The organism is Streptomyces sp. JLBG701, from assembly GCF_058544905.1.
The window spans coordinates 1696829-1923013 of the sequence record NZ_CM178588.1 but is presented as its reverse complement, the minus strand read 5'-3'; the positions used below and the strand labels follow the sequence as shown (position 1 = coordinate 1923013).

Below are 226185 nucleotides of genomic sequence, written 5' to 3'. Positions count from 1 at the left end.
CGCTGCCGACCTGCACGGTGCGGAAGGCGCCGGGTTTGGCCAGGTCGGCGCTGCGGACGGCGCAGAACCACATGGATTCGAACAGGTGCTTCTGTTCCTGGCGGAAGATCTCGGGGTCGGTGTAGTAGTGGCCCGGCAGCGTCGATATGAGGCTGGGGGAGACGGGGTGGTGGGCGGGAGAGACCGGGGTCGTCGTCACGAGCGTGCTCCTCAGGCGGGCGCGGCGGCGAGGCGGGCGGGGTCGAACAGGCCGATGGGGTGCTCGGTGGCGCCGGTCAGCGCCAGATCGGCGAGGATCTCGCCGACCACCGGCACGAACTTGAAACCGTGCCCGGAGAAACCGCAGGCCACGGTGACCGACTCCGGGTGCTCGGGATGGCGGGCGATCACGAAGTGCTCGTCCGGGGTGGTGGAGTACATGCAGGTCGCCGCCTTGAGATAGGTGCCGGGCAGCTCCGGGATACAGCCGGCCATGTGGTCGGCCATGGCCTGGATCTCGTGGTCGTACACGGTCCGGTCGATGGTCTCCGGGGTGGTCACCTGCCCCTTGCGGAAGAAGGCGACCTTGGCACCGAGATCGGGGCCGTCGATGGACGGGAAGCCGTAGGCCTGGACGCCGTCCGCGTTCTCCCAGATGTAGATGGGGTGGTTCTCGGGGAGGAAGGGCTCGACGCCGTTCTTCGGCTGGAACCAGTACATGACCTGCCGCTCGATAGTGAACGGCACCCCGAGATCGGTGAGCAGCTGCGGCGCCCACGCCCCCGGGCAGATCACCAACTGGCTTGCCGTGTAGGTGTTCTCGCCGGTGTGCACCCGGACGCCGCCCTTGTACGGCTCCCAGCGCGTCATCGGCTCCTCGAAGTGCAGGTCGGCGCCTTGCCGGGTGGCCAGCTGGATATGGGCGGCGACGGTGTTCTCGGGACGGAGGAGGCCTGCCTTCTTCTCGTACAGCGCGACCTCGTCGTCCTTCGGCGTCAGCGTCGGGAAGCGGCGGCGGATCTCCTTCGCGTCGAGCATCTCGTGCGGAAGGTCCCACTCCAGGGCCGAGAGCAGCGAACCGGAGACGGTCAGCGAGTCGGGCGGGCCGACCATCACGCCGCCGCAGAGGGTGGCGATGTCGCGGCCGGTGGCCCGCTCCAGGTCGTCGTACAGCTCGTAGGCGCGCAGCAGCAGTGGTACGTACGCCGGGTCCTCGAAGTACGACTGCCGGGTGATCCGCGAACCGCCGTGGCTGGAGCCCCGGTTGTGCACCGGGCCGAACTTCTCCAGGCCGAGGACGCGGGCGCCGCGCGCGGAGAGGTGATGGGCGGCGGCGCTTCCCATGCCGCCGAGGCCGACGACGATCACGTCGTAAGTGGGGGACATCGCATGCCTCCTATCGGCGGATTCGTGTCATCTTCGGGTCGAACAGGGGCTCTTCGGCGACGGTCGCGGGGACCTTCTCGCCGAAGTACTCGATGTGCACGCCGGTGCCGGTGGTGAGAGCGGCCGGCAGCCAGGCGTACGCGATGCAGCGGCCGAGTGTGTAGCCGTACGACGCGCTGGTCACGTAGCCGGCGGGGGAGCCGTCGACGTAGACCGGCTCCTTGCCGAGGACCACGGCGGCGGGGTCGTCGAGGAGGAGGGGGGTGAGCTTGCGGGCAGGCTCGCTCGCGTTCTCCAGCGCGGCCTTTCCGACGAAGTCCTCCTTGTCCATGCGCACCGCGAAACCGACGCCCGCCTCGTACGGGTCGTGCTCGTCGGTCATGTCGGTGCCCCAGGAGCGGTAACCCTTCTCCAGGCGCAGGGAGTTGAAGGCCGAGCGGCCCGCCGCGATCACACCGAGCTCCCGGCCCGCCTCCCAGAGGGTGTCCCAGAGGCGGAGTCCCAGGTCGGCGCTGGTGTACAGCTCCCAGCCGAGCTCGCCGACGTACGACAGGCGCATGGCCGTCACGGGGATGTGTCCGAGGTACGTCTCCTTCGCGCGGAAGTAGCCGAAGGCCTCGTGCGAGAAGTCGTCGCGGGTGAGCGGCTGGACGAGGTCGCGGGCGAGGGGGCCCCAGACGCCTATGCAGCAGGTGCCGGAGGTGATGTCCCTGATCTGGACGTCGGCGGGGGCCTGGCGGAGGAGCCAGTCCAGGTCGGTGGGGGAGTTCGCGCCCACCTGGAAGCGGTTCGGGGCGAGGCGGGCCACCGTGAGGTCGGAACGGACGCCGCCCGTCTCGTCGAGGAGGAGGGTGTAGGTGACCGCGCGGGGCTTCTTGCGGAGGTTGTTGGTCGTCATCCGGTTGAGGAAGTCGAGGGCGCCCGGGCCCGTGACTTCGAGGCGGCGCAGGGGAGTCATGTCGTAGAGGGCGACCTTCTCGCGCGTCGCCTTCGCCTCCGCCGCCGCGATCGGGGACCAGTAGCGGGCCGACCAGGCGTCGCGCTCGGGGACGCTGATCCCGTCCACCAGCGGGGCGTTCGCCTCGTACCAGTGCGGTCGCTCCCAGCCGCCGCCCTCCAGGAAGAACGCGCCGAGCTGCTCCTGGCGGGCGTGGAAGGGGCTCACGCGCAGGGGGCGGGGCTGTTCCATCGGCTGGAGGGGGTGCAGGACGTCGTACACCTCGACGAACTGCTGACAACCGCGTTCGCGGACGTACGACGGTGAGCGCTGCGCCTCCTCGAAGCGGGTGAGGTCGCACTCGTGCAGGTCGAGGGAGGGCCGTCCGTCGACCATCCACTCGGCGACGGCTTTGGCGACGCCGGCGGAGTGGGTGACCCAGACGGCCTCGGCCAGCCAGAAGCCGCGCAGTTCGCGGGCCTCGCCGAGGACCGGCATACCGTCCGGGGTGAAGGAGAAGACGCCGTTGAAGCCCTCCTCGATCTCCGCCTCGCGCAGTGCGGGCAGCAGCCAGCGGCAGTCGTCCCAGCTCGGGGCCCAGTCCTCCTCGGTGAAGGGGTAGGAGGACGGCATGTCCATGTTCTGGGCGCGTGCCTCGTCGTACGGCAGGATCGCGAACGGGTCGACGGGCATCGGCCGGTGCGCGTAGGAGCCGATGCCGATGCGGTCGGTGTGCTCGCGGAAGTAGAGGTCGCGGTCCTGGAAGCGGAGGATCGGCTTCTCGGCTTCCGCGGTGGCGTCGGCGAGTTCGGGCAGCGGTCGCGTTTTGGCGTATTGGTGTGCGAGCGGCTGCAGGGGTACGTCGATCCCGGCCATACGGCCGATGACGGGGCCCCAGAAACCGGCGGCGGAGACGACGTGGTCGGCGGGGAAGGTGCCCTGGTCGGTGACGACCGCGGTGACTCGGCCGTCCTCCTTCTCGATGCCGGTGACCGTGTGGCGCTCCAGGAAGCGGGCGCCCAGGGCGGTGGCGCGTTCCATCTGCGCGCGGGCCGCGAGCAGGGCGCGGGCCAGGCCGTCGTCGGGGGTGTGGAAGCCGCCGAGGACCACCGACTCGTCGATGAGCGGCCACAGTTCCTTGCAGCGGGCCGCGCTGACTATTTCGCCGCGCACCCCCCAGGCGGCGGCGTAACCGGCCCTGCGGTGCAGGTCGGCGAGGCGCTCGGGGGTGGTCGCGAGTTCCAGTCCGCCGACCTGGTTGAAGCAGGGAACCCCGTCGATCTCCAGGGAGTTGAACTTCTCGACGGTGTATTTGGCGAACTGGGTGAGGGTCTTGGAGGGGCTGGTCTGGAAGACGAGGCCCGGCGCGTGCGAGGTGGAGCCGCCGGGGGCGGGCAGGGGGCCCTGTTCGAGGACGGTGACGTCGGTCCAGCCGCGGGCGGTCAGCTCGTCGGCGAGCGAGCAGCCGACGATGCCGGCGCCGATGATGACCACGCGGGGGTTCTGGAGTCGGGGTTCGGGCCTGCTGGACATGCCCCTCCTTGCCGGGGTGGGGAGTTGACGCGCCGCGGAGGCGGTCAGGGGGTGGGGACGTTGGGCCGCTCGGCGGCGATGGTGGTGTCCTGGCCGTGCCCGGTGTGGACGACCGTGTCGCCGGGCAGGGTGAGAAGCCGCTCGCGGATGGACGCCTCGATGGTGGGGCGGTCCGAGTAGGAGCGGCCGGTGGCGCCGGGTCCACCGTGGAAGAGGGTGTCGCCGGTGAGGACCGCGTTCAGGAACGGGGCGTACAGCGAGCAACTGCCCCAGGTGTGACCGGGGTTGTGGATCACCTGGAGCTCGATGCCGGCGACCGTGAGGACACGGCCGTCGCTCAGCTCGCCGTCCGGCTTGCGGGCCGGGTGGGTCTGGTACCAGAGCTCGAAGTCGTCGGGGTGCAGGAGCACGGGCGCGCCGGTCAGGACCGAGAGTTCGGCGGCCGCGTCGATGTGGTCGTCGTGGGCGTGCGTGCACACGATCGCGGTGACACGGCGGCCGGCGACCGCCTGGTGGATCGCGGGGGCGTCATGGGCGGCGTCGACGATCAGTACCTCCTCGTCGTCGCCGACGAGCCAGACGTTGTTGTCGACGTCGAAGGTGTCGCCGTCGAGGTTGAAGGTGCCGGAGGTGACGACGCGGTCGATACGGACGGTGCCCTGGGCGGTCACAGGACCACCACCGAGCGCAGCACCTCACCGCGGTGCATCTTGGCGAACGCCTCCTCGACCTGGTCGAGCGCGATCGTCTCGCTCACGAAGGCGTTGAGGTCCAGCAGCCCGTACAGGTACTGGTCGATGAGGAACGGGAAGTCGCGGCTGGGCAGACAGTCCCCGTACCAGGAGGACTTGATGGCGCCGCCGCGCGAGAACACGTCGATGAGGGGGAGCTCGACCTTCATCTCGGGGGCGGGGACGCCGACCTGGACCAGCAGGCCCGCGTGGTCGCGCATGTAGAAAGCCTGTTTGAAGGTCTCCGGGCGGCCCACCGCGTCGATCGCGATGTCGACACCGAAGCCGTCGGTGAGGGCGCGAACCGCCTCTACCGGGTCCGTGCCACGGGAGTTGACGGTGTGCGTGGCGCCGAACTTCTCCGCCTGGTCGAGCTTCTTGTCGTCGATGTCCACGGCGATCACCTTCATGGCGCCGTTGAGACAGGCGCCCGCGATCGCCGCGTTGCCGACGCCGCCGCAGCCGATGACGGCGACCGTGTCGCCGCGGCCGACGTTGCCGGTGTTGACGGCGGCGCCGTATCCGGCCATCACGCCGCAGCCGATGAGGCCGGCGGCCTCGGGACGGGCGGCCGGGTCGATCTTCACCGCCTGGCCCGCCGCTACCAGCGTCTTCTCGGCGAACGCGCCGATCCCGAGCGCGTTGCTCAGCGGGGTGCCGTCGAGGAGCGTCATCGGCTGGGTGGCGTTGCGGGAGTCGAAGCAGTACCAGGGGCGTCCGCGCCGACAGGAACGACACGAGCCGCAGGGCGCACGCCAGGCCAGCACCACGTAGTCGCCGGGAGCGAGGTCGGTGACGCCGGCGCCGACCGCCGCGATCGTGCCGGCGGCCTCATGGCCCAGCAGGAACGGGAAGTCGTCGTTGATCGCGCCCTCCCGGTAGTGCAGATCCGTGTGGCAGACCCCGCAGGCCTGCACGTCGACGAGCACCTCGCCGGGACCCGGGTCGGGAACGACGATCGTCCGCACCTCGACGGGTGCGCCCTTTTTGACAGCAACTACGGCACGGACCTCGTGTGGCACGACCAAGCTCCTCTGCTGTTGCGCAATGCACGATGGGTTGCGCGATGAGGAACATATTGAGAACGGCATGCCAGGGCCGTCAAGAGGTGCGAGTTAACCCTTGGCAAAAGGAACGGGACGGCCGAAACCTCCCGGACACACAGCGGCGCGGGACCAGGAGTTCCCGGTACCGCGCCGCGCCTTGTGTCGTATGCCGCCTGTCGTACGCCGTCTGCGTCAGAAGCCGTAGCCCATACGACGGGACAGCTCGGCCCCCGCCGCCACCGTGCGCTTGGCCAGTTCCGGCAGCCGGTCGCTGTTCATCCGGTAGACCGGCCCCGAGACGCTGATCGCGGCGATCACCTTGCCGTCGTGGGCGCGGATCGGGGCGGCCAGGGCGGCGAGGCCCAGCTCCAGCTCCTCGACGGTGACGCCGTAGCCCTGCTCGACCACGGCCTCCAGTTCGGCGCGCAGCATGGAGGTGCCGGTGATGGTCCGCTCCGTGAAGCGGGGCAGCGAGCGGGCGAGCAGGCCCTCGCGCAGGGTGGGCGGCATGTGCGCGAGCAGCACTTTTCCGCTGGACGTGGCGTGCAGCGGGGTGCGCCGGCCCAGCCAGTTCTGCGCCGTCACCGACGCCGTGCCGCGGGCCTGCATGATGTTGACCGCCGCGTCGTCGTCGAGGACCGCGATGTTGACCGTCTCGCCCAGCTCGTCCGCGAGCTCCCGGCAGACCGGGACGCCTTCCTGCGAGATGTCCAGCCGCACTGCCGCCGCCCCCGCCAGGCGCAGTACGCCCGCGCCCAGGTAGTACTTCCCGCGGTCCTTGGCCTGGGCCACCAGTCCACGGTTCTCCAGGACACCGAGCAGCCGGAAGGCGGTGGACTTGTGCACGTCCAGCTCGTCGGCGATCTCGGTGACGCCCGCCTCGCCGTGCCGGGCGAGGATCTCCAGCACGCTCACGGCGCGGTCCACCGACTGGACGGCGCTCGCCGGTCCTCTCCCGTTCGGCTTTTCCTGGCTGTCCTCACCTGAGTCAGACTGCTTCTGCACGCGGGCCATAGCTCAACTCTCACCACCTGGCGGCCCGGTTTGGGCCGCATCTGCGGGAAACCCTTGACGCGACGGTCGTCCCGCCCGGATTCTGTTGCGTATGGCGCTCGCTCATGCGCCATACGAAACATCATGTTACCGAAGCGTCCGGCACCCGGAAGGGGCCGAACAGTCCGGACCAAAGAAGGTCCCGTGTCCCCGACTGCCGGACGACTCCAGGAAGACCACTGGACCAACGAAGGTCCGAACTCCCTGATTTGCCTGGACCGAGCTGATCCCGGACCGAGTGTCCCGGACCGAGAGGGGGGCCCGTGATTCCCGTCTGCCGCCTTGAAGACCTCCCCGAGGGCGAGTCCGTCCGCGTCGAGACAACCCCGCCCATCGCCGTGTTCCACGCCGAGGACGGCGAGCTCTACGCCATCGACGACACCTGCACCCATCAGGACGCCTCGCTTTCCGAGGGCTGGCTGGAGGGCTGTCTGGTCGAATGCCCGCTGCACGCCGCATCATTCGATCTCCGTACGGGACAACCGACGTGCCTGCCGGCCCGCCGCCCCGTGCGCACCCACCGGGTCAGCGTCGACGAGGGCATGATCCATGTCCACCTTGCCGCGGAGGAGGGCTCCGCCGCATGAAGGCCGAAGCCTTGCACGCCGACGCCACTCCCGGCATCCCCGCCCACCTGAGTCTCCCGGCCCCCGTCCCCGCAACGGCCGAGAGGGGCCGAACCGCATGAAGACCGTGACCGTCGTCGGCGCCTCGCTCTCCGGCCTGTACGCGGCCCGCGAACTGCGCGCCCAGGGCTTCGACGGCCGACTGGTGATCGTCGGCGACGAACCCCACCGGCCCTACGACCGCCCGCCCCTGTCCAAGGACTTCCTCACCGGCCGCGCGGACGAGGACCACCTCGCCCTCACCGACGCCGAGGAGAGCGCCGAACTCGACGCCGAGTGGCTGCTGGGCCGGCGAGCCCGGGGCCTCGACTCCCGCGGCCGCACCGTACTCCTCGACGACGGCCGCACCGTCTCCACCGACGGCGTCGTCATCGCCACCGGCGCTTCGGCCCGCCGCCTCCCGGGCGACGCCCTCGCCGGGGTCCACACCCTGCGCACCCTCGACGACGCCCGCGCCCTGCGCGACGAACTCACCCGAGGCCCGCGCCAGGTCGTGGTCATCGGCGGTGGCTTCATCGGCGCCGAGACCGCGTCCTCGTGCGCCGTCCTCGGTCACACCGTCACCGTCGTCGAGGCCGCCCCCCTTCCGCTCGTGCCCCAACTCGGCGCCGAGATGGCCGCCGTGTGCGCCACGCTGCACCGCCGCGGCGGGGTGGACCTGGTCACCGGCATCGGAGTGGCCGGTCTCCGCGGCACGGACGCGGTCAGCGGCGTACAGCTCGCCGACGGCCGCACCCTCCCCGCCGACCTCGTGATCGTCGGCATCGGCTGCACCCCCAACACCGCCTGGCTCGCGGGTTCGACACTCGCCCTGCACGACGGCGTCCTGTGCGACGACGGCTGCGTCACCGCGCTGCCCCAGGTGGTCGCCGTCGGCGATGTCGCCCGCGTCGGCGGATCCCGCGCCGAGCACTGGACCTCCGCCACGGAACAGCCCCGGGTCGCCGTGGCCAACCTGCTCGCCGGACGCAGCGGCCGGAGTGCGCGATCGGTGCCCTACTTCTGGTCCGACCAGTACGGCGCACGCATCCAGTTCGCCGGCCGGCGGCAGGAGGGCGACACCGTCCGCATCGCCGAGGGCGAACTCGACGACGGCACACCGGCCGAGGGCGGATTCCTCGCTCTCTACGAGCGGGACGGCCGTACGACCGCGGTGCTCTCCGTGGATCGACCGCGTCCCTTCATGCGGGCTCGGCGCGAACTCGTACGCGCGGAGACGCTCGGCGAGAACAGGGCGCAGCCTGCCGCACTGTGATCGACCCTGATCACCGGGGACCGGGATCCATCGTGATCACCGGTGCCGATCGCTCGGGTTCCCGGGCGACCGGCCTCCGGGGACGGTGTCCTGAGGGCTTCTCCGGTGGGTGTGGTGTCCTTGTTGGGGCCTGTCCCTGTAGGTGTGCGACTAGGAGTGCGACAACTGCCCGGCGCCGCCCTGCCTGCGTATCCGCTCCTGTGCCCGCTCGGCGGAACGCGTCTGGCGACGCGCCCTGCGCCGCTCGCGCCGCAGCGCGCGTGCCGTGCTGCTCGGCACCGACACCACGCCGTTGCGCTGATTCCACACCTGGCGTGTCACCCAGACGTCGAGCGCCCCCCAGGTGGCCACCACCGTGCTCGCCAGGCTGCTGAGCACCATCGGGAACGCCAGCCATGAGCCGGCCAGCGTGCACAGGAAGGCCACCATCGCCTGGACCAGCGTCACGGCGATGATCAGCACGGCCCGCACGGCCGCTGTACGCACCGGATCGGGCATCCGGCGGCGCCGTGCGCTCTCCTCGATCCACAACGGACGGTATTCCGGACGGTCTTGTGTCTCGACGGAGTCGTTACCTCGCCGCCCGCGGACCTCCGCCGTCGCGGCACCCTCGCCCGCCGGAACGTCGCGGCCACCCGGTCCGACGCCAGCGTCCGCCGGAATGTCGCGATCCGGTGCTTCGGGGCCCTGTCGCGCCGTCAACTGCGCGGCCAAGCCCTCGTCGAGCATCCCGCCCCGCTCCGCCGTGCCCATCAATGTGTCACTCCCCACCGCCAGCAGACCCCTCGCCCCGTGTCCGAAGACCCGGCTCCCCAGTGGTTGCCCGGCTTGCGCTGTTTTACGCCGCCGGGGTGCGGGATACGGCTCCTGTGGCCGATTCCGCCCCCATTTCCCGTAGAGAAGGACGAACAACTCGCCCCGAAGATTCCCGTCGAGCGCAAAATTCCGGCCAACAGACCAGGTGGGCCGACCTGGTTCGGTGTCGCGGTCCACGCCCGATTCGAGGAGGCAATCTCCCCCAATGACCGGACAACTCCGTATGTCTCGCCGGCAGTACGGAAGTTCATCCTCCGGACTGCTCTTCGAGTTAACTGTGTGTCGGTAGTAGGCTCGCGACGTTTGTTGACGCACATGCGTACCCCCTTACCGGTGGGGGTCGAGCTGGGGGAGGCCATGCGCTTTCGCGGGAAGTCCATCCGCCGGAAGATCGTGGCGCTGCTTCTCGTGCCCTTGGTGTCACTCACCGCGATCTGGGCCTTCGCCACGCTGCTGACGGGCCGCCAGGTGCAACAGTTGTTCAGCGTCTCGTCCGTCGTGGAGAAGATCGGCTATCCCACCGAGGACACCATCCGTGTGCTCCAGCAGGAACGCCGGCAGACCCTCGTCTACCTCGCGGACCCCCGCGCCTCCGACGGGCTCGCCGCCCTGAGGAGCAGCCGGACGGCCACCGACAAGGCCGTCGCCGAGATCCGGGCGAACGCCGAGGATCCCGACGCGCGCGACGCGCTGGACCAGGACGACACCGAGGACCTCACGGCGGTCCTCGACGCCTTCGAGGGTCTCGACGCCCTGCGCGGCAGCGTCGAGAACGGGACGGTCAACCGCTCCCAGGCCCTCGACCTCTACAACCGCCTGGTCGACCCCTGCTACGCCCTGCTGGCCACCCTCGACGTGGTCGACAGCGTGGAGATGGACAAGGAGTACCGCGCACTCGTCAACCTCGCCCGCGCCCGCGAACTGCTCTCCCGCGAGGACGCCCTGCTCGGCTCGGCCCTGGTCGTCGGCAAGCTCTCCCGCGACGAGGCTCGCGACGTCGCCGATCTCGTCGCCCAGCGCACCCTGATGTACGACATCAGCCTGGCGCAGCTGCCCTCGGCGGAGAGCGACCGCTTCGAGCGCTTCTGGAAGAACGCCGCCACCGCGCCCCTGCGGGTGGCCGAGGAGTCCGTGATCGCCACGGGCACGGGCTCGCCCCGCGGCGTCAGCGCGAAGAGCTGGGACACGACGGCCGGCCATGTCCTCGACGAACTCGGCACACTCGACGACGAGGCGAACGACCGCTACCAGGACCGCGTCGGCCCCGTGGCGATCGGGGTCATAGTCAAGGCGGCCGTCGCCGGGGTCCTGGGACTGGTCGCCCTTCTGGTCTCGCTGGTCCTGTCCGTGCGTATCGGCCGCGGCCTCATCCGCGACCTGCGGCAACTGCGCGCGGAAGCGCACGAGGCGTCCGGTGTGCGGCTGCCCAGCGTGATGCGCCGCCTGTCCGCGGGCGAGCACGTCGACGTGGAGACCGAGGTTCCGCGCCTGGAGTTCGACAAGAACGAGATGGGCGAGGTCGGCCAGGCCCTCAACACCCTGCAGCGAGCCGCCGTCGAGGCCGCCGTCAAACAGGCCGAACTCCGCGCCGGCGTCTCCGAGGTCTTCGTCAACCTCGCCCGACGCAGCCAGGTCCTCCTGCACAAGCAGCTCACCCTGCTCGACACGATGGAGCGCAGGACCGAGGACACCGACGAACTCGCCGACCTGTTCCGCCTCGACCACCTCACCACCCGTATGCGCCGCCACGCGGAGGGCCTGGTGATCCTCTCCGGCGCCGCCCCCTCCCGCCAGTGGCGCAAGCCCGTCCAGCTGATGGACATCGTGCGCGCCGCCGTCGCCGAGGTCGAGGACTACGAGCGCATCGAGGTCCGCCGCCTGCCACGGGTCGCCGTGACCGGTCCCGCCGTCGCCGACCTCACCCATCTGGTGGCCGAACTGCTGGAGAACGCCACGGTGTTCTCCCCGCCGCACACCGCCGTGCAGGTGCTGGGCGAGCGCGTCGCCAACGGCTTCACCCTGGAGATCCACGACCGCGGCCTCGGCATGGCCGCCGAGGCGCTCCTGGACGCCAACCTCCGGCTCGCGGAGACACCGGAGTTCGAACTGTCCGACACGGACCGGCTCGGCCTGTTCGTGGTCAGCCGGCTGGCCCAGCGGCAGAACGTCCGCGTCTCCCTGCAGCCCTCCCCGTACGGCGGGACCACCGCCGTGGTCTTCATCCCCGACGCCCTGCTGACGGACGACGTCCCCGACACCAACGGCATCGGCTTCCGCCTCGACCGGGACCGGCCATCCAAGGAGGCCGAGCTGGAGGAGAGCCGCAAGGCCGCGCTCTCCCAGATGCCCGTCCAGCTTCCCGGCCTGGCGCCCGCTCTCCTGGACGGACCGGTCGAGCTGGAGGCACCCGTGGATCTGGATGCCCTCGACGACTTTCCGGGCTCCCTCGGCGACGACAGCGAACGCGGCGGACTCTTCCGCCGCCGGGGCTCCCTCGGCGGCCCCGACACCGAGCCGCCGGGCCCGCGTGTCCCCGAGACCTACGGCGGACCGGACCGGGCCGACGGGGACGACCAGCACACTGGCCCCGTCTCGCTGCCCCGTCGCCGCACACCCAAGCTCGTCAGCTCCCACGGACGCCCGGTCACCGAGCACCGCTCACGGCGGGACGAGGGGGACGAGGCGCAAGGGGTACCTACGACAGACCCGGCGCTGAGCCGGCCGGAGCCCGAAGGGGTGGCACCGTTGTCCGACCGCCGCCGCGGTGATTCGCCCCTCCGACCGGGCAACGGCACGGCCGACCGCCGAGGTGAGCACGCCGCGTCCCCCGGCCGCAGCCCGGGCGGAGGGTCGGAGCCCCCCGTCCTGCCCAGACGCACTCGACGTGCCGCGATCGCGTCGAGCGGCCTGGACGACACCGGCCGCGATCCCGGTCCCGAACCCCAGGACAGCGGCTCCGCGGCGGGCGGGCTACCCCGGCGAGTACGGCAGGCCAGCCTGGCCCCGCAACTGAAACAGGGCCCCGAGCGGCGCACCCAGGATCCGGCGGAGCTCGCCGATCGCGATGCCGACGAGGTGCGCAGTCGTATGGCCTCGCTCCAGCGCGGCTGGCAGCGCGGCCGCGAGGAGAACGCCGCGGGCGACGACGCCCACAGCGGCACAGCACCACAACGAACGAACAAGGGGGACGATCGATGACCGCACCGAAGGCGACCGGCCACACGGGGATCAACAAGTCCGTCGAACTCAACTGGCTCCTCGACGACCTGGTGGACCGGGTCGCCAGCATCCGCAAGGCCCTCGTGCTCTCCGGCGACGGTCTGCCGACGGGGGTGTCGCAGGACCTGACCCGGGAGGACAGCGAGCATCTGGCCGCCGTGGCCTCCGGTTTCCACAGCCTCGCCAAGGGTGTGGGCCGGCACTTCGAGGCGGGCAGTGTGCGGCAGACGGTCGTCGAACTCGACGAGGCCTTCCTGTTCGTCACGGCTGCCGGCGACGGGAGCTGCCTGGCCGTCCTCGCGGACGCGGACTCGGACGTCGGCCAGGTCGCCTACGAGATGACGCTCCTCGTCAAACGGGTCGGTGTGCATCTGGGCGCCGCTCCGCGCACCGATGTGTCCTCTGGCGGGTAGTGGGATGACATGAGCGGAGACGGTCAGGGAAGTAGCCACTGGTTCGACGACGACGCCGGACCGGTCGTCCGTCCGTACGCCATGACGCGCGGCCGCACCAGCCATGCGGCCCAGCATCGCCTCGATCTGATCGCGGTGGTGGTCACGGAGGTACACGCGGACGATCCGGAGGCGGACCAGACGCTGTCCCCGGAACACGTGGACATCGTCGAACTGTGCCGTGACTCCCCGCAGTCGGTCGCCGAACTCGCCGCCGAACTCGATCTGCCCATCGGTGTGGTGAGGGTCCTCATAGGGGACCTGGTGGACGAGGAACTCGTCCATGTGACGCGTCCGGTTCCGCCCGCCGAGCTGGTGGACGAGAGCATCCTGCGCGATGTGATCAGCGGTCTGCGGGCGTTGTGACCAAGGGCTGGATCGCCCGCCCCGCCCACCATGGCGGGGCGGTGTGGACCGGGCGCTGAGGCGGCCCCTCCCGTTATGATCTGACTGATCGTCGACGACCATCGGCGGCCTGGTGACCACGGGCCCGCGGACACGGTTTCGAGCAATGCGATCCGGGAGACGTACGTGACGACGGGCTGGCAGTTCTGGGTCGACCGAGGCGGCACCTTCACCGACATCGTCGCGCGACGCCCAGATGGCCGCCTGCTCACCCACAAGCTCCTCTCGGACAACCCGGCGCGCTACTCCGATGCCGCGGTAGCGGGCGTACGCGAACTCCTGGACGGCTCCCAGGACCCTCTGGACTCCGTCCGCATGGGCACCACCGTCGCCACCAACGCCCTCCTGGAACGCAAGGGCGAGCGCACCCTTCTCATCGTGACCCGCGGTTTCCGCGACGCCCTGCGCATCGCCTACCAGAACCGCCCGCGCATCTTCGCCCGCCGCATCGAACTCCCCGAGTTGCTCCACGAGCGGGTCGTCGAGGTCGACGAGCGCATCGCCGCCGACGGCACGGTCCTGCGCGCCCCCGACCTGGACGCCCTCGCCGGGCCCCTCCAGGAGGCGTACGACGACGGGATCCGCGCCGTCGCGGTGGTCTGTATGCACAGCCACCTCCACCCCGCACACGAGCAGGCCGTCGGTGAGCTGGCCACCGCCGTCGGTTTCCCGCAGATCTCGCTGTCCAGTGAGGTCAGCCCGCTGATGAAGCTGGTCCCGCGCGGGGACACCGCCGTCGTCGACGCCTACCTGTCGCCCGTCCTGCGCCGCTACGTCGAGCACGTCGCCGCCGAACTCCAGGGCGTACGGCTGATGTTCATGCAGTCCAACGGCGGTCTCGCCGAAGCCGGGCAGTTCCGCGGCAAGGACGCCATCCTGTCCGGTCCCGCGGGCGGCATCGTCGGCATGGCCCGCATGTCGCAGCTGGCCGGTTTCGACCGGGTCATCGGATTCGACATGGGCGGCACGTCCACCGACGTCTCCCACTTCGCGGGCGAGTACGAACGTGTCTTCACGACACAGATCGCCGGCGTCCGCCTGCGCGCGCCCATGCTGGACATCCACACCGTCGCGGCCGGCGGCGGCTCCGTCCTTCACTTCGACGGCTCCCGCTACCGCGTAGGGCCGGACTCGGCGGGCGCGGACCCGGGCCCCGCCTGCTACCGGGGCGGCGGCCCGCTGGCTGTCACCGACGCCAACGTCATGCTCGGCCGCGTCCAACCCGCCCACTTTCCCAAGGTGTTCGGCCCCGACGGCGACCAGCCCCTCGACGAGGCGCTCGTCCGCGACCGCTTCGCCACCCTGGCCCGCGAGATCAACGAGCGGACCGGGGACGACCGCACCCCCGAGCAGGTCGCCGAGGGCTACCTGCAGATCGCCGTCGCCAACATCGCCAACGCCGTGAAGCGGATCTCCGTCCAGAAGGGCCACGACGTCACCCGGTACGCCCTGACCACCTTCGGTGGAGCAGGCGGTCAGCACGCCTGCATGGTCGCCGATTCGCTCGGCATCCGCACCGTCCTCGTGCCGCCCATGGCAGGTGTCCTCTCGGCGCTCGGCATCGGTCTCGCCGACACCACGGCCATGCGTGAGCAGTCCGTCGAGGCACTCCTGGAGACCGCCTCGATGGCGGCCGTGCTCAAGACGGCCGACGACCTGGAGGCCGCGGCCCGCGCCGAACTCCTCGCCGAGGACGTCCCCGAGACCCGGATCGAGGTCACCCGCAGGGCGCAGCTCCGCTACGACGGCACCGACACCACCCTCACCGTCGAGCTCACCGAGCCCGACACGATGAGGCACACCTTCGAAGAACGTCATCGCGCCACGTACTCCTTCACGCTCGACCGCCCGATCGTCGTCGAAGCCCTCTCCGTGGAAGCCACCGGCATCACCCAACCCCCCGATCTCTCCGTGCTCGCCCCTTACACAGCGGCCCGCGAAGGCCGCTCCACCACCCCGGAGACGGTCAGCCTCCACACCGGCGGCGCCCGGCGGGACGTACCGCTCCACCGCCGTGAGGATCTGCCCCCCGGCGAGACCGTCACCGGCCCCGCGATCATCACCGAGGCCGGCGCGACGACCGTCGTCGACGAGGGCTGGCGGGCCGCGGCGACCGATGACGGGCATCTGGTCATGGAACGCGCGGCGATTACGCAGAGTTCCGATCTCGACACAAAGGCCGATCCTGTTCTGCTTGAGGTCTTCAACAACCTCTTCATGTCGATCGCCGAACAGATGGGCGCGCGGCTGGAGTCCACCGCCCAGTCGGTCAACATCAAGGAGCGCCTGGACTTCTCCTGCGCCCTCTTCGACCCCGACGGAAACCTGGTGGCCAACGCCCCGCACATCCCCGTCCACCTGGGCTCGATGGGCACCAGCGTCAAGGAGGTCATCCGCCGGCGCGGCCCGGCGATGCGCCCCGGCGACACCTACGCCGTCAACGACCCGTACCACGGCGGCACCCACCTCCCCGACGTCACCGTCATCACCCCCGTCTTCGACACGGCGGGTACGGGGAGTACTGCGGCCACGGAGAGTGACCGGATCCTCTTCTACGTCGCCTCGCGCGGCCACCACGCGGAGATCGGCGGCATCGCGCCCGGCTCGATGCCCGCGAACAGCCGCTCCATCGAGGAGGAAGGCATCCTCTTCGACAACTGGCTGCTCGCCGAGAACGGCCGTTTCCGCGAGGCGGAGACCCTCCGCCTCCTCACCGAGCCGCCCTATCCCTCCCGCAATCCGAAGACGAACCTCGCCGACCTGCGCGCCCAGATCGCCGCCAACCAGAAGGGCGTGGACGAAGTCGGCCGCATGATCGAGAACTTCGGCCTCGACGTCGTCCAGGCGTACATGAGGCACGTTCAGGACAACGCCGAGGAAGCCGTACGCCGCGTCATCGACACCCTGGAGGACGGCGCGTACGCCTACGAGACCGACTCGGGTGCCGTCATCCGGGTACGCGTGCGCGTGGACCGCGAAAACCGCTCCGCGACTGTCGACTTCACGGGCACCTCACCACAGCTGACCAGTAACTTCAACGCCCCCTTCGCAGTGGTCAACGCGGCCGTCCTGTACGTCTTCCGCACCCTGGTCGACGACGACATCCCGCTCAACGACGGCTGTCTGCGCCCCCTCGACATCGTCGTACCGCCCGCTTCCATGCTCGCGCCCGAGCCACCGGCCGCCGTCGTCGCGGGCAACGTGGAGACCTCCCAGGCCATCACCGGCGCCCTCTACGCCGCGCTCGGCGTCCAGGCCGAGGGCTCCGGGACGATGAACAACGTGACCTTCGGCAACGACCGCTACCAGTACTACGAGACCGTCGCCTCCGGATCCGGCGCGGGCGACGGTTTCCCCGGCGCGCCCGTCGTCCAGACCCACATGACCAACTCACGGCTCACCGACCCCGAGGTGCTGGAGTGGCGACTGCCCGTCCAACTGGACGAGTTCGCCGTCCGGCCCGGCAGCGGTGGCGCCGGGCGGTGGCGTGGCGGAGACGGCGCGGTGCGGCGGATCCGGTTCCACGAGCCGATGACCGTCTCCACGCTCTCCCAGCACCGCAGGGTCCCGCCTTACGGCATGGCGGGCGGCGAGCCCGGCGCGTTGGGCGCCAACCGCGTGGAGCACGCGGACGGTACGGTGACCGCACTTGGCGGAAGTGATGCGGCGGACGTCGGCCCCGGAGACGTACTCGTCATCGAAACCCCCGGCGGCGGAGGCTATGGTCCACCGTCGCCCGACCCCCATCAAGCAGGAGAAGAGATCGATGATCTTCGGGCGTTCTGAGCGCGGCAAACCCCCGGTCGAGCCCGTCACGCTCAAGATCCTGGTGGCCGGCGGATTCGGTGTGGGCAAGACGACCCTCGTCGGCGCGGTCAGCGAGATCAGGCCGCTGCGGACCGAGGAACTCCTCACCGAGGCCGGTCGCCCGGTCGACGACACAAGCGGTGTGGAGGGCAAGAACACCACGACCGTGGCGATGGACTTCGGCCGCATCACGCTGCGCGAGGACCTGGTGCTGTACCTCTTCGGCACACCCGGCCAGGAGCGGTTCTGGTTCATGTGGGACGAGCTCTCCGAGGGCGCGCTCGGCGCCGTGGTACTCGCCGACACGCGCCGCCTGGAGGACAGTTTCGCCGCCGTGGACTACTTCGAGCGGCGCTCCATACCCTTTGTCGTGGGCGTCAACTGCTTCGAGGGAGCGGCCCGTTACCCGGAGGCGGACGTCCGCCAGGCCCTCGACCTGGACAGCCATGTGCCGCTCCTGCTGACCGACGCCCGCGACCGGGAGTCCGTCAAGGAGGTCCTCATCGGTGTCGTCCAGCACGCCATGGCGTACGCGGCGGACCGCCGCCAGCGGGTGACCACCTGACAGCGCGCACGGCCCGTACCCCCGCCGACCGGGGTATGGGCCGTGCGCTGTCCATGGGCTCACGCGCGTACGCGCGCGTGGTGCACGCGAGCTGTACGCGCGCGTGCCTAGTTCTCGCCGTCCTCCAGCCAGCCGAAGCTCTTCTCCACCGCCTTGCGCCAGTTGTGGTACTCGCGGTCACGCACCGACGCCTCCATGGCGGGAGTCCACTCGACGTCCTTGCGCCAGTGCGACTTGAGCTCGTCGAGGTCGTTCCACACCCCGGTGGCGAGCCCCGCCGCGTAGGCGGCGCCCAGGCAGGTCGTCTCGGAGACCTTGGGGCGGATCACGGGCACGCCCAGCACATCCGCCTGATGCTGCATGAGCAGGTTGTTCTTCGTCATGCCGCCGTCCACCTTCAGGGTCGTGATGTGCACCCCGGAGTCCTGGAACATGGCGTCCACGACCTCGCGCGTCTGCCAGCTCGTCGCTTCCAGCACCGCGCGCGCGAGATGCCCCTTGGTGACGTACCGGGTGAGCCCGGTGATGACACCGCGTGCGTCGGAGCGCCAGTACGGCGCGAACAGACCCGAGAACGCCGGCACGATGTACGCGCCCCCGTTGTCGTCGACGCTCGCCGCGAGGGTCTCGATCTCGTCGGCGCTGCGGATGATGCCGAGCTGGTCGCGGAACCACTGGACCAGCGCGCCCGTTATGGCGATGGAGCCCTCCAGGCAGTAGACGGCCGGCTCACCGCCGATCTTGTAGCCCATGGTCGTCAGCAGCCCGCTCTTGGACGGCACGGGCCGGTTGCCGGTGTTGAGCAGCAGGAAGCTGCCCGTGCCGTAGGTGTTCTTCGCCGTGCCCACGTCGTAGCAGGCCTGCCCGAACACCGCCGCCTGCTGGTCACCCAGGGCCGACGCGACGGGCACACCGGCGAGTTGGCCTACGGCGGTCCCGTACACCTCGGAGGAGGACCTGATCTCGGGGAGGACCGCTTCGGGGACGTTCATCGCGGAGAGGATGGACGGGTCCCACTGGAGGGTCTCCAGGTTCATGAGCATGGTGCGCCCGGCGTTGGTCACGTCGGTGACGTGGTGCCCGCCGTCCGTGCCACCGGTGAGGTTCCAGATCAGCCAGGAGTCGATCGTGCCGAAGGCGATCTCGCCGCGCTCGGCGCGGGACCTGAGCCCGGGCACGTTGTCGAGCAGCCAGGCCGCCTTGGGCCCGGAGAAGTAGCTGGCCAGCGGCAGACCCGTCTGATCGCGGAAACGATCCTGCCCGTCCGTACCGCCCAGTTCGTTGCACAGGGCCGCGGTGCGCGTGTCCTGCCACACGATGGCGTTGTGGACCGGCTTGCCCGTGGCGCGGTCCCACAGGACCGTCGTCTCGCGCTGGTTGGTGATGCCGAGCGCGCTGATCTGGTCGGCGCGCAGACCGGCCTTGGCGATCGCCCCGGCGACCACCGCCTGCACCTTGGACCAGATCTCGGTGGCGTCGTGCTCCACCCAGCCGGGCTTGGGGAAGATCTGGCGGTGCTCACGCTGGTCGACGGCGACGATCGCGCCGTCCTGGTTGAAGACGATGCAGCGGCTGGAGGTGGTGCCTTGGTCGATTGCGGCGACGTACTTCTGGGCGTTGTCCGGCATGACGTCCCCTTCGTCAGAAGGCTGCGTTGTAGATCACGGCTCCGATGGCGGCACCCGCGATCGGTCCGACCACCGGGATCCAGGAGTAACTCCACTCCGATGTGCCCTTGTTGGGAATGGGCAGCACCGCATGGGCGATGCGCGGACCCAGGTCGCGGGCGGGATTGATGGCGTATCCGGTGGGGCCCCCGAGCGAGAGACCGATCCCGACGACCAGGAAGGCGATGAGCAGAACGGGCAGGCCCGCGTCCCCGATGCCCGCGACGTGCTTGTCGCCGCCGACCAGCGCCAGAATGGGCAGCATCAGAGCGGCCGTGCCGATGATCTCGGTGATCAGGTTCTGCACCGGGTGGTAGATCTCGGGCCTCGTCGAGAAGATCCCCAGCGTCTCCATTCTCGTGTCCTCCTCGGCGTTGAGGTTGAACTGCCCGAGGTAGACCAGCCAGCAGAGCACGGCCCCGATGAAGGCCCCGGCGAACTGCCCGAGGAGGTAGTACGGCACGTCTTCCCACTTCGTCGTGCCCTCGATGGCGAAGCCGATCGTCACGGCCGGGTTGATCTGTCCGCCCGAGAGCGGAGCGGACGTGTAGGCCCCGGCCAGAACGCCGAAACCCCAGCCGAAGGTGATGACGATCCAACCGCCGTCCTTGGCCTTCGACTTGTGCAGAAGTACGGCGGCGACCACGCCGGCGCCGAAAAGGATCAGTATGGCTGTGCCGATCAGCTCGCCTACAAAGATGTCTCCGTTGCTCATGGCGGCTCCTAGGCCCTGGCCCGGGACGATCGGTCCCGGCGCTCTGGCGGGGTGCGGGTTCCCTTGGCGAACAGCCGAAGGCAGGAACGGTCCCGCGCTCCGCCCGGCGTCCGTGACGAGCGTGCCGTCGCAGCCGAATCGCCCGCGGGGGAGTGAGCCCTCAAGTCGAGGGACCCGCGCGGCGCAGTGCCTGGATACGCCGAGAATGTACGGCGATGTCGGCTGACACCGGGAAGTTTTCACCGGCACCCAGGGAGCGTCAAGGTCGCCGACGGCAACGGTGACAGCTGCCCGCACGCGCGCGTGCGGGGCGAGTTGGGCTGTCCCTCAGCCCCTGCCCGGCTCCGCCACCGCGCGCTCGGTCTGGGCGGGCAGCGCACCGCGCCGGATCTCGTGCCCGGGCAGTCCCGCGCGGGCCAGCACCCAGCTCGCCCCCAGCAGCGACTTCGCGGCCTTCTTGAGCGGCGCCAGAAAGGCCGCCGCCTGCCGGTGGTCCATCACGCTGCCCGGCACGCACACGACCGTGGCCAGCGACAGCGTGATGGCATGCCCGCCCGCCGACCAGGGCGTGTCCAGCACGGAGGCGACCAGCGGGTCGAGCCACTCCGGGTCGGCGAGCACGAGGAAGTCGTCCCCGCCGATGTGGCCCACGCGCGTGCTGCCGGACGCCGCGTGCTGCAGGGCCTTCCCCACCGAGCGGATCAGCTCGTCGCCCGCCGCGAAACCGGCCCCGTCGTTGACCTGCTTGAAGTGGTCGACATCCAGCCAGCTCAACGCGAACGTCCGCCCGTCGGCGATGCGCCGGTCCACCTCACCGGTGATGGCGTCCGAACCGGGCAGCCGCGTCAGCGGATTGAGCCCCGCCGCCTCCTCGACGCGGGTCTCCGCCAGCGCCCGTACGAGGTCCGCGAGCCGTACGACGCCCACGCACCGCCCGTACCGGTCCACGACCGCCACATCGTCCGACGTACGGTCCCGGTCGCCGACCGCGACCACGTCCAGGACCTCCCAGGCGGTGGCGTCGACGCCCACCGTCCGCGGCGGATCGCCCAGCTTCGCGGCCGGGCGGTCGGCGTACAGGGCATGCCCGTAGCGCCCCGACATCGACAGCAGGAAGCGCGAACGGTGCACCGAGCGGACCGGCATGCCGGTCGCGTCCACGAGCAGCACTCCGGACACCTCGGGCGACCCGGTCAGCAGCGCCCGCACCTGGCCCGCGGACGCGGTCGCGGGCAGCAGCGCGGCGGGCCGTACGAACTCCCGCACCGTCGGCCCCGAACGCTGCATCACCGCGAGTCCCTGGGGGCGGGGCGGAACGTATACGTCCGCCACGGGCCGCCGGGCAGGCGGTGCGAACAGGTCACCCTGGGCGAGTTGCGCACCGGCCGACTGCGCGGCCGCACACTGCAGTTCGGTCTCCACGCCCTCTACTGCGAGCAGGGCTCCCAGTTGGTCGCACAGGGTCCGCATCGCCCGCACCGCCGCGGGCCGCGCAAGCAGTGAGGCGTCGAGTTTCACCAGGTCCGGCGCGAGATCCGTGAGCAGCCGCAGCGGTACGTCCCCGTCCCCGATGCCGTCCGCACTGATCCGGAACCCCTGATCCCGCAGCGCGGCGACCGCCTCAAGGAGTGCCCGGTGCGGCACGTGCGTGTAGGGCGGCCCGATGTCGATCGTCACTTCCCAGGGCAGCCGCCCCGCCTCGCGTACGGCGTTGTGCAGCGGGGTGAGGCCGCCGAGGTCGGCGAGGGTGCCCGCGAACACGTTGACGTGCAGCGGCAGAAGCGTCTCCTTGCGAGCCGCCGCGCGCACCGCCAACACGGCCAGCCGACCGTCGAGTTCGGGATCGCGACGGGCTTCGGCCAGGATGTCGCCGGCCTCCGGGCGGGCAAGGATCTCCAGCCCCGCCACTCCGCCGGTCGTCAGATTGACCACCGGTTGGAAGGCGAAGCGGAGAGTGTCCGTCCAGGAGCGCACGGGAGCATGATGGCTCTCCCGGCGTACGCCCAGGCCCAGTTCATAAGACGTTCACGCAGGATTCCGGGTTGATCACACAGCGTACGGAAATGTGCCGACACCGCCCGTAAGCTCGTGACATCGCGCCGGCGGCCTGTGTGGTCGCCGTCCGCCCCTCAGCACACCGCGACCACCGCGGACCCGTGCCCGAACAGCCCCTGGTTCGCCGTGATCCCGGCGCGCGCGCCCGCGACCTGCCGGTCGCCCGCGTCTCCCCTCAACTGCCAGGTCAGCTCGCAGACCTGGGCGATCGCCTGCGCCGGAACCGCCTCGCCGAAGGAGGCCAGCCCGCCGCTCACGTTCACGGGTATACGCCCGCCGAGGGCCGTCGCGCCCTCGCGCAGCAACTTCGCGCCCTCGCCCTCGCCGCACAGCCCCAGATCCTCGTACCACTGCAACTCCAGGGCGGTGGACAGGTCGTAGACCTCCGCGAGGGACAGGTCCTCGGGCCCGATGCCCGCCTCCTCGTAGGCCGCGCGCGCGATCGACGCCCGGAACGTCTCGTCGGCGGGCGCCACCGCCACAGCGGAGTCCGTCGCGATGTCCGGCAGGTCCAGCACGGTGCTGGGGTAGCGCGGTGTGACCGTGGACACCGCCCGGATCCGCACCGGATCAGCCGCTCCGTGCCGACGCGCGAACGCCATGCTGGACAGCACCAGGGCCGCTCCGCCGTCCGAGGTCGCGCAGATGTCGAGCAGCCGCAGCGGATCGGCCACCACCGCGGAGGCGGCGACCTCTTCGGCGCTGACTCGCCGGCGGTAACGTGCGTTCGGATTCAGCGCGCCCAAGGCGGCGTTCTTCACCTTGACCTGGGCGAAGTCCTCCGGCGTGTCTCCGTGCACGGCCATCCGCCTGCGCGCGTACAGCCCGAAGTATGTCGGATTGGTCGCTCCCAGGACACGGAAGCGCAGCCAGTCCGGGTCGTCGGGCCGGTCGCCGCCCGCGGGCCGGAAGAACCCCTTGGGCGCGGCATCGGCACCCACCACGAGCACGACGTCCGCGAGCCCCGAGAGGATCTGTGCCCGCGCGGTGTTGACGGCCTGCGCCCCGGACGCGCACGCCGCGTACACGCTCGCGACCCGGGCTCCCTGCCAGCCCAACGCCTTGGCGAACGTCGCTCCCGCCACATACCCCGGATAACCGCCACGCACAGTGTCCGCGCCGACGATCGAGCCGACCTCCCGCCAGTCCAGACCGGCATCGGCGAGTGCCGCACGGGCCGCCGTCGCGCCGTACTCGACGAAGCTGCGCCCCCACTTGCCCCACGGGTGCATGCCCGCGCCGAGCACCGCCACCTCTCCGGTCACGCTGTCACCCCCGTCGGACGCCAGTGCCAGGTCATCCAGGTCGTCTCCGCGTCCTCATGGAGCACACCGGGAACGACCTCGACCTCCATACCCACCGTCAGATCGGCGACGGTGACCCCGGGAACCGCCTGTCCCAGCACCACGATCCGCTCGGACTCCAGCTCCACAGCGATCAACGCGTACGGTTCCCACGGAAGTTCCGGATCGGTCACATACGGTGACGGAGGCCGGTACCGGCTGTCCGTGTACGACCAGACACGCCCGCGCCGCGACAGCGGAACCTCCTTCAGGTCACCGCCCGAGCATCCCGGATTGCGGCAGTGCGCGTCCTCACGGGGGAAGAAGACCGAGGCACAGGCCGAGCAGCGCGTACCCAGGAGCCGGAAGTCGTCCTCGTCGCCCGCGAACCATCCGGCGACCACAGGTGTACGTGTACGCGACAAATCCCCTCCACGGCAATGGATCTGACGGAACGTCAGAAGTGTGTCACGGGCGACCGAAAATGTGCAGGGCGTCACAGAGAACCGGACAGCCCTGTTTGGCGTCGTCGTATCGGGAGGGGCGGCCGGGGCTCACGGGGGTGGCTCCGGCCGTCCCTCCGCACATGCCGTCAGGCGGTACGCGCACTGCCCCCATCACTCGTGGGACCACCCCCGGAGGGCGCCGTTCCGCTGATCGGATACAGTCCGCCGGGTGTCCGAAACTCAGCGCTCCACCCCCAACTCCGCGCCCGACTCACACTGTTCGAGCTGCGGAGCGCCCTACGGGGAGGGCATAACCGGCTGGCCCCGCACCTGCCCCGTTTGCGCCACCGTGGCCTACCGCAACCCGCTGCCGGTCGCGGTCGCCCTCCAGCCCGTGTACGACACGAAGGGCACCGCCCTGGTCGTCATCACCCGAACCGTCTCTCCCGCGCGCGGGGGCATCGCCTTGCCCGGCGGCTACATCGACGACCGCGAGGACTGGCGACTGGCCGTCGTTCGCGAGCTCAAGGAGGAGACGGGCATCGATGCGATGAGCCGCGAGGTACGGCTCGTCGACGCGATGAGCTCGCCGGATGGGCACCTCCTGCTCTTCGGGCTGCTTCCGGAACGTCCTGCCGAGGGGCTGCCGCAGTCGGCGGCCACGAACGAGACCGAGGGCTGGCACCTGCTGCGCAGGCCGGAGGAACTCGCTTTCCCCCTGCACACGCTGGCCGCGCGGGCCTGGTTCGAGGGCCGGTACATCTGAGCTCAGCGCTCCCCCGCCCCGCGTACGCGCACGGGGTAGGGCGGCTCGCTCACCCCGTCCTCCCCCTCCCGCTCGACGACCACCCGCCGGCCCTCCCAGCGGGCGACGTAACGCTCGATCTCCGGCTCGGCCCACCCGTCGCCCGCATCCGCCACGACCAGCCCGCCCCCGGCCCGACCACGGGCAGGAGCCCACACCTCCAGTTCCAGCCCGCCATCGGCGCCGCGTACGGGAATGACGGCTCCCGCGCGCGCCAGCACCGGAATCCGCGACAGAGGGGCGTCGACCAGCACCTGCGCCGGCCCCTCGTACGCCTGCTCGGTGACGGTGTCGTACCAGAGCCCCCGCGGCAGCTGCACCGCACGCCTGTCCGCACCCGGGTCCAACACCGGCGCCACCAGAAGGCAGTCGCCCAGCAGGAAGGCGTCCTCGCAGTCCCGCAGCGCCCGGTCCTCGGGCGCACCCCACCACAGTGGACGCGCGTAGGGCGCCCCTGTTCGCCGTGCCAAGTGGGCGAGGGTCATGAAGTACGGCAGCAGCCGCCGGCGTTCGACGAGCGCCACGCGCGCGTGCTCCAGCACATCGGCACCGAACTCCCACGGCTCTCTGCGCCCGGCGCGCAGACTCGCGTGCGTGCGGAACAGCGGCAGATACGCCCCCAGCTGGAACCACCGCAGATACAGCTCGGGCGAGGGACTGCCGTCGAAGCCGCCCACGTCCGGCCCCGAATACGGCACACCGCACAACCCGAGCCCCATCACCAGCGCCAGTGAGGCCCGCAGCCCGGGCCAGCCCGTGGCCACATCACCGGACCAGGTGCCCCCGTAGCGCTGCATCCCGGCCCATCCCGACCGGGAGAAGAGGAAGGGACGCCCCTGAGGGGCCAGTTCACGCAGCCCCTCGTAGCCCGCCCGGGCCATGCACAGCGCGTAGACGTTGTGCGCCTCACGATGGTCACCGCCCCGCCCCTCCAGGGAGTGCCGCGCCGAACGCGGCAGCGTCGACTCCCCGAACGCGGCGAACGACGTCGGCTCGTTCATGTCGTGCCAGAACCCCGCGAAGCCCTGCGCCAGGCGCTCCGCGTACAGCCCGCCCCACCACTCACGCACGCGTGCGTGAGTGAAGTCCGGATGGACCGCCTCCCCGGGCCACACCACTCCCCTCACGAGCCGCCCCGAGGCGTCCCGTACGAAGGCGTCCGCAACCGTCCCGCTGTCGTACACGGCGTTGCCCGGCGCGGCCTTGACCGCGGGGTCGACGATCGACACCAGCCGGATCCCGTCCCGCCGCAGCTCCTCGGCGAGCATGGGCAGCTTGGGGAAGTGCTCGTGGTCGACGGTGAACACCTGGTGCGCGTCGTAGTGGTCGATGTCCAGATGGACGGCATCGAGTGGCAGACCGCGCTCCTGATACCCCGCGACGATCCGCCGTACCTCCTGCTCGCTGCCGAAGCCCCACCGCGCGTGATGGTGGCCGAGCGCCCACGTGGGAGGCAGCGCGGGCGCGCCCGTGAGCGAGGCCCAGGCGTGCAGCACGCGCGCGGGGGTGCCCACGATCACCCAGCAGCGCAGCGGACCGCCGTCCATCCGCAGCTCGCTCGTCCCGTCCCGGTCATGCCCGGAGCCGGCACCCTCCTCGCCCTCCCGCAGCGTCACCGTGCCGTCCCACGAGGTGTCGTGGAACACCAGATGCGTGGCGGCGTCGGCCACCACCAGTTGCACCGGCATCGTGATGTACAGCGGATCGTCACCGGGGCCGAAGGCGTGTCCGGGGTCGGTGTTCCACAGTCGGTACGTGCCGCCCCGCAGCCGTGGACCGGAAGCGCGCCCGCCGAGCCCGAAGAATCTCGCGTCGGCCGCCACTTCCGACCGCTGCATCCAGCGCGCCGCCCCGCCTCCCACCGGTTCCCACCAACGAGGCGGCAGATCCCGGCGCAGTGTCACGCCGCCCGGGGTGCACACCTCGATCGCACCGTGCCGCGAGACGGAGACCGTCACTCGTTCGGCCACCACCCGCCAGCCGCCGTCCTTGTCCGGCTCCAGCACCGCCCGGGGATCCGGCTCGGGGCAGCGGCCGGCCAGGGCGTACGACGGTTCCGGGCCCGCCCCGTCCCAGCCCCAGAAGACGGCCCCGTTCACGGCCACAGTGATCCGCAGCTCGGAGCGGCTGAACCGGACGAGCCCGCCACCGGGCCCGGGCTCCACCTCCCGCACGGGCCCCGGCACCCGCGCGCGTTCGGCACCCCGAGACGGCAGCCCGGAGGCGTCGGCACGCCTCCTCCGCCACGCGGCACGTACGGTGCGCACCCCCTGGGCCGCCCCCGCCGAACCGACCGCCTTCACCGAACGCACCAGGTCACGACCGTCCATGCTGCTCAGCCTGCCATTGACGGCGCCCGATGGGCGTCCCGTTCAACTGCCGTTCACCCGTGGCGAGACCACATCTTCACGACACGGACTATGTGGGGCGCGCCCTGGTGTCGGAGTCGATCACATGGCATCGTCCGAGATAGCCGCGTCACGCGCACACCCCAGCCCGTGCGCGTCCGACGCACACGACGCGCACAGTCCGGGAGCCGCCCCATGTCGACCGTGAACCCCCTGCCGCTCTGGCAGCCAGATCCGGAACGCATCGCCCAGGCACAGATCACCAAGTTCCAGGCCTGGGCCGCGGAGCACCACGGAGCCCCCGCCGGGGGCGGATATCCGACACTGCACCGTTGGTCCGTCGACGAGCTCGACGTCTTCTGGAAGGCTGTCACGGAGTGGTTCGACGTGCGGTTCTCGACCCCCTACGCGCGCGTACTGGGCGACCGTGCGATGCCCGGCGCTCAGTGGTTCCCAGGAGCGACCCTGAACTACGCCGAGCACGCCCTGCGCGCGTCCGCGACCCGCGCGGACGAACCGGCCCTCCTGCACGTCGACGAGACCCACGAAGCGCGCCCAATCGCCTGGTCCGAGCTGCGCCGCCAGGTCGGCTCCCTGGCCGCCGAACTGCGCGACCTGGGCGTACGGCCAGGAGACCGCGTGAGCGGCTATCTCCCGAACATCCCGCAGGCCGTGGTCGCCCTGCTCGCGACAGCCGCCGTGGGGGGCGTGTGGACGTCCTGCGCCCCCGACTTCGGCGCCCGCAGCGTCCTGGACCGCTTCCAGCAGGTCGAACCGGTACTCCTGTTCACCATCGACGGCTACCGCTACGGCGGCAAGGAGCACGACCGCCGCGACACGGTCGCCGAACTGCGCCGCGAACTGCCCACCCTGCGCGCCGTCGTCCACATCCCCGTCCTCGGCACCGAGGCCCCCGAAGGCGCCCTGGAGTGGTCGGCCCTGACCTCCTCGGACGTGGAGCCCGTCTTCGAGCAGGTCCCCTTCGACCACCCCCTGTGGGTGCTCTACTCCTCCGGCACGACAGGCCTGCCCAAGGCCATCGTCCAGTCCCAGGGCGGCATCCTCGTCGAGCACCTCAAGCAGCTCGGCCTGCACTGCGACCTGGGGCCCGAGGACCGTTTCTTCTGGTACACCTCGACCGGCTGGATGATGTGGAACTTCCTCGTCTCCGGCCTCCTGGCCGGTACGACGATCGTCCTCTACGACGGCAGCCCCGGCTACCCGGACACCGGCGCCCAGTGGCGGGTCGCCGAACGCACCGGGGCGACCCTCTTCGGCACCTCGGCGGCGTACGTCATGGCCTGCCGCAAGGCGGAGGTGCACCCCGCGCGTGACTTCGACCTCGCCAAGGTGAAGTGCGTCGCCACCACCGGATCTCCACTGCCTCCCGACGGCTTCCGCTGGCTGCACGACGAGGTCCGTGACGACCTGTGGATCGCCTCGGTCAGCGGCGGCACGGACGTGTGCTCCTGCTTCGCGGGAGCCGTACCGACCCTCCCGGTGTACATCGGGGAGCTCCAGGCGCCCGGCCTTGGCACCGACCTCCAGTCCTGGGACCCGAGCGGCAAGCCCCTCGTGGACGAGGTCGGAGAGCTCGTCGTCACCAACCCCATGCCGTCGATGCCGATCCGCTTCTGGAACGACCCCGACGGCAGCCGCTACCACGACAGTTACTTCGACACATACCCCGGCGTGTGGCGGCACGGCGACTGGATCACCGTCACCTCCCGAGGCTCCGTCGTCATCCACGGCCGCTCCGACTCCACGCTCAACCGCCAAGGCGTACGCATGGGCTCGGCCGACATCTACGAGGCCGTCGAACGGCTCCCGGAGATCAAGGAATCCCTCGTCATCGGCGTCGAACAGCCCGACGGTGGCTACTGGATGCCCCTCTTCGTGCACCTGGCCCCCGGAGCCGTCCTCGACGAGCCCCTCCTGGGCCGCATCAAGCGGACCATCCGCGAGCAGCTCTCACCGCGCCACGTCCCCGACGAGGTCATCGAGGTACCCGCCGTCCCGCACACCCTCACCGGAAAGCGCATCGAGGTCCCGGTCAAGCGCCTGCTCCAGGGCACTCCGCTGGAGAAGGCGGTCAACCCGGGATCGATCGACAACCTGGACCTGCTGCACTTCTACGAGGACCTGGCCCGCAATCGCTCCTGATCGATCGCGTCGCGACAGCGATCAACCTCCGTAGGTGGCCTCGGACTCGCCGAGCACGGCGGTGAAGTCCGAGGCCAGCCGTGCCGCGTCCGCCGGTTCGAGTTCGGCGACGGAGATGCGCACCCCGGGCGCGGACGAGAGTCGGAAACGCGCCCCCGAGGCCAGCCACCAGCCGTATGACCGCAGTCCGTTCACCACGGCCGACTCGTCCCGCGCGGGCACCCACACATTCATCCCGCTCGCTCCGTGCGCCTCGATTCCCCGCTCGCCGAGCTCCCGGAGCAGAGCGTTCCGGCGCAGTGCATAGGTCTCCTGAGCATGCGCCACCAACGCGCGCGTGCCCTCATCGGTCATCAGCCCGTACACCGTCTCCTGGAGCAGATGGCTGACCCAACCGGACGTCAGCAGCATCCGCCCGTCGTGCCGGGCCAGCGTCGTCGGATCACAGGCCGCAGCCGCCCACCGCAGATCGGTCCCCAGGAATTTGCTCACCGTCCGGACATGCACCCAGCGCGTCAACCCGCCTGCGGCAAGCGTCCTCAGAGGCGCGTCGGCCACAGCCGACGCGTGATCGTTCTCCACGACCAGCACATCGGGCTGGGAGCTGAGCACCTCGACGAGCGCGCCCCGGCGTGCCACGGAGAAGCACCCGCCGTACGGGTTCTGGGCCCGCGGACTGCACACCAGCGCTCGCGCGCCGGCCCGCAGCGCCCAGCGAAGAGCTTCGGGACGCACCCCCTCGTCATCCACGGCCACCGGGACGCTGCGCAGCCCCAACGCCGTGACCAGGTCCAGCAGATGGTGATAGCCGGGATCCTCCATGGCGACGGCATCGCCGGGCCGCAACTCCACGGACAGCAGCCGCCCGATCAGATCCAGCGCGCCATGCGCGAATGTCACATGCTCCACGGGCACACCGTCGGGCCGAAGCCAGTCCCGTACGGCCTCCTCCAACCGGGCCAGTCGGGGCGTGGACCGGTGGGACCGGGCGCCGGGGGAGAGCCGTGACGGCGGCACCAGACTGGGCAGCATCCGGGGATCCGGGTGGCCGCCGGCCAGGTCCCGCAGTCCTTCCGGGACCTTGGGCGGTCGCCGTGAGGCCACCGCCGGAGCCGCCGCGACCACGGTTCCGCCCCGCCCGCGCGTGACCACGATTCCCCGCTGCCGCAGCTCCTTGTAGGCCGTGGCGACCGTCCCCGGACTCACCCCGAGCTCCTCCGCGAGCTGTCGCACCGGAGGCAGCGCGGCGCCCGGCTCCAACGATCCCTCGACCACGCCGCGTTCGACGGACGAGGCAATCCCCTTGGCTGTCGCACCAGTGATCCCATATTGTGTTGCCACGTTGCAAAGTATGTATCAATACATACTTGAAGGCAAGGGGGAGCAGTGGATCGAACGCATTCCGCAGCCGCATGGGCGAAGCGCGTTCCCGGAGGACGCGACGGACGGAGAATGCTCGCGATAACCCTGGTCGACCGCATCGGCAGCGGCCTGTGGGCATCCGTCTCCGTCCTCTACTTCACCTACGTCTCCGGTCTCTCCATAGCCCAGGTCGGCACCCTCGCCGCCGTCGCCGGAGCCATCGGAATCGTCGGTGCCCCCATAGGCGGCCGCCTCGCCGACCGCTTCCCGCTCACCTACGTCCTGATCGCACTCCAACTCCTGCGAGCCGTGGCCTCCTTCGCCCTGCTCACCACGGACAACTACGCCCTGCTGCTCGCCTTATCCGCCGCGGGAAGCTTCGGGGACCGAGCGGCAAGTGTGCTCACCAAGCTCTACGCCACTCGCATCTCCGGACCGGACCGTGTCCGCTACCAAGCCGTCAACCGAACCGTCGCCAACGCGGGCTGGGCCATCGGCGGCCTCGCCGCCGCGGCAGCCCTCGCCTTCGGCACCACTGCGGCATACCACTGGCTGCTGGCCGGCGACGCCGTCTCCTTCGTCGGCGCCGCACTCCTCACACTCCGCTGCGGCGCGCCACCGTCGCCCTCCCGCACCATCACCACGTCGAAAGACCGGAAAGAGACGGCTACGGCGACCAGCCCGCCCACCCCCTGGCGCGACCGGACCTACCTGGCCTACGTCCTGACCGAAACCGTTCTCTTCCTCGACGACGCGGTCTTCAAGGTCGGCCTGCCCCTGTGGATCGCGCACGCGAGCAACGCACCACACGGCCTCGCACCCCTGCTGATGGTCCTCAACAACGTGATGGTGGTGGCCCTCCAGGTCCCCCTGGCCCGGTTCGGCGCAACCACGCCAGCGGCGCGCGCCCTCCTCATCCCGCTCTCCGCCGCTTTCGCTCTCGGCGGCATCACCCTGGCGCTCTCGGCCAACGGAACAGCCGCCACCGCCACGCTGCTCCTCACCGCCTCGGCCGCCGCCTTCACCACGGCCGAGATGCTCCACGCCACCATCTCCTGGGAACTGTCCGTCGCCCTCGCCCCGGACAGCGCACTCGGCGCCTACCTCGGCGCCCATGGCCTGGCCCAGTCGGCCCAACGCAGCATCGGACCACTCGCGGTCACCGCGGCCATCGCCACCGGCCCCGTCGGCTGGGCGGCCTTCGGCGCGACCATCGCCCTGACCTGCCTGATTCAGCACCGACTGGTCCGCGACCACCTCGTCCGGACGCCGTTGTCAGTGCCGCCGGTTACTGTGAGTGAGCATTGATCGACTGCACTCAGGGGGAACCATGTCCTACACCGACAACCAGACGATGCGACGGGTCCTGCGCCGCGAAATCGCCGGCACCATCGGCCTGCTGACCGACGAGCAGGACTTCCGGTCCATGCGGCGCTACCGCAGCTTCGCCTTCGACGACCACACGACATATCTCCAACAGGTCGAAGCCCTCCTCAGGACACGTGCCTCCCAAGGCAGCCACACCACGGTCGCGCTCTTCGACCCGCAGGAGTACGCCGACTACTGCGCGGACACCGGCCTCGACCCCGACGTCCCCTCAAGCCGCACCCGCTTCACAGCCGAACTCGCGACCACAGGCCCCACCGTCCCCTACGACGGCCAACCCCTGGCCGACCTCGTCCCGGCCCTCGTCGACGAAGCCGTCCGCCAAGCGACATGGGAGTACGCCACCACACTCCTCGCCCGCCTCGGCGCCTGCCCGACCTGCGGCGAGGACATCGGCCGGGCAGCCTTCGTCCGCGCGTCGAGTCTCCTCGTCCGCATCCTCGACACAGCCCCACGGGGACACCGCCACCTCGTCTGCAGTGTCACGGGAGCTCCGGAAACACTCGTCTCCGTCCTCCACGCCGACGAGGACACCAGCGGCACGACAGAACTCGACGAGGCCGAAGCCCTCGAATTCACCACCGTCCTCGCCCTGGGGATCGCCACCCAGAGCCCGGGCGGACTCGTCATGCGCACCAGCGCTCCCGGCACCACCGACCGCATCTACGGCTGGCGCCTGCGCGGAAACGGCCTCGAACCCCTCACCGCCGGCGAGGTCTTCGACGCCTACTGCACGGACATCGAATCCGGCGACCTGATCTCACCGGAATCCGACGTCGACTACTGCGTGCCGCCAGACCTCGAAGAGGAACCGGCGCCGGGGCACAACCACTGAACACAGGAGGGGCGCCCCACCCACAGGTGGAGCGCCCCTCAAGATCGGCCAACGACCGAACCGGTCCGACACCTACTCGCCGGACAGCACCGCCTGAGCCGCGTTGCGCGCCTCTTCGGCGCTGTCCGCAGCCCGCGCGGCCGCTGCCGCCCGCTCGCACTGCGCCAGCGTGTACTTGGCCAGTGTCGCCCGGACATAAGGAATCGAGGCCGCTCCCATGGAGAGGGAGGTGACACCAAGACCGGTCAGCACACACGCGAGCAATGGGTCGGACGCGGCCTCACCGCAGACACCACAGCTCTTGCCCTCGGCCTTCGCCGCCTCGGCGGACAGCGCGACCAGATCGAGCAGCGCGGGCTGCCAAGGATCCTGAAGCCGGGAGACCGCACCCACCTGACGGTCGGCGGCGAAGGTGTACTGCGCCAGATCGTTGGTCCCCAAGGAAAGGAACTCGACCTCCTGCAGAATCGAGCGCGCCCTCAGCGCGGCCGACGGAATCTCCACCATCGCACCGAACTTCGCCTGCAGTCCGGCCTCACGGCACGCGTCCGCGAACGCCTTGGCATCGGCACGGTCCGCCACCATCGGCGCCATGACCTCAAGGTAGACCGGCAGCCCCTCGACAGCCTTGGCGAGCGCCGTCAGCTGCGTACGCAGCACTTCGGGATGGTCGAGCAGCGACCGCAGACCCCGCACACCCAGCGCCGGGTTCGGCTCGTCGGCCGGGGTCAGGAAGTCCAGCGGCTTGTCCGCGCCCGCATCCAGCACACGGACGACGACACGGCCCTCGGGGAAGGCCTCAAGAACCTGCCGATAGGCCTCGACCTGCTTCTCCTCGGACGGAGCACTCTTGCTGTCGTCCAGGAAAAGGAACTCGGTACGGAAGAGCCCCACACCCTCGGCCCCGGCCTCGACCGCGGACGGCACATCCGAGGGACCGCCGATATTGGCGAGCAGCGGCACTTTGTGCCCGTCGGAGGTGGCACCGGGACCCGTGGAGGCGGACAGCGCGGCCTTCCGCGCGGCCGCGGCTGCCTCCATCTCTGCCTGCTTCTCGGCACTCGGGTTCACGAAGATCTCGCCGGTGCTCCCGTCCACCGCGATCACCGTGCCCTCGGCGAGCTCGCCGGCCCCCGGCAGCGCGACCACGGCCGGCACACCGAGCGCCCGCGCCAGAATCGCGCTGTGGCTGGTAGGCCCGCCCTCCTCGGTGACAAAGCCGAGCACCAAGGTTGGATCCAGCAGAGCGGTATCGGCGGGTGCAAGATCACGAGCAATAAGGACGTACGGCTCGTCGCTGTCCGGAACACCGGGCATAGGCACCCCGAGCAGCCGGGCGACGATACGATTCCGCACGTCGTCCAGGTCGGCCACACGACCGGCCAGATACTCACCGGCACTCGCAAGCAGAGCGCGGTAGGCGGCAAAGGCGTCGTACACGGCACGCTCGGCAGTACTGCCGACTGCGATACGCCGCTCCACATCCAACATCAGCTCGGGGTCCTGGGCCATCATGGCCTGCGCCTCGAGCACCGCCTGGGCTTCGCCCCCCGCCAGATTGCCGCGTGCAATCAGGTCGGCCGCCACAGCTTCCACGGCCTGGCGGGCGCGCCCCTGTTCGCGCTCCGCATCCTCCGTCGGAATTTGCTTGGCAGGCGGTTCGAGCACCGCCGTCCCCATGTGCCGAACCTCGCCGATCGCCACACCGTGGCTCACGCCGACGCCTCGCAGCGTTGTCTCCATCTCACCCGTCTCCGATAGTGCGGCGGGTCCCGCCGCCGCGGTGGTTGTCCTACTTGCCGTCACCTGACGGCACTTACGTCACTTCCAGACGAAGAGGCTGTCGCCGGCCTTCACATCGCCGTCGTCACGGAGGTCGGAGAGCGACTCGGCCGTGGCTTCGAGCGCCACGACCGGGCAGACCGCGGACTTGCCCGCGGCCTCGACGGCAGCCGGGTTCCAGCGCACCACGGCCTGGCCGCGGGTCACGGTGTCGCCCTTGCTCACGAGCAGCTCGAAGCCCTCGCCGTTAAGCTGCACGGTGTCGATACCGAGGTGGGTGAGCACACCGTGCCCCTGCTCGTCGACGACGACGAAGGCGTGCGGGTGGAGGGAGACGATGACTCCGTCCACGGGGGCGACGGCCTCGGAAGGTTCACGTACGGGGTCGATCGCGGTGCCGGGGCCGACCATGGCCCCGGAGAAGACCGGATCCGGCACCGCTGCCAGTCCGATTGCGCGTCCTGCAAGAGGGGACGTCACGGTGGTCATGGGAAGCCTCCCAGGGGCGGAGATGTAAACGGGCCGTCACTGCCTGTCCCGGACGGCGAACTGTTCAGCAGGGTATGTCATATGAAGTCCCGGTTCCGCACGAGAGCTCCCGAATAGAGGTCTAGACCACCTCGTCAATCGATTTGCACCCGCTCCGGAACCCCATGTAGAGTCGTACTCCTGCTTGAGGCTGAGCGATGCGATCAAGCGTCGTTGCCTGGCAGCACCCAACTTGTCAGATCCTATCTCGGGATCGCCTTCTGCATGCCTGCAGGACGGTGGTCAGGGGGACGGAAAAACACTGATAGAGTTTGGAACACCGAAGGGAAGCGCCCGGAGGAAAGCCACGAGAGATTCTCTCGGGTGAGTACAAAGGAAGCGTCCGTTCCTTGAGAACTCAACAGCGTGCCAAAAATCAACGCCAGATATGTTGATACCCCGTCCATCGGATTCTTCCGGTGGCGAGGTTCCTTTGAAGAAAACACAGCGAGGACGCTGTGAACGGCCGGGCTTATTCCGCCTGGCTGTTCCGCTCTCGTGGTGTACACCGGATTACCGGTAAACATTCACGGAGAGTTTGATCCTGGCTCAGGACGAACGCTGGCGGCGTGCTTAACACATGCAAGTCGAACGATGAACCGCTTCGGTGGGGATTAGTGGCGAACGGGTGAGTAACACGTGGGCAATCTGCCCTGCACTCTGGGACAAGCCCTGGAAACGGGGTCTAATACCGGATAACACCATCTCGGGCATCTGGGATGGTTGAAAGCTCCGGCGGTGCAGGATGAGCCCGCGGCCTATCAGCTTGTTGGTGAGGTAGTGGCTCACCAAGGCGACGACGGGTAGCCGGCCTGAGAGGGCGACCGGCCACACTGGGACTGAGACACGGCCCAGACTCCTACGGGAGGCAGCAGTGGGGAATATTGCACAATGGGCGAAAGCCTGATGCAGCGACGCCGCGTGAGGGATGACGGCCTTCGGGTTGTAAACCTCTTTCAGCAGGGAAGAAGCGCAAGTGACGGTACCTGCAGAAGAAGCGCCGGCTAACTACGTGCCAGCAGCCGCGGTAATACGTAGGGCGCAAGCGTTGTCCGGAATTATTGGGCGTAAAGAGCTCGTAGGCGGTCTGTCGCGTCGGATGTGAAAGCCCGGGGCTTAACCCCGGGTCTGCATTCGATACGGGCAGACTAGAGTGTGGTAGGGGAGATCGGAATTCCTGGTGTAGCGGTGAAATGCGCAGATATCAGGAGGAACACCGGTGGCGAAGGCGGATCTCTGGGCCATTACTGACGCTGAGGAGCGAAAGCGTGGGGAGCGAACAGGATTAGATACCCTGGTAGTCCACGCCGTAAACGGTGGGAACTAGGTGTTGGCGACATTCCACGTCGTCGGTGCCGCAGCTAACGCATTAAGTTCCCCGCCTGGGGAGTACGGCCGCAAGGCTAAAACTCAAAGGAATTGACGGGGGCCCGCACAAGCAGCGGAGCATGTGGCTTAATTCGACGCAACGCGAAGAACCTTACCAAGGCTTGACATACGCCGGAAAGCATCAGAGATGGTGCCCCCCTTGTGGTCGGTGTACAGGTGGTGCATGGCTGTCGTCAGCTCGTGTCGTGAGATGTTGGGTTAAGTCCCGCAACGAGCGCAACCCTTGTTCTGTGTTGCCAGCATGCCCTTCGGGGTGATGGGGACTCACAGGAGACCGCCGGGGTCAACTCGGAGGAAGGTGGGGACGACGTCAAGTCATCATGCCCCTTATGTCTTGGGCTGCACACGTGCTACAATGGCAGGTACAATGAGCTGCGATGCCGTGAGGCGGAGCGAATCTCAAAAAGCCTGTCTCAGTTCGGATTGGGGTCTGCAACTCGACCCCATGAAGTCGGAGTTGCTAGTAATCGCAGATCAGCATTGCTGCGGTGAATACGTTCCCGGGCCTTGTACACACCGCCCGTCACGTCACGAAAGTCGGTAACACCCGAAGCCGGTGGCCCAACCCCCTTGCGGGGAGGGAGCTGTCGAAGGTGGGACTGGCGATTGGGACGAAGTCGTAACAAGGTAGCCGTACCGGAAGGTGCGGCTGGATCACCTCCTTTCTAAGGAGCACTTCTCACCGACTCCGGTTGGTCAGAGGCCAGTACATCGGCGTACGTCCGATGCTGGTTGCTCATGGGTGGAACGTTGATTATTCGGCCGGGTTCACGGGTCGGAGGCTGCAAGTACTGCCCTCGCAAGAGGGCGTGGAAAGCATGATCTCCGGGCGGGACCGGGTCGGGCACGCTGTTGGGTGTCTGAGGGTACGGCCGATGAGGCTGCCTTCAGTGCCGACCCCGGTAAAGCACCACGCTAGGTGGTGTGTGACGGGTGGTTGGTCGTTGTTTGAGAACTGCACAGTGGACGCGAGCATCTGTGGCCAAGTTTTTAAGGGCGCACGGTGGATGCCTTGGCACCAGGAACCGATGAAGGACGTGGGAGGCCACGATAGTCCCCGGGGAGTCGTCAACCAGGCTTTGATCCGGGGGTTTCCGAATGGGGAAACCCGGCAGTCGTCATGGGCTGTCACCCATACCTGAACACATAGGGTATGTGGAGGGAACGCGGGGAAGTGAAACATCTCAGTACCCGCAGGAAGAGAAAACAACCGTGATTCCGGGAGTAGTGGCGAGCGAAACCGGATGAGGCCAAACCGTATACGTGTGAGACCCGGCAGGGGTTGCGTGTGCGGGGTTGTGGGATCTCTCTTTCACAGTCTGCCGGCTGTGAGACGAGTCAGAAACCGTTGATGTAGGCGAAGGACATGCGAAAGGTCCGGCGTAGAGGGTAAGACCCCCGTAGTCGAAACGTCAGCGGCTCGTTTGAGAGACACCCAAGTAGCACGGGGCCCGAGAAATCCCGTGTGAATCTGGCGGGACCACCCGTTAAGCCTAAATATTCCCTGGTGACCGATAGCGGATAGTACCGTGAGGGAATGGTGAAAAGTACCGCGGGAGCGGAGTGAAATAGTACCTGAAACCGTGTGCCTACAAGCCGCGGGAGCGTCGGGCAAGCACTTGTGCTTGCCTCGTGACTGCGTGCCTTTTGAAGAATGAGCCTGCGAGTTTGCGGTGTGTTGCGAGGTTAACCCGTGTGGGGAAGCCGTAGCGAAAGCGAGTCCGAACAGGGCGATACAGTAGCGCGCTCAAGACCCGAAGCGGAGTGATCTAGCCATGGGCAGGTTGAAGCGGAGGTAAGACTTCGTGGAGGACCGAACCCACCAGGGTTGAAAACCTGGGGGATGACCTGTGGTTAGGGGTGAAAGGCCAATCAAACTCCGTGATAGCTGGTTCTCCCCGAAATGCATTTAGGTGCAGCGTCGTGTGTTTCTTGCCGGAGGTAGAGCACTGGATAGGCGATGGGCCCTACCGGGTTACTGACCTTAGCCAAACTCCGAATGCCGGTAAGTGAGAGCGCGGCAGTGAGACTGTGGGGGATAAGCTCCATGGTCGAGAGGGAAACAGCCCAGAGCATCGACTAAGGCCCCTAAGCGTACGCTAAGTGGGAAAGGATGTGGAGTCGCAGAGACAACCAGGAGGTTGGCTTAGAAGCAGCCACCCTTGAAAGAGTGCGTAATAGCTCACTGGTCTAGTGATTCCGCGCCGACAATGTAGCGGGGCTCAAGCGTACCGCCGAAGTCGTGTCATTCCAGCATGAGGGCCAACGCCCGCTGGGATGGGTAGGGGAGCGTCGTGTGCCGGGTGAAGCCGCAGCGGAAGCTAGTGGTGGACGGTTCACGAGTGAGAATGCAGGCATGAGTAGCGATACACACGTGGGAAACGTGTGCGCCGATTGACTAAGGGTTCCTGGGTCAAGCTGATCTGCCCAGGGTAAGTCGGGACCTAAGGCGAGGCCGACAGGCGTAGTCGATGGATAACCGGTTGATATTCCGGTACCCGCTGTGAAGCGTCAAACATCGAGCCCATTAATGCTAAGGCCGTGAAGCCGCCCTGATCTCTTCGGAGTTGAGGGGAGTGGTGGAGCCGCCGGCCCAAGGTGGTAGTAGGTGAGTGATGGGGTGACGCAGGAAGGTAGTCCAGCCCGGGCGGTGGTTGTCCCGGGGTAAGGGTGTAGGACGTCAGGTAGGCAAATCCGCCTGGCACATAGTCTGAGACCTGATGCCGAGCCGATTGTGGTGAAGTGGATGATCCTATGCTGTCGAGAAAAGCCTCTAGCGAGTTTCATGGCGGCCCGTACCCTAAACCGACTCAGGTGGTCAGGTAGAGAATACCGAGGCGTTCGGGTGAACTATGGTTAAGGAACTCGGCAAAATGCCCCCGTAACTTCGGGAGAAGGGGGGCCATCACTGGTGAGGGGACTTGCTCTCCGAGCTGGGGGTGGCCGCAGAGACCAGCGAGAAGCGACTGTTTACTAAAAACACAGGTCCGTGCGAAGCCGTAAGGCGATGTATACGGACTGACGCCTGCCCGGTGCTGGAACGTTAAGGGGACCGGTTAGTCACTCTTCGGGGTGGCGAAGCTGAGAACTTAAGCGCCAGTAAACGGCGGTGGTAACTATAACCATCCTAAGGTAGCGAAATTCCTTGTCGGGTAAGTTCCGACCTGCACGAATGGCGTAACGACTTCTCGACTGTCTCAACCATAGGCCCGGTGAAATTGCACTACGAGTAAAGATGCTCGTTTCGCGCAGCAGGACGGAAAGACCCCGGGACCTTTACTACAGTTTGATATTGGTGTTCGGTTCGGCTTGTGTAGGATAGCTGGGAGACTTTGAGCTCTGGACGCCAGTTCAGGGGGAGTCGTCGTTGAAATACCAGTCTGGTCGTGCTGGATGTCTAACCTGGGTCCGTGATCCGGATCAGGGACAGTGTCTGATGGGTAGTTTAACTGGGGCGGTTGCCTCCTAAAGAGTAACGGAGGCGCCCAAAGGTTCCCTCAGCCTGGTTGGCAATCAGGTGTTGAGTGTAAGTGCACAAGGGAGCTTGACTGTGAGACCGACGGGTCGAGCAGGGACGAAAGTCGGGACTAGTGATCCGGCGGTGGCTTGTGGAAGCGCCGTCGCTCAACGGATAAAAGGTACCCCGGGGATAACAGGCTGATCTTCCCCAAGAGTCCATATCGACGGGATGGTTTGGCACCTCGATGTCGGCTCGTCGCATCCTGGGGCTGGAGTCGGTCCCAAGGGTTGGGCTGTTCGCCCATTAAAGCGGTACGCGAGCTGGGTTTAGAACGTCGTGAGACAGTTCGGTCCCTATCCGCTGCGCGCGCAGGAATATTGAGAAGGGCTGTCCCTAGTACGAGAGGACCGGGACGGACGAACCTCTGGTGTGCCAGTTGTTCTGCCAAGGGCATGGCTGGTTGGCTACGTTCGGGAGGGATAACCGCTGAAAGCATCTAAGCGGGAAGCCTGCTTCGAGATGAGTATTCCCACCCCCATGAGGGGTTAAGGCTCCCAGTAGACGACTGGGTTGATAGGCCAGATCTGGAAGCCCGGTAACGGGTGGAGGTGACTGGTACTAATAGGCCGAGGGCTTGTCCTCAGTTGCTCGCGTCCACTGTGTTGGTTCTGAAACCACGAACAACCCCGTTGTCACGGTCACGGCAGCGGTGCGGTATTCACAGTTTCATAGTGTTTCGGTGGTCATAGCGTGAGGGAAACGCCCGGTTACATTCCGAACCCGGAAGCTAAGCCTTACAGCGCCGATGGTACTGCAGGGGGGACCCTGTGGGAGAGTAGGACACCGCCGAACTCCTTTTATAGCTCCGGCTCTTGGGCATCATGCCCGAGAGCCGGAGCTTTTTTGCGTTGGGGTAAGGTCAGGGGGCATCGTTGGCTCGTTTCCCACAGGAGGCCCCCGGGTGGAGGTCCAGGAGACCCGCGTCCAGACAGAGCGGGTGCTCACCATCCCGAACATCCTCAGCATGGCGCGCCTTGTCGGCGTACCCGTGTTCTTGTGGTTGATCCTCAGGCCCGAGTTCGGAGGCCCCAAGAGCGACGGCTGGGCGCTCCTGGTGCTGATGCTGAGCGGGATCAGTGACTACCTGGACGGCAAGCTCGCGCGACGCTGGAACCAGATCAGCAGTCTCGGCCGGCTCCTCGATCCGGCCGCGGACCGGCTCTACATTCTCTCGACTCTGGTCGGACTCACCTGGCGCGAGATCCTGCCCGTCTGGTTGACCGCTGTACTGCTGGCGCGAGAGCTGGTTCTGTTGGTGGTGGTGGGCATCCTCAGGCGTCATGGCTATCCGCCGCTGCAGGTGAACTTCCTGGGGAAGGCCGCTACGTTCAACCTGATGTACGCCTTCCCCTTGCTGCTGCTCAGTGACGGAAGTGGATGGCTCCCCTCACTCGCTGCTATTTTCGGATGGGCGTTCGCCGGATGGGGTACAACGCTCTACTGGTGGGCAGGAGTGCTGTACGTGGTACAGGTCCGCCGCCTCTTGCGTGCGGACGCCATGGCCGACTGAGCTCGCCGATTGGCGGCCACAGTGGCTCGATGGCCCGCTTCGGAAAAATGCGGGACAATCTTGACGGGTGAAGTCGGCTAGACCGTCGTCTCTTAGAGGAGGACGCTTCCGACATGAAGGCCGTCGTGATGGCCGGAGGCGAAGGCACACGCCTTCGTCCCATGACCTCAAGCATGCCCAAGCCGCTCCTGCCCGTGGCCAACCGCCCGATCATGGAGCACGTCCTGAGGCTGCTCAAAAGGCATGGGCTCAACGAGACCGTCGTTACTGTCCAGTTCCTGGCTTCGTTGGTCAAGAACTACTTCGGTGATGGCGAGGAGCTCGGGATGGAGCTCTCTTATGCCAACGAGGAGAAGCCACTCGGTACCGCCGGAAGTGTCAAGAACGCCGAAGAGGCGTTGAAGGACGATGCTTTCCTTGTCATCTCCGGTGATGCCCTGACCGACTTCGACCTCACCGAGCTGATCAATTTCCACAAGGAGAAGGGTGCGCTCGTCACCGTCTGTCTGACGCGCGTGCCCAATCCGCTGGAATTCGGCATCACCATCGTCGACGAAGAAGGCAAGGTCGAGCGCTTCCTGGAGAAACCGACCTGGGGGCAGGTTTTCTCGGACACCGTGAACACCGGCATCTACGTCATGGAGCCCGAGGTCTTCGACTACGTCGAGGCCGATGTGTCCGTCGACTGGTCCGGCGATGTCTTCCCGCAGCTGATGAAGGAGGGCAAGCCGGTCTACGGCTATATCGCCGAAGGGTATTGGGAGGACGTCGGCACGCACGAGAGCTATGTGAAGGCTCAGGCCGATGTGCTGGAGGGCAAGGTCGACGTCGAGCTCGACGGGTTCGAGATCTCGCCGGGCGTGTGGGTGGCCGAGGGCGCCGAAGTGCATCCTGATGCCGTGCTGCGGGGTCCGCTCTACATCGGCGACTACGCGAAGGTCGAAGCGGGTGCCGAAATCCGTGAGCACACCGTCATCGGCTCGAACGTCGTCGTGAAGACCGGGGCCTTTCTGCACAAGGCCGTCGTGCACGACAACGTGTACATCGGGCAGCACAGCAATCTGCGAGGCTGTGTCATCGGGAAGAACACCGACATCATGCGCGCGGCCCGGATCGAGGACGGCGCGGTCATCGGTGACGAGTGCCTGATCGGTGAGGAATCGATCGTTCAGGGCAATGTGCGGGTCTACCCGTTCAAGACCATCGAGGCCGGCGCCTTCGTCAACACCTCGGTCATCTGGGAGTCCAGGGGACAGGCGCATCTCTTCGGTGCGCGTGGTGTGTCCGGGATCCTGAACGTGGAGATCACGCCTGAGCTGGCGGTGCGGCTGGCCGGCGCCTACGCGACCACGCTCAAGAAGGGCTCCACGGTCACCACGGCCCGGGACCACTCCCGAGGAGCGCGCGCGCTCAAGCGGGCGGTCATCTCCGCACTCCAGGCCAGTGCCATCGACGTACGAGACCTGGAGAACGTACCGCTGCCCGTTGCCCGGCAGCAGACCGCGCGGGGCAGTGCCGGCGGGATCATGATCCGGACCTCGCCAGGGGTGCCCGACTCGGTGGACATCATGTTCTTCGACGGGCAGGGCGCCGATCTGTCGCAGGCCAGTCAGCGGAAGCTGGACCGGGTGTTCGCGCGGCAGGAGTACCGGCGTGCGTTCCCCGGTGAGATCGGGGATCTGTACTTCCCGGCGAGCGTGTTCGACTCGTACACCGGGTCGTTGCTGCGGAACGTGGACACGACCGGGATCGCCGAGTCGGGGCTCAAGGTCGTCGTCGACGCGTCCAACGGGAGTGCCGGGCTTGTCCTGCCCAGTCTGCTGGGCAAGCTCGGTGTCGACTCGCTGACCATCAATCCAGGGCTGGACGAGTCCAGGCCGACGGAGACGGCGGATGCGCGGCGGTCCGGGATGGTGCGGCTGGGCGAGATCGTGGCGTCCGCGCGGGCCGCGTTCGGGGTGCGGTTCGACCCTGTCGGTGAGCGGCTGTCGCTCGTCGACGAGAAGGGGCGGATCATCGAGGACGACCGGGCGCTGCTCGTCATGCTCGATCTGGTGGCCGCGGAGCGGCGCAGCGGGCGGGTGGCGCTGCCGGTGACCACTACGCGGATCGCCGAGCAGGTTGCCGCGTATCACGGGACACAGGTTGAGTGGACCACCACCTCGCCCGACGACCTGACGCGGGTCGGGCGTGACGAGGCGACCATCTTCGGTGGCGACGGGCGCGGTGGGTTCATCGTGCCGGAGTTCAGCAGCGTCTTCGACGGCTCGGCGGCCTTCGTACGGCTCATCGGGCTGGTGGCGCGGACGCAGCTCACGCTCAGCCAGATCGACGCGCGCATTCCGCGGGCGCACGTCCTCAAGAGGGACCTGGCGACTCCCTGGGCGGTCAAGGGTCTGGTGATGCGGCGGGTCGTCGAGGCGGCCGGGGATCGCTTTGTCGATACGACCGACGGTGTGCGGGTCGTGGAGACCGACGGGCGCTGGGTGATGGTGCTGCCCGACCCGGCCGAGGCGGTCACTCATCTGTGGGCCGAAGGACCCGATGACGCCTCCGCGCAGGCCCTGCTCGACGAGTGGGCGGCGATCGTGGACAGCGCCGGTCACTGAGCACGCTGTACGCGCGCGTGCCGGACAGATGTCCTCAAGGGGGCCTGTCCGGCACGCCGGTGGGGCCATTCGGAGGTAGCGGTCGCGACGTGCGACGATGTGCGGCATGCCGCAGCAGCCCCCCGTTCGGAGCACACCCGCGCGACCTTCGCGTCCGGACGCGTCCATGTCGCTGCTCACCAACGTCATGGATCACAGCCTCGACGACGGTTATGCCGAGGCGGCCGCGCGGAAGAAGGCCGAGGGCGACGGTGGTCTGCCGAGGACCCTCAGGGCGAAGCTGGGTCTCGCCGCCGGCCTGGTGCTCGCGGCCCTCGTCGTGACCGTGGGAGCGGCGCAGGCGCGCGTGGCCGCTCCGGTGGTCGCCAAGGAGCGCGAGGAACTGATCGACCGCATCGACCGTGAGACGGCTACGGCGGACAAGCTCGAGAACACCGTCGACGAACTGCGCGACGACGTGAGCGCGCGTCAGCGCGAGGCGCTCAGGGAGAGCGGCGGCGATGGTCAGGCCGAGCTGCTGGGGATTCTGTCGGGGGCCGTCGAAGTCCATGGGCCTGGCGTGAAACTGGTCGTGGACGACGCCAAGGAGGCCAGCTCGGGTGGCGACGGTGACCCGCGCGAGACCTCCGGCTTCTCCGACACCGGGCGGGTGCGCGACCGGGACATGCAGCGTGTGGTCAACGGGCTTTGGGAATCGGGCGCCGAGGCCATCTCCATCAACGGGCAGCGGCTGACGGCGCTGTCGGCGATCAGGGCCGCGGGTGACGCGATACTGGTCGACAACAAGCCGCTGGCGCCGCCTTATACGGTGCTCGCGGTGGGGGACGGGCAGCGGCTGAGCACCAGGTTCCAGAACAGCGCCGACGGGCTGTATCTGCACGCCCTGCAAGAGAACTACGGCATCCGGACCAGCATCTCCACACAGGATGATCTCCGGCTGCCCGCCGCACCGAGTGTGATCGTACGTACAGCACAGCCGAAAACCGAGAAGGGCACATCGTGATCGCCGTACTGGGCCTCGTCGTGGGAGTCGTGGCCGGACTGTTGGTCCGGCCTGAGGTTCCGGCAGTCGTCGAGCCTTACCTGCCGATCGCCGTCGTGGCGGCGCTCGATGCCGTCTTCGGTGGTCTGCGGGCCATGCTCGACGGGATCTTCGACGACAAGGTCTTCGTGGTCTCGTTCCTGTCGAACGTGGTCGTGGCCGCGCTGATCGTGTTCCTGGGCGACAAGTTGGGCGTGGGCGCCCAACTGTCCACGGGCGTCGTGGTCGTCCTCGGTATCCGTATCTTCTCCAACGCCGCCGCGATCCGCCGGCACGTGTTCCGGGCGTGAGGCCGATGAGCGACAAGAGCGACAAGGATGCGGCAGCCGAGAACAGGCTGCGCAAGGAACTGCCGGAAGAGGTCCCCGCCGTGGCCTCCGAGGACGTGGACGCCCCGAAAGGGGAGTCCCAGCCGGGGCTGACCGGGCGGCAGCGGCTGGTGCAGGGGCTGTGGCCGCCGCGCGTGTCCCGCGCCCAACTCATCGTCGCCCTCCTGCTGTTCGGCCTCGGCTTCGGCCTCGCCGTCCAGGTGGCCTCCAACAGTGACAGCGACAGTGCCCTGCGCGGCGCGCGTCAGGAAGATCTCGTTCGCATTCTCGATGAACTGGATGACCGTACTCAGCGTCTTGAGGACGAGAAGCAGGGTCTCGAAGATCAGCGAACCGAGCTGGAGAACAGCTCGGACCAAGCCGAGGAGGCCCGTAAGCAGACGGTCGAGAAGGAGAGGCAACTCGGCATCCTGGCAGGCACCGTGGCCGCTCAGGGGCCGGGCATCACGATGACGATCGACGACACGAAGGGGACGGTCGAGGCGGACATGCTGCTCGACGCGATCCAGGAACTGCGCGCGGCCGGGGCCGAGGCGATCCAGGTGAACGGCGTACGGGTCGTCGCCGGGACCTATCTGACGGAGTCCGGCAAGAGCGTGAGCGTCGACGGGAACAAGATCAACGCGCCCTATCGTTTCAAGGTCATCGGCAAGCCGCAGGATCTCGAACCGGCGCTCAACATCCCTGGAGGCGTGGTGCAGACTCTGGAGAAGGAGCAGGCCACTGTAACCGTCGAGCGGTCGACCAAGATCGTCGTGGATGCCTTGCGGGCGGCGAAGCAGCCTGACTACGCTCGGTCGTCCTCTCAGTGAACCGGGGGTGCATGGGGGACGTCCGGCGAGGGCATGAGGTTGCGGGGGGTCGGCGCACCGAATGGGTGGTGCGTGGTGGAAACTGTCTGGTGGATACGGACGTTGTGAGTATGTCCGGGTCGACCGGTGTGTTCAGTCAGGGTTCGTCCTGCCCCACGGGCGGGTCTGTTTCGGTCAAGGGGAATCGCCCGTGAAGTTGTTTGCGAAGTTGTTCGGCAAGAGCGCGCGAGAGGGTAGCGACAATGCCACCGCTCGCCATCGCGCACAGCCAGACGCGGAGGGCCAGCGCCCGCTGTTCCGGGACCAGGTCGCTGGTCCGGGCGGTGACATTTCCGGAGGTCAGGGCGCGCCGTCGGTTGACCCTGCGCAGTCCGGGGGCATAGGTTTCGGGCAACCGTCAACCTCAGGTACGGGTGGAGGGTTTCCCGCCGACCCGTACACGTCCAATGCCCCGGCGGGGCAGGAGGATCCGTCCATGTCGGCCCTGGTGTGTACGAGGTGCGGTAACCGGAACGCGGAGAACAGCCGCTTCTGCTCCAACTGCGGTGCTCCGCTGCGGGCCGGCGTCGCCGCCGAGCGTCCGTCCGAGACGACCTCCACGATCTCCATCTCCGGCATCGAGGCCTACGACGCCGAGGTCACCGGTCAGACGCAGATGCCGATGCTCTCCCCGGAGGCTCAGGCAGCCGTCGACGCGCTGCCGCTGGGCTCCGCGCTCCTGGTGGTGCGCCGTGGGCCGAACTCGGGCAGCCGCTTCCTCCTGGACAGCGAGCTGACCACCGCGGGGCGTCACCCGCAGAGCGACATCTTCCTGGACGACGTGACCGTCTCGCGCCGTCATGTCGAGTTCCGGCGTGTTCCGGACGGCTCGTTCACGGTGGCCGACGTGGGCAGTCTGAACGGCACGTACGTCAATCGTGAGCGGATCGACTCGGTCGCCCTGTCCAACGGTGACGAGGTGCAGATCGGCAAGTACCGGCTGGTGTTCTACGCGAGCCAGCGGGGCTACTGACCCTCCCCCGGACTCGGTCCGGGGGGACCCCCAGGGAAGGTCCATGCTTCAAACACCGAGCGGCGGTGCCGGGCACGGTACCGCCGCCGCGGACAGTGGGCTGATGAGCATCGGCACGGTGCTGAACGTACTGCGCGACGAGTTCCCCGAAGTCACCATCTCCAAGATCCGGTTCCTGGAGTCGGAAGGGCTCATCGAGCCACAGCGCACCCCCTCGGGGTATCGCAAGTTCAGTGCTCAGGACGTCGAGCGCCTCGGCCACGTACTGAGAATGCAGCGGGACCACTATCTGCCCCTCAAGGTGATTCGCGAGCACCTGGAGGCCATGGAGCGCGGGGAGGCCCTGCCGCTTCCGACGGTGGGCCGTCAGCGGGACGGTGAAACCCTGCTGGAGCCTCTCACGGGGCCCACGGCAGCCCGTATCGGCCGATCCGAGCTGCTTGCCGCCGCCGACATCGGCGACAAGGAGCTGGAGGAGTGGGAGTCCTACGGACTGATCACTCCGTTGCCGGACGGCGGGTATGACGCCGAGGCGGTCACGGTGGCCTCTCTCGTGGTCGAACTGGGGCGGTTCGGCATCGAGCCGCGGCATCTGCGGGTGATGAAGGCGGCGGCCGACCGCGAGGCGGGCCTCGTCGACCAGGTGGTGGCCCCGCTGAAGCGCCACCGCAATCCGCAGACCAGGGCCGTGGCCGAGGCCCGTTCCAAGGAGCTGGCGGGGCTCACGGTGAAGCTGCACGCGGCCCTGGTGCAGACAGCGCTCGGAGTGCGGCTCCCCTGAGCCGGTGGGGCTCGCCCGGGCCAAGGTTCGGCCACGCGTTCTCGGCCCGACTACCCAAACGTCCCGGGCACGGCCTAGGGTTGCTGTGTGAACGAGCTCGATGTCGTAGGTGTCCGGGTCGAAATGCCCTCCAACCAACCGATCGTGCTCCTGCGTGAAGTGGGAGGCGATCGCTACCTCCCCATCTGGATCGGACCGGGGGAGGCGACGGCGATCGCCTTCGCCCAGCAGGGCATGGCCCCCGCACGACCGCTGACCCACGACCTGTTCAAGGACGTGCTGGAGGCCGTCGGCCAGGAGCTCACCGAGGTGCGCATCACCGACTTGCGTGAGGGCGTCTTCTACGCCGAGCTGGTCTTCGCCAGCGGGGTCGAGGTGAGTGCCCGCCCGTCCGACGCCATAGCGCTGGCGCTACGCACCGGGACGCCGATCTACGGCAGCGACGGGGTGCTCGACGACGCCGGCATCGCGATCCCGGACGAGCAGGAGGACGAGGTGGAGAAGTTCCGCGAGTTCCTCGACCAGATCTCGCCCGAGGACTTCGGTACCAACAGTCAGTGAGACGGTGACGACGCGAAATGCTGGCAATTGCCAGCGGCGAGTGAGAGCGTCCTGCGGCCCGTCCTCAGCGCATTCGGCTAGCCTTTCCCCGCGGTGGGGTACGGGAAACCACTCCTAGGGTGATTATCACTCGGCGTGCCGAGTGTGGCGATCGTTGACGCGCCCCTGGTGACTGCCTACCGTCGAGAAGGCAGGTCAAGGACGGAGGTCGGCGTGAGAAGCAGCGGCGACGGTACGGCTGGGGGTGTTCCCGGACGTGGTTTCGGGGACGGCGGCCCGTACCCGCTTCACAGCAGCGCGGCCGATCACGCTCCGCGGCGACCGGCGGCGGTGCCGAGCAGCGGAGGGGCGACGTCCATGGCGTCCGAGCAGATCGGCTATCGCGGACCGACGGCGTGTGCGGCCGCCGGCATCACCTATCGGCAACTGGACTACTGGGCCCGCACGGGCCTCGTGGAGCCGAGTGTGCGGCCCGCCTACGGGTCGGGGACGCAGAGGCTGTACAGCTTCCGGGACGTCGTCGTCCTGAAGATCGTCAAGCGGTTCCTCGACACGGGCGTGTCGCTGCAGAACATCCGCACCACCGTCCAGCACCTCAGGGAGCGGGGCTTCCGCGACCTGGAGCGCATGACGCTGATGAGCGACGGCGCCACGGTCTACGAGTGCACCTCGCCCGACGAGGTCCACGCCCTGCTCCAGGGCGGCCAGGGCATCTTCGGGATCGCCGTCGGTGTGGTGTGGCGGGACGTCGAGAGCGCCCTCTCGCAGCTGCACGGGGAGCGGATCGACACGGGCGAGACCCTGGTCGGGCCCAATCCCGCGGACGAGCTGGCGCGACGGCGGAATCGGGCGGTCTGAGCCCGCGTCCAGGGGCGGTGTCGGGGCATTGTCAGTGGCGTAGGGCAGCATCGGAGATGTGAGAAGTTCGCCCACGATCCTGCATCTCGACATGGATGCCTTCTTCGCCTCGGCGGAGCAGGCGTCCAAGCCGAGCCTGCGCGGGAAGGCCGTCATCGTGGGTGGGCTCGGGCCCCGTGGGGTGGTCGCGACCGCTTCGTACGAGGCTCGTGTCTTCGGGGTGAATTCGGCGATGCCCATGGCGCAGGCCCGTCGGCTCGCTCCGAATGCCGCCTGTCTCGTGCCGCGCTTCGGGTTGTACCGGTCGATCAGCGAGCAGGTGATGGCGCTGCTGCGGGCGCTGTCGCCGCTGGTGGAGCCGCTGAGCCTCGACGAGGCGTTCGTCGACCTGGAGGCCGGGGGAGCCGCCTGGGACGCGGAGTCGGCCCGGCTGACGGGGATCAGGCTGCGTGCGGACATACGGGCCGTAACCGGACTCACCGGGTCGGTGGGCCTCGCCGCCTCCAAGATGCTCGCGAAGATTGCCTCCGAGCAGGCCAAGCCCGACGGGCTGGTACTGATCGAGCCGGGGACCGAGAGGGCGCTGCTGGGGCCCATGTCGGTGCGGACCCTGCCCGGGGTCGGGCCGGCGACGGGCGATCACCTGAGGCGGGCCGGGATCACCACGGTCGACGAGATCGCCGAAGCGGGGGAGGACGAGCTCGTACGGCTGCTGGGGAAGGCCCATGGGCATGCGCTGTACGCCATGGCGCTGGCGCACGACGAGCGGCCCGTGGTGGCCGAGCGGGAGACCAAGTCGGTGTCGGTCGAGGACACCTATGACGTGGACATCCATGATCGCGTGCGGGTGGGGTTGGAGGTGCAGCGGCTGGCCGACCGGTGCGTGCGGCGGCTGCGGGGCGCCGGGCTGTCGGGGCGGACCATCGTGCTCAAGGTGCGGCGGTACGACTTCTCCACCCTGACCCGGTCCGAGACGCTGCGGGGGCCCACGGACGATCCGGCGGTGGTGCGGGAGGCCGCCGCCCGGCTGCTGGACTCCGTGGACACCACGGGAGGTGTACGGCTGCTCGGCGTGGGCGTCAGCGGGCTCGCCGACTACACCCAGGAGGATCTCTTCGCACAGGCGGCGGGGGAACATGTGGAGGGTTTCGAGGAGGAGGCCTCGCCGGACGAGCCCCTCGAGGAGTCCGCGGCGCCCGTCGAGCGGCGCTGGCCTGCCGGGCACGACGTGCGGCATGCCGAACACGGGCACGGCTGGGTGCAGGGCAGTGGGCTGGGGCGGGTCACCGTGCGGTTCGAGACGCCTCAGTCGGAGGTGGGGCGGGTGCGGACCTTCCGGGTCGACGACCCGGATCTGGAGCCGGCGGATCCGCTGCCCCTGGTGGCGCGAAGACCCGACGATCCCGAGGAGCCGCCGGTTCAGGCGTCGTCCGAGCCCGCCAGCTTGCCGAAGTCGCGGTCCGGGAGTGGGGGAGGGGGCGCCACGTCGAGGCCGTAGTGGTGGTAGAGCTGGAGTTCCTGTTCCGGGGAGAGGTGGCGGCCGACGCCGAAGTCCGGGGCGTCCTTGATCAGGGCCCGGTCGAAGGGGATGCGCAGGGTGCCCTCGATCACCTCGCTGGGCTCCAGGGGCACGAAGGCGTCTCTGCTGAACAGGCCGGTGCGTATGGCCGCCCACTCCGGTACGCCGGTCGCGTCGTCGAGGTAGACCTCGTCGACCGTGCCGATCTTGGTGCCGTTGCGGTCGAACGCCTTGCGGCCGATCAGGTTGCGCGGATCGATGTCGGTCTGCACGGTCCCTCCATTTGGTCGCAACTCATCCGTAAGCACTACGAAAGAGCACATTGGGGAAGGTGGCCACTCGAACGCTCTGGCGTTGACCTCGCTGGTAGGCTGACAGCGGCTGCTGACCCCGTGCGGGAGAGTCCTCCAGGCAACATCGGAGGCGCCGAAGGAGCAAATCCTCCCCGGAATCTCTCAGGCCCACGTACCGCACGGACGAGGTCACTCTGGAAAGCAGGGTGGGGGTCTCCACGACCTCCGCTCTCACCGACGGTGAAAGCCGGGCGGCCCTCGGGCGACCCGGTGAAGCTCTCAGGTTGAGATGACAGAGGGGGAGGCCGTCCGGGTACCCGTGCCGTGGTGCCCCTCGAAGGTCATGTCTGACCAGGAGGCCTCCGCAATGACCACCCATCGCATTCCGCTCTCCGAACTCGAACAGGGAATCCCCTTCGAGCAGCGCCACATCGGGCCCGATCAGGAGGCGCGGGCCAAGATGCTCGCGCAGGTCGGCTACGGCTCGCTGGACGAGCTGACGGCCGCCGCGGTGCCGGATGTGATCAAGAACGCCGATGCGCTGGAGCTGCCCGGTGCGCGCACCGAGGCCGAGGTGCTGGCCGAGCTGGGTTCCCTCGCGGACCGCAATCAAGTGCTCGGCTCGATGATCGGGCTCGGCTACTACGGGACGTTCACGCCGCCCGTCATCCTGCGCAACGTCATGGAGAACCCGGCCTGGTACACGGCTTACACGCCCTACCAGCCCGAGATCTCCCAGGGCCGACTCGAAGCACTGCTGAACTTCCAGACCATGGTCGCCGAGCTCACCGGGCTGCCGACCTCCGGCGCCTCGCTGCTCGACGAGGGCACGGCCGCCGCCGAGGCCATGGCGCTGTCCCGGCGCATGGGCAAGAACAAGAAGGGCCTGTTCCTGGTCGACGCGGACGCGCTGCCGCAGACCATCGCCGTGATCGAGACCCGCGCCGAGCCGACCGGTGTCGAGGTCGTCGTCGCCGACCTCAGCGAGGGCATCCCGGCCGAGCTCGCCGAGCGGGAGATCAACGGCGTGCTCGTCCAGTACCCGGGCGCCTCCGGTGCCGTACGCGACATCAAGCCGCTCGTCGAGCAGGCGCACGCCCTGGGCGCGCTCGTCACCGTGGCCGCCGATCTGCTCGCGCTGACGCTGCTGACCTCGCCGGGCGAGCTGGGCGCGGACATCGCGATCGGTACGACCCAGCGCTTCGGCGTGCCGATGGGCTTCGGCGGGCCGCATGCCGGATACATGGCCGTCCACGAGAAGTTCGCCCGCAGCCTGCCCGGGCGTCTCGTGGGTGTGTCCGTGGACGCCGACGGGAACCGGGCCTACCGCCTCGCCCTGCAGACCCGCGAGCAGCACATCCGCCGTGAGAAGGCGACCAGCAACATCTGCACAGCTCAGGTGCTGCTCGCCGTGATGGCCGGCATGTACGCCGTCTACCACGGGCCCGAGGGGTTGAAGGGCATCGCGCGGCGCACGCACCGGTACGCCAACCTCCTCGCCGAGGGGCTCAAGGCCGGTGGCGTCGTGGTCGTGCACGGTGCCTACTTCGACACTCTCACCGTGCGGGTGCCGGGGCGGGCCGGGGAGATCGTCGCCGCCGCACGCGAGCGCGGCGTCAACCTGTACCTCGTCGACGCCGACCACGTCTCCCTCGCCTGTGACGAGACCACCACGCGGGCCCAACTGGGCGCCGTGTGGGCGGCGTTCGGTGTCGAGGCGGACATCGAGGCGCTCGACGCGGCGACGGCCGATGTTCTTCCGGCCGGGCTGCTGCGGACTGATGACTTCCTCACGCACCCCGTCTTCCACCAGCACCGCTCCGAGACCGCGATGCTGCGCTACCTTCGCCGGCTCGCCGACCGTGACTACGCGCTCGACCGCGGCATGATCCCGCTGGGCTCCTGCACGATGAAGCTCAACGCGACGACCGAGATGGAGCCGGTCACCTGGCCCGAGTTCGGCCAGCTGCACCCCTTCGCGCCCGCCGAGCAGGCGCAGGGCTATCTCACGCTCATCCAGGAGCTGGAGGAGCGGCTCGCCGAGGTCACCGGATACGACAAGGTGTCCCTCCAGCCGAACGCGGGGTCCCAGGGCGAGTTCGCCGGGCTGCTCGCCGTACGCGGATACCACCGGGCCAACGGGGACGAGCAGCGGACCGTGTGTCTGATTCCGTCCTCCGCGCACGGGACGAACGCCGCCAGTGCCGTCATGGCCGGGATGAAGGTCGTCGTCGTGAAGACCGCCGAGGACGGCGAGATCGACGTAGCGGATCTGCGGGCGAAGATCGAGCAGTACCGGGACGAGCTCGCGGTGCTGATGATCACGTACCCCTCCACGCATGGCGTGTTCGAGGAGCATGTCGCCGACATCTGTGCGCAGGTGCACGAGGCCGGTGGGCAGGTGTATGTCGACGGGGCCAACCTCAACGCCCTTGTGGGGCTTGCCAAGCCGGGGCACTTCGGTGGGGACGTGTCGCACCTCAACCTGCACAAGACGTTCTGCATCCCGCACGGCGGTGGCGGTCCGGGCGTCGGGCCGGTCGGTGTGCGTGCGCATCTGGCGCCGTATCTGCCGAACCATCCGTTGCAGCCCGCGGCCGGGCCGGAGACCGGGGTCGGGCCGATCTCGGCCGCGCCGTGGGGTTCCGCGGGGATCCTGCCGATCTCGTGGGCGTATGTGCGGCTCATGGGCGGTGAGGGGCTCAAGCGGGCCACGCAGGTGGCCGTGCTCTCCGCCAACTACATCGCCAAGCGCCTTGAGCCGCACTTCCCCGTGCTGTACACCGGGCCCGGCGGGCTTGTCGCGCACGAGTGCATCATTGATTTGCGGCCCTTGACCAAGGCGACCGGTGTGAGCGTCGACGATGTCGCCAAGCGGCTGATCGACTACGGGTTCCACGCGCCCACGATGTCGTTCCCGGTGGCCGGTACGTTGATGATCGAGCCGACCGAGTCGGAGGATCTGATCGAGCTCGACCGGTTCTGTGAGGCGATGATCGCGATCCGTGGCGAGATCGAGCGGGTTGGCTCCGGGGAGTGGCCTGCGGACGACAATCCGCTGCGGAACGCTCCGCATACCGCGGCAGTGCTCGGTGGGGAGTGGGAGCACGCCTACAGCCGCGAGGACGCTGTGTTCCCGGGCGGTGTCTCGGTTGCGGACAAGTACTGGCCGCCGGTGCGTCGTATCGACCAGGCCTTTGGTGATCGGAACCTGGTTTGCTCTTGCCCCCCGTTGGATGCGTACGAGGACTAGGCAGTTCGTTTGCTGCGGGGCGCTGTGCGCACCCCGAATCACCCGCGAGGGCTCCGTCCAGGTCGTATGGCCTGGGCGGAGCCCTTGTTTGTCATGTGGTTGCCAGTGATACCTCGGTCGACTTGATCAGGGCGACTACCGGGGAGCCGGGGGAGAGGGCCAGGTCGGTGGCGGCGTCCGTGGTGATGGCTGCGGTCAGGTCGGCGCCGGTGACGGAGATCTTGACGGAGGCCATCGCGCCGCCGGTGGCCAGGTCGCTGACCGTGCCGGGGAGCTGGTTGCGGATGGAGAGGCCCGCTACCGGGGCGGTGGCGAGGGAGACCTCCGTCGACTTCACCAAGGCGCGTACGAGGGTGCCCTCGGTGAGGGCGAGTTCCTGGACGGCCTCCAGGGTGATCGCGGCGGTGAGGTCCTGGCCGCCGGTGAGGCGGACCTTGACCGTGGCCATGACCTCGCCCGGGGTGACTGCGGTGACGGTGCCGGGGAGCTGGTTGCGGATGCTCAGAGTCATGGGCATCAACTTAGGGGCGAGTGCGCCTTACGCCGGGTATGCGTGTGTCTGCGTCGCCTTGACCGTTGCCCAGACCGGTGCGCCCGGGTGCAGGTCCAGTTCGGCCGCGGCGACCGTGGTGAGGTCTGCGGTGAGGGGGAGTTCGCCGGTGAGGTCGGCGCGGATCTGGTCGCCGTGGGTTTCCAGGCCCGCGACCTCGCAGTGCCAGAGGTTGCGGGCGCTGGATGTGGTGGGGCGGTCCCGGTACAGGGTCACCGCGCTCGGCGGGAAGGCCACGAAGACCGGGCCGGTCAGGTCCTCCGTGGTGGTGATGTCCGGGCCGGCGTCGAGTTGGACCCGGTGGCCCTTGGCCTTCCCCTTGTAGAGGTTGAGGCCTACCAGTTGGGCGATGTAGTCCGTTCGGGGGTGCCGGGCGATGTCCTGCGGTGTGCCTTCCTGGACGACGTGGCCGTGCTCGATGACGACCAGGCGGTCGGCCAGCACCATGGCGTCCAGCGGGTCGTGTGTGACGAGTACGGCTACGGCCTCGAACTCGGCCAGGTGGCGTCGGAGTTGGGCGCGTACGTCGAGGCGGGTGCGGGCGTCCAGGGCGGCGAGGGGTTCGTCCAGGAGCAGCAGTCGGGGGTGCGTGGCCAGGGCGCGGGCCAGGGCTACGCGTTGGGCCTGGCCGCCGGAGAGGCGGCGGGGTTTGGCGGCGGCGTGGTCGGTCAGGCCCATGCGGGCCAGCAGCTCGGACGCCTGGGCTCGGGCCTCGGCCTTGGTCGCGCCCTGGCAGCGGGGGCCGAAAGCCACGTTGTCCAGGGCCGAGAGGTGAGGGAAGAGGAGGTAGTCCTGGAAGACGACGCCGACCGGGCGGGACTCGGGGGGCGTACGGTCCAACTCCGTGCCGTCCAGACGTAGGTGGCCGCCGGTGAGGGGGGTGAGGCCGGCTAGGGCCCGTAGGGCGGTGGTTTTGCCGGCGCCGTTGGGGCCGAGTAGGGCGACTACGTCGCCGGGGGCGGCGGTGAGGGGGACGTTCAGGTGGAAAGGGGTGCGGTCTACGACCAGGTGGGCGTCGAGGCCTTCGCCAGGGGTGTCCTCTGTGGTGACGTCGGCTGTGGTGTTGTCGAGGTCAGTCATGGGGGGCGTGTCCTTCGGCGCGGGTGTGGGTGCGGGTGCGTTGGGGGCACCCGGCCTTCGGCCGGGTTTGGGTTCCCACCCGCACCACCCGTACTACTTTCGTTGTTGGGTGCAGGTGGCCCTCGTGGGGGATGAACGCCGTCGGCGGCTGCGGGTGGGGGGACGTCGTGGTGCGGGCTCCGGGTGTGGACGCCGGCCCGCAGTGCGCCGTCATGACGTCGTCATCCAGCGGTCCCGCAAGCCCGCCAACACCGTGATCGACACCGCCAGCAGTACCAGGCTGAGGGCGATCGCCGCTGCCGGGTCGTTCTGCATGGCCAAGTAGACCGCCAGGGGCATCGTTTGGGTGCGGCCGGGGAAGTTGCCCGCGAAGGTGATCGTCGCGCCGAACTCGCCCAGTGCGCGAGCCCAGGCCAGGACCGCGCCCGCCGCGATGCCCGGGGCGATCAAAGGGAGAGTGACTCGGCGGAATGCCGTGAAGCGGGAGGCGCCCAGGGTTGTGGCCGCCTCTTCGTAGCGGGGGTCGGCCGCCCGTAGGGTGCCCTCGACGCTGATGACCAGGAAGGGCATCGCCACGAAGGCCTCCGCGACCACGACCCCTGCCGTGGTGAACGGCAGGGTGATCCCGAACCAGGAATCCAGCCACTGCCCTACGACGCCGTTGCGGCCGAGCGCCAGCAGCAGGGCCACGCCGCCCACCACCGGGGGCAGGACGAGTGGCAGCGTCACCAGGGCGCGCACGAGTCCGCGGCCGGGGAAGTCCGTGCGGGCCAGTAGCCAGGCCAGCGGTACGCCCAGGATCAGGCTCACCGCGGTGGCGGCCGTCGCGCTCACCAGGGACAGTTGGAGGGCCTGCCACACCTCGGTGCTGGTCAGCTGCTCGGGAAGGCTGCGCCATGGGGCTCGTACGAGCAAGGCGATGAGGGGGAGGAGCAGGAACGCCAGGCCTGCCAGCGCCGGTATCAGCAGGGGCAGTGGGACCCGGGAGCGGACACGTCCGCGCCGCGGCCCACCGGTGAGGGTGTCCGTCGCGGCGTCGGACTTGTCGAGGGAGGTCACGGCTTGAGGAAACCGGCCTCGGTCAGGACCTGCTGGCCCTCGGCGGACTGCACCAGGGCGATGAACGCCTTGGCCGCGGCGGCGTTGGGCGCTTCCTTGAGCAGAGTGATCGGGTAGTCGTTGATGGCGTCGGCCGACTCGGGGAAGTCCACGCCTTCCACCTTGTCACCGGCCGCCTTCACATCGGTCTTGTAGACGACGGCGGCGTCGGCTTCCTTCAACACCACCTTGTTGAGGGCGGACTTGACGTCCTCCTCGTAGGAGACCGGGGTGAGCTTCAGCTTGCCGGCGTCCAGGGCCTTCTGGGCGGCGGCGCCACACGGCACCTCCTTGTCGCACAGCACGACCTTCAGGTCCGAGTCCGTGAGGTCCTTGAGGGAGGAGACCTTGTCGGGGTTGCCCGGCAGGGTCGCGATCTCCAGTTGGTTGCGAACGAAGGTCGCCGGTGTACCCGAGGCGTCCCCCGCGTCCGTCACGATCGCCATCGTCTTGGGGCTGGCCGAGGCGAACACGTCCGCCGGGGCGCCGCCGGTGATGCTCGCGGCGAGGGAGTCGCTGCCGCCGAAGCTGAAGGTGACCTTCGTGCCCGGGTGCTCCTTCTCGAACTCCTTGCCCAGGGTCGTGAAGCTCTCCTGGAGCGAGGCGGCGGCGAAGACGGTCACTGTGCCGGACAGCTTCGGCGACGCGGAGGCCGAGGTGTCGGACTTGGCGGAGTCGGAGCCCGAGTCGGAGGACGAGCAGGCGCTCAGGGCCAGCAGTGCTGCGGCTCCAGCGCCGGCCACCTGCAGCGTCCGCCGGGTCCGGCGCGCGGAACGGGTCATCACGAGTCCACTCCCTCTGTCTGTCTCATCCGGGAAGAAGCCCGTCGGACTCTTCCTCTGCGCCGATCATACTGGCGCAGATGCCAGCCGGAAGTCTCCTGTCGCATCGCATGAGCCGGGCGTGACCAGGGTGGATGTTCGCATGTGCGGTTGGGTCAGACTACTTGCGTGCGGTCGGGTCGTCAGACTCGGTCGATGTGCACGTTCGTCGACTTGACGCGGGCGGTGGCCTCCATGCCGACCTCCAGGCCCAGTTCCTCGACGGCCTCGCGGGTCAGCAGCGAGACCAGGCGGTGCGGGCCGGCCTGGATCTCGACCTGGGCGGCGACGTCGCCGAGCTTGATGGCGGTGACGATGCCGGGGAAGGCGTTGCGGACGGAGGTGTACGACGTCTCCTCCTCGCCGGTGCCTGCTCTGGCGAGCTCGACCGAGAACGCGGCCAGGTCCCGTCCGTCGATGAGCCGGCGCCCACTGTCGTCGCGGTGGGTCGTCACCCGGCCCGCGTCCGCCCAGCGGCGTGCGGTGTCCGGGCTCACGCCGAGCAGTCGTGCTGCCTGGCCGATCGTGTAGGACTGCATGCGCGTCACGATAGGCCGGGGGAGGGGGAACGGTGGACGTGGGGTTGGCCGTTGGGTATAACGCGATATAGCGTTAGTCCGTGGAGACGGTGATTGGGGTGACGGACATGTCGGTTGACGTCGTGCGCACGGGGGCGTCGCCCGAGCTGCGGGCCTCGCACGAGGACCGGGACCGGGTCGTGGACGTGCTGCGCATCGCGGCGGGGGACGGTCGGCTGACCGCCGAGGAGCTCGACGAGCGTCTTGAGATCGCCCTGTCCGCCCGCACGATGGGGGAGTTGGCCGTGCTGACCGCGGATCTGCCGGTGGATGCCGGTGCGGGGACCGTGGTCGAGGCCAAGGACGTCGTCCGCATCGAGCAGCAGGGCGGTTCCGTCCGGCGCGGGGACGGCTGGGTGGTGCCGCGGCGGATGGAGATCGAGTCGGCCTGGGGCGATGTGACGCTCGACTTCACTCAGGCTGTGATCACCCACGACACCCTGCGCATCGATCTCGACATGCAGGGCGGCACCTTGAAGTTGGTGACGCGGCCCGGTGTCGTGGTGGACACCGACTCCCTGGTGATCGGCTACGCCAAGGTCAAGACCCGTCCGTCCGGCGGCTCCGACGTTCCGGTCGTCCTTCGCGTGGAGATAGCCGGCCGTATGAACTTCGGCCGGGTCGTGACACGGACACCGCGGCGCGCGCTCAAGCGCTGAGCACCCTCAGCCCGTGTGCACGCGCGGGCGTCGGGCGCGGTCCGGCTCCGCCTCGCGCAGTACCTCGCGGGTGACCGGGGCGACCTCGCCCTGCCCGAAGAGGAAGAAGCGCAGGAAGTTGGCGAACGGGTTGCCCTCGGTCCACTCGAAGTAGATGTGCGGGATACAGCCCGTCGAGTCGCGGACGTTGAGGAGCAGGGCGGCCAACGCGTTGGGGACGGAGGAGGACTCCAGGGTCAGGACCCGGTAGCGGTTGTGCAGGACCTCGCCGCGTACCGTCAGGCCCGCCTCGAACTCGGAGGGGTCGAGGACCGTCACCTCGACGAAGACGAAGTCCTCCTGCTCGGGCATGTCGTTGTCGGCCCGGATCTGCTCGATCTTCTCGCGGTACTCGGCCTTGTCACGCCGGTCGGGCTCGTTGGCGATGAACCGCATCTTGCGGCTGGCCATGTCCCGTACGAACCGCTCCGCCATGTCGTCCAATGTCACGCTGGTCACCCGCAGTTCGAAGGCGCGGGCCAGCCGGGACAGCAGGGAGATGAGGATGATGCCGGCGATGAAGCAGGCGCCGATCTTCACACCGTCCGGGCGTTCGATGACGTTCACGACGGTGACGTAGAGGAGGACCGCCGAGATGATCGAGAAGCCGATCGTCCAGCCCCGCTGCGCTGCCCGGCGGGCGGCGATGGTCGCCGCGATCGCCGCGGAGGCCATCAGGACCAGGACGCCGGTCGCGTAGGCGCCGCCCTGGGCGTCGACGTCGGCGTCGAAGATCCAGGTGACGAGGAAGGCGACGAGGGTGAAGACGATCACCATGGGGCGCACGGCGCGTGCCCAGTGGGGGGCCATGCCGTAGCGGGGAAGGTAGCGGGGCATCAGGTTGAGCAGGCCGGCCATCGCGGAGGCGCCGGCGAACCACAGGATGGCGATCGTGGAGACGTCGTAGACCGTGCCGAAGGCGTTGCCGAGGTGTTCGTGTGCCAGGTAGGCCAGCGCGCGTCCGTTGGCCTGGCCGCCGGACTCGAACTCCTTCTCCGGGATCAGCACCGTGGTGATGAAGCTGGTGGCGATCAGGAACACGCTCATGATCAGGGCGGCCGCGGTGAGGAGCTTCTTGGTGTCCCGGATGCGGCCCTTCGGGTTCTCCTCGGTGTCGCCCGGGTCGCCCTGGACGTGGGGCATGACCGCGACGCCGGTTTCGAAGCCGGACAGACCGAGGGCGAGCTTCGGGAAGACCAGCAGGGAGACGCCGATCATGGCGAAAACGTTTCCGTGCTCGGCGGTCAGGGCGCTGGACCAGTCGGTGATCACATGCCCCTCGGTGACCACCTGCCACATTCCGTCCACCACGACGACGGCGTTGAGCGCCAGGTAGACCGCCACCAGGGCCACGGCGACCCCGATCGCCTCCAGGAAGCCCTTGAGGAACACCGCGCCCAGCAGGGCGACCAGCACCAGCGTGATCAGCATCTGCTTGTCGTGCAGGACGCTTTCCAGATGCGGGTTCTCCACCAGGTGGGTGGAGGCGTCGGCCGCGGACAGGGTGATGGTGATCAGGAAGTCGGTGGCGGCGAAGCCCAGCAGGGTCAGTACGAACAGCTTGCCCTTCCAGAAGGACAGCAGCCGCTCCAGCATCGCGATCGAGCCCTCACCATGTGGGCTCTCCTCGGCCACTCGCCGGTACACGGGCAGGGCGCCGGCCAGGGTGACGATCACCAGCACTATGGTCGCGATCGGCGACAGCAGACCGGCCGCCAGGGCCGCGATGCCCGGCTGGTAGCCGAGGGTGGAGAAGTAGTCGACGCCGGTCAGGCACATCACCCGCCACCAGCGCTGCCCCTGGTGCGCCGGTTCCTGCTTCGCCTCCGGCGCGCGCTGGGTGGCTCCCTTGCCCATGTCGGACAGGCCTTCCAGCATCCAGGAGCGCAGGCGGCTGGGCGGCGGCTGTTCGGTGGTGGCCATCGGCGTGCTCCTGATGTGCGGCTCAGCGTGTGGTTTCCGGCCATCACGCGGACGGCGGCACCAGCGTAAGCGGAGAGTGACGCGTGGGCCCACGAATGAGCGAGTCGCGGGCGTCAAGCTTCCGTTAAGACTGGCCCGTCGAATGTCAGTGGCGCATCAGGAAGGGGAGGCCCTGGAGGAATCGGCTCCGGATTGCGCTACGCGGGTGATCCGTGCCCTGCCGTCGGGGGCGGACACTCAGCGTCATCTCGTACGACAGCTGTTGGCAACCTGGGGTATGCCCTCGGGAAGACCCGTCAGGCATCCGCCAGCCGCGCCTCCTCCAGGTCCAGGGACCGCTGGAGCCGGCGGCGGGTCGTGTCGCTGATGGTGTGGTCGTCGTAGAGGCGTTGGAGTTCCGCGGCTTCCACCGCTATCAGGTCGCGGCGGAGCTGGCGGTAGATCAGGTCGGCGGATTCGGCGGCGGACGCGGTTCCGTTGGTGTCGGCCAGGCGGTCGCGGGCGGCGTCCAGGCGGGCGTTGAGGCCGCGGCGGAGGCGGTCGAGGACGACGTCCGGTACGGCCTCCAGCTCGGAGAGCTCGTCGAGGCGGCGGATGCCAGCGCCGGCCAGGCTGCAGCGGGCGGCGGCCTCCTCGCGTTCCGTGTGGTCGGGTTCCAGGGCGATGCCGGAGGCGCGGACGACGGGGGCCAGGGTGAAGCCCTGGACGACGAGAGTGACGACCACGACCGACGTGGTCAGGACCAGGACCAGCGGGCGCTCCGCGAGCGCGGTCCCGTTCTCCGTCGCGACCGGGATCGACAGCGCGGCCGCCAGCGGTACGACACCCCGGGTGCCCGCCCAGGTCAGCACCATCGGCACCCGCCAGTTCATGCGCTGGATGCCGCCCTTGCGCTGCACGACCGCCGACAGCGGCGCCAGCCACAGCAGCCGTACCGCGATGAGCGTGCCCGCGATCGCCAGCGCGTACAGCGGCCACGCGCGGTCGCCGTCGGACAGCGCCCGCACCTGGGCGGGCAGGGCCAGGCCGATGAGGGAGAACACCACGCTCTCCAGCAGGAACACCACCGTGCCGTACACGGCGTGCAGTTGGAGCCTGATGCGGGCGTTGGTGAGCCGGTCGCCGCGGCCGCCGAGCACCACTCCGGCCACCACGACCGACGTGACTCCCGAGGTGTGGGCCGCCTCCGCGAGGACGTAGGCCGCGTACGGGGTGACCAGAGCGATCACCGTCTCCAGGACCGGGTCCTCGGTGCGTCGGCGGATCAGGGCCACGACGCCCGCCACCGCCGCGCCGATCAGCGTGCCGCCACCCGCGAGCAGCAGGAACTCGCCGCCCGCCGCGCCCCAGTCGGCCGCCGCCGAGGCCACGGCCACGCTCACCGCGACCCGGAAGAGGACCAGCGAGGTCGCGTCGTTGAAGAGGCTCTCCGCCTGGACCAGGACCTGCACTTTCGGCGGCAGTGCCAGGCGCCGGCCGAGTGCGGTGACCGCCACCGGGTCTGTGCTGGCCAGCACCGCGCCCAGCACCAGCGCCATCTGCCACGACAGCGGCGTCACCAGCGACGCGACCGCGCCGACCGCCGCCGCCGACGCCAGCACCAGGCCCACCGCCAGGACCCCGACCGGCTTCCACACCGCCCGCAACTCGCGCCAGGACAGTTCCTCGGCGCTCGCGTACAGCAGCGGGGGCAGCACGACGAGGCCGATGATCTCGGGGCTGATCTCGATCTCCGGGGTGCCCGGCAGAAGTGCCACGGCGAGGCCGGCGACCACCAGGAGAGAGGGTGCGGGTATGCGCCAGCGGCGCGCGAATGTCGCCACCACCGTGGCCAGTACCACGAGTGCCAGAACCGTTCCTACGCTGCGCATGCCGTCCCCTGGGGCTTTGTCGGGAGCCGTTGTGACTCCCCGCCGACCAGACTTCCCGGCACACCGCTTTCACCGTATCCCGGCCAGGGCTCGTCAAGACAGTGTCAACGTCCCCGTCAGCGGCGCCAGGGACGCGTCAAGATGCCTGCCCGGCGGCGTATCGGGCGCTTCTCTGGCAGGTGATGAATGACGTACGACGCGGACGACTGAAGGTCTACCTCGGGGCGGCTCCAGGGGTCGGCAAGACCTACCGCATGCTCGACGAGGGGCGGCGCCGCGCCGCCCGTGGGGCCGATGTGGCGGTGGGGTTCGTGGAGTGCCACGGGCGCCCGTGGACCGAGGGCATGCTCGACGGCCTGGAGGTCGTCCCGCGGGCCCGGTGCGCTTACCGGGGCGGCCAGTTCGAGGAGATGGACCTCGCGGCCGTCCTCGCGCGCCGCCCGCAGGTCGCGATCGTCGACGAGTTCGCGCACAGCAACGTCCCCGGCGGCGGTCGCAACGCCAAGCGCTGGCAGGACATCGAGGAGCTGCTCGCGGTCGGCGTCGACGTCATCACGGCGGTCAACATCGAGCACCTGGCGTCCCTCAAGGACGTCGTCGAGAAGATCACCGGGGTGCCGCAGCACGAGACGGTGCCCGACGAGGTCGTACGGCGGGCCCGGCAGGTCGAGCTGGTGGACATCCCGCCCGAGGGCCTGCGCAGGCGTATGGCGCACGGCAACATCTACGCCCCCGAGAAGATCGACGCCGCCCTCGCCAACTACTTCCGGCCCGGAAACCTCACCGCCCTGCGGCAGTTGGCGCTGCTGTGGGTGGCCGACCGGGTCGACGAGGCCCTTCAGTCGTACCGGGCCGAGCACGCGATAGGCGGGGTGTGGGAGACCCGGGAGCGGGTCGTGGTCGCGCTGACCGGCGGGCCGGAGGGAGACACGCTCATCCGGCGGGCCGCCAGGATCGCCGACCGGTCGGCGGGCGGCGATCTGCTCGCCTTACATGTGGCGCGAAGTGATGGACTGGCCGCCGGGGTCTCGCACGCCTCGCTCGCCCGGCAGCGGCGACTCGTCGAGGACCTCGGCGGGAGCTACCACTCCGTGGTCGGGGACGATGTCGCCACCACGCTCGTGGAGTTCGCGCGCGCCGAGAACGCCACCCAGCTCGTCCTCGGCACCAGTCGGCGCGGACGCTGGGAGCGGTTCCTGAGCGGGCCCGGCACCGGGGACACCGTGACCGTGCTCTCCGGCGACATCGACGTGCACCGGGTCACGCACGAGCGGGCCGGGCGGGGCACGCTGCTCCCGTCCAGGCGTCGTACTCTCTCGACCGCCCGGCTGATCGCGGGGCCGGTCGCGGGATTCGTGCTGCCGGTGCTGCTCACCGTCTGTCTCGCCCAGGTGCGGGGCACGGTGAACCTCACCAGCGAGGCGCTTCTGTTCCTGCTCACGGTCGTGGGCGTGGCCTGCATCGGCGGGGTCGTCTCGGCGCTGATCGCGTCGGTGACCGCGTCCCTGCTGCTCAACTACTGGTTCATTCCGCCCATCGGCGCGTTCACGCTGGACGACCCCAACGCCCTGCTGGCGCTGGGGGTGTTCGCGGTCGTGGCCGTCACCGTGGCCGGCGTCGTCGACCGCTCGCTGCGCCTGTCGCGCCGCTCCGCCCGCGCCACCGCCGAGGCCGAGACCATGTCCTCGCTCGCGGGCAGCATCGTGCGCGGCGGCCAGACGATCCCGGCCCTCCTGGAACGTACGCGGGAGACCTTCGGCATGGAGTCGGCCGACCTGGTGGACGAACCGCCCGATGCCAGCGGCGTGACCGTCGTGCCCGCGGGCCCCGGCGGCTTCCTGGCGCTGAGCGGCCGCACCCTGTCGTCGTCCGAGCGGCGGGTGCTGGCCGCGTTCGCCGCCCACGTGGGCTCGGCCGTCGAGCGGGCGCGGCTCGCCGAGGCCGCCGCCGAGGTGGAGCCGGTCAGGGCCGTCGACCGGATGCGTACGGCGTTGCTGCGGGCCGTGGGCCACGACCTGCGCACTCCGCTGGCCGCGGGTTGGGCCGCCGTCACCTCGCTGCGCAGCCGGGACGTCGAGTTCTCCGTCGAGGACCGCGACGAACTCCTCGCCACCGCCGACGAGTCCATGGCGAAACTGAGCGGGCTGGTGGAGAACCTGCTGGACCTCAGTCGCCTGGAGGCGGGCGTCCTCACCCTCGTCTGCTACCCCGACCCCGAGGACCGCGCCGCGCTGCACGCTCTGGAGCGCGCCTGGACCGAGTGGGACCCCGGAGTGCCACTGGTCCGGCTCAGCTGCGAGCGCCGCTCCCTGGGCCGCCCCATCGCCGCCTACGTCCGTGAGGTCACCGCCGCCGAGCCCGCCACCCGGGTCACCGTCCTGATCCCCGAGACGGAGCCGGAGCGGCTGTGGCAGCGGCTGCTGCAGAACCAGCGCGGAGCCGTCGTCGCGCATGCCGTGCGCCGGGAGACGGACGCGGTGATCTGCCGGTTGCGCTTCCGGCTGTTCTGACGCCGGTGTGCTCGGCACCACTGCCCGGCCCCATCGCCGTAAGAGTCCCGTCAAGGGCGGGTCGACCGGCGTAAGGGACCCGTCAACGGTGGTCGAATCCGGCCAGGCAGACGGTTTGCTCTAAGCGTCCTAGTCCGATCCGAACCTCATTCCAGGAGCTCACGATGGCCGATCTGGCCTTCGTCGTCATCACGATCGCGTGTTTCGCGCTGGTGGCCTTCGTCGCCAAGGGGGTGACCAAGCTGTGACCGCCGAGGCTGTTTCAAATTTGGAGATGGGCGTCGGCCTCGTCGTGGCCGTCGCCCTGCTGGGCTATCTCGTCCTCGCCCTGATCTTCCCGGAGAGGTTCTGACGGTGACATCAGCTGCTACCGCAGCGGGAGACATGGGTCCCGTACTCGCCGGCATCCTCCAACTGCTCGCCCTCATGGGAGCACTGGCCCTCGCCTATGTCCCCCTCGGCAACTACATGGCCAAGGGCTACTCCTCCGACAAGCACTGGCGCGTCGAGAAGTGGATCTACAAGGGCATCGGTGCCAACCCGAACACCGAGATGCGCTGGACCGCCTATCTGCGCGGAGTGCTCGCCTTCTCGGCCGTGAGCGTCCTGTTCCTCTATCTGCTCCAGCGGCTCCAGGGCGTCCTGCCCGGCTCGCTGGGCTTCTCCTCGATCGACCCGGACCAGGCGTTCAACACCGCCGTGTCCTTCGTGACCAACACCAACTGGCAGTCGTACTACGGCGAGCAGGCCATGGGCCACGTCGTGCAGACCGCCGGCCTGGCCGTCCAGAACTTCGTCTCCGCGGCCGTCGGTATCGCCGTCGCGGTCGCGCTGGTGCGCGGTTTCGCGCGCTCGCGCACCGGTGAGCTCGGCAACTTCTGGTCCGACCTGGTGCGCGGTGTCGTCCGCATCCTGGTGCCGTTCTCCGTCCTCGCCGCGATCGTCCTGGTCGCCTGCGGTGCGATCCAGAACTTCTCCGGCATCCATGAGGTCGGGCAGTTCATGGGCGGCTCGCAGCAGTGGAACGGCGGTGCGGTCGCCTCGCAGGAGGCCATCAAGGAGATCGGGACCAACGGTGGCGGCTACTTCAACGCCAACTCCGCCCACCCCTTCGAGAATCCGACCCCGTTCACGAACCTCTTCGAGATATTCCTGCTGCTGGTCATCCCGTTCGCGCTGACCCGCACCTTCGGCATCATGGTCGGCTCGATCAAGCAGGGCTACGCGATCCTCGCCACCATGGCCACCATCTGGGTCGGCTTCATCGCGCTGATGATGTGGACCGAGTTCGCCCACCACGGCACGGCGTTCGAGATCGCCGGCGGGGCCATGGAGGGCAAGGAGACCCGCATCGGTGTCGGCGCCTCGTCGATCTTCGCGGTGTCGACCACCCTGACCTCGACCGGTGCGGTGGACTCCTTCCACTCCTCGTTCACCGGCCTCGGCGGCGGCATCACCATGCTCGGCATGCAACTCGGCGAGATCGCGCCCGGTGGTACCGGCTCCGGCCTCTACGGCATGCTCATCATGGCGATCATCGCGGTGTTCATCGCCGGTCTGATGGTCGGCCGCACCCCCGAGTACCTGGGCAAGAAGATCGGCACCCGCGAGATCAAGTTCGCGGCCTGCTACATCCTCATCACCCCGGCACTGGTCCTCATCTTCACCGCCGCCGCGATGGCCCTGCCCACCCCGGGCAACTCGATGACGAACTCCGGCGCGCACGGCTTCTCCGAGATCCTGTACGCCTACAGCTCGGCCGCGAACAACAACGGTTCGGCCTTCGCCGGTCTCAACGCCGACACGCAGTGGTTCAACACCACCCTGGGTCTGGCCATGGTGTTCGGCCGCTTCCTGCCGATGGTGTTCGTGCTCGCGCTGGCCGGCTCGCTCGCCGAGCAGAAGCCGGTCCCGGCCACCGCGGGCACCCTGCGCACCGAGAAGCCGCTGTTCACCGGCCTCCTCGTGGGCGCGATCCTGATCATCACCGGTCTGACCTACTTCCCGGCCCTCGCGCTGGGTCCGCTGGCCGAGGGGCTGGCGTCATGACCACCCGTACAAAGAAGTCCCATTCAGAAGAGCAAGAGGACTCCATGTCCACAGCCACCTCGACCCGGGCGCCGCACAGCGACGTACCCACCGGACACAAGGCCGCCGAGGGGCGTGTCGGCGCGGGTCTCTTCGACCCCAAGCAGCTGCTGAAGTCGCTGCCCGACGCGTGCCGCAAGCTCGACCCGCGGGTGATGGTCAAGTCGCCCGTGATGTTCGTGGTCCTCGTCGGCTCGGTGCTGACGACGGTGTTCTCCTTCAAGGACCCGGGCGACTGGTTCGGCTGGGCGATCAGCGCCTGGCTGTGGCTGACGGTCATCTTCGCCAACCTGGCGGAGGCCGTCGCCGAGGGGCGCGGCAAGGCGCAGGCGGACACCCTACGCAAGGCCAAAACCGACACGGTCGCGCGGCGTCTCAACGGCAAGGTGGAGGAGCAGGTCCCCGGCACCGAGCTGCGCGTCGGCGACCTGGTCGTCTGCGAGGCGGGCGACATCATCCCCGGCGACGGTGACGTCGTCGAGGGCGTGGCCAGCGTCGACGAGTCGGCCATCACCGGTGAGTCGGCTCCGGTCATCCGCGAGTCCGGCGGCGACCGGTCCGCGGTCACCGGCGGTACGAAGGTCCTCTCCGACCGCATCGTCATCAAGATCACGACGAAGCCCGGCGAGACCTTCATCGACCGCATGATCGCCCTGGTCGAGGGCGCGGCACGGCAGAAGACCCCGAACGAGATCGCCCTCAACATCCTGCTCGCGTCTCTGACCATCGTCTTCCTGCTCGCGGTGGCCACCCTGCCGCCCTTCGCGGACTACGCGGGTACGCATCTGACGATGGTCGTGCTGGTGGCGTTGCTCGTCTGTCTGATCCCGACCACGATCGGCGCCCTGCTCTCCGCGATCGGCATCGCGGGCATGGACCGGCTGGTGCAGCGCAACGTACTCGCCATGTCCGGCAGGGCAGTTGAAGCCGCGGGCGACGTCTCGACCCTCCTGCTCGACAAGACCGGCACCATCACCCTCGGCAACCGCCAGGCCTCCGAGTTCGTGCCGGTCACCGGCACCACCGAGGCCGAGCTCGCCGACGCCGCCCAGCTCTCCTCACTGGCCGACGAGACACCCGAGGGCCGCTCCATCGTCGTACTGGCGAAGGAGAAGTACGGGCTGCGCGAGCGCCACCAGGGCGAGCTGGCGCACGCCGAGTGGATCGCCTTCACCGCCCAGACCCGGATGTCCGGGGTGGACGTCGACGGGCGCAAGATCCGCAAGGGCGCGGCCGGTTCGGTCATCACCTGGGTCAAGGAGCAGGGCGGCACGGTCTCCGAGGACGCCGAGGCGCTCTCCAACCGCATCTCCGAGGCCGGCGGCACGCCGCTGCTCGTGGCCGTCGAAGACACGGAAGGCGCCCGGGTGTTGGGCGTCATCCACCTCAAGGACGTCGTCAAGGACGGCATGCGCGAACGGTTCGACGAGCTGCGCCGCATGGGCATCAAGACCGTCATGATCACAGGCGACAACCCGCTGACGGCCAAGGCGATCGCGGACGAGGCGGGCGTCGACGACTTCCTCGCGGAGGCCACACCCGAGGACAAGATGGCGCTGATCAAGCGCGAGCAGGCCGGCGGAAAGCTCGTCGCGATGACCGGTGACGGTACGAACGACGCGCCGGCGCTGGCCCAGGCCGACGTGGGCGTGGCCATGAACACCGGTACCTCGGCCGCCAAGGAGGCCGGGAACATGGTGGACCTGGACTCCAACCCCACCAAGCTCATCGAGATCGTCGAGATCGGCAAGCAACTGCTGATCACCCGGGGCGCGTTGACGACGTTCTCCATCGCCAACGACGTGGCGAAGTACTTCGCGATCATCCCGGCGCTGTTCGCGGCGGTCTACCCGGGCCTGGACAAGCTCAACATCATGGACCTGTCGTCGCCCGACTCCGCGATCCTGTCCGCCGTCATCTTCAACGCGCTGATCATCATCGCGCTGGTCCCGCTCGCCCTGCGCGGAGTTCAGTACCGGCCGGTGAGCGCGGATCGCCTGCTGCGGCGGAACCTGGGTGTCTACGGCCTCGGCGGTCTGATCGCCCCGTTCATCGGCATCAAGCTCATCGACATGATCATCTCCCTCATCCCCGGGCTGTAACAATTTGAAAGCGTGTTGATCGGCAATGAACAACTCGGTATCGAACACACTCCGGTTGCTGGGGGCGGGCCTGCGGGCCCTGCTCGTCCTGACCCTGGTCACGGGCGTCATCTACCCGCTGGTCGTCACCGGCGTCGCCCAGGCCCTGTTCGACGACAAGGCCAACGGCTCGGAGATCAAGTCGGAGGGCAAGGTCGTCGGCTCCTCGCTGATCGGCCAACAGGGATACAGCCTGGACTACTTCCAGCCCCGGCCGGCCAACGGCCTGGGTGAGAACTCCGTCAACACCCAGTACAAGCTGATCCTGTCCGGCGCCACCAACCGCTCGGGCGACAACGCCGACCTCATCAAGTGGGTCAAGGAAGCGAAGGCCCAGGTCATCAAGGACAACTCGACGTCCGACCACAAGGTCAAGGCCTCCGAGGTCCCCGCCGACGCGGTGACGTCCTCAGGCTCCGGCCTGGACCCGGACATCTCCCCGGCGTACGCGGACATCCAGGTCCACCGGATCGCCGAGAGGAACGGCCTCTCCGTCGCCGAGGTCCAGAAGCTCGTCGACGAGCACACCGACGGCCGCACCCTCGGCTTCATCGGCGAGCCCCGCGTGAACGTCCTGGAGCTCAACATCGCGCTCAAGGAACTGATCAAGGGCAACTGATGACCCGGGTGCTGGTCGTGGAAGACGATCCCCAGCTCGTAAGAGCACTCGTGATCAACATGCAGGCACGCCGGTACGGAGTGGACGCGGCGCCCGACGGTGCCACGGCCCTCCGGCTGGCGGCCACGCGTCAGCCGGACGTCGTGATGCTCGATCTCGGTCTGCCCGACATGGACGGGGTCGACGTCATCAAGGCACTGCGTGGCTGGTCCCGCGTACCGATCCTGGTGCTCTCGGCACGGCAGTCCTCCGACGAGAAGGTCGCCGCCCTCGACGCGGGCGCCGACGACTACATCACCAAGCCGTTCGGCATGGACGAACTGCTGGCGCGGCTGCGGGCGGCGCTGCGGCGGGCCGAGGACGTGCCGCTCGCCCCCGAGGCCACGCTGGTCACCACGGACGAGTTCACCATCGACCTGCTGGCCAAGAAAGCCGCACGGCGTGGCCGGGACGTGCGGCTGACCCCGACCGAGTGGCACCTCCTGGAGATCCTGGTCACCAACCCCGGCCGGCTCATCACACAGAAGTACCTGCTCCAGGAGGTCTGGGGCGTGACCCAGAGCAAGACCAACTACCTGCGCGTCTACATGGCCCAACTCCGCCGCAGGTTGGAGGCGGATCCCTCGAACCCCCGCTACCTCATCACCGAACCCGGCATGGGTTACCGCTTCGAAGGGTGAACATGGCACGCGGCAAGCTCCGCATCTATCTCGGCGCGGCACCGGGCGTCGGCAAGACGTACGCGATGCTGTCCGAGGCACACCGTCGCATCGAGCGGGGTACCGACTGCGTGGTGGCTTTCGTGGAGCACCACGGCCGGCCGCGGACCGAGGTGATGCTGCACGGCCTGGAACAGATCCAGCGCAAGGAACTGGACTACCGGGGCAGCGTCTTCACCGAGATGGACGTCGACGCCGTGCTCGCGCGGCGGCCCCAGGTGGCCCTCGTCGACGAACTGCCCCACACCAACATCCCCGGCTCCCGCAACACCAAGCGCTGGCGGGACGTGGAGGAACTTCTGGCGGCCGGGATCGACGTGATCTCGACCGTCAACATCCAGCACCTGGAGTCGCTCGGCGACGTCGTCGAGTCGATAACGGGCGTACGCCAGCAGGAGACCGTCCCCGACGAAGTCGTGCGGCGCGCCGACCAGATCGAGCTCGTCGACATGTCACCGCCCGCGCTGCGCCGCCGTATGGCGCACGGCAACATATACAAGCCGGACAAGGTCGACGTGGCTCTCTCCAACTACTTCCGCCCCGGAAACCTCACCGCCCTGCGGGAGTTGGCCCTGCTGTGGGTGGCCGACCGGGTCGACGAGTACCTGACCGAGTACCGCAGCGAGCACCGGGTGTCCAAGATCTGGGGCTCACGCGAACGCATCGTGGTCGGCCTGACCGGCGGCCCCGAGGGACGGACGCTGATACGCCGGGCCGCCCGCCTCGCCGAAAAGGGCGCCGGCGGCGAGGTCCTCGCCGTCTACATCGCCCGCAGCGACGGGCTGACGTCCTCCTCTCCGAAGGAACTCGCTGTCCAGCGCACCCTGGTGGAGGATCTCGGCGGCACCTTCCACCACGTCGTCGGCGACGACGTGTCCGCCGCGCTGCTGGACTTCGCGCGCGGCGTCAACGCCACCCAGATCGTGCTGGGCGTCTCCCGGCGCAAGAGCTGGCAGTACGTCTTCGGGCCGGGCGTCGGCGCGACGGTCGCCCGGGAGTCGGGGCCCGACCTCGACGTCCACCTGATCACCCACGACGAGGCCGGCAAGGGCCGAGGCCTGCCCGCCGCCCGGGGTACGCGGCTCGGCCGGTCGCGGATCATCTGGGGCTGGCTCGTCGGGGTGCTCGGCCCTGCCCTCCTCACCCTTCTGCTCACCGGCGTCGCTCCCGAAGTCGGCCTCGCCAACGACATGTTGCTGTACCTGTCGCTGACCGTTGCGGCCGCGCTGCTGGGCGGTCTGCTGCCCGCTCTGGCCTCCGCGGCGGTGGGCTCGCTGCTGCTGAACTGGTTCTTCACCCCGCCCGTCCATACGTTCACGATCTCCGACCCGAAGAACATCGTCGCCATCGTGATCTTCGTGGGGGTGGCCGTGTCGGTGGCGTCCGTGGTCGATCTGGCCGCCCGGCGCACCCAGCAGGCGGCGCGGCTGCGGGCCGAGTCGGAGATCCTGTCCTTCCTGGCGGGCAGTGTGCTGCGGGGTGAGACCAGCCTGGAGGCGTTGCTGGAGCGGGTGCGGGAGACCTTCGGCATGGAGTCGGTGGCGCTGCTGGAGCGGGAGAGCGACGTGGAGCCCTGGACGTGCGCGGGCAGCGTGGGTCCGAGCCCCTGACAGAGCCCCGAGGACGCGGACGTGGACATGCCGGTCGGCGACCACATGGCCCTCGCGCTGACCGGACGGGTGCTGCCCGCCTCGGATCAGCGGGTGTTGGCGGCCTTCGCCGCTCAGGCCGCTGTCGTGCTCGACCGCCAGCGCCTGCAGCACGAGGCCGACCAGGCCAAGGAGTTGGCGGAGGGCAACCGGATCCGGACGGCGCTGCTGGCCGCCGTCAGCCATGACCTCCGTACCCCACTGGCCGGCATCAAGCCGTCGGTCACCTCGCTGCGTTCGGACGACGTCGAGTGGTCGGACGAGGACCAGGCCGAGCTCCTTGAGGCGATCGAGGAGGGCGCCGACCGCCTCGATCTGCTCGTCGGGAACCTCCTCGACATGTCCCGCCTCCAGACCGGCACGGTCACCCCGATCATTCGCGAGATCGACCTCGACGAGGTCGTGCCGATGGCGCTCGGCGGGGTGCCCGAGGACAGCGTGGAACTCGACATCCCCGAGACGCTGCCGATGGTGCACGTCGACAAGGGGCTGTTGGAGCGCTCGGTCGCCAACGTCGTGGAGAACGCGGTCAAGTACAGCCCCGCGGGCACCCCGGTGCTGGTGTCGGCGAGCGCCATGGCCGACCGGGTGGAGGTGCGGGTTGTGGACCGCGGGCCCGGCGTCCCCGACGAGACCAAGGACCGTATCTTCGAGCCCTTCCAGCGCTACGGTGACGCCCCGCGAGGAGCGGGCGTTGGTCTCGGGCTCGCCGTCGCCCGGGGATTCGCCGAGGCGATGGGCGGCACCCTCAACGCCGAGGACACTCCCGGCGGCGGGCTCACCATGGTCCTGACCCTCAGCGTGGCGCCGGGGCGCACACCGGAGGAGCCCGAGGACGTGTCGGCAGCGGTCACCTCATAGTCGTGACGCGACGGCCGGGCTCACCGTGCCCCGCCTCGCGCCCCGGCTGGTCGGCAGGCACAGCGCCGCGTCGCCGATCGCGGTGACCGTCGTGGGCCGTCACTGCGAGGCCGGTGACGTGCCGGCCACGGACGTCGAACTCCCCGGCGGCGTACGCCCCGTCGCAGGGGAGTTCGACGTGCACCTTGACGCTCCTGGGTCCCCTTTCTAGAGTCCGGGTTCCGAAGGTTCGGTGACAGGTTCGAAAGTTTCGGATTTGGATCACATGCCACCGTACGGAACGCCTCTCCAGGGGACAGGAGTCGTCATGCGTTCGGTCGCCATGCGTTCAGCGGAACCCAACAGGCGCTTGCGGCTGCGACGTTGGCGCGTGGCGGCGGCCGCGCTGCTGACCCGGACCACCGCTCCCTGACCGAACCGCCTTCCGGAAGCCGGGAGTTGACGCGAGATTCCCGATGCACAGGGGGTTGCCACCCTTCCGAAGCTGTCCTTAGGGTGCGGCAGCAGCGCAATTTCCGGATGAATCCCGAATGTTTCGACAAGGAGTGCATGATGGGCGACCAGGTTCTGTCACGCCGCGGCTTCCTGGCCGCCTCCGCCGCGGCCGGTCTGGGCATGACCGTCCTCAGCGGCTGCGGCGGCGACTCGGACGAGAGCTCCTCGGGGACGACGACGATCGAGTGGTGGAACATCTCCACCACCCAGCCGGCGAAGGACGTCTGGGCCGCTCTGGCGAAGAAGTTCGAGGACCGGAACCCCAAGGTCAAAATAAAGATCGTCCAGTTGGAGAACGACGCCTACAAGTCGAAGATGACGGCGCTGACCGCCTCCGGAAAGCTGCCGGACATCTTCCACACCTGGGGCGGCGGCGTCCTGAAGCAACAGGTCGACGCCGGGCTCGTCGAGGACCTCACCGACCCCACGAAGGCCTGGGCCGGGAACCTGCTGCCCGTCGCGTCGGAGCCGTATCTGCTCGACGACAAGGTGTACGGGATCCCGTTCGACATCGGCATGATCGGCTTCTGGTACAACAAGGCGCTCTTCGAGGACGCGGGCATCAGCGCACCCCCGACCACCTGGAGCGGCTTCCTCGACGCCGTCGGCAAGCTGAAGTCCGCCGGCATCACGCCCCTCGCCCTGGCCGGCAAGGAGAAGTGGCCGGGCATGTACTACTGGGCCTACCTCGCGATGCGCACCGCCGGCGTAGACGCCCTCCAGAAGGCCAACGACGACAAGGACTTCACCGGCGCCGGGTTCGTCGAGGCCGGTCAGCACCTCAAGGACCTCGTCGAACTGGAGCCGTTCCAGAAGGGGTTCCTCGGCGCCGCCTACTCCACTCCCAGTGGCCAGGCCGCCGCGGTCGGCAACGGCAAGGCGGCGATGGAACTCATGGGCCAGTGGGCGCCGGCCGTGGAGGCGGACGCGGGCAAGGGCCTCGGGGACGACCTCGGCTTCTTCCCGTTCCCCGCGGTCGAGGGCGGCAAGGGCGCCATCACCGAGGTGTTCGGCGGTGGCGGCGGGCAGGCCCTGCGCAAGGGGGCACCGCAGGCGGCCGTCGACTTCCTGAAGTTCTTCGCCTCCGAGGCCACCGACATCGAACTCGTCAAGAAGACCGGCGTCCTCCCGGTGGTCCCGGCCGCCGAGAGCGCCATCAGCGACCCCAACACCAAGGCCGTACAGGCGCAGTTGACGGGCGCGACCGGCTTCCAGCTCTACCTCGACCAGGCGTATGCGCCCGCTGTCGGCCAGGAGGTCAACGACAGCGTCGCCGCGCTCATCGCCGGCTCCAAGTCCCCCGAGCAGGTCACCCAGTCGATCACCAAGGTCGCGAAGGAAGAGCAGTAGTCGGCGATGACCTCCACTTTCCTCCCGGACAAACAGAGCGGCCCGGATGTCGACCTGCCGCCCCCGTCCGCGGCCTTCGCGCGGGGGCGGGCCCGGCGGCGCACGCTGAACTGGCTCACCGCCGTCGGCTTCCAGGTACCCGCGCTGGTGCTGTTCATCGGGCTGGTCCTGCTGCCGATGCTGTTCGCGCTCTACGCCGCCTTCTTCCGCTGGGGCGGCTTCGGCATGCCCTCCGACTACATCGGCGCGGACAACTTCACCCGGCTCTTCCAGGACCCGGTCTTCCTCGGCGACCTGTGGCGCTGCCTGGTTCTGGTCGTGCTGTCGCTCGTGCTCCAACTGCCGTTCGCGCTCGCCATGGCGGTGGCGCTCAACCAGCGGCTGCGCGGCCGGGCCGTGTACCGGATGCTGTTCTTCGCGCCCTACGTCCTGTCCGAGGCCATCACCGGCGTCCTGTTCAGCATGATCTTCGCCCCGGACGACGGACTCGCCGACCACGTCCTGGGCGGCATCGGCCTCGACGGTCTGGGCGGCGAGTGGTTCGCCGACCCCTCCTACGTCATGGCGACCCTCTTCCTGGTCATGACGTGGAAGTACTTCGGCTTCCACATGATGCTCTACCTGGCCGGACTCCAGTCCATCCCGGCCGAGTTGACGGAGGCCGCGCTGATCGACGGCGCGGGCGCCTGGCAGCGGTTCCGCAACGTCACCCTGCCGCTGCTCGCACCCACCCTGCGCATCAGCGTCTTCCTGTGCGTCATCGGGTCGATCCAACTGTTCGACCTGGTGTGGGTGGTGACCCAGGGCGGCCCCGACCACCACTCCGAGACGATGGCCGTGACCATGTTCCAGTACGGCTTCAAGCGCTACCAGGTTGGCTACGCCAGCGCGATCAGCGTGGTCATGTTCGGCATCTGTCTCGTCTTCGCCCTCGCCTACCAGCGGTTCGTGCTCCGCCGCGACCTCGAAGGGGCCACCACGACGATGAGGGGGGACGGCAAGTGACCCGCAAGACCGTACGCACCCTGCCGCTGCACCTGATCCTCGTCGCGGTCGGCGTGGTGATGATCACCCCTCTGGTGTACGCCGTCCTCTCCGGCTTCAAATCCACCGACGAGCTCTCCAGCAACCCCTTCGGGCTGCCCGAGCGCTGGCTGACCGGCAACTACACCGACATCCTCGGCTCCGGCGACTTCTGGCGGCTGCTCGGCAGCAGCACGGTGATCGCGGTGGCGACGACCGTGCTCGTCGTCGCCGTGTCCGCGCTCGCCGCCTTCTCCTTCGCCCGGTTCGCCTTCCGCGGGCGGGAGTTGCTGTTCACCTTCTTCACCATGGGGCTGATGTTCCCCTTCGCGGTGGCGGCCCTGCCGCTGTTCCTGCTGCTGCGCTCCCTGGACCTGCTGGACAACCCGCTCGGCGTGATCCTCCCGCAGGCCGCGTTCGGGCTGCCGATGACGATCATCATCCTGCGCGGCTTCTTCCGGCAGATCCCCGGCGAGCTGGAGGAGGCGGCCACCCTCGACGGCTGCAGCCCCTTCGGCTTCTTCTGGCGGGTACTGCTGCCCATGGCACGCCCCGCGCTCGGCACCGTATCGGTGCTCGCCGTCGTCACCAGCTGGAACAACTTCTTCCTGCCGCTACTGGTGTTCACCGACAACACCTGGTGGACCCTGCCCATCGGCGTCCAGCAGTTCCAGGGCCAGTACTCGGCGGAGTACGCCCGCGTCTTCGCCTACCTGGTCCTCGCGATGGTCCCCGCCCTCGCCTTCTACTCGGTCGCCGAGCGCCAACTCGTCGGCGGCCTCACCGCCGGCGCGACGAAGGGATGACGCGCGCAGGCGGACGTACGGCTCACCCACACAACTGCACGTGAGGAGTCGCACCATGCGCAAGAACCGTCTGAGACTCGCCGGAGCTCTCGCCGCAGTCCTGGTCGCGGTCACAGGCACGGCCGCCGGGGCTCATGACAAGCCGCCCACCCTCGCCGACCTCGCCCAGCGCCACGGCCGCTACTTCGGCAGCGCCACCGACAACCCCGAACTCGTCGACGAGCCGTACAAGGCGATCCTCGGCAGCGAGTTCGACCAGATCACGCCGGGCAACGGCATGAAGTGGTACGCCACCGAGCCGCAGCAGGGCGTCTTCGACTGGACCAACGGCGACGAGATCGTGAACCTTGCCCGGCTCAACCACCAGAAGGTGCGCGGGCACACGCTCGTCTGGCACAGCCAACTGCCCGGCTGGCTGACGAGCGACACCTGGACGGCGGACGAGCTGAGGGCCGTACTGAAGAACCACATCCAGACGGAGGTACGGCACTACCGCGGCAAGGTCTTCGCCTGGGACGTCGTCAACGAGGCCTTCAACGAGGACGGCACCTACCGCGAGACGGTCTTCTACAAGACCCTCGGCCCCGGCTACATCGCCGACGCCCTGCGCTGGGCCCGCCAGGCCGACCCGAAGGTCAAGCTCTACCTCAACGACTACAACATCGAGGCGGTCGGCCCGAAGAGCGACGCCTACTACAACCTGACCAAGGAGCTGAAGGCGCAGGGCGTCCCACTCGACGGCATCGGTCTGCAGGCCCACCTGGCCCTCCAGTACGGCTATCCGACGACCCTGGAGGACAACCTCCACCGCTTCTCCGAGCTCGGCCTCGACACCGCGCTCACCGAGGTCGACATCCGGATGATCCTGCCCGCGACCGAGGACAAGCTGGCCCAACAGGCCGAGTGGTACGGCGACTTGACCGAGGCGTGCCTCGCGGTGCGCAGGTGCGTCGGGATCACCGTCTGGGACTACACGGACAAGTACTCGTGGATCCCGGCGTTCTTCGAGGGCCAGGGCGCCGCGCTGCCGTGGGACGAGCAACTGCAGCCGAAGCCCGCGTACTTCGCGATCGCGGAGGCGCTGAAGTAGCTCACGGACGTGACGGTGGTGCGGTGCTCGACCGCACCACCAGTTCCGTGCCCAGCTCCACCCGCGGGGAGTCCGGCTGCTCGTCGCGCGCCAGCCGCAGGATTGTACGGACCGCCAACTTGCCCATGTCGGCCAGCGGTTGGCGGACCGTCGTCAGCGGCGGAGCCGACCAGCGGACTTCCGGAAGGTCGTCGAAACCGACCACGCTCATGTCCTCCGGCACCCGCAGGCCACGCCGGCGCAGCGCCTCGATCGCGCCGAGCGCCATCTGGTCGCTGGCCGCGAACAGGGCGGTCGGCGGGGTGGGCAGGTCAAGGAGGGCGTTGCAGCCGGTGAAGCCGGACTCGGGGAGGAAGTCGCCGGGCGCGACGAGGGACTCGTCCAGCGTGATGCCGGCGCCCTCCAGGGCCGCGCGGTAGCCGTCGAGGCGGGCCCGGGAGCAGAGCAGCCGGGGCGGGCCCGCGATCAGGCCGATCCTGCGGTGGCCCAGCGACAGCAGATGCTCGGTGGCCGCCATGCCGCCCGCCCAGTTGGCGGCGCCGATGGTGGGGGCGTCGAGTGCGGGGGAGCCCGCCGGGTCGACGACGACCAGCGGCACACCCAGGACGCGCAACTCCTCGTGCAGGACCGGCTCCAGGTCCGAGGTGACGAGGATGACTCCGTCGGAGGCCCGCGCCCGCAGGTTCTGCATCCACTCGCGAGCGTCACCGGAGCGGCCGTGTATCGCCGAGACGACCGTGCCGACGCCGGCCGCGTGGGCGACTTCCTCGACGCCCCGGATGATCTCGACGGCCCAGGGGCTGTCGAGGTCGTTGAAGACCAGGTCGAGCAGGGCGGCGCGGGTGCCGGAGGCGGGGGAGCGCTTGCGGTAGCCGTGCCGGCGCAGCAGGTCCTCGACGCGGGCCCGGGTCCGAGGCGACACATCGGAGCGGCCGTTGACGACCCGGGACACGGTCGGCACCGAGACCCCGGCCTGCCGGGCGATCTCCGTGATCGTGACCTTGTTCCGGGCCTCGGGCGCCGCTTCCGCGTCGGCCTCGCGTGCGGTCAATTCGCCCACCTCCGTTGACGGTTCCCCTTGTGCTCGAAACTTCCAGGAGTCTTCCGGAAAGCGCGTGGCCGTGGGAAGCCCTGGCCGGAACGGGAATCCTTCATGACCGCATCACATGCAGGGGACTACGGGGAGTGATCACCCCCGGACACACGTCGGGGCCGGTTCGCAGAGGATGTCTGCGGTCCGGCCCCCAGAAGGACTGGCTCTCAGGCGGCCGTCATGATCTGGCCGGCGCCCATCGGGCGGTGCGGCGCGATGATCTGGCCGTCCGGCAGGAGCTCACCGGTGTCCTCGAAAAGCAGGACGCCGTTGCACAGCAGGCTCCATCCCTGCTCCGGGTGGTGCGCCGCGAGGCGCGCGGAGTCCCGGTCGGTGGAGTCGGCTGTCGGACACGGCGGCTGGTGCTGGCACATTGGTGGGATCTTTCGCTCTGTCGTGAGATGTGAGATGGATGGTGTGTCTGTCCCGCGGCTTGAAGCTTCGTTCATGGCCGCCCCCCGTTGTGATAAGTCGTTCCGAACCCAGTGTTGCCCTACGGACGTCAATCCGCAGGGATTTAGCAGCACCGCTTCTCACAGGTTGATGACGCATCACCCGCCCGGACGGTTCATCCCAACTGCACTGTCACTTCGGGTGGTTCCCCGTGGTCGGATGGGGCTAGTCCGGACGGGTCGAAGGCTTTTTCTGGCTCTTCCGAGCGATTTATCGCTCGTACGAGCGTAATGGCGCCGGAAACAGCGGCGTACCCCGCTACCGGGAATTCGGCGGCGGGGTACGAAGGCGCCTGGAAGGGGTCCGAGTGGGCCGACGGTCAGGCGGGGGAGCCGAGCAGTCGCGCCGGAGTCACCCGATGGGTCAGCACCGGAAGCAGTTCCGCGACCCGGTGCGGGCGGTGCGCCGCGATGCCGGGCGGGGCCGGCGCCAGCGGGACGAGCAGATCGGTGGCGGCCGGATGGCCGGTGGCGCCGTCCGCCGCGCAGTCGCCGTGCAGCCAGAGCGTGAGCATGTAGAGCTCGGGTACCGACAGCAGACGCGGCTGGTAGGACTGTTTCATCGTCTCGGCCTGACGCAGGGCGCGCTCGGTGGCGGCGATGTAGGGCCCCTCGAAGAAGTGCGAGAACGCCCAGCCGTCCGGCGTCAGCATGGTCTCGGCCGCGGCCACCGAGCGTTCGCCGCAGCGGATGAGGAATCGCCACCCGGCCAGCCGGGTGGCGGACGCGCCGTCGGGCGTGATCCGGTCCAGTACATGGACGGGCAGCGGGAGTTCGGGGGTGGCGGGCCCCTGCGCGGCGCGCAGCGAAGGGGTTCGGGCCTCGCGGACCGCGGTGGGGGAACCGAGTGCCGTGAGGACGGAGCGAAGGGCGGGCGCGGGAGCCGGGGGGACATGCAGCGGCATGGTGGGTCGCCTCTCAATTCAATCGACAGGCACGGTGGCGCGAGAGCGTGGGCGGACGGCGCTGTCTGCTCGCGGGGTCAGAGTGGCCGGGGGGCCTGGGTCGGTGAACGGGTGGTACGGGTGCGGCCTGCCGTACGTCACCTCGACGGCAGGATGCTTCGACCGTGGGCGCCAACCTTCTGCCTTGTTCGCGGAGCTTATACGACACGTGTTCAGACAGTGTTTCGTCTAGCCGTTTCCCTGATGAACAGCAAGGGCTCATTCGGACGGCGAAAAGCGGGAATCATCCCGGTTCCAGGCAGGGGCTGCGGTGATGACCTCGGGATTTGCCCGGGCGGCGGTCGGCCAATTCTCGTCGGCGTTTTTCACGAGTTCCCGATGTGCCCGAATCTGCACGATGCCCCATGCCTGGTGAATGTGCCCCCGGTCACGTCCAACAGAGTAGCGGGCGCGAGGTCGATCCGGGACGTTATCGATCGCGTCGGCTGGGCATCATCCCACGTGACCCGGGACCAGCGGCCGTTCTTCGGGGCCGCCCATTCGAGGAGGGACGCTTCGATGGGGGAGAAGGTCGTGGCAGGGCCGTTCGACCTGTCCGATCGTCAGCGCTACCGCGACAAGCTGCGGCGGTGCCTGACGGGACTGGAGCGGCTGCTGGCGGAGAAGCGGTTCGACCGCCCCAGGAATCTCATGGGCGTGGAGATCGAATTGAATCTCACCGGCGCCGACGGCATGCCGAAAATGCTGAATGCGCAAGTACTCGAACGCATCGCAAGCCGAGATTTCCAAACAGAACTCGCCAGGTTCAATCTGGAAGTCAACATAGCCCCACACCGACTGGGCGGCCGGGTATTCGACCGGCTCGCCGAGGAACTCCGCACCTCCTTGGCATATGCCCATCGGAAAGCGGGCGAGCTCGACGCGGGAATCACGATGATCGGCATTCTGCCGACCCTGGACCGGGACGACCTGGTCTCCTCGAACCTTTCCGACGTGGACCGCTACGCCCTGCTCAACGAGCAGATCGTGGCCGCCCGGGGCGAGGACTTCACCCTCGACATCGACGGCGTCGAACGCCTCGTCTGCACCGCGAAGTCCATCACCCCGGAAGCCGCCTGCACCTCCGTGCAACTGCACCTCCAGGTCACCCCGGCCCGCTTCGCCGACGTGTGGAACGCCGCGCAGGCGGTCGCCGCCGCTCAGGTCGCCGTGGGCGCCAACTCGCCCTTCCTGTTCGGCCGTGAACTGTGGAGCGAGTCGCGGCCCCCGCTGTTCCAGCAGTCCACCGACACTCGCCCGCCCGAACTCCAGGCCCAGGGGGTCCGCCCGCGCACCTGGTTCGGGGAACGCTGGATCTCCTCTGCGTACGACCTCTTCGAGGAGAACCTGCGCTACTACCCGGCACTCCTGCCCATCTGCGACGACGAGGACCCCCTGGACGTCCTCGACGCGGGCGGTGTGCCCAAGCTCGCCGAACTCGTCCTGCACAACGGCACCGTGTACCGCTGGAACCGCCCCGTCTACGGCATCGCAGACGGCTTCCCGCACCTGCGCGTCGAGAACCGCGTCCTGCCGGCGGGCCCCACCGTCACGGACGTCATCGCCAACGCGGCCTTCTACTACGGCGTCGTCCGCGCCCTCGCCGAGGAGTCGCGGCCGGTGTGGACCCGGCTGCCCTTCGAGGCGGCGTCCGCCAACTTCGACGCCGCGTGCCGCCACGGCGTCGACGCCCGCCTGACCTGGCCCCGGCACGGCCGCTACGGCGGCACGACCGAGGTCGACGCCGTCACCCTCGTACGCGATGAACTGCTGCCGCTCGCCGAGGCCGGGCTGGATGCGTGGGGTGTCGAACCCGCCGACCGGGATCTTTACCTCGGGGTGATCGAGGAGCGGTGCCGGCGTCGGGCCAACGGGGCGACCTGGCAGGCCGCCACGTTCCACCGGGCCCTGGAGAAGGGCCTGGACCGGCCCGCCGCCCTGTCCGCCACCACGCGGCGCTACTGCGAGTTGATGCACCAAGGGGAGCCCGTACACACCTGGCCGGTCGGGTTACGGGAACCGGTGCCGCTGGGGTGACTCTCAGCCCTGGCTGCTCCTCGCGCCCGCCGCCACGATGGCCTTGAGGATCACCGAGTGGATCTGCGCGGGGTCACTGACCTCGTGGCCCGAGCCGCCGGTCGCCTTGGCGATCTGCTCGGCCTCCTCCCGGTCGGCGTCCGGACCCACGGCGATCATGATGAGGGGGACCGGACGCTCGGGGTCGACGAGCTTCTGCAACTCGGTGATGAGAGCGCCGCGCGAGATGCTGCCCGGGTCCTGGTTCACGCCGTCGGTCAGGATGACGAGCGCGTTGAACTTCCCCTTGGCGTAGGAGGACGCGGCCGCCTTGTAGGCGGCGAGCGTGGTGTCGTACAGCCCGGTGGAGCCGCCCGGAACCGGCTCCAGGCCGCTGAACGCCGCCGACAGCGCGTCCCGTTGCGTGCCGTCGCCGCTGCGGTCGCCGAGCCGCTCGGTCTCCACCAGGATCTGGTAGTCCTTGTCGCCGTCCAGCTTCGTGGAGAACTTCCACAGGCCGATCTCGTCCTCGGGCGTGAAGGTGGCGAGCGCCTGGAGCAGCGAGGCCTTGGTGACGTCCATCCGCGTCTGGCCCGTGCCCGGCACCGGTTCCGACATGGACGCGGAGGCGTCGACGACCGTGGTGATCCGGGCGCTCTGCACGGTGATCGTCCAGGTGCCGAGGGCCTCCTGGACCGCGGTCTCCTCGGGGGGCCGGGCCGCGGTGGCCGCGTACGGCTGCGGACTGCTGCCGCCGGCCTGTTCGACCAGCGTCTGCGCGACCTCGTCCGCGTCGGTGCGGAAACCGTGCTTCTCCAGGATCCGGCGCTGCTCCGGCTGCCGCAGATACGTCATGAACCGCAGGGCGGCCCGGCTCTGGTCGGTCGTCAGCTCCGACGGGTCGACCAGCGTGTACGGGTAGTCGAGGCGGGGCGAACCGTCCGTGGGGTAGAAGAGGTCCACGCTGGTGCCGTCGCCGGCCGAGGCGTTGTGCGCGAACGCCGCCTGCTCGGTGAGGATCAGCGCCTGGTTGCGCTTCGGGTTGCCCTGCTCGGTGCCCGAGGAGTCGCGGGGCAGCGTGTCGAGCACCTGGGTGTCGCTGTCCGACGTGCGCTGCGAGAGGGTCTTCATCATCGCCGCGGCCTGGACGGCGCCGCCCTTGACCCCGGCGGCGGCCGTGCCGAGCTGGGTGAGCGCGAGCAGCCCGGTCGCACTGCGCGCCGGGTCGGCCGCGCCGAGCTTGAGTGACTCGTCCTGCATGGTGGCGCCGGCTAGTTCCATCCAGGTGTACGTCTTCTTCGGCCACCCCAGCGACTTCGCGGCCGCCGACACCATCGCGACCCCGATCGGGGTCGCGGCGACGTTGCCCGAAGGGGTGACCTGGGTCGCCTTGCTGTCCGCGGTGATCCGCTGCACCCATATGTCCGAGTCGGGCACCCACACCTGCACGTCGGACTGCTTGCCCGCGCCGAGCGCGTCGGCGACCTTGTACGACTCCCGCGCGGTCACGGTGATGTCGACGCAGCGCCCGTCGGAGGTGATCTCCGCCTCGCGCGCCCGGGTCGCGGCGGACTTCAGGGCCGGAGCCATGTCCGGGGAGGCGGCGAGCTTCAGCCGCACCGGGTTGTCCCGGCAGGAGGCGCCGAAGGAGAGCAGCCCGCTCTGGACGGCGACCGCCGTGCCGGCCGCGACGGTGAGAACGAGCAGCGTCGCGATGGCCACCGTTCGGCGGCGCGCGCGTGGACGGGGGTCGCTGGCGCCAGCCCCGTACTGTTCGGGCAAGCTGTGACGTCCCATGACGGTGGTGTCCCTCCCTGATGAGCCTCGTGCCGGAATGGGCCGTATGGCAGGCAAAGGGGGAGGTACGCCCCGTACGGTGCCCGTCCCCCCAACGGCCTTTCGCACGATCTTCGTAACTTCTTTCGAGACACTAGCGGGGCGAAGATGGGCGTGGGGCGGGATTACTCAACTGGAGGCAGGAGTGCAGGTGGAGGCTGGCGCGGTGGCTGATTCTTTTCCGCAGGAGCGGCCCTCGCGGCGGATTCTCCGTGACGAGACGCTGCTCGTTCTGGGGCTTTCGCTCGGTGCGAGCGGTGTGTCTGCCCTGATCAGTTTTGTCGGATCGGTCACCAAACCGGGCGGCCTCAAGGATCAGGCCGCGACCCTCAACGCCTCGGCCGCACCGGGCCGTCCGTGGCTGGATCTCGCCTGGCAGCTCTTCGGGATCGCCTCGTCCCTGGTGCCCGTCCTGCTCGTCGCGCACTTCCTGTTGCGTGAGCGCGAGAGCCTGCGCACCCTCGGCTTCGACCGCACCCGCCCCTGGCCCGACCTCGGCCGCGGGGCCGCGATCGCCGCGGTGATCGGCAGCTTCGGAATCGCCTTCTACCTGGCGGCACGCGGTCTGGGCTTCAACCTCACGGTGGTGCCCGAGGCGCTGCCCGAGGTGTGGTGGAAGTACCCGGTGCTGATCATGTCGGCGATGCAGAACGCGATCCTCGAAGAGGTGATCGTCGTCGGCTACTTGCTGCGCAGGCTCGGCCAGTTGGGCTGGACCCCGGGGACGGCGTTGGTGGCCAGTTCCGTACTGCGCGGCTCGTACCACCTCTACCAGGGCATCGGCGGCTTCATCGGCAACATGGTGATGGGCGTCGTCTTCGTCTACCTGTACCGCCGCTGGGGCCGGGTGGGTCCCCTGGTGGTGGCGCATTCCCTGCTCGACATCGGGGCCTTCGTGGGCTACGCGCTGCTCGCCGGGAAGGTGGACTGGCTGCCGACCGCGTGACCGGTTCTGGAGGGCGTACGAGGCTGTCGTACGCCCTCTTTGTCGTGTCAGGCGTTCAGCTCGCCGTCGATCACGGTGACCGCGCGCCCGGTGAGGAGTACGCGGTCGCCGCGCAGCTCGGTGGCGACGCGGCCGGAGCGGGGTGAGGCCTGGAGGCCGGTGAGGGCGGCGCGGCCGAGGCGCTCGGACCAGAAGGGGGCCAGGGCGGTGTGGGCGCTGCCGGTGACGGGGTCCTCGTCGATTCCGACGTTCGGGAAGAAGCAGCGGGAGACGAAGTCGTAGCCGCGGTCCGGGTCCTCGGCGCGGGCGGTGGCGATGACGCCTCTCGTGGAGTGGGCGGCCAGGGCCTTGTGGTCCGGCGCGAGAGCGTGGACGGTCTTCTCGTCGGCGAGCTCCAGCAGCAGGTCGCCGACGTTCGGACCGGTGTCGAGGACCGACACGGGCTCGGCGCCCAGGTCGTCGACGAGGCCCTCCGGTAGGTCGACCGGCGTGAGCGGGGCCGTGGGGAAGTCCAGGGTGATCGAGCCGTCCTCGCGCGGCGTCGCGACGAGAACGCCGCTGCGGGTCGCGAACCGTACCGGGCCCCCGTGGACGCCGGTGGTGTGCAGGACGTGGGCCGTGGCGAGCGTCGCGTGGCCGCACATCGCGACCTCGGCGGCCGGGGTGAACCAGCGCAGCGCCCAGTCGGCGTCACCGCCCGCGGGCAGCCGGTGGGCGAACGCCGTCTCTGCGTGATTGACCTCCATCGCCACCTTCTGGAGCCAGTCGTCCCCCGGGAAGGAGTCGAGCAGCAGTACACCGGCCGGGTTGCCGGCGAAGGGGCGGTCGGTGAAGGCGTCGACGATTCGAATACGCATGGCGCCGACGCTAGGGGCCTGAAGGGGAGCCGGGCCAAGGCCAATTCGCGGCTGCTGGACCGATTCCGGGCGGTGACATCCACGGGGATGGCCGCGAGGTGCTGAGGCGCGGTTGCGTTCTCCTGCTGCCTGGAATCCCAGCTCGGAGGGGCTTGCCATTCGATCGGTTCCGATATATCGTTGACGCATCGCGACAGATCAACGATGGAATGGAGTGATTGCGATGCGTACCCACGGATACGAGCGTGGACATGGAGAAGGCGGCCACCGGCGCGGTCGGGGCGGCTTCGGCGGAGAGCGTGCGGCCTTCGGGCCCTTCGGGCCGGGTGGCCCTGGTTTCGGTCCCGGTGGTCCGGGTGGCCCGGGCTTCGGTCCCGGCCCCTGGGGCGGACGAGGCCGCGGCGGACCAAGGGGAAGGGCGCGGCGAGGTGACGTACGTGCGTCGATCCTGGCCCTCCTCAAGGACCGGCCGATGCACGGCTACGAGATGATCCAGGAGATCGCCGAGCGCAGCGGCGGGGCGTGGAAGCCCAGCCCCGGCTCGGTCTACCCCACCCTTCAGTTGCTGGAGGACGAGGGCCTGATCGTCAGCGCGAGCGAGGGCGGCAAGAAGCTGTTCTCCCTCACCGAGGCCGGCCGCACCGCGGCCGACGAGGGCCCTGACGCGCCTTGGGAAGAGGCCGGGCGCGGGGTCGACTGGGAGGCTCTCAGTGAGATCCGGCAGGCCGGCTTCGGTCTGATGGAGGCCTTCGGCCAGGTCTGGAAGACCGGCAGCAAGGAGCAGCGCGAGAAGGCGCTGAGCGTCATCAACGAGGCCCGCAAGAAGCTGTACCTGATCCTCGCCAACGAGGACTGACGAACGGCGACGGCGCCCCGCGGAGTGATCCGGGGGGCGCCGTCATGCGTGGTGGGGCGTTCAGGTCACCAGCCCGTTCAGCTTCCGTAGCGACTCGTTCAGTGCCGCCGTGCCCGAGTCCTTGAGCTTGCCCGCCATGAGCGAGACCGCGGCGCCCGTGAACTCGCCGTCGATACGGACCGTCGTCGCGTCCCCGTCGGGCGTCAGGGTGTAGCGCGTGGCGACCGACACCGCCATCGGGCCCTTGCCGCGGATCGCCAGTACCCGGGCCGGCTCCAACTCCTCGACGGTCCACTCGACCTCCGCCGGGAAGCCCATCAGCTTCATGTTCTCCTGGAAGGTCGCGCCCACTTCGAGGGTCTCGGGGCCGCCCTTGGGGAAGTCGGTGTGGGTCGCGTTCCACTCGCCGTACGCGGACCAGTCCGTGAGCTGGGTCCACACCTTCTCCGCGGGTGCCTCGATACGTGCCTCCGCGCTCACTTCGGCCATGCGACCACCTCTTCGTGTCGGGCTACGGTGTCGCGGAACGTAGCCGCAGGGCCCTGAACATTCAATACTGATGAACCGTCAGGAATTGTGTGCGTTCCGGAGGGTGGGGTCAGATGAGGCGTCACCTCGGCGTCCTCAGCCAGAACAGGTCGGCGAGCAGCGTGTCCTCCGGGGCGTACACCCGGTACACGTAACGGCGTGGTTGCGCCGGGGGCGCGAAACAAGGCGGCGCACGCCCCCGCAGGTGAAAGGGCGTGATGTCATCCCCAAGGAGGAGATTCCGGCCGTTCGGGTCCACTCTGTGTGGGACGCGAAGATGCTTCCCTCCGGGGATGACCGGATGCCGAGGGGCTGATGGGGTAGGGGATGTGCAACCCCGTATCCCAAGGCAGTCGGCCGGCGAGCAGGGCAGCCACCGTGTGGACAACGATGCCAGGCTCAGTGCGGAGCTGGCAGCGGTGGTCGCCGGTGCCCGCAGGAGGGCGCTGCGGGACGGGGACCGGCAGATCGACACGGCCCATCTGCTGCACTCGCTGCTGGAGTCCGACCCCGAGATCCGTGACTTGTTCGACGGAGCTCCGCAGGTCGCCCGGCTGCTTGGCTATCTGGTGCAGCGCAGCATCGGCTACGGGCTGCGCTGGCAGGGCACCGTCGAGGACTCCGGTGCCGTACCCGTCGTGACGGGGGTCGAGGGCTGGTCGCCGCTGGCCACGGGTGCGCTGGAGTACGCCTGCGCGCGGTCCGAAGGGCGGGGTGACGAAGCGGCCCGCTGTGTCGACCTGCTGGCGGCCATCGTCGTGGACCCGCAGGCGCGCGCCGTCGAGGTGCTCGCCCGCGCCGGGATCGACGCGTGCGAACTGCTCGCCCGCATCGAGATCGGACAGCCCGCGGGGTAGGACACACCGGCGGGGACGGACGGTCCAGCCGGCGAGACAGGTGCCATCGGGGATGACGCTCATGTCATCGCCTGGCATCATGTGCCGGTGCGTATGTCAGAGAGCAGTCAGGGAAGCCGTGGCAAGGGTGTCGGGCTCGGTCTCGCGTTCGGCTCGGCCGTTGCCTTCGGCGGATCCGGTGTCGCGGCCAAGCCGCTGATAGAGGCGGGACTCGATCCGCTCCACGTGGTGTGGCTGCGCGTCGCCGGCGCCGCCCTCGTGATGCTGCCGCTCGCCGTACGGCACCGCGCGCTGGTACGCCACCGCCCCGCGCTGCTCGTCGGATTCGGCCTGCTCGGCGTGGCCGGCGTCCAGGCCTTCTACTTCGCCTCGATCTCCAGGATCCCGGTCGGGGTCGCCCTGCTCGTCGAGTACTTCGCGCCCGCGCTGGTCCTGGGCTGGGTGCGCTTCGTGCAGCGCAGGCCGGTGACGCGGGCCGCGGCCCTCGGCGTCGTCCTCGCGGTCGGCGGGCTGGCCTGTGTCGTCGAGGTCTGGTCCGGCCTGAGCTTCGACGCCGTCGGGCTCCTGCTCGCGCTCGGCGCCGCCTGCTGCCAGGTCGGCTACTTCGTCCTGTCCGACCAGGGCAGCGAGGCGGGCGACGAGGCACCGGATCCGCTCGGCGTCATCGCGTACGGCCTCCTCGTCGGCGCCGTCGTCCTCACCGTCGTCGCCCGCCCCTGGAGCATGGACTGGTCGGTGCTCGCGGGCACCGCGCACATGGACGGCACTCCGGTCGCGGCCGCCCTGCTGCTGGCCTGGATCGTGCTCGTCGCCACGGTCGTCGCGTACGTCACCGGCGTGCTCTCGGTGCGCCGGCTCTCCCCGCAGGTCGCGGGCGTAGTGGCGTGCCTGGAGGCGGTCATCGCGACCGTGCTGGCCTGGGTGCTGCTCGGCGAGCACCTCTCCGCGCCGCAGATCGTCGGCGGGGCGATCGTCCTCGTGGGCGCGTTCATCGCCCAGTCGTCGGCGCCCGCGAAGGCGTCGCAGACTCCGGTCGCGAGCGGCGACGGCGACAACGGCGGGGGCACGGAAAGGCAGTTGCCGTCCCACAGCACGGCCGCCTAGGTTCGTGACCATGCATTCGAGCGCACGCATCTTCTCCCCGCCGACAGTCTGAGGCGGGCCCCTGCAAAATCACGCCCGGCAAGGGCCTGTCTGCCAATTCCCGTCTGCCGCGCGACGCCATGCACGTACTCTCGCCGCACCGGGCACAGACCCACGTACAACCAGTACGAGGGCCTGCGCCCGGCACACCGAGAGCACGCACCTGACGCCGCCCGGCCCGCCCTCCGGGCGGACGACGGGAATTGGCAGACAGGCCCTGGTCGCCGGGCGGAACAGCGCTGCCCGCAGACGAGTCCATGGACCCCGTGACCGATCCGGGGTCCTGTCCCGAACCTCCGCGCGGCCGCTGCCTTCTCCTCAGCCGCCGCGCGACTGCGGAGAGAACTCGTGTCGAATGCTGCTTCAGGCCTGCCCACCGGGCGAGGCCTCCTCTACCTGATCGTCGCCGGTACCGCCTGGGGTACCGGCGACGCGGCCGGCTCCCTGGTCTTCCGGGCCGGTGACATGGGGCCCATCGCCCTTTCCTTCTGGCGTTGCGCGGGCGGCTTCGTGCTGCTCCTCGCCGTCCACCTCCTGCGCCCGCGCGTGCCGGCCGGCACCGCGTCCGAACCCCTTGGCCGCAGGGCGCTACGAGTCGTCGTCAACGGCGTCGGGCTCGCGCTGTTCCAGGCGGCGTACTTCGCGGCCGTCACGTCCACCGGACTCGCCGTCGCCACGGTCGTCACCCTCGGCGCCGGTCCCGTACTCATCGCGCTCGGCGCACGGCTGACCATGGGCGAGCGGCTCGGCCGCGGCGGCGTCACCGCGGTGGCCGGGGCGCTCGCCGGACTGGCCGTGCTGGTGCTGGGCGGCGGCGAGGCGACCGTACGTCCCTCCGGTGTACTGCTGGCGCTCGCGTCGGCGGCCGGCATTTCCGCGATGACGCTGGTCACCCGGTGGTTCGGGAAGAACGGCGGGGCCGACGCGTCCGGTACGACCGTGTGGACGTTCGCGGTCACAAGCCTGTGCCTGCTGCCCTTCGCCCTGGCCGAGGGCCTGCTGCCGCACACCGCCGAACCCGTCCGGGTGGTCTTGCTGCTGGCCTACCTCGCGGCGATCCCCACGGCACTCGCATACGCCCTCTACTTCGCGGGCGCGGCCGTGGTCCGGTCGGCCACGGTGTCCGTGATCATGCTCCTTGAGCCGGTGGGCGCGGCGATCCTGGCCGTCTCCCTGCTCGGTGAGCGGCTCACCGCTGCGACCTGCGTCGGTACGGCCCTGATGCTCGGCTCGGTCGCGGGCCTCGCGGGGGCTGAGGCGCGCGGTGCGCGGGCAGGGGAGGGGGAAGGGAAGGAGGAACCGGTCCTCGTGTGACGAGGGGGCGGGTCCTTCTTCGTCCTCGCTTCACGAAGGGCCCGCCCCTCATGGCCTCGCCGCGCTCGGCGTCGTAGGCGAAGTGCAGGGGCTGTAGGAACGGGGGCTCGCCGGGCGGGCCGTTGACGGCGAGCTGCCCGAAGTCGTGAGAGGCCAGCCTTCTCTGCACCAAGTCAGAGGTCCGCGGACCAGCGGGCCCGGGTTCGGGGTCATGGTGCTTGGTGCTGCGGCGCCAACACCATCGTTGCAACGGCACGTCGATCGAGTCGGACGAGTACTGAGTAACCCGTCACGGCGGATGTGGTGGGTGTGTGAGGCCCTCGGGAGCGGCGGAACGGAAATAGCCCGTGCGCCCTTTGCTCAGGGTTGCCCCGCATTCATGCCGCTCCCTCCTGGCCTGTGAAGCTCACGTCGTCGGTCGCGGCGACATGTTCGGCAGGTGCGGTGAGGTGCCTGGCGGCATCCAGGGTTTCCCGGATGCGCTGGGCGAGGGTGTGCTGGTCGGGGTCGTTGACCCAGCGTTCGTAGGCGACCTTGAACGCGGCGATCCCGATTTCGGCCGCGAGTGCCGCGGTGGTGGTCTCCAGGCCGCGTTCGCGCAGCGCGTGGGTGAGCGTGGCGGCGAGTGCGGCGAGTTTGGCCAGTTCGCGTTCCTGGAGTTCGGAGTTGGCGGCGATGACGGCGTGGCGCTGTCGTGCCAGGTCCTCGCGTTCTTCGAAGACGGGAGTGGCTTCGGTCAGGGCGTGGGTGATCACCTCGAGCGGCGGGAGCGAGGCGGGGGCGGTGGCCGTGGCCTCCGCGAGGATGTCGGGGAGGGGGTTGGCGCTGGGGAAGAGGACTTCCCGTTTGTCGGCGAAGTGCCGGTAGAAGGTCCGTTCGGTGACGCCGGCGCGGGTGGCGATCTCCGCGACGGTGGTGGCGTCGAAGCCCTGGTGGTTGTAGAGCTCCAGCGCCGCCTTCTCCAGGCGGCCTCGTGCGTCGGGTTTCCATCGGCTCATGCCCCGATCCTACACCGCGATGACAGAAGCTGACATCAGAGTGATGACAGAGTCTGACATCGGTGCTACGGTGATGTCACGAACTGACATCAGGGCTCTCCGCCCCCGGCGGGGAACCCGCAGCAGGAAGGGCGCACCATGCGCGTATTCATCACCGGAGCCTCCGGACACCTCGGCTCCGCCGTCGTCCCCGAACTCCTCGCAGCCGGACACCAGGTCGGCGGCCTGGCCCGCTCGGACAAGTCCGCCGCCGCGTTGACGGCCGCCGGCGCCCAGGTACACCGAGGCGACCTCGACGACCTCGAGGGCCTGGCCGCGGCCGCCGCCGCGGCCGACGGCGTCATCCACCTGGCCTTCAAGCACGACGCCATGTTCGCCGGCGACTTCGACGGCGCCGTCGCAGCCGATCTGCGCGCCATCGACGCACTCGGAAACGCGCTCGCCGGCACCGGCAAGCCCCTGGTGACCACCTCGGGAACCGCACTGTTCGCCTTCGCAGGACTGCAGGACACCCTCACCGAGACCGACGCCCTCCAGGCGGGGCCGCGCATCGACGCCGAGAACGCGGTGATCGCACTCGCACAACGCGGCATCCGCTCGTCCGTCGTCCGGCTCACCCCGACCGTGCACAGCACGCTCGACCACAACGGCTTCATCCCGACCTTCATCTCCATCGCCCGCTCCAAGGGCGTCGCCGCCTACGTCGGCGACGGGACCAACCGCTGGCCCGCCGTGCACACCCTCGACGCGGCACGCCTGTACCGGCTGGCGCTGGAATCCGCACCGGCCGGATCACGGCTGCACGCCGTCGACGACCAGGGCATCACCTTCCGCCAGATCACCGAGGCCATCGGCCGCGGGCTGAACCTGCCCGTGGTCAGCATCCCGCCGACCCAGGCCGAAGCCCACTTCGGCTTCCTCAGCGCCCACGCCCAGGCCGACAACCCGTCCTCGAGCACGCTGACCCAGGACCTCCTCGGCTGGAAACCCGTCCAGCCCAGCCTCATCGACGACCTCGGCCAGGGCCACTACTTCGACACCCCGGACACCACCACACCCTGAACCCGCCCCATCTCCATCCCGCCCGTTCCCCGCGCCGCAACCAGGCGGCGCGGCCGAACCGGTCCTCACGACCATCACACCCAGGCGACCGGCTGCTGTGCACGCCGCCGTGCCACATCGCAGCGCAAGGAGACGAACGACATGAACATCAAAGACGCACGTGAGCGGATCGATCCCGAACTGGCCGAGGCCCTGAAGGCGGTGCCGATGACGCCGGCGGGGGTGTTCGATCTCAGCGACCTGGAGGGCACGCGAGCCGGTGTCCGCGCTTTCGCCGAGGCGATCGCGGCTCAGGTACCGGATGAGCCGTCCGTGTCGGTCGAACAGGTCGAGGTGCCCCGCCCGGACGGATCCACCCTCTCCATCCGGCTGCTGCGGCCCACCGCGGAAGCCGGGCCCCTTCCGGTACTGCTCTGGTTCCACGGCGGCGGGCAGGTCCTCGGGTACGCGGCCCAAGACGATCCCAACCTCAAGCGCCTGTGCCTGGAGGTCGGCTGCATAGCCGCCTCAGTCGACTACCGGCTCGCGCCGGAGGCTCCCGCCCCGGCCGCCGCCGAGGACGGACTGCTCGCCTACCGCTGGCTTCGTAGCGAGGCAGCCGCGCTCGGCATCGACGACAACCGCATCGCCCTGGCCGGACAAAGCGGCGGCGGGGGCATCGCCGCCGCCACCGCGCTCATGATCCGCGACCAGGGCGAGCCGGCGCCGCTCTTCCAGGCGCTGAGCTACCCGATGCTCGACGACCGCAACACCACCGCTTCGAGCCACGAGATCACCGACATCGGCATCTGGGACCGCGCGACCAACCTCCTGGCCTGGACCTCGATCCTCGGAGACCGCGCAGGCACCGACGACGTGCCGCCGTACTGCGCACCCGCCCGCGCGACGGAACTCACCGGGCTGCCGCCGACCTTCATGGCAGTCGCCGAACTCGACGTCTTCCGCGACGAGGACCTGAGCTATGCGACGCGGCTCCAGGCCAGCGGCGTCCCCGTCGAACTGCACCTGTACCCCGGCGCCTATCACGCCTGGGAACTCTTCGCTCCCGAAGCCGCGTTGAGCGCCGCGTACTTCCACGCCTGGTTCGGATACCTGCGTCGCCAGTTCAGCGCCCATCAGCCCTGAGCGTTCGCGGCCCGGTCGCGGTTGGAGTCGTCGTGGGCCGCGTCCCAGGGGTGGATCAGCATCACAGGGCCGTCAGGTAGTCGGGGACCGCGATGCCCGGGGCCAGGTCGGCGTTGTCGACGGGGGTGTCGTAGCCCTTGCGCAGCGGGACCACGCCGGCCCAGTGGGGGAGGGCGAGGTCCTCGGGCTCGTCGTTCGCGCCGCCCGTGCGGACCTTCGCCGAGAGCTCGTCGAGGTCGAGGCGGATCACCGAAGTGGCCGCGAGTTCCTTCTTGTCGGCGGGCCGGGAGTCGAGCGAGCGGCCCGCCACGACCTGGTCGACCAGCGCGTCCAGGGCCGTTCGCTTCTCCTCGGGGTCCGTCACCTGGTGGGCGATGCCGTGCACGACCACGGACCGGTAGTTGATGGAGTGGTGGAAGGCCGAGCGGGCCAGGATCAGCGCGTCGACGTGCGTCACCGTCAGGCACACCGGGAGACCGGGGTCCGCCTGGCCCGTCATCCGCAGCGGGCGCGAGCCCGTCGAGCCGTGCACATAGAGGACCTCGCCGACCCGGCCGTAGAGCGTGGGCAGCACGACCGGGGCGCCGTCACGCACAAAGCCGAGATGGCAGACGTACCCCTCGTCGAGTATCGAGTGCACCAGCTCCTTGTCGTACGAGGCCTTCTGCGCGGCGCGCGTGGGGACGGTGCGGTCGGTCGGGGTGTAGGCGGCGGGTGGCGTCGTCGTCTGCTGGGTCCCCTGCATTGCGCTCTCCATTGCACTAGTGCATACTTGGCTTTGTGCTAGAAGAATATCGGATCGAAGGGCGACGCGCAGCAGACATTTCCGCGAGCGTCGAGCGTGCGGTGGGTGCCGGTGCGCTGGAGCCCGGGCAACTGTTGCCGCCGATGCGGGAGTTGGCCGTCGAGCTGGGCGTGAATCCCAACACCGTCGCGGCCGCGTACCGCATCCTGCGCGAGCGGGGGGTCATCGAGACCGCCGGGCGCCGGGGCAGCCGTATCCGGCCGAAGCCCGTCACCACCGGGCGCGAGTTCATCCGCGTCGAGGTGGCGGACGGTGTGCGGGACGTGGCCAAGGGCAACCCCGATCCGGCCCTGCTGCCCTCGCTCGCGGCGGCGTTCGCGGCGGCGGGCGAGGCGGGTGACCGGGACCCCGTGTTCTACGGGGAGGCGCCAGTCGAGCCGGAGTTGGCGCGGATTGCGCGCGCCGACCTGGCGACCGACGGTGTGCCCGAGGGGCCGGTCGTCGTCACCTCCGGATCACTCGACGCCATCGAGCGCGTCCTCGCCGTGCACCTCAAGCCCGGGGACGCGGTCGCCGTCGAGGATCCCGGCTGGGGCAGCCTCCTCGACCTGGTTCCGGCGCTCGGGCTGCGCACGGTCCCGGTGGGCGTCGACGATGAAGGGCCGGTCGTCGGCGATGTGCGGCGGGCCCTGGAGTCCGGTGCCCGCGCCCTGATCGTCACGTGCCGGGCGCAGAACCCGACCGGTGCCGCGGTGAGCGCCGCACGCGCGCGTGACCTGCGTTCCGTGCTCCACGAGCACCCCGAGACCCTGCTCATCGAGGACGACCACGGCCACCGCATCGTCGACCTGCCCCTGCACCCCCTCGCGGGCGCCACGCGCGGCTGGGCCTTCGTGCGGTCGGTCGCCAAGGCGTACGGCCCCGACCTGCGCCTCGCCGTGCTCACCGGGGACGCGGCCACCGTCGACCGGGTCCGCGGGCGGCAGCGGCTGGGGCCCGGCTGGGTCAGCCGGCTGCTGCAACGGGCCGTGGTGCGGCTGTGGGCGGACGGTTCTGTGGACGCACGGAAAGTGGCCGGAACATACGGCGAGCGGCGTGACGCGCTGCTCCGCGCGCTGGCCGAGCGGGGTGTCGAGGCGCACGGCCGCAGCGGCATGAACGTCTGGATTCCCGTGCCCGACGAGACCGGCGCCGTGGCCCAACTCCTGCACGCCGGCTGGGCCGTCGCACCCGGCGCCCGCTTCCGGATGAGCGCCCCGCCCGGCATCCGGATCACCGTCTCACAGCTCACGGTGCGGGAGGCCGAGCAGTTGGCGGACGCAGTTGCCTCCGCACTCGACCCGACGTCGGCCCGGAACTACGTCTAGGCGTTCGCCCGTTCCTTCGCCCTGGCCTGCGTGAGCGCCGCGCCCGCCAGCACGATCACCGCCCCGACCGGCGTCGACCAGGTCAGCGACTCGCCGAGGATCGCGACGCCGGCCGCCGTGGCGATGACCGGGATGAAGTAGGTGACCATCTGGGCCGTGGTCGGCCCGACTTCGGCCACCAGGCCGTACTGGATGAGCATGGCCAGGCCGGTGCCCAGTGTCCCCAGCGCGGCGATCGCCAGCAGGGGGAGGACCGGGAAGCGGGTCGGGAACGTGGTGAACAGCGGGGTGACGACGGCCAGTTGGACCGTCGCCAGCAGCAACTGGGCGCCCGCCATGGACAGATGCGAGTGGCCGGCGCCGGCGAGAGTGCGACGGACGTAGATCCAGCCGATCGGGTAGCACAGCGAGGCCAGCAGGGCCATCGCCGTGCCCTTCGCGTCGACGCCGTGGAAGCCCTGCCAGGCGCCCAACACGGTCAGCACGCCCAGGAAGCCGAGGCCGAGGCCGGCCACCCGCACCCGGGTCGGACGGTCCTCGGAGAGGGCGACCAGGGACAGGGCCATGCCCCACAGCGGCGAGGTCGCGTTGCAGATGCCCGCGAGCGTGGACGGGATCGTCAGCTCGGCGTAGGAGAAGAGCGAGAACGGGAGTGCGTTGAGGAGGAACGCCGCGACCGCCAGATGCCCCCACGTCCGCGCACCGTGCGGGAGACGCTCCCGCTTCACCGCCAGCGCGGCCGCCAGCACCGCCGTGCCGAACACCAGCCGCCCGAGCGTGACTTGGAAGGGCGCGTAGCCGTCGGTGCCGACCTTGATGAGCAGGAAGCTGAAACCCCAGATCAGCGACAGCGCGCCGAAGCGCAGGCGCCAGTCGAGGACGGGGCGGGGGCGGCGGGCGGCCCGGGCGGCCGGCGTGCGGGTGGTGGTGACGGTGCTCATGGACGCAACGATCGCCGAGTTGATCTCGTAGCACAATCGAGAATTCGCGCTCGGTATCTCGTAGTATTGCTTACGTGTTGAATCTGGAGCGCCTGCGCACCCTCGACGCCCTGGCCCGCCACGGGTCGGTCAGCGGCGCGGCCGAGGGGCTGCATGTCACGACTTCGGCCGTCTCCCAGCAGATGTCCAAGCTGGAGCGGGAGGTGGGCCAGCAGCTCCTCGCCAAGAACGGCCGGGGCGTGCGGCTCACCGACGCGGGCCGGCTGCTGGCCGAGCACGCGGCGCGGATCCTGTCGCAGGTCGAGCTCGCCCAGTCCGACCTGGAGGCCCAACGCGGGCAGGTGGTGGGCGAGTTGCGGTTGTCGGCGTTCCCCACGGCCGCGCGCGGACTGTTCCCCACCGCGCTCGCCGCCCTGCGCGGCGAACATCCCGCGTTGCGGGTGCGCTCCTGCGAGTTGGAGCCCGAGGCCGGCATCGCCGGGGTGGTGCGCGGGGACCTCGACCTGGCGGTCGTGCTCGACTGGTACAACAAGCCGATGCCACTGCCCGACGGGCTGGTGAAGGCGTCCATCCTGGACGATCCGGCCGATGTGGCGATGCCGTCAGGGCATCGGCTCGCGGACCGCACCGAGGTGGACCTCGGGGAGTTCGCCGACGACGAGTGGATCACCTGGGGCGAGGGCGAGTTCTGTCACGAGTGGCTGATGTTCACCCTGCGCTCCAAGGGCGTCGAGCCGATCCTCAGCCATCGCGCCGCCGAGACGCACACCCAGCTCGCCCTGGTCGCGGCAGGGCTGGGGGTGTGCGTCGCGCCCCTCCTGGGGCGCCGTCCGATGCCCGTAGGAGTCGTCACCGTCCCGCTCAGGCAGCGGGTCCGCAGGCATGTGTACGTCGTCTGGCGGGCGGACGCCGACCGCCGCCCGTCGATCCGGGCGGCGGTACAGGCCCTGCGAGCGGCGGGCGAGGCGGTGGGGTGACGCACGCCCTACGGTGTTACCAGCTTGCGGAAGTCCCAGGACGCGATCGTCGTCGGCGTCAGCCGCACCCACGCGTGCCGGCCGTCGTGCGGCCACTCCTCAAGGCCGGCGTACTTCTGCGCGAACAGCCGCTCCACATCGACGAGTTCGGGGTTCGACTCGCCCTTGCGCGGCACCTCGCCGACGAACTCGACGGTGCCCGACAGCTCGACGCCCTGCAACTCGTCGTAGCCATGGCCCGCGTCGACCACGATCGCGACCCGGGGATCGCGGCGCAGATCGGCCCAGCGCTTGCTGCGGGTGATCGAGTAGAGCCACAACGAGGTGCCGTCCCACGCGAACCAGAGCGGGCTGACGTGCGGAGCGCCGTCCGCCGAGACGGTGGCGACGCGGCAGGTGCGCTGGGTGCTGAGGAATTCGTCCAGTTCGGCGGGCGCCATCATGATCTTCCGGCCCCGGCGCTGAGTGACGGCCATGCGGTCCCCTTCGACTACGGCGTGAGCTGCGGACAGTCATATCTGACGAAGCATCAGGAGAACCTCGTTCTCCTTCCGTTCGCACGCGATGCTCGCTACTCTCGCCCGCCCGGGCCACCGGCGACAAGGTCGACGACAAGGGAGAGCCATGCCGTCGTATGAACAACTCAGTGAACTCCTCGACCCCGCGACCACCGTGCTGCTCACCGTCGAGTGCCAGCAGGGGGTCGTCGGACCGGACAGCGCGCTGCCCGAACTCGCCAAGGAGGCACGCTCGTCGGGGGCGCTCGCCAATGTCGCTCGGCTGGTCGCCGCGGCGCACGAGAGCGGTGTCCAGGTGATCCACGCGATCGCCGAGCGCCGCCCGGACGGCCGGGGCGCGAACCGCAACGCCCGGCTGTTCCGGGCCGCCGAACGCCTCCCGGTCCAGCAGCTGTCCGGCACCACGGCGGTACGCGTCGCCGCCCCGATCGAGGTCACCGAGGAGGACTTCGTCGTACGACGGCTGCACGGCCTGTCGCCGATCCAGGGCACCGACGTCGACGCTTTGCTGCGCAACCTGGGCTGCCGCACCCTGATCGTCACCGGCGTCTCCGCCAACGTGGCGATCCCCAATGCCGTGTTCGACGCCGTGAACCGCGGCTACCACGCCGTCGTGCCCAGGGACGCCATCGCGGGGGTGCCCTCCGACTACACCCCCGCGATGATCCGCAACACCCTCGCGTTGGTCGCCACGGTCGCGACCACGGACGAGGTGCTGGCCTGTTTCAAGGGACCTCGCCGGATCACGCGAGCGTGATCGAGTCCCCGCTCACGGTGATCGTCTCGGCGGGCAGGGCCTCGGTGGCGGGGCCCTTCGTCACGCTGCCGTCGGTGACCGAGAACGCGCTGTTGTGGCACGGGCAGGTGATGACGCCGCCGGCGACGCCCGTCACCGCGCAGCCCGCGTGCGTGCACTTGGACGAGAACGCCTTGAACGTGCCCGCCGTGGGCTGGGTGATCACCACACCCTGGTCCTTGAAGATCTTGCCGCCGCCCTCGGGGATGTCCGAGGTCTTCGCGATCGCGGTGCCGGCGGCTCCGGTGTCGGCCGCGTCACCCTGTTCGGTGCCCGAAGTGGCGGAAGCGGCGGAATCCGAAGCGGACGAGTCGTCCCCCGACCCGCACGCGGTCAGCGCGACGGCGAGCCCCGCCGCGCCGGCTGCCGCCATGACGGTTCGACGGGCCGGTCCCGAGGAGGGCTGAAGCGAGGCGCTGGACATGCTGGCGTTCCTTCCGCAGACGACTTCATGCTCTGTGTTTCCTGATGCTCTGTTTCTTGCTCTGTGCGGAGATACGGCCCCCGTCCGCGCGCCGTTCAGGCGGCGTGCGCATCCGGCCGCCAACGCCCCAGTAACCTGGGGCGATGCTCAAGGAAGTCATCGCGACCCGCTACATCACGCCGCTGCGTGAGGGCGGCTCGCTGCCGGGGCTCGTCGAGGGGGACGACTTCGGGACGTACGTCCTGAAGTTCACCGGCGCGGGACAGGGCCGCAAGACGCTGGTCGCCGAGGTCGTGTGCGGTGAACTCGCCCGGCGGCTGGGTTTCCGGATGCCGCGCCTGGTGACGATCGACCTCGACCCGGTGCTGGGGCTCGGCGAGCCCGACCAACAGGTGCAGGAGCTGCTCAGGTCCAGCGGCGGCACCAATCTCGGCATGGACTTCCTGTCCGGCGCACTCGGCTTCGACCCCCTCGCCTTCACGGTGAGCGCCGAGGAGGCGGGCCGGATCGTCTGGTTCGACGCGCTGGTCAACAACGTCGACCGCTCCTGGCGCAACCCCAACCTGCTGATGTGGCAAGGTGACCTGTGGCTCATCGACCACGGCGCCACGATGATCTGGCACCACAACTGGCCTGGCGCCGAGACCTCCGCGGCCCGCCCCTACGACGCCTCCGACCACGCGCTCGCCGACTTCGCCCCGGACGTCGCGAAGGCCGCCGCCGAACTGGCCCCGCTGGTCACCGAGGAACTCCTCACCGAGGTCACCGCCGAGATCCCCGACACGTGGCTGACCGGCGAACCCGGCTTCGACACCCCGGACGACCTCCGCCGGGCCTACGCGCGGCCCCTGCTCGCGCGGGCCGCCGTCATCCACGAGCGCGTCGACGGCATCGAGGGAGCCAAGTGAACGAGCGCCACATCATCAGGCCCAGCGAGGCGAACGTCCGGGACGTCTTCGAGTACGCCCTGCTGCGCGTCGTACCGCGTGTCGAGCGCGGCGAGTGCATCAACGCCGGGGTGCTCGTCTACTGCCGCGCGCAGTCCTACGTCGGCGCCCGCACCCACCTCGACGAGACCAGGCTGCTCGCCCTCGACCCGGCGGCCGACGTGGCCGGGATCAGGGCCGCGCTGCGGGCCGTCGAGGGCGTGTGCACCGGCGGCGACGCGGCGGGGCAGGCCGCGCGGGACGACGCGGGCCGGCGCTTCCGCTGGCTGATCGCGCCCCGCTCGACGGTCGTCCAGCCCGGCCCGGTGCACACCGGGCTCACCGTCGATCCGGAGGCGGAGGCGGAGCGGTTGCTGGAACTGCTGGTGAGGTAATCGATCACACCTGCCACGTGTGACGTTGACACCGCGTGCCAGGGCTTCTAGCGTCACGTCTGCTGAAGGTACTAAGCGGTCGCTCACCAGATGGGCGTCTTTCTCGAGGGCGAGGAGAACCAGCAATGTCCACCACTGAGCAGCGGGTCGCGGTAGTCACGGGCGGTGCGCGCGGCATCGGCGCCGCCACCGCCGTACGACTGGCCGCCGAGGGGCGAGCCGTCGCGGTCATCGACCTCGACGAGGCCGCCTGCAAGGACACCGTGGAGCAGATCACCGCCGCCGGCGGCAAGGCGCTCGCGGTCGGCTGCGACGTCTCGGACGAGGCCCAGGTCGAGGCCGCCGTCGCGCGCATCGCGAGCGAGCTCGGTGCCCCGACGATCCTCGTCAACAACGCGGGCGTGCTCCGCGACAACCTGCTGTTCAAGATGAGCGCGTCCGACTGGGACACCGTCATGAACGTGCATCTGCGCGGCGCCTTCCTGATGTCGAAGGCCTGTCAGAAGTACATGGTGGACGCCAAGTTCGGCCGGATCGTCAACCTGTCCTCGTCCTCCGCCCTCGGCAACCGCGGCCAGGTCAACTACTCCGCCGCCAAGGCCGGCCTCCAGGGCTTCACCAAGACCCTCGCCTTCGAGCTCGGCAAGTTCGGCGTCACCGCGAACGCCGTCGCCCCCGGCTTCATCGCCACCGACATGACCGCCGCCACCGCCGAGCGCATCGGCATGGGCTTCGAGGACTTCAAGGCGGCCGCCGCCACCCAGATCCCGGTCCAGCGCGTGGGCAACCCCGACGACATCGCCAACGCCATCGCCTTCTTCACCGGCGAGGCCGCCGGATTCGTCTCCGGCCAGGTGCTGTACGTCGCCGGCGGACCGCTGAACTAGAGACCTAGGGACACTGGGAAAACGGACATGACTGAACTGCCTGCACTCTCCGGCAAGGTCGCGCTGATCACCGGTGCCAGCCGCGGCATCGGCTACGGCGTCGCCGAGGCGCTCATCGCCCGCGGCGACCGGGTCTGCATCACCGGCCGAAACGAGGACGCCCTCAAGGAGGCCGTCGAGGCGCTCGGCGCCGACCGCGTCATCGGCGTCGCCGGCAAGGCGCACGACGAGGCCCACCAGGCCGTCGCCGTCGAGCGCACCATGGAGGCCTTCGGCCGCGTCGACTACCTGGTCAACAACGCCGGTACCAACCCGGTGTTCGGGGCGATCGCCGACCTCGACCTCAACGTCGCCCGCAAGGTGTTCGAGACCAACGTGGTCTCGGCGCTCGGCTTCGCCCAGAAGACCTGGCACGCCTGGCAGAAGGACAACGGCGGCGCGATCGTCAACATCGCCTCCGTCGCCGGTGTTTCCGCCTCGCCCTTCATCGGCGCGTACGGCATCAGCAAGGCCGCGATGATCAACCTGAGCCTGCAGCTGGCGCACGAGTTCGCGCCCAAGGTGCGGGTCAACTCGATCGCTCCGGCGGTCGTGAAGACCAAGTTCGCGCAGGCCTTGTACGAGGGCCGGGAGGCGGAGGCCGCCGCGTCCTACCCGCTCGCCCGGCTCGGCGTGCCCTCCGACATCGGCGGCGCCGCCGCGTTTCTCACCTCGGACCAGTCCGACTGGATCACCGGCCAGACCCTCGTCATCGACGGCGGCATCTTCCTGAACGCCGGAGTCGGCTGACCGGTCGCGGGGCGCCGGTGCCTGTTTCACCGAATGGCACCGGCGTCCGACCGTAACTCGCACAGGGGCTCGACAAGGCCGTCACAAGTGTGTTGACCATGGCAGCGGCCAGGCGGGCGGAAGCGACCCGCGGGGCCTGCGGTATCGTTCGCCCACTCTTGGTACGGCATTTCGAGGAGCAAGCGCGTGTTCAACCGGAATCGATACATGCCGCCACTCGCGGCGCTCGCGTCCATATCCATGGTGGCCGGGTGCGGAGTGTTCTCCTCGGACTCCTCCGACGACGCGGATCCGATCGTCGTGGGTACCACCAGCATGCCGAGCACTCTGGACCCCGCCGCGGCCTGGGACAGCTCCTGGGAGCTGATGCGCAACACCTTCCAGACCCTTCTGAACTACAGCCCAGGCGGGTCCGAGCCCGAGCCGGACGCCGCCGAGAGCTGCGAGTTCACGGACACCACCAGCACGGTGTACAGCTGCAAGCTGCGCGAGGGCCTGGAGTTCTCCAACGGGCACACGCTGGACGCGAAGGCCGTCAAGCACTCGTTCGACCGGATCAAGAAGATCAACGTCAACGGTGGCCCCGCCGGCCTGCTGGGCACCCTCTCCCAGGTGGAGACGAAGGGTGACCGTGAGGTCGTCTTCCACCTCAGCCAGCCCGACGCGACCTTCCCCCTCGTGCTCACCACGCCCGCCATGTCGATCGTGGACCCCGAGGAGTATCCCGCGGACAAGCTCCGTGAGGACGGGAAGGTCACCGGCTCGGGGCCCTACAACCTCGCTTCCTACGACGAGGGCGAGACGGCCGAGCTGGTCCGCAACGACACCTACAAGGGCCTGACGGAGCGCAAGAACTCCGGCGTCACCATCAGATACTTCCAGCAGTCGGACGAGCTGCTCAAGGCCCTCAAGGACAAGGACATCTCGGTCATCTACCGCGGTCTCGGTGCTGCGGACATCGTGGACATCCAGACCAACCACGACGACCAGGGGCTCCAGATCCTGGAGAACGCCACCACCGAGATCAGCTACCTGGTGTTCAACCCCAAGGACCCCTGGTCGGCGAAGCCCGCCGTCCGCAAGGCGGTCGCCCAGGTCGTCGACCGCCCGACGCTCGCCCACAACATCTACAAGGACACCGTCGAGCCGCTGTACTCCATGATCCCCAGGGGCCTGGTGGGCCACACCACGGGCTTCTTCGACGACTACGGGAACCCCAGCGTCCCCAAGGCCAGGAAGATCCTCGAAAACGCGGGCATCACCGACCGCGTCCCGCTGACGCTCTGGTACACCAGCGACCGCTACGGCTCCCAGACCAAGCCCGCCTTCGAGGAGCTGAAGCGGCAGCTCGAGGAGTCGGGCCTGTTCACGGTCACGCTGAAGAGCCGCCCCTGGAAGACCTACTCGGAGGGCTACCAGAACGGCGAGTACCCGGTCTTCGGGCGTGGCTGGTTCCCCGACTTCAACGACGCCGACAACTTCATCGCGCCCTTCGTGGGCGAGCAGAACGCGCTCGGCACCCCGTACGACGCGCCCGAGATCACCGAAGAGCTGCTGCCGGCGTCGCGCGCGGAGAGCGACCGCGGGGCCGTGGAAGAGGAGTTCGAGGAGGCCCAGCAGATCCTCGTGGACGACGCGCGGCTGATTCCGCTGTGGCAGGGCAAGCAGTACGTGGCCGCGGACGAGGAGATCGCCGGTCTCGAGAACGTCATCGACCCTGCGACCATGATGGTCATGGGGGACCTGTACTGGAAGACCAGCTGGTAGCGCGGTCGGCGGAGTCGGTTGTCAGTGGTCGCCTGTAGGTTCTGTGGCCTGGGAGTCACCACACCCGTGGTGACCGCCACACCGTGGTGACCGCACACCGTAAGGAAGTTGACGTGACCGACACCGCCATGCTGCCCGAGTCCTGGCGCGGGGTCCTGGGGGGCGAGCTTCAGCAGCCCTACTTCAAGGAGCTGACCGAGTTCGTCGAGGAGGAGCGCGAGCGGGGTCCCGTCTACCCGCCGCGCGAGGAGGTCTTCGCCGCGCTCGACGCGACGCCGTACGAGCGGGTGAAGGTCCTGATCCTCGGTCAGGACCCCTACCACGGCGAGGGGCAGGGGCACGGCCTGTGCTTCTCGGTGCGTCCCGGTGTGAAGACCCCGCCCTCCTTGCGCAACATCTACAAGGAGATGAAGGAGGAGCTCGGGCTCCCCGTCCCCGACAACGGCTATCTGATGCCGTGGGCCCAGCAGGGCGTCCTGCTGCTCAACGCGGTGCTCACCGTCCGCTCCGGCGAGGCCAACTCGCACAAGGGCAGGGGCTGGGAGAAGTTCACGGACGCGGTGATCCGGGCCGTGGCCGACCGTCCCGACCCGGCGGTCTTCGTCCTCTGGGGCAACTACGCGCAGAAGAAGCTCCCCCTGATCGACGAGGAGCGCCACGTCGTGGTCAAGGGCGCGCACCCCTCCCCGCTCTCCGCGAAGAAGTTCTTCGGCTCCCGCCCGTTCACACAGATCAACGAGGCGGTCGCCGGGCAGGGCCACGACCCGATCGACTGGCACATCCCCGACCTGGGCTGACCTGGCCGTCATAGGCGGTCCTGTGTCGTACGGGGCCGCCTGACGGGGATTGTCAGTGGCTCCCGTTAGCGTCGGGGAGGAAGGTCGACGAGGGGCTGGAGGACGCTGTGGTGGAGCGACAGGGGCAGGCGGCGTCGGATGCCGTGATGGGGCGGATCGGGCAGTTCGTCATGTTGCATCACGGCGGGGACCGGGAGGAGGCCCGGGGCCGCCTGCTCGACCTGTGGGCGGAGATCGGCGAGCACGGCGACCCGCTGCACCGCTGCACGCTGGCCCACTATCTGGCCGACACCCAGGACGACCCCTCGGACGAACTGGCCTGGGATCTCCGGGCGTTGACGGCCGCGGAGGAGCTCACGGACGACCGGCTCGCCGAGCACGAGGGCGCGCTCGCGGTGCGTGCGCTCTACCCCTCCCTGCACCTGAATCTGGCCGCCGACTATGTGAAGCTCGACCGCTCGGAGGACGCCCGCACCCATCTGCGCCGGGCCCGCCACGCCTCCGACGCCCTCGCCGACGACAGCTACGGCGACGGCGTGCGCGCGGCGATCAGCCGACTGGAGCTGAGACTGGGCGAGGGCGATTCCTCCGGGGGCGGCACTGGAGGCGAGACGTGGGGGCCGCCGAGGCAGCGGCCTTAGAAGCGGCGGAGACTGCTCAGCGGCCGTACGCCTCCTTGCAGATGACCGCCTGGGGGCTGTCCGGCTGCCAGTTGCCGTACTTCTTGCCGAGGGCGCACAGGTCGGTCGCGTTCTTGGGGACCTCGCGGGTCACGTCGGGGACCTCGACGCGGGGCGGCTGAGGACGGCGGGGTTCCGGGTGCGAGCGGGGTGACTGGGCCTGCGGTGCCTGTGAGGGGGTCACGGCTGCCGGGCGGTGTGGCGGGGACGCGGCCGGTTTCGGGCGGCGGGACGGGCCGATGAGCTCCAGGGCCTCGCGGGCCGGCGCCTCCACGATCTGCGGCTCCGCCCGGTCGTTCGGCCCCGGCGCAGACGGCTGCGGGGGCGCCGGTGGGGGACCGTACGCGGGCGGTTGCTGGACCGTCACACAGCCGGTGAGGGCCGAGACAGCCACGGTGACCAGGAGCGTTGCGGTGGTCGTCGTTCGATGCACCCGCGCCACTCTGCTGGGTCCGACCCTCTCGGGCACGGCGGACAAGCGAAGGTTGCCCCACACGGGTGATCCAGTGCCCCGTACGAAGGGCGCGGGCCCGCCCCGGGTGACGTCAGTCGCCGACGGCACCGTCGACGCGCTCGCGGACCAGGTCGGCGTGGCCGTTGTGGCGGGCGTACTCCTCGATCAAGTGCGTATAGATCCAGCGCAGGTTGAAGGGCTCACCGGAGGACCTGCCCTTGCCCTTGGAGAGATCGTCCAGGCCGAAGCCCGCCGCGTTCTGCCGTGCGATGTCGATCTCGGCCTGCCACGTGCCGTACGCCTCCGCCCAGGTGTCCGATTGGGTGACATGGAACTCGCCGTCCGGATCCTCGTCGCTGTAGTAGATCGGCCCCGCGTCCTCGCCCACCAGCACCTTGCGGAACCAGCCCCGCTCCACCTCCGCCATATGCCGCACCAGCCCCATCAGCGACAGCTCGGACGGCTCCACCGAGGCGGTCCTCAACTGCTCGTCGCTCAGGCCCTCGCACTTCCACGCGAGCGTCTGGCGGTGATAGTCGAGCCAGCCCTCCAGCATGGTGCGTTCGTCGGCGTTCTGGGCGGGTTCACTGCGCTCGATGGTCATGCCCGCATCCTGTCCCAGCCCACCTCCGACCACCAGGCATTTAACGTGGGCGGCCGCCCTATGCTTCGGTGGAGACACGCGCAGGCAACCGGAAGAGGAGACCCCCGTGAAGGTCGGCTGCATCGGACTCGGCGACATCGCGCAGAAGGCCTATCTGCCGGTCCTTGGCACGCGGCCCGGTATCGACCTGCACCTCCAGACCCGCACGCCCGCCACGCTCACCCGGGTCGCCGACTCCCTGCACCTTCCGGCGGACCGGCGCCACGCCGACCTCGACTCACTCCTCGCCCAGGACCTCGACGCCGCCTTCGTGCACGCGCCCACCGCCGTGCACCCCGAGATCGTCACCCGGCTCCTGGAGGCGGGCGTACCGACGTACGTCGACAAGCCGCTCGCCTACGAACTCGCCGACTCCGAGCGGCTGGTGCGGCTCGCGGAGCAGCGGAACGTGTCCCTCGCCGTCGGGTTCAACCGGCGGCACGCCCCCGGGTACGCGCAGTGCGCCGACCATCCGCGCGAGCTGATCCTGATGCAGAAGAACCGCATCGGGCTCCCCGAGGAACCCCGCGCGATGATCCTCGACGACTTCATCCACGTCGTGGACACCCTGCGCTTCCTGGTGCCGGGCCCCATCGAGGACGTGACCGTGCGCGCCCGCACCGAGGACGGACTGCTGCACCATGTCGTGCTGCAACTCGCCGGGGACGGCTTCACGGCCCTCGGCGTGATGAACCGGCTCAGCGGTTCGGCGGAGGAGATCCTGGAGGTCTCCGGGCAGGACACCAAACGGCAGGTGGTCAACCTCGCCGAGGTGATCGACCACAAGGGACAGCCGACCGTACGGCGGCGCGGCGACTGGGTGCCGGTCGCCCGGCAGCGCGGCATCGAGCAGGCCGTCCTCGCCTTCCTCGACGCCGTGCGCGCCGGAAAGGTGCTCAGCGCCCGGGATGCGCTGGCGACTCACGAACTGTGCGAGCGGGTGGTACGTGCGGTGTCGGAGCACTCCGGCGCGGCCTGAACGCCCGCATGCCCTCCGTCGCGCACAGGGCGGCGAGCACGAGCAGCGCCGCGTGCAGCGGCCAGTCGCCGAAGCGGACGTACGGCGTGACACCGCTGGCCAGCGGGACGTCGTACACCTGCGACGTGCTCGCGCTCGTGCCGAGCCACGATCCGATGCGCTGTCCGCTCGGCCCGTAGACGGCGGAGACGCCCGTCAGCGTCGCGTGCACCATCGGTCGGCCGGTCTCTGCGGCGCGCAGCGCCGCGAGCGAGGCGTGCTGCTCCGGGGCCCAGCTCTGCTGGAACGACGACGTCGCCGACTGGGCGATCAGCAACTCGGCGCCGTCCTCGGCGAGATGGCGGCTCATGTCGGGGAACGCGGACTCGAAGCAGACCATCGGGCCGATGCGCAGCCCGTTCCCGGCGTTCATCACCACCTGCTCGGTGCCGCGTATACGGTCCTCGCCGGCGGCTTTGCCGACGGAGGTGGCCCAGCCGAGCAGGGAGCGGGCCGGTATGTACTCGCCGAACGGGACGAGCCGCATCTTGTCGTAGCGGTCGCCGGTCAAGCCGTCCGGGCCGACGAGCACCGAACTCTTGTAGATGCCGGGCCGGTCGGAGCGGCGGGCGTCGACATTGACCAGGATGTCGGCGTCGGTCGCTCGGGAGAGGACGGCGATGCGACGGGCCAGGTCGGGCCGGTCGCCCAGGTCGAAGCCGACGCTGCTCTCGCCCCAGACGATCAGGTCGAGGTCCTGCCCGACGAGCTCGCGGGTGAGTTTCTCCTCCAGAGCGAACCGCTTCGAGGGGCCGCCGACGCCGTCGACGACGCCGGGCTGGACGACGGCGATCCGGACCCGGCCGTCGACATCGGGGCGCGGCGACCAGACCCAGGCCGCCGAGGTCGCGGCCGCCGTCGCGAGCAGCCCGGCCACGGCCGGGACCCGGGACTCGCGCACGGCCACGAGGACGGCGAACGCGACATTGACGGCCACGATCAGGAAACTGAGCAGCCACACCCCGCCGACCGAGGCGAGCCGCAGCGCCGGCTCCACCTGCCACTGGCTGGCCCCCAGCACGCCCCACGGCCCGCCCAGCGCCTGCCACGAGCGCACCAGCTCGACCGTGAGCCAGCCGGACGGCAGCACCACGAGCCCGGCCGCGATCCGCCCCCGAGAGGGCACCCCGGCCAGGAAGCGGCGGACCAGCCAGCCCCAGGGGGCCCACAGCGCACCGAGCAGTGCCGCTATCAGGACCGTGAACACGTGCAGGTTCGGCAGCAGCCAGTGATGCATCGCCAGGATGAAGCCGAACCCGCCGAACCAGCCGTCGTACGCCGCCCGCCTCCCGGTCGGCGCCGAGCGGGCGAGGAGGATCCACGGGACGAGAGCGACGTAGGCGAACCACCACAGGGACGGCGCGGGGAAGGCGAACACGGGCAGCGCGCCTGCCAGCGCGGCGGCGGTCGAGCGCCGCCACGGGGTGGTGAGCCGGAGGTCCGGCGTCTTCATGGGCATCCCCCTACCCGGTGGGTGCCTCCAGTGTGCGCGCCCGGGACGATCTCGAACAGGGGGACCCGGTTCAGCCCGCCGCGGGCTCTTCGGCCGGCTGCGGGGCGCGGCGCCACTTCTCCTGTACGACCACCTCGCGCAGCCGCCAGCCGTCGTACGTCCGCAGCAGCTCGAACGCGTACCGGCCGCCGCACACGAAGTCGGGTGCGGTGGAGCCGCCGTCGGTACCGGCGAAGCGCATCGGGTTGACGTAGTCGGCCTGCACCCGGGCGGTGTCGCCGGTGTCCTGATCCAGTACGCCGAAGCGGATCCGACGGTTGACGATCAGATGCTGCCGCATCGGAAACAGCCGCATACTCTCCGCAAGCCACGCGGTGACCTTCCCGGCGTCCCCTTCGATACCCCCGGCCGAGCGGTAGTCGGCCCGCCCGTCAGGCGTGAACAGCCCGCGGTACGTCTCCCAGTCGCCGTCGTCGACCGCCACCGCGTATTCGGTGATCAGTCCGTCCACGGCCAGCCGGTCCATCACGGTCGCGAGCTCTACACGCTGCGTCATCGAATCAGTGTTGGTCATGGAGAGGTCCGCGCCAAGGGGGTCGGCGATATTGGTCTGGTGTGAGGCGGACGTGTGCGCGCCCGCCACACGGAGTCCAGCCAGCCAACAGCTGCCTGTCAGGCGCGGTACACCAATAGATACCGTCATAACCCCAGGCGACGGATGGTGGAGCAGGGGAGGAGCCTGGCGGATTCGGTGCGGTCGCGGTGTACGTCGGCAGGGGCCCACAGGAAGTCGGTCGGCGTCCTGACCGGATAGAGACCCAGTACGCCAGGACACCGCCGGGGCAGGGACTAGTCTGAGGCTGCTGAACAGCTGTGTGACACAGGGGATTTGGGAAGGGCGTCCGGCGATGCCGCTGAGTACCGGGGAATCGGGGGCCGTCGGGTCCATAGGCGGCTATGAGCTGGTCGACCGGCTCGGCAGTGGTGGCATGGGGGTCGTGTATCTGGGGCGTTCGGCCTCGGGGCGGCAGGTCGCGGTCAAGGTCGTGCACGCGCAGTACGCGCAGGACGAGGAGTTCCGGGCCCGTTTCCGCCAGGAGGTCGCGGCGGCCCGCCGGGTGAGCGGGGCGTTCACCGCACCGGTCGTGGACGCCGATCCGGACGCCGACGTGCCGTGGATGGCGACGCTGTACGTGCCGGGCCGCACGCTGGCCGAAACCATCGACAAGGACGGCCCGTTGGGCGGGCACGCCCTGCGCACGCTCGGCCTGGGCCTGGTGGAGGCGCTGCGGGACATCCACCAGGCGGGGATGGTGCACCGGGATCTGAAGCCGAGCAACGTCCTGATGGCCGATGACGGGCCGCGCGTCATCGACTTCGGCATCTCCCGCGCGGCCGACAACCAGGCCCTGACCGTGACCGGTCGGCTCATCGGCACCCCGCCTTTCATGTCGCCGGAGCAGTTCGCCGCGCCCCGGGACGTCACGCCCGCCTCGGACGTGTTCTCGCTCGGTTCGCTGCTGGTGTACGCGGCCACCGGCAACCGTCCTTTCGACGGCGAGAGCCCGTATATGACGGGCTATCAGGTGATGCACGAGGCGCCGGTCCTGGACGGAGTACCGGAGCCCCTCCACGGCATCGCCGAACGCTGTCTGGCCAAGGACCCGCTCGACCGGCCCCAACTGGCGGAGCTGCACCGGCTGTTGAGGAACATGCCGGACACGGCCCTCACCCCGAGCGGGTCTCCGGGTGGCCCGCCGACCGTTCCAGGAGGCCGTAGGGCTTCCCGGGGGCTCGGTGACACGACGGCCACCGGCCGTGGCCACGGCCGGCGGCGCGGCCGTAGCCGCCTGGTGCGTCCGCTCGTCGCCCTCGGGGCGGCTCTGGCCGTCACGGTCGTGGGCGTGTCGGTGTTCCTCGTCGTGTCGAGCTCGGGGGTCACCGAGGAAACGTCGGGTGCGAGTACGTCCGCGTCCGGCGGCTCCGCTTCTCCCACCCCGGTGCTTCCGGCCGGGTGGCAGCCCTGGCAGGCGAGCCTCGTCCGAGCCGTGAAGGAGGAGGCCCTGGTCATCAACGTGGACAGCGTGGATTCCGGCTGTGTGTCCGGGGGTTCCTCCGTGTACTGCTCGGGGACCGGCTTCACGGTCGCCGGGATCGACGCCGCCTCGGGGCGCATCGAGTGGCGGTTCGGCAGCAGTCCCCAGTCCTCCGACCGGCCCCTCGGCGTCCGGGACGGGGTCGTGTACGGGGCCGACCAGCCGAACGTGACCGAGGTGCAGTCGACCAGGCGGCTGTTCGCTCTCGACGCCGACACCGGGAAACGGCTCTGGACGCGGGCGATCGACGCGGGCCGTACCGCCGCCCTGTTCGACGGGGGCGTCCTGGCGATGCCGGACGGGGGGACGGAGTTCGTCGCCGTCAACGCCAGGACGGGCAAGGACATGTGGCGGACACCGGCGACCTCGTCGGCAGGCACCGCCTGCGACGCGCTGGTCCTGGACGGCGTGCCCTACGGCATGTGCGTCGACGCCGACGACCCCACGCAGGGCTCGGCGGCCCTCCTGCGCCTCGACCCGAGCGACGGCACGCCGCACGAACTCACCGAACTGCCCCTGAACGCGCTGTCGCTCGGCGCCGTCGACGGGCAGCCGCTGTTCGCGGTCCCGCGACAGCTGGAATGGGAGTCGAACGACGGGCGGGACGAGGCGTACCGGACCCTGCTGCAGGTGAACCCGACCAGCGGCGCCGTCGTCCGGATCCCGCTGGCGGGCACCCCGCGCGGCGAGCCCACCCTCATCAACGGCGTGGTGTATTTCGTCCGGCCCGACGGGACCGTCACCGCGAGCAGGGCCACCGACGGTGCCCGGCTGTGGCAGAAGGGCACGCAGGTCGAGAACCTGTCGGCGCCGGTGCTGTCGACGACGTACGACGACCTCTACTTCGCCAACCGCTACGGCCGGCTCCTCGCACTCGACCGGGCGACCGGCGCCGTGCGGTGGACCACGGACAAGCTGGACGACCCGGGTACGTCGGCGCAGGACAGGATCCCGAGCGTGGTGACGGTGAAGGACGCGATCGTGGCCGTGGCGGGTGACAAGGCGTTCTCGGTACGCCCGGACCGGCAGAAGGCTGTCTCCGACCGCTAGGCGCTCCGCGACCAGCCACGATGCGCCCGCAGCAAACAAACCGCCCAACCAGCGGAGTGCCTAGGACTTGAACCTCACGTCGCGTGAGGCAGTAGCGTCGTTCATGGGTGATCACATGGGTGAACGACGCTGGAAAGTCGGGGAGTTGGCGGACGCGACCGGGCTGACCGTGCGCACCCTGCACTACTTCGACGAGATCGGGCTCCTGCGCCCCGTCGCGCGCTCGCGGGCCGGGCACCGGCTCTACACCGCTGACGATGTCCGTCGGCTCTACCGGATCATCGCGGTGCGCCACCTCGGCGTACCCCTTCGGGAGATCGCCCGGGCGCTCGACGGGCAGGTCGATGACCTGGCCCGGGCGGTGGACAGGCAGTTGGAGCACGTCGACCAGGTGATCGGTGGACAGCAGCAGGTGCGGCGGCATCTCCTCGCCTTGCGGCACAGCATCCACCAGGCACACGCCCCTTCGATCGACCAGCTCATCGACACGATGGAGGCCATCATGAACGCGGGTTACTTCACACCGGATCAGCTCGCACGCGCGCGGCAACGGCACCAGGAACCCGGATTCGCCGAGGAGTTCAGCCGCTGGCAGGCGCGCTGCGCCGACCTCGTCGACGAGATCCGGGCCGAGATCGCGCGGGACACCGACCCCGCCGATCCGGCGGCACAGGCTCTCGCCCGGCGCTGGAATCTGGCGATGCGGGACATGATCGGCGACGACAGTCACATCCTGGCGGCGATCTACGCGAAGATCGACGGCCAGGGTCCCGAGGCCGCCACGCACGGCACGCTGGACGTCGAAACGTGGGACTACCTCAAGCGAACGTTCGCGGTGGGATTCGGCCGCACCGAACCGTGATCGGCGCTATCGGTGCCGCCGGATCAGGCCGCCTCGATGACGGCACCGCGTATCGCCGCGGCCCACTCGACCACCAACAGCTCGTATTCCTCCCGCTCCTGGGCCGAGAGGGACCCGCCCGCACGCAGCCACAGCGCACGGATCTGCTCGTTCACCTCAGCAGCGGAACGCACGGAACCAGGGGCCACGGAATCGGGGAGCATGCGGACAAGCCTAGGGGCAGGAACTGACAGCGCGCTACCAGTCGGCTACTCAACCGGTATGCGGTTGGTCACGGCCGACGCCGGTCGGCCCAGGTGTGGGACCACGCCAGGAGAGGCTGCATCGCTGTGACCAGGTCCTTGCCCAGCGGGGTGAGGTGCCAGGCGGAGTCGGGGGTGGGGGCGGCGATGTCCGCCTCGCGGAGTTCGGTCAGGCGGGTGGACAGGACGCTGGAGGACATGCCGTCGCAGCGGCGCTGGAGGTCGCGGAAGCCGATCGGGGCCTCGTTGCGGTGGAGTTCCCAGATGACGCGCAGTGTCCAGCGCCTGCCCAGCAGATCGAGCGCGGCCATGACCGGGCGGCCGGTGGTGGATCCGCGTACCGGGCGGCCGGGCACGGGAGTTGATTCCACGAGATCTCCTCTCACGCCGTACTCACTCTCTGGTTCTCACTCTTGCGCTTCGATTTCAGAAGCGCAAGAGTTGGTGGGCATGACCCACGACAAGCAACGCATCGACGGCGTCACCCTGCCCTACGCCCCCGACACCGACCGCGCCCTGCGCCGGTGGATGCCGCCCGGCGTCGCCCATGAACCCCTGATGCTCTTCAAGGTGTTGGAGCGCCACCCCGAACTCGCCTCACGTATGCGGGCGTTGGGCTCCGGCCTGCTCGCGCACGGCTCCCTGGGCGACGCCGACCGCGAGCTTGTGATCGCCCGCGTCTGTGCCGACTGCGGCTGCGCCTACGAGTGGGGCGTCCACATGGCGGCGTATGCGGAAGCGGCCGGTCTCACCCCGTACCAGGTCGCCCTGACCGCGACCGGTACCCCCGACGACCCGGCCTGGTCGCCGCGCCAGGCGGCCCTGCTGCGTGCCGTCGACGAACTGCACGCCACCTCGCGGCTGGGCGACGCGGCCTGGTCCCGGCTGCGGGAGCACCTCGACGAGGCCGAGGCGTTGGAGTTCCTCGTCCTGGCCGGGTGGTATCGCACCATCGCCTATGTGGCCAACGGGCTCGTCATCGAGCCGGAGCCCTGGGCCCTCACGCTGCCTTCCGTGTGAGCGTCAGCCCGACGACTCCGCCGCGTGCGGGCTCAGCGCGCCCGTCGTCACCAGGGCGATGATCACGATGCCGAGCGCGACGCGGTAGTAGACGAACGGCATGAAGCTCTTGGTCGAGATGAACTTCATGAACCATGCGATGACCGCGTATCCGACGCCGAACGCGATGATCGTCGCGAACACCGTCGGACCCCACGACACATGGTCGCTCTCCATCGCGTCCTTGAGTTCGAAGGTGCCGGACGCGAGCACGGCGGGCATGGCGAGGAGGAAGGAGTAGCGGGCCGCGGCCTCGCGGGTGTAGCCCATGAACAGGCCGCCGCTGATGGTCGCGCCGGACCGGGAGACGCCGGGGACGAGCGCCATCGCCTGGCACAGGCCGTAGATGAGGCCGTCCCGGACGTTCAGATCAACGAGTTCCTTGCGCTTCTTGGCGGCACGGTGCTTGCCGCCCGTCTCGTCGCGGGCCGCCAGCCGGTCGGCGATGCCGATGACGATGCCCATCCCGATCAGCATCGTCGCGGTGATCCGCAGATCACGGAACGGCCCCTCGATCTGGTCCTTCAGCGTCACGCCGAGCACACCGATCGGGATCGAGCCGACGATCACCAGCCAGCCCATCTGCGCGTCATGATCGCTACGCATCGCCTTGTCGGTGAGCGACTTGAACCAGGCAGCGAGGATCCGCCCGACGTCCTTGCGGAAGTAGATCAGCACAGCGGCTTCGGTGCCGAGCTGGGTGATCGCGGTGAACGCCGCGCCAGGGTCCTCCCACCCGGCGAAGGCCGCCGTCAGCCGCAGATGCGCGCTGGAGGAGACGGGCAGGAACTCGGTCAGCCCCTGGACGAGTCCGAGGATGAGGGATTCAAACCAAGACATGGAGTTACGGCGTCCAAGTGCTGATCGCGGGAGGTGCTACGGGCGCATCACACCGCGCGCGGTGATGATGATCGGGTGTCGACAGGCAGCGTAGCGTCCCGGTGTGACAGGCCTGGCACAGGGGTTTCGGGGCGGCTCGTGGACAACGTTGCCGGGGTGTTGACCTGCGGTGGCGGCGGCACATACGTTTCAGCGGTAGAGAAAGCGCTTGCTGGCCTCGGAGGGTCCACGTACATGCCCACATCCCCCACGGACCCCCGGACATCCCAGGCCCGGCCGCCCCTTGAGGGTCGCCGCGTCCGGGTCGCCATCGTGGGCACAGGTGCCATCGCCGGCGACTCCCACATGCCCGCCCTCGATGTGCTCGCGGCCGAGGGCGAGGTGGAGGTCGTCGCCGCCGTCGACATCAACGCCGACGCGGTGAAGGCGTTCTGCGCCTCGGCCGGAGTCCCGCACGGCTACACCGACTTGAGCCGAATGCTCGACGAGCAGCGTCCGGACCTGGTGACCATCTGCACGCCGCCGACCCTGCACCGCGACCAGACCGTCACGGCCCTGCGCGCCGGGGCCTGGGTGCTGTGCGAGAAGCCGCCCATGCCGTCCCTGGCGGACTTCGACGCCGTGGAGGCCGAGGAGGGCCTGGGCGGTGGACCGTACGCCTCGATCGTCTTCCAGCACCGGTTCGGCTCCGGCGCCCGGCATGTGCGGCAGCTGATCGCCGAGGAGGCGATGGGCCGGCCGCTCGTGGCGCACTGCCAGACCACCTGGTACCGCGACGCCGCCTACTACGCCGTGCCCTGGCGCGGCCGCTGGCAGACCGAGGGCGGCGGCCCCGCCATGGGACACGGCATCCATCAGATGGACCTGATGCTCGACCTGCTCGGCCCGTGGAGCGAGGTCCGCGCGATGGCCGGGCGGCTGGTGCACGACGTGGAGACGGAGGACGTCTCGACGGCCCTGGTCCGTTTCGAGAGCGGCGCGATGGCCACCGTCGTGAACAGCGTCCTCAGCCCCGACGAGGTCAGCCGCATCCGCATCGACTGCGCCCGCGCCACGGTCGAGCTGACGCACCTGTACGGCCACCGCAACGCCGACTGGCGCATCACCCCGGCGCCGGGCGTCGCGGAGACGGACCTGGCGGGCTGGCGGGACTTCGGTGCCGACGTGCCGAGCTCGCACCTGGCCCAGCTGCGGGAGCTGGTCGCGAGCATGCGCGCCGGTGAACGGCCGCGCAGCAGCGGGGCCGACGGGCGCACCAGCCTGGAGCTGATCACCGCGCTGTACAAGTCGGCGTTCACGGACACAACCGTGCGGGCCGGCGAGATCGGTCCCGGCGACCCGTACTACACGGCCCTGCACGGCGGTGCGCCCGGCTGGGCACCCGTCGTGAACGAGGAGGTGCCGGCGTGACCGGCCTGCGGATCGTCCACGCGCACGGCGACCGCGTCACGGTGACCGAACCGGTCACCGGCGTCGAACTCCTCAGCTACGTCTACCGGCCCGAGGCGGCCTGGGAGGCCGCGAAGCCCTACGTTCATCCGCTCAGGACCCTGGCAGGCGACGTCGTCACGGACTACCGGCCCAACGACCACCGCTGGCACAAGGGACTCTCGCTGACGGCCTCGCATCTGTCGGGGGCGAACCTGTGGGGCGGCAACACATACGTTCACGGCGAGGGATATCTCGAACTCCCGGAGCGCGTCGGATCGATGGCGCACGTCGCCTTCGACGAGGTGGCCTCGGACGGGGAGCGTGTCGTCATCGTCGAGCGGCTGACCTGGCACCCGCACACCGGTGAGGCTTGGGCCGACGAGGAGCGCCGGATCGAAGTGCACGACGTCGACCGGGAGTCGGGTTCCTGGGCGCTCACCTGGACGACCGCCGTCACCAACACCCGGGACGAACCACTGAGGTTCGGCAGCCCGACCACCGCCGGGCGCGAAATGGCCGGCTACACGGGCCTGTTCTGGCGCGGCCCGCGCGCCTTCCGGGACGGACGGATCATCGCCCCCGACGGCGAGGGACCCGACCTGATGGGCACCCAGGCGCCCTGGCTCGCGCTGTCCGGCGAGCACGACGGCACCGACGGACACGCCACCCTGGTCTTCGCGCACGCGCCCGAGAACGACCACCTCGGGGCGCGCGGGACCCATCCCGCCCACTGGTTCGTGCGCAACGACCCGTGGGCCGGTGTCGCCCCGTCCTGGGCGTTCTTCGAGGAACTGGAGCTCGCTCCGGGCGACACGCTCACCCGCCGCTACCGGGTCGTCGTGGCCGACGGGGCGTGGGAGCGGGAGGAGATCGCCAAGTACCTGCGGACACATCCGTGGTGACGCCGGAGGGGCTCAAGCGGGCGTCGTAGAAGGCGTTGTAGGAGGCCTCGTGGCGCGGGGCTCAGGCGGCCGTCGGTCCCGCCACCGTCCAGCCGGGGGCCTGCGGATGGGCGGTCAGGTCCTCGTGGCGCACCGGGTCGCCGCAGGCCGAGCAGGTGACGACCGGGACTAGTTCGTTGCCGCAGGCGTGCTCGATCACCATGGGGAGGTCGCCCGCCTCGTGGAGATGGCGGTCGCCCCACTCCTTGAGGGTCACCAGGACCGGCTCCAGTTCGAGCCCCGCCTGGGTGGGCCGGTACTCGAAGCGCGCCGGGCGCTCGCTGTAGGTCCTCTTCGTCAGGATCCCGGCGTCCACGAGGCGGCGCAGCCGGGTGGCCAGGATGTCGCGCGGGGCGCCGATGTTGCGGACCAGCTGGTCGAAGCGGCCGTTGCCGAGGCACACCTCCCGCAGGACGAGCAGGGAGTACTTCTCGCCTACGAGTGCCAGGGCGTCGGCGATGGAACAGGGGCGCGGGTCTTTGGTGGCGGCCATGACGCCAATTCTAGGGGAGGGTTTGATTTTCCAACCCACAGGGCTATGGTGAGTTTGAATTTCCTACTCACTGGTAGGTGCTCTCGTAGTTGTGAAGGCTCGTAGTTGTGAAGGCTCGTAGTCGTGGAGGCCCGCACCATGCGTGACGCAGTCATCGTCGAAGCCGTACGCACCCCGATAGGCAAGGGCAAGCCGAACGGCTCCCTCGCGCACATCCACCCCGTCGAACTCCTCGCCCACTCCCTGCGCACCCTCGTCGAGCGCTCCGGCGTCGCCCCGGAGATGATCGACGACGTCATCGGCGGCACGGTCACCCAGGTCGGTGAGCAGGCCGTCAACATCACCCGGCAGGCCGTGCTGTCGGCGGGCTTCCCGGAGTCGGTGCCCGCGACCACGGTGGACCGCCAGTGCGGCTCCTCCCAGCAGGCCGTGCACTTCGCGGCGCAGGGTGTGATCTCCGGGGCGTACGACCTGGTCGTCGCCTGCGGAGTGGAGTCCATGGGGCGCGTGCCGATGGGTTCGAGCGTGCTTCCCGGTACGGACCCCTTCGGTCCCGGTGTCGCCGGGCGCTACCCGGAGGGCCTGGTGCCGCAGGGCATCAGTGCCGAACTCATCGCCGCGAAGTGGTCGATGACACGCGATCAGCTGGACGCCTTCGCGGTCTCCTCGCACGGCAAGGCGGCGGCGGCTTGGGACGCCGGGCTCTTCGACGCCCAGGTGGCGCCCCTGGAGGGAGCCTCACGCGACGAGTGCGTACGGCCCGGCAGCACCACGGAGATCCTCGCCGGCCTCAAGCCCGCCTACTACGACCCGGCGTACGCCGAGCGCTTCCCGCAGATCGAGTGGAACGTGACCGCCGGCAACGCCAGCCCGATCAACGACGGTGCCTCGGCCGTGCTCATCACGTCCAGCGAGACAGCGGCACGCCTCGGCCTGCGCCCGCTCGCCCGGCTGCACAGCTTCGCGGTGACCGGTTCCGACCCTCTCCTCATGCTCACCGGCGTCATCCCGGCAACGGAGAAGGTGCTGCGCAGGGCACATCTGTCCCTCGACGACATCGACCTGTTCGAGGTCAACGAGGCGTTCTCCAGCGTGGTCCTGGCCTGGCGGCAGGAGACCGGCGCCGACCTCGACAAGGTCAACGTCCACGGCGGCGCGATCGCGCTCGGCCACCCGCTCGGCGCCAGCGGCACCCGCCTGACGACCACCCTCGTCCACGCGATGAGGGAGCGCGGCGCCCGCTATGGCCTGCAGACGATGTGCGAGGCGGGCGGGCTCGCCAACGCGATGGTGCTGGAACGCGTCTGAAGGACCCTCAACGCCGGCGCAGATGATGGCGCTTGCGCCACGCCACCACCAGGGCCGGCAGTGCCGGAACGGCGATGAAGGCCATCGCGATCAGGAAGGCGGGCGACGTCGGCGCGGACGCGCGGGCGCCCGCCACGACGTACGCGGCGGTGTTCGGGATGACCCCGAGCGCCGTCGCGAGCAGGAACGAACTCCAGCGCATACGCGACACGGCGGCGCAGTAGTTCGCGGCCCAGAACGGCACTCCGGGGAACAGCCGCACCGCCAGCATCGAGCGGAAGCCGTGCCGGCTGAACTGCCCGTCCGCCGCCTTCAGCCACCGGCCGCGCAGCAGTGGGCGCAGCGCCTCCTGGCCGAGGAACCGGCCGAGCCCGAAGGAGATCGCGGCGCCGATCACCGTGCCCGCCATCGCCGCCCCGATCCCCAGCGCCGAGCCGAACAGGGCGCCCGCCGCGAGGTTGAGCAGGGGCCGAGGCGCGAACGCCACGGTGAGCAGCCCGTACGCCACGGCGAACACCACCACTGCGGCGGTACCGCCGACGTGGGGCGGCCAGCCGTTCGCCATCAGCTTCTGCGGCTCGAAGAGCAGCATGGTCGACGCGGCGGCCACGAGCAGCACCACGAGGAGGGACAGCCGCGACCAGGGCGAGAGCAGCGCTCTCGAACAGCGGGCGGCGAGGCCGGTGGAGACGGCCACGGGCGCGGCGACGGCGAGCTCCGTGGCGGTGGCCGGGGGAGTGGCCGTGGCGGTGCCCCCAGAGCGGGTGGTGGCATCGAGCATTCGGCGACACTAACCGACCTGTGTGTGTGATCGCCGTATGGTTCGTCTCATCGGCGTCACAGACAGGGGAACAGCGGGAGCGCCCCGCGGCCCGGGAGCGCCCGCGAAAAACCATTCGACGTGGGGCAAAGCGTCGGCAATGATCGCAGTCATGTTCCGGTACGCCTTCCTCCTCGCAGCATCCGCGGTCGCGGATGCCCCGAAGGCTGCCGTTCCGATCATCGTCGCCGCTGTCGACGGCGCCCGAAGCTGACCCTCTCCGGATTGTCCGGCGGACCCCGCAGGGGGAGGGTCGGCAAGTACTCGGGGTCCCCGTCCCGGCCGCGTACGAGCGCCGGGGCCATCACTCAGTACCGCTGAAGAGGCTTCGAGGTACCGCCATGCCCAAGACGGCATACGTCCGCACGAAACCGCATCTCAACATCGGCACGATGGGCCATGTCGACCACGGCAAGACCACCCTGACCGCCGCCATCACCAAGGTCCTCGCCGAGCGCGGCTCCGGCACGTTCGTGCCGTTCGACCGCATCGACCGGGCGCCGGAGGAGGCGCTCCGCGGCATCACCATCAACATCGCGCACGTCGAGTACGAGACCGACACCCGGCACTACGCGCACGTGGACATGCCGGGCCACGCCGACTACGTCAAGAACATGGTCACCGGGGCCGCCCAGCTGGACGGGGCGATCCTCGTCGTCTCCGCACTCGACGGGATCATGCCGCAGACCGCCGAACACGTCCTGCTGGCCCGGCAGGTGGGCGTGGACCACATCGTCGTGGCCCTGAACAAGGCGGACATGGCCGACGAGGAGCTGGCCGACCTCGTCGAGCTGGAGGTCCGTGAGCTGCTCACCGCGCAGGGCTACGGCGGCGACGCCGTGCCCGTCGTACGGGTCTCGGGGCTGAAGGCCCTGGAGGGTGACCCGCGGTGGACGGCGTCCGTCGAGGCGCTGCTCGACGCGGTGGACACGTATGTGCCCATGCCCGAGCGGTACTTGGACGCGCCGTTCCTCTTGCCGGTCGAGAACGTGCTCACCATCACCGGCCGGGGGACGGTCGTCACGGGCGCGGTCGAGCGGGGCACGGTTCGGGTGGGCGACCGGGTCGAAGTGCTCGGCGCCTCCGTCGACACCGTGGTCACCGGCCTGGAGACCTTCGGCAAGCCGATGGAGGAGGCGCAGGCCGGGGACAACGTGGCGCTGCTGCTGCGCGGGGTGCCGAGGGACTCCGTCCGGCGGGGGCATGTGGTCGTCGTGCCGGGGAGTGTGGTGCCCAGCCGGCGGTTCTCGGCGCAGGTGTATGTGCTGTCGACGCGTGAGGGGGGCCGTACGACGCCGGTGTCGACCGGGTATCGGCCGCAGTTCTACATCCGTACCGCGGATGTGGTCGGGGATGTGGACCTCGGTGAGGTGGCCGTCGCGCGGCCCGGTGAGACCGTCACCATGACGGTGGAGTTGGGGCGTGAGGTGCCTCTTGAGCTGGGGCTCGGGTTTGCCATCCGTGAGGGTGGGCGGACCGTGGGGGCGGGGACCGTGACCGCCGTCGAGTGAGGGTGGCTCGGGTGTGTGGGGGACTGCCGGTCGGCTGTGGCTGGTCGCGCAGTTCCCCGCGCCCCTGAAGGGGCGTCTCTGCCCGGGCACAATTGCAGGGTGAACGAAGCCATACCCGTTACCCGCGCCGTCTCCTTCGGCACCGCCAAGTTGATGCCCGACGTCGATCGGAAGCGGGCCTGGTTGCTGACCGTCGACGGGGCGCCGCAGTCGTATGTCGATCTGGACGAGCCCACGTATCTGGAGTTCGAGTACGCGCGGCGGCTCGGGCATGTGCTGGACATCGTCGCCGAGGCGGGGCGTCCGCTGGACGTGCTGCACCTCGGCGGGGGTGCGCTCACGTTGCCCCGGTACGTGGCGGCGACCCGGCCGGGGTCCCGCCAGGACGTCGTCGAGGCCGACGCGGGTCTGCTGGAGCTGGTCGTCGAGCACCTCCCGCTCGCGGAGGGGGCCGGCATCGCCCTGCACGGGGCGGACGCGCGGGCCTGGCTGGAAGCCGCGCCCGCGGACTCGGCCGACGTCGTCGTCGCCGACGTGTTCGGCGGATCCCGGATCCCGGCGCATCTCACATCCGTCGCCTACGCCCGGGAGGCCGGGCGGGTGCTGCGGGACGGCGGCGTCTACCTGGCCAACCTCGCCGACGCCGCGCCCTTCGCCTTCCTGCGCTCCCAACTCGCCAACTTCGCCACGGTGTTCGAGGAGCTGGCGCTGATCGCGGAACCGGGCGTGCTGCGCGGACGCCGGTTCGGCAACGCGGTGCTTGTCGCCGCCCACCACCCCGTCGACACGGCGGCCCTGGCCCGACGCACGGCCTCCGACGCCTTTCCGGCACGGGTGGAGCACGGGCCCGCGCTGCGGGAGTTCATCGGCGGCGCGCGGCCCGTGGGCGACGAGGACGCCGTACCGTCACCCGAGCCCCCCGACGGCGCCTTCGGTATCGGCTGAGCCGCACCCGGCGCCCGACCAGCGCCGCGAACGCGGCCTGCGAGAGGCAGTTGAGGGCGTTGGCCGCGACCAGGACGTGGTGCCGGGGGAGGCGGTCCGCGACCGCGCCGCCGATCAGCGCACCGTTGCTGCCGAGGTTCGTGACGACGGCCGAGGTGGTCAGCAGGCTGTAGTTCCGGCTCGCCCAGGCGGGTCGGCGGCGGCGTATGAAGGAGTCGGCGGAGGGCACCGGCCGACCACCGCCGCCCCACCTGTGACTTGGCAAACCGTCCCCGGCTCTGGCCAGCGATGCTACTCGTGGGTAACGTGGCCGTCATGAGCGCAGACCAGATGTCGATCGGCGAGTTGCTCGCCGCCACGGTGCCGATGGTTCGGACCCTGAACCTGGAGTACCTGGAGACCACCCCGGAGAAGGCCGTCCTGGCCCTCCCGGACCAGAGCGAGTACCGCAACCACGTCGGTGGGCCGCACGCCGGAGCCATGTTCACCCTCGGCGAGTCGGCCAGCGGGGCGATCGTGCTGGCCGCGTTCGGCGACCAGCTCTCCCGTGCCGTGCCGCTCCCGGTCAACGCCGAGATCGCGTTCAAGAAGATCGCCCTGGGGCCGGTCAGGGCCACCGCGACGCTCGGCCGCCCCGCCGCCGACGTCGTCGCCGAACTCGACGAGGGCAAGCGCCCGGAGTTCCCGGTGACCGTCGCCATCCAGCGCGAGGACGGCGCCGTGACCGGCGAGATGACCGTCATCTGGACGCTCCGGCCCAACGGCTGAGCGACCGGTGCGTGTGCGAGGGTCGCGGTCGGGGTGTACGACCCTGACCGCGACCCTCGTCGTGCGAATGAGGCCGATCAGGCCGCGAGCCGGCGGCCTGGAGTCGCCCCGCCCTCTTCGAGTTCCGCCACGAACCCCTTGAGCCAGGACGTGAACTCGGGCCCCAGGTCCGGGCGTTCGCAGGCCAGCCGTACCACCGTGCGCAGGTAGTCCGCCTTGTCGCCGGTGTCGTAGCGCAGTCCGTCGAAGATCACGCCGTGGACCGTGCCGCCCGTGGCGAGTACCTGGAGGGCGTCGGTGAGCTGGATCTCGCCGCCGCGGCCCGGCTCGGTGCGCTCCAGGGTGTCGAAGATCTCGGGGTCGAGGACGTAGCGGCCGATGACCGCGTAGTTGCCGGGGGCGTCCTCGCGCGACGGCTTCTCCACCAGGCCGGTGACGCGTACGACGCCGTCCTCGTCGGTCGCCTCGACGGCCGCGCAGCCGTAGAGGTGAACCTGTTCCGGGGGGACCTCCATCAGGGCGATCACGCTGCCGTCGTACCGGTCGCGGATGTCGAGCATCTGGCTGAGCAGCGTCTCGCGCGGGTCGATGAGGTCGTCGCCGAGGAGTACGGCGAAGGGCTGGTCACCGACGTGGTGGCGGGCGCACAGCACCGCGTGGCCGAGGCCGAGGGGGTCGCCCTGGCGGATGTGGTGGATGTCGGCAAGCCGGGCGGGGTCGCGCACGGCGTCCAGCCGTACGGTGTCGCCCTTGGCGGCGAGGGCCTGTTCCAGTTCGAAGGCGTTGTCGAAGTGGTCCTCGATGGCCCGCTTGTGCCGGCCGGTGACCATCAGGATGTCGTCCAGGCCGGCTTGCGCGGCCTCCTCGACGACGTACTGGATGGCGGGTTTGTCGACGACCGGCAGCATCTCCTTCGGGGTCGCCTTCGTCGCGGGCAGGAACCGGGTGCCGAGACCGGCGGCCGGGACGACCGCCTTGCGCACCGTGCGGACAGGACTCTGGGTCGATGAGGTGTGGGGGACGCTCATGGGCGTCATGTTCACGGATTCGGATGTGAGCGCGCGGGGAGAAACGTGGGAGGCGGCTGTGGGCCCGGCGGGTGGCCCGGCGGCGCCGGGAAGTTGAAGGTTTCGTGTGCCAACGGGTCTTCCGTGCACACAAGTTGATGGCTCCACTCCGGGCGATTTTCGAATGCGGGTGCGGATACCGTCGGTAACAGATCTGAATTCACTCCGTTTTGAACATCGGTCACTCGAACTCCTTGTTTCCTGTGAGACCCATGTGCGAGGGTGAGCCTCCCCGTGAGAAGGCAAAGGTCACAAGCCCCTTTCGCGGTTTCTGACATCTCATAGGTATGCACCAATCACGCACCTGCTTTCCGACGGGCGCGCAATTCTCCTGCCGTCCGGAGGCTTGGAAGGAAATGGTTCAGTGCAATCCCCGTACCCTCCGCGCCCGCCCTACCCGCCCCGCCCCGGATCGAGCCCCGGGGATTCCGACCGCAATCTCCTGGCGCGGCTCGGTGGTACGGACGGGGACGACAGCGCCGTCGCGCTGCTGATGGCGCGGCACTGGCAGGCGACGTACGACTACTCGGTCATCTGTCTTGCCGCCTCCGGGAGTTCGGCGGAGATGGTGGCCGCCGCCGCGTTCCATCACGTGCTCGCCCATCGGGCGGCGAGGGGGGCCTTGCGTCCCCAACTCCTCGTGGCCGTACGGAACATGGTCAAGGAGTGGGCCGCCGAGGACCGGATTTCCGCTCTGTTGCCGGAACTTCGGAAACCCACCGGCGGCCGTGGACTGCGCGCGGCCAGGTCCGTGACGCCCGAAAGGCGGCGCCTCGCAGAACGCGCTTTCCAGGCCCTGCCGGGCGCATCCCAATGCCTGCTGTGGCACACGGCGGTCGAGGCGGATGCCATATCCGTACCGGCGGGTCTGTTGGGCGTCGATGCCGGTACCGCGTCGGCGGCGCTGGAGCGGGCGCGTGAACAATTCCGTACCGGTTGTGTCGCGGCCCACCGGGAACTCGCGCCCTCCCCGGAATGCCGCTTCTACAACCGCCTTCTCGACGTCCCGATTCGCCGGGGCGGGGCCCTGCTGCCCGATGTCCAACGGCACCTCATGGAGTGCCGGCACTGCCGTCACGCGGCCGAGCAGCTCAGCCATTTCGAGGGCGGCCTGGAAGACCTGCTGGCCGAGACCGTGCTCGGCTGGGGCGCCCGGCGTTACCTCGACTCGCGCCCGGGCCGCGGCGGGACCGCGCGGCCACAGCCACGGCCCCAGATCGTCCGCCCCCGGCCGGGCGGACGCCACCGCCCCGAGCCGGCCGGCCTGCTCGCCGCCTCCGGAAGACGCACGAAGGCCCTGGCCGTGGGGGTGGGGCTGACCTCCCTCGCGCTCCTCGCGACCGTGCTTGTCGCCAAGGGCTGGTCCGAGGACAACAGTGTTCCCGCGCCGGACGCCACGTGGGGTGCGCCCAGCGTCAGCACCGTCAAGCCGAGCGCCGGATCCGAGCCCTCGTCCGCCTCCGCGGCCTACTCCGGCCTCGTCGCGCGAGGCCGGCTGCGGAGCGAGGTCGCCGGCCTGTGCCTCGACCTCCGGGGCGGCCGGGCCGAGGCCAGTGCCGGGGCCGTACTGGCGGCATGCTCGTCCGCCGGTTCGCAGCAGTGGTCGTACGAGAGCGACGGGCTGCTGCGCAGCCTGGCCGCACCCACCCTCTGTCTGGACGCCGACACCGGGGAGGGGACGGTCGTCCTGGCGGGCTGCCTGGTGCACACCGGTGAGGTGCGCTTCGACCTGACCGTCCGTGGTGAACTCCTGCTCCGCCGGCAGGAGGGACTGGTCGTCGCGCCCGGAGAGAAGGGGAGCGTGGTCGTCACGGACCGGGACGGGTCCGCGGGGCAGCGGTGGCTGTTCGATTCCGAGGTCGACGCCGCCGGGGGCACCGGGCAGGAGAAGAAGAGCCAGGGGGAGGAGAGCGAGGCGCCGGGTGACTCGGTGCGGCCGTCACAGGAGGGGCGCTCCGAGGAGGGGGAACCGGAGAGCGACGCTCCGCAGGCGCCCGGGGGTGAGGCGCCCCGGCGGGAGTCCGGGGAGCAGGGGGAGCAGTACGACACGAGGACCGTGCAGGTCGGTGGTGCCGGCGAGGACGAGCCCGCCGAGCCGCAGGCTCCCGTCGGCGATGTCGTGGGTGGCGTGACCTCGGCCGTGGGGGATGTGGTCACGGGAGTCACCGGCCTTGAGTCGACCCTCGTGTCCGCGCTCCCCTAGACGGTTGACGCGGGGTCGGCCGCGGCCCTGTTTTTCCCGGGGGGTCGGTGGTGCCTAACGGGTCGTCAAGTCCGTTCTGTCGCATAGTGCGGTCAGGACGAACGAAGGAGTGACGGCCCATGACCGACACTGTCTCCCGGCGATCCGCCCTGAGTCTGCTGGGTGCCGCCATCGCCGTCGCCACGGCGGCCACCAGCGGTCTCACCCCGCCGTCGCGCGCCTACGCGCAGGACAGGCCGGGTGCCGGGGCGGGCCCGCGCGTCGAAGGACTCGTCGCCGCTCTCACCCTCGACGAGAAGATCTCCCTGCTGCACGGCACCACCGACCCCAAGGCGCTCGGCCAGGCCGGCCACATCCCCGGGGCCACCCGCCTCGGCATCCCCCCGCTGCGGCTCGCCGACGGACCGGCCGGCGTCCGCGTCATCGAGCACGCCACCGCACTGCCCGCCCCCGTCCTGCTCGCCTCCGCCTTCGACCCCGACCTCGCCCGCCGCTACGGCCAGGTCATCGGACACGAGGGCCGCGCGCTCGGTCAGGACGTCCTGCTCTCGCCGATGGTCAACCTCATCCGCACCCCGTACGCGGGCCGCAACTTCGAGACCTTCAGCGAGGACCCGCTGCTCTCCTCCCACCTCGTCGCCGCCGAGATCGAGGGCATCCAGGGCGAGGGGCTCATCGCGACCGTCAAGCACTACGCGCTGAACAACCAGGAGAAGTACCGCACCACCATCGACGTACGCGTCGACGAACAGACGATGCACGAGACCGAACTGCGCGGCTTCGAGGCCGCCGTGGAGGCCGGCGTCGGTGCGGTGATGGGCGCCTACAACAAGGTCAACGGCGCCTTCGCCTGCGAGAACAAGACCCTGCTCACCGACATCCTGCGCGAGCGCTGGGGCTTCGAAGGCTGGGTGATGACCGACTGGCACGCCGCCCACAGCACCGTCGCCGCGATCACCGCGGGCCTCGACATGGAGATGCCGAACGACGTCTACTTCGGCGCCGCACTGAAGACCGCCGTCGAGAACGGCAGCGTGCCCGAGGCGTACATCGACACCGCCGTACGCCGCATCCTCACCGTCATGGACCGCTTCGGGCTCCTCGACGGCAGCACGCCCGAGCGCCCCGCCCGCGACGCCAAGGCGGGCGCGTCCGTCGCTCTTGAGGTTGCCAAGGCGGGCGCGACCCTGCTGCGCAACGAGGCCGACACCCTCCCCCTGACCGGCGGCGACATCGCGGTGATCGGCCCGACCGGCACCGTCCCCTTCGTCAGCGGCGGCGGCAGCGCCCATGTCGTCCCCGACCACGCCGACAGCCCCCTCGACGCCATCAGATCCCGCGCGGGATTCGCCGCCGAGGTGACGTACGCCCTCGGCGAGGACATCTACGGCAAACCGCTGCCCGCGACCGCGCTCGACACCGGCTCCGACACCGCCTTCGACACGGAGGGACAGGGCGTCGGCGGTGGACAGACGTGGACGTACGACGGGACGCTCACCGTCGCCGACGCCGACGAGTGGACCTTCGTCATCCACTACTCGGCCGCGGTCGCGCTCCGCCCCAAGGTCCTGCTCGATGGCGTCAACCTCTTCCCGGTGACGCCCGGCTACGGCGAGTGGTTCATCGGCGCCCTGGTCAACACCGCGCCCGACGGCCTCTCCGTGCGGCGCAAGACCCTGAAACTCACCCCGGGCGCACACAAACTGGAGATCACCGCGCAGGGCGGCGACGCCGGACAGCTCTTCCGGCTGCGGCACATCACCGGCGCGACCCGCGCGCGGGACGTCGCCGAGGCCGTCCGGGTGGCGGGCGCCGCCGACAGCGTCGTTCTGTTCGCCTACGAGGACGCCACCGAGGGCCAGGACCGCAAGACCATCGCGCTCCCCGGCCACCAGGCCCAGCTGATCGAGGCGGTCACGGCGGCCAACCCGCGCACCACGGTCGTCCTCAACACCTCGTCGTCGACGTCGATGCCCTGGCTGGAGAGCACCGGAGCGGTGCTCCAGATGTACTACCCCGGCCAGGAGGGCGCCGCCGCCACCGCCGCCGTCCTGTTCGGCGACAGCGACCCCGGCGGCCGGCTCACCCAGTCCTTCCCGGTCGACGACACCCACCACCCGGTCGCCGGGGACCCTCTCCGCTACCCGGGCGTGAAGGGCACCGAGGAGTACTCGGAGGGCATCCACGTCGGCCACCGCTGGTACGACGCGGAGGGAGTGCGGCCACTTTTCCCCTTCGGCCACGGACTGTCGTACACCTCCTTCTCCTACGAGGAACTGTCGGTGACCCGGCGCGACGGCGGACTCGACGTGAGCTTCGCCGTCCGCAACACCGGGTGGCGTGCGGGCGTCGACGTGCCGCAGGTGTATGTCGGGCCCTCCCCGGACCTTCAACTCGACCAAGCGGTGCGGGTGTTGGGCGGCTATCGGCGACTCGCCCTCGGAGTGGGGGAGTGGAGGCGGGTCACCGTGCACGTCGATGCGCGCACTCTGTCCTCGTGGGATCCGGGGCGGCACGACTGGGTGCTGGGTACCGGGCGTCGCGATGTGTGGATCGGGGCGTCGTCGGGTGACCTGCGGCTGCGGACGAGCGCGGAGGTAAGCGGCTAGCTCGCGGGGCCGCCGAGGTAGGCTTCCCGGCGTACGCCCGGACGAGAGTCGGGCGCACGCCGGGAAAGCAAGTACGTGAATCGGGAGGAACCGGCGTTGCACGTCCAGGAATGGCTAGAGACGGTACCCGCGGTCGCCATCTACGCGCTGGTGGGCCTGGTCATCGGCCTGGAGAGCCTGGGCATCCCGCTGCCGGGCGAGATCATCCTGGTCTCGGCGGCGCTGCTGTCCTCCCAGCACGAGGGCATCAACCCCGTCATCCTCGGCGCCTGCGCCGTCGTCGGTGCGGTCGTCGGCGACTCGATCGGCTACGCCATCGGCCGCAAGGGCGGGCGCCCACTGCTGGCGTGGCTCGGGGCGAAGTTCCCCAGGCACTTCAGCGAGGGCCATATCGCCACCGCCGAGAAGTCCTTCGAGAAGTGGGGCATGTGGGCCGTCTTCTTCGGCCGCTTCGTCGCCCTGCTGCGGATCTTCGCCGGCCCTCTGGCGGGCGTACTGCGCATGCCGTACTGGAAGTTCCTGATCGCCAACGTCCTCGGCGGCATCATCTGGGCCGGCGGGACGACAGCCGTCATCTACTACGTCGGTGTGGTCGCGGAGTCCTGGCTGAAGCGCTTCTCGTGGCTGGGGCTGGTGCTGGCGGTACTGATCGGCTTGACGTCGATGCTGGTACTGAAGCGCAAGGCCAAGAAGGTGCAGGGTGATGTGCGTGAGGCGGAGACCGTGGGGGCTACTGACTGACTTCGGGCGCGGGTTGAGTGGCTGGTCGCGCCCCTGCGGTGGAGCCGCATATCGACACAGCCCCGCGCCCCTGGGTGGGCTGCACTACTCGTGGATTTCCTGGTGAGCCTTCGCCAAGTTCGCGTAGTGCGTTCCGTTCAGGGTGACTCCCTGACGCTCCTCCTCCGTCAGTTCTCGCTTCACCTTCGCTGGCACGCCCGCCACCAGTGAACCCGGCGGTACCTGCATCCCCTGCGGCACCAACGCCTGCGCCGCCACCAGCGATCCCGCCCCGATCACCGCGCCGTTCAACACCGTCGCGCCCATCCCGATCAGGCAGTCGTCCCCGACGGTCGCCCCGTGGACCACCGCGTTGTGGCCGACGGAGACGCGCTCACCGATGCTGACAGGGAACCCCGGGTCGGCGTGCAACGTGCAGTTGTCCTGGATGTTGCTCTGCGCGCCGACGGAGATCCGCTCGACGTCACCGCGGATCACGGCGCCGTACCAGACGCTCGCCCCGGCCTCCAGTGTCACGTCGCCGATGACCGACGCGGTGGGTGCCACGAAGGCCTCCCCGTCGATCTTCGGTTCTCTGTCGCCGATACCCGTGATCAACGCCTTGTGCGACATTGCCCTCTCCTCGTCGTCGATACAGCACGCACCGTACGCCACCATGTAGGGCGAAGATCACAGGCCCTGCACCTCATGAGGGCTCCCTACGCTGAGTACGGTGACCACGTGCCCAAGCGCAAGAACACGTTCTCATCATGGCGGCGTCGCCTCGCGCAGAGCGCCGTCCATGCGGGCTGGGCATGGGTGCAGCGCACGGGGTCCGTCACGGCGGAGCATCCCGGCCGCTTCGCCTTCGGCGCGATGGGAACAGGTACCAGACTCGCCTTCCCGCTGGGCACCGTCTTCGGCGAACCCTGGATCCACATCGGCGCCCACTGCATCGTCGGTGAACAGGTCACCCTGACCGCCGGCCTGATGCCCGACCTCGACCTCGGCCCCGACCCGATCCTGCGCATCGGCGACGGCGTCGTCCTCGGCCGCGGCAGCCACGTCATCGCCGACACGACGGTCACCATCGGCAGCGACTGCTACTTCGGCCCGTACGTCTACGTCACCTCCACGAACCACTCCTACGACGATCCGCACGAGCCCATCGGCAAGCAGTGGCCGCGGATGGAACCGGTCGAGATCGGCCCGGGGTGCTGGATCGGCACGGGCGCGGTGATCCTCCCGGGGGCGCGGATCGGGCGGAACGTCGTGGTGGCGGCCGGTGCGGTCGTACGAGGTGTGGTGCCCGACCATGCCGTGGTCGCGGGCGCGCCCGCACGCGTCGTACGGCGCTGGACTCCCGCCGAGGGCTGGCAGCCGCCGCTCAGGACCCCGGCCCCGGTGCCGATACCGGAGGGCGTGACGCCGGACCAGTTGCTGGCGCTGGCCGGGCTGGACGAAGAGGGCGCCGCCCGGCTCGCCGAGCTGGACGTCGAGGGCTGACTCAGCCGGTCGCGAGCAGCAGCGTGCCGACCAGGGCGAGGCCCGCGCCCGCCGCCTGGACGGCGCGGAGTCGCTCGCTGAGGAAGCCGCGCGCGGCCAGGGCGGTCACCACCGGGTAGAGGGAGGCGAGGACCGCCGCCACCGTGACCGGCCCGTGCTGGGCGGCGACCGAGTAGGTGCCGTTCGCGGCGACGTCCGCGAGCCCGACGAAGGCGAGCGCCGGCAGCGAACTCCAGGGGAAGCCGCCCGCGGGGAGGGCGGGCGTGCCCCGCCGCACGGAGACGTACAGGGCGGCGGCGCCCCCGGCCACGTTGACCAGGCGCTGCACGAAGAGCGCGAGGAAGAGGCCGGTGACGGTGGTCGACGCCTCGGCGATCAGCGCGAACACCGTGCCGAAGCCCAGGGCCGCGACCAGGGTGAGCAGGATCGCCTGGCGCTGCACGGGGGCGCCGCGCAGTTGCGGACCGCCGGCCAGGACGACTCCGAGGACGGCGACCGTGATGCCCGCGAACTGCACCAGGCCGGGCCGCTCGCCCAGGAAGACCAGCCCCACGCCGACGGGGACGGCGACGCTCAGGGTGGCCAGCGGGGAGACGACCCCCATCGGGCCGAGGGCGAGCGCCTTGTAGAAGGAGAGCAGGGCGATTGGCCCCACGAGTCCGGCGGCGACGGCGAACCACAGCATCGGGCCGGCCTCGCTCCAGCCGCCGGTGGCGACCACGATCGCGCCGAGCACGACGGCCGCGATCCCCTGGGAGACCACGACCACCGTCAGCGCCGGGGTTCGTCGTGTCAGCAGCCCGCCGCCGAAGTCGGCCAGGCCCCACAGGAGGCTGGTGGCCAGGGCGAAGAATGCTGTCACGGGTCGCCTCGCAGTACAGTTCAGTGAACGATCAGGTGCATCACACCATAGTTCAATGCAGTGAACACTGTCATCCATAATATTGGACGAGCATGACGAGAATTTTGGACGGAACGTGTCGGACCTCGACCTGCTGACCCAGTCCCTGGCGCGCAACGTCAAGCGCTGGCGCACCGAGCGCGGCTTCACGCTCGACGCGCTCGCCGCACGCGCCGGAGTCAGCCGCGGCATGCTCATCCAGATCGAGCAGGCCCGCACCAACCCCAGCATCGGCACGGTCGTGAAGATCGGCGACGCGCTCGGCATCAGCATCACCACACTGCTCGACTACGAGCAGGGCCCGCAGGTCCGCATCGTCCCCGCCGACCAGGCCGTCCGCCTGTGGGACACAAAGGCGGGCAGCTACAACCGGCTCCTGGCGGGCACCGAGGCCCCGGGTCCGCTGGAGATGTGGGACTGGCTGCTGATGCCCGGCGACAGTAGCCTGTCGGACCCGCACCCCGTCGGCACGGTGGAACTCGTCCACGTCACCGCGGGGGAGTTGACCCTCACGGTCGACGGCGTGAAGTACCGCGTCCCGTCAGGCGCGAGCGCCTCCTTCGAGGCCAACACCCCGCATACGTACGGCAACGAGGGCGACGTACCGATGGAGATGGTGATGGCGGTGTCGGTGCCGCCTGTGGGGCGGGACGCCTGACGGGCGGACGGCGGATGCCTTTTCGGCGGCTTCCGTGTGGCTGTTAGCGTGCCGTCATGCGCGCACCCATCGGACACTTCGACACCGTCACGCCCGCCCCGGACTGCCTCGACGAGCTCGTCGGCCCGGTCTCCGACGCCGTACGCGACTGGCGCGGCAGCGTCCCCGCCGACCAGATCATCCACGTCGACACCGACCCCCAATGGGCCGACACCGCCGTCTTCGTGGAGCACTACGGCCGGGAACTGCTTGAGCAGTCGGCGAACTGTGTGGTCGTGGCGGGCAAGCGCGGCGGCGAGACGACGCTCGCCGCGTGCGTCGTGCTCTCCACCACCAGGGTCGACGTGAACGGCGTGGTGCGCCGCCAACTCGGCGCCCGCAAGGCCTCGTTCGCCTCGATGGACACGGCGACCGGGGAGACCGGAATGGAGTACGGCGGCATCACCCCGATCGGACTGCCCGCCGACTGGCCGGTGTTGGTGGACTCGGCGGTCGTCGACCTGCCCTACGTCCTGGTCGGCAGCGGACGCCGGCGCGGCAAGCTGCTGGTGCCGGGGAAGGCGTTCGCCGAACTGCCGGGCGCCGTCGCGCTGGAGGGACTGGGCGTGGCCTGAGGCGGGACGTCAGTAACCCGACTCCTTGCCCAGGTACTGCTCCGCGAAGGCGGCTCCGGCGGCCGACGAGGTGAACAGGCGGCGCAGCCGGGCGAGGGTGGTGCCCGCGCGGTACGGGTCGCCCGACGAGGCCCCGTGGTACACGCCGGACAGCCACTCCGAGAACTCCTGGTAGTCCCACACCCGGCTCAGACAAGCCTCCGAGTACCCGTCAAGACCGCCGGTTTCGCCCTTCGTGAGGTACGCGACGAGCGCGTCGCCGAGCAGGAAGGCGTCGTGCAGGGCGAGGTTCATGCCCTTCGCCGCTATGGGTGCGGTGAGGTGGGCGGCGTCGCCGGCCAGGAAGAGCCGCCCGAACACCATGGGCTCGACCACGTAGTTGTGCATGTCGAGCACGCGCTTCTCGATCAGCCGGCCCTCGGTGAGCGGGGGCCGGTCCGAGGCCGCGAGCCGCTGCTGGAGCTCCGTCCAGACCCTGTCGTGCGACCAGTTCTCCGGGTCGTCGCCCGGCGCGCACTCCAGGTAATAGCGGGTCACTTCGGGGCTGCGCGCCATGTGCCCGGCGAACCCGCGAGGATGGATGCCGAACATGACGCAGTCGGAGGACGGCGGCGCCTCCGCGAGCAGCGCCAGCCAGCCGATGCCGTAGTCCTGCCGCGCGATCCGGGCCCGCTCCGGCGGCAGCGCGGCCCGCGACACCCCGCGCGCGCCGTCGCACCCCGCGACGAAGTCGCAGTGCAGGACCTGCCGTTGACCGCTCTCCGGGTCGGTGTACGACACCGACGGCCGGTCCGAGTCCGTGTCGTGCAGCTCTACGTCCCGCACGCCGAACCGGATCGCTCCGCCCCGCACGTCCGCGTACTCGCGCACCAGGTCCGTCACCAGCAACGGCTGTGGATACACGTAGTGGTGAGTACCCGTCAGCTCCGTGTACGGGAACCGGTATCGCTGCCCGCCGAACCGGAACTCGCACTCGGAGTGCAGTTGCGCCCGCTCCAACAGGTTGGCGGCCAGGCCCCGTTGTTCGAGGCCGCGTACCGCCCACTCCTCGATGACGCCGGCCCGCGGCCGCTGTTCGATGAACTCCCTGGTCTCCGCCTCCAGCACCACGCAGTCGACGGAGGCGGCCCGCAGGATGTTCCCGAGGGTGAGCCCGGCGGGTCCGGCGCCGATTATGACGACCGGAAAGCGTTGTGGGGAGGGCGAGTTGGAAGGGTAGGAGTTCGGGTGGGGGGAAGCAGAGGTCACCCCGGCATTATGTCGTCGCCGCCGTCCTGGGCACAGCGGAAGCCCGTGTGGCCGCTCGAACTGTCCGGGGTGTTGGCACTGCGGGCGGCGACGCGGTACCGGTTGCAGTAGGAGCGGTGGCACATGTGGGAGCCGCCCCGGATCACCTTGTTCGTGCCGGTCGCCGGGCCGGTGGGGGAGACCAGCGGGTGGGCGGTGCCGTGCTCGGTGCTCCACCAGTCGGCGCACCACTCCCAGACATTGCCGGACGTGTTGTACAGGCCGAAGCCGTTCGGCTCGAACGCGTCCACGGGGGCGGTCCCGCGATAGCCGTCGGCGGCGGTGTTCTTGGCGGGGAAGTTCCCGCGCCAGATGTTGCAGCGGTACTCACCGCCCTGATCCAGCTCGTCCCCCCACGGATAACGCGCCCCGCTCAACCCGCCCCGAGCCGCACATTCCCACTCCGCCTCGGTCGGCAGCCGCTTCCCCGCCCAGGCCGCGTAGGCCGCCGCGTCACTCCAGGACACGTGCACCACCGGATGGTCGGCGCGCTCGTCGACCGAACTGCCGGGCCCCTCCGGCCGGTTCCAGACCGCCCCCTCGACGGCACACCACCAGGGGGTGCCCTCGGGGCGCGGTGCACCGCGCCGCAGCTCACCGGTCAGGAAACCGGCGAAGACGTATGACCAGCCGAAGCGCTCGGCGTCGGTCACATGCCCGGTGTCTTCGACGAAGGCGGCGAACCGCTCGTTGCTCACGGCATGGGCATCGATACGGAACGGCGCCAGCGAGACCGCCCGTACAGGCCCCTCGCCGTCCGCCGGAAACCCCTCGGCGTCCTCGGCCCCCATCAGGAACTCCCCGCCGGGCAGCGACACCATGCCCTCCGCGGAACCTCCCGCCCGCCTGGCCGGCGTCGGCAGAATCCCCAACGGCTCGGCCCGACCACCTCCCGACGGCATGCAGCAGCGAGCGGGCGACGAGGACTCGGGCATCGGTTCTTCCTTCGGGACCTGATGACATGAACGGAGTGTGACCAGCGAACTCGCCCACGCCGGCTTCAAAAGGTACGTCCTGTTCGCCTAACCGAGGCGCGGGATCTCGATCGCCGGGCAGACGTCCATCACCATGTCCAGGCCCGCTGCCCGGGTGCGGTCATACGCCGGCTCGTCGATGACGTCGAGCTGGAACCAGACGGCCTTGGCGCCGACGGCGGTGGCCTCGTCGGCGATGGGGCCGGCCAGGGCGCTGTTGACGAACACGTCCACCACGTCGATGTCGAAGGGGACCTCGGAGAGGGAGGGGTAACCCTTCTCGCCGAGGACCGTCTCGGCCTTCGGGTGGACGGGGACGATGCGCTTGCCGTAGCGCTGCAGGACGTCCGCGACACCGTAGGCCGCGCGGCGCTGGTTGGTCGAGAGGCCGACGATCGCCCAGGTGTCGCCGAGCTCCGTGAGGATCTTGCGGATCGTTGCCGGGTCGCCGTACACGGTCGGCCTCCTAGGGATGACTGCATCAGGTGTCACGTCGTGTGTTCACGAGCAACAGCTCGTGCCTGGCGGTGATTCCCCGGTTCCCCGGCAGACCGCGCGGATCATCGGCGTGACGCGCGTCACGGAGTCGTTCCGGAACTCGGCCCGTGGCGGATCCGACCCCTGAACCGTGATGGACGAGTCCCGACACACTTCCGAGCCGCTCCCGCCTCCCGCGCTCTGCGGCTTCCTTCTGCTCCTGACGATCCTCTTCGGGGTGTCGTACGCCGTCGGTACCGCCTCCGGTCCCGTCGCGCCCGGACTGCACAGCACCACCGGTACCAGCGGTGGAGGCACGGACGGCGGCGGCAGCGGCGATACCGAACACGGACATGAGGGAGGCGGCTGATGGGCGCCGAGTCGGTGGCCGCTGTGGTGACGACGGATCTGACCGTCGGCGGGATGACCTGCGCGGCCTGTGTCACGCGCGTCGAGAAACGGCTGGCGAAGATCGACGGGGTCGCGGCCACCGTCAATCTGGCCACCGGGCGTGCCCGAGTGAGCCATCCGCCGCACATCCGGCCCGACGAACTCGTCGCGGTCGTCGAGAAGGCCGGGTACACGGCAGCGATTCCCGAGCCTCCCCGGGCACGCGCCGACCGCGGCGGAGACGAAGGGGGCGAGGGGGACGTGTCCGAGGACGCGCGCCGCGAGCGTGAGCGGCTGATGGTCACCGCGCTGCTCGCGGTGCCGGTGCTCGTGCTGTCGATGGTGCCCGCGTGGCAGTTCCGGAACTGGCAGTGGCTGTGCTTCGTGCTGGCCGCGCCGGTCGCGGTGTGGGGTGCGTGGCCGTTCCATACCCGGGCCCGGCGCGGTCTGCGGCACTCGGCGGCGACCATGGACACCCTGGTCTCGCTGGGCGTGGCGGCGTCCTTCTCGTGGTCGGCGTACGCGCTGTTCCTCGGGGGTGCGGGCGAGACGGGGATGCGGATGCCGTTCAGTCTGGTGCCCTCCGCCTCGGACGGCACCGCGCACATCTATCTCGAAGCGGCCGTCGGCGTACCGCTGTTCGTGCTGGCCGGGCGGTTCCTGGAGGCGCGGGCCCGGCGCGGCACCGGGGCCGCGCTGCGGTCGCTGGCGGGGCTCGCCGCCAAGGAGGTGGCCGTACGCGAGGGCGGGGTCGAACGGCTCGTCCCCATCGAGGAGTTGGGGCTCGGACAGGTCTTCGTCGTGCGCCCCGGAGAGCGCGTGGCCACCGACGGGGAGGTGGTGGAGGGCAGTTCCGCCGTGGACCTGTCCCTGGTCACCGGGGAGAGCGATCCCGTCGAGGTCGGGCCGGGGTCGGCGGTGGTCGGCGGGGCCGTCAACGCCGGCGGGCTGCTGCATGTGCGGGCCACGGCGGTCGGCGCCGACACCCAACTCGCCCGGATCACCCAGCTGGTGACGGAGGCTCAGGCGGGCAAGGCGCGGGCGCAGCGGCTGGCCGACTCGGTGGCCGGTGTCTTCGTACCGGTGGTGCTGTCCCTCGCCGTGACCGTGCTCGGGTTCTGGATCGGCGCCGGGGCCGCCCCGCAGACGGCGGTCACCGCGTGTGTCGCCGTGCTTGTCGTGGCCTGTCCCTGCGCGTTGGGTCTGGCGACACCGACCGCGCTGATGGCCGCGACCGGCCGCGGTGCCCAACTCGGCGTCCTGGTACGCGGTCCGCAGGCGCTGGAGGGGCTCCAGCACATCGACACCGTCGTCCTGGACAAGACCGGCACCCTCACCTCCGGGCACATGACCGTCGCCCGGGTCACCGTCGTGCCGGACGGGCTCGGCCGCGAGGCGGTGCTGCGGCTCGCCGGGGCCGTGGAGCAGGGCTCCGAGCATCCGCTGGGGCGGGCGATCGCCTCGTACGCGCGCCGCTCGGGGCCAGACAGCCCGCTGCCCGAGGTGACCGGCTTCAGTGCGGAGCCCGGCAGAGGAGTGCGCGGCCGTGTCGAGGGCCGTATGGTCGAAGTCCTCGCCCCGGACGGGGAGTTGCCCGCCGCTCTCGCGGAGGCGCTGCCGTCGGCGGAGGCCGCCGCGCACACGCCGGTCGTGGTCGTGGCGGACGGTGCGGCCGAGGCGCTGATCGAGGTCGGGGACGTCGTACGGCCGGGAAGTTACCCTGCCGTCCACCGGCTGCGCGGCCTCGGTGTGCACCTGGTCCTGGCCACCGGTGATCGGGAGGCACCCGCCCGGGCCGTCGCCGACGCGCTCGGCATCGACGAGGTGCACGCCCGCCGCACACCCGGCGAAAAGGCCGACCTCGTACGGCGGTTGAGGGGGGAAGGCAGCCGGGTCGCGGTCGTCGGCGACGGTGTCAACGACGCCGCCGCCCTCGCCTGCGCCGACCTCGGTATCGCCATGGGCAGCGGCACCGACGTGGCCATCGGGGCCGCCGACGTGACCCTGGTGCGCGGCGACATCGAGGCCCTCGCGGACGCGGTCCGGCTCGCCCGCCGCACCCTGGGCACGATCCGCGTCAACCTCGTCTGGGCCTTCGGCTACAACGTCGTGACCGTGCCCCTCGCCATGGTGGGCCAGCTCAACCCGATGCTCGCCGCGGCGGCGATGTCGGTGAGCTCATTGCTGGTGGTCTGCAACAGCCTGCGGCTGCGCGCCTGGCAGCCGACGCGAGGACGGAGCCGTACCCGATGAGCGAACAACACCCCTGGCGCCCCTCACGACGTCGGCTGACCGACACCCTGCTCGCCGCGATCGCGCCCGTCGCCGCGTGCAGCCTCGCCCTGGGCGGCCTGACCACCTGGGTCGGCACCGGTGCGGCCGGCAGCCCGCCCCGCATCAGTGTGGGGAACGGGCGGGTGTTCCTGCCGTTCGGTGACAGCAGGAGCACCGCGGCCTTCTTCGAGATCTCCAACGGCGGTGACGCGGAGGATCGGCTGGTCGCGGTGACGTCCTCCGCCGTGGCGGGCGAGATCACGCTCAGCCGGCACAGCACCACGGACGGCGGGGCCGCCTACCGGGCCGACGTGGACTCGGCCGCCGTACCCGCCCACGGTGACCTCTCCATGTCCGCGCACGGCCTGGATGTGACCTTGCGGGCCAAGGAGGGATGGCAGGCCGGCAGCCTCGTGCGGTTCACGCTGCACTTCCGGTACAGCGGGGAGGTCAACACCATCGCCGTGGTGATCCGGCCGAGCGAACGCGGATGACGGTGAGCTATGTGTGGTTCCTGTCACAGGTTATGAGCTGAGTGTGGATCGGGGGCAATTTCCGTACCCCCGCCTGACGGGGGATGCCTGGATGCAAGGATCAGGTCATGACAGCAGGGTGGTGTTCGCGCGCAGTGCGCGCCGCGGTGTTCGCGGCCGTCTGTGTGCTGCTCGCCGCCCTGGGCCACGTCCTGATGTCCGGAGACCATGTGTCCTCCTGGACGCTGGCGGGCGGGGCTGTGGTGACCGGCGCGCTGGGCTGGTCTCTGGCGGCGCGTGAACGTGGCCTTCCACTGATCGTGTTCGTCGTGGTCGTCGCCCAGACGGTTCTCCACTCGGCGTTCTCCCTCGCACAGTCCGGGGCCACGGCAGCCATGGGCATGAGTTCCGCGAGCCATGGCATGGGCTCGACGCACATGGGCTCGGTACACATGGATTCCGTGAATTCCATGGATACGGGGCATATGGGCATGGGATACATGTCCGAGGTGGGTCGGCTCATCAGCGGTGCGTCGTCGTTCGGCATGTTCGCCGCGCACCTGGTGGCCGCCCTGCTCTGCGGGCTGTGGCTCGCCCACGGCGAACGCGCCGCGTTCCGCATCCTGCGTGCGGTCGGCGGATGGCTGGCCGCGCCCCTGCGGCTGCTGCTCGCGATCCCCGCCCCGCCGCACCGGCCGCGCCCACGGCCACGCCGTCGCCGCTCGGAACGGGCGCCGCGCCTTCGCCTCCTCGTCCACACGATCACCACTCGGGGCCCACCCCTGGGGACCGCTGTCGTCATCCGACCCGTCTGAAACCTCCGACGCGTCCGACGACAGCCGGCAACCCGAGGCGGCCCATGCGCCCCTCGGGCCTCGGCCGTACGCCCGCACAGGCGTCTTACGCCCGCACAGGCGTCATACGCCCGCACAGGCGTAGTACGGCCGTATCCCCCTCACCGGACCCCGTACCGCTGTGCCCACGCGCGGCCGTCGGAGCCGGAGGACCCGAGAAGGACACCAGGTGATCACTCCTGCCCTGCCCGCCTCGCGGGCGAAAACCGAGGCGGCGACCGTCGCGGACGAGTCGATAACGGCCTGGGCGCTCGCCGCCCGCGGCGGTGACCCGGACGCGGTCGAGCACTTCGTGCGCGCCCTGCACCGGGACGTCCAGCGGTACGTCGCCCACCTCTGCGGCGACCCCCAGGCCGTCGACGATCTCGCCCAGGACACCTTCCTGCGGGCGCTCGGCAGCCTGCACCGGTTCGAGGGCCGCTCCTCGGCACGTTCCTGGCTGCTGTCCATCGCCCGCCGCGCGGTCGTCGACAGCTACCGCTACGCCGCCGCCCGGCCGCGTCTGTCCGACGTGGCGGACTGGCAGCTGGCCGTCGAGCTCGCCCAGCCGCACGGACTGCCGGGTTTCGACGAGGGCGTCGCGCTCCTCGACCTGGTGGAGGCGCTGCCCGCCGAGCGGCGTGAGGCGTTCGTCCTCACCCAACTGCTCGGCCTCCCGTACACGGAGGCGGCCGAGGCGAGCGACTGCCCCATCGGCACCGTCCGCTCCCGCGTGGCCCGTGCCCGGGCGACCCTGACGGACCTGCTGGCCGACGCCGAGAGCCAGGAATCCCCGGTCCTGGCCGCCTAGGGCCTGTCCGGCGGATCCTGTCGCAGACGCGGGGTCTGGCACGCCCTCCCCCAGAGGGGGGACCCCCAGCGGCGTTGTCGTCGGTCGCCGACTCCCCCACGCTCGAACAACCTCGCGCGGGGGGACCCCCATCGCGTCGACTCCCTCCTCCGCCTTGCAGTTGGACGCACCAGACCCCGCTCACCTGTGCCGATGAGGCGCCGTAGCTTTCCTGCGACCGGATCCGCCGGACAGGCCCTAGCCCGACCCGGACCCGGACAGAAGGGGGCCGGCGCCCACGCATCCCGCGGGCACCGGCCCCCTCGGCCGTCCACCGCGCGCGGACAGGATCCGAATTCCTCCAACTCCCGGGAACTCAGGGCGAGTTGACCGCGACTACTGGTGCGGGTGACGGAAGTTCACCCGGGTACCGAGTGGATCCTGGAGTGTTTCGATGCGTTCTCGAGTGTGGTGCGGTACGGCGGCCGCGGTGCTAGGCCTGTTCACGGCAGGCTGCGGCGGCGGTACGGAGGAGGACGCGGCCAGTGACACCGCGGCGAAGGCCGTGACCGGGGCCTACCCGGTCGCTGTCACCGACTGCATGGGCGCCGAGACGACCTTCTCCGCCTCCCCGAAGAAGATCGTCACCAGCAACGCCTCCAGCCTGGAGTTGCTGCTCCGCCTCGGCGCCGGCGACCAGGTGATCGGCACCGGGTTCCCGCCCGGCAAGGGCACTCTGCCCACCGAACTCGACGCGCAGGCCCAGAAGATCGAGGTCCTCAGCGACAGCGTCATCCCGAAGGAGAAACTGCTCGGCTCCGGCGCCGACCTCTACATCGACACCTTCGCCTCGATGGACATGGGCGGCGGCATGGGGGACACGCCGACCGAGGAGGAGTACAAGGCGGCCGGGATCAAGCACATCTACCTCAAGTCCACCGCCTGCGCCGCCACCGCCAAGAGCGCCGTCACCGACCTGTCCGCCGTCGAGGCCGACATCACCTCCCTCGGCGCGGTCACCGGCACGAGCGCCAAGGCGACGGAACTCGTCACCGGGATGAAGGAGAAGGTGGCCGCCGTACAGAAGGCCGTCGGCGACACGGCGGACAGCGCGCGGCCCACGTACTTCTTCTTCGACTACGACGCCGGCACCAAGCAGCCCACCGTCGTCTGCAACCGCCAGGTCGCCAACGCGGTGATCACCCTGGCCGGCGCCCGCAACGTCTTCGCCGACTGCGACGGCGACTACAAGGAGGTCGGCTGGGAGGACGTCATCGCCACCGACCCGGACTGGATCCAGCTCGCGGTGCGCAACCGGGGCAGCGACGCGGCGAACGAGAAGGCCTTCGACGAGGCGCAGAAGTGGCTGGAGGGCAACGCGGCCACCAAGGGCCTCACCGCGGTCGAGGAGGGCAACTTCCTTCGCATCGGCTCCGAACCGACCACCATCGCCGGGGTCGAGAACGCCGACACCGTCGAGGAGATCGCGGGGACCCTCTACCCGGGCAAGGTCGGCTGAGCCGTGTTCTCCACCCTGTCCAGATCCCCCGAGCGGACCGCGGAGACCCGCGTCCTGCCGGCGGGGCCGCTGACCGCCGCTCTCGGAGTCGCGCTGCTGCTGGCGCTCACCGCGGCGGTGGCCTGGGGCTCGACGTCCATCCCGCCCGGCGAGGTGTGGGGCGTGGTGTGGCGGCGGCTGTCCGGCGAGGCGGCCCGGCCCGGCACGAACGACCTCATCGTGTGGCAACTCCGCGTCCCCCGCGCCGTGTTGGCGGCCCTCGTCGGTGCCGGACTCGGCGTCGTCGGTACGGCGGTACAGGCCCTGGTCCGCAACCCACTGGCCGACCCCTACCTCCTGGGCATCTCCAACGGGGCCTCGCTCGGGGCGGTCGCCGCCATCGTGCTCGGCCTGAGCGCGGGCGGGGCGCTGGGACTCGGCCTGTCCGGCGCCGCGTTCGCCGGAGCCCTGGCCACCTTCGCCCTGGTGTGGGCGGTGGCCCGGCGCGGCGGGGGATTCGCACCGCTGCGGCTGGTGCTTGCCGGGGTGGCGGTCGGGCAGTTCCTGTCCGGGTTCACCAGCTACCTGGTGCTCCAGGCCGGGGACGAGCAGCAGACCCACAGCGTGCTGTTCTGGCTCATGGGCAGCCTGAGCGGGGCGAGTTGGCCCCTGCTGACGGTGCCCGCGATCGCCGTACCGGCCGCCCTGCTGTGGCTGCAGGCGCGCGCCCGCGGCCTCAACGCCCTGCTGATGGGCGACGAGACGGCCGCCGGACTCGGCATCGACGTCACCCGGCTGCGCCGCGAACTGTTCACGGTCACCAGCGTGCTGACCGGTGTCCTGGTCGCCGTGTCCGGTGCGATCGCCTTCGTCGCCCTGATGGTGCCGCACGTCTGCCGGCTGGTGGTCGGCGGCGACCACCGCCGACTGCTGCCCGTCTCCGCGCTGTTCGGGGCGCTGCTGATGGTGGTGGTCGACATCGTCTGCCGTACCGCCATGGACACCCAGGAGCTGCCGGTCGGCGTGGTCACCTCGCTGCTGGGCGCTCCCGCGTTGCTGTACCTGCTGGACCGACGTCTGGAGAGCGGCAGTTGAGAATCGACATCGAGAACCTGCACGTCGCCTACGCGAACCGCACGGTCGTCGCGGGCGCACACCTGGTCGCCGCCGAGGGCGAGATCACGGGCCTCGTCGGCCCGAACGGCAGCGGCAAGTCCACCCTCCTGCGCACCGTTTACCGGCATCTACGACCCACCGCCGGACGCGTGCTCCTGGCCGGCACCGACCTTCGGGAACTGACCCCGGCCCGGTCGGCCCGGCATGTGGCGGCGCTGCCGCAGGAGCGGGGCGGCGACTTCGAGTTGACGGTCCGTGAGGTGGTCGCCATGGGGCGGACGCCCTACAAGCGGGCCTTCGCGGGCGAGGACGCCACCGACCGGGGCATCGTCGCCCACGCCCTGGCCGACGTCGGCATGGCGGACCAGTCGGGCCGCCGCTTCACGGCACTGTCCGGCGGCGAACGCCAACGCGTGCTGCTGGCACGGGCGTTCGCGCAGAACCCGGACGTCCTGGTCCTGGACGAGCCGACCAACCACCTCGACATCCGGCATCAGGTGGAGCTGCTCGCCCTGCTGCGCGCCGGACGCCGTACGACCCTGGTGTCGCTGCACGACCTGAACGCGGCCGCCTCCGTCTGCGACCGGCTGCACGTCCTGCACGCCGGCTGCGTCGTCGCCTCCGGACCACCCCGCGAGGTCCTCACCCCCTCCCTGATGGCCGAGGTGTTCGGCGTCCGCGCGGCCGTCGTCGACCACCCCCTCACCGGCGACCCGCTGATCGCCTTCGACCATCGCGGCGGCAACCCGGCCCCGGATTCCGCCGACTTGTGGGACGAGGCCGCGGTGCCGCAGCCCGCCCACGAAGGGAGGGTCGCAGGATGAAGGCCCCAAGTCCCGCTCCCCAAGGGCCTGGTCACATACCGGCGGTCGAGGACCGCTGGCTGCTCGTCGCCGTGGCGGGCCTGCTGTCCTTCGTGGCGATGCTCGACATGAACATCGTCAACGTGGCCCTCACGGACATCGCCCGCGGCCTCGACGTGTCCGCCGCCACCGCCCAGTGGGCGGTACTGGGATACCAACTCCCGGTCGTCGCCCTGCTGTTACCCGTCGGGCGCTGGCTGGACGGCGTAGGCCTGCGCCCCGCGCTGCTGACCGCGACCGGCGGCTTCGCCCTGTGCAGCGCTGCCGCCGCCGCATCCCCGTGGGCGGCCTGGCTGATCGCGGCCCGGTTCGCCCAAGGGGCGTTCGCCGCCGTGCTGTTCGTCCTCATGCCGGTGCTGGCGATGCGTTCCGTACGACCGCAGGCACGCGCCCGGGCGATGAGCGTGCCCGCCACGCTGGGCCCGCTCGGCGCGGTGACCGGCCCCGCCGTCGGCGGCCTGCTGGTGGACCAACTGGACTGGCATGCCGTCTTCCTGGTCAAGATCCCGTTCTGTGCGCTCGCCATGGCGGTCGCCTGGAAGGTGATGCCCAGGGACGGCGGGCTGCGCCGCCCCAACCGACGGTCGGCGGTCGACGCCCTGCTGGTCGCCACCGGTGTGACGATGGTGCTGCTGGCCCTGACCCTGGCGGCCGACACCTCCGCGTGGCTGCTCCTGATGCTCCCCGCGCTACCGCCGCTGTGGTGGTGGCTGCGCGGCCCGGGCGGCCGTCCGGTGGCGGAAGTGCTGCGCGAGGCGGGGCTGTTCAGGGTGAACGGCGCGGTCCTGGCGCTGGCGGCCGGCTTCGCCGCCATGCACTACGTCGTCGCCCTGCACCTCCAGCGCGACGACGGCGTCAGCGCCACCACCACCGGCCTGACCGTCCTGGCCTTCCCACTTGGCATGGGCCTGGCCGGCCCGCTCGGCGGACGCCTCGCCGACCTCCCCCACTCTCGGCTTCGCTCGAGCGGGGGGACCCCCATCGGCGCCCGGCCCGTCGCGGTCACCGGCGCCACCCTCACCGCCACCGGACTCCTGCTGCTCGTCCCCCTGGGCGACACCTGGTCCCCGCCCGACGTGGCCTGGCGCCTGGCACTCGCCGGCCTCGGCATGGGCCTCTACGGCGGCCCCACCCAGGCCCTGGTGATGGGCGCCGCCCCACGGGACCGGGCCGCCACCGTCGGCTCGGCGATGCAACTGTCCCGCAGCCTCGGCTTCACGCTGGGCCCGGCGCTGGCGACGGCGGCCTGGGCCCTGGCCGGCCCCGACGGCGGCGCACGCGCCGGGCTCGTACTGGCCGCGGGGGCCGCCTGTCTCGCCGTACCCCTGCTGGCACTGCCCGCGCGCAGACCCGCCGCACACACATCCGACGCGGCCGCCGCCGCCCACCCCTGACCCAGGAGCCTTCCCCATGTGCGGAATCACCGGCTGGGCGTCCTTCCACAGTGACGCTCGCAGCCAGACCCCGGTCATCGAGGCCATGACCGCCACCCTCACCCCACGAGGCCCGGACGCCTCGGGCGTGTGGCTCGGCGAGCGGGCCGCGATCGGGCACCGGCGGTTGGCCGTCATCGACCTCGTCGGCGGAATCCAGCCGATGACCGACCGGCCCGACCGGCCGAACGCCGTGCTCACCTACAGCGGTGAGATCTACAACCACCATGAACTCCGGTCCGAACTGAGGAAGTTGGGCCACGAGTTCCGCACCCGCAGCGACACCGAGGTGGTGCTGCGTGCGTATGCCGAATGGGGTGAGGACCTCGCCGCGCGCCTGGACGGCATGTTCGCCTTCGCCGTCTGGGACGAGCGGGACCAGCGGCTGCTGCTCGTGCGGGACCGACTCGGCGTCAAGCCGCTGTACTGGGCGGCCGTCGACGGGGGAGTGGCCTTCGCCTCCGAGCCCAAGGCCCTCTTCGCCCACCCGGAGATACGGCCCCGGGTCGACGCGGACTGCCTGCGCGAGGCGTACAGCCTGGTGTTCAACACCGGGCCGACCGTGTGGTCCGGTGTCCGCGAGGTCGAACCGGGCGGCCTGCTCGTCCTGGACCGCGACGGCATGCGCGAACGCCGCTACTGGCAGTTGGAGGCGGTGCCCCACAGCGACGACCGGGACGCCACCGTCGCGCACGTCCACCACCTCGTATCCGCCGCCGCGCGCGGCCAGTTGGAGGCCGACGTACCGCTGTGCAGCCTCCTGTCCGGCGGCCTCGACTCCACCGTCCTGACCGCCCACCTGGCCGACGAACTCCGTCTGCGCGAGGGCCCGGACGCCCGCATCCGCTCCTACGCCGTCGACTACAGCGACCAGGCCGAACAGTTCACCGGCGACGTCCTGCGCACCGGTCACGACACCCCGTTCGCCACCGAGGCCGGCGCCTTCATCGGCACCGACCACTCCACGGTCGTCCTCGACCCGCGCATGCTGCTCGACCTCGAACACCGCAAGGCGGTCGTCGCGGCCCGCGACTCGCCGATCGGCGTCGGCGACATGGACACCTCGCTCTACCTGCTCTTCGGAGAGATACGACGCCACTCCACCGTCGCCCTGTCCGGCGAGGCGGCCGACGAGGTCTTCGGCGGCTACCCCTGGTTCCACAACCCCAAGGCGCTGGCCGCGACCGCCTTCCCCTGGCTGCTGGTCACCGGCGAGGACGCGGCGATGCCGCTGAACCCCGAACTCGACCTGCGTATCGGAGAGTTCCGCGCCGACACCTACCGCGGCGCGCTGGCCGCCGTACCCCACCTCGACGACGAGAGTCCCGCCGAGCACCGCCAGCGCGAGCTGCAGCACCTCTCCCTGACCCGCTGGCTGCGCCAACTCCTCCACCGCAAGGACCGGTTGAGCATGGCCCGGGGTCTGGAGGTCCGCGTCCCGTACTGCGACCACAGGCTCGTGGAGTACGCCTTCAGCACCCCCTGGTCCCTGAAGAGCTTCGACGGCCGGGAGAAGAGCCTGTTGCGCGCGGCCGGTTCGGGCCTGGCACCGGAGTCGGTCCTGTGGCGCCCCAAGAACCACTACCCGGCCACCCACCACCCCGACTACAACCGCGGCCTCCAGGACCTCGCCCGCGAGGCGCTCGCCACCGCCCAAGTACGCGACCTGGCCGACGAGACCCGCATCAAACCCTGCCTCGACACCCCGCCCGACCGGCTGGAGTGGGGCCACCGGCTGCGGCTCGAACGTGTCGTCGACCTCGCCCTGTGGCTGGACCACCACCGCCCCGAACTCGCCCTCTGAGGAGCGTTATTCATGACCATCCAGGAACCCCGGTCCGAGCCCGTCCCGCTCATGGGCTGCCCTTACAAGAGCGATCCCTATCCGCTCTACGAGCGCATGCGCGACGCCGGCCCGGTGCACCCGGTGCTCTTCCCCAGCGGAGTCCAGGCCTGGCTCGTCACCGGCTACGACGCCGCCCACGCCGCGCTGAACGACGACCGGCTCGGCAAGAACCACGACCGTGGCAACGACCGCTGGCGGGCCCGCGCCTCGATCATGCCCGAGCCACAGCACTCCCAGCTCCAGGTGCACCTTCTCCACCAGGACCCGCCCAAGCACACCCGCATGCGCCGCCATGTGACGGACGCGTTCACCCCGCGCCGGATCGAGCAACTGCGGCTACGATTCCAGGAGTTGGCCGACGCCCTGATCGATCGTCTGCCGGAGTCCGGCCCCGCCGACCTGGTCGCCGGATTCGCCGCCCGCTTCCCCTTCCAGGTCCTGGCCGAAGTCATCGGCCTCCCCGCCGAGTTGGCGGCCCGTTTCGACCGCGACTGGGGCAAGGTCGTCCAGCCGGTGGGCCCGGCCGACCCGGGACGGCCGGCGTACGAGGCCCGGCTGCACGGACTGCAGAGCTATATCGCCGAGGTCGTCGCCCACAAGCGTGAGCACTGGGACGACGATCTGCTCAGCCGCCTCGTCGTGGCCCGCGACCGCCGCGAACTCTCCCAGGAAGAGCTGGACTCCATGATCTTCCAGCTCCTGGTCGCCGGCCAGGAGCCGGTCACCAACCAGATCACCACCGCCCTGATCGCGCTGTTCCGCCACCCCGACCAGCTCGCCCGCCTCCGCGACAACCCCGGCCTTCTCCAAAGTGCCGTCGAGGAACTCCTGCGCTACGACAGCGCCTTCGAGCTGACGACCTGGCGTTTCCTCGCCGAGGACGACGACCTGCACGGCACCCGCGTCCCGGCCGGCGACTCGGTGATCGTCTCCCTGTGCGCCGCCAACCGCGACCCGCGCCGCTTCCCCGACCCCGACACCCTCGACCTCGACCGCAGCCCCAACCCGCACCTCGCCTTCGGCCACGGCATCCACTTCTGCCCTGGCGCTGCGCTTGCCCGCGCCGAGCTTCAGATCGCCCTGGGCACACTTCTCACCCGGCTGCCCGGCCTCCAACTCGCCATCGCGGACGAGGATATCGAGTGGATCCCGGCCGTCCTGGGGCGCGGCACCAACCGCCTGCCGGTGGCGTACGACCGCCGCCGGTGACCGCCTGACCTGACGGTCTGTCTGACGACCTGACCCGACCGTCTGCCCAACCACCTGACCGACAGCGCCCGGCCTTTTTCCGCGCCACGGCGCCATGCCGACGTGCCCAGACGCCCCCGATGGAGAAACAGCATGCCGCTCACGACCGCGCCGGACACGCTCCCCACGAGCATCGGCACCGCGATCCTGAAACTGCTCCTGCCGCACCACCGTACGACCGACCGAACCCCCGCATCCGCCGAGGCGTTCCCCCGACAACTGGGCCAGATCGCCGACTTCGTGCGCGAGGGCGCCCCCGTCCTGTTCACCCTGCCCGGCTTCCCCTGCAAGTCCCCGAACCCTGCCAAGGTGCTCGGCCACCTGCCCGACCAGGGCGAACGGCTCTCCCTCGGCTTCCTCGGCGGACTGTGCGCCGACATCGAGCGGATCTACCCGCCCGGCGCCCAGGTCGTCATCTGCTCCGACGGCCATGTCTTCGGCGACCTGGTCCACGTCCCCGACCACCACATAGACGCCTACGCGGACGAACTACGAAGACTCATCACCGAGTTGGGCCTGAGCCGACTCTCCGTCTTCGACCTGCGTGACGTCCTCGGCGACCTCCCGCACGACGCCAAACGGGCCCACGTCCACGACCGCTACGCCCCCGCCCTCGACGCCCTGCGCGCAGAAGTCCGCGCCGACGACCACACGCTCGCCCTCTACCGTGGCATCACCCGCTTCCTCGTCCAGGACACCGCCGACCACCACGGCACCCGCTCCGCGCTCCAACGCGAGTGCCGCACCCGCGCCTACGGCGTCATCCAGCGCAGCCGCGCCTGGGGCGACCTCGTCGCCGACCACCACCCGCGCTCCGTACGCCTGTCCATCCACCCCCAGCCCGTCGGTGCACCCAAGTTCGGCATCCGGCTTCTCGACGCCCCCGACGCCTGGACCACGCCCTGGCACTCCACGGCCCTGCGCCGCGCCGACGGCACCTGGACCCTGATGCCCCGCGCGCGGGCCGCCCGGCTCGGGCGACTGGTCCACCGGGAGGGGAGACCCAGCCACTTCGACCAGAACTGACCGGCACCGATGACCGGCCTGGGCGTGGTCGAATCCCGTCGACGTGTCCGGATCGGCACCGGATGCCTGCACTTCGCCGCCCGGCCGCCTACGCTCGCCCCGTGCTGCGCATCATCGACGCCCGAACCGGCGAGCCCGTCATCGCCGCCCCCGCCCGACGGGGCCTGACCCGTGTCGAGGCCCACGCGTCGGACTTCGACGCCACGGGCCTCCGCGTGCTCCTCGTCGCCGACCTGCTCGTCCGTGTCCTGGAGCTGGGCGGTACGCCGGTCTGGGCGCTGCTGAACGGCGACCGGGGCCGGGCCGAACTCCGGGCGGGCGCGGTGGCGCTGGGTATGCGGCCCTTCGAGGACAGCCGTGACATCGGCGCGGGGGTGGGCGAGGTGCAGGTCGTCCATGTGGCGAGCGAGGGCTCAGCGGCACCCGACGGCGTCCTGGTCGGCGTCGCCCCGGTCGACGCGGCGGCCCTGGGCGGCTCCGGCCCCGGCGCCCTGGACGGAGCCGACCCCGCCGCCCTGCGCCTGGCCCTGCTCACCCACCGCAGGAGCGAATCCGTACGCCTCGATGCGGAGGCCCTGAACGACGCCCAGGTCAGTCTCGCGCACTGGCGTCGCACTGTCGCCGGCTGGGCCCGGCACCCGTCACGGCCGGTTCCGGACGAGGTGCGCGGACAGCTCCGTACCGCCTGGGAGGACGACCTGAACGTACCGGACGTCCTCCGTGTCCTGCGGTGGGTGGAGACCGCGTCCGGACTGCCGGAAGGCGCCCGCTTCGAGACGTACGCCTACGCGGACCGGCTGCTCGGCCTCGAACTCACCCGCGACCTGGGAGCGCCGGCATGACCGCCCGCATCGGAGCGGGCCCGCTGCGCCGGCTGGTCGTCCTGCGACACGCCAAGTCGGCCTGGCCGTCCGGCGTCCCCGACCACGAGCGTCCCCTCGCGCCGCGCGGCCGCCGGGACGCCCCGGCCGCGGGGCACGCCCTCGCCGAGGCCGACTGCCTGCCGGACCTCGCCCTGTGCTCGACGGCCGTACGCGCCCGTCAGACCTGGGAACTGGCCTCGGCGGAGTGGGGCACACCGCCCCCGGTCAGCCATGACCCGCGGCTGTACGGGGCCGACGTACCGGAACTGCTGCGTGCCGTGCACGAGGTGTCCACCGAGGTCGAGACGCTGCTCCTGGTCGGGCACAACCCCGGTCTGGAGGAACTCGTCCTGGAGCTGGCCGGCGACAGCCTCGACGACGCGCTGGCAGACGTCCGGGTGAAGTTCCCGACCTCGGCGATCGCCGTCCTGGCCTGGCACGGCAGCACCTGGCGGACACTCAAGCCCGGTACCGCCCTGCTCACGGACATGATCGTGCCGCGCGGAAAGAAGGGTCACTGAACTAGCCGACGTGCACGCGCGGCCGGCGCTCCGGATCGGATTCGGCTCGGCGCAGCACCTCGCGGGTGACCGGGGCGACCTCGCCGTCGCCGAAGACCAGGAAGCGGATCAGGTGGGAGAAGGGGCTGCCCTCCGTCCAGTCGAAGTACGCGTGCGGGACCTGGCCGGTGCGGTCGCGCAGCGCCAGCAGCACCGCCGCCGCGGTGTTGGGCACCGTCGGGCCCTGCGCCCGCAGCCGGCGCACCCCGTGCTTCTCGTCGCCGTGCACGATGACGTCGGTGGTGAAGTCGGAGGAGTCGTGCACGAGCACCTCCAGGAACAGCACCGGTCCGGCCTCGGGGATGGGGGTGTGCTCGCGCTGGCTGTGCTCCTTGGCGCGGTACGCGCGCGTGCTGTGCTCCTGGGGCTCGTTCGCGATCAGCCGCAGGGGACCGCTGCGGGCGGCCTCGTCGATGAACCGGGCCGCCGTCTCGTCGAAGGTGACCTCGGTGGCGCGCAGTTCGAAGGCGCGGTGCACGCGTGAGCCGAAGGACGTGACCAGGATGGCCACGATGAAGATCATCGCGATCTTGATGCCGTCGGGCCGCTCGATGACGTTCGCCACGAGCGTGTAGGCGAACACCGCGGTGATCGCCCCGAACCCGAGCGTGGCACGCCGATGGCCGTGCCGGTGCACGGTGACGGTCGAGGCGAACGCCGCCGACAGCATCAGCACCAGCACGCCCGTCGCGTACGCGCCGCTCTGCGCGTCGACGTTCGCGTCGAACCACAGCGTGATGGACACGGCGGCCGCCATGAAGACCAGGACCAGCGGCCGCACGGCCCGCGTCCACTCGGGGGCCATGCCGTAGCGCGGCAGATAGCGCGGTACGAGGTTCAGCAGGCCGGCGAGCGCGGAGGCGCCCGCGAACCACAGGATCGCGATCGTCGAGACGTCGTAGACCGTGCCGAAGGCCTCGCCCAGATGCTCGTGCGCGAGGTAGGCGAGCGCGCGCCCGTTCGCCGGACCGCCGCTCTTGAACTCGTCCTGCGGGATCAGGATCGTCGTCGCGAGGCTCGACAGCAGCAGAAAGCAGCTCATGATCACGGCGGCGGTCGTGAGCAGCTTGCGGGTGTCGCGGATCCGCCCCCTCGGATGCTCCCAGGTGTCGCTCGGATCACCCTTGACCTGCGGCATCACCGCCACGCCCGTCTCGAATCCGGACATGCCGAGCGCCAGCTTCGGGAAGACGATCAGCGCCACACCGACCATCACCCACGGCGAGGAGTGCTCCGCCGTCAGCGCGTCGGTCCAGTCGCCGATCCGCACCGGGTGGCTCAGCACCTCCCAGGCCGACACCGCGAGCACCACGACATTGAGCGTGAGATACGTCGCCACCAGCACGGTCGCGATGCCGATGGCCTCCCGGAAGCCCTTGAGGAAGACCGCGCCGAGCGCACCGACCAGCAGCAGAGTGATCCACGTGTTCCCGTGCTCGGTCCAGTGCGGGGCGAACGGATTCTCCACGACGTGCGCGGCCGCGTCCGCCGCCGACAGCGTGATCGTGATCATGAAGTCGGTGGCCGCGAAACCCAGCAGCACCAGGACGAGGATCTTCCCCGACCACCACGACAGCAGCCGCTCCAGCATGGCGATCGACCCCTCGCCGTGCGGGCTCTCGTGCGCCACCCGACGGTAGACCGGCAGCGCGCCGAGCAGGGTGAGCGCGATCAGCACCAGCGTCGCGAGCGGCGAGAGCAGACCGGCCGCCAGTGCGGCGATGCCCGGCTGGTAGCCGAGGGTGGAGAAGTAGTCGACACCGGTGAGGCACATGACCCGCCACCACGGATGGCCCTCGCGCTCCACTGCCGGGGCGGCGTGCGGGCCCGGATGACGGGCCGACTGCTCGCTGAGCCCCTCAAGGAGCCACTCCCGGCAGCGGGCCGAAGCGGACCGCTGATCGCCGGTACCGCCGGTGCTCGTGTCCTCCACCTGCGTGCCGGTCATGTAACTGGTCTCCCTGAGTGCCCACCACGTCGTCGCCCACATCCTTACCCGCACCTCCGGCCGGGGCGACCCCGGGGGCTCCGCATAGGCTGGCCCGATGCCGGACGAGTACCGCACAGTGGCCCACGCGGGCGTGCACGAGACCGAGGTCAACCGCTCCCGCTTCCTGTGCGCCCTCGCCCCGGCGGCCACCGAACAGGAGGCCCAGGCCGTCATCGCCGCGATCCGCAAGGAGCATGCCGACGCCACCCACAACTGCTTCGCCTACGTCATCGGCGCCGACGCCGCGATCCAGAAGGCGAGCGACGACGGCGAACCCGGCGGCACCGCCGGCATCCCCATGCTCCAGATGCTGCTGCGCCGCGACATGCGGTACGTCGTCGCCGTCGTCACCCGCTACTACGGCGGCGTCAAACTCGGCGCGGGCGGACTTATCAGGGCGTACGGCGGAGCGGTCGGCGAGGCCCTGGACGCGCTCGGCACGATCACCCGCCGCCGCTTCCGCCTGGCCACCGTGACGGTCGACCACCAGCGGGCCGGCAAGGTCCAGAACGACCTGCGCTCCACCGGACGCGAGGTGCGGGACGTGCGCTACGGCGAGTCGGTCACGATCGAGATCGGGCTGCCGGACGCCGACGTGGACGCCTTCCGGGCGTGGCTGGCGGACGCGACGGCAGGCACGGCAGGGTTCGAACTGGGCGGAGAGGCGTACGGGGACGCGTGACAGAACGGCCAATCAGTGCATAACGGTCGGTTGTTGGTGCGGTCATCACGGGCCGATACGGGAGTAACCGCCCGTGATGTCAGACCCGGCCGTTAGTCTTCGGGGATCATGAGGCTCCTGCACACTTCCGACTGGCATCTGGGCCGGGCGTTCCACCGCGTGAACATGCTCGGTGCCCAGGCCGAGTTCATCGGCCATCTCGTGGCGACCGCGCGCGAGCGCGAGGTGGACGCGGTCGTCGTGTCGGGAGACGTGTACGACCGGGCGGTGCCGCCGCTCGCCGCGGTCGAGCTCTTCGACGACGCCCTGCACCGGCTCGCCGACCTCGGCGTGCCGACGGTGATGATCTCCGGGAACCACGACTCCGCCCGCCGACTGGGGGTGGGCGCCGGCCTGATCGGCCGCGCGGGCATCCATCTGCGGACCGACCCGGCGGCGGTCGGCACCCCGGTGGTGCTCGCCGACGCCCACGGCGACGTGGCCTTCTACGGGCTGCCCTATCTCGAACCCGCCCTGGTCAAGGACGAGTTCGGCGTCGAGAAGCCCGGTCATGAGGCCGTGCTCGCCGCCGCCATGGACCGCGTCCGCGCCGACCTCGCCACCCGCGCGCGTGGCACGCGTTCCGTCGTCCTCGCGCATGTCTTCGTCACCGGCGGCGAGGCCAGCGACAGCGAGCGGGACATCACTGTCGGCGGGGTCGCCGCGGTGCCCGCCGGCGTCTTCGACGGCGTCGGCTATGTGGCACTTGGCCATCTGCACGGCAGCCAGACCATCACCGAGCGCGTCCGGTACTCCGGGTCCCCGCTGCCGTACTCCTTCTCCGAGGCCGACCACCGCAAGAGCATGTGGCTGGTCGACCTGGCCGCCGACGGAAGCGTCACCGCCGAGAGGATCGACTGCCCGGTGCCGCGCGCGCTCGCCCGCGTCCGCGGCGCGCTGGAGGAGCTCCTCGCGGACCCGGACCTCGCCCGGCACGAGGACGCGTGGGTCGAGGCGACGCTCACCGACCCGGTCCGCCCCGCCGACCCCATGGCCCGCCTCACCGAGCGCTTCCCGCACACCCTCAGCCTCGTCTTCGACCCCGAGCGGGCCCCCGACGACCCGGACGTGTCGTACGCCGGCCGGCTCGCCGACCGCAGCGACCAGGAGATCGCGGAGGACTTCGTGGCCCATGTACGCGGCGCGGGTCCCGACGCGGACGAGCAGAGCGTGCTCCGGGACGCCTTCGACGCGGCCCGCGCGGACGAGGCCGTGCGGGAGGTGGCGCGGTGAGGCTGCACCGTCTCGACGTCACGGCGTTCGGGCCCTTCGGCGGCTCGCAGACCGTCGACTTCGACGAGCTCTCGGCCGCCGGGCTGTTCCTGCTGCACGGCCCGACCGGTGCCGGGAAAACCTCCGTCCTGGACGCCGTCTGCTACGCGCTGTACGGCTCGGTGCCGGGGGCTCGGCAGAGCGGGCAGGGGCTGGGCCTGCGCAGCGATCACGCGGCGCCCGCGACGCGTACCGAGGTGCGCCTCGAACTCACCGTCGCCGGACGCCGGTTGGAGATCACCCGGCAGCCGCCCTGGGAGCGGCCCAAGAAGCGCGGCTCGGGCACGACGCTGGACAAGGCCCAGAGCTGGCTGCGCGAGTACGACGCGGCGGCCGGCACCTGGAAGGACCTCAGCCGCTCGCACCAGGAGATCGGCGAGGAGATCACCCAGCTGCTCGGCATGAGCCGCGAGCAGTTCTGCCAGGTCGTGCTGTTGCCCCAGGGCGACTTCGCCCGCTTCCTGCGGGCCGACGCCGAGGCCCGCGGCAGGCTGCTGGGCCGGCTCTTCGACACCCACCGCTTCGCCGAGGTCGAAAAGCGCCTCGCCGAGCGGCGCCGGGCGACCGAGGCCCAGGTGCGGGACGGGGACTCCGAGTTGCTCGCCGACGCGCACCGCATGCAGCAGGCGGCGGGCGACGCCATGGAGCTGCCCGAGCTGGCACCGGGGGAGCCGGGCCTGGCCGAGGCCGTCATGGGCGCCGCTGCCGTCGCCCGCAGTACCGCGCGTGAGCAGCTGACCATCGCCCAGAGTGGCCTCACCGCCGCCGAGTCCGCGCAGGCCGCCGCCGACCGGGCTCTCGCCGACGTACGCGAAGTGGCCCGGCTGCAGGGGCGGTTCGCCCAGGCTCGGGAGCGGGCGGCGCTGCTGGAGGAGCGGGCCGACGCGTACCAGGAGGCGCGGGCGCGCATGGAGCGGGCCCGCAAGGCCGAGGCGGTGGCGCCCGCGCTGGAGCTGCGGGAGGCCGCCGACACCGAGCACCGCCACGCGGCCGTCGCCGAGACACGCGCGCGTGCCCTGCTGCCGGAGACCTTCGCGGGCGCCGGCGCGGCGGGGCTCGCGGCGGCCGCGCGCCGGGCCGCCGAAGAACTGGGCGGGCTGGAGTCGGGCCGCCGTGCCGAGCAGCGGCTGGCCGAACTCGGTGTGGAGCGCGCCGACCTGGACCGTCAGGAGCGGGCCGACGAGGACGTCCGCCAGGAGGCCGAGGCCTGGCTCGCCGAATGGGACGCGACCCGCTCGGGACTTCAGACGCGGATCGACTCCGCCCAGGAGGCCGCCACCCGGGCCGAACAGCTCGGAGTCCAGCGTGAGCCGGCCCAGCGGCGGCTCGGGGCGGCCCGGCAGCGCGACCAGTTCGCCGCCGACACGGACGCCGCGCAGCGGCAGGCACTCGACTCGGCCGAGCGGGCGTCGCGGGCCCGCACCCACTGGCTCGACCTCAAGGAACAGCGCCTCGACGGCATCGCCGCCGAACTCGCCGCCCACCTGGTCGACGGCGAGGCCTGCGCCGTCTGCGGAGCCACCGAGCACCCCGCGCCCGCGCGGAAGGTCGCCGGGCATGTCGACCGCGAGGCCGAGGAACGCGCCCAAGCCGCCTACCAGCAGGCCGACGAGCGGCGCGCCGAGGACGAGCGGCGCCTGGGCGTCGTACGAGAGGCACTGGCCGCCGCCACCGCCGAGGCCGGGGACACGCCGACCGACCGGCTGGCCGACGAGGTCGCGGAGTTGGACCGGCTGCACGAGCAGGCGCGCGGGGACGCGTCCTGGCTGCACCCGGCGAATGAGGAGCTGCGCCGGGCCGAGCAGGAGCACGACCGGCGGACCGCCATCCAGCAGCAGGCCGCTGTGAGAGCCGCCTCCCGCGCGACCCTCCGGGACACGCTGGACCGCGAACAGGTCTCCCTGGAGGAGGAGTTGGCGCAGGCGCGCGGCGTGCTGGACAGTGTCGCCGCGCGGGCCGCGCAGTTGGAGCGCCAGGTCGCCCTGCTCACCGACGCCGCCGACACCGCCCGCGCCGCCGAGGACACCGCCCAGCGGCTCAAGGACGCCGACGCCCGGCTCGCCGACGCCGCCTTCCGTGCCGGGTTCGACACGCCGCAGGCCGCGGCCGCCGCGCTTCTCGGTGACGCGGACCACCGCGAGCTCCAACGGCGCCTGGACGCCTGGCAGTCGGAGGAGGCGGCCGTCCGCGCGGTCCTCGCCGAGGACGACACCGCGGCCGCCGCCCAGCAGCCCCCCGCCGACCTAACCTCCGCCGAGCAGACCGGTGCCGCCGCGGACCTGCGCCTGCGCCAGGCCGCCTCCGCACGCGACGCGGCGGCCCGACGCTGCACCGAACTCGGCCGGCTCTCCGCCAGATCGGCCGCGGGAGTACGACGGCTGGCGCCCCTGCGCGAGGAGTACGAGCGCGTGGCCCGCCTCGCCGGCCTCACGGCGGGCACCTCGGCGGACAACGAACGCAAGATGCGCCTGGAGTCGTACGTCCTCGCCGCCCGCCTGGAACAGGTGGCCGCCGCCGCGACCGTACGCCTCCAGCGCATGTCCTCCGGCCGCTACACCCTGGTCCACTCCGACGACCGGGCCGGACGCGGCCGCAGCGGGCTCGGACTGCACGTCGTCGACGCCTGGACCGGCCGGGAGCGGGACACGGCGACGCTGTCCGGCGGTGAGACGTTCTTCGCCTCACTGGCGCTCGCCCTCGGCCTCGCGGACGTCGTCACGGACGAGGCGGGCGGGGTCCGCCTCGACACCCTCTTCATCGACGAGGGCTTCGGCAGCCTCGACGACCAGACCCTCGACGAGGTCCTCGACGTCCTCGACTCCCTGCGCGAACGCGACCGCAGTGTCGGCATCGTCAGCCATGTCGCGGACCTGCGGCGGCGCATCCACGCGCAGTTGGAGATCGTGAAGGGGAGAGCGGGGTCCGTGGTGCGGCAGCGCGGCCTCGGGTGAGGTCAGTGGCCCAGCGGGCGGCGGGGGAGTGGTGAGGAGTAGACGACGCTCGTCGTCACCGAGCCCAGGGTGCCGATCTTGCCGGACACCTCTTCCAGATGGCGCATCGAGCGCGCGGCGACCTTGATGACGAAGCAGTCGTCGCCCGTCACATGGTGCGCCTCCAGGATCTCCGGCGTCGCGGCGACCAGGTCGTGGAAAGGCTTGTAGTTGCCGTTCGGATAGCGCAGCCGCACGAAGGCGAGGATCGGCAGGCCCAGCCGGTCCGGGTCCACGACCGCCGCGTACCCCTGGATGACGCCCGCCTCCTCCAGCCTGCGCACGCGCTCGGTGACCGCGCTCGCGGACATGGAGACGGCACGTGCCAGCTCGGCGAAACTGGCCCGGCCCTCCCGCTGGAGGACATCGAGGATGCGCCAGTCGGTGGCGTCCGGGGAATACGCGGTCATGCCCGAGGAATAGCAGGGGAATCCTCGGCTGAGCAAGGTCGGCACCGGGGATCGCCCCTTCAAAGGGGCGGATCACCGGCCGTAGATTTCTGGCCGTAGCGAAAACGTAGGCGAAAGGCCAGACAATGAGCAGCACCACCACCGCCGTCAACCCCGTCCTGCGCGTCGCCTCTGCCTCCCCGGCGGCAGCCGTCGCCTACTTCGGCGCGAGCCTCGCCTTCCACGCCGACGTGTCCGATGTGGCCGCCGCGCTCGCGGCAGGCGGCGACCCCGGCTTCGTCGTCCTCGACTCGCGTTCCACCGAGTCCTGGGACCAGGGCCACGTCCCCGGAGCGATCCATCTGCCGACCGCGCTCATCCCCGAGCAGGCCGAGCAACTCCTCGACAAGTCGGTGCCCGTGGTGACGTACTGCTGGGGCCCCGGCTGCAACGGTGCGACCCGGGCCGCGCTCGCCCTCGCTCAACTCGGCTACCAGGTCAAGGAGATGCTCGGCGGCTTCGAGTACTGGGCGCGCGAGGGCTTCGAGTTCGAGACTTGGGAGGGCCGAGAGCGCCGCACCGCCGACCCGCTGACGGCACCGGTGGACGCGGCGGACTGCGGCTGCTGACGTCGTAGGTGGAGGGTTGGTGGGCGGTTAATTTATGAGGCCGCTGTGAGTGTAAATTCTGCGCATGCGATACGCGGATCCAGGCGCGACGGAATGGGTGGAATCGGGCGGCGGCCCGCTCATAGCGGTACCGGAGACGGTGCTGCCGTTCTGGGCGGGGGCCGACGGTGACGAGATGGCCTCGGACTACGACCGGGCGTGCGAGGTAGACGGCTACGTCGGGCTGGTGCCCGTCGGTGACAGCGCCGCCCTCGTCTTCGGCGACGAACCCGCCTCCACCTCCTACCTGCCGGACCACGGCACCTTCGTACGCTGGTGTGCCGCGGAAACCGAGGACGAACTGCTGGCCGGCGTCCCGGCGGCCCTCGCCACCGCGGACTGGCAGGACGAGGTCCGCTGGAACGTCCCGGGACCGGTCCTCCTGTTCGACTCCGCCTGGCCGGGAAGCGAGACGGGCAGGACGGAGCACCTACGGGTCCCCCTGGAGCCGGGCCCGTACGCGGTCCGCGCCGCCCAGGTACAGCCCGGCCCGGAGACCTGGCTGGGGCTGGTACAACTGCGGCGGCTTCCCCACTGACCCGGAGTCGACCCGGCGCTGACCTCGCACCGATCTCGCACCGCCCCCCTGTTCGCCGCGCGAAATTCACCTGCGCCGCGGGCGCGCGATCACCATCATGGTCAGTGATGTCCCAACTCCCGTACGCCGCCCCCGAAGACCTCCGGCGCGCCCCCCTCCCCCTGCGCGGCCGTACCGCCCTCGTGACGGGGGCCAGCCGGCGTGCCGGTATCGGCCATGCAGTGGCCCGGCGGCTCGCGGCGTACGGGGCGAGCGTCTATCTGCACCATCACGTGCCGCACGACGCAGCCATGCCCTGGGGCGCCGACCGGCCCGAGGACGTGATCGCCTCCGTGCGCGTGGCACTCGGCGATCCTGAGGCGCGGGTGGTCGGTGGGCCCGGTGATCTCACGGATGCCGGCGCTCCGGCCGAACTGGTCGCCACGGCCGCGTCGGCCCTCGGCGGGCGGCTGGACATCCTCGTCGCCAATCACGCCCTCAGCGGCTCCGACGGCACCCTCGACACCATCGACGCCGCGATGCTCGACGCGCACTGGGCCGTCGACACGCGCTCGGTGCTGCTCCTCGTCCAGGCCTACGCCCGGCTGCGCACCGCACTTCCGACGCGCACCGCCGGCGGCCGCGTCGTGATGATGACCTCCGGCCAGGACATCGCGGGAGGCATGCCGGGCGAGCTCGCCTACGCCCTTCAGAAAGGCGCCCTCGCTTCGATCACCCGCTCCCTGTCGACCACGCTCGCCGAACAGGCGATCACCGTGAATACCGTCAACCCAGGCCCCGTGGACACGGGTTACGCGACCGGCGACATCCACGCCGCCGTCGCCGCACGCTTCCCCGCCGGCCGCTGGGGCACACCGGACGACCCGGCCCGCCTCATCGCGTGGCTGGCGACTGACGAGGCGGGCTGGGTCACCGGTCAGGTGATCAACTCGGAGGGCGGATTCCGGCGTTGAAGTCGACCTGAAGGCGTCTCAGAGCTGCGACAGCTCGTCCACCAGGTCGTCCAGGCCCAGGGACCCCTGTGACAGGGCCGCCATGTGCCAGGCCTTGAGGTCGAAGGCGTCGCCGTGCCGCTCGCGCGCGTTCTCGCGGCCAAGGAGCCAGGCCCGTTCGCCCAGCTTGTAGCCGATCGCCTGGCCGGGGATCGTCAGATAGCGGGTGAGTTCGCTCTCCACGAAGTCCGCCGGGCGGCTGCTGTGCGCGCCGAAGAACTCCTGGGCCAGCTCGGGCGTCCAGCGCTCGCCGGGGTGGAAGGGGGAGTCGGCGGGGATCTCCAGCTCCAGGTGCATGCCGATGTCGACGATGACGCGCGCGGCCCGCATCATCTGCGCGTCGAGGTAGCCGAGCCGCTGCTCCGCGTCCGTGAGGAAGCCCAGCTCGTCCATCAGCCGTTCCGCGTACAGCGCCCAGCCCTCGGCGTTGGCGCTGACCCCGCCGACGGTGGCCTGGTAGCGGGAGAGGTTCCCGGCGACATGGGTCCACTGGGCGAGTTGGAGGTGATGGCCGGGGACGCCCTCGTGGTACCAGGTCGAGACGAGGTCGTAGACCGGGAACCGGGTCTGGCCCATGGTCGGCAGCCAGGTGCGGCCCGGGCGGGAGAAGTCCTCCGACGGCGGTGTGTAGTACGGCGCCGCCGCACCGCCCGGAGGTGCGATGCACGACTCCACCTTCCGGACCCGCTCGGCGAGTTCGAAGTGCGTGCCGTCCAGCTTCTCGATCGCCTCGCTCATCAGACCCTGAAGCCAGTCGCGGACCTCGTCGACGCCCTCGATGTGCGTGCCGTGCTCGTCGAGGTACTCGAGCGCCACCCACGGGGTCGCGGCGCCGGGCAGGATCTTCTCCGCCTCCTGCTTCATCTCGCCGAGCAGCCGGTGGTACTCGGACCAGCCGTACGCGTACGCCTCGTCCAGATCCAGATCCGTACCGTTGAAGTAGCGCGACCAGCGGGCGTACCGCTCGCGGCCCACCGTGTTCGGGGCGCCCTCGATGGCGGGCGCGTACACGTCGCGCATCCAGTCGCGCAGCTCCACGACGGCCGCGGTCGCCGCGCGGGCGGCCTCGTCCAGCTCGGTGCGCAGCGTGTCCGGGCCCGCCGAGGCGAAGTCCTCGAACCAGCCGACACCGTTGCCATCCGTGTCCGACCACTCGCCCAGCTGCTCGATGAACGTGGCGGTGGGGCGTGGGCCCGCGTACAGCTTGCGTTCCAGGCCCAGCGCGAGGGACTCGCGGTAGCCGGCCAGCGCGGTCGGTACGGCGCGCAGCCGCTCGGCGATCGCGGCCCAGTCCTCGTCCGTCCCCGTCGGGGTCACGGTGAAGACCTCGCGCACCGAGTGTGCGGGCGTGGCCATGTTGCCGACGGCCCGCAGGCCCTCGTCGGCGTCGTGCACAGCGAGTTCCGCGGTGAGGCGCTCGCGCAGCAGGCGCCCGCAGCGGCGTTCGATGTCACTGTCCGCGCCGGGCTGCCGCTCGGCCTCGTCGAGCTTCGCGAGCGTCACCCGCGCCAACTCCGCGAGCGCCTCCTGCCCCGCGGGTGAGGTGTCGGGCAGGCGGCGGTAACTCTCCTTCACGCCGAGATACGTACCGGTGACCGGGTCGAGGGCGATGAGGTCGTCGACGTAGGCGTCGGCGACCTGCCTGGGCAGCGGGCTGATGGTCTCTGACATGGAAACCATCCTCATACGGGGATGATGCCCCCGTCACCCGGGATATCCGGATTCAGCTGTGAGCGTGGCAGGCGGCAGAGGATAAATGGACGGATCCAAATAGCGCGCTGAGCGTGACCCCGCCCAGGGGCGCGGGGAACTGCGAGACCAGCCACAACGGACCCGCAGTCCCCTACGGCCCAAGCCCCTACTGCGCTCCGGACGCCCCAATCTCACCCGCAGTCGAGAACCGCTCTCCGCCCCCTACGACGCTCTCCAGACGCGCAGTGATCACGAGGGTCCCCTCCTCGATCTGATAGTCGAGGGGAAGCCCAAGCCCCCGCATCGCCGCGACCATCCCGGTGTTGGACGACTGAGTCACGGCGTACACACTCTCGCACCCCGCCGACACCGCCATCCCCACCAACCTGCGGAGCAACTCGCTGCCGATACCCCGCCGCTGCCAGTCGTCCTCGACGATCAGCGCGACCTCGGTCTCGTCCCCGTCCCACAGGAGGTGGCCGAGCCCCACGATGCGCCCGGAGGCCGTCTGCACGGCCAGGGTGCGGCCGAAGCGCGGACTGAGCAGGTGGTTGAGGTAGCGGTCGGCGTCCCCGACCGGCCCGTGGTACCGCATCGCGAGCGTCCGCTGTGAGCACCGCTCGTGCATCGCCGTAGCGGCCTCCACATCGTCCGTGTCGGCGCGGCGCACGGTGATGGCGTTGCCCTCGGGCAGCGTCAGCACGTCCTGGCTGCGGGGGACGCGCGGACCGAGCCGGGCGTCCAGTTCCACCAGGGCCCGCGCCCGCGCGAACTCGGTCGGGGTGAACGGCAGATACGGCCGCTCCACGGTGATCACTCCGCCTTCCGGCGCTCGCAGTCGCATCACGGTGTCCTCAAGAGCCCCCTCGACCGGCACGCCCTCCGGCGCGCGGCCCCCGCTGTTCGGCGCGGCGGGCAGCGACCGGATGGTGCACCGTCCCAGCAACTGCCGCAGTGCGAGCGGCAGTTCCGCCGCGTCCAGCGCGGTACGGGTGGCGAGGCCGAGGACCCGGGTCGGGGCGTCCACCAGATCGTGGGCGTCGGCCCGCTCGATCCAGGTGCTGGCGCCGCCGGCCAGGGAGACCTCGCGGGTGATCTCGGACGCCGAGAGCTCGTCGGGGGCCCGCAGCAGGAACTCGTCCACCGTGCCCTCGGCCAGCGGATGCGTCTGGAGGCTCAGGATGTCGACCTGGCGTGCGGCGAGCGCTGTGCAGAGCACCGCCAGCGAACCGGGCTCGTCCTTGACCGTCGTACGCATCCGCCACAGCACGCTCGCCCCGGTCACGGCTTCCGGCGACGTCTGTCCGGTCGGCCCGGTCTGCCGCCCGGGGGCGAGCGACCGGGCACCGGTATCGGTATCGGTATCGGTATCGGTATGGGTGTCGTCCACCGGCGGGGCATGACCGTGGCGGCGTGCCCACCATGTGTGGAATCCGGCCGTGGCGATCAGGGCGGCCGCCGAGATCGCGAGGAGGGCTGGGCCGTCGGGGCCGTGCCCGACTAGGTTCGCCACGACGTCCGCCACCGCGACCGCGGTGAAGAGCGCGGCGAGTTCGACGACATCGCGCCGCCAGTGGTGCACAGGACGCCCGTTCTTGGCGCGCGTCACATCAGACATGTCTCGACTCATGCAGCCACTGTGAAGGAAGGGTGTTGCGTGATCACGAACGCTCTGTGACTGAACGGTAAAGTGTTGGTCTGCACCTTTTGCACTTTTTATTACGGCTGTGTTGCGGGCGTAGAACGCACGCGAGCCGCGCACCGGGGGATGACGCCGGTGCGCGGCACACATACCCGAGGGTACGGGAATTACTGGCCGACCCGTCCCGGCTGCAGCACCTGCGTGAACAGCACGGTGCCGTCCTGCTCGCGCAGACGCACCGTCAACTCCCCGCTGCCGCCGTCGATGTCGACCTCGCCGAAGAACTGGTAGCCGCCGGCCGGCGAGACGTTCGCCGTGGTCGGGGCCTTCAGGAAGACGCGCTCCGGGCCGAACGTGTTGTCCAGCGTGTTGGCAGGGAAGCCACCTGCGTTGAGCGGACCCGACACGAACTCCCAGAACGGCTCGAAGTCGGTGAAGGCCGCCCGCGACGGCTGGTAGTGCTGGGCCGACGTGTAGTGCACGTCGGCGGTCAGCCACACCGTGCCGGTGATCCGCTGATGCTTGATGTACCGCAGCAGTTCGGCGATCTGCAGCTCACGTCCGAGCGGCGCGCCCGGGTCGCCCTGGGCCACGGCCTCGATGTTCGCCTTGCCCTCGGTGGCGTCCGGTACGACCAGGCCGAGCGGCATGTCGGCGGCGATCACCTTCCACACCGCACGCGACCGCGACAACTCCCGCTTCAGCCATTCGAGTTGCTCGGCGCCGAGGATGCCCTGCGGGTCCACGGTCTGGTCGTCGGGCGAGTTGGCGTTGCGGTAGGTCCGCATGTCCAGCACGAACACGTCGAGCAGCGGCCCCTGCCGCAGCACCCGGTGCACGCGGCCCTCGCGCTCGCCGGGCCGCAGCGTCGAGATCGGGAAGTACTCGCTGAACGCGCGGCGGGCGCGTCCCACCAGCACATCCACGCTCTTCTCCGTGTAGCGCGTGTCCGTGTCGGCGATCACCTCGCCCGGGTACCAGTTGTTGCGCACCTCGTGGTCGTCCCACTGGATGATCGACGGCACCTGGGCGTTGAAGCGCTTCAGGTTCTCGTCGAGCAGGTTGTAACGGAAGTTGCCGCGGAACTCGGCCAGGGTCTCGGCGACCTTGGCCTTCTCCTCTGTGGTGATGTTCCGCCAGGTGCTGCCGTCGGGGAGGGCTGCGGTCGCGGCGATCGGGCCGTCCGCGTAGATGTTGTCGCCGCTGCAGATGAAGAAGTCCGGGTCGAGCTTCGCCATCGCGTCGTAGATCCGGTAGCCGCCGAGGTCCGGGTTGATGCCCCAGCCCTGGCCGGCCAGATCGCCCGACCACAGGAACCGCACGCCCTCGCGCCGGCGCGGCGACACCGTGCGGAAGGTGCCGTTGACGGGCTCGCCGGTGCGGCGCGGGTCGTCCGGGTCGGCGAGCAGCACGCGGTAGTGGATCTGCTCACCGGAGGGCAGCCCGCGCAGCCGCGTCGTGCCGGTGAAGTCCGTGTCCGCGCCGAGCAGCGGGCCGTGCCATCTGCGCGGGTTGCGGAACGACTCGGTCGCCGACGTCTCCACGATCATCCGGGCCGGCCGGTCGGACCGTACCCACACCAGACCGGAGTCGGAGGTCACGTCCCCCGTCTGCACACCCCAGCCCGCCTTGGGGCGCCCGGACAGGGCGAATGCCGGTGCCGTACCGACCGCGGCCGGCAGCGTCAGGGCCGCCGACGCGACCAGGGAGCCGCGCAGGACACTGCGGCGGCCGGGGAAGGGACGGTGTGACATGGGTGGGCCTCCAGGGACGGGTTTCGGCCGGTGTTGCAGTGCCACAACTACTCGTGCGCCGCAGCGCAGACGGAAACCGCAAGTGAACAACTGGCCGTGGCGGCAAGGGAACAGATGTGTGAACCCGCAAGCCCGGTGTGCGTAAGGAGTCGGCCACCCCGTGGTCACACCGCGGCGGCCTCCGCCATCAGCCGTACGCCTGCACGGATCCGCGCCGGCGGCAGATGCGCGTACCCCAGGACCAGCCGCACAGCCTCGTCGTCGCCACGCGCGTGTGCGTAGTCCGTCAGCGGGCGCACCGCGACACCGGCTTCGGCCAGGCGCCGGAGCAGGCGCTCCGGTGGCCCGTACCGCCCGGGCAGCGTGGCGATGACGTGCAGACCGGCGGCGATCCCGGACACCTCCGCGCCGGGAAAGTGCTCGTCCAGGGCTGCGACGAGAGCGTCGCGCCGCTCGCGGTACGCGCGCTGACAACGGCGCAACTGCCGGTCGTAGTCGCCCCGTTCCAGGAACCGGGCGAACAGCGCCTGGTCGAGCGTGGGATGGCCCAGATCCATGGTCCGCTTGCGCTCGACGACCTCCTCGGCGAACGCCTCGGGCACGAGCAGCCAGCCGAGCCGCAGCCCGGGGGCCAGGGACTTGCTGACCGAGCCCGCGTAGACGACGTGTTCCGGATCGAGCCCCTGGAGTGCGCCCACGGGCGCCCTGTCATAGCGGAAGTCACCGTCGTAGTCGTCCTCGAAGACGAGCCCGTCCACCGACCGCGCCCAGTCGAGCAGTTCGGCGCGACGCCGCGCGGAGTACGCGATTCCGGTGGGGAACTGGTGGGCGGGCGTCGTCACCAGGGCCTGTACTCCGGACGTCCGCAACGGGCCGAGGGCGAGACCCTCGTCGTCCAGCGGCAGGGGTACGGTCCTGATGCCGGCCGAGGCGTAGAGGGCGTCGTGCTGCGGGCTGCCCGGGTCCTCGACGCCGACGGTGCGTGTCCCGCGAGCGTGGAGCACGTGTCCGAGCAGGGTCGTCGCCTGTGCCACTCCGGAGACGACCACGATCCGTTCCGGGTCCGCGACCACGCCCCGGCGGCGGGCGAGCAGTTCCGCGAGAGCCGTGCGCAGTCGGGGGAGCCCGCGCGGATCCGGGTAGCCGAGGTCGTGGTGCGGGAGTTCCGCCAGCACGCCACGGTGCGCCGCGGCCCAGGCGGCACGCGGGAACAGCGACAGGTCCGGCGTGCCGGGCACGAAGTCCACCCGGGCGCCGGGGGAGCGCGGGGCGAGGTCACGCGCGCGTGGGTGGGCGGCCCGCGCGGCGCCGCCCACCCAGGTCCCCGCGCCCCGCCCGCTGCGCAGATAGCCCTCCGCCGTCAACTGCTCGTACGCCTCCGTGACCAGACCGCGCGACACCCCGAGGTCGGCGGCCAGGTCCCGGCTCGACGGCAGCCGCGTCCCCGGCGCGAGCCGTCCCGACCGGACCGCTTCGCGCAGCGCGGCCTGGAGCGAACGCCCACGCGCGCGTGCGGGCGCCGAGGCGGCGGGGAGGAGGAGCTCCCAGGCGGCGGAACCGGTGGAAAGGGTGGAACCGGCAGACCCGTTCGGACCGGTCTCGGCCGCCGTCCCGCCCGGATTGGTCCCCGATGACGTCATGGGAGTGGACCTTAATCCGGACCGCTCCGCTTCCTAGCGTCGCTGCCATGAACTCCACCACCCGCGGAGCCCTGCTCGCCGCCCTCGCCGGTGTCCTCGTCGGAGGCTCCTTCACGGCCAACAGCGTGCTGGGCGACTACCCGTACGCGGGAGGCCAGTTCCTCCGCTACGGCCTGGCCTGTCTGCTCCTCCTCCCGCTGGTCGGCGGTGGCGCCACGGCCCGCCTACGGGCGCTCACACCCCGCCACTGGGCCCGCCTCGCGCTGCTCGCGGGCGTCGGCATGGTCGGCTTCAACCTGGCCGTCATCGCCGCCGAACGCAGCGCCGAACCGGCGGTCCCCGGCGTCTTCGTGGGCTGCGCACCGGTCGTCGTGGCCGTCATCGTGCCCCTCGCGGACGGGCGCCGCCCCCAACGCGCCGTGCTTTACGGGGCGTTGCTCGTCGCAGTCGGCGCGTTCACGGTGCAGGGCTGGGGTCGCACGGACGGCGTCGGAATCGCCTTCTCCGCGTGCGCGCTGGCCGGCGAGGTCGGCTTCGCGGTCCTCGCCGTGCCGGTGCTGCGCCCGCTGGGTCCCCGCCTGCTGTCCGCCACGGTGTGCGGCGTCGCCGCGGTGGAGTCCCTGGCGGCCGGACTGCTCCTCGACGGCACCGCGTGGCTGCGGCGCCCCGACGCCACGGAGGCGGCCGCGTTGCTGTGGCAGGGGGCGGTCGTCACGGTCGTGGGATTCCTGTGCTGGTACATGGCGATGCAGCGCCTCGGCGCCGAGCGCGCCACGCTGTTCTCCGGCCTGATCCCGGTCGCGGCCGCCTGCACCGCGCCGCTCGTCGGAACGGGCTCCTACGGGGCCGCGCAGGCCCTGGGCAGTGCCCTCGTCGGCGCGGGAGTCGCCCTGGGATCCGGTGCGTTGGCCTCGATGCGACGTCGGTCAGCGGCTGCCGTCGAGGATGACGCGCGCGACGAGCGCCGGGTCGTCGTTCATCGGGACGTGCCCGCAGCCGGGCAGCCGTACGAGACGCGCCCGGGGAATGATCCGCTTGGCGCGGATGCCCTGCCGGCGGATCAGCAGCCGGTCCTTGGTGCCCCAGCCCACGGTGACCGGAACGCCGGGGACGTCGTCGGTGAACTGGACGGAACCGCCGGCCCGGAGGGTCTCGGCGAAGCCCGTGGCATTCGCCAGCGCGAGCGTCTCGGCGACCACGGCCTCGGGTGAACGGCGGCCCGGACGGGCGTAGATGGTGCTGGTCAGGACCGTGCGGCCGGCCGCCGTGCGCGACAGGCGCTCCACCAGCGGCAGCGGCATCCGCTGGGCGAGCTGCCGCATCGCGACCAGGACACCGAAGGCGTAGCGCCGCTCGGCCTGGGACCAGAACCCGGCCGGGGACAGGGCCGTGACGGACCGTACGAGCTTCTCGCGGCCGAGCTCCAGGGCGAACAGGCCGCCCAGCGAGTTGCCCGCCACATGGGGGCGTTCGATCTCCAGCGCCTCGCACAGGCCGCCGATCACGACGTTCATGGTGGCCAGGTCGTGCGCGAGCCCGTCCGGCAGCGAAGGGGACGCGCCGAAGCCGGGCAGATCCACGGCGATCACGTCGCGCTCGGTCGCGAGGATGTCCACCACCGGGTCCCAGGCCTGCCGGTGGTGCCCTATGCCGTGCAGCAGGAGCAACGGCTCGCCGGTGCCCACGCGCGCGTAGGAGAGGGTCACGGTCTGTGGGCCGTGCGGAGAAGGGACCTTGAAGGAGACGGTGTCGGACATGGGGGTGCTCCTCGACTGGGGCTCGCTGACGAACGGCGTGTAGACAGCTTGTCAGCAACTGCTACCGACGGGTAGCCCCCGGTCGTCGTCGACCCCATGGCCGTACGGCTCTCAATGCCCCCTGCGCACCTCCACGTTGAACTCGCCGTGCCCGATGTGCTGGAAGAGGCTGACCCACAGGGGCAGGAACATCTCCACACCGCGTGCCGCGCGGATGCCGCCCAGGTCGAGCACCCGGTGCGGCGGCCAGCCGAACTCGCCGAGCAGGGCCGTCACCTGCTCCTTGGCGCTCGCGTCCTCGCCGCACACGAAGATCTGGTGTTCGCCCGGAACCAGCGCCGGATCCACCATCACCCGCGAGTTGACGGTGTTGAGGGACTTCACCACGCGCGCGTGCGGGAAGGCCCGCTGGATCTGCTCGCCCACGCTGTCCGACTCGACGGGCGACAGCCGCAGCTGTCCCTCCTCCAACGCCAGCGGATTGGACACGTCGAGGATGACCTTCCCGTCGAGGTTCACCGCCCCGGCCGCCTCCAGCGCGGCGAGCGCCACCCGGCCGCCCACGGCGTTCACGACCATCTCACCGGCCGCGGCCGCCTCCGCGAACGTACCGGCGCCCGCTGCGGATCCCGCGTTCTCCGCCCACTCCACAGCGGCCGGATTGTCCTTCGTACGGGAACCGAGGGTCACCTCGTGACCCAGTTCCACCAGCTTGCCGCCCAGGGTGCGGCCCACCTCGCCCGTGCCCAGCACCGCGTACCGCATAGCCACCTCCACAGCCCGGGCGGCCGGCCACCGGCGACCCGTCGGTCATTCTGCTCCGGGAAGTACCGATTCCGCCTGGACAGGGCCGGGCGCGTCGGATGGGATGGGGCCGTGAGCGCCGACACCCTGACCGACGTCTTCGAAGAACACCGGCCCGTCCTCATGGGCGTGGCCTACCGCATGCTCGGCCGGGTGGCCGACGCGGAGGACGTGGTCCAGGACGCCTGGCTGCGCTGGTCGGGTGCCGACCGCGGCGAGGTGCGCGAACCGCGTGGCTACCTCGTGCGCATCACCACCCGCCTCGCCATCGACCGGCTGCGCCAGGTCAAGGCGCGCAACGAGGCGTACGTCGGCCCGTGGCTTCCCGAGCCCTACGTCACCGACTTCGGGGACACCGTCCCGGACACCGCGGAACAGGCCGTGCTCGCCGACTCCGTGTCCCTGGCCGTGCTCGTCGTGCTGGAGTCGCTCTCGCCGCTGGAGCGCGCGGTGTTCGTCCTTCGGGAGGCCTTCGGCTACCCGTATGCGGACATCGCCGCCATGCTGGAGCGCGGCGAGCCGGCGGTGCGCCAACTCGCGGGCCGGGCCCGCAAACACGTCGAGGAGGGGCGCCCGCGCTACGAGGTCGACCAGAGCCAACGCCGGGATCTCACCGAGCGGTTCCTCGCCGCGGCGGCCGAGGGCGACCTCGACGGCCTCATGGCGATGCTCGCCCCCGACGTCCGCCTGGTGGGCGACAGCGGCGGCAAGACTCGCGCCCCGCTGCGGGTCCTGGAGTCGGCCGACAACGTGGGCCGCTTCCTCGTGGGCGTCGCGGCGAAGGGCGTCCCGGACCTGGAGTTCCGTTTCCTGGAGGTCAACGGCGGCCCCGCGATTCTGATCCTGTCCGGGGGCAAGCCCGACAGCGTCTTCCAGGTGGACGTCTCCAAAGGACGCATCCAGTCCGTCTACATCGTGCGCAATCCCGACAAGCTGCGGTCGCTCGCGACGGTCTAGACCTGTCGGCGGCGCCTCGGTGCGAACGCCCCATGAACGCTGCGAATGCCTCATGAACGCTCTGTGGCAACACGCCTGTGCGTTGCGTAAGGGATCGAGGATTGGTCTTGACCAAGGGTGGGGGCCGTCCTATGGTCGCAGATAAGTGAAACAACCTTTAATAAACAAGGGCGTTAAAACGCCGCCGGACCCGGCGATTGCGGAGGACAGGGTGGGGACCACGCAGCTGGAAGCGGTGCCGGAACCGAAGTACTGGCATCTGAAGACCGTGCTCACCGAGGCACTGGACTCCGAGTTCTCGGTGGGCGAGATCCTGCCCAACGAGCGCGATCTCGCGGCCCGTTTCGGCGTCGCCCGTGCCACGCTCCGCCAGGCCCTGGAGCAGCTCGAACTGGAAGGCCGGCTCCAGCGCCGCCGCGGTGTCGGTACGACCGTCGCCCCGCCGCGCGTGGGCGTGGACGTCGGCACGCGGCAGCACGCCTGGCCGGGCGCGGCGGGGGACGCCTGGCAGCCCGTCGACTGCACGGTGGCGGCACCGCCCGCGGCAGTCGCCGCCGCCCTGGAGACCGGCCGCGATGAGCCCGTGCACACGGTGCGCCGCTCCCGTATGACGCATGGCCAGCCGGTCGCCGCCGAGCTGATCTACGTCCCCGAGTCGTCGGTGCCCGAACTCTCCGCCATCGACGCCCCGTCCGCGGCGGCACGCGCGCGTGGCGTGCTGCGCGAGCTGCAGCGACTGGAGCTGGAGGGACAGGACCGCGCGGTGGAGCTCGGCTCGGCCCGCGCGGACGACGCGAAGGAGCTCGACCGGCTCCCCGGCGCGCCCGTCCTCGTCGTCACGACCCGTTTCTTCGCCGAGGGCCGCACCGTGGCGCTCTCCGTGGCCACGTACCGCGCGGACACCTGCCGGCTGACCTTCGGCGACTCGGGCGGAGTGGAGATCCACGACGGCCCGCAGCGCCGGGCTTCGTGACACAGGCGTACGCCGCATCCCTCGCGCCCCCGAAACTCTTCGGGGGCGCGACGGGATCGGCGGTGCGCCCCGAAGGGGCGCGGGGAACTGCGCGACCAGCCACGACGTCGCCGCACCCGACAGACGACCGGCGCCGCCCAGCTAGCGCCGCGTAACCGTGCCCTCGACCGCGAACAACTGCTCCTCCACATGGTCGAGGGCCAGGCGCAGCGCCCCGGTCGCCACGGCGGCCTCGCCGAGAAGCGACAGGGCCACCTTCGGCGCGCGCAGGCAGTAGCGCGCCAACTCGCGCCGCAGCGGCTCCAGTACGCCGTCGAGTCCGGCCGCCCAGCCGCCGATGACGACGAGCTCCGGGTCGAGGGCCAGGGCGAGCGCGGCCACGTCGTGGACGAGCCGCTGGATGAAGCGGTCGACGGCCGCGCGGGCCCGCTGGTCGCCCTCGCGCGCGTGGGCGAAGACCTTGGCGACCGCCTGTTCGTCCAGCGGGTGCAGCGGCTCGTCCGTGGTCGACAGCAGCGTCTCCGGAGTCACCTCACGGCCCAGCAGATGCAGCGCGCCGATCTCACCGGCCGCCCCGCCGTACCCCCGGTGCAGCCGCCCGCCGATCAGCGAACCGGCGCCCGGACTCAGCCCGGCCAGCACGAAGACGACGTCGTCGGACTCGGTCGCGGCGCCCTTCCAGTGCTCGGCGACCGCCGCGGCGTTGGCGTCGTTCTCGACCAGGACCGGGCACTTGAAGGAACGGCTCAGCCGCTCACCCAGGCGCAGCCCGGTCCACCCCGGCAGCGCGGTGCCAAGGCGCACGGTGCCGTCCGCCTCGACGATCCCGGGTGTGGCGACCCCCACCGCCCGCAGGGAACTGCGCGCGACACCGGCCCGGCGCAGCAGTTCGGCGACCGCGGTACGCAGCCGCTCCAGACGCTCGTCCGCCGGAGCCGACTCGTCGACATCCTTGGCCATGGCGCCCAGCACCCGGCCGTCGAGGTCGGCGAGGAGCACGGCGACACGATGCGCCCCGATGTCCAGGCCCAGCAGATGCCCGGCCTCGGCCCGGAACCGGAACCGCCGCGCCGGCCGCCCCTGACGCCGGGCGGTGCCCTCCTCGGCTGCCTTCTCGACGACGAGACCGGCCTCGATGAGCCCCTCGACGACGCCTTCGACGGTCGGGCGGGACAGCCCGGTCACCCGGGTGATCTCCGTCAGTGTGGCGCAGTCCGTGGCACGCAGCGCGTGCAGCACCACCGCGGAGTTGATCCTTCGCAGCAGCGAGGGATCCCCGCCCGTCAGCTGCCCCAACGTCCGTCCTCCCAGCTCGTGCGCGTGTTGGCCGGATCGTACTCGTCACGGCGGACCCCGGCGAGTGCCGGGCGCCCCCCGAACCTACCGACCGGTCCGTCCGGGCTTTCACACCGCCCGGATCAGCCCGGCGCCACGAACCCCGACTCGTACGCCGCGATCACCGCCTGAGTGCGGTCCCGCGCCCCCAGCTTGGCCAGTACGGCACTGACGTGCGACTTCACCGTCTCCGTCCCGACGACCAGCTGCCCGGCGATCTCCGCGTTCGACAATCCCCTGGCCATCAGCCGCAGCACCTCCGCCTCCCGCTCGGTCAACTGGGCCCGCTCCATCACCGTGCGGGCCGCCGGGTTCCCGCCGCCGTCCGCGTACTCGGCGGCGAGCTGCCGCACCGAGGCGGGGAACAGCAGCGACTCGCCCTCGGCGACCAGCCGGACCGCGTGCACGATCTCGGCGGGCCGGGCCCGCTTCAGCAGAAACCCGTCCGCACCGGCCCGCAGTGCCTCGTACACGTACTCGTCGTTCTCGAAGGTCGTCACCACGAGGATCTTCGGCGGATCGTCGACCGTACGCAGCACCGCGCGCGTGGCCTCGATGCCGTCCAGCAGCGGCATCCGTACGTCCATGGCGACCACGTCGGGCCGCAGCTGCCGCACCAGCGGGATGACGGCCGCCCCGTCGGCCGCCTCGCCGACGACCTCGATGTCGGGCTGCGCCTCAAGGACGGCCCGTAGACCGGCGCGTACGAGGGGTTCGTCGTCGACGAGGAGAACGGTGACCGGCATCCGGCCAGCGTAGATCAGCGCAGCGGCAGTTCCGCATGCACCTGCCAGTCACCCTGGTCGGGGCCGGTCCGCGCACTGCCGCCGAGCAGTGCGGCGCGCTCGCGTATGCCGCGCAGGCCGCTGCCGCGGCCCGGACCGGGTATCTCGGCGGTCAGGGGATTGCGGACCTCCAGACCGAGGGTGCCGTCCGAGACGGCGATGCGGACTCGCACGGGGACGGCTCCCGCGTGCCGCAGCACATTGGTCAGCGACTCCTGGAGGATGCGGTAGCCCTCACGGGAGACCGGGCCCGGCACGGTGTCCAGGGGCCCGGTGACCTCGGCGTCGACCTTCGCGCCCGAGGCCCGCGCCGACTCCAGCAGGCGGTCGGCGTCCACCAGCGTGGGCCGGCTGCTCACGGGCCGGTCCGACTCGCGCAGCACGCCCAGCACCCGGTCCAGCTCCTCCAGGGCGGCCCGGCCGGTCTCCTCGATCGCGTCCAGGGCCCGGTCGGTGAAGGCGGGGTCGCCGGCCGTCCGCGCGGCGCCCGCCTGGACGACGGCGACGGTCAGCGCGTGGCCGATCGAGTCGTGCAGCTCGCGGGCGATGCGGTTGCGCTCCAGGAGCTGATCCGTGCGCTCCTCGAGGGCGGCCATCCGTTCGGCGGTGGACGGGCCGAGAAGACGGCGTGCGAGGGCGGTGGCCAGCTCCCCGAGTCCGACCACGAGGGCGTACAGCATCACCAGGGGCAGCACGAACAGGAAGGCGTACTCGCCGTGCGGTGACAGGTCCTCCAGGACATGTATGTCGGGCGCACGGTCGAAGGCGGTGCCCGCCAGCTCGTAGGAGATGCCCGGCAGCCAGACGCAGCCGAACGCGGTCAACGCCCCCAGGGTCATGCGTACTTCCAGCCACAGCACCGTACGGAACCGGTCCCGCCAGGTCGCCGACGGCGTCATGGAAATCCCGGGATCCTCCTCGCTCGGCGTCAGCAGCAGCCGCGCCTGCACCCCCTCACCGCGCCGGACGGCCGGAATCAGGCCGACCGGGATCAGTACGAGCGCGGGCACCCAGGGCTTGGACATGTCGATGAACAGCCACACGCTCTCGATCAGCATCGGCACCCACAGGTGCAGCAAGCGTGTGTACGTCGTCCCCCGGAGCAGCGGGCGCAGGAAGCGGGCCATTCCGACATCGTGACAGGCGCCACTGACAACGGGCCTCCCCCGGGCGGGGGAGACGATCTCCACCCGTGGGGGAGGCCCCAACTCCCGTGCCCGGACACGCTGTTGCCATGACCAGCATCGACGTCCAAGACCTCACCAAGGAGTTCGGTACCCGGCGAGCGGTGGACCGCCTCACCTTCCGCGTCCACCCCGGCCGCGTCACCGGCTTCCTGGGCCCCAACGGCGCCGGAAAGTCCACCACCATGCGACTCGTCCTCGGCCTCGACCGGCCCACGTCCGGCACCGCCACGGTCGGCGGCCGCCCCTACGCCACCCTGCGCGAACCCCTGCGCCGGGTGGGCGCCCTGCTCGACGCACACGCGGCGCACGGCTCCCGCACCGGACGCGACCATCTCCTCGCCCTCGCGACCGGCAACCGCATCCCGCGTGGCCGCGTCGACGCGGTGCTGGAGGAGACCGGGCTCGCCTCGGCAGCGGGGCGCCGGGTGAAGACGTACTCCCTCGGTATGCGCCAGCGGCTGGGCATCGCCGCCGTCCTCCTCGGCGACCCCGAGGTGGTCCTGCTCGACGAGCCGTCCAACGGCCTCGACCCCGAAGGCATCGTCTGGATCCGGGAGTTGCTGCGCCGGCTCGCCCGGGAGGGCCGTACGGTCCTCGTCTCCAGCCATCTCATGACCGAGACGGCGTCCTTCGCCGACCACCTCGTGGTCCTCGGGCGCGGACGCCTGCTGGCCGACACCCCGATGCGCGAGTTCGTCCACGCGCGCGTGCGGCCGAGTGTGCGCATCCGCACGACGGACGCCACCGCCCTCAAGCAGGTGCTGGCACGCCACGGTCACGACGCCGTCGAGCAGGAGGACGGGCATTGGACCGTGCACCACGCGCGCGTGGACGACATCGGCCGCCTGGTGTCCGCCGCCGGCGTACCGATCCTCGAACTCGCGGCGGAGGAAGGCACGTTGGAGCAGGCCTACTTCGATCTGACCGCTTCCGAAACCGAGTTCACCGCACAGTCCCAGGAGGCCTGACCATGGCATTCGCTCCCGTTCTCCACTCCGAGTGGATCAAGATCCGTACGCTGCGGTCCCTCGTCGGCGCGCTGTGCGCGGTCGTTCTCGTGACCGTGGTGTTCTCCGCGCTCGCAGGTCTCGATACCGACGGCGCCGGCAGCGCGGACTTCGACCCGCTGTTCTCGGCGTTCTTCGGCGTCAGCTTCGGGCAGATCGCGGCGATCGCGTTCGGCGCGACGGCCGTCTCGTCCGAGTTCCAGGGCGGAGCCCTGCGCGCCACACTGGCCGCGGTGCCGCAGCGGGGCCGGTGGTTCGCGGCCAAGTCGGTGGCGATCGCCCTACCCGCCCTGGCCGTCGGCCTGGTCACGGGTGGAGTGAGCCTGGCCACCGGCCGGGCCGTCCTGGGGGCCGAGGCGGACGGGCTGACCTGGAGCGAGGGGCTGCGCGGCGTCGTCGGCTGCGGTGTCTACCTCACGCTGATGGCCCTGTTCGCCGCGGGACTCACCGCCCTCCTGCGCAGCGGAGTCGCGACGCTCAGCATCCTGATCCCGTTCCTCCTGATCGTCTCCTTCGTGGTGGGAGACGTCTCGGGCGGCGTCGCGGACTTCCTGCCGGACAAGGCGGGCCAAGTGGCGTTCCACGAGACATGGGACGGCTACCTCGGGCCCTGGACGGGGCTTGCGGTGACGGCGGGTTGGACGGCGGCGGCACTGCTGGCGGGGGCCTGGAGCGTGCGACGCAGGGACGCGTGACGTGAGGGTGGTTACTCCCGCGACGCGGCTTCCCGCAACCGCCCGTACTCCTGCGCCATCGTCGCGGCCGTCCAATGCGCGTTGAGACCGCTCGGGTTGGGCAGCACCCACACGCGCGTGTCGCCGATCGTCCGCTCCTGCGGGCCCACCTGGGCCTTGCGGTCCTCGAACGCGGCGCGGTACGCGGTGACGCCCACCACGGCCAGCCACCGCGGTCGCAGCCGTGTCACCTTCGCGGCCAGCAGCCGCCCGCCCTCGCGGTACTCCTCTGCGCTCAGCTCGTCGGCCCGCGCGGTCGCCCGCGCCACGACGTTCGTGATGCCGAGGCCGTATGAGAGCAACTCGCCCTGCTCCGAGGGCTTCATCAGCCGCGACGTGAAGCCGGACATATGCAGGACCGGCCAGAAGCGGTTGCCGGGACGGGCGAAGTGGTGGCCCGTCGCCGCTGTCATCAGGCCGGGGTTGATGCCGCAGAAGAGGACCTGGAGGCCGTCCGCGGCCACGTCCGGGACGAGGCGGTCGCGGGCGGCCTCCAGCTCCGCCTGGGTGAAGCGGGTCAGAGGATCGCTCCCGGGGTGTAGCCGGCGGCCTCCGGGTGCTGCTTCACGAGCTCGTCGATACGGCCCACGATGGCGGTGACCTGGTCGGCCGCGGCGCCCGTGAAGGACAGTTTGTCGGCCATCAGCGCGTCGAGCTGGGCCCGGTCGAGCGGGATGCGCTCGTCGGCGGCCAGCTTGTCCAGGAGCTCGTTGCGCTCGGTGCCCTGCTCCCGCATGGCGAGGGCGGAGGCGACGGCGTTCTCCTTGATGGCCTCGTGCGCGACCTCACGGCCGACGCCCGCGCGCACCGCGCCCATCAGTACCTTGGTCGTGGCGAGGAACGGCAGGTAGCGGTCCAGCTCACGGGCCACGACCGCCGGGAAGGCACCGAACTCGTCGAGGACGGTCAGGAACGTCTCCAGCAGACCGTCCAGGGCGAAGAACGCGTCCGGCAGCGCGACCCGGCGCACCACCGAGCAGGACACGTCGCCCTCGTTCCACTGGTCGCCGGCCAGCTCACCGGTCATCGACGCGTAGCCGCGCAGGATGACCATCAGGCCGTTGACGCGCTCGCAGGAACGGGTGTTCATCTTGTGCGGCATCGCCGAGGAGCCGACCTGCCCGGGCTTGAAGCCCTCGGTCACCAGCTCGTGCCCGGCCATCAGCCGGATCGTCTTCGCGAGCGACGACGGGGCCGCCGCCAGCTGCACCAGCGCGGTGACGACCTCGTAGTCGAGCGAGCGCGGGTAGACCTGGCCGACGGAGGTGAAGGCCGTGGAGAAGCCCAGGTGGTCGGCGATGCGCTGCTCCAGCTGAGCGAGCTTCGCGGCGTCCCCGCCGAGCAGGTCGAGCATGTCCTGCGCCGTACCGACCGGGCCCTTGATGCCGCGCAGCGGGTAGCGGGCGAGCAGCTCCTCGACCCGGCCGTACGCCACGAGCAGCTCGTCGGCGGCGGTCGCGAAGCGCTTGCCGAGGGTGGTGGCCTGGGCGGCCACGTTGTGCGAGCGGCCGGCCATGACCAGCTCGCCGTACTCACCGGCCAGCTTGCCCAGACGCGCCAGGACGGCCACCGTACGGTCGCGCATCAGCTCCAGCGAGAGCCGGATCTGCAGTTGCTCGACGTTCTCCGTGAGGTCGCGGGACGTCATGCCCTTGTGCACGTGCTCGTGCCCGGCGAGGTCGTTGAACTCCTCGATCCGCGCCTTCACATCGTGCCGGGTGACCTTCTCGCGCTCAGCGATCGAGGCCAGGTCGACGGTGTCCAGGACACGCTCGTAGTCGGCGATCGCCGCGTCCGGCACCTCGATCCCGAGGTCCTTCTGGGCCCGCAGCACGGCGAGCCAGAGCCGGCGCTCCAGCTTCACCTTCTGCTCGGGAGACCAGAGCGTGGCGAGCTCGGTGGAGGCGTAGCGTCCGGCGAGGACGTTCGGGATGCGGGGCTTGGCGGGCGCAGAAGTCACGTAGACGGATTCTACTGGCGATTCGTGCGGGCCCGCGCCGCGGGGCGCTCCGCTGGTTAGGCGGTTCGTTTGCTGCGGGCCGGTGGGGGCTGGTCGCGCAGTTCCCCGCGCCCCTGACGGGGCGCTGTAGCGCAGCCGACTTCAGACGCTAGGTCGCCGGCCCCTCGTACGGCAGCAGCTCGGGCCGCTTCGCCGGGAGGCCGTCTCCGGAGGACCTGCCGGTGAGGCGGCGGCCGATCCACGGGAGGAGGTACTCCTTCGCGAACCGTGCGTCCGTGACTCGCCGGGTGACCCAGCCGGGCGGTGCGGTCGCCGGCATCGGTGTGCGCCACTCCGGGTCCTGGGACTCGTAGCCGAGTGTCTGCCAGACCGCCTCGGCGACCCGTCGGTGGCCCTCGGCCGTCAGGTGCAGTCGGTCGACGTCCCACAGGCGCGGGTCGCCGAGGGAGGGTGCCCCGTACAGATCGACGACCAGCGCGCCGTGCCGTGCGGCGAGGTCCTCGACGCAGGTGAACAGCTCCTCCATGCGCGGTCGGAACCGGTCCAGGACCGGGCCCTGACGGCCCGGGCTGCGCATCAGCACGAGCTGCTTGCACGCGGGGGCCAGCCCCTCGACGGCCTCCTCCAGGAGCGCGCGCACCCGGCCCATGTCGCACTTGGGCCGCAGGGTGTCGTTGAGCCCGCCCACCAGGGTGATCACGTCGGGCTGCATGGCGGCCGCGACGGGCACCTGCTGCTCGACGATCTGCCCGATCAGCTTGCCGCGCACCGCTAGGTTCGCGTATCGGAAACCGGGCGTGCGGGCGGCCAGTCGCGCCGCGAGGAGGTCGGCCCAGCCCCGGTAGGAGCCGTCGGGGAGCTTGTCCGACATGCCCTCGGTGAAGGAGTCGCCGACGGCGACAAGGCTGGTGTGTGTGGGGTTCGTCTGCATGGCGACAGAGATGTTAACCCGCGGCCGTACCCGTCGGTAGGTCGGCCCTCCACGCTCTTCCGGGAGGTCAGGCCTGCTGCTCGAAGAGCTCCCGCAGCACGTCCTCCATGGTCACCAGCCCCGACAGCCGCCCGTCGTCCACCAGGACCGCCGCGAGATGCGTACGGCTGCCGCGCATGGCCGTGAGGACGTCGTCCAGCGGTGTGTTCTCCTTCACGCGCGCGATGGGCCGCATCTCCCGCACCTGGAACGGCAGATCCCGCGGCGTCTGGTCGAGCGCGTCCTTCACGTGCAGATAGCCGACGATCCGGCGCGCCTCGTCCACCACGGGGAAGCGCGAGAACCCGGACTCGGCCGACAGCCGCTCCAGCTCCTCCGGAGTGACGCCCACGCGCGCGTAGACGACGCGTTCCAGCGGAAGCACGACGTCACGCACGCGTCGGCGGCCCAGCTCCAGCGCGTCGTGCAGCCGCTCCCGCGCGCGGTCGTCGATGAGACCCGCCTCACCGGAGTCCCGCACGATCCGGGCGAGTTCGGCGTCGGAGAAGGTCGCCGCGACCTCGCCCTTCGTCTCGACCCGCAGCAGCTTCAGCAGACCGTTGGCGAATGCGTTGATCGCGAAGATCACGGGCCGCAGTGCCCGGGACAGCGTGACCAGGGGCGGACCGAGCAGCAGCGCGCTGCGCACCGGCTCGGCGAGCGCGATGTTCTTGGGCACCATCTCGCCGAGGAGCATGTGCAGATACGTCGCCAGGGCCAGCGCGATGACGAACGACACCGCGTGCCCCGCACTCGTCGGCACGCCCACCGCGTGGAACACCGGCTCCAGCAGATGCGCGATCGCAGGCTCCGCGACCACACCCAGTACCAGCGTGCACAGGGTGATGCCGAGCTGCGCGGCCGCCATCAGCGCCGACACGTGCTCCAGACCCCACAGCACGCTCTTGGCCCGCCGGTCGCCCTGCTCGGCGTGCGGCTCGATCTGGCTGCGGCGCACGGAGATCAGCGCGAACTCGGCGCCCACGAAGAAGGCGTTGACGACGAGCGTCGACAGACCGATCAACAGCTGTACGGCGATCATTTGTCACCCTCCTTCGAAGAATCGGGCGAATCGGGTGAGTCGAACGACCTGGATGACGCCGGCTCATCGTTCAGCGTCGCGTGCAGCAGAACTCGGGCGGCCCGGCGACCCGACGCGTCCACGACCTCCAGCCGCCAGCCGGCCACCTCGACGGTGTCGCCGGCCGCGGGGATCCGGCCGAGCTCGGTCGCGACGAGGCCGGCCAGCGTCTCGTACGGCCCCTCGGGCGGCCGCAGACCGACACGCGCGAGCCGGTCCATGCGGGCCGCGCCGTCCGCCGAGAACAGCCTGCGGCCCGCGTCGTCCGTCCCGGCCGGGGCCAGGTCGGGCGTCTCGTGCGGGTCGTGCTCGTCGCGCACCTCGCCGACGACCTCCTCGACGATGTCCTCCAGCGTCGCGACGCCCGCCGTACCGCCGTACTCGTCGATGACGACGGCCATCGTGCGCTTGCCGGACATCCGGTCCAGGAGTCGGTCCACGGTCAGTGACTCCGGCACGAGCAGCGGCTCGCGCATCACCTGGGCGACGGAGCTGCGCGGCCGTTCGTCGGCCGGCACGGCCAGGACGTCCTTGATGTGGGCGATCCCGACGACCGAATCGAGGCCGCCGCGGTAGACGGGGAAGCGGGACAGTCCGGTCGCGCGCGTCGCGTTCGCCACGTCCTCGCAGGTCGCCTGGACGGCGAGGGCGACTACCCGGACGCGCGGTGTCATCACGTTCTCCGCCGTGAGGTCGGCGAGGTTCAGGGTCCGCACGAACAGCTCGGCGGTGTCCGTCTCCAGGGCGCCCGCCTTGGCGGAGTGGCGGGCCAGTGCGGCCAGTTCCTGCGGGCCGCGCGCGGAGGCCAGTTCCTCGGCGGGTTCGAGGCCGAAGAGACGCACCACACGGTTCGCCGTGTTGTTGAGGTGGCTGATGAAGGGGCGGAAGGCGGCACTGAACCAGCGCTGCGCGTTGCCCACCCGCTTGGCCACGGCCAGCGGTGAGGAGATCGCCCAGTTCTTCGGCACCAGCTCGCCCACGACCATCAGGAACACCGTCGACAGGGCGGTGCCCAGGACCAGCGCGACGGAACTCGACGCGGAACTCGGGACCCCGAGCGACTCCAGTGGCCCCGCGATCAGTGCGGCGACCGACGGCTCGGCGAGCATGCCGACCACCAGGTTGGTCACGGTGATGCCGAGCTGGGCGCCGGAGAGCTGGAAGGTGAGGTTCCGTACGGCCTTCAGGGCGCCCGCGGCGCCCCGCTCGCCGCGCTCCACAGCCCGCTCCAGCTCGCTGCGCTCGACCGTCGTCAGCGAGAACTCCGCCGCGACGAAGGCGCCACAGGCGAGCGACAGCAGAACAGCCACCAGCAGGAGGAGCACTTCGGTCATCGGGTCACCTCCGTCCCATGATCGGACAGGGTAGGGGGACCGCGCGATGTCGCGGACTGGGAGGCTCGCCCATGGGCGGACGCTCACGACCTTTCTTGCATGCTTTCTTGCAGGACCGAGTGGCTCCCCAATAGTAAAGGCAGAGCAAAGTAGCCGTGGGGTGGGTGCGGGCTAGTCCGTGAGCGGCTTGACCCAGCGCCTCCAGTGCTCCTCGGGCGTGTACCCCGCCGCCCGCCACGCGTGGTGCGCGGTCTCGTTGCGCTGGAGCACCATCGCGTCCCCGCGCCGCCCGCCGAGCCGTACGAACCTCTCCTCCGCGGCGGCGAGCAACTCCGAGCCGATCCCGCGGCGCCGGTGCTCGGGGTGGACCGCCAGCCGGTACAGATGGCAGCGCCACCCGTCGAAGCCCGCGATCACCGTGCCGACCAGTTCGCCGCCCCGCTCGGCCAGGATCAGCGCCTCGGGATCGCGGTCGACGAGGCGGGCCACGCCGTCCGGGTCGTCGCTGATGCTCGTGCCCTCGGCGGCCACCTTCCAGAAGGCCAGCACGGTGTCCAGGTCCTCGGGGCCGGCGGCCCGTATCCGCAGCTCAGTCATGTGGTGATCACATCACGCGGGTCTGGGTGGGACGGGCAATTCCAGAATGCGGACGGATGCCTGCCAGTCACTCGTCCCGCAATTCCGCGAGCACCGGAGCGAATTCCTCCATGTACGGCTCCAGGACGGTCAGATACGAGAACCCGTACCGCTCGCGCTGCGCCCGCGCCTGCGCGGTGATCTGCTCCAGCGTACCGACCAGGATCGTCGGCAGCTCCAGCGCCTGATCCAGCGTCAGACCGGGGACGCGTTCGACGAGCGGTTCGAGCGTCTCCCCGCGGTCCTCGGTGACGGCCACCATCTGGACCAGAAGGTTCAACTCGGCGGCTTCTTTGCGGCTTTCGGCGAGCAGCCGGTACTTCGCCACGCGCGCGTCGAGCTCCGCCGCGGAGATCGGAACCAGCTGCCCCGTCGTGCTCCCCGGCACCAGACGCAGCCCCGTGAAGGCCGCGATGTCGGCGTGCTCCGCGGTCAGGCGCAGCATCCGGTCGCCGTCACCGCCGAGGAGCAGCGGAACCCCGGACGCGGAGTCGGCCGAGTCGAGCAGCCGGTCCAACTCCTCGACCGTGCGCTGGAGATGATCCACACGCGCGCGTGGCGAACCGTAGGGCAGCCCGGCCGCCTCGTGCTCCGCCTGTACGTAGCCCGTGCCGAGCCCCAGTTCCAGGCGGCCGCCCGTCAGCGCGTCGGTCGTCGCCACCTCGCGGGCCAGCAGAGTCGGGTTCCAGAAGCCCGCGTTGAGCACGAACGTGCCGAGCCGTGGCCGCTGGGTCGCCTCGGCCGCCGCGACCAGCGCCGGGAACGGAGCGACCATGCCGAGATGGTCCGGGACGAGGATCACGTCGTAGCCGAGTTTCTCGGCCCGGCGGCACTTGGTGCGCCACTCCTCGGCGGGCGCGGGGGTGATCAGGCTGACGCCGAAGCGGAACGGACGCGGCATGAACTCTCCTCGGCTGCGGGCGACTTGAGTACCGGTTCCGCGATTCCATCACTCGTGCGCGATGGCCGCCAGCACATTCATGCGGGATGCACGCAACGCCGGCAGCAGCGCCGCCACGATGCCGACCACCGCCGAGCCGATCACGACCGCGACGATCGTGCTCCACGGGATGGCCAGCGCCTTCATGCCCTGCAAGGCGAGCACCTGCTGCGTGCACACGCCCCACAGCAGGCCGAGGGCGAGCCCCAGCACCGCGCCGAACACCGCGATCACCACCGACTCCAGGCGGATCATCCGGCGCAGCTGACGCCGGGCGAGCCCGATGGCCCGCAGCAGCCCGATCTCACGCGTGCGCTCCACCACCGACAGGGCGAGGGTGTTGACCACGCCGAGCACCGCGATGACGATCGCAAGGCCGAGCAGCGCGTACACGAGGTAGAGCAGCACCGCGATCTGGTCGTGGATCAGCTTCTTGTAGTCGGCCAGGTCACGCACCTGCACCTGCGGATACGGCTCCAGCGTCCGCTCAAGCCCCGCGCGCAGCTGGTCGGCGCTGGTGCCGGAGGCGGCGTTGACGTACAGCGCGGAGTCCTGCCCGCGGGGTACGTACTTCTCGACCGTCGCGATCCCGAAGTACAGCCCGCCCTGCATCCCGAACCCGTCGGCCGAGTCCTGGTCGGTGAGGGCGGCCACCTTCAGCTCGGTCTTCTGGCCGGCCGGGAACTCGACGGGCAGGACACTGCCGAGCTTCACGGCGTGGTCCTTGGCGAAGGCGGCGTCCATGGCGATGTTGCCGTCCGCGAGCGCGGCCGCGCTGTCGCCCTGGGCGTAGGTGATGTTGGCGACGTCGTCGACCTGCGGGTCGTAGCCGGCGGCGGTCGTCTCGATCCGCTTGCCGTCCGGGAACTCCACGGCGAGGGGCGCGAACCGCTGTCGTACGACGAGACCCACACCGTCCGTGCCGCGCACCTTGTCCGTGACCTCCTGCGAGAACGGCACGAAGTTGGTGTTCTGGATCACGAAGTCGGCGCCGAGCGCCTTGTCGATCTGCTCGTCGAAGGACCGGGACATGGAGGCGCTCGCCACCGACATCCCGCCCACCAGGGCGAGGCCCACCATCAGGGCGGCCGCGGTGGCGCCCGTGCGGCGGGGATTGCGCAGGGCGTTGCGCTGGCTCATGCGGCCGACCGAGCCGAAGAGCGCCGGGAAGCCCGCGCCCAGCACCCGGATCACGGGCCGGACCAGGAGCGGGCCCGCGACCACGGTCGCGATGAGTGTCAGGACGACGCCGAGCCCCAGCAGGGAGGCCGCGGACGCCGTCTCCGACGAGGTGGCACAGCCCGCGAGCGCGGCCAGACCGGCCGCGCCGATGACGGAGCCGACGATGGCGCGGACCTTCAACGGCCGTCCCACACCGGCGATTTCGGCGTCCGCGAGCGCCGCCATCGGCGAGACGCCCGATGCGCGCCTGGCCGGCAGGTACGCCGCCACGAAGGTGACGCCGATCCCGACGACGTACGCAGTCACGGGAGTCGCCCACCCGACGACCATCTCGGTGGTCTTGATGTTCATGCCGAACGCGCTCATGAGCTTGATCAGCCCGTACGCCAGCCCGATGCCGGCCGCGAGGCCCAGCGTCGAGCCGACCAGGCCGAGCAGCAGCGCCTCGGTGAGCACGGAGCGCCGCACCTGCCGCCGGTCGGCGCCCAGGGCCCTGAGCAGGCCGAGTTCGCGGGTGCGCTGGGCGATCAGCATCGAGAAGGTGTTGACGATCAGGAAGACGCCGACGAGGACCGCGATCCCGGCGAAGCCGAGCATCACGTACTTGATGACGTCGAGGAAGCCGCCGAGCTGTGCGGCGTCGGACTTGGCCTGCTCGTCGGCGGTCTTGAGGTCGTAGGTGCCGGTGCCGATATCGGCCGCGACGCGCTGCTTGAGCACGGCGTCGCTCACTCCGGGCGCCGCGTTCACGGAGATGCTCGTGGCCTGGTCGGGGGAGCCGAGGAGCTGGTCCGGCGCGGTCTGCGGGTCGAGGAAGACCAGGGCGGCACCGGGGTTGGTGGTGGTGAAGGTGGCGATGCCGACGACTTTCACCTTGAACGTGCCCGGCTCGGCCAGCAGGGTCAGCAGGTCGCCGATCCGTACGTCCTTCTTGTCGGCCGTGTCCGCGTCCAGGAGGGCCTCGGACGCTCCGTGCGGGGCGTGGCCCGAGGTCAGTTTCACGGGGCTGCGGTCGGTGACGTACCAGTCCGTGGCGATGGTGGGCGCGCCCGTGGTCGGACCGACGGACTCGTTCTTGCTGTCGACGACCGTGAGGTTCTCGACGGACACGTCCGCGTGGGCCGACTCGACCCCCTCGACCTGCTTCACCTGCTCCGCGAGCGAGGCGGGCACGGTCAGCACCGCGCCGGTCGGCACGGACGACTCGATGTCCTCCTTGGGTTGCACGGTCACATCGGCGGCCGTGGAGGCGAACAGCCGGTCGAAGGTCTGAGTCACGGTGTCGGAGAAGATCAGGCTGCCCGCGACGAACGCCACGGACAGCAGGACGGCGAGGGCCGACAGCATGAGCCGCCCCTTGTGCGCGAGGAAACTTCTGAGGGTCGCCTTGAGCACGGGTTCAGTCCTTGTCGAGGGTTACGTCGGTGTCGGGGGCCGTGCTGTCGGAGGGACCGTCGCCTTCGAACGTGCTGCGGATGCCGTCGAACCTCTTCATTCGCTCCAGTACCGCCTCCGCCGTGGGCCGCTCCATCTCGTCGACGATCCGGCCGTCCCCGAGGAAGAGCACCAGGTCGGAGTGGGCGGCGGCGCCGGGATCGTGGGTGACCATGACGACGGTCTGTCCCAGGTCGTCCACGGCCTCACGCAGAAAGCCGAGGACCTCAAGCCCCGCGCGCGAGTCCAGGTTGCCGGTCGGCTCGTCCGCGAAGATCAGTTCGGGGCGGGAGGCCAGCGCGCGGGCACAGGCGACGCGCTGCTGCTGGCCGCCGGACAGCTGGGCCGGCCGGTGTTTGAGGCGGTCGCGCAGACCGAGTGTGTCGATGACCTGGTCCAGCCACTTCTGGTCGGGCTTCTGGCCCGCGATGTCCATGGGCAGGGTGATGTTCTCGACCGCGTTCAGGGTCGGGATGAGGTTGAAGGACTGGAACATGAAGCCGATCCGGTCCCGGCGCAGCCTGGTCAGCTCGCGCTCGCGCAGGCCCGTGATCTCGGTGTCGCCGAGCCATACCTGTCCGGCCGAGACGTTGTCGAGCCCCGCCAGACAGTGCATCAGTGTGGACTTTCCGGACCCCGAGGGCCCCATGACCGCGGTGAAGCGGCCGCGCGCGATGTCCACGTCCACCGAGTCGAGGGCGAGCACGGTTGTCTCGCCCGATCCGTACGCCTTGGTCAGACCGCGGGCGCGAGCCGCGATCCCGTCGGCCGATACATGGCCCGGGGCGTGCTCCGCAGCAGGTGTGGACAAGGCCGCCTCCTCGCTCGTGTGGACGTCCGGCTTTCCTTGTCCCGGCCGAGCGTAGTGTGACCCGGCACACACCCGGTATCCCCCTTGGGTCCTAGGTGGTCTCCTGCGCAGGTCGTGCCCCTGATATCGATGTAAGGGGCACTCTCCACCCGCGGGGTGACCCCAGGCCCCTCTTGCCGTTGCTAGCATTTCGGCGCTAGCTTCTAGGTATGGCGAAGACCCAGTTGAACGTACGAGTGGACGAGGGCACGGCCCGCGCCGCCCGCGAACGTGCCACGGCCCGCGGCATGAGCGTCAACCGCTACATCGAGGAACTGGTCAGACGGGACACGGGCGAGGTGGGCCACACGTTCGTGGAGGCCGCGTCCGACTTCATGAAGCAGTACGAGAGCGTCTTCGCCGACGAGTTCGGCGCTGACCGCGAGGGCACACGCGAAGGTCGCCGCTGATCCCGTTGAGCAATCTCAGAATCGACCTTGCCTGGCTCCTCATGCTCGCCGAACAGAACACACCGGGAGATCCCCAGGTCACCGACTGGGGAGCACTCGTCGCCGCCGTGGCCCGCCACGAGGCCGAGATATTCGACGTGCCCGTCTACGACAGCCCGCACGCGCGCGCGGCGGCCCTGCTCCAACTCCTGATCCACGTACCGGCGTTGGAGCGCTCCAACGCCCTGTTCGCCTCCGCCGTCGCCTACGCGTACCTCGTCGCGAGCGGCCTCAAGGTCGTCACCTCGCCCGAGCAGGTCCGCGATCTGGCCCGGCTGGTGAAGAGCGGCGAGGCATCGGTCGACGACATCGCGCGCGAACTGCGCCAGTGGAGCCTATGAGGCTCGCTTTTCCTTGACCCCGGGGCGCCAGGCCGTACCGAGCACGCAGTACGAACTCGGCAGCTTCGGTCCGTTCTCCGGCATCGACACCCGCAGATAGGGGCCGAGTTCGAAGCCGGCGTCCCGCAGTGCGCCGACCGGGTCCCGGGCCACATGGCAGCCGCCCATCAGCGGCGGCCACACCGTGCGGTCCAGGGCGCGCTGGGTGAGACGCATCGCCTGGCCGCCCCCGGCGCCGTGCTCGAAGAACCGCACCTGGCCACCGGGCTTCAGCACCCGCCGCACCTCGCCGAGGGCTCGCGGCACATCCCGCACACTGCACAGCACCAGCGACAGCACCACCGCGTCGAAGGCCTCGCTCTTGACCGGCAGGGCCTCCGCCGCTCCCGGCACCACATCGACCGGCACCTCGGATCGCAGGGCCGCCTCGACGGCCAACTGCCGCAGCAGACGCTCCGGTTCGATCGCGACGACCTCCGAGACGGCGCTCGGATAGTGCGCGAAGTTCAGGCCATTTCCCGCGCCGATCTCGATGACCCGCCCGGACAGCCCGGCGAGCAGCCTCTCACGCACCCCGGCCATGCCCATCCGGGTCTCGGCGTTCACACTGATCCGGGCATAGAAGCGGGCGAACAGCGGGTGGTGCACGGCATCCCGTGACACCTTCGCGGAGCCGGCGGACCTCAGCGGCATGGAAACCTCCCAGGAGGAACTGCCTTACCGCGATTGTCCCCCGAACAGGCCGCGCGCACCCCCGCTGCCGCCCACGGGATATCCCGTGACTCAGGCGATGAAGTCCCGCACCTGCTCGTACACGCCGTAGTCGTTGTTCATGTCGGTGTGCGAGACGCAGCCGACCTCGACGTTCGTGGCGCCGCGCAGGATCGCCGTGGTGTCCGGTGTGAGCGCGTCGTCGCAGTTCGACCAGTAGCTGGCGTACGCGACGCTGCCCGGGGTCTCGTCGCCGGAGTTGAGCGAGGTCAGGAAGGAACTCCCGGTGTACATCTCGGCACACGAGGTGTACAGCCACGCGCACCACGACGCGGTGGTCGTGCCGTGGTTGGTGCCGGCGGTCGAGACGAAGTCGTCGACGTACGACGTCCCGCCGAGGTTCTTGAGGTAGTAGCGGGCGCTCAGCGTGCCCATGGAGTGGACGACCAGGTCGACCTTCGAGGCGCCGGTCGCGGAGAGAACTCGCTGGATCTCGGTGGCCAGCTGCTGGGCGGTGGTGGCGTTCGACTGGGACCAGCTGTACGACCAGGCGTCCAGCTCCGAGGACGTGTAGCCGTCGGCCTTGAAGTCGGCGACCCAGTCGTCCCAGCTGCTCGACGAACTGCTGATGCCGTGCACGAAGACGACGGGGTTGTGGGTCGCCGCGTGAGCAGACGGCGCGGACAGGGAGAGCGACAGAAGGAGCGATGCTGCCAGGGCCGAGAGGGCCGTGGCGATGCGACGCGTGGAGCGCTGCATGATGCCTCCTGATACGGGTGGGGTTGTCAGGAGTGTCAGCGGGGGTCTACGCGCGCCGCATCGGCGAAATCGCCGGTCTTTACGTGTCAATTAACTCGCCAGTAACGTCATTGGTGTGGTGACTCCGGTGAACCCCCCGCCTCTTGACCGCACTTCGCCACCGCAGCGCACGGGCGCGTGGCCACGGCTGGCTTCCGCGCTCCCCGAAGGCGTCCGGGTACGGGTGCTGCACGCCGTGTTCGGCGACCCGTGCGCCGCCGCCGAACTCGTCCCGCTGCTCAGCGAACGGCAGCGGACCGGCCTCGACCCGCTGCCTACCGAGCCAGCCGAACTGGCCCCCGAACTCCTGCGCGCGCACCGCCGGGAGATACGGGCGCTGCCGGACGACACCCGCCTGCTGCTGCTCCTCGCCGCCGCGGACCAATACCCCGTCGCCACCCACGCCTTCCTCCGCGCGGTCGCGGCCGTCCGCCTCGACACCCGGCCCCTGGAAGCCGCCGAAGTGGCCGGAATCGCGCACGCGACGGCGGGCGGCGTCGTCTTCCGCGACGCCTGGACGAGGATCGCCGCCTACGAGACGGGGTCCCCGGCGGACCGACGTGACGTCCACCGGCTGCTGGCCCGCGTGCTGCGCGGCGAGGGCGAGACGCCCCGACGGTCCTGGCAACGGGGAGCGGGCGCGCTCGGCCCGAGCGGACGGCTGGCGGCGGAACTGCGCACGGCGGCGGGGAAAGCCCGCGCCGCCGGCGACCACACCCTGGCCCGCGCCCTCGTAGAACGCGCCGCCGCGTTGTCCCCCGACCCGCGCGAACAGTCCCGCCTCCTGGCCCAGGCCGCCATCGACGCCTGGCAGTCCGGCGACGGCGACCGCGCCCGCCGCCTGTCCGCCGCCACCGACGACAACGCCCTGACCGGCGTCCTCGCGTTGAGAACAGGCAACGCGACCGAGGCCTTCGACGCGCTGCTTACGGCGACGGTGGAGCGGGAGAGGGGGGCCGACCGTTCCGGGGAGAGCTCATCGGGGGTGGGGGTGACGCGCGGTGTCCCGGTCGGGGCCACGGGCGGTGACGGGCGCGGCGCTGCCCGGACGAGACCCGGAGGGACGACGGCCGACGCGCCGGGACGCCCGGCAGATCAGGCCATCAGACCGAGCACGGGAAGGGCTAACGCCAACGGGCCCAGAACCCGAGCGGTCGGAGACAGCGAGCCCATGGCCCGCCACTCCACCGCCTCCAACCCCACCACCCCCGACCCCCCGGCCCTCACGCTCCACCTGCTCGCACGTGTCACCGAGGCCGCCATCTACACCGGCGACCTCGGCCGATGCCGGGAGGCGGCCGCGGTCGCCGGGCGGCTGGGTGTCGCGGTGCCCGGGACGCTCGGAGGGCTGGCGGCCGCGTTCGACGGGCGGTACGAGGACGCGCGGGATCTGCTCAGGGCTGCGGCCGGACGCTGCGGGCCGGGTGGTGATCCCACCCTCCTCATCCACGCCGGTATCGCCGCGCTGATGCTCGGCGACCACGCGCGTGCCTCCACGGCGACCGTGCGCGCCGCCGCCTCGGCCCAGGCCCAGGGCGCGACCGCCCTCGTACCGCAGGCCATGGAGTTCCGTGCCTACGCGGACTTCTGGACCGGCCGCCCGCGCGCCGCCGAGGCCGCCGCGGTGGACGCCCTCTGGCAGGCCCACGCCACGGGCCAGGACAACGGGGCGTGTCATCTCCAGGCCGCGCTCGCCATGTTCGCCGCGGTCACCGGCGACGCGGACGTCTGCCGCGAGCGCGCCGCGACGGCCCGCTCCTACGCCCTCGGCCGCGGCCTCGGCCTGCCCGCGGCCCTCGCCCAGTGGGCGCTCGCCTTCCTCGACCTCACCAGCGGCCGCTTCGACTCCGCTACGGCCCGACTGCGCGCGTTGGCCGGATTCGGCCCCGGACACGGTCATCGCGCCATCCGGCACCTGGCCACCCCGCACTACGTCGAGGCGGCCGTCCGCACCGGCGACACCCGGGTCGCCCGTACCGCCCACGCCGACTACCACCGCTGGGCCAGCGCCGTGCGCAGCCCCGACGACCTGGCCCTCAGCGCCCGCTGCCGCGCCCTGCTCGCCCCGGGCCCCGAAGCCGTCGACCACTACCGCACGGCACTCGACCTCCACGCGCGTGGCACCCGCGACTTCGAACGCGCCCGTACGGAGCTGCTGTTCGGCGGCGCGCTACGCCGACTGCGCCACCGTACGGAGGCACGCGACCGGCTGCACAGCGCCCTGGAGGCGTTCGAGCACTTCGGTGCGCCCCACTGCGCGGCCCAGGCCCGCGGCGAACTCCGTGCGCTGGGCGCCCCCGCGTCACCGGCGCGCGGGGCGGATGATCCGACGACCAGCCTCACTGCCCAGCAGTTGTTGGTGGCCCGTATGGCGGCTGAGGGTGCCACCAACCGGGAGATTGCTGTCCGCCTTGCCCTCAGCCCACGCACCATCGACCACCATCTGCGTGGAGTCTTCGCGCGCCTGGGCATCCGGTCCCGCATCGAACTCGTACGCCTGCTGGCGGAGAGCGACGTGCCCTAGTGATCGGCTGGAAAGGTCGTGCGTCGTCTGCGGGTGCGTTGTGGCTGGTCGCGCCCACGCGGCGGAGCCGCATATCGATACAGCCCCGCGCCCCTTAACCGGCGCTGCCGGACCGTCAGTCTCAGAACGCGCCGCCCCTCATGCCCCTTCCCGCCCCCGGAACTCCTCCGCATCCCACGTCCCATCAAGCCGCGGCGCCAGCCAACCCGGCGTCCCCGCCCGGAAGTCGGCCGGCGCGAGCGCACCTGCCCCCGCAGGCACCGCCCCGAGCAGCGGCGCCCCGGCCACCTCCGGCAGATCCGCGAGATTGCAACGCGCCGCGAGATCGGGGGAGTCGGGCCAACTCCCGATCACCACACCCAGCAAGTCGAGCCGACGGAACCGGAGTTCACGTGCCGTCAGTTCGGTCGTGTTCAGCGTGCCGAGGCCCGCCGCCGCCACGACCAGCACCGGCGCCTCCAGCAGCCGCGCCGCGTCAGCCAGCGTGCCGCCCTCCTCGTCGAACCGGACGAGCAGTCCGCCCGCCCCCTCGACCAGCACCAGGTCGTGCTCGACGGCCAGTTTGGCGGCGGCCTCGGCCACCTCGTGCGGGTGCACCGGCGCCCGCCCGGCCCGCCGCGCGGCCGTCCCGGGCGCCAACGGGTCGGGATACCGGGCGAGTTCAGTCGCCGTGACGTTGCCCGCGAGACGCGCGACCTCGTCGGCGTCCCCGCGCTCGTCCGGTCGTAGCCCTGTCTGTGCGGCCTTCAGCACGGCCACCGACCGGCCGGCCGCGAGCGCCGCCGCGGCGACGGCGGCGGTCGTGACCGTTTTGCCGACCTCCGTGCCCGTGCCCGTGATCACCAGGATCGGCATGTCATCCCTCCCACGCCGCCGCGCACACCGCGCGCGCGATCCGCGCCACGTCCGCGTCGTTCGTGACGTACGGCGGCATCGTGTAGACGAGGTCGCGGAACGGCCGCAGCCACACGCCCTCGCGCACGGCTGCCTCCGTGGCCGCCTTCATGTCCACCGCGTGGTCGAGCTGGACGACCCCGATGGCGCCGAGAACGCGGACATCCCGCACACCCGGCAGCGCGGCGGCCTCGGCCAGCCCCTCCCGCAGCCCCGCCTCGATCCGCTTGACCTCGGTGAGCCAGTCCTGGCCGAGCAGCAGCTCGATGGAGGCGCAGGCCACGGCCGACGCCAGCGGATTGCCCATGAAGGTCGGGCCGTGGGCGAGCACCGGGACCTCGCCCCGCGAGATACCGTCCGCCACGCGCGTGGTGCACAGCGCCGCCGCCATGGTCAGATAGCCGCCGGTCAGAGCCTTGCCCACGCACATGACATCCGGCGTGACTGCCGCGTGCTCCGCCGCGAACAGCGCGCCCGTGCGGCCGAAGCCGGTCGCGATCTCGTCGAAAACCAGCAGCACGTCGTGCGCGTCGCACGCCTCGCGCAGCACCCGCAGATACGCGGGGGAGTGGAACCGCATCCCACCCGCGCCCTGCACCACCGGCTCGACGATCACCGCGGCGAGCTCATGGGCGTGCCGCCCGATCAGCTCGCGCAGCTGGTCGGCGTACGACTCCTCGTACTCGGCCGGCGGCGGGTCCGCGAACACCTGGCGCTGGAGGAGGCCGGTCCACAGCTCGTGCATCCCGCCCTCGGGGTCGCACACCGACATCGGCTGCCAGGTGTCCCCGTGATAGCCGCCGCGCCAGGTCAACAGGCGTTGTTTCGCGGGGCGGCCGAGCGAGCGCCAGTACTGGAGGCACATCTTGACCGCGACCTCGACCGACACCGACCCCGAGTCGGCGAGGAAGACGTGCTCCAAGCCGTCCGGTGACATATCGACAAGTAGCTTCGCCAGCCGTACGGCGGGCTCGTGGGTGAGCCCGCCGAACATCACATGGCTCATCCGGCCGAGCTGCTCGCGCGCGGCCTCGTTGAGCACCGGGTGGTTGTAGCCGTGGATCGCCGACCACCAGGACGACATCCCGTCGACCAGCTCGCCCGAGCCATCCGCCATCCGCAGCCGTACCCCGCTCGCCGACTCCACGACGAGCGGTTCCTGGCGCCCGGGCATCGGCCCGTACGGATGCCAGACGTGCCGCCGGTCCAGTTCCAGCAGCTCGGCCACGGGCAGGTCAGGCATTGGGCGCGAGGTCCGTTCCGGCGCCCCGGCGGCGTACGGCGACGAGGTCCGTACGGGCTTCGGGGACGGTGTCCACAGGCGCTTCCGTTGTGTCCGCCGCAGTGGAACCGCACACTCCGCCGGACCCGCAGGCGCCGTCCGTACGGTGCTCCGGCAGCGTCACCTCGCCGGCGCCCTCCACCTCGAAGCCGGCGTCCGCGATCATGTCCAGGTCGGCCTTGCCTGCCTGGCCCTCGGTGGTGAGGTAGTCGCCGAGGAAGATCGAGTTGGCCAGGTGCAGTGCGAGGGGCTGCATCGTCCGGAGATGGACCTCGCGGCCGCCCGCGATACGGACCTCGACGTCCGGGCAGACGAACCGGACCATGGCCAGGATCCGCAGACAGCGCTGCGGGGTCAGGTTCCACTCCTTGGCCAGCGGGGTGCCCTCGACCGGGATCAGGAAGTTGACCGGAACCGAGTCCGGGTCCAGCTCGCGCAGCGAGAACACCACGTCCACGAGGTCCGCGTCGCTCTCGCCCATGCCCGCGATCAGGCCCGAGCACGCGGACAGCCCGGCCGCGTGGGCCTTCTGGACCGTGTCGACGCGGTCGGCGTAGGTGTGCGTGGTCGTGATGTCCCCGTACGTCCCCTCGGACGTGTTGAGGTTGTGGTTGTAGGCGTCCGCGCCCGCCTCACGCAGCCGCTCGGCCTGTCCGTCGGAGAGCAGGCCCAGGCAGGCGCAGACCTCGACGCCCTCGTTCTGGTCCTTGATCGCCTTGATGGTGCCGGCGACCCGGTCCACGTCCCGGTCGGTCGGACCGCGCCCGCTGGCCACCAGACAGACCCGCTTGGCGCCCCCGGCGAGGCCCGCGGCGGCGGCCTTGGAGGCCTCGTCGGGCTTGAGCCAGGTGTACTTCAGGATGCCGGTGGTGGAGCCCAGCCGCTGCGAGCAGTACGAGCAGTCCTCCGGGCACAGGCCGGACTTCAGGTTGACGAGATAGTTGAGCTTCACCCGTCGGCCGAACCAGTGCCGGCGCACCTTCCCGGCCGCGGCCACCACGTCGAGCACGTCGTCGTCGGAGGTGGCCAGCACGGCCAGAGCTTCCTCGCGGGTCGGCAGCTCGCGCCGAAGCCCCTTGTCCACCAGCGTGTTCAGCAGGTCCATGAGAGCCGATCCTGTCCTACGGGACCGCCCGGGGCCAAGGAGAGTTCGGACAACAGACGCGCTTCGACGTGTGGGTATTGCCACATCCTGGGTGGCTGGGCCGACGGCTAGGGTCTGTCCACTGCCTACAAAATCCCCGGAGGAGCCATGGCGTTCGGCTGGATCGACGAGCAGGCGCGAGCGCGCCGCCGCGCCGGACTCGTACGGACCCTGCGGCCGCGCCCCGCCGACTCGCCGCTCCTCGACCTCGCGAGCAACGACTACCTCGGTCTCGCCCACCATCCGGAGGTTGCCGAAGGGGCGGCAGAGGCGGCGCGCACCTGGGGCGGCGGCGCCACCGGCTCCCGGCTCGTGACCGGCACCACCGAGCTGCACACCGAGCTCGAACGCGAACTCGCCGACTTCTGCGGCTTCGAGGCGGCCCTGGTGTTCTCCTCCGGATACGCGGCCAACCTCGCCGCGGTCACCACGCTCGCGCCGCACGGCTCCCTGATCGTCTCCGACGCGGGCAACCACGCCTCGCTCATCGACGGCTGCCGGCTGGCCCGCGGCACCACCCAGGTCGTCGCCCACTCCGAACCGGACGCCGTGCGCAAGGCCCTGGGCACCCACACCGGGAGCGCGATCGCGGTCTCCGACACGGTGTTCTCGGTGGACGGAGACGCGGCCCCGCTGGCCTCGCTCGCCGAGGCCTGCCGGGAGTACGGCGCCGGGCTGGTCGTGGACGACGCCCACGGGCTCGGGGTCCTCGGCACCGGCGGACGCGGCGCCCCGCACGCGGCGGGGCTCGCGGGCGCCGACGACGTCGTCGTCACGGTCACGCTGTCCAAGTCGCTCGGCAGCCAGGGCGGAGCCGTCCTGGGCCCCGCGCGGGTCATCGACCACCTGGTCAACGCGGCGCGAACATTCATTTTCGATACCGGCCTCGCCCCCGCGGCGGCGGGCGCGGCCCTCGCGGCCCTGCGGCTGCTGCGCCGCGAACCGCAGCGCGCCGCGCGGGCGCGCGCGGTGGCGGGCGAACTGCACGCACGCCTGAGTGCCGCGGGTCTGGAAGCGGTACGTCCGGACGCCGCGGTCGTCTCCGTGCGCGCGCCGTCCCCGGAGGGGGCCGTGCGCTGGGCGGCCGACTGCCGTACGGCAGGGCTGGCCGTGGGCTGCTTCCGTCCTCCTTCCGTGCCCGACGGCATCTCAAGGCTCCGGCTCACCGCTCGTGGGGACCTCTCCGAGGCACAGGTGGAACGCGCTGTACGTGTGATCGGCGAGACGCGACCATGAGTCGGCGTGGCACGGCCGTGCGCCGCACGATGCGGAACCGATTCGGACAGAACTGATCAGACGGAACCGACGGACATGACGAAGCCCGCCCAGCTCTCGGGGGAGAAGAGCAGCGCGGGTCCTGACGTGTCCTTCGAGTCGCGTACGGCGAGCAGTCCGGCCCATGGGGCCATCTCGACGCAGTTGTTGGCTCCCGTGCTGTAGCTGCTGCGCAGCCACCGCACACCGAGCAGATCGACACTGGAAGATACGGTCCGAGGCAGTGCGGACATGGTGCCTCCTTACGCGCCGTCACCTATCCCGGCGATGTAATCCAACGAGTCCTCGGGCGAAAGGGCGTGGATCTGAAGGGTGTTGAAGGCCTCGCTGTAGGCCTGGAGGTCTTCTTTCCGTTCGAGGTAGAGGCTACTCGTCAAGTGGTCGAGAACAACCACGTCCAGGTCAGAAGTGCTCGGAAATGAGAAAATTACGAAAGGGCCCGTGATGCCAATGTGGGCTCCGGCCGCGAACGGCAGGATCTGCAGCCGCACTTGAGGCAGCCGAGCCGCCTCCTGGAGCCGCGTCAGCTGGTCCGTCATGACATCGGGCCCGCCCACCTCCCGCCGCAGCACCGCCTCGTCAAGCACCGCGCTGAGCTCCAGCGGCCGATCCGAACGCAATACGTCCTGTCGGGCCAGCCGCACCTCGACCAGCGCGTCGAGCCGGTCGTCCTCCAGCCCGTCCACGGCCGCCTGGGTCACCGCGCGGGCGTACTCGGGCGTCTGGAGCAGCCCCGGCACCACGGAGGTCTCCAGCGTGCGCATCCCACTCGCCTGTGACTCGAGGCTGATGAAATCCCGGTACGTCGGCGGCAGTACCCCGCGATAGGCGTGCCACCAGTGGTGCCGCCCGCCGCCTTCGTCGGAGCCCGCCAACACGAGCAGCAGCTCGCGCAGTTGGGAATCGGCCACCCCGTAGGCGTCCAGAAGTAACCGCACGTCAGCCGGTTTCACGCCGCTCGCGCCGGTCTCGATCCGGCTCACCTTGGACTGGTGCCAGCCCACCAGCCGGGCCGCCTCACCACTGGTGAGACCCGCGTCGGCGCGCAGCGCGCGCAACTCGGCGCCCAGTTTCCGGCGGCGCACCGCAGGACCGTACTGCATGGATGACTCCTTAGTCCTTACGTGTCGCCCAAATACGGTCTCCCGTCGCAGAGTTCACCGCTTTGAGCGACAGATATATGCATATCTTGGTGGATCGCACCCCATGACCGCTGCGGTAATGGCAGGCTGGCGGCGAAGCACCAGTCCGGGACCGTACTCGAACCCTCCGCTCTGTGTCGGACGCCGGTCCCGTGAGAAAGGGACGACCGCGCCATGGCAGACCACCTGGAAGCATCCGTCACTCTGCCGAGCGATCCCGTCTCGGTGTCCGCGGCCCGCACCTACGTGGCCGGCACCCTGGCGGAATGGGGTCTGCCGGCGGACACGGATCTGGCCGAGACCATCCGGCTCATCGTCTCCGAACTCGCCACCAACGCCGTACAGCACACCTTCGGGCAGTCACCCACCTTCACGGTGGACATCGTGCTCGACCGGGACGAACAGTTGCGCATCGGTGTCACCGACAGCCACCCGCGGTTCCCCAAACGGCTGCCGGCCGCCGTCCAACAGGACAACGGCCGGGGCATGGTGATCATCCGCTGGCTGGCGGCCGAGTGCGGCGGCCGGCTCAGAGTCAGGCCCACCCGCGAGGGCGGCAAGACGGTCTCCATCGAACTGCCGTGGACCGTACCGGCGGAGCCGGTGCCGGCGGCGGGGCAGCAGGAGTCTTAGTGCCTGTCGTCAAAAGGGACTCGGCACATGCGGCAGTAGCGGGAAGTGGGGTGACGCGGTGGCGGCGCGTCAGGACGCCGCCACCGCGTCGGCCGGGTCAGCTGACCCGGCCGTACCAGACGCTCTTGGTCCAGATCTTCTGCAGTCTCACCACGTCCCCGGTCTTCGGGGAGTGCCAGATCTTTCCCTTCCCGGCGTAGATGCCGACGTGGTACACGCTGGAACCCGAGTGGAAGAACACGAGGTCCCCGGCCTTGCGGCCCTTGGCCGAGACATGGCGGGTCTTGTTGTACTGAGCGGCTGCCGTACGCGGCAGGCTCTTGCCCGCCTTCTTGTACGAGTACAACGTGAGCCCGGAGCAGTCGAACCTACGCGGCCCCGCGGCTCCGTACTTGTACGGGGAGCCCTTCTTGGAAGCCGCGACCTGGAGTGCCTTTGTCGCGAGCGTGGCCGCTTCGGCATCGGAGGCGATGCCCGGGACCACGATGGAGCCGCCGACGGCGGCGATGGTGAGAGCCGAGGCCGTACCGGCCCTGGCCATCAGCGACGGGACACGATTGAGCGCAGACATGCGCAACCCTTCGTCAGCCGCCTGTGAAGGATGACCTGTCGGATTCGGGCTGGCGAAGTTGCCCGGCCGCGTACTGCGGCTTCACCCCAAGGGCTGCTCGGAACGAGCGAACGAACGACCGTTCCGGCGACCCGTCATGCTTGGGTCCTCCACTCCTGCCGATCCACTCCTGTCGACCGGGCATCCGGGCGACGGCAGGACTCGGCGTCCGCCCGGATCGCCCCGCCGCTGTGGCGGGGTCTTGTCGTCAGACAAGGATCTTCACTCACGGATGAACGAAATACCCAACGGAATCGGTGGTTTGTGGTGTTACTCACCACTCACCCGTTCGGGTGGACACCTCGGTGTTCGATCCGGTGTCGAGGGGGTCGAGGAGCCTCCGACCAGCACCGGAGGACCTCATTTCGCCCTTGGGACGCGCGTGTTGTGCAAGCCTGTCGGTCCGGCAAAACGACAGGTGACTACGCCGAACGGGGGTACGTCGTTCGGCCCGTTTGAACGCTGCTCCGGACGGGCCGTCAGCCTGACGGCGCGTGCGGACCGGGTGTGCGTGCGTCAACTGTCGGAGCGTGGAGGCAGAGTCACGCGCGCGGTCCGGCGCTCACCGTCCAGGACGCGCAGCGCCCGCGCGAGCGTGGGCGCGTGCAGTTCGGTCTCGCCACGCTGGTGCATCAGGTTCAGTGCGTCACGCAACTGCGTCGCCTTGGCGACCAGCGCCTGCGCGGCACGCAGCCCTCGGTAGGTGTCCCCGTGATGCGCCGGGTTGATGCGCCCGAGCAGGTCGACCACATCGAGGTAACGGTCGATCAACTCGCCCTCGGCGCGCGTCAGGGCGGGCAGCGGCGGCAGTTCCGGTGGGAGCATCGTCGGCTCACCGCGCGCCGAGCGTGGTCTTGCGGCTGGGGACGATCCGGTCCACCAGCCCATATTCCAGGGCTCCTTGAGCGTCCAGGATCTTGTCCCGCTCGATGTCCGCGCTCACTTGCTCCGGCGTACGCCCCGTGTGCCGTACGAGCATCTCCTCCAGCAGGGCGCGGGTGCGCGTCAGCTCCTCGGCCTGAATGGCGAGATCACTGGCCTGCCCCTCGATCGGCTCGGCCAGCGACGGCTGATGGATCACCACACGCGCCCCCGGCAGCGAGGACCGCTTGCCCGGTGTGCCCGCGGCCAACAGCACCGCGGCGGACGAACCGGCCTGCCCCAGGCAGATCGTCTCCACGTCGCAACTGACGTACTGCATCGTGTCGTAGATCGCCGACATCGAACTGAACGAGCCGCCCGGGGAGTTGATGTAGAGCGAGATGTCCCGGTCCGGCGACTGGTACTCCAGGTGCATGAACTGAGCCATCACGTCGTTCGCCGAGGTGTCGTCGATCCGCGTCCCGAGAAAGACGATGCGCTCCTCCAGCAGCTTCGAGTACGGATCCAGCGTCCGGTGTCCCGCACTGGTGCGCTCGGTGAACTCGGGCAGGACGTAGCGGGCGGACGGTCCGGTCATGACGTACCCCTCCTCATGGCAGAGCTGTCTCCGGCGGAGCTGTCTCTGTAGAAAATGTACAGGACGTACATGACGTTATGATGGGGGCATGGCCTACGAGATTCCGGTGACGCAAGCCAGGGCTGAGCTCGCCGACCTGATCAACCGGGTGGTGTACGGCGGTGAGCGCGTCGTCGTGACACGGCACGGCAAGCCCCTCGTCGCCCTCGTTTCCGCCGCTGACCTGGAGCGACTGGACGAGCTCGACCGGCCCGTGGAGGAGCAGGTGATCAGCTCGGTCTCCCGCGTCCGCGAGGTCGCGTCCGCTCCCCGCGAACATCAGCGGTTCGGGATCGCGGCTGAGCACCGGGGGCCCAACGCCTCGTAGCGGCACGGCCGTTACGGCATTTCTTGCGATAACGCAGAAGACCGTGCGCCCCCGTCCGCCGCAGCGGGGTGCACGGTCGGTCCTGGGTGTCGGTCAGCCCGGTCAACCGACCAGCGCCGGCTCCCGCTCGACGGCCGGTTCGTCCTTCCCCGCGCGTGTTTTGAGCAGGCCGCCGACCATGACCGCGCCCAGGCCCAGCACCGCCCACCACGTCAGTGTCAGGGCCGGCCCGGTCGCCGCCGCGCCGTCGAAGAACGACACCGAGCGCAGCAGGGTCGTGCCGGCGCCCGGCGGTAGCCACTGGCCGATCGTTCCGACCGGCTCGGGCAGCATCCGTGGGGCAGAGGCCGCCCCGGAGAACGGGTTGCCGAGGAACATCACCACGAACGCAACGCCTCCGATGCCGGCCGGCCCGACCAGCGCGGCGAGCCCGGCGACGGCCCCGCTCACGGCGAGCGTGGACAGCCCGAGCACCCCGGCCTCCGCCCACCACTCGCCGGTGAGGACCCCGAGCCAGCTGTGCGCGATCCCCGCCGCGGCCACGCCGACCAGCGCGGCGGCACCGACCAGTGCGGTCACCGCGCGGACACCGCGCAGCCCGAGCACGGTCACCACCGCGCCCGCGACGATCCCGGCGAGCGCCAGCGGCAGGACGCTGGCGGTCAGGGCCGCGCCCCGCGGATCGGCGTCCGGCGCGGCCACGACGTCGACCGTACCGACCTGTGTCCCGGCGGTGGCTGCCTGTGAGGTCACCGCTTGCTCCAGCAGCTGGGCGACGACCGGGCCCGCGGCCGACGCGGTCAGCAGTTCGGGTCCCTGGGCGGTGACGACGACCGCGCCGTATACGGTCCGGTCCTCGATGGCGTCGCGGGCGGCGGCCTCGTCGGCGTAACGGTGGATCTCGAAGGCGCCGTCCCGCTGTTCCAGCTGCTTCTCCATCTGGGCCGTCGCGGCGGCGGGACCGGCCACGCCGAGCGGCAGATCGCGGGGCGCGGTACGGGCGGCCGGCCAGGCGAAGGCCCACAGCGCCACGCTCGCGAGGACGGGGACCAGTACGAGGACCGCGATCAGGCGGCGGGTTGTGGTGGGGGCGGGGGCGGACATCGGGTTCCTTTCGGGTTGGTGGGTTCGGGTGATCGGTCGGGCAGGAAAAAAGAAGGAGCGTTCGTTTTAGGTCCGTTCCACACCGTCCTCCCGTCGCCTCGCGCTTGTCAAGAAGGAATGTTCGTTCTACGTTGTCGGCCATGGCCCGCGTATCCCAGGCACACCTCGACGCCCGCCGCCGGCAGATCCTCGACGGCGCCGCGCTCTGCTTCGCCCGCAACGGCTTCCACGCGACCTCCATGCAGGACGTGCTGAAGGAGGTCGACCTCTCCGCAGGGGCCGTCTACCGCTACTTCAGCGGCAAGGAGGAGCTGATCGCCGCGATCGTCGCCGAGGTGCTCGACGTGGTGCGCGAAACCTACGAGACGGCGGCCGTGGAGACGCCGCCGCCGCTGCCGGACATGCTGATCCCCCGCGTCCTGGCCCAGCTCAGGGAGGCCCGGCCCGGGGTCGTGGACGGCGGGCGGTGGGTCTTCCCCCGGCTGATGATCCAGGTCTGGGCCGAAACCCTGCGCGGCGACGAGGAGCTGGCGGCCGTCATGCGCACCGGCTACGACAGAGTGCGTGCCGCGTGGGTGCGGGTCGTCGAGAGCTACAAGTCCGCGGGGCTGATCCCCGCGGACGCGGACGCCGACGCCATGGCCCGGGTGATGATCGCGCTCGCGCAGGGCTTCGCGGCGCAGATGTCCCTGTTCGGCGAAATGCCCCCCGAGATACTGGGGAACGGTCTACGGGCGCTGATGAGCATGCGGGACCCGCGCTCGGGACCCTGAGTCGATCACAGGTCGGTTAACTTGCCTGAAACTCCGTCCAACTAGCCTCCCTCCACGCCACCAGGGACTTTGCCCGTGGCTGCGGCAGCCGGACCCCGCACGGTCCGGAGCGAGGACTGTGAGGTGGGACGTGCAACTGACCCCGCACGAGCAAGAGAGGCTGCTGATCCACGTGGCGGCCGACGTGGCCGAGAAGCGCAGGGCCCGGGGGCTCAAGCTGAACCACCCGGAGGCGGTCGCGCTCATCACGTCGCACATCCTCGAAGGCGCGCGTGACGGCCGTACGGTCGCCGAGCTCATGTCCTCCGGGCGCAAGCTGCTGACCCGGGACGACGTCATGACCGGCATCCCCGAGATGATCCACGACGTCCAGGTCGAGGCGACCTTCCCCGACGGCACCAAGCTCGTCACCGTCCACGACCCGATCGTCTGAGGGGGCCCTTCGATGATTCCCGGAGAGTTCCTGTTCGCGGACGAGCCCGTTGTGTACAACGAGGGCCGCGAGGTCACCGCGATGACCGTCCTCAACGCCGCCGACCGGCCCGTCCAGGTCGGTTCCCACTACCACTTCGCCGAGGCCAACCCGGGCCTGGACTTCGACCGTGCCGCCGCGCGCGGCAAGCGGCTCAACATCGCCGCCGGCACCGCCGTGCGCTTCGAGCCCGGGATCCCCGTCGACGTCGAACTCGTTCCGCTCACCGGCGCCCGAATCGTGCCCGGACTGCGCGGCGAGACCGGAGGTGCCCTCGATGCCTGAGATCTCCCGTGCCGCGTACGCGGACCTGTTCGGACCGACCACCGGTGACCGCATCCGGCTGGCCGACACCGATCTGATCGTCGAGATCGAGGAGGACCGTTCCGGCGGGCCCGGACTCGCCGGTGACGAGGCCGTGTTCGGCGGTGGCAAGGTCATCCGCGAATCCATGGGCCAGGCCCGCGCTACGCGCGCAGACGGCACCCCCGACACCGTCATCACGGGCGCCGTCATCATCGACCACTGGGGCATCGTCAAGGCCGACGTCGGCATCCGCGACGGCCGGATCACCGGCATCGGCAAGGCCGGCAACCCGGACACCATGGACGGCGTCCACCCCGACCTGGTGATCGGCCCCGAGACCGAGATCATCGCCGGCAACGGGCGGATCCTCACCGCCGGTGCCATCGACGCGCACGTCCACCTCATCTGCCCGCAGATCGCCGACGAGGCCCTCTCCGCCGGCATCACCACGCTGATCGGCGGCGGCACCGGTCCGGCCGAGGGTTCGAAGGCGACGACCGTCACGCCCGGCCCCTGGCACCTGGCCCGGATGCTGGAGGCGATGGAGGAGTACCCGCTCAACTTCGGCCTGCTGGGCAAGGGCAACACCGTCTCCCACGACGCGATGCTGTCGCAGATCCGCGGCGGGGCGCTCGGGCTCAAGCTGCACGAGGACTGGGGGACCACGCCCGCCGTCATCGACGCCGCGCTGACCGTGGCCGACCGGACCGGCATCCAGATCGCCATCCACACCGACACCCTCAACGAGGCCGGTTTCGTGGGCGACACGCTCGCCGCGATCGCCGGACGCGGCATCCACGCCTACCACACCGAAGGTGCGGGCGGCGGGCACGCGCCGGACATCATGACCGTGGTGTCCGAGCCGCACGTGCTGCCCAGCTCCACCAACCCGACCCGGCCGTACACCGTCAACACCGCCGAGGAACACCTCGACATGCTGATGGTGTGCCACCACCTCAACCCGGCGGTCCCCGAGGATCTGGCCTTCGCCGAGTCCCGGATCCGGCCCTCCACCATCGGGGCCGAGGACATCCTGCACGACCTGGGCGCCATCTCGATCATCTCCTCCGACGCCCAGGCCATGGGTCGCGTCGGTGAGGTCATCATGCGGACCTGGCAGACCGCCCACGTCATGAAGCGCAAGCGGGGCGCGCTGCCCGGCGACGGACGCGCGGACAACCATCGCGTACGGCGTTACGTCGCCAAGTACACGATCAACCCGGCGCTCGCGCAGGGCCTCGCCCGTGAGGTCGGTTCCGTCGAGTCGGGCAAGCTCGCCGACCTGGTGCTGTGGCAGCCGGCGTTCTTCGGAGTCAAGCCGCACCTCGTCATCAAGGGCGGGCAGATCGCCTACGCGCAGATGGGTGACGCCAACGCGTCCATCCCGACGCCGCAGCCGATCCTGCCCCGGCCGATGTACGGGGCGATCGGGCGGGCGCCCGCCTCGAACTCGTTCAACTTCGTGGCGCCGCTCGCGATCGAGGACGGGCTGCCGGAGCGGCTTCAGCTCGGCAAGAAGTTCATGGCCATCGACTCCACGCGCGCGGTGACCAAGGCGGACATGCGCGAGAACGATGCCCGGCCGCGGGTCCAGATCGATCCCGACAGCTTCGCCGTGCACATCGACGGGGAGCTCGTCGAGGCGACGCCGGCTGCCGAACTGCCCATGGCCCAGCGGTACTTCCTCTTCTGATGAGCAGGGGAGCGCTTCTCGTCCTGGCCGACGGCCGCTTTCCCGCCGGGGGGCACGCGCACTCCGGCGGGGCCGAGGCTGCCGTGAAGGCGGGGCGGATCACGGGTGCGGGGAGTCTGGAGGACTTCTGCCGGGGGCGGTTGCAGACGGCGGGGCTGGTGTCGGCCGCGTTGGCTGCGGCGGCCGCGTCCGGGGTCGATCCGGTGGAGCTGGACGCTGCGGCGGATGCGCGTACGCCTTCGCCTGCGTTGCGGGTTGCCGCGCGGCGGCTGGGGCGGCAGTTGATGCGGGCCGCTCGGGCGACGTGGCCGTCCGCCGAACTCGACTCGCTGGCGGGGGAGTTCCCCAAGGGGGCTCATCAGCCTGTGGTGTTGGGGCTTGCGGCTCGGGCGGCGGGGCTTGGGGCCTTGGATGCGGCGTACTGTGCGGCGTACGAGAGTGTGAGTGGGCCGGCGAGTGCGACTGTGCGGTTGCTGAGTCTTGACCCCTTTGATGCGACCGGGGTGTTGGCTCGGCTGGCGCCGGAGTTGGATCGTGTCGCGGATCGGGCGGTTGACGCGGCTCGGCGGGTCGTTGACGAGGGTGTCGATGCGTTGCCCGCGGCCTCGGCTCCATTGCTTGAGATCAGTGCGGAGGTGCATGCCGCTTGGGCTGTGCGTCTGTTCGCGTCGTAGGTTTCTCGCCCCCGCCGTCCCTTCCCGTCCCGAACCTGGGGGCTCTGCCCCCAGACCCCCCTTCAGCCTGAACGGCCTCGTCCTCAAACTCCCCCAGAGGGGGGACCCCCAGACGGGCTGGGAGTGCCGGAGCCGGCTGAGAGGGCGCCGCCAACCGTCACCTCACCTATTGAGCATTGGAGCCGCCGCTATGCACCTCGACCATTCCCACTCCGGCCCCTCCGCCGTCAGCGCCGACGCCCACCGCCCCGACGGATCGCGTCGCGCACTCCGTGTCGGCCTCGGTGGACCCGTCGGGTCCGGGAAGACCGCCACCGTCGCCGCGCTCTGCCGTGCCCTGCGCGATGAGCTGTCACTCGCCGTCGTCACCAACGACATCTACACCCGCGAGGACGCCGAATTCCTGCTCCGGGAGGCCGTGTTGCCGCCCGAGCGGATCACCGCCGTGGAGACGGGGGCCTGTCCGCACACAGCGATCCGGGACGACATCTCCGCCAACCTCGAAGCGGTCGAGGATCTGGAGGACGAGGTCGGGCCGCTGGATCTCATCCTGGTGGAGTCGGGTGGGGACAATCTCACCGCGACCTTCTCCAAGGGGCTCGTCGACGCGCAGATCTTCGTGATCGACGTCGCCGGCGGGGACGATATTCCGCGCAAGGGCGGTCCGGGGGTCACCACCGCCGATCTGCTCGTCGTCAACAAGACCGACCTCGCGCCGTACGTCGGCTCCGACCTCGGGCGGATGGCCGCCGACGCCAAGGCGCAGCGCGCCGAGTTGCCGGTCGTCTTCCAGTCGCTCAGGAGCGAGCCCGGCGTGAAGGACGTCGCCGACTGGGTGCGTGCGCGGCTTTCCGCGTGGACGGCATGACGGCGTCGATCGGGGTAAGGGCCACGGCGAGGATCGTCGCCCGCGACGACGGCAGGGGCGGGACCTCCCTGCCCGTGTTGGAGGGCGACGGGCCGCTCGCGCTGCGGCGCACCCGGGGGAGTGGCAGCGAAGCTCGCGTCATGCTCGTCGGCGCGATGAGCGGGCCGCTCGGCGGTGACCACTTCACGGTGCGGGCCGGTGTGGAGGAGGGGGCCAGGCTGCGTGTCGGGTCGGCCGCCGCCACCATCGCGCTGCCGGGGCAGGCGAAGGGCGAGAGCCGCTACGACGTTCGGCTCAGCGTTGCCGACGGCGGCGAACTGCAGTGGCTGCCCGAGCAGTTGATCTCCGCCAAGGGGAGCGACCTGTACGTCACCACGCGCGCCGAAGTCGGAGCTACGGGGCGGCTCGTCCTGCGCGAGGAGCAGGTGCTCGGGCGGGTCGGTGAGGAGCCGGGGCGGCTCACCAGTCGCCTCACCCTGCGGATCGGCGGGCGTACCGTCCTCGACCAGGAGCTGGCTTGCGGGCCCGGTGCGCCCGGTGGCTGGGACGGGCCCGCCGTACTCGGGGGGCATCGGGCCGTGGGGCAACTCGTCGTCGTACGCCCCGAGTTCGCCACCGACCCGGTGGCCGCGCGAGTGTTGGGGGAGGGTGCCGCCATCGTTCCGCTCGCCGGGCCCGCCGCGCTCGTGACCGCCGTGGCAGCCGACGGGCTGCGGTTGCGGCGGCTGCTGGACGAGGCGTTGGCCTCTTTCGGCTAGACGCCAGAGTTGGCCAGCCAGGCGTCCTCCGCCTCGTAGTCGAAGAGGTCGCCGTACGACTTGAGCATCTTCGGATACGCCTCGCGCCAGTCCCGGTCGGCCAGTTGAGCGGTGATCCAGTCGATCGTCTCCGGGAGTGTCTCGGCGTACCGGACCACCGGGCGGTAGCCCAACTCCCGTTCCGCGGCCGACATGTCGCAGATCACCGGGTGGGTGATCGACCATGGCGTGTCACCCACCGTGGGTGCCGGGGGAGGGCCTGCGACCAGTACCGACTCCGTCCGCACGCCCATCACCGTGTCGATCGCCGCGCCGATCTCGGCGACAGTCGGCGCCTCGGCGTCGCAGGCGTTGAGGACCCGGGTGCCGGGCTTCGCCGCCGCCAGGCGGATCAACTCGGCGATCGTGTGCACGCTCGCGGGGTGGAAGCGGCTCTCGCCGCCGAACGCGAGCACGCGCCTGCGCCGCCCGTCCAGGTTGCGCTTCACGAAGTACAGTTCGCGCGGCGTTCGGCAGTGTGGGCCGTGGATGGCGCCCGCCCGCAGCAGTGTGGTCGGCAACCGGTCGCCCGCGGCGAGGAGTTCGCGCTCCAGTGCCACCTTGCGGGTGCTGTACGTCGCCTCACCGGGGGCCACCGTCCGCTGGGTCTCCGGAATGGGTACTGGGTACTCGGGGAAGCCGTCCGGCTCGCCTTGTGTATCGAAGCTGCGGCCCTTGTCGTCCTCGTAGACGGCGGCGGTGGAGATCACCACAGCGGAGCCGATGCGGTCGGCCAGGGCCGTCAACTGCCTTGCGTGATCGGCCCCGTAGGCGACGACGTCGACCACGAGATCGCAGCCGGCGTCGCCGATCAGATCGGCCAGTGCCCCTTCGTCCTCGCGGTCCAGCCGCACCGCCCGTACCTCCTCGGGCCATGCCCCGTCCCGTTCCCCGCCGCGCGACGCCGCCGTCACCTCCCAGCCGTCCCGCACCAGCGCCCGCACCGCCGGTCGCCCGATCTGACCTGTCGCTCCGATCACCACAGCACGCTTCATGAAGCGACCGTACGACGGCCGCGGCCGATCTTCCGTGCCGCTCTGCTGATGGCAGAAGGGCAGGTCAACTGAGCGGCATCCGTGGGAACTTCCGCTCCTTCTCCGCCTTGGCCGCGGCCTCGTCCGCCTTGACCACGGCCGCGTACTGGTCGACGTACTCCTGCTCCGACAGCGTGAGGATCGCGTACATGATCTCGTCGGTGACGGCCCGCAGGATCGCCTTCTCGTTCTCCATGCCGGCATAGCGGGAGAAGTCGAGAGGCTTGCCGAAGCGGATCACGACCGGGTGGAGGGTCGGGATGACCTTGCCGGGCGGCTGCGCCTCGAAGGTGCCGATCATCGCGCAGGGAATCACCGGCACTTGGGCCCGCAGCGCCATGACCGCGACCCCGACCTTGCCCTTGTACAGGCGGCCGTCGTGCGAGCGCGTGCCCTCGGGATAGATGCCGAGCAGCTCGTCCTTGCGCAGCACACCGAGCCCCTCGCGGATCGCCGCCTGGCCGGCCTCCTTGCCGGAGCGGTCGACCGGGATCTGTCCGGCACTGCGAAAGAAGGTCGCGGTGAGGCGGCCCCGGATGCCCGGACCGGTGAAGTACTCGGCCTTGGCGAGGAAGGTGATGCGGCGCTTGAGGACCGCCGGCATGAGGAAGTGGTCAGAGAAGGAGAGGTGGTTGCCCGCGACGATGGCCGCGCCCGTCTCGGGGATGTGTTCGAGGCCTTCTATTCGAGGCCGGAAGACCAGTCTCAGCAGGGGGCCCAGCAGTACGTATTTGAGTACGTAGTAGAACAAGGGGTCGCTCCTCGCTCCGGCGGTTCGGCTCAAACCGCCGCGTTCCAGCAGGTCAACCGGCATGCGGTGGGCTGCCAGTGTAGGGGCAGGCGGTGGCCGCCGGAACCGGGCCGGTTGGGGCGGGTTGGGCCCTTTGGCGCATTCCTGATGCACGGTCGGGCGGCTCGGCGGCTCACAGCCGTACGACGACCAGCGCGGTGTCGTCCGTGGCACCTCCCGGAGGCAGGAGTTCCAGGAGGACGGCGTCGGCCAGGGCTTCGGGATCCGCTCCCAGGTGGCGGGTGAGGGACTCGGCGAGGCGGGTCAGGCCGGTGTCGATGTCCTCGCGGCGGCGTTCGATCAGGCCGTCGGTGTAGAGGACGAGCGTGGCGCCGTCGGTGTAGGTGGTGTCCGCTTGGGGTCTTGGGAGCGGGGCGGAGCGGGCGTCCAGGGGTGGGTCGGTGGCCCGGTCGAGGAACTCCACGCGGCCGTCGGGGTGGACCAGTACGGGCGGCGGGTGGCCGGCGCTGCTGTAGCTGATGGTGTGGTGGTCGAAGTCGATGAACGTCGTCACCGCGGTGGCCGATTCGGCGCCGTCGACCACATGGGCGTACCGGCCCAGGACGTCCAACGCCTGCGCGGGCCCCTCGGCGACGCGCGAGGTCGCGGTGAGCGCGCTGCGCAGCTGGCCCATGACGCCCGCGGCCGCCAGTCCGTGGCCGACCACGTCGCCCACGGACACTCCGATGCGGTTGCCGCCGACCAGGTCGACGAGGTCGTACCAGTCCCCGCACACGTTGAGCGCGCCGACCGCCGGGCGGTAGCGCACCGCGGCCCGGTGGTCGCCCACCTGCCGACGGGCCGGCAGCATCGCCTCCTGGAGAGCCAGCGCCACCTCCCGTTCGCGGGCGTGGGCCTGGCGCAGGCGTTCGTTGAGTTCCTGGAGTTCGCGGGCCCGCGTGTACAGCTCGGCCTCCAGCACCCGGGCCCGGCTTCCGCCGGTGCCGCCGCGGGCCCGGATGAGTTCGGTGACCTCCTCGACCCGGTGCACCAGCAGCACCACCTTGCCGTCGGGGCCGCACACCGGCGCGTTGACCGGGCTCCAGTAGCGCTCCTCCCACTGGCCGGGCCGCTCGGGGGACTCGACGTCGTAGCGCTGCAGGGCCATGGCGTCGCGTTCGCCGGTGGCCAGGACGCGGTGCAGCGAGGCCTCCAGGTTGCGCATGCCGGTGGCGGCGGGGTCGTTCGGGTTGTCGGGGAAGACGTCGAACAGGTAGCGGCCGACCAGGTCCCGCCGGGTGCGCTTCACCATGCGTGCGAACTCCTCGTTGACGTCGGCGTACACGAGGTCGGGGGTGAGGAGCGCGACCATGCCGGGCAGGGCACTGAACACCGCCCCGTAGTCGATCGCCGGATCCGTCATGGCTGCCGCCTCACCGCCGGTTCACACCAGTTTCCCACGTTATGGGGAGAGGGGATCGGCTCCTGCTCGCTCGCCCAGGGACCCCGTCAGTCGACCGGATCCGTCAGTGACTGCTCGGCCCAGATGATCTTTCCCTCGGGGACGAACCGGGTGCCCCAGCGCTGGGTGAACTGGGAGACCAGCAGCAGCCCGCGCCCGCCCTCGTCCGTGGTGCGCGGATGGCGCAGGTGGGGTGCGGTGGCACCGCCGTCGAAGACCTCGCAGATCAGGGCGCGGTCCTTGATCAGCCGGAGCCGGACGGGGCCGGTGGAGTGCCGGATGGCGTTGGTGACGAGCTCGCTGACGACCAGTTCCGTGATGAACGCGAAGTCCTCCAACCCCCAGTCCGTCAGCTGGCGGGCGGCCCCCTTGCGGGCGTCGGCGACGACCGCCGGGTCGCTCGGCAGGTCCCAGTCCGCGACCTGCTCGGCGCCCAGGAGACGGGTGTGGGCCATCAGCAGGGCCACGTCGTCGCGCGGGCGGGCCGGGGCCAGCGCGTCGACGACGGCACGGCAGCGCAGGTCGAGCGAGGGCGCGGGCTGTTCCAGCGCCCGGCGCAGCCGGTCCCGGTCCGCGCCGACGACCACCTCGTCGTCCCCCACTGCCTCAAGGGCGTGGGAGGCGCCCCCATGGTCGAGCAGACCGTCGGTGTGCAGCGCGAGCGTGCTGCCCTCCGCCAGGGCCAGCTCGACCGCCTCGAAGGGCGGCCCGCCCGCGCCCAACCGCGACCCCTGCGGGAGGTCGACGAACGAGACGCTGCCGTCGGGCAGGATCACGGCCGGCGCCGGATGGCCCGCGGAGGCCATCACGCACTGCCCGTCGACCGGGTCGTAGATGACGTACACGCATCCGGAGCCCACGGCCTGGGTGCTGTCGGTTCCCTCGGCGCCCGGCGCGACGCCCTCCTCGCGCGCCGACCGGGCGACCAGGTCGTCGAGGTGGGCGAGGACCTCCTCGGGCGGCAGATCCAGCGCGGCGAGGGTCCGTACGGCCGTCCGCAGCCGCCCCATGGCCGCGGCGGCGTCGATGCCGTGACCGGGCACCTCGCCCACGACGAGGGCGACGCGGGCGCCGGACAGCGGGATGAGGTCGTACCAGTCGCCGCCGAGGCCGGTCAGCTCGTCGGCCGGGCGGTAGCAGGCGGACACCTCCACCGCGTCCTGGTCGGGCAGCCGGTGGGGCAGCAGGCTGCGCTGCAGCACCAGTGCCGCGTTGCGCTCGCGGGTGTAGCGGCGGGCGTTGTCGACGCAGACGGCCGCCCGGGAGACGAGGTCCTCGGCGAGGCTGAGGTCGTCCTCGTCGAAGTGTTCCTGCTGGTGGCGCCGGAAGAAGGTGGTGACGCCGAGGGTGGCGCCCCGCGCGCGGATCGGCACGATCAGCACGCTGTGCAGCCCCAGCTCAAGGAAGGTGGCCTCGCGGCTCCCGGGCGTGTCCGCGGCCCACTCCGTGGCCAGCGGGTCCAGCCGCTCGCGCCAGGACAGGCCCGTGGTGAGGGAGCGGATCGGGGGCGATCCGGCCAGGTACGCGGCGATCCCGCCGACGCCGACGACGGCCTGCGGGACGTGCTCGTGGACCGACTGCTGGCCGGCCCGGCGCAGTCGCACCGGATCCGTGTCGCTCAGCGGCCCGGGTGCGGGCTCCCCGCCGCGCAGCACCGGCTCCAGAAGGTCCACGGTGACGAGGTCCGCGAACGCCGGTACCGCCACGTCGGCCAGCTCCTGCGCGGTCCGCACGAGGTCGAGGCTGCGGCCGATGTGCTCGCCGGCCCGGTCGAGCAGGGCCAGCCGCTGCCGGGCGCGGTGCCGCTCGGTGATGTCCACGACCGTGTAGTAGACGCCCATGGGACGGCCCCGGTCGTCGTCCAGTCGGGTGAACGACATGACGTGCGCGGTCTCCCGGTGCGGCGCGGACCGCACCTGGCCGACGTGCTCGTACCCGACCACGGGTTCGCCCGTCTCCAGCGCGCGCCGCATCTGCGACTCGATCGCCTCGGCGTCCAGGCCGGGCTGGATGTCCGCCAGCCGCAGCCCCAGGCGCCGGTTGGGCGGGCCGCCGCCGTACTGCTCCAGGGCGGGGTTCGACCAGACGAAGCGCAGGCTCGTGTCCACGATCGCCAGTCCGACCGGCGACCGGTCGACCATCTGCTCCAGCACGGCCCGGCTCATGTCCCAGCCGGGGGCGTCGGCCATCTCCGAGACCAGTACGAGACAGCGTGCGGGGCCCTGGGGCTCCTGGGCCGAGGTGATCCGCACCATGACCCTGACGTGGCGCCCGTCGCCGTGCCGGACGGTCAGCAGTCCCGCCCAGCCGCCGTTCCTGCGGCAGCGCCCGGTGAGTTCCGGTACCCGGGCGGCATCCTCGGCGGACAGCAGAGCGGTGACGCTCGTGCCCACGACCTCGGATGCCGGGTATCCCAGCAGTCGCTCGGCGTCCTTGGTCCAGCTCGTCACGACACCCTGCGCGTCGAGCAGCAGGGGCGCGGCGTCCGCCACATCGAACCGCTGCCGGGCAACGTCGTGCTCCTCGTGTACGCCCACGGCCGACCTCTCTGTCGCTGAGAGTGGTCTACCACCTCTTGTTCCCATCTTCACCCGCCGCGACTCGCTCGCACTGGGCGTCAGGTGGTCCGCTGGGTTATGCGGTTCGTTTGCCGCGGGTCGGTGGGGGCTGGTCGCGCAGTTCCCCGCGCCCCCTTCGGGGCGCGGGTCCGCAGCCGACTTCACCAGGTCCGCTTCGCCTGCCCGTGGTCAGGCCCCCCGCGTCAACACGCTCTCCAGCGTCCCGAGAGCCGACCGGAGTTCCTCGCCGGTGATGGTCAGCGGCGGGGCCAGTCGGATGGTGGAGCCGTGGGTGTCCTTGACCAGGATTCCCTCGCGCATGAGTCGCTCGCTGACCTCGCGGCCGGTGCCGATGGCCGGGTCGACGTCGACGCCCGCCCACAGCCCGCGGGCGCGGAAGCCGACGACGCCCTTGCCGACCAGCCCGGTCAGCCCGTCCCGCAGGACCGCGCCCAGCTCGGTGGCCCGGCGCTGGAACTCGCCGGTCTCCAGCAGCTCGACCACCGCCGTGCCCACGGCGGCGGCCAGGGGGTTGCCGCCGAACGTCGAGCCGTGCTCGCCCGGCCGCAGCACCCCGAGGACGTCCCGGCGCCCGACCACCGCGGAGACCGGCACGATCCCGCCGCCCAGCGCCTTGCCGAGCAGCACCACGTCCGGCACGACCCCCTCGTGCTCGACGGCGAGCGTGCGGCCCGTACGGCCGAGGCCCGACTGGATCTCGTCCGCGATGAACAGGCACCCCTTGCGGCGGGTCAGCTCGCGTACGCCGGTCAGATAGCCGTCGTCCGGGATGACGACCCCGGCCTCGCCCTGGATGGGCTCGATGAGCACGGCCGCGGTCGTCTCGTCGACGGCCGCCTCCAGCGCGGCCAGGTCGTTGTACGGGACGATACGGAAGCCGGGCGTGAAGGGGCCGAAACCGGCCCGGGCGGTCTCGTCCGTGGAGAAGCTGACGATGGTCGTCGTACGGCCGTGGAAGTTGTCCGCCGCGACGACGATCGTGGCCTGGTCGGCGGGGACGCCCTTCACCTCGTACGCCCACTTGCGGGCCACCTTGATGCCGCTCTCGACCGCCTCGGCGCCCGTGTTCATCGGCAGCACCATGTCCAGGCCCGTCAACTCGGCCAGGCGCTCGGCGAATTCGGCCAGCCGGTCGTTGTGGAAGGCGCGGGAGGTGAGCGTCAGCCGGTCGAGCTGACGGTGGGCCACCTCGGTCAGCGCCGGGTGGCGGTGGCCGAAGTTGAGGGCCGAGTAGCCGGCCAGCATGTCGAGGTAGCGGCGGCCCTCGACGTCCTCCACCCAGGCGCCCTCGGCGCGGGCCACGACCACGGGCAGCGGGTGGTAGTTGTGCGCGAGGACGGGCTCCTCGGCGCGGATCAGGTCGGCCGAAGTACGGGTTTCCTCGATGGCACGTGCGGGTGCGGTCATGAGCGGATCTCCTGGGTGCAGCACTTGATGCCGCCGCCGGCCTTCTGGAACTCGGACAGGTCGACGGGGACGGGGACATAGCCGTGGCGGACGAGCTCGTCGGCCAGCGCGGTCGCGCCCGGCGCGATGAAGACATGGCGTCCGTCGGACACGGAGTTGAGGCCGAAGGCCATCGCGTCCTCGCGGGTGGCCGGCACCGCGTCCGGGTACAGCCGGGCGAGCACCTCGCGGCTGCCCGGGGAGAACGCCTCCGGGTAGTAGCAGATGTTCTCGGCGTCCAGGACGAACAGCGCCGTGTCCAGGTGGTAGAAGTACGGGTCCACCAGCTGGAGGCTGATCACCGGGACGCCGAAGAACTCCTGCACCTCGCGGTGGGCCTCGCGGGTCGTCCGGAACCCGGTACCGGCCAGGACGTACCGGCCCGTCGGAACCAGGTCGCCCTCGCCCTCGCAGACCGACTCGGGGCGGTGCACCTCGTAGCCGGCGGTCTTGAACCACAGGTCGTAGTGGCCGGACTCGGGGCGGCGCTCGGGCGCGTGGAAGAGGGAGCCGAAGACCCGGCCCTCGACGACGACCGCCGAGTTCGCGGCGAAGACCATGTCCGGGAGCCCGGGGACCGGCTCCACGGTCTCGACGGTGTGCCCGTGGGCGAGGTAGGCGCGGATCAGCGCCTGCCACTGCTCCTGGGCCAGATCGACGTCGACCTGGGCGTCGGGTCGCATCCAGGGGTTGATCGCGTACTGCACGGCGAAGTGTCTGGGTTCGCAGACGAGGAAGCGCCGGGGGAGCGGCACACGGCTGTCGGGCACAGAGGGGTTCCTCCGCTTTCCTGCGGTGTCGGGTGAGGGTTGACACCACGGTAGGAAGTGACGGAGACGATCGACAAGCGACGAGGGCTGCGTGTCCGCGCAGGAATGCTGCGTTGTTCTGCATCGAGACGCATGTCTGATGCGCGTGTTGTGGTTTACTCCGGCGCCGCGTGGCTCGCGCCCGCCTCCGGGCTGTCCGGGAGCAGATGGGACAGCACCATCACGCTGATCGTCTTGCGGATGAACGGCTCCGCCCGGAAGCGCTCCAGCACCTCCTCGAAGTGCTCCACGTCCCGCGCCCGCACATGCAGCAGCGCGTCCGCGCCGCCGGTCACCGTCATCGCCGCGGTGATCTCCGGGTAGTTGCGGACCACCTCCGCGATCCGCCGCGGCGGGGCCGCGCCCTCGCAGTACACCTCGACATACGCCTCCGTACGCCAGCCCAGCGCCGACGGCCGCACCGTCGCCGTGAACCCGGTGATCACGCCCGTCTCCCGCAGCCGGTCCACCCGGCGCTTCACCGCCGTCGCCGACAGCCCGATCGCCGCGCCGATCTCGGCGAAACTGGTCCTGGCGTTCGCCATCAGCGCGGTGACGATCTTCCGGTCGAGGTCGTCGAAGGGGGTGGGCCTGCTGTTCATGGCCGCACTGTATCCAGACCGTATCCAGCGGGGACGTCCCTCCGCACCGGGCACGTGTGCAGGCGTACGAATTACTCCTACACTCCACGTTCATGCTGCGCGCCCTCGCCGTCGACGACGAACGCCCCTCACTGGAGGAGCTGCTGTACCTGCTCAACGCGGATCCACGCGTCGGCAGCGCGGAAGGCGCCGGCGACGCCACCGAGGCGCTGCGCCGGATCAACCGGGCGCTGGAATCCGGCCCCGGCGGTCCCGAGGCGATCGACGTCGTCTTCCTCGACATCAACATGCCCGGCCTCGACGGACTCGACCTGGCCCGGCTCCTCACCGGCTTCGCCCAGCCGCCGCTGATCGTGTTCGTCACCGCCCACGAGGACTTCGCCGTCCAGGCCTTCGACCTCAAGGCCGTCGACTACGTCCTCAAGCCCGTCCGCAAGGAACGCCTTGCAGAGGCCGTCCGCAGAGCCGCCGAGCTCAGCGACGCCGCCCCGCGCATCCCCGTGCACGAACCCGACCCCGACCACATACCCGTCGAACTCGGCGGCGTGACCCGCTTCGTGGCCGTCGAGGACATCACCCATGTCGAGGCCCAGGGCGACTACGCCCGGCTGCACACCGTGAAGGGCAGCCACCTCATGCGCATCCCGCTGTCCACACTGGAGGAACGCTGGCGCTCCCGCGGCTTCGTCCGCATCCACCGACGGCACCTCGTCGCCCTGCGCCACATCGGCGAACTCCGCCTGGACGCCGGTACGGTGAGCGTTCTGGTCGGCACCGAGGAACTCCAGGTCAGCCGACGCCACACACGCGAGCTGCGGGACCTGCTGATGCGCCGGACCACCGGCTGAGGAGGCGCACCACCCCATGCCCCAGGACCCCACCGAACGGCGCGTCGTCGTCACCGGACCGCCCCGGCGCACCCGCCGCGCCTCCGGCTACTACCGTCCACGCACCGAGATCGACGAACAGACCACCCTCGGCCACACCTACGTCCGCTCCCTCATGCGCACCCAACTCCGCGCCGCCCTCGCCGTGTTCGCGGTCCTGGTGATGCTCATCGGCCCGCTGCCCCTCGTCTTCGCGGCCACACAGGACGCCCATCGCCTCGAATGGGTGGTCCTCGGCTTCTGCCTCTACGCCCCGCTGGTCCTGCTCGCCCGCTGGTACGTCCGCCGTGCCGAGCGCAACGAACGGGACTTCGTCCGCCTGGTCGAGGACCGCTGACCTCCGTGAACTCCTCCTACGCCGTCCCCGCCGTCGCCCTGGTGGTCGTCGCGACCGTCCTCGTCGGCGCCTTCGGACTGCGCATATCCCGCACCACCTCCGACTTCTACGTCGCCTCCCGCACCGTCGGCCCCCGCCTCAACGCGGCCGCCATCAGCGGCGAATACCTCTCCGCCGCGTCCTTCCTGGGCATCGCGGGCCTCGTTCTCGTCCAGGGCCCCGACATGCTCTGGTACCCGGTCGGCTACACGGCCGGCTATCTCCTCCTGCTCCTCTTCGTCGCCGCCCCGCTGCGCCGCTCCGGCGCCTACACCCTCCCCGACTTCGCCGAGGCGCGGCTCGCCTCGCAGGCCGTGCGGCGGCTCGCGGGCGCCTTCGTCGTCGGGGTCGGCTGGCTCTACCTGCTGCCCCAACTCCAGGGCGCGGGACTGACGTTGACGGTGCTGACCGGCGCGCCGGACTCGCTCGGCGGGGTGATCGTCGCGGTCGTCGTCGTGGCGACCGTCGCCGCCGGCGGCATGCGCAGCATCACCTTCGTGCAGGCCTTCCAGTACTGGCTCAAGCTCACCGCCCTGCTGGTCCCGGCGCTCTTCCTGGTCCTGGCCTGGCAGAGCGACGGGGCACCCCGCCACGCCTTCGAGGAACCGGCCACCTTCCGCGAGCAGCAGGTCGTCCGCGTCGACGACACCCTCGACCTGATGCTCGACCGGCCCCTGACCGTCACGGTCAGCGGCACGATCGACGGCCGCCCGCACCAGGACGCGCGGCTGCGCCTGCCCGCCGGCACCCATCACATCGAACGCGGCACCAGCCTGACCTTCGACAAGGGCGCCGCCGTCCCGGTGGCCGACCGGGGCAGCAACGGCGGCATGTCGACCTCGCTGGCCGCCAGCCGCGAGGAACGCCCGCTGTACGCGACGTACGGGCTCATCCTGGCGACCTTCCTCGGCACCATGGGCCTGCCCCACGTCGTCGTCCGCTTCTACACCAGCCCGACAGGCGTCGCCGCCCGCCGCACCACGGTGGCCGTCCTCGGCCTCATCGGCGCCTTCTACCTGCTGCCGCCCGTGTACGGCGCCCTCGGCCGCCTGTACGCCCCCGAGCTCACCATCACCGGCGACGCGGACGCCACCGTACTGCTGCTGCCGGGCCGGATGATCGGCGGCGTCGGCGGCGACCTGCTCGGCGCGCTGGTGGCGGGCGGGGCCTTCGCCGCGTTCCTGTCCACGGCGTCGGGGCTGACGATGGCCGTGGCGGGTGTCCTCACCCAGGACGTCCTTCCGACGCGCGGGGTACGGCACTTCAGACTCGGCACGGTCCTCGCGATGGCCGTACCGCTCGCCGCGAGCGTCCTGGTCGGCGGACTGCCGGTCGCCGACGCCGTCGGGCTCGCCTTCGCCGTGTCCGCGTCGTCCTTCTGTCCGCTGCTCGTCCTCGGCATCTGGTGGCGGCGGCTGACCCCGCCCGGCGCGGCCGCCGGGATGCTGGTCGGCGGCGGCTCCGCGTTCGGCGCCGTGGCCGCGACCATGGCGGGCTTCCCCGGATCGGGCCCGCTGCACTCGCTGCTGGCCTGGCCCGCGCTCTGGTCGGTGCCGCTGGGCTTCCTCACCATGGTGCTGGTGTCCCTGGCGACCCCGGGTCGGGTGCCGGCCGGGACGGCGGCGATCCTGGCGCGGTTCCATCTCCCGGAGGAGCTGCGGACCGAGGAACTCCGGGCGGAGGTGAAGGCATGAGCGGGTTCCTGGCGGGACTCCTCGTCGCCGTACTCCCGCTGCTGGCCGCCGGTTTCTGGCTGGGCCGGCGCACGGCACGCCCGGAGAGCCTCGGCGGCCTCGGCACGCCCGTCGAGCACGCCACCTTCGAGACCCTGCACACCGCCTCCCTCGCCGCGCCCCCGCTGCGGGCCGGCCTCACCGAGGAGACCGCCCGCCGCTCGGCACGCCGACTGCGCACGCTCCTCGGCACCGACGCGCTGTGCCTGACCGACCGCAAGGACGTCCTCGTCTGGGACGGGGTGGGCGACCATCACCGCGCCGAGATCGTCGAACGCCTCGCAGGCCCCCTGGAGACCGGCCGCGGTGAGGCGTTCCGGCTGACCTGCGACGCCCCCGACTGCCCCGTGCGCTGGGCCGTGGTCGCCCCCCTCACCGTCGACGACAAGGTGCACGGGGCGCTCGTCGCCTGCGCCCCGCGCGAGTCCGCCGTCCTCGTCCGGGCCGCGGGGGAGGTGGCCCGCTGGGTCTCCGTCCAGCTGGAGTTGGCGGACCTGGACCAGTCCCGCACCCGGCTGATCGAGGCCGAGATCAAGGTACTTCGGGCCCAGATCTCCCCGCATTTCATCTTCAACTCGCTCGCGGTGATCGCCTCGTTCGTCCGCACCGACCCCGAACGCGCCCGCGAACTGCTCCTGGAGTTCGCCGACTTCACCCGCTACTCGTTCCGCAGGCATGGCGAGTTCACCACCCTCGCCGACGAACTCCACGCCATCGACCACTACTTGGCGCTGGTGCGGGCACGCTTCGGCGACCGTCTCTCCGTCACCCTCCAGATCGCCCCCGAGGTGCTGCCGGTCACCCTGCCCTTCCTCTGCCTCCAGCCCCTCGTCGAGAACGCCGTCAAACACGGACTCGAAGGCAAGGCTGTGCCGTCCGGGCCTGCCGGCAAGAGCCACATCAGCATCACCGCGCAGGACGCGGGCGCCGAGGCGCTGGTCGTCATCGAGGACGACGGCGCGGGCATGGACCCCGAACTGCTCCGCCGTATCCTCGCCGGCGAGGTCAGCCCGTCCGGCGGCATCGGACTGTCCAACGTCGACGACCGGCTCCGCCAGGTCTACGGAGACGACTACGGCCTCGTCATCGAGACCGCGGTGGGCGCCGGAATGAAGGTCACCGCCCGGCTGCCCAAGTACCAGCCGGGGGTGCACTCGGCGGGAAGGCTCACCCAGGAGTGAGCCTCAGGTGCTGCGGGTGACCACCATGCCGACGGTGATCAGCCCCAGCACGACCCAGCCGAACCACAGCCAGCCGTTGCTGCCGAGGGCCACCGTGTAGGCGGTCACCACGACGAGTCCGCCGACGGTGAGCACCCCCATCGTCTTGGTGGAGCCGTTCGTAGAACCGGGCATCGCAACACCCTCCTCATGGTTCGTCCCCCTCCATGGTGCCCCCGTTCTGCTTCCGCACGGTGCACACGACGAAATGTGTCCCCGACTTCCAGGGGCCCTCGCTCGTCCAGGAACCGGACTGGTAGACGGAAGGATCGAATCCGTAGTCGCCCGGCGGCACCTCCCGCCCACACGCCGCGTCCGACTCGGTACGCGCCTCGGCGAGGGTCACGTCGGGGCCCAACCGGGTGAACCCGATGACCTCCTCGTCGTGCTCGCCGGAACACGCGACGAGCCGCGCGGCCCGGTTGGACGGGACCTCCAGACAGTCCCGCTTCTGCATGGTGGAGACGTCGGCGAACGCCGTCCCGAGCCTGCGATGGTCGCCGAGCGGCCCGTACACCGGCCCGTTCGCCCCGAGCACCAGACAGACCGTGCGCCGCCCGGCCGCCTCGAAACCCTCGTCGGTCGGCACGACGGCGAAGCCGCGCACGTCCGCGAGCTTGTCGCGGATCTCCCGCGTCATCTCCTCACAGCGGGCCGGCCCCGACTCGCGCGCCTCGGCAGCGGAAGCGAAGGCCGCGGACGCCATCACCTGCCCGTCGGGCGGCCCGCCGACGCACCCAGGATCCAGGGCCAGACGCGGTGTGCCCTGGAAACGGGTCTCGCCGGGCCAGAGGACGGTGACACAGTCACCGTCCTTGAGCGGCTCGGCCAGCCCGACGGCCGCGCCATACGGCTGTACGGTCCCATCCCCGCCCCCGCCCCCTTCCCCGGGCGGCTGATGGGCCATGGCGTACCAGACCCCGCCGAGCGCAAGGGCCAGCCCCAGGGCGCCCGCGATGGCCGACTGGAGGACCCGGGGGCGGGTACGCCGACGACTGCCCGACATGGGCACCGGAACGGGCAGGGGCGCGACCAGGGGACCGAACCCCTGCGGACCGGTCCTCGGACCCGTCGCGAACCCCGGCCCGGGCGGCGGCGGAACCGGCGCCGCGGGGACCGGGGCGGGCGGGGCCACACCGGCCCAGGGCGGCTGCGACCCGATGTCGGTCTGTGTCCGCGCATACGCCTCCGCCTCGGCCTGCGGCGTGACGATCCGCGACAGCGCGGCCACCGTCTCCGCCGCCGAGATCCGCAGCCCGGGATCCTTCGTCAGCATCGCCCCGAGGACCGGCGCCAGCGCACCCGCGCGCTCCATGGGACGCGGCTCCTCCATGACCACCGCGCTGATCTCCTCGACGTGCGTGGCCCGCTCGAACGGCCCGCACCCCTCGGCGGCGTGATAGAGCGTGCAGCCCAGCGAGAACAGGTCGGCGGCCGGAGTGGGCGGCCCGCCCGTGACCCGCTCCGGCGCCAGATACCCCGCCGTCCCCACGAGCACCGACGCCACGGTCCACCGCGTCTCGCCCGCGTCCGGCTGAACGGAGATGCCGTAGTCGGTGAGCAGGATCCGGGCGTACGGCGCCCCCGTGCGGTCCGGCGCCAGCAGGATGTTCGCGGGCTTCACGTCCCGGTGCATGACGCCCTTGTCGTGCCCGGCGGTCAGCGCGTCCAGCACGGCGAGCCCGATGCGGGCGCACTCGGCGGGAGCCAGCGGGCCGCGCTGCTCGACGAGGTCGCGCAGATCGACGGCGCCCGCCACGTACTCCATGACGATCCAGGGCAGCCCCTCGTGCTCCAGCACGTCGTGCACGGTCACCACATGCGGATGGCCGCGCAGCCCCGCCGCGTGCCGGGCCTCCGCACGGGCACGGGCGACCCGCGCCTCCCGCTCGTCGTCGGCCTCGGCCGGGCTGCGGAACACGATCTCCTTGAGCGCGACCTCGCAGGCCAGTCTCTGGTCGTGGGCGAGCCACACATGGCCCATGCCGCCGCTGCCGAGCTGGTTCAACAGCAGATAGCGGCCGGCGATGACCCGGCCCACTCCCGACGTCGAAGATCCTGAATGCATCCGTTGACTCCCGGTTCTACGGGGGCGCTACGTGGAGACGCTGGCCGTCGGCTCACTCGTGACCGGCTCGCTGCTCGCCGGCTCGCTCGTGACGGGCGCGCTGGGCGGGGGCGGCGCACTGCTGGTGACCGGCTCGCTCGTGGGAGGCGAGCTGGTGACCTCCGGAGGCGGGCTGGACACCTCCGGAGGCGAACTCGTCACCTCCGCCGGCGAGCTGGTCACCGGGTCCGGGCTGGCCGGCGTACTCGACGACGGCGAGTCGGAGGAGGGACCGTCACCGGACGGCCCGGAACTCGACGGCCCCGAGGACGAGGGACCACCGCTGGACGGCCCGGAGGACGACGGCCCGGAATCCGACGACCCGGGGGAGGAGGGCGGAGCGGTCGAGGACGAGTCGGGGGCACCGGGCCCCGATTCGGACGACCCGGACCCGGACCCCGAATCCGACCCTGAGCCCGACCCCGGGGGACTGTCCGCCCCTTCGCTGGTGCCCCCGGTCACGCTCAGGATCACGTACTCCCCGAACCGCAGCTCGGTCCCCGCCGGCGGATCCGACGCCGTGACCGTCGAGTCGTCCGGCGGCGCTCCCTTCCCGTCGTACCCGGCGGCCAGCCCCTCGTCGGTCAGCTGCCTGCGCGCCTGCGCGTACGTCGTCCCGGCGAGGTTCGGTACGGGGTGCCGCTCGCGGGTGTCGAAGGTCTTGTCGGCCTGGCCCGTGGTGCCAGTCTCCCGGTAGATCCCGCGGTCCGGTTCGTCGACGTCGACGAGCGCGAACCGGTCGAGCTTGGAGGCCGCGGGCCGGACCGTCAGCACGGTGTCGGGGTCGTACCCCTTCCACTTCTTGTTGCCGTCCTCGAAACGGACCGAGATGTCCCCTGTGTCGCCCTCGAAGGGACGCAGCGGATTTCCGCATGAGCACTTCACGGTCGGCATTCCCTGGTCGTCCACGAGAACCGCGATTCCCGCCTGAAGCAGGGAATTGAAGGGAACCGCGCTGCCCTTCTTGTAATCGTGGTTCTTCACGAGCGTGTCGTGACGCAGGAGAACAGGAGTGAGTCCGTCCAGGAAGGCGGGGATCTCAGCCTTCGTGATCTTCTGGACACTCGCCCACGCCTGTGCCTTCTTGTCGTTCCTGGGATCCGTGAGGAACGCCTTCAGCTTGGCGACGTCACAGATCGTCGGCTGCCGCGTCCCGCCGTACAGGCCAGGTGTGTCGCCCTGCTGCAGACTGCCGCGCACCGGCTGGGACTTCACCTGGGCGTCATGACCCAGCCCCTGGCCCTCGTCGAAGAAAGGTGCGAGCGCCGGAACTCCCGCGGCGACGGCCTTCACCACAAGTAATGGCGTGTTCCGGTCACACCCGCTGAGGACGAGACCGAACACCAGGAGAACGGCGATCCTCCGGACCACCGATTTCCCTGTCCTTTGCACAAAAACGCGAATTGTCATCACCGCTCCCCCCGGCGGTTCCCCCAACGCGTTTCATGCTACTGAATGGAAAAGCCGTTCAGTCGGGTCACGGGGATTCAGTTCCCCCGTGCGTTCAATGAGGCCAAATAGGCGTTGTATGCCTCGAGTTCCTTGTCACCGTCGCGGTCGGCGGCCCGGTCCTGACGCTTGGCCTGCCGCTGCTCGGAGCCGTACCACTGGAACAGCAACGCGATCAGCACGAGCACGGACGGAATCTCACTGAACGCCCAGGCGATGCCACCGGCCGCGTTCTGGTCGGACAGCGCGTCGATACCCAGCGAGGCGGGCGGGTTCTCGAAGGTCGTGACCATGGGCTGGGACGCCATCATGAGCGCGATGCCGAAGAACGCGTGGAACGGCATGCCCGCGAACAGCTCCAGCATCCGCATCAGATAGC

At 70.4% G+C, this 226185-nt stretch carries 200 protein-coding genes, 3 rRNA genes, 5 pseudogenes and 2 riboswitches (2 of these 210 only partly in view); of the genes and pseudogenes, 114 read left to right on the top strand and 94 right to left on the bottom strand.

Going from position 1 to position 226185, the window contains the following annotated elements:
* The 6 genes from AC5DRG_RS08790 to AC5DRG_RS08765 all read right to left on the bottom strand — a co-directional run.
* Positions 1–199: the beginning of an aromatic ring-hydroxylating oxygenase subunit alpha gene (locus tag AC5DRG_RS08790; RefSeq protein WP_491809428.1), read on the bottom strand. It extends 965 nt beyond the left edge of the window; the window shows 199 of its 1164 coding nt (coding positions 1–199); it begins with the start codon at positions 197–199; its stop codon lies beyond the left edge, outside the window.
* Positions 200–210: 11 nt separating this feature from the next.
* Positions 211–1365, bottom strand: coding sequence for an N-methyl-L-tryptophan oxidase (gene solA / locus AC5DRG_RS08785; protein ID WP_491809427.1), 1155 nt, complete (start codon positions 1363–1365; stop codon positions 211–213).
* A gap of 10 nt (positions 1366–1375) precedes the next feature.
* The gene (locus tag AC5DRG_RS08780; protein WP_491809426.1) at positions 1376–3835 is read right to left on the bottom strand and encodes a GcvT family protein; all 2460 of its coding nucleotides are present in this window, start codon (positions 3833–3835) and stop codon (positions 1376–1378) included.
* A 44-nt stretch (positions 3836–3879) separates the two neighbouring features.
* On the bottom strand, positions 3880–4506 hold the full coding sequence (locus AC5DRG_RS08775; RefSeq protein ID WP_491809425.1) for an MBL fold metallo-hydrolase: 627 nt from the start codon (positions 4504–4506) through the stop codon (positions 3880–3882).
* Positions 4503–5588 (bottom strand): S-(hydroxymethyl)mycothiol dehydrogenase, encoded by a 1086-nt coding sequence (locus AC5DRG_RS08770; RefSeq protein WP_491809424.1) that lies wholly within the window; start codon positions 5586–5588, stop codon positions 4503–4505. Before AC5DRG_RS08770 ends, AC5DRG_RS08775 begins: the two co-directional genes overlap by 4 nt.
* A gap of 216 nt (positions 5589–5804) precedes the next feature.
* Positions 5805–6626: an IclR family transcriptional regulator gene (locus tag AC5DRG_RS08765; RefSeq protein WP_491809423.1), complete on the bottom strand. Its 822-nt coding sequence runs from the start codon at positions 6624–6626 to the stop codon at positions 5805–5807.
* 302 nt (positions 6627–6928) lie between these two features.
* Between AC5DRG_RS08765 and AC5DRG_RS08760 the strand changes: the two genes are divergently transcribed.
* The gene (locus tag AC5DRG_RS08760; protein ID WP_491809422.1) at positions 6929–7252 is read left to right on the top strand and encodes a bifunctional 3-phenylpropionate/cinnamic acid dioxygenase ferredoxin subunit; all 324 of its coding nucleotides are present in this window, start codon (positions 6929–6931) and stop codon (positions 7250–7252) included.
* Between the two features lie 97 nt (positions 7253–7349).
* A complete protein-coding gene (locus AC5DRG_RS08755) occupies positions 7350–8546 on the top strand; it encodes an NAD(P)/FAD-dependent oxidoreductase (protein ID WP_491809421.1) in 1197 nt (398 codons plus the stop codon).
* A 150-nt stretch (positions 8547–8696) separates the two neighbouring features.
* On the opposite strand, the gene AC5DRG_RS08750 is transcribed toward AC5DRG_RS08755, so the two are convergent.
* The gene (locus AC5DRG_RS08750) at positions 8697–9299 is read right to left on the bottom strand and encodes a hypothetical protein (protein ID WP_491812997.1); all 603 of its coding nucleotides are present in this window, start codon (positions 9297–9299) and stop codon (positions 8697–8699) included.
* Positions 9300–9719: 420 nt separating this feature from the next.
* Here AC5DRG_RS08750 and AC5DRG_RS08745 point away from each other — a divergent pair, with 420 nt between their 5' ends.
* From AC5DRG_RS08745 to AC5DRG_RS08725, 5 genes are all read left to right on the top strand, one after another.
* Positions 9720–12560 carry a nitrate- and nitrite sensing domain-containing protein gene (locus tag AC5DRG_RS08745; RefSeq protein WP_491812996.1) on the top strand — a complete coding sequence of 947 codons (2841 nt, stop codon included), beginning with the start codon at positions 9720–9722 and terminating at the stop codon, positions 12558–12560.
* Positions 12557–12994, top strand: coding sequence for a roadblock/LC7 domain-containing protein (locus AC5DRG_RS08740; protein ID WP_491809420.1), 438 nt, complete (start codon positions 12557–12559; stop codon positions 12992–12994). Before AC5DRG_RS08745 ends, AC5DRG_RS08740 begins: the two co-directional genes overlap by 4 nt.
* Positions 12995–13003: 9 nt before the next feature.
* Positions 13004–13399 (top strand): DUF742 domain-containing protein, encoded by a 396-nt coding sequence (locus tag AC5DRG_RS08735; RefSeq protein ID WP_491809419.1) that lies wholly within the window; start codon positions 13004–13006, stop codon positions 13397–13399.
* A gap of 165 nt (positions 13400–13564) precedes the next feature.
* On the top strand, positions 13565–17224 hold the full coding sequence (locus tag AC5DRG_RS08730) for a hydantoinase B/oxoprolinase family protein (protein ID WP_491809418.1): 3660 nt from the start codon (positions 13565–13567) through the stop codon (positions 17222–17224).
* Complete coding sequence (locus AC5DRG_RS08725; RefSeq protein ID WP_491809417.1) at positions 17205–17810, top strand: GTP-binding protein; 606 nt, start codon at positions 17205–17207, stop codon at positions 17808–17810. Before AC5DRG_RS08730 ends, AC5DRG_RS08725 begins: the two co-directional genes overlap by 20 nt.
* A 107-nt stretch (positions 17811–17917) precedes the next feature.
* On the opposite strand, the gene glpK is transcribed toward AC5DRG_RS08725, so the two are convergent.
* From glpK to AC5DRG_RS08700, 5 genes are all read right to left on the bottom strand, one after another.
* Positions 17918–19438, bottom strand: a complete 1521-nt coding sequence (gene glpK, locus AC5DRG_RS08720) for a glycerol kinase GlpK (protein WP_491809416.1) — start codon at positions 19436–19438, stop codon at positions 17918–17920.
* A gap of 13 nt (positions 19439–19451) precedes the next feature.
* A complete protein-coding gene (locus AC5DRG_RS08715) occupies positions 19452–20192 on the bottom strand; it encodes an MIP/aquaporin family protein (RefSeq protein WP_491809415.1) in 741 nt (246 codons plus the stop codon).
* Between the two features lie 327 nt (positions 20193–20519).
* On the bottom strand, positions 20520–22166 hold the full coding sequence (locus tag AC5DRG_RS08710; protein WP_491809414.1) for an EAL domain-containing protein: 1647 nt from the start codon (positions 22164–22166) through the stop codon (positions 20520–20522).
* 155 nt (positions 22167–22321) lie between these two features.
* Positions 22322–23512, bottom strand: coding sequence for a lipid-transfer protein (locus tag AC5DRG_RS08705; protein ID WP_491809413.1), 1191 nt, complete (start codon positions 23510–23512; stop codon positions 22322–22324).
* Positions 23509–23934: a Zn-ribbon domain-containing OB-fold protein gene (locus tag AC5DRG_RS08700; RefSeq protein ID WP_491812995.1), complete on the bottom strand. Its 426-nt coding sequence runs from the start codon at positions 23932–23934 to the stop codon at positions 23509–23511. The genes AC5DRG_RS08705 and AC5DRG_RS08700 overlap by 4 nt, the downstream gene beginning before the upstream one ends.
* A gap of 271 nt (positions 23935–24205) precedes the next feature.
* On the opposite strand from AC5DRG_RS08700, the gene AC5DRG_RS08695 reads away from it, so the two are divergent.
* Positions 24206–24742, top strand: a complete 537-nt coding sequence (locus tag AC5DRG_RS08695; RefSeq protein ID WP_491809412.1) for an NUDIX domain-containing protein — start codon at positions 24206–24208, stop codon at positions 24740–24742.
* A gap of 2 nt (positions 24743–24744) precedes the next feature.
* Here AC5DRG_RS08695 and AC5DRG_RS08690 read toward each other — a convergent pair whose 3' ends face one another.
* On the bottom strand, positions 24745–27111 hold the full coding sequence (locus tag AC5DRG_RS08690; RefSeq protein ID WP_491809411.1) for a glycoside hydrolase family 31 protein: 2367 nt from the start codon (positions 27109–27111) through the stop codon (positions 24745–24747).
* A 213-nt stretch (positions 27112–27324) separates the two neighbouring features.
* Here AC5DRG_RS08690 and AC5DRG_RS08685 point away from each other — a divergent pair, with 213 nt between their 5' ends.
* Positions 27325–29292 carry an acetoacetate--CoA ligase gene (locus tag AC5DRG_RS08685; RefSeq protein ID WP_491809410.1) on the top strand — a complete coding sequence of 656 codons (1968 nt, stop codon included), beginning with the start codon at positions 27325–27327 and terminating at the stop codon, positions 29290–29292.
* A gap of 21 nt (positions 29293–29313) precedes the next feature.
* Here the strand turns inward: AC5DRG_RS08685 and AC5DRG_RS08680 are convergent, their stop codons facing one another.
* Positions 29314–30633, bottom strand: coding sequence for an aminotransferase class I/II-fold pyridoxal phosphate-dependent enzyme (locus tag AC5DRG_RS08680; RefSeq protein WP_491809409.1), 1320 nt, complete (start codon positions 30631–30633; stop codon positions 29314–29316).
* A gap of 111 nt (positions 30634–30744) precedes the next feature.
* Here AC5DRG_RS08680 and AC5DRG_RS08675 point away from each other — a divergent pair, with 111 nt between their 5' ends.
* Positions 30745–31962 (top strand): MFS transporter, encoded by a 1218-nt coding sequence (locus AC5DRG_RS08675; protein ID WP_491809408.1) that lies wholly within the window; start codon positions 30745–30747, stop codon positions 31960–31962.
* A 22-nt stretch (positions 31963–31984) separates the two neighbouring features.
* Complete coding sequence (locus AC5DRG_RS08670) at positions 31985–32875, top strand: DUF8829 domain-containing protein (protein ID WP_491809407.1); 891 nt, start codon at positions 31985–31987, stop codon at positions 32873–32875.
* Between the two features lie 72 nt (positions 32876–32947).
* Here AC5DRG_RS08670 and ptsP read toward each other — a convergent pair whose 3' ends face one another.
* A complete protein-coding gene (ptsP, locus tag AC5DRG_RS08665) occupies positions 32948–34618 on the bottom strand; it encodes a phosphoenolpyruvate--protein phosphotransferase (RefSeq protein ID WP_491809406.1) in 1671 nt (556 codons plus the stop codon).
* A gap of 78 nt (positions 34619–34696) precedes the next feature.
* Entirely contained in the window at positions 34697–35146 is a 450-nt protein-coding gene (locus tag AC5DRG_RS08660) for a PTS sugar transporter subunit IIA (RefSeq protein ID WP_491809405.1), read from the bottom strand.
* A gap of 565 nt (positions 35147–35711) precedes the next feature.
* Here AC5DRG_RS08660 and AC5DRG_RS08655 point away from each other — a divergent pair.
* The 13 genes from AC5DRG_RS08655 to AC5DRG_RS08595 all read left to right on the top strand — a co-directional run bounded on the left by AC5DRG_RS08655 (position 35712) and on the right by AC5DRG_RS08595 (position 51106).
* A 16S ribosomal RNA gene (locus AC5DRG_RS08655) occupies positions 35712–37239 on the top strand.
* 315 nt (positions 37240–37554) lie between these two features.
* Positions 37555–40676: ribosomal RNA gene (locus AC5DRG_RS08650) — 23S ribosomal RNA — on the top strand.
* A gap of 93 nt (positions 40677–40769) precedes the next feature.
* Positions 40770–40886 (top strand): 5S ribosomal RNA (gene rrf / locus AC5DRG_RS08645).
* The 16S, 23S and 5S rRNA genes sit together here, the layout of an rRNA operon.
* A gap of 109 nt (positions 40887–40995) precedes the next feature.
* Positions 40996–41604, top strand: a complete 609-nt coding sequence (clsA, locus tag AC5DRG_RS08640; RefSeq protein WP_491809404.1) for a cardiolipin synthase ClsA — start codon at positions 40996–40998, stop codon at positions 41602–41604.
* Positions 41605–41717: 113 nt separating this feature from the next.
* Positions 41718–44213: a sugar phosphate nucleotidyltransferase gene (locus AC5DRG_RS08635; RefSeq protein WP_491809403.1), complete on the top strand. Its 2496-nt coding sequence runs from the start codon at positions 41718–41720 to the stop codon at positions 44211–44213.
* Positions 44214–44379: 166 nt separating this feature from the next.
* Positions 44380–45216: a DUF881 domain-containing protein gene (locus AC5DRG_RS08630; protein ID WP_491809402.1), complete on the top strand. Its 837-nt coding sequence runs from the start codon at positions 44380–44382 to the stop codon at positions 45214–45216.
* Entirely contained in the window at positions 45213–45545 is a 333-nt protein-coding gene (locus tag AC5DRG_RS08625) for a small basic family protein (protein ID WP_003988855.1), read from the top strand. The genes AC5DRG_RS08630 and AC5DRG_RS08625 overlap by 4 nt, the downstream gene beginning before the upstream one ends.
* A 5-nt stretch (positions 45546–45550) precedes the next feature.
* A complete protein-coding gene (locus tag AC5DRG_RS08620) occupies positions 45551–46396 on the top strand; it encodes a DUF881 domain-containing protein (RefSeq protein WP_491809401.1) in 846 nt (281 codons plus the stop codon).
* A 61-nt stretch (positions 46397–46457) separates the two neighbouring features.
* The gene (locus tag AC5DRG_RS08615; RefSeq protein ID WP_491809400.1) at positions 46458–47408 is read left to right on the top strand and encodes a zinc-ribbon and FHA domain-containing protein; all 951 of its coding nucleotides are present in this window, start codon (positions 46458–46460) and stop codon (positions 47406–47408) included.
* Positions 47409–47451: 43 nt separating this feature from the next.
* Entirely contained in the window at positions 47452–48189 is a 738-nt protein-coding gene (gene ftsR / locus AC5DRG_RS08610) for a transcriptional regulator FtsR (protein WP_491809399.1), read from the top strand.
* Positions 48190–48276: 87 nt separating this feature from the next.
* Positions 48277–48750, top strand: a complete 474-nt coding sequence (locus tag AC5DRG_RS08605; protein WP_006123076.1) for a bifunctional nuclease family protein — start codon at positions 48277–48279, stop codon at positions 48748–48750.
* 213 nt (positions 48751–48963) lie between these two features.
* Positions 48964–49608, top strand: a complete 645-nt coding sequence (locus AC5DRG_RS08600) for a MerR family transcriptional regulator (protein ID WP_491809398.1) — start codon at positions 48964–48966, stop codon at positions 49606–49608.
* Positions 49609–49666: 58 nt separating this feature from the next.
* On the top strand, positions 49667–51106 hold the full coding sequence (locus AC5DRG_RS08595; protein ID WP_491809397.1) for a DNA polymerase IV: 1440 nt from the start codon (positions 49667–49669) through the stop codon (positions 51104–51106).
* Here AC5DRG_RS08595 and AC5DRG_RS08590 read toward each other — a convergent pair.
* Positions 51028–51399, bottom strand: a complete 372-nt coding sequence (locus AC5DRG_RS08590) for a PRC-barrel domain-containing protein (protein WP_491809396.1) — start codon at positions 51397–51399, stop codon at positions 51028–51030. The two genes, AC5DRG_RS08595 and AC5DRG_RS08590, sit on opposite strands and share 79 nt — an antisense overlap.
* A gap of 113 nt (positions 51400–51512) precedes the next feature.
* Positions 51513–51608: riboswitch (glycine riboswitch) on the top strand.
* Positions 51609–51787: 179 nt separating this feature from the next.
* Between AC5DRG_RS08590 and gcvP the strand changes: the two genes are divergently transcribed.
* Complete coding sequence (gcvP, locus tag AC5DRG_RS08585; RefSeq protein ID WP_491809395.1) at positions 51788–54673, top strand: aminomethyl-transferring glycine dehydrogenase; 2886 nt, start codon at positions 51788–51790, stop codon at positions 54671–54673.
* 91 nt (positions 54674–54764) lie between these two features.
* Here the strand turns inward: gcvP and AC5DRG_RS08580 are convergent, their stop codons facing one another.
* The 5 genes from AC5DRG_RS08580 to AC5DRG_RS08560 all read right to left on the bottom strand — a co-directional run bounded on the left by AC5DRG_RS08580 (position 54765) and on the right by AC5DRG_RS08560 (position 58761).
* Positions 54765–55184 carry a TOBE domain-containing protein gene (locus AC5DRG_RS08580; RefSeq protein WP_491809394.1) on the bottom strand — a complete coding sequence of 140 codons (420 nt, stop codon included), beginning with the start codon at positions 55182–55184 and terminating at the stop codon, positions 54765–54767.
* A gap of 27 nt (positions 55185–55211) precedes the next feature.
* Positions 55212–56303 carry an ABC transporter ATP-binding protein gene (locus AC5DRG_RS08575; RefSeq protein WP_491809393.1) on the bottom strand — a complete coding sequence of 364 codons (1092 nt, stop codon included), beginning with the start codon at positions 56301–56303 and terminating at the stop codon, positions 55212–55214.
* Between the two features lie 210 nt (positions 56304–56513).
* Positions 56514–57362 carry a molybdate ABC transporter permease subunit gene (gene modB / locus AC5DRG_RS08570; protein WP_491809392.1) on the bottom strand — a complete coding sequence of 283 codons (849 nt, stop codon included), beginning with the start codon at positions 57360–57362 and terminating at the stop codon, positions 56514–56516.
* A complete protein-coding gene (gene modA, locus AC5DRG_RS08565; protein WP_491809391.1) occupies positions 57359–58183 on the bottom strand; it encodes a molybdate ABC transporter substrate-binding protein in 825 nt (274 codons plus the stop codon). Before modA ends, modB begins: the two co-directional genes overlap by 4 nt.
* 182 nt (positions 58184–58365) lie before the next feature.
* A complete protein-coding gene (locus AC5DRG_RS08560; protein WP_491809390.1) occupies positions 58366–58761 on the bottom strand; it encodes a TOBE domain-containing protein in 396 nt (131 codons plus the stop codon).
* Between the two features lie 80 nt (positions 58762–58841).
* Between AC5DRG_RS08560 and AC5DRG_RS08555 the strand changes: the two genes are divergently transcribed.
* Entirely contained in the window at positions 58842–59459 is a 618-nt protein-coding gene (locus tag AC5DRG_RS08555; RefSeq protein WP_491809389.1) for a DUF1707 SHOCT-like domain-containing protein, read from the top strand.
* 6 nt (positions 59460–59465) lie between these two features.
* Here the strand turns inward: AC5DRG_RS08555 and AC5DRG_RS08550 are convergent, their stop codons facing one another.
* Together AC5DRG_RS08550 and AC5DRG_RS08545 are read right to left on the bottom strand one after the other, a co-directional pair.
* Entirely contained in the window at positions 59466–61421 is a 1956-nt protein-coding gene (locus AC5DRG_RS08550; RefSeq protein WP_491809388.1) for an APC family permease, read from the bottom strand.
* Positions 61422–61717: 296 nt separating this feature from the next.
* The gene (locus AC5DRG_RS08545; RefSeq protein ID WP_491809387.1) at positions 61718–63292 is read right to left on the bottom strand and encodes a Na+/H+ antiporter; all 1575 of its coding nucleotides are present in this window, start codon (positions 63290–63292) and stop codon (positions 61718–61720) included.
* A gap of 182 nt (positions 63293–63474) precedes the next feature.
* Here AC5DRG_RS08545 and AC5DRG_RS08540 point away from each other — a divergent pair, with 182 nt between their 5' ends.
* The 12 genes and pseudogenes from AC5DRG_RS08540 to AC5DRG_RS08485 all read left to right on the top strand — a co-directional run bounded on the left by AC5DRG_RS08540 (position 63475) and on the right by AC5DRG_RS08485 (position 78643).
* Positions 63475–65802: a sensor histidine kinase gene (locus tag AC5DRG_RS08540; RefSeq protein WP_491809386.1), complete on the top strand. Its 2328-nt coding sequence runs from the start codon at positions 63475–63477 to the stop codon at positions 65800–65802.
* Between the two features lie 274 nt (positions 65803–66076).
* Positions 66077–66154: a K(+)-transporting ATPase subunit F gene (kdpF, locus tag AC5DRG_RS08535; protein WP_103548383.1), complete on the top strand. Its 78-nt coding sequence runs from the start codon at positions 66077–66079 to the stop codon at positions 66152–66154.
* 32 nt (positions 66155–66186) lie between these two features.
* Positions 66187–67851, top strand: a complete 1665-nt coding sequence (gene kdpA, locus AC5DRG_RS08530) for a potassium-transporting ATPase subunit KdpA (RefSeq protein ID WP_491809385.1) — start codon at positions 66187–66189, stop codon at positions 67849–67851.
* Positions 67852–67895: 44 nt separating this feature from the next.
* Complete coding sequence (gene kdpB, locus AC5DRG_RS08525; RefSeq protein ID WP_491809384.1) at positions 67896–69992, top strand: potassium-transporting ATPase subunit KdpB; 2097 nt, start codon at positions 67896–67898, stop codon at positions 69990–69992.
* A gap of 25 nt (positions 69993–70017) precedes the next feature.
* Positions 70018–70650 carry a potassium-transporting ATPase subunit C gene (locus AC5DRG_RS08520; RefSeq protein WP_491809383.1) on the top strand — a complete coding sequence of 211 codons (633 nt, stop codon included), beginning with the start codon at positions 70018–70020 and terminating at the stop codon, positions 70648–70650.
* Positions 70650–71330 carry a response regulator gene (locus AC5DRG_RS08515; protein ID WP_491809382.1) on the top strand — a complete coding sequence of 227 codons (681 nt, stop codon included), beginning with the start codon at positions 70650–70652 and terminating at the stop codon, positions 71328–71330. Before AC5DRG_RS08520 ends, AC5DRG_RS08515 begins: the two co-directional genes overlap by 1 nt.
* A 2-nt stretch (positions 71331–71332) precedes the next feature.
* Positions 71333–73879: pseudogene (locus AC5DRG_RS08510) on the top strand (DUF4118 domain-containing protein).
* Positions 73869–74039, top strand: a pseudogene (locus AC5DRG_RS08505) (diaminopimelate decarboxylase); the annotation flags it as partial. The pseudogenes AC5DRG_RS08510 and AC5DRG_RS08505, both read left to right, overlap by 11 nt.
* Positions 74040–74431: 392 nt before the next feature.
* Positions 74432–75724: an extracellular solute-binding protein gene (locus AC5DRG_RS08500; RefSeq protein ID WP_491809381.1), complete on the top strand. Its 1293-nt coding sequence runs from the start codon at positions 74432–74434 to the stop codon at positions 75722–75724.
* A gap of 6 nt (positions 75725–75730) precedes the next feature.
* The gene (locus tag AC5DRG_RS08495; protein ID WP_491809380.1) at positions 75731–76729 is read left to right on the top strand and encodes a carbohydrate ABC transporter permease; all 999 of its coding nucleotides are present in this window, start codon (positions 75731–75733) and stop codon (positions 76727–76729) included.
* Between the two features lie 59 nt (positions 76730–76788).
* Complete coding sequence (locus tag AC5DRG_RS08490) at positions 76789–77553, top strand: carbohydrate ABC transporter permease (RefSeq protein WP_491812994.1); 765 nt, start codon at positions 76789–76791, stop codon at positions 77551–77553.
* Positions 77554–77608: 55 nt separating this feature from the next.
* The gene (locus AC5DRG_RS08485; RefSeq protein WP_491809379.1) at positions 77609–78643 is read left to right on the top strand and encodes an endo-1,4-beta-xylanase; all 1035 of its coding nucleotides are present in this window, start codon (positions 77609–77611) and stop codon (positions 78641–78643) included.
* Position 78644: 1 nt separating this feature from the next.
* Here the strand turns inward: AC5DRG_RS08485 and AC5DRG_RS08480 are convergent, their stop codons facing one another.
* From AC5DRG_RS08480 to AC5DRG_RS08470, 3 genes are all read right to left on the bottom strand, one after another.
* The gene (locus AC5DRG_RS08480) at positions 78645–79694 is read right to left on the bottom strand and encodes a LacI family DNA-binding transcriptional regulator (protein WP_491809378.1); all 1050 of its coding nucleotides are present in this window, start codon (positions 79692–79694) and stop codon (positions 78645–78647) included.
* 209 nt (positions 79695–79903) lie between these two features.
* Entirely contained in the window at positions 79904–80110 is a 207-nt protein-coding gene (locus tag AC5DRG_RS08475; protein ID WP_491809377.1) for a DUF5999 family protein, read from the bottom strand.
* Positions 80111–80508: 398 nt separating this feature from the next.
* Positions 80509–81093: a hypothetical protein gene (locus AC5DRG_RS08470; RefSeq protein ID WP_491809376.1), complete on the bottom strand. Its 585-nt coding sequence runs from the start codon at positions 81091–81093 to the stop codon at positions 80509–80511.
* Positions 81094–81651: 558 nt separating this feature from the next.
* On the opposite strand from AC5DRG_RS08470, the gene AC5DRG_RS08465 reads away from it, so the two are divergent.
* Positions 81652–83169 carry a glutamate-cysteine ligase family protein gene (locus AC5DRG_RS08465; RefSeq protein WP_491809375.1) on the top strand — a complete coding sequence of 506 codons (1518 nt, stop codon included), beginning with the start codon at positions 81652–81654 and terminating at the stop codon, positions 83167–83169.
* 3 nt (positions 83170–83172) lie between these two features.
* On the opposite strand, the gene AC5DRG_RS08460 is transcribed toward AC5DRG_RS08465, so the two are convergent.
* Positions 83173–84945 carry a substrate-binding and VWA domain-containing protein gene (locus AC5DRG_RS08460; protein WP_491809374.1) on the bottom strand — a complete coding sequence of 591 codons (1773 nt, stop codon included), beginning with the start codon at positions 84943–84945 and terminating at the stop codon, positions 83173–83175.
* 184 nt (positions 84946–85129) lie between these two features.
* On the opposite strand from AC5DRG_RS08460, the gene AC5DRG_RS08455 reads away from it, so the two are divergent.
* Positions 85130–85930: a CPBP family intramembrane glutamic endopeptidase gene (locus tag AC5DRG_RS08455; RefSeq protein WP_491809373.1), complete on the top strand. Its 801-nt coding sequence runs from the start codon at positions 85130–85132 to the stop codon at positions 85928–85930.
* Positions 85931–85977: 47 nt separating this feature from the next.
* Here AC5DRG_RS08455 and AC5DRG_RS08450 read toward each other — a convergent pair whose 3' ends face one another.
* Positions 85978–86787 carry a PhzF family phenazine biosynthesis protein gene (locus AC5DRG_RS08450; RefSeq protein ID WP_491809372.1) on the bottom strand — a complete coding sequence of 270 codons (810 nt, stop codon included), beginning with the start codon at positions 86785–86787 and terminating at the stop codon, positions 85978–85980.
* 223 nt (positions 86788–87010) lie between these two features.
* Here AC5DRG_RS08450 and AC5DRG_RS08445 point away from each other — a divergent pair, with 223 nt between their 5' ends.
* Entirely contained in the window at positions 87011–87643 is a 633-nt protein-coding gene (locus tag AC5DRG_RS08445) for a PadR family transcriptional regulator (protein ID WP_491809371.1), read from the top strand.
* Between the two features lie 60 nt (positions 87644–87703).
* Here AC5DRG_RS08445 and AC5DRG_RS08440 read toward each other — a convergent pair whose 3' ends face one another.
* Complete coding sequence (locus AC5DRG_RS08440; RefSeq protein ID WP_491809370.1) at positions 87704–88132, bottom strand: type II toxin-antitoxin system Rv0910 family toxin; 429 nt, start codon at positions 88130–88132, stop codon at positions 87704–87706.
* A 368-nt stretch (positions 88133–88500) separates the two neighbouring features.
* On the opposite strand from AC5DRG_RS08440, the gene AC5DRG_RS08435 reads away from it, so the two are divergent.
* The 3 genes from AC5DRG_RS08435 to AC5DRG_RS08425 all read left to right on the top strand — a co-directional run bounded on the left by AC5DRG_RS08435 (position 88501) and on the right by AC5DRG_RS08425 (position 91485).
* Positions 88501–89028 (top strand): peptidase, encoded by a 528-nt coding sequence (locus AC5DRG_RS08435; protein WP_491809369.1) that lies wholly within the window; start codon positions 88501–88503, stop codon positions 89026–89028.
* Between the two features lie 93 nt (positions 89029–89121).
* Complete coding sequence (locus AC5DRG_RS08430) at positions 89122–90132, top strand: EamA family transporter (protein ID WP_491809368.1); 1011 nt, start codon at positions 89122–89124, stop codon at positions 90130–90132.
* Between the two features lie 387 nt (positions 90133–90519).
* Positions 90520–91485 (top strand): DMT family transporter, encoded by a 966-nt coding sequence (locus tag AC5DRG_RS08425; protein ID WP_491809367.1) that lies wholly within the window; start codon positions 90520–90522, stop codon positions 91483–91485.
* Between the two features lie 49 nt (positions 91486–91534).
* On the opposite strand, the pseudogene AC5DRG_RS08420 reads toward AC5DRG_RS08425, so the two are convergent.
* Positions 91535–91657: pseudogene (locus tag AC5DRG_RS08420) on the bottom strand (FMN-binding negative transcriptional regulator); the annotation flags it as partial.
* A gap of 205 nt (positions 91658–91862) precedes the next feature.
* Positions 91863–92483: a TetR family transcriptional regulator gene (locus AC5DRG_RS08415; RefSeq protein WP_491809366.1), complete on the bottom strand. Its 621-nt coding sequence runs from the start codon at positions 92481–92483 to the stop codon at positions 91863–91865.
* A gap of 138 nt (positions 92484–92621) precedes the next feature.
* Here AC5DRG_RS08415 and AC5DRG_RS08410 point away from each other — a divergent pair, with 138 nt between their 5' ends.
* Both AC5DRG_RS08410 and AC5DRG_RS08405 read left to right on the top strand, forming a co-directional pair.
* Positions 92622–93545, top strand: coding sequence for an SDR family oxidoreductase (locus tag AC5DRG_RS08410; RefSeq protein WP_491809365.1), 924 nt, complete (start codon positions 92622–92624; stop codon positions 93543–93545).
* A gap of 141 nt (positions 93546–93686) precedes the next feature.
* Positions 93687–94670, top strand: coding sequence for an alpha/beta hydrolase (locus AC5DRG_RS08405; protein ID WP_491809364.1), 984 nt, complete (start codon positions 93687–93689; stop codon positions 94668–94670).
* 61 nt (positions 94671–94731) lie between these two features.
* On the opposite strand, the gene AC5DRG_RS08400 is transcribed toward AC5DRG_RS08405, so the two are convergent.
* Positions 94732–95415, bottom strand: a complete 684-nt coding sequence (locus AC5DRG_RS08400; protein WP_491809363.1) for a pyridoxamine 5'-phosphate oxidase family protein — start codon at positions 95413–95415, stop codon at positions 94732–94734.
* A 35-nt stretch (positions 95416–95450) separates the two neighbouring features.
* Here AC5DRG_RS08400 and AC5DRG_RS08395 point away from each other — a divergent pair, with 35 nt between their 5' ends.
* Positions 95451–96782 carry an aminotransferase class I/II-fold pyridoxal phosphate-dependent enzyme gene (locus AC5DRG_RS08395; protein WP_491809362.1) on the top strand — a complete coding sequence of 444 codons (1332 nt, stop codon included), beginning with the start codon at positions 95451–95453 and terminating at the stop codon, positions 96780–96782.
* On the opposite strand, the gene AC5DRG_RS08390 is transcribed toward AC5DRG_RS08395, so the two are convergent.
* On the bottom strand, positions 96779–97723 hold the full coding sequence (locus AC5DRG_RS08390) for a DMT family transporter (protein ID WP_491809361.1): 945 nt from the start codon (positions 97721–97723) through the stop codon (positions 96779–96781). The genes AC5DRG_RS08395 and AC5DRG_RS08390 overlap by 4 nt on opposite strands.
* A gap of 74 nt (positions 97724–97797) precedes the next feature.
* On the opposite strand from AC5DRG_RS08390, the gene AC5DRG_RS08385 reads away from it, so the two are divergent.
* Positions 97798–98700, top strand: a complete 903-nt coding sequence (locus AC5DRG_RS08385; protein WP_491809360.1) for a LysR family transcriptional regulator — start codon at positions 97798–97800, stop codon at positions 98698–98700.
* A gap of 8 nt (positions 98701–98708) precedes the next feature.
* On the opposite strand, the gene AC5DRG_RS08380 is transcribed toward AC5DRG_RS08385, so the two are convergent.
* Positions 98709–99176 carry a pyridoxamine 5'-phosphate oxidase family protein gene (locus AC5DRG_RS08380; protein ID WP_491809359.1) on the bottom strand — a complete coding sequence of 156 codons (468 nt, stop codon included), beginning with the start codon at positions 99174–99176 and terminating at the stop codon, positions 98709–98711.
* Between the two features lie 148 nt (positions 99177–99324).
* Between AC5DRG_RS08380 and AC5DRG_RS08375 the strand changes: the two genes are divergently transcribed.
* On the top strand, positions 99325–99975 hold the full coding sequence (locus AC5DRG_RS08375; RefSeq protein ID WP_491809357.1) for a cysteine hydrolase family protein: 651 nt from the start codon (positions 99325–99327) through the stop codon (positions 99973–99975).
* Here AC5DRG_RS08375 and AC5DRG_RS08370 read toward each other — a convergent pair.
* Entirely contained in the window at positions 99962–100438 is a 477-nt protein-coding gene (locus tag AC5DRG_RS08370) for a Rieske (2Fe-2S) protein (RefSeq protein WP_491809355.1), read from the bottom strand. The genes AC5DRG_RS08375 and AC5DRG_RS08370 overlap by 14 nt on opposite strands.
* A gap of 143 nt (positions 100439–100581) precedes the next feature.
* Between AC5DRG_RS08370 and AC5DRG_RS08365 the strand changes: the two genes are divergently transcribed.
* The 7 genes from AC5DRG_RS08365 (at position 100582) to AC5DRG_RS08335 (ending at position 106640) form a co-directional block, all read left to right on the top strand.
* Positions 100582–101346 (top strand): HipA family kinase, encoded by a 765-nt coding sequence (locus AC5DRG_RS08365; protein ID WP_491809353.1) that lies wholly within the window; start codon positions 100582–100584, stop codon positions 101344–101346.
* Positions 101343–101759 (top strand): DUF3037 domain-containing protein, encoded by a 417-nt coding sequence (locus tag AC5DRG_RS08360; RefSeq protein WP_491809351.1) that lies wholly within the window; start codon positions 101343–101345, stop codon positions 101757–101759. Before AC5DRG_RS08365 ends, AC5DRG_RS08360 begins: the two co-directional genes overlap by 4 nt.
* Before the next feature lie 125 nt (positions 101760–101884).
* Entirely contained in the window at positions 101885–102646 is a 762-nt protein-coding gene (fabG, locus tag AC5DRG_RS08355; protein WP_491809349.1) for a 3-oxoacyl-ACP reductase FabG, read from the top strand.
* A 27-nt stretch (positions 102647–102673) separates the two neighbouring features.
* The gene (locus AC5DRG_RS08350) at positions 102674–103435 is read left to right on the top strand and encodes an SDR family oxidoreductase (RefSeq protein WP_491809347.1); all 762 of its coding nucleotides are present in this window, start codon (positions 102674–102676) and stop codon (positions 103433–103435) included.
* A gap of 186 nt (positions 103436–103621) precedes the next feature.
* Entirely contained in the window at positions 103622–105202 is a 1581-nt protein-coding gene (locus AC5DRG_RS08345; RefSeq protein ID WP_491809345.1) for an ABC transporter substrate-binding protein, read from the top strand.
* A 113-nt stretch (positions 105203–105315) separates the two neighbouring features.
* Positions 105316–105999 carry a uracil-DNA glycosylase gene (ung, locus tag AC5DRG_RS08340; protein WP_491809343.1) on the top strand — a complete coding sequence of 228 codons (684 nt, stop codon included), beginning with the start codon at positions 105316–105318 and terminating at the stop codon, positions 105997–105999.
* A gap of 107 nt (positions 106000–106106) precedes the next feature.
* Positions 106107–106640 carry a hypothetical protein gene (locus tag AC5DRG_RS08335; RefSeq protein ID WP_491809341.1) on the top strand — a complete coding sequence of 178 codons (534 nt, stop codon included), beginning with the start codon at positions 106107–106109 and terminating at the stop codon, positions 106638–106640.
* Positions 106641–106656: 16 nt separating this feature from the next.
* Here AC5DRG_RS08335 and AC5DRG_RS08330 read toward each other — a convergent pair whose 3' ends face one another.
* Positions 106657–107112 carry a hypothetical protein gene (locus tag AC5DRG_RS08330; RefSeq protein ID WP_491809339.1) on the bottom strand — a complete coding sequence of 152 codons (456 nt, stop codon included), beginning with the start codon at positions 107110–107112 and terminating at the stop codon, positions 106657–106659.
* A 112-nt stretch (positions 107113–107224) separates the two neighbouring features.
* On the bottom strand, positions 107225–107737 hold the full coding sequence (locus AC5DRG_RS08325) for a DinB family protein (protein WP_491809337.1): 513 nt from the start codon (positions 107735–107737) through the stop codon (positions 107225–107227).
* 106 nt (positions 107738–107843) lie between these two features.
* On the opposite strand from AC5DRG_RS08325, the gene AC5DRG_RS08320 reads away from it, so the two are divergent.
* Positions 107844–108755: a Gfo/Idh/MocA family protein gene (locus AC5DRG_RS08320; RefSeq protein ID WP_491809335.1), complete on the top strand. Its 912-nt coding sequence runs from the start codon at positions 107844–107846 to the stop codon at positions 108753–108755.
* On the opposite strand, the gene lnt is transcribed toward AC5DRG_RS08320, so the two are convergent.
* Together lnt and AC5DRG_RS08310 are read right to left on the bottom strand one after the other, a co-directional pair.
* On the bottom strand, positions 108673–110247 hold the full coding sequence (gene lnt / locus AC5DRG_RS08315; RefSeq protein ID WP_491809333.1) for an apolipoprotein N-acyltransferase: 1575 nt from the start codon (positions 110245–110247) through the stop codon (positions 108673–108675). The genes AC5DRG_RS08320 and lnt overlap by 83 nt on opposite strands.
* Before the next feature lie 70 nt (positions 110248–110317).
* The gene (locus AC5DRG_RS08310) at positions 110318–110803 is read right to left on the bottom strand and encodes a nuclear transport factor 2 family protein (protein ID WP_491809332.1); all 486 of its coding nucleotides are present in this window, start codon (positions 110801–110803) and stop codon (positions 110318–110320) included.
* Positions 110804–111155: 352 nt separating this feature from the next.
* On the opposite strand from AC5DRG_RS08310, the gene AC5DRG_RS08305 reads away from it, so the two are divergent.
* On the top strand, positions 111156–113393 hold the full coding sequence (locus AC5DRG_RS08305; protein WP_491809330.1) for a serine/threonine-protein kinase: 2238 nt from the start codon (positions 111156–111158) through the stop codon (positions 113391–113393).
* Positions 113394–113508: 115 nt separating this feature from the next.
* On the top strand, positions 113509–114255 hold the full coding sequence (locus AC5DRG_RS08300; protein ID WP_491809328.1) for a MerR family transcriptional regulator: 747 nt from the start codon (positions 113509–113511) through the stop codon (positions 114253–114255).
* 23 nt (positions 114256–114278) lie between these two features.
* On the opposite strand, the gene AC5DRG_RS08295 is transcribed toward AC5DRG_RS08300, so the two are convergent.
* Together AC5DRG_RS08295 and AC5DRG_RS08290 are read right to left on the bottom strand one after the other, a co-directional pair.
* Positions 114279–114458 (bottom strand): hypothetical protein, encoded by a 180-nt coding sequence (locus AC5DRG_RS08295; protein WP_491809326.1) that lies wholly within the window; start codon positions 114456–114458, stop codon positions 114279–114281.
* Between the two features lie 68 nt (positions 114459–114526).
* On the bottom strand, positions 114527–114808 hold the full coding sequence (locus tag AC5DRG_RS08290) for a winged helix-turn-helix transcriptional regulator (protein WP_491812993.1): 282 nt from the start codon (positions 114806–114808) through the stop codon (positions 114527–114529).
* A 139-nt stretch (positions 114809–114947) separates the two neighbouring features.
* Here AC5DRG_RS08290 and AC5DRG_RS08285 point away from each other — a divergent pair, with 139 nt between their 5' ends.
* The gene (locus AC5DRG_RS08285) at positions 114948–115517 is read left to right on the top strand and encodes a carboxymuconolactone decarboxylase family protein (protein WP_491809324.1); all 570 of its coding nucleotides are present in this window, start codon (positions 114948–114950) and stop codon (positions 115515–115517) included.
* 3 nt (positions 115518–115520) lie between these two features.
* On the opposite strand, the gene AC5DRG_RS08280 is transcribed toward AC5DRG_RS08285, so the two are convergent.
* Entirely contained in the window at positions 115521–116396 is an 876-nt protein-coding gene (locus AC5DRG_RS08280; protein ID WP_491809322.1) for an undecaprenyl-diphosphate phosphatase, read from the bottom strand.
* Between the two features lie 234 nt (positions 116397–116630).
* On the opposite strand from AC5DRG_RS08280, the gene AC5DRG_RS08275 reads away from it, so the two are divergent.
* Positions 116631–117806 (top strand): Gfo/Idh/MocA family protein, encoded by a 1176-nt coding sequence (locus tag AC5DRG_RS08275; RefSeq protein ID WP_491809320.1) that lies wholly within the window; start codon positions 116631–116633, stop codon positions 117804–117806.
* On the top strand, positions 117803–118729 hold the full coding sequence (locus AC5DRG_RS08270) for a DUF6807 domain-containing protein (RefSeq protein ID WP_491809318.1): 927 nt from the start codon (positions 117803–117805) through the stop codon (positions 118727–118729). Before AC5DRG_RS08275 ends, AC5DRG_RS08270 begins: the two co-directional genes overlap by 4 nt.
* Before the next feature lie 61 nt (positions 118730–118790).
* Here the strand turns inward: AC5DRG_RS08270 and AC5DRG_RS08265 are convergent, their stop codons facing one another.
* On the bottom strand, positions 118791–119261 hold the full coding sequence (locus AC5DRG_RS08265) for a winged helix-turn-helix transcriptional regulator (RefSeq protein ID WP_491809316.1): 471 nt from the start codon (positions 119259–119261) through the stop codon (positions 118791–118793).
* A gap of 138 nt (positions 119262–119399) precedes the next feature.
* On the opposite strand from AC5DRG_RS08265, the gene AC5DRG_RS08260 reads away from it, so the two are divergent.
* A complete protein-coding gene (locus tag AC5DRG_RS08260; protein ID WP_491809314.1) occupies positions 119400–120569 on the top strand; it encodes a thiolase family protein in 1170 nt (389 codons plus the stop codon).
* Positions 120570–120576: 7 nt separating this feature from the next.
* Here the strand turns inward: AC5DRG_RS08260 and AC5DRG_RS08255 are convergent, their stop codons facing one another.
* Positions 120577–121350 (bottom strand): TVP38/TMEM64 family protein, encoded by a 774-nt coding sequence (locus AC5DRG_RS08255; RefSeq protein ID WP_491809312.1) that lies wholly within the window; start codon positions 121348–121350, stop codon positions 120577–120579.
* 380 nt (positions 121351–121730) lie between these two features.
* Here AC5DRG_RS08255 and tuf point away from each other — a divergent pair, with 380 nt between their 5' ends.
* A complete protein-coding gene (gene tuf / locus AC5DRG_RS08250) occupies positions 121731–122900 on the top strand; it encodes an elongation factor Tu (protein ID WP_491809310.1) in 1170 nt (389 codons plus the stop codon).
* Between the two features lie 99 nt (positions 122901–122999).
* Positions 123000–123845, top strand: a complete 846-nt coding sequence (locus AC5DRG_RS08245) for a spermidine synthase (RefSeq protein ID WP_491809308.1) — start codon at positions 123000–123002, stop codon at positions 123843–123845.
* Between the two features lie 16 nt (positions 123846–123861).
* On the opposite strand, the pseudogene AC5DRG_RS08240 reads toward AC5DRG_RS08245, so the two are convergent.
* A pseudogene (locus tag AC5DRG_RS08240) lies at positions 123862–124074 on the bottom strand (MFS transporter); the annotation flags it as partial.
* A 101-nt stretch (positions 124075–124175) separates the two neighbouring features.
* Here AC5DRG_RS08240 and AC5DRG_RS08235 point away from each other — a divergent pair.
* On the top strand, positions 124176–124613 hold the full coding sequence (locus tag AC5DRG_RS08235) for a DUF4442 domain-containing protein (protein ID WP_491812992.1): 438 nt from the start codon (positions 124176–124178) through the stop codon (positions 124611–124613).
* A 77-nt stretch (positions 124614–124690) separates the two neighbouring features.
* Here AC5DRG_RS08235 and galU read toward each other — a convergent pair whose 3' ends face one another.
* A complete protein-coding gene (gene galU / locus AC5DRG_RS08230; RefSeq protein WP_491809306.1) occupies positions 124691–125641 on the bottom strand; it encodes a UTP--glucose-1-phosphate uridylyltransferase GalU in 951 nt (316 codons plus the stop codon).
* 403 nt (positions 125642–126044) lie between these two features.
* On the opposite strand from galU, the gene AC5DRG_RS08225 reads away from it, so the two are divergent.
* The 3 genes from AC5DRG_RS08225 (at position 126045) to AC5DRG_RS08215 (ending at position 131233) form a co-directional block, all read left to right on the top strand.
* Positions 126045–127883 carry a ricin-type beta-trefoil lectin domain protein gene (locus tag AC5DRG_RS08225; protein WP_491809304.1) on the top strand — a complete coding sequence of 613 codons (1839 nt, stop codon included), beginning with the start codon at positions 126045–126047 and terminating at the stop codon, positions 127881–127883.
* A gap of 119 nt (positions 127884–128002) precedes the next feature.
* On the top strand, positions 128003–130492 hold the full coding sequence (locus tag AC5DRG_RS08220) for a beta-glucosidase family protein (protein WP_491809302.1): 2490 nt from the start codon (positions 128003–128005) through the stop codon (positions 130490–130492).
* Positions 130493–130588: 96 nt separating this feature from the next.
* Positions 130589–131233, top strand: a complete 645-nt coding sequence (locus tag AC5DRG_RS08215) for a DedA family protein (RefSeq protein ID WP_491809300.1) — start codon at positions 130589–130591, stop codon at positions 131231–131233.
* 84 nt (positions 131234–131317) lie between these two features.
* Here the strand turns inward: AC5DRG_RS08215 and AC5DRG_RS08210 are convergent, their stop codons facing one another.
* Positions 131318–131845: a gamma carbonic anhydrase family protein gene (locus tag AC5DRG_RS08210; protein ID WP_491809298.1), complete on the bottom strand. Its 528-nt coding sequence runs from the start codon at positions 131843–131845 to the stop codon at positions 131318–131320.
* 75 nt (positions 131846–131920) lie between these two features.
* Here AC5DRG_RS08210 and AC5DRG_RS08205 point away from each other — a divergent pair, with 75 nt between their 5' ends.
* Positions 131921–132718: an acyltransferase gene (locus tag AC5DRG_RS08205; protein ID WP_491809296.1), complete on the top strand. Its 798-nt coding sequence runs from the start codon at positions 131921–131923 to the stop codon at positions 132716–132718.
* Position 132719: 1 nt separating this feature from the next.
* Here the strand turns inward: AC5DRG_RS08205 and AC5DRG_RS08200 are convergent, their stop codons facing one another.
* Positions 132720–133580: an EamA family transporter gene (locus tag AC5DRG_RS08200; protein WP_491809294.1), complete on the bottom strand. Its 861-nt coding sequence runs from the start codon at positions 133578–133580 to the stop codon at positions 132720–132722.
* 115 nt (positions 133581–133695) lie between these two features.
* Here AC5DRG_RS08200 and AC5DRG_RS08195 point away from each other — a divergent pair, with 115 nt between their 5' ends.
* Together AC5DRG_RS08195 and AC5DRG_RS08190 are read left to right on the top strand one after the other, a co-directional pair.
* A complete protein-coding gene (locus AC5DRG_RS08195) occupies positions 133696–134277 on the top strand; it encodes a helix-turn-helix domain-containing protein (protein WP_491809292.1) in 582 nt (193 codons plus the stop codon).
* 56 nt (positions 134278–134333) lie between these two features.
* Positions 134334–134891, top strand: coding sequence for a YbaK/EbsC family protein (locus tag AC5DRG_RS08190; protein ID WP_491809290.1), 558 nt, complete (start codon positions 134334–134336; stop codon positions 134889–134891).
* Positions 134892–134900: 9 nt separating this feature from the next.
* Here AC5DRG_RS08190 and AC5DRG_RS08185 read toward each other — a convergent pair whose 3' ends face one another.
* From AC5DRG_RS08185 to AC5DRG_RS08175, 3 genes are all read right to left on the bottom strand, one after another.
* Positions 134901–136139 carry a 4-hydroxybenzoate 3-monooxygenase gene (locus AC5DRG_RS08185; protein ID WP_491809288.1) on the bottom strand — a complete coding sequence of 413 codons (1239 nt, stop codon included), beginning with the start codon at positions 136137–136139 and terminating at the stop codon, positions 134901–134903.
* A complete protein-coding gene (locus AC5DRG_RS08180) occupies positions 136136–137113 on the bottom strand; it encodes a formylglycine-generating enzyme family protein (protein WP_491809286.1) in 978 nt (325 codons plus the stop codon). Before AC5DRG_RS08180 ends, AC5DRG_RS08185 begins: the two co-directional genes overlap by 4 nt.
* Positions 137114–137200: 87 nt before the next feature.
* A complete protein-coding gene (locus AC5DRG_RS08175) occupies positions 137201–137608 on the bottom strand; it encodes a CoA-binding protein (RefSeq protein ID WP_491809284.1) in 408 nt (135 codons plus the stop codon).
* A gap of 175 nt (positions 137609–137783) precedes the next feature.
* Between AC5DRG_RS08175 and AC5DRG_RS08170 the strand changes: the two genes are divergently transcribed.
* The 14 genes from AC5DRG_RS08170 to AC5DRG_RS08105 all read left to right on the top strand — a co-directional run bounded on the left by AC5DRG_RS08170 (position 137784) and on the right by AC5DRG_RS08105 (position 152803).
* Positions 137784–137999: a hypothetical protein gene (locus tag AC5DRG_RS08170; protein WP_491809282.1), complete on the top strand. Its 216-nt coding sequence runs from the start codon at positions 137784–137786 to the stop codon at positions 137997–137999.
* The gene (locus tag AC5DRG_RS08165) at positions 137999–140272 is read left to right on the top strand and encodes a heavy metal translocating P-type ATPase (protein ID WP_491809280.1); all 2274 of its coding nucleotides are present in this window, start codon (positions 137999–138001) and stop codon (positions 140270–140272) included. The genes AC5DRG_RS08170 and AC5DRG_RS08165 overlap by 1 nt, the downstream gene beginning before the upstream one ends.
* The gene (locus AC5DRG_RS08160) at positions 140269–140787 is read left to right on the top strand and encodes a copper chaperone PCu(A)C (RefSeq protein ID WP_491809278.1); all 519 of its coding nucleotides are present in this window, start codon (positions 140269–140271) and stop codon (positions 140785–140787) included. Before AC5DRG_RS08165 ends, AC5DRG_RS08160 begins: the two co-directional genes overlap by 4 nt.
* A gap of 107 nt (positions 140788–140894) precedes the next feature.
* A complete protein-coding gene (locus tag AC5DRG_RS08155; protein ID WP_491809276.1) occupies positions 140895–141581 on the top strand; it encodes a hypothetical protein in 687 nt (228 codons plus the stop codon).
* A gap of 208 nt (positions 141582–141789) precedes the next feature.
* The gene (locus AC5DRG_RS08150; protein WP_491809275.1) at positions 141790–142410 is read left to right on the top strand and encodes a sigma-70 family RNA polymerase sigma factor; all 621 of its coding nucleotides are present in this window, start codon (positions 141790–141792) and stop codon (positions 142408–142410) included.
* A 433-nt stretch (positions 142411–142843) separates the two neighbouring features.
* Positions 142844–143908 (top strand): ABC transporter substrate-binding protein, encoded by a 1065-nt coding sequence (locus AC5DRG_RS08145; RefSeq protein ID WP_491809273.1) that lies wholly within the window; start codon positions 142844–142846, stop codon positions 143906–143908.
* 3 nt (positions 143909–143911) lie between these two features.
* The gene (locus AC5DRG_RS08140; protein ID WP_491809271.1) at positions 143912–144982 is read left to right on the top strand and encodes a FecCD family ABC transporter permease; all 1071 of its coding nucleotides are present in this window, start codon (positions 143912–143914) and stop codon (positions 144980–144982) included.
* Positions 144979–145827, top strand: a complete 849-nt coding sequence (locus AC5DRG_RS08135) for an ABC transporter ATP-binding protein (protein ID WP_491809269.1) — start codon at positions 144979–144981, stop codon at positions 145825–145827. The genes AC5DRG_RS08140 and AC5DRG_RS08135 overlap by 4 nt, the downstream gene beginning before the upstream one ends.
* A complete protein-coding gene (locus tag AC5DRG_RS08130) occupies positions 145824–147260 on the top strand; it encodes an MFS transporter (protein ID WP_491809267.1) in 1437 nt (478 codons plus the stop codon). Before AC5DRG_RS08135 ends, AC5DRG_RS08130 begins: the two co-directional genes overlap by 4 nt.
* Positions 147261–147276: 16 nt before the next feature.
* Positions 147277–149103: an asparagine synthase (glutamine-hydrolyzing) gene (gene asnB, locus AC5DRG_RS08125; RefSeq protein ID WP_491809265.1), complete on the top strand. Its 1827-nt coding sequence runs from the start codon at positions 147277–147279 to the stop codon at positions 149101–149103.
* A gap of 12 nt (positions 149104–149115) precedes the next feature.
* A complete protein-coding gene (locus AC5DRG_RS08120) occupies positions 149116–150354 on the top strand; it encodes a cytochrome P450 family protein (RefSeq protein ID WP_491809263.1) in 1239 nt (412 codons plus the stop codon).
* A 132-nt stretch (positions 150355–150486) separates the two neighbouring features.
* Positions 150487–151419, top strand: a complete 933-nt coding sequence (locus tag AC5DRG_RS08115) for an L-tyrosine/L-tryptophan isonitrile synthase family protein (RefSeq protein ID WP_491809261.1) — start codon at positions 150487–150489, stop codon at positions 151417–151419.
* A gap of 62 nt (positions 151420–151481) precedes the next feature.
* Positions 151482–152261 carry a hypothetical protein gene (locus AC5DRG_RS08110; protein ID WP_491809259.1) on the top strand — a complete coding sequence of 260 codons (780 nt, stop codon included), beginning with the start codon at positions 151482–151484 and terminating at the stop codon, positions 152259–152261.
* Positions 152258–152803 carry a SixA phosphatase family protein gene (locus AC5DRG_RS08105; RefSeq protein WP_491809257.1) on the top strand — a complete coding sequence of 182 codons (546 nt, stop codon included), beginning with the start codon at positions 152258–152260 and terminating at the stop codon, positions 152801–152803. Before AC5DRG_RS08110 ends, AC5DRG_RS08105 begins: the two co-directional genes overlap by 4 nt.
* A gap of 1 nt (position 152804) precedes the next feature.
* Here AC5DRG_RS08105 and AC5DRG_RS08100 read toward each other — a convergent pair whose 3' ends face one another.
* Positions 152805–154790 carry an APC family permease gene (locus AC5DRG_RS08100; RefSeq protein ID WP_491809255.1) on the bottom strand — a complete coding sequence of 662 codons (1986 nt, stop codon included), beginning with the start codon at positions 154788–154790 and terminating at the stop codon, positions 152805–152807.
* A 97-nt stretch (positions 154791–154887) separates the two neighbouring features.
* On the opposite strand from AC5DRG_RS08100, the gene AC5DRG_RS08095 reads away from it, so the two are divergent.
* From AC5DRG_RS08095 to AC5DRG_RS08085, 3 genes are all read left to right on the top strand, one after another.
* Positions 154888–155514, top strand: coding sequence for a YigZ family protein (locus tag AC5DRG_RS08095; protein WP_491809253.1), 627 nt, complete (start codon positions 154888–154890; stop codon positions 155512–155514).
* 108 nt (positions 155515–155622) lie between these two features.
* A complete protein-coding gene (locus AC5DRG_RS08090) occupies positions 155623–156786 on the top strand; it encodes an exonuclease SbcCD subunit D (protein ID WP_491809251.1) in 1164 nt (387 codons plus the stop codon).
* A complete protein-coding gene (locus AC5DRG_RS08085; protein ID WP_491809249.1) occupies positions 156783–159776 on the top strand; it encodes an AAA family ATPase in 2994 nt (997 codons plus the stop codon). Before AC5DRG_RS08090 ends, AC5DRG_RS08085 begins: the two co-directional genes overlap by 4 nt.
* Before the next feature lie 2 nt (positions 159777–159778).
* Here AC5DRG_RS08085 and AC5DRG_RS08080 read toward each other — a convergent pair whose 3' ends face one another.
* Positions 159779–160225, bottom strand: a complete 447-nt coding sequence (locus AC5DRG_RS08080; protein WP_491809247.1) for an Lrp/AsnC family transcriptional regulator — start codon at positions 160223–160225, stop codon at positions 159779–159781.
* A 125-nt stretch (positions 160226–160350) separates the two neighbouring features.
* Here AC5DRG_RS08080 and AC5DRG_RS08075 point away from each other — a divergent pair, with 125 nt between their 5' ends.
* The 3 genes from AC5DRG_RS08075 to AC5DRG_RS08065 all read left to right on the top strand — a co-directional run bounded on the left by AC5DRG_RS08075 (position 160351) and on the right by AC5DRG_RS08065 (position 162363).
* Complete coding sequence (locus AC5DRG_RS08075; protein ID WP_491809245.1) at positions 160351–160833, top strand: rhodanese-like domain-containing protein; 483 nt, start codon at positions 160351–160353, stop codon at positions 160831–160833.
* Between the two features lie 64 nt (positions 160834–160897).
* The gene (locus AC5DRG_RS08070; protein ID WP_491809243.1) at positions 160898–161410 is read left to right on the top strand and encodes an immunity 21 family protein; all 513 of its coding nucleotides are present in this window, start codon (positions 160898–160900) and stop codon (positions 161408–161410) included.
* Positions 161411–161517: 107 nt separating this feature from the next.
* Entirely contained in the window at positions 161518–162363 is an 846-nt protein-coding gene (locus tag AC5DRG_RS08065) for an SDR family oxidoreductase (protein ID WP_491809241.1), read from the top strand.
* Between the two features lie 18 nt (positions 162364–162381).
* Here the strand turns inward: AC5DRG_RS08065 and AC5DRG_RS08060 are convergent, their stop codons facing one another.
* The 4 genes from AC5DRG_RS08060 to pdxR form a co-directional block, all read right to left on the bottom strand.
* Positions 162382–164073, bottom strand: a complete 1692-nt coding sequence (locus AC5DRG_RS08060; protein ID WP_491809239.1) for a DUF885 domain-containing protein — start codon at positions 164071–164073, stop codon at positions 162382–162384.
* A gap of 187 nt (positions 164074–164260) precedes the next feature.
* A complete protein-coding gene (locus tag AC5DRG_RS08055; RefSeq protein ID WP_491809237.1) occupies positions 164261–165712 on the bottom strand; it encodes a GNAT family N-acetyltransferase in 1452 nt (483 codons plus the stop codon).
* Between the two features lie 191 nt (positions 165713–165903).
* Complete coding sequence (locus AC5DRG_RS08050; RefSeq protein ID WP_491809235.1) at positions 165904–167490, bottom strand: alkaline phosphatase D family protein; 1587 nt, start codon at positions 167488–167490, stop codon at positions 165904–165906.
* A gap of 164 nt (positions 167491–167654) precedes the next feature.
* Complete coding sequence (pdxR, locus tag AC5DRG_RS08045; protein WP_491809233.1) at positions 167655–169130, bottom strand: MocR-like pyridoxine biosynthesis transcription factor PdxR; 1476 nt, start codon at positions 169128–169130, stop codon at positions 167655–167657.
* Here pdxR and AC5DRG_RS08040 point away from each other — a divergent pair.
* A pseudogene (locus AC5DRG_RS08040) lies at positions 169121–170011 on the top strand (DMT family transporter); the annotation flags it as partial. The gene pdxR and the pseudogene AC5DRG_RS08040 overlap by 10 nt on opposite strands.
* A 45-nt stretch (positions 170012–170056) precedes the next feature.
* On the opposite strand, the gene AC5DRG_RS08035 reads toward AC5DRG_RS08040, so the two are convergent.
* Together AC5DRG_RS08035 and AC5DRG_RS08030 are read right to left on the bottom strand one after the other, a co-directional pair.
* Complete coding sequence (locus AC5DRG_RS08035) at positions 170057–170887, bottom strand: alpha/beta fold hydrolase (RefSeq protein WP_491809231.1); 831 nt, start codon at positions 170885–170887, stop codon at positions 170057–170059.
* A 111-nt stretch (positions 170888–170998) separates the two neighbouring features.
* A complete protein-coding gene (locus tag AC5DRG_RS08030; protein ID WP_491809229.1) occupies positions 170999–171652 on the bottom strand; it encodes an NADPH-dependent F420 reductase in 654 nt (217 codons plus the stop codon).
* Positions 171653–171763: 111 nt separating this feature from the next.
* Between AC5DRG_RS08030 and AC5DRG_RS08025 the strand changes: the two genes are divergently transcribed.
* Together AC5DRG_RS08025 and AC5DRG_RS08020 are read left to right on the top strand one after the other, a co-directional pair.
* Complete coding sequence (locus tag AC5DRG_RS08025; RefSeq protein WP_491809227.1) at positions 171764–172648, top strand: RNA polymerase sigma-70 factor; 885 nt, start codon at positions 171764–171766, stop codon at positions 172646–172648.
* A 211-nt stretch (positions 172649–172859) separates the two neighbouring features.
* On the top strand, positions 172860–173621 hold the full coding sequence (locus AC5DRG_RS08020; protein WP_491809225.1) for a GntR family transcriptional regulator: 762 nt from the start codon (positions 172860–172862) through the stop codon (positions 173619–173621).
* Between the two features lie 141 nt (positions 173622–173762).
* On the opposite strand, the gene AC5DRG_RS08015 is transcribed toward AC5DRG_RS08020, so the two are convergent.
* The 3 genes from AC5DRG_RS08015 to AC5DRG_RS08005 form a co-directional block, all read right to left on the bottom strand.
* A complete protein-coding gene (locus AC5DRG_RS08015; protein ID WP_491809223.1) occupies positions 173763–174917 on the bottom strand; it encodes an ROK family transcriptional regulator in 1155 nt (384 codons plus the stop codon).
* A 122-nt stretch (positions 174918–175039) separates the two neighbouring features.
* On the bottom strand, positions 175040–175702 hold the full coding sequence (locus tag AC5DRG_RS08010) for a response regulator transcription factor (protein WP_491809221.1): 663 nt from the start codon (positions 175700–175702) through the stop codon (positions 175040–175042).
* A gap of 14 nt (positions 175703–175716) precedes the next feature.
* Entirely contained in the window at positions 175717–176868 is a 1152-nt protein-coding gene (locus AC5DRG_RS08005; protein WP_491809219.1) for a sensor histidine kinase, read from the bottom strand.
* Between the two features lie 107 nt (positions 176869–176975).
* Between AC5DRG_RS08005 and AC5DRG_RS08000 the strand changes: the two genes are divergently transcribed.
* Positions 176976–177896, top strand: coding sequence for an ATP-binding cassette domain-containing protein (locus tag AC5DRG_RS08000; RefSeq protein WP_491809217.1), 921 nt, complete (start codon positions 176976–176978; stop codon positions 177894–177896).
* A 2-nt stretch (positions 177897–177898) separates the two neighbouring features.
* The gene (locus AC5DRG_RS07995; RefSeq protein WP_491809215.1) at positions 177899–178630 is read left to right on the top strand and encodes an ABC transporter permease; all 732 of its coding nucleotides are present in this window, start codon (positions 177899–177901) and stop codon (positions 178628–178630) included.
* A gap of 11 nt (positions 178631–178641) precedes the next feature.
* Here AC5DRG_RS07995 and mug read toward each other — a convergent pair whose 3' ends face one another.
* From mug to AC5DRG_RS07950, 9 genes are all read right to left on the bottom strand, one after another.
* Positions 178642–179190 (bottom strand): G/U mismatch-specific DNA glycosylase, encoded by a 549-nt coding sequence (gene mug, locus AC5DRG_RS07990; RefSeq protein WP_491812991.1) that lies wholly within the window; start codon positions 179188–179190, stop codon positions 178642–178644.
* On the bottom strand, positions 179187–180629 hold the full coding sequence (purB, locus tag AC5DRG_RS07985) for an adenylosuccinate lyase (protein WP_491809213.1): 1443 nt from the start codon (positions 180627–180629) through the stop codon (positions 179187–179189). The genes mug and purB overlap by 4 nt, the downstream gene beginning before the upstream one ends.
* Before the next feature lie 148 nt (positions 180630–180777).
* Positions 180778–181560 (bottom strand): SGNH/GDSL hydrolase family protein, encoded by a 783-nt coding sequence (locus tag AC5DRG_RS07980; RefSeq protein WP_491809211.1) that lies wholly within the window; start codon positions 181558–181560, stop codon positions 180778–180780.
* A 67-nt stretch (positions 181561–181627) separates the two neighbouring features.
* On the bottom strand, positions 181628–182641 hold the full coding sequence (locus tag AC5DRG_RS07975; protein ID WP_491809209.1) for a hemolysin family protein: 1014 nt from the start codon (positions 182639–182641) through the stop codon (positions 181628–181630).
* On the bottom strand, positions 182638–184014 hold the full coding sequence (locus AC5DRG_RS07970; protein ID WP_491809207.1) for a hemolysin family protein: 1377 nt from the start codon (positions 184012–184014) through the stop codon (positions 182638–182640). The genes AC5DRG_RS07975 and AC5DRG_RS07970 overlap by 4 nt, the downstream gene beginning before the upstream one ends.
* 171 nt (positions 184015–184185) lie before the next feature.
* Complete coding sequence (locus tag AC5DRG_RS07965) at positions 184186–184611, bottom strand: GNAT family N-acetyltransferase (RefSeq protein ID WP_491809205.1); 426 nt, start codon at positions 184609–184611, stop codon at positions 184186–184188.
* A 67-nt stretch (positions 184612–184678) separates the two neighbouring features.
* On the bottom strand, positions 184679–185551 hold the full coding sequence (locus AC5DRG_RS07960; RefSeq protein ID WP_491809203.1) for an LLM class F420-dependent oxidoreductase: 873 nt from the start codon (positions 185549–185551) through the stop codon (positions 184679–184681).
* Between the two features lie 48 nt (positions 185552–185599).
* On the bottom strand, positions 185600–188167 hold the full coding sequence (locus AC5DRG_RS07955) for an ABC transporter permease (protein ID WP_491809201.1): 2568 nt from the start codon (positions 188165–188167) through the stop codon (positions 185600–185602).
* A 4-nt stretch (positions 188168–188171) separates the two neighbouring features.
* The gene (locus AC5DRG_RS07950) at positions 188172–189017 is read right to left on the bottom strand and encodes an ABC transporter ATP-binding protein (protein ID WP_491809199.1); all 846 of its coding nucleotides are present in this window, start codon (positions 189015–189017) and stop codon (positions 188172–188174) included.
* A gap of 209 nt (positions 189018–189226) precedes the next feature.
* On the opposite strand from AC5DRG_RS07950, the gene AC5DRG_RS07945 reads away from it, so the two are divergent.
* Together AC5DRG_RS07945 and AC5DRG_RS07940 are read left to right on the top strand one after the other, a co-directional pair.
* Positions 189227–189466 carry a toxin-antitoxin system HicB family antitoxin gene (locus AC5DRG_RS07945; protein WP_491809197.1) on the top strand — a complete coding sequence of 80 codons (240 nt, stop codon included), beginning with the start codon at positions 189227–189229 and terminating at the stop codon, positions 189464–189466.
* Between the two features lie 5 nt (positions 189467–189471).
* Positions 189472–189846: a fic family toxin-antitoxin system, toxin component gene (locus tag AC5DRG_RS07940; protein WP_491809195.1), complete on the top strand. Its 375-nt coding sequence runs from the start codon at positions 189472–189474 to the stop codon at positions 189844–189846.
* On the opposite strand, the gene AC5DRG_RS07935 is transcribed toward AC5DRG_RS07940, so the two are convergent.
* Together AC5DRG_RS07935 and AC5DRG_RS07930 are read right to left on the bottom strand one after the other, a co-directional pair.
* Positions 189841–190539 (bottom strand): class I SAM-dependent methyltransferase, encoded by a 699-nt coding sequence (locus AC5DRG_RS07935; protein WP_491809193.1) that lies wholly within the window; start codon positions 190537–190539, stop codon positions 189841–189843. The genes AC5DRG_RS07940 and AC5DRG_RS07935 overlap by 6 nt on opposite strands.
* Before the next feature lie 90 nt (positions 190540–190629).
* Positions 190630–191316 (bottom strand): esterase/lipase family protein, encoded by a 687-nt coding sequence (locus AC5DRG_RS07930; RefSeq protein ID WP_491809191.1) that lies wholly within the window; start codon positions 191314–191316, stop codon positions 190630–190632.
* 118 nt (positions 191317–191434) lie between these two features.
* On the opposite strand from AC5DRG_RS07930, the gene AC5DRG_RS07925 reads away from it, so the two are divergent.
* On the top strand, positions 191435–193879 hold the full coding sequence (locus tag AC5DRG_RS07925; RefSeq protein WP_491812990.1) for a helix-turn-helix transcriptional regulator: 2445 nt from the start codon (positions 191435–191437) through the stop codon (positions 193877–193879).
* A gap of 138 nt (positions 193880–194017) precedes the next feature.
* Here AC5DRG_RS07925 and bioD read toward each other — a convergent pair whose 3' ends face one another.
* Genes bioD through bioB form a run of 3 tightly spaced genes read right to left on the bottom strand, consistent with a single transcriptional unit; the run spans position 194018 to position 197160 of the window.
* Complete coding sequence (gene bioD, locus AC5DRG_RS07920; RefSeq protein ID WP_491809189.1) at positions 194018–194734, bottom strand: dethiobiotin synthase; 717 nt, start codon at positions 194732–194734, stop codon at positions 194018–194020.
* A gap of 1 nt (position 194735) precedes the next feature.
* Positions 194736–196016, bottom strand: a complete 1281-nt coding sequence (locus AC5DRG_RS07915) for an adenosylmethionine--8-amino-7-oxononanoate transaminase (RefSeq protein WP_491809187.1) — start codon at positions 196014–196016, stop codon at positions 194736–194738.
* Positions 196009–197160, bottom strand: coding sequence for a biotin synthase BioB (gene bioB / locus AC5DRG_RS07910; RefSeq protein WP_491809185.1), 1152 nt, complete (start codon positions 197158–197160; stop codon positions 196009–196011). Before bioB ends, AC5DRG_RS07915 begins: the two co-directional genes overlap by 8 nt.
* 147 nt (positions 197161–197307) lie before the next feature.
* On the opposite strand from bioB, the gene AC5DRG_RS07905 reads away from it, so the two are divergent.
* A complete protein-coding gene (locus tag AC5DRG_RS07905; RefSeq protein ID WP_491809183.1) occupies positions 197308–198435 on the top strand; it encodes an 8-amino-7-oxononanoate synthase in 1128 nt (375 codons plus the stop codon).
* A gap of 56 nt (positions 198436–198491) precedes the next feature.
* On the opposite strand, the gene AC5DRG_RS07900 is transcribed toward AC5DRG_RS07905, so the two are convergent.
* Together AC5DRG_RS07900 and AC5DRG_RS07895 are read right to left on the bottom strand one after the other, a co-directional pair.
* Positions 198492–198707, bottom strand: a complete 216-nt coding sequence (locus AC5DRG_RS07900; protein WP_491809181.1) for a DUF397 domain-containing protein — start codon at positions 198705–198707, stop codon at positions 198492–198494.
* Positions 198708–198716: 9 nt separating this feature from the next.
* A complete protein-coding gene (locus AC5DRG_RS07895) occupies positions 198717–199577 on the bottom strand; it encodes a helix-turn-helix domain-containing protein (RefSeq protein ID WP_491809179.1) in 861 nt (286 codons plus the stop codon).
* 213 nt (positions 199578–199790) lie between these two features.
* On the opposite strand from AC5DRG_RS07895, the gene AC5DRG_RS07890 reads away from it, so the two are divergent.
* Complete coding sequence (locus tag AC5DRG_RS07890; RefSeq protein ID WP_491809177.1) at positions 199791–200249, top strand: ATP-binding protein; 459 nt, start codon at positions 199791–199793, stop codon at positions 200247–200249.
* 97 nt (positions 200250–200346) lie between these two features.
* On the opposite strand, the gene AC5DRG_RS07885 is transcribed toward AC5DRG_RS07890, so the two are convergent.
* From AC5DRG_RS07885 to AC5DRG_RS07875, 3 genes are all read right to left on the bottom strand, one after another.
* Positions 200347–200820, bottom strand: a complete 474-nt coding sequence (locus tag AC5DRG_RS07885) for a C40 family peptidase (RefSeq protein ID WP_491809175.1) — start codon at positions 200818–200820, stop codon at positions 200347–200349.
* A 3-nt stretch (positions 200821–200823) separates the two neighbouring features.
* Positions 200824–201013: riboswitch (cyclic di-AMP (ydaO/yuaA leader) on the bottom strand.
* A gap of 362 nt (positions 201014–201375) precedes the next feature.
* Positions 201376–201684, bottom strand: coding sequence for a hypothetical protein (locus AC5DRG_RS07880; protein ID WP_491809173.1), 309 nt, complete (start codon positions 201682–201684; stop codon positions 201376–201378).
* Between the two features lie 7 nt (positions 201685–201691).
* A complete protein-coding gene (locus AC5DRG_RS07875) occupies positions 201692–202318 on the bottom strand; it encodes an ATP-dependent Clp protease proteolytic subunit (protein WP_491809171.1) in 627 nt (208 codons plus the stop codon).
* 88 nt (positions 202319–202406) lie between these two features.
* Here AC5DRG_RS07875 and AC5DRG_RS07870 point away from each other — a divergent pair, with 88 nt between their 5' ends.
* Positions 202407–202685, top strand: a complete 279-nt coding sequence (locus tag AC5DRG_RS07870) for a type II toxin-antitoxin system Phd/YefM family antitoxin (RefSeq protein ID WP_491809169.1) — start codon at positions 202407–202409, stop codon at positions 202683–202685.
* A 102-nt stretch (positions 202686–202787) separates the two neighbouring features.
* Here the strand turns inward: AC5DRG_RS07870 and AC5DRG_RS07865 are convergent, their stop codons facing one another.
* On the bottom strand, positions 202788–203789 hold the full coding sequence (locus AC5DRG_RS07865) for an ABC transporter permease (protein WP_491809167.1): 1002 nt from the start codon (positions 203787–203789) through the stop codon (positions 202788–202790).
* A gap of 140 nt (positions 203790–203929) precedes the next feature.
* Between AC5DRG_RS07865 and AC5DRG_RS07860 the strand changes: the two genes are divergently transcribed.
* The 7 genes from AC5DRG_RS07860 (at position 203930) to AC5DRG_RS07830 (ending at position 209333) form a co-directional block, all read left to right on the top strand.
* Positions 203930–204562: a TetR/AcrR family transcriptional regulator gene (locus AC5DRG_RS07860; protein ID WP_491809165.1), complete on the top strand. Its 633-nt coding sequence runs from the start codon at positions 203930–203932 to the stop codon at positions 204560–204562.
* 130 nt (positions 204563–204692) lie between these two features.
* On the top strand, positions 204693–204995 hold the full coding sequence (locus AC5DRG_RS07855; protein ID WP_491809163.1) for an urease subunit gamma: 303 nt from the start codon (positions 204693–204695) through the stop codon (positions 204993–204995).
* 12 nt (positions 204996–205007) lie between these two features.
* Positions 205008–205319 (top strand): urease subunit beta, encoded by a 312-nt coding sequence (locus AC5DRG_RS07850; protein WP_491809161.1) that lies wholly within the window; start codon positions 205008–205010, stop codon positions 205317–205319.
* The gene (locus tag AC5DRG_RS07845; protein ID WP_491809159.1) at positions 205312–207033 is read left to right on the top strand and encodes an urease subunit alpha; all 1722 of its coding nucleotides are present in this window, start codon (positions 205312–205314) and stop codon (positions 207031–207033) included. The genes AC5DRG_RS07850 and AC5DRG_RS07845 overlap by 8 nt, the downstream gene beginning before the upstream one ends.
* Entirely contained in the window at positions 207033–207707 is a 675-nt protein-coding gene (locus AC5DRG_RS07840; protein WP_491809157.1) for an urease accessory protein UreF, read from the top strand. Before AC5DRG_RS07845 ends, AC5DRG_RS07840 begins: the two co-directional genes overlap by 1 nt.
* A gap of 190 nt (positions 207708–207897) precedes the next feature.
* Positions 207898–208575 (top strand): urease accessory protein UreG, encoded by a 678-nt coding sequence (ureG, locus tag AC5DRG_RS07835; RefSeq protein ID WP_491809155.1) that lies wholly within the window; start codon positions 207898–207900, stop codon positions 208573–208575.
* Positions 208572–209333 carry an urease accessory protein UreD gene (locus tag AC5DRG_RS07830; protein ID WP_491809153.1) on the top strand — a complete coding sequence of 254 codons (762 nt, stop codon included), beginning with the start codon at positions 208572–208574 and terminating at the stop codon, positions 209331–209333. The genes ureG and AC5DRG_RS07830 overlap by 4 nt, the downstream gene beginning before the upstream one ends.
* On the opposite strand, the gene AC5DRG_RS07825 is transcribed toward AC5DRG_RS07830, so the two are convergent.
* The 7 genes from AC5DRG_RS07825 to AC5DRG_RS07795 all read right to left on the bottom strand — a co-directional run bounded on the left by AC5DRG_RS07825 (position 209330) and on the right by AC5DRG_RS07795 (position 218034).
* Positions 209330–210367 carry an NAD-dependent epimerase/dehydratase family protein gene (locus tag AC5DRG_RS07825; RefSeq protein WP_491809151.1) on the bottom strand — a complete coding sequence of 346 codons (1038 nt, stop codon included), beginning with the start codon at positions 210365–210367 and terminating at the stop codon, positions 209330–209332. The two genes, AC5DRG_RS07830 and AC5DRG_RS07825, sit on opposite strands and share 4 nt — an antisense overlap.
* Positions 210368–210431: 64 nt before the next feature.
* A complete protein-coding gene (locus AC5DRG_RS07820) occupies positions 210432–211157 on the bottom strand; it encodes a lysophospholipid acyltransferase family protein (protein ID WP_491809149.1) in 726 nt (241 codons plus the stop codon).
* A 172-nt stretch (positions 211158–211329) separates the two neighbouring features.
* Entirely contained in the window at positions 211330–212559 is a 1230-nt protein-coding gene (locus AC5DRG_RS07815; protein WP_491809147.1) for a PP2C family protein-serine/threonine phosphatase, read from the bottom strand.
* An 86-nt stretch (positions 212560–212645) separates the two neighbouring features.
* The gene (locus AC5DRG_RS07810) at positions 212646–215135 is read right to left on the bottom strand and encodes a SpoIIE family protein phosphatase (RefSeq protein ID WP_491809145.1); all 2490 of its coding nucleotides are present in this window, start codon (positions 215133–215135) and stop codon (positions 212646–212648) included.
* A 210-nt stretch (positions 215136–215345) separates the two neighbouring features.
* Positions 215346–216584: an ornithine--oxo-acid transaminase gene (rocD, locus tag AC5DRG_RS07805; protein ID WP_491809143.1), complete on the bottom strand. Its 1239-nt coding sequence runs from the start codon at positions 216582–216584 to the stop codon at positions 215346–215348.
* Positions 216581–217393: a dimethylargininase gene (gene ddaH, locus AC5DRG_RS07800; RefSeq protein WP_491809141.1), complete on the bottom strand. Its 813-nt coding sequence runs from the start codon at positions 217391–217393 to the stop codon at positions 216581–216583. Before ddaH ends, rocD begins: the two co-directional genes overlap by 4 nt.
* Positions 217394–217548: 155 nt before the next feature.
* Positions 217549–218034, bottom strand: a complete 486-nt coding sequence (locus AC5DRG_RS07795; protein ID WP_491809139.1) for an Lrp/AsnC family transcriptional regulator — start codon at positions 218032–218034, stop codon at positions 217549–217551.
* A 92-nt stretch (positions 218035–218126) separates the two neighbouring features.
* Here AC5DRG_RS07795 and AC5DRG_RS07790 point away from each other — a divergent pair, with 92 nt between their 5' ends.
* From AC5DRG_RS07790 to AC5DRG_RS07775, 4 genes are read left to right on the top strand one after another with little or no spacing between them, the layout of a single operon-like run.
* Entirely contained in the window at positions 218127–218882 is a 756-nt protein-coding gene (locus AC5DRG_RS07790; protein ID WP_491809137.1) for a LytR/AlgR family response regulator transcription factor, read from the top strand.
* Between the two features lie 16 nt (positions 218883–218898).
* On the top strand, positions 218899–219258 hold the full coding sequence (locus tag AC5DRG_RS07785; protein WP_491809135.1) for a hypothetical protein: 360 nt from the start codon (positions 218899–218901) through the stop codon (positions 219256–219258).
* Positions 219259–219263: 5 nt separating this feature from the next.
* The gene (locus AC5DRG_RS07780) at positions 219264–220991 is read left to right on the top strand and encodes a sodium/solute symporter (RefSeq protein WP_491809133.1); all 1728 of its coding nucleotides are present in this window, start codon (positions 219264–219266) and stop codon (positions 220989–220991) included.
* Positions 220988–222211 (top strand): sensor histidine kinase, encoded by a 1224-nt coding sequence (locus AC5DRG_RS07775; protein ID WP_491809131.1) that lies wholly within the window; start codon positions 220988–220990, stop codon positions 222209–222211. The genes AC5DRG_RS07780 and AC5DRG_RS07775 overlap by 4 nt, the downstream gene beginning before the upstream one ends.
* Before the next feature lie 3 nt (positions 222212–222214).
* Here the strand turns inward: AC5DRG_RS07775 and AC5DRG_RS07770 are convergent, their stop codons facing one another.
* From AC5DRG_RS07770 to AC5DRG_RS07755, 4 genes are all read right to left on the bottom strand, one after another.
* Positions 222215–222385 (bottom strand): hypothetical protein, encoded by a 171-nt coding sequence (locus tag AC5DRG_RS07770; RefSeq protein ID WP_491809129.1) that lies wholly within the window; start codon positions 222383–222385, stop codon positions 222215–222217.
* 13 nt (positions 222386–222398) lie between these two features.
* Complete coding sequence (locus tag AC5DRG_RS07765; protein WP_491809127.1) at positions 222399–224318, bottom strand: serine/threonine-protein kinase; 1920 nt, start codon at positions 224316–224318, stop codon at positions 222399–222401.
* Positions 224319–224345: 27 nt separating this feature from the next.
* Positions 224346–225653 carry a DUF6777 domain-containing protein gene (locus AC5DRG_RS07760; RefSeq protein ID WP_491809125.1) on the bottom strand — a complete coding sequence of 436 codons (1308 nt, stop codon included), beginning with the start codon at positions 225651–225653 and terminating at the stop codon, positions 224346–224348.
* 191 nt (positions 225654–225844) lie between these two features.
* On the bottom strand, positions 225845–226185 hold the 3' portion of the coding sequence (locus AC5DRG_RS07755; RefSeq protein WP_491809123.1) for a cytochrome c oxidase assembly protein. Its footprint extends 610 nt past the window's final position; 341 of the gene's 951 nt are visible here — the last part of the coding sequence; its start codon lies off the right edge, out of view — the gene reads right to left on this strand; the stop codon is at positions 225845–225847.

What these genes read in the sequence shown, in the direction of transcription:
- solA (WP_491809427.1), bottom strand. Translation starts at nt 1,365, where the DNA reads ATGTCCCCCACTTACGACGTGATCGTCGTCGGCCTCGGCGGCATGGGA.
- AC5DRG_RS08780 (WP_491809426.1), bottom strand. Translation starts at nt 3,835, where the DNA reads ATGTCCAGCAGGCCCGAACCCCGACTCCAGAACCCCCGCGTGGTCATC.
- AC5DRG_RS08765 (WP_491809423.1), bottom strand. Translation starts at nt 6,626, where the DNA reads ATGGCCCGCGTGCAGAAGCAGTCTGACTCAGGTGAGGACAGCCAGGAA.
- AC5DRG_RS08755 (WP_491809421.1), top strand. Translation starts at nt 7,350, where the DNA reads ATGAAGACCGTGACCGTCGTCGGCGCCTCGCTCTCCGGCCTGTACGCG.
- AC5DRG_RS08750 (WP_491812997.1), bottom strand. Translation starts at nt 9,299, where the DNA reads ATGGGCACGGCGGAGCGGGGCGGGATGCTCGACGAGGGCTTGGCCGCG.
- AC5DRG_RS08745 (WP_491812996.1), top strand. Translation starts at nt 9,720, where the DNA reads ATGCGCTTTCGCGGGAAGTCCATCCGCCGGAAGATCGTGGCGCTGCTT.
- AC5DRG_RS08740 (WP_491809420.1), top strand. Translation starts at nt 12,557, where the DNA reads ATGACCGCACCGAAGGCGACCGGCCACACGGGGATCAACAAGTCCGTC.
- AC5DRG_RS08735 (WP_491809419.1), top strand. Translation starts at nt 13,004, where the DNA reads ATGAGCGGAGACGGTCAGGGAAGTAGCCACTGGTTCGACGACGACGCC.
- AC5DRG_RS08725 (WP_491809417.1), top strand. Translation starts at nt 17,205, where the DNA reads ATGATCTTCGGGCGTTCTGAGCGCGGCAAACCCCCGGTCGAGCCCGTC.
- glpK (WP_491809416.1), bottom strand. Translation starts at nt 19,438, where the DNA reads ATGCCGGACAACGCCCAGAAGTACGTCGCCGCAATCGACCAAGGCACC.
- AC5DRG_RS08715 (WP_491809415.1), bottom strand. Translation starts at nt 20,192, where the DNA reads ATGAGCAACGGAGACATCTTTGTAGGCGAGCTGATCGGCACAGCCATA.
- AC5DRG_RS08690 (WP_491809411.1), bottom strand. Translation starts at nt 27,111, where the DNA reads ATGGACGGTCGTGACCTGGTGCGTTCGGTGAAGGCGGTCGGTTCGGCG.
- AC5DRG_RS08685 (WP_491809410.1), top strand. Translation starts at nt 27,325, where the DNA reads ATGTCGACCGTGAACCCCCTGCCGCTCTGGCAGCCAGATCCGGAACGC.
- AC5DRG_RS08675 (WP_491809408.1), top strand. Translation starts at nt 30,745, where the DNA reads ATGCTCGCGATAACCCTGGTCGACCGCATCGGCAGCGGCCTGTGGGCA.
- AC5DRG_RS08670 (WP_491809407.1), top strand. Translation starts at nt 31,985, where the DNA reads ATGTCCTACACCGACAACCAGACGATGCGACGGGTCCTGCGCCGCGAA.
- ptsP (WP_491809406.1), bottom strand. Translation starts at nt 34,618, where the DNA reads ATGGAGACAACGCTGCGAGGCGTCGGCGTGAGCCACGGTGTGGCGATC.
- AC5DRG_RS08660 (WP_491809405.1), bottom strand. Translation starts at nt 35,146, where the DNA reads ATGACCACCGTGACGTCCCCTCTTGCAGGACGCGCAATCGGACTGGCA.
- AC5DRG_RS08635 (WP_491809403.1), top strand. Translation starts at nt 41,718, where the DNA reads ATGAAGGCCGTCGTGATGGCCGGAGGCGAAGGCACACGCCTTCGTCCC.
- AC5DRG_RS08630 (WP_491809402.1), top strand. Translation starts at nt 44,380, where the DNA reads ATGTCGCTGCTCACCAACGTCATGGATCACAGCCTCGACGACGGTTAT.
- AC5DRG_RS08620 (WP_491809401.1), top strand. Translation starts at nt 45,551, where the DNA reads ATGAGCGACAAGAGCGACAAGGATGCGGCAGCCGAGAACAGGCTGCGC.
- AC5DRG_RS08615 (WP_491809400.1), top strand. Translation starts at nt 46,458, where the DNA reads ATGGGTGGTGCGTGGTGGAAACTGTCTGGTGGATACGGACGTTGTGAG.
- ftsR (WP_491809399.1), top strand. Translation starts at nt 47,452, where the DNA reads ATGCTTCAAACACCGAGCGGCGGTGCCGGGCACGGTACCGCCGCCGCG.
- gcvP (WP_491809395.1), top strand. Translation starts at nt 51,788, where the DNA reads ATGACCACCCATCGCATTCCGCTCTCCGAACTCGAACAGGGAATCCCC.
- AC5DRG_RS08580 (WP_491809394.1), bottom strand. Translation starts at nt 55,184, where the DNA reads ATGACTCTGAGCATCCGCAACCAGCTCCCCGGCACCGTCACCGCAGTC.
- AC5DRG_RS08575 (WP_491809393.1), bottom strand. Translation starts at nt 56,303, where the DNA reads ATGACTGACCTCGACAACACCACAGCCGACGTCACCACAGAGGACACC.
- modA (WP_491809391.1), bottom strand. Translation starts at nt 58,183, where the DNA reads ATGACCCGTTCCGCGCGCCGGACCCGGCGGACGCTGCAGGTGGCCGGC.
- AC5DRG_RS08560 (WP_491809390.1), bottom strand. Translation starts at nt 58,761, where the DNA reads ATGCAGTCCTACACGATCGGCCAGGCAGCACGACTGCTCGGCGTGAGC.
- AC5DRG_RS08550 (WP_491809388.1), bottom strand. Translation starts at nt 61,421, where the DNA reads ATGGCCACCACCGAACAGCCGCCGCCCAGCCGCCTGCGCTCCTGGATG.
- AC5DRG_RS08545 (WP_491809387.1), bottom strand. Translation starts at nt 63,292, where the DNA reads ATGCGCAGCGTAGGAACGGTTCTGGCACTCGTGGTACTGGCCACGGTG.
- AC5DRG_RS08540 (WP_491809386.1), top strand. Translation starts at nt 63,475, where the DNA reads ATGAATGACGTACGACGCGGACGACTGAAGGTCTACCTCGGGGCGGCT.
- kdpF (WP_103548383.1), top strand. Translation starts at nt 66,077, where the DNA reads ATGGGCGTCGGCCTCGTCGTGGCCGTCGCCCTGCTGGGCTATCTCGTC.
- kdpA (WP_491809385.1), top strand. Translation starts at nt 66,187, where the DNA reads ATGGGTCCCGTACTCGCCGGCATCCTCCAACTGCTCGCCCTCATGGGA.
- kdpB (WP_491809384.1), top strand. Translation starts at nt 67,896, where the DNA reads ATGTCCACAGCCACCTCGACCCGGGCGCCGCACAGCGACGTACCCACC.
- AC5DRG_RS08520 (WP_491809383.1), top strand. Translation starts at nt 70,018, where the DNA reads ATGAACAACTCGGTATCGAACACACTCCGGTTGCTGGGGGCGGGCCTG.
- AC5DRG_RS08515 (WP_491809382.1), top strand. Translation starts at nt 70,650, where the DNA reads ATGACCCGGGTGCTGGTCGTGGAAGACGATCCCCAGCTCGTAAGAGCA.
- AC5DRG_RS08500 (WP_491809381.1), top strand. Translation starts at nt 74,432, where the DNA reads ATGGGCGACCAGGTTCTGTCACGCCGCGGCTTCCTGGCCGCCTCCGCC.
- AC5DRG_RS08495 (WP_491809380.1), top strand. Translation starts at nt 75,731, where the DNA reads ATGACCTCCACTTTCCTCCCGGACAAACAGAGCGGCCCGGATGTCGAC.
- AC5DRG_RS08490 (WP_491812994.1), top strand. Translation starts at nt 76,789, where the DNA reads ATGATCACCCCTCTGGTGTACGCCGTCCTCTCCGGCTTCAAATCCACC.
- AC5DRG_RS08485 (WP_491809379.1), top strand. Translation starts at nt 77,609, where the DNA reads ATGCGCAAGAACCGTCTGAGACTCGCCGGAGCTCTCGCCGCAGTCCTG.
- AC5DRG_RS08475 (WP_491809377.1), bottom strand. Translation starts at nt 80,110, where the DNA reads ATGTGCCAGCACCAGCCGCCGTGTCCGACAGCCGACTCCACCGACCGG.
- AC5DRG_RS08470 (WP_491809376.1), bottom strand. Translation starts at nt 81,093, where the DNA reads ATGCCGCTGCATGTCCCCCCGGCTCCCGCGCCCGCCCTTCGCTCCGTC.
- AC5DRG_RS08465 (WP_491809375.1), top strand. Translation starts at nt 81,652, where the DNA reads ATGGGGGAGAAGGTCGTGGCAGGGCCGTTCGACCTGTCCGATCGTCAG.
- AC5DRG_RS08460 (WP_491809374.1), bottom strand. Translation starts at nt 84,945, where the DNA reads ATGGGACGTCACAGCTTGCCCGAACAGTACGGGGCTGGCGCCAGCGAC.
- AC5DRG_RS08450 (WP_491809372.1), bottom strand. Translation starts at nt 86,787, where the DNA reads ATGCGTATTCGAATCGTCGACGCCTTCACCGACCGCCCCTTCGCCGGC.
- AC5DRG_RS08445 (WP_491809371.1), top strand. Translation starts at nt 87,011, where the DNA reads ATGCGTACCCACGGATACGAGCGTGGACATGGAGAAGGCGGCCACCGG.
- AC5DRG_RS08440 (WP_491809370.1), bottom strand. Translation starts at nt 88,132, where the DNA reads ATGGCCGAAGTGAGCGCGGAGGCACGTATCGAGGCACCCGCGGAGAAG.
- AC5DRG_RS08430 (WP_491809368.1), top strand. Translation starts at nt 89,122, where the DNA reads ATGTCAGAGAGCAGTCAGGGAAGCCGTGGCAAGGGTGTCGGGCTCGGT.
- AC5DRG_RS08415 (WP_491809366.1), bottom strand. Translation starts at nt 92,483, where the DNA reads ATGAGCCGATGGAAACCCGACGCACGAGGCCGCCTGGAGAAGGCGGCG.
- AC5DRG_RS08410 (WP_491809365.1), top strand. Translation starts at nt 92,622, where the DNA reads ATGCGCGTATTCATCACCGGAGCCTCCGGACACCTCGGCTCCGCCGTC.
- AC5DRG_RS08405 (WP_491809364.1), top strand. Translation starts at nt 93,687, where the DNA reads ATGAACATCAAAGACGCACGTGAGCGGATCGATCCCGAACTGGCCGAG.
- AC5DRG_RS08400 (WP_491809363.1), bottom strand. Translation starts at nt 95,415, where the DNA reads ATGCAGGGGACCCAGCAGACGACGACGCCACCCGCCGCCTACACCCCG.
- AC5DRG_RS08390 (WP_491809361.1), bottom strand. Translation starts at nt 97,723, where the DNA reads ATGAGCACCGTCACCACCACCCGCACGCCGGCCGCCCGGGCCGCCCGC.
- AC5DRG_RS08380 (WP_491809359.1), bottom strand. Translation starts at nt 99,176, where the DNA reads ATGGCCGTCACTCAGCGCCGGGGCCGGAAGATCATGATGGCGCCCGCC.
- AC5DRG_RS08375 (WP_491809357.1), top strand. Translation starts at nt 99,325, where the DNA reads ATGCCGTCGTATGAACAACTCAGTGAACTCCTCGACCCCGCGACCACC.
- AC5DRG_RS08370 (WP_491809355.1), bottom strand. Translation starts at nt 100,438, where the DNA reads ATGTCCAGCGCCTCGCTTCAGCCCTCCTCGGGACCGGCCCGTCGAACC.
- AC5DRG_RS08365 (WP_491809353.1), top strand. Translation starts at nt 100,582, where the DNA reads ATGCTCAAGGAAGTCATCGCGACCCGCTACATCACGCCGCTGCGTGAG.
- fabG (WP_491809349.1), top strand. Translation starts at nt 101,885, where the DNA reads ATGTCCACCACTGAGCAGCGGGTCGCGGTAGTCACGGGCGGTGCGCGC.
- AC5DRG_RS08350 (WP_491809347.1), top strand. Translation starts at nt 102,674, where the DNA reads ATGACTGAACTGCCTGCACTCTCCGGCAAGGTCGCGCTGATCACCGGT.
- AC5DRG_RS08325 (WP_491809337.1), bottom strand. Translation starts at nt 107,737, where the DNA reads ATGACCATCGAGCGCAGTGAACCCGCCCAGAACGCCGACGAACGCACC.
- lnt (WP_491809333.1), bottom strand. Translation starts at nt 110,247, where the DNA reads ATGAAGACGCCGGACCTCCGGCTCACCACCCCGTGGCGGCGCTCGACC.
- AC5DRG_RS08310 (WP_491809332.1), bottom strand. Translation starts at nt 110,803, where the DNA reads ATGACGCAGCGTGTAGAGCTCGCGACCGTGATGGACCGGCTGGCCGTG.
- AC5DRG_RS08305 (WP_491809330.1), top strand. Translation starts at nt 111,156, where the DNA reads ATGCCGCTGAGTACCGGGGAATCGGGGGCCGTCGGGTCCATAGGCGGC.
- AC5DRG_RS08300 (WP_491809328.1), top strand. Translation starts at nt 113,509, where the DNA reads ATGGGTGAACGACGCTGGAAAGTCGGGGAGTTGGCGGACGCGACCGGG.
- AC5DRG_RS08295 (WP_491809326.1), bottom strand. Translation starts at nt 114,458, where the DNA reads ATGCTCCCCGATTCCGTGGCCCCTGGTTCCGTGCGTTCCGCTGCTGAG.
- AC5DRG_RS08290 (WP_491812993.1), bottom strand. Translation starts at nt 114,808, where the DNA reads ATGGCCGCGCTCGATCTGCTGGGCAGGCGCTGGACACTGCGCGTCATC.
- AC5DRG_RS08285 (WP_491809324.1), top strand. Translation starts at nt 114,948, where the DNA reads ATGACCCACGACAAGCAACGCATCGACGGCGTCACCCTGCCCTACGCC.
- AC5DRG_RS08280 (WP_491809322.1), bottom strand. Translation starts at nt 116,396, where the DNA reads ATGTCTTGGTTTGAATCCCTCATCCTCGGACTCGTCCAGGGGCTGACC.
- AC5DRG_RS08275 (WP_491809320.1), top strand. Translation starts at nt 116,631, where the DNA reads ATGCCCACATCCCCCACGGACCCCCGGACATCCCAGGCCCGGCCGCCC.
- AC5DRG_RS08265 (WP_491809316.1), bottom strand. Translation starts at nt 119,261, where the DNA reads ATGGCCGCCACCAAAGACCCGCGCCCCTGTTCCATCGCCGACGCCCTG.
- AC5DRG_RS08260 (WP_491809314.1), top strand. Translation starts at nt 119,400, where the DNA reads ATGCGTGACGCAGTCATCGTCGAAGCCGTACGCACCCCGATAGGCAAG.
- AC5DRG_RS08255 (WP_491809312.1), bottom strand. Translation starts at nt 121,350, where the DNA reads ATGCTCGATGCCACCACCCGCTCTGGGGGCACCGCCACGGCCACTCCC.
- tuf (WP_491809310.1), top strand. Translation starts at nt 121,731, where the DNA reads ATGCCCAAGACGGCATACGTCCGCACGAAACCGCATCTCAACATCGGC.
- AC5DRG_RS08235 (WP_491812992.1), top strand. Translation starts at nt 124,176, where the DNA reads ATGTCGATCGGCGAGTTGCTCGCCGCCACGGTGCCGATGGTTCGGACC.
- galU (WP_491809306.1), bottom strand. Translation starts at nt 125,641, where the DNA reads ATGAGCGTCCCCCACACCTCATCGACCCAGAGTCCTGTCCGCACGGTG.
- AC5DRG_RS08220 (WP_491809302.1), top strand. Translation starts at nt 128,003, where the DNA reads ATGACCGACACTGTCTCCCGGCGATCCGCCCTGAGTCTGCTGGGTGCC.
- AC5DRG_RS08210 (WP_491809298.1), bottom strand. Translation starts at nt 131,845, where the DNA reads ATGTCGCACAAGGCGTTGATCACGGGTATCGGCGACAGAGAACCGAAG.
- AC5DRG_RS08205 (WP_491809296.1), top strand. Translation starts at nt 131,921, where the DNA reads ATGAGGGCTCCCTACGCTGAGTACGGTGACCACGTGCCCAAGCGCAAG.
- AC5DRG_RS08190 (WP_491809290.1), top strand. Translation starts at nt 134,334, where the DNA reads ATGCGCGCACCCATCGGACACTTCGACACCGTCACGCCCGCCCCGGAC.
- AC5DRG_RS08180 (WP_491809286.1), bottom strand. Translation starts at nt 137,113, where the DNA reads ATGCCCGAGTCCTCGTCGCCCGCTCGCTGCTGCATGCCGTCGGGAGGT.
- AC5DRG_RS08170 (WP_491809282.1), top strand. Translation starts at nt 137,784, where the DNA reads ATGGACGAGTCCCGACACACTTCCGAGCCGCTCCCGCCTCCCGCGCTC.
- AC5DRG_RS08165 (WP_491809280.1), top strand. Translation starts at nt 137,999, where the DNA reads ATGGGCGCCGAGTCGGTGGCCGCTGTGGTGACGACGGATCTGACCGTC.
- AC5DRG_RS08160 (WP_491809278.1), top strand. Translation starts at nt 140,269, where the DNA reads ATGAGCGAACAACACCCCTGGCGCCCCTCACGACGTCGGCTGACCGAC.
- AC5DRG_RS08155 (WP_491809276.1), top strand. Translation starts at nt 140,895, where the DNA reads ATGACAGCAGGGTGGTGTTCGCGCGCAGTGCGCGCCGCGGTGTTCGCG.
- AC5DRG_RS08145 (WP_491809273.1), top strand. Translation starts at nt 142,844, where the DNA reads ATGCGTTCTCGAGTGTGGTGCGGTACGGCGGCCGCGGTGCTAGGCCTG.
- AC5DRG_RS08130 (WP_491809267.1), top strand. Translation starts at nt 145,824, where the DNA reads ATGAAGGCCCCAAGTCCCGCTCCCCAAGGGCCTGGTCACATACCGGCG.
- asnB (WP_491809265.1), top strand. Translation starts at nt 147,277, where the DNA reads ATGTGCGGAATCACCGGCTGGGCGTCCTTCCACAGTGACGCTCGCAGC.
- AC5DRG_RS08120 (WP_491809263.1), top strand. Translation starts at nt 149,116, where the DNA reads ATGACCATCCAGGAACCCCGGTCCGAGCCCGTCCCGCTCATGGGCTGC.
- AC5DRG_RS08115 (WP_491809261.1), top strand. Translation starts at nt 150,487, where the DNA reads ATGCCGCTCACGACCGCGCCGGACACGCTCCCCACGAGCATCGGCACC.
- AC5DRG_RS08110 (WP_491809259.1), top strand. Translation starts at nt 151,482, where the DNA reads ATGCCTGCACTTCGCCGCCCGGCCGCCTACGCTCGCCCCGTGCTGCGC.
- AC5DRG_RS08105 (WP_491809257.1), top strand. Translation starts at nt 152,258, where the DNA reads ATGACCGCCCGCATCGGAGCGGGCCCGCTGCGCCGGCTGGTCGTCCTG.
- AC5DRG_RS08100 (WP_491809255.1), bottom strand. Translation starts at nt 154,790, where the DNA reads ATGACCGGCACGCAGGTGGAGGACACGAGCACCGGCGGTACCGGCGAT.
- AC5DRG_RS08095 (WP_491809253.1), top strand. Translation starts at nt 154,888, where the DNA reads ATGCCGGACGAGTACCGCACAGTGGCCCACGCGGGCGTGCACGAGACC.
- AC5DRG_RS08090 (WP_491809251.1), top strand. Translation starts at nt 155,623, where the DNA reads ATGAGGCTCCTGCACACTTCCGACTGGCATCTGGGCCGGGCGTTCCAC.
- AC5DRG_RS08080 (WP_491809247.1), bottom strand. Translation starts at nt 160,225, where the DNA reads ATGACCGCGTATTCCCCGGACGCCACCGACTGGCGCATCCTCGATGTC.
- AC5DRG_RS08075 (WP_491809245.1), top strand. Translation starts at nt 160,351, where the DNA reads ATGAGCAGCACCACCACCGCCGTCAACCCCGTCCTGCGCGTCGCCTCT.
- AC5DRG_RS08070 (WP_491809243.1), top strand. Translation starts at nt 160,898, where the DNA reads ATGCGATACGCGGATCCAGGCGCGACGGAATGGGTGGAATCGGGCGGC.
- AC5DRG_RS08065 (WP_491809241.1), top strand. Translation starts at nt 161,518, where the DNA reads ATGTCCCAACTCCCGTACGCCGCCCCCGAAGACCTCCGGCGCGCCCCC.
- AC5DRG_RS08060 (WP_491809239.1), bottom strand. Translation starts at nt 164,073, where the DNA reads ATGTCAGAGACCATCAGCCCGCTGCCCAGGCAGGTCGCCGACGCCTAC.
- AC5DRG_RS08055 (WP_491809237.1), bottom strand. Translation starts at nt 165,712, where the DNA reads ATGTCTGATGTGACGCGCGCCAAGAACGGGCGTCCTGTGCACCACTGG.
- AC5DRG_RS08050 (WP_491809235.1), bottom strand. Translation starts at nt 167,490, where the DNA reads ATGTCACACCGTCCCTTCCCCGGCCGCCGCAGTGTCCTGCGCGGCTCC.
- pdxR (WP_491809233.1), bottom strand. Translation starts at nt 169,130, where the DNA reads ATGACGTCATCGGGGACCAATCCGGGCGGGACGGCGGCCGAGACCGGT.
- AC5DRG_RS08035 (WP_491809231.1), bottom strand. Translation starts at nt 170,887, where the DNA reads ATGTCCGACACCGTCTCCTTCAAGGTCCCTTCTCCGCACGGCCCACAG.
- AC5DRG_RS08030 (WP_491809229.1), bottom strand. Translation starts at nt 171,652, where the DNA reads ATGCGGTACGCGGTGCTGGGCACGGGCGAGGTGGGCCGCACCCTGGGC.
- AC5DRG_RS08010 (WP_491809221.1), bottom strand. Translation starts at nt 175,702, where the DNA reads ATGCCGGTCACCGTTCTCCTCGTCGACGACGAACCCCTCGTACGCGCC.
- AC5DRG_RS08005 (WP_491809219.1), bottom strand. Translation starts at nt 176,868, where the DNA reads ATGGCCCGCTTCCTGCGCCCGCTGCTCCGGGGGACGACGTACACACGC.
- AC5DRG_RS08000 (WP_491809217.1), top strand. Translation starts at nt 176,976, where the DNA reads ATGACCAGCATCGACGTCCAAGACCTCACCAAGGAGTTCGGTACCCGG.
- AC5DRG_RS07995 (WP_491809215.1), top strand. Translation starts at nt 177,899, where the DNA reads ATGGCATTCGCTCCCGTTCTCCACTCCGAGTGGATCAAGATCCGTACG.
- AC5DRG_RS07980 (WP_491809211.1), bottom strand. Translation starts at nt 181,560, where the DNA reads ATGCAGACGAACCCCACACACACCAGCCTTGTCGCCGTCGGCGACTCC.
- AC5DRG_RS07975 (WP_491809209.1), bottom strand. Translation starts at nt 182,641, where the DNA reads ATGATCGCCGTACAGCTGTTGATCGGTCTGTCGACGCTCGTCGTCAAC.
- AC5DRG_RS07970 (WP_491809207.1), bottom strand. Translation starts at nt 184,014, where the DNA reads ATGACCGAAGTGCTCCTCCTGCTGGTGGCTGTTCTGCTGTCGCTCGCC.
- AC5DRG_RS07965 (WP_491809205.1), bottom strand. Translation starts at nt 184,611, where the DNA reads ATGACTGAGCTGCGGATACGGGCCGCCGGCCCCGAGGACCTGGACACC.
- AC5DRG_RS07960 (WP_491809203.1), bottom strand. Translation starts at nt 185,551, where the DNA reads ATGCCGCGTCCGTTCCGCTTCGGCGTCAGCCTGATCACCCCCGCGCCC.
- AC5DRG_RS07945 (WP_491809197.1), top strand. Translation starts at nt 189,227, where the DNA reads ATGGCGAAGACCCAGTTGAACGTACGAGTGGACGAGGGCACGGCCCGC.
- AC5DRG_RS07935 (WP_491809193.1), bottom strand. Translation starts at nt 190,539, where the DNA reads ATGCCGCTGAGGTCCGCCGGCTCCGCGAAGGTGTCACGGGATGCCGTG.
- AC5DRG_RS07930 (WP_491809191.1), bottom strand. Translation starts at nt 191,316, where the DNA reads ATGCAGCGCTCCACGCGTCGCATCGCCACGGCCCTCTCGGCCCTGGCA.
- bioD (WP_491809189.1), bottom strand. Translation starts at nt 194,734, where the DNA reads ATGCCGATCCTGGTGATCACGGGCACGGGCACGGAGGTCGGCAAAACG.
- AC5DRG_RS07915 (WP_491809187.1), bottom strand. Translation starts at nt 196,016, where the DNA reads ATGCCTGACCTGCCCGTGGCCGAGCTGCTGGAACTGGACCGGCGGCAC.
- bioB (WP_491809185.1), bottom strand. Translation starts at nt 197,160, where the DNA reads ATGGACCTGCTGAACACGCTGGTGGACAAGGGGCTTCGGCGCGAGCTG.
- AC5DRG_RS07905 (WP_491809183.1), top strand. Translation starts at nt 197,308, where the DNA reads ATGGCGTTCGGCTGGATCGACGAGCAGGCGCGAGCGCGCCGCCGCGCC.
- AC5DRG_RS07900 (WP_491809181.1), bottom strand. Translation starts at nt 198,707, where the DNA reads ATGTCCGCACTGCCTCGGACCGTATCTTCCAGTGTCGATCTGCTCGGT.
- AC5DRG_RS07895 (WP_491809179.1), bottom strand. Translation starts at nt 199,577, where the DNA reads ATGCAGTACGGTCCTGCGGTGCGCCGCCGGAAACTGGGCGCCGAGTTG.
- AC5DRG_RS07890 (WP_491809177.1), top strand. Translation starts at nt 199,791, where the DNA reads ATGGCAGACCACCTGGAAGCATCCGTCACTCTGCCGAGCGATCCCGTC.
- AC5DRG_RS07885 (WP_491809175.1), bottom strand. Translation starts at nt 200,820, where the DNA reads ATGTCTGCGCTCAATCGTGTCCCGTCGCTGATGGCCAGGGCCGGTACG.
- AC5DRG_RS07880 (WP_491809173.1), bottom strand. Translation starts at nt 201,684, where the DNA reads ATGCTCCCACCGGAACTGCCGCCGCTGCCCGCCCTGACGCGCGCCGAG.
- AC5DRG_RS07875 (WP_491809171.1), bottom strand. Translation starts at nt 202,318, where the DNA reads ATGACCGGACCGTCCGCCCGCTACGTCCTGCCCGAGTTCACCGAGCGC.
- AC5DRG_RS07870 (WP_491809169.1), top strand. Translation starts at nt 202,407, where the DNA reads ATGGCCTACGAGATTCCGGTGACGCAAGCCAGGGCTGAGCTCGCCGAC.
- AC5DRG_RS07865 (WP_491809167.1), bottom strand. Translation starts at nt 203,789, where the DNA reads ATGTCCGCCCCCGCCCCCACCACAACCCGCCGCCTGATCGCGGTCCTC.
- AC5DRG_RS07860 (WP_491809165.1), top strand. Translation starts at nt 203,930, where the DNA reads ATGGCCCGCGTATCCCAGGCACACCTCGACGCCCGCCGCCGGCAGATC.
- AC5DRG_RS07850 (WP_491809161.1), top strand. Translation starts at nt 205,008, where the DNA reads ATGATTCCCGGAGAGTTCCTGTTCGCGGACGAGCCCGTTGTGTACAAC.
- AC5DRG_RS07845 (WP_491809159.1), top strand. Translation starts at nt 205,312, where the DNA reads ATGCCTGAGATCTCCCGTGCCGCGTACGCGGACCTGTTCGGACCGACC.
- AC5DRG_RS07840 (WP_491809157.1), top strand. Translation starts at nt 207,033, where the DNA reads ATGAGCAGGGGAGCGCTTCTCGTCCTGGCCGACGGCCGCTTTCCCGCC.
- ureG (WP_491809155.1), top strand. Translation starts at nt 207,898, where the DNA reads ATGCACCTCGACCATTCCCACTCCGGCCCCTCCGCCGTCAGCGCCGAC.
- AC5DRG_RS07830 (WP_491809153.1), top strand. Translation starts at nt 208,572, where the DNA reads ATGACGGCGTCGATCGGGGTAAGGGCCACGGCGAGGATCGTCGCCCGC.
- AC5DRG_RS07825 (WP_491809151.1), bottom strand. Translation starts at nt 210,367, where the DNA reads ATGAAGCGTGCTGTGGTGATCGGAGCGACAGGTCAGATCGGGCGACCG.
- AC5DRG_RS07815 (WP_491809147.1), bottom strand. Translation starts at nt 212,559, where the DNA reads ATGACGGATCCGGCGATCGACTACGGGGCGGTGTTCAGTGCCCTGCCC.
- rocD (WP_491809143.1), bottom strand. Translation starts at nt 216,584, where the DNA reads ATGACCGCACCCGCACGTGCCATCGAGGAAACCCGTACTTCGGCCGAC.
- AC5DRG_RS07795 (WP_491809139.1), bottom strand. Translation starts at nt 218,034, where the DNA reads ATGAACAGCAGGCCCACCCCCTTCGACGACCTCGACCGGAAGATCGTC.
- AC5DRG_RS07790 (WP_491809137.1), top strand. Translation starts at nt 218,127, where the DNA reads ATGCTGCGCGCCCTCGCCGTCGACGACGAACGCCCCTCACTGGAGGAG.
- AC5DRG_RS07785 (WP_491809135.1), top strand. Translation starts at nt 218,899, where the DNA reads ATGCCCCAGGACCCCACCGAACGGCGCGTCGTCGTCACCGGACCGCCC.
- AC5DRG_RS07775 (WP_491809131.1), top strand. Translation starts at nt 220,988, where the DNA reads ATGAGCGGGTTCCTGGCGGGACTCCTCGTCGCCGTACTCCCGCTGCTG.
- AC5DRG_RS07770 (WP_491809129.1), bottom strand. Translation starts at nt 222,385, where the DNA reads ATGCCCGGTTCTACGAACGGCTCCACCAAGACGATGGGGGTGCTCACC.
- AC5DRG_RS07765 (WP_491809127.1), bottom strand. Translation starts at nt 224,318, where the DNA reads ATGCATTCAGGATCTTCGACGTCGGGAGTGGGCCGGGTCATCGCCGGC.